Origin of the sequence: Paenibacillus pasadenensis (assembly GCF_002864175.1) — a bacterium.
GTDB classification, from domain to species: Bacteria; Bacillota; Bacilli; order Paenibacillales; family Paenibacillaceae; genus Paenibacillus_O; species Paenibacillus_O pasadenensis.
In genome coordinates this window covers 725001-955686 of sequence record NZ_NFEZ01000004.1, presented here as the reverse complement: position 1 = coordinate 955686, position 230686 = coordinate 725001, and the positions used below count along the sequence as shown (strand labels likewise).

The 230686-nt window shown below is 63.9% G+C and carries 179 protein-coding genes, 11 tRNA genes, 1 rRNA gene, 2 pseudogenes and 1 other annotated feature (2 of these 194 only partly in view); of the genes and pseudogenes, 45 read left to right on the top strand and 148 right to left on the bottom strand.

Annotated features, from left to right (window positions below):
• The 7 genes and pseudogenes from B8V81_RS13770 to B8V81_RS13745 form a co-directional block, all read right to left on the bottom strand.
• On the bottom strand, positions 1-1497 hold the 5' portion of the coding sequence (locus tag B8V81_RS13770; protein ID WP_028600266.1) for a response regulator transcription factor. The gene continues 102 nt to the left of window position 1, outside the view; the window shows 1497 of its 1599 coding nt (coding positions 1-1497); its start codon is at positions 1495-1497; the stop codon falls past the left edge of the window.
• The gene (locus B8V81_RS13765) at positions 1475-3283 is read right to left on the bottom strand and encodes a cache domain-containing sensor histidine kinase (protein WP_052333539.1); all 1809 of its coding nucleotides are present in this window, start codon (positions 3281-3283) and stop codon (positions 1475-1477) included. Before B8V81_RS13765 ends, B8V81_RS13770 begins: the two co-directional genes overlap by 23 nt.
• Before the next feature lie 84 nt (positions 3284-3367).
• The gene (locus B8V81_RS13760; protein WP_028600265.1) at positions 3368-5038 is read right to left on the bottom strand and encodes an alpha-glucosidase; all 1671 of its coding nucleotides are present in this window, start codon (positions 5036-5038) and stop codon (positions 3368-3370) included.
• Between the two features lie 27 nt (positions 5039-5065).
• On the bottom strand, positions 5066-5881 hold the full coding sequence (locus tag B8V81_RS13755; protein WP_307719984.1) for a substrate-binding domain-containing protein: 816 nt from the start codon (positions 5879-5881) through the stop codon (positions 5066-5068).
• A 57-nt stretch (positions 5882-5938) separates the two neighbouring features.
• Positions 5939-6073 (bottom strand): annotated as a pseudogene (locus B8V81_RS26170) (LacI family DNA-binding transcriptional regulator); the annotation flags it as partial.
• A 73-nt stretch (positions 6074-6146) separates the two neighbouring features.
• Complete coding sequence (locus tag B8V81_RS13750) at positions 6147-6878, bottom strand: ThuA domain-containing protein (protein WP_028600263.1); 732 nt, start codon at positions 6876-6878, stop codon at positions 6147-6149.
• Between the two features lie 12 nt (positions 6879-6890).
• On the bottom strand, positions 6891-7931 hold the full coding sequence (locus B8V81_RS13745; RefSeq protein ID WP_028600262.1) for a Gfo/Idh/MocA family protein: 1041 nt from the start codon (positions 7929-7931) through the stop codon (positions 6891-6893).
• 136 nt (positions 7932-8067) lie between these two features.
• Between B8V81_RS13745 and B8V81_RS13740 the strand changes: the two genes are divergently transcribed.
• Complete coding sequence (locus tag B8V81_RS13740) at positions 8068-8943, top strand: helix-turn-helix transcriptional regulator (RefSeq protein WP_028600261.1); 876 nt, start codon at positions 8068-8070, stop codon at positions 8941-8943.
• Positions 8944-8980: 37 nt separating this feature from the next.
• On the opposite strand, the gene B8V81_RS13735 is transcribed toward B8V81_RS13740, so the two are convergent.
• From B8V81_RS13735 to B8V81_RS13720, 4 genes are all read right to left on the bottom strand, one after another.
• A complete protein-coding gene (locus B8V81_RS13735) occupies positions 8981-9760 on the bottom strand; it encodes an ATP-binding cassette domain-containing protein (RefSeq protein ID WP_240479059.1) in 780 nt (259 codons plus the stop codon).
• Entirely contained in the window at positions 9684-10508 is an 825-nt protein-coding gene (locus tag B8V81_RS13730; RefSeq protein WP_240479058.1) for an ABC transporter permease subunit, read from the bottom strand. The genes B8V81_RS13735 and B8V81_RS13730 overlap by 77 nt, the downstream gene beginning before the upstream one ends.
• Before the next feature lie 91 nt (positions 10509-10599).
• Positions 10600-11745 carry an FMNH2-dependent alkanesulfonate monooxygenase gene (gene ssuD, locus B8V81_RS13725; protein ID WP_028600259.1) on the bottom strand — a complete coding sequence of 382 codons (1146 nt, stop codon included), beginning with the start codon at positions 11743-11745 and terminating at the stop codon, positions 10600-10602.
• A gap of 13 nt (positions 11746-11758) precedes the next feature.
• On the bottom strand, positions 11759-12748 hold the full coding sequence (locus B8V81_RS13720) for a sulfonate ABC transporter substrate-binding protein (protein WP_028600258.1): 990 nt from the start codon (positions 12746-12748) through the stop codon (positions 11759-11761).
• A gap of 278 nt (positions 12749-13026) precedes the next feature.
• On the opposite strand from B8V81_RS13720, the gene B8V81_RS13715 reads away from it, so the two are divergent.
• The 3 genes from B8V81_RS13715 to B8V81_RS13705 all read left to right on the top strand — a co-directional run bounded on the left by B8V81_RS13715 (position 13027) and on the right by B8V81_RS13705 (position 16561).
• Positions 13027-14469: a helix-turn-helix domain-containing protein gene (locus B8V81_RS13715; RefSeq protein WP_028600257.1), complete on the top strand. Its 1443-nt coding sequence runs from the start codon at positions 13027-13029 to the stop codon at positions 14467-14469.
• Between the two features lie 130 nt (positions 14470-14599).
• Positions 14600-15502, top strand: coding sequence for a hypothetical protein (locus B8V81_RS13710; protein ID WP_028600256.1), 903 nt, complete (start codon positions 14600-14602; stop codon positions 15500-15502).
• Positions 15503-15622: 120 nt separating this feature from the next.
• Positions 15623-16561: an ArsR/SmtB family transcription factor gene (locus B8V81_RS13705; RefSeq protein ID WP_028600255.1), complete on the top strand. Its 939-nt coding sequence runs from the start codon at positions 15623-15625 to the stop codon at positions 16559-16561.
• Positions 16562-16667: 106 nt separating this feature from the next.
• Here the strand turns inward: B8V81_RS13705 and tnpB are convergent, their stop codons facing one another.
• Positions 16668-17756, bottom strand: coding sequence for an IS200/IS605 family element RNA-guided endonuclease TnpB (gene tnpB, locus B8V81_RS13700; RefSeq protein ID WP_028600254.1), 1089 nt, complete (start codon positions 17754-17756; stop codon positions 16668-16670).
• A 295-nt stretch (positions 17757-18051) separates the two neighbouring features.
• On the opposite strand from tnpB, the gene B8V81_RS13695 reads away from it, so the two are divergent.
• The 7 genes from B8V81_RS13695 (at position 18052) to B8V81_RS13670 (ending at position 25927) form a co-directional block, all read left to right on the top strand.
• Positions 18052-19368 (top strand): ABC transporter substrate-binding protein, encoded by a 1317-nt coding sequence (locus B8V81_RS13695; protein WP_028600253.1) that lies wholly within the window; start codon positions 18052-18054, stop codon positions 19366-19368.
• 139 nt (positions 19369-19507) lie between these two features.
• Complete coding sequence (locus tag B8V81_RS13690; protein WP_228551261.1) at positions 19508-20440, top strand: carbohydrate ABC transporter permease; 933 nt, start codon at positions 19508-19510, stop codon at positions 20438-20440.
• Between the two features lie 4 nt (positions 20441-20444).
• Positions 20445-21251, top strand: coding sequence for a carbohydrate ABC transporter permease (locus B8V81_RS13685; protein WP_028600251.1), 807 nt, complete (start codon positions 20445-20447; stop codon positions 21249-21251).
• Positions 21248-22267 carry an acyltransferase family protein gene (locus B8V81_RS13680; protein WP_028600250.1) on the top strand — a complete coding sequence of 340 codons (1020 nt, stop codon included), beginning with the start codon at positions 21248-21250 and terminating at the stop codon, positions 22265-22267. The genes B8V81_RS13685 and B8V81_RS13680 overlap by 4 nt, the downstream gene beginning before the upstream one ends.
• A 192-nt stretch (positions 22268-22459) precedes the next feature.
• Positions 22460-23422 (top strand): cytochrome D1 domain-containing protein, encoded by a 963-nt coding sequence (locus B8V81_RS13675; protein WP_101808547.1) that lies wholly within the window; start codon positions 22460-22462, stop codon positions 23420-23422.
• A gap of 463 nt (positions 23423-23885) precedes the next feature.
• Positions 23886-25046, top strand: a complete 1161-nt coding sequence (locus B8V81_RS24860; protein ID WP_127464461.1) for an SH2 domain-containing protein — start codon at positions 23886-23888, stop codon at positions 25044-25046.
• 269 nt (positions 25047-25315) lie between these two features.
• Positions 25316-25927 carry a DUF7507 domain-containing protein gene (locus tag B8V81_RS13670; RefSeq protein ID WP_028600248.1) on the top strand — a complete coding sequence of 204 codons (612 nt, stop codon included), beginning with the start codon at positions 25316-25318 and terminating at the stop codon, positions 25925-25927.
• Between the two features lie 220 nt (positions 25928-26147).
• Here the strand turns inward: B8V81_RS13670 and B8V81_RS13665 are convergent, their stop codons facing one another.
• The 17 genes from B8V81_RS13665 to B8V81_RS26165 form a co-directional block, all read right to left on the bottom strand.
• On the bottom strand, positions 26148-27386 hold the full coding sequence (locus B8V81_RS13665) for a hypothetical protein (RefSeq protein ID WP_028600247.1): 1239 nt from the start codon (positions 27384-27386) through the stop codon (positions 26148-26150).
• Between the two features lie 116 nt (positions 27387-27502).
• Positions 27503-29140 carry an FAD-dependent oxidoreductase gene (locus B8V81_RS13660; RefSeq protein ID WP_052333538.1) on the bottom strand — a complete coding sequence of 546 codons (1638 nt, stop codon included), beginning with the start codon at positions 29138-29140 and terminating at the stop codon, positions 27503-27505.
• A complete protein-coding gene (locus B8V81_RS13655; protein ID WP_052333537.1) occupies positions 29137-30417 on the bottom strand; it encodes an ROK family protein in 1281 nt (426 codons plus the stop codon). The genes B8V81_RS13660 and B8V81_RS13655 overlap by 4 nt, the downstream gene beginning before the upstream one ends.
• Before the next feature lie 20 nt (positions 30418-30437).
• On the bottom strand, positions 30438-31277 hold the full coding sequence (locus B8V81_RS13650; protein ID WP_028600245.1) for a MurR/RpiR family transcriptional regulator: 840 nt from the start codon (positions 31275-31277) through the stop codon (positions 30438-30440).
• Positions 31268-31969 carry an N-acetylmannosamine-6-phosphate 2-epimerase gene (locus B8V81_RS13645; protein WP_028600244.1) on the bottom strand — a complete coding sequence of 234 codons (702 nt, stop codon included), beginning with the start codon at positions 31967-31969 and terminating at the stop codon, positions 31268-31270. The genes B8V81_RS13650 and B8V81_RS13645 overlap by 10 nt, the downstream gene beginning before the upstream one ends.
• A 4-nt stretch (positions 31970-31973) precedes the next feature.
• Entirely contained in the window at positions 31974-33551 is a 1578-nt protein-coding gene (locus B8V81_RS13640) for a DUF4127 family protein (RefSeq protein WP_052333536.1), read from the bottom strand.
• Positions 33552-35333: 1782 nt separating this feature from the next.
• Positions 35334-36323: a carbohydrate ABC transporter permease gene (locus tag B8V81_RS13635; protein WP_244912762.1), complete on the bottom strand. Its 990-nt coding sequence runs from the start codon at positions 36321-36323 to the stop codon at positions 35334-35336.
• Positions 36320-37207, bottom strand: coding sequence for a carbohydrate ABC transporter permease (locus B8V81_RS13630; RefSeq protein WP_043111755.1), 888 nt, complete (start codon positions 37205-37207; stop codon positions 36320-36322). Before B8V81_RS13630 ends, B8V81_RS13635 begins: the two co-directional genes overlap by 4 nt.
• 22 nt (positions 37208-37229) lie before the next feature.
• Positions 37230-38696, bottom strand: coding sequence for an extracellular solute-binding protein (locus B8V81_RS13625; protein ID WP_244912761.1), 1467 nt, complete (start codon positions 38694-38696; stop codon positions 37230-37232).
• A 280-nt stretch (positions 38697-38976) separates the two neighbouring features.
• Complete coding sequence (locus B8V81_RS13620; RefSeq protein ID WP_101808546.1) at positions 38977-39234, bottom strand: hypothetical protein; 258 nt, start codon at positions 39232-39234, stop codon at positions 38977-38979.
• 115 nt (positions 39235-39349) lie between these two features.
• Positions 39350-40267, bottom strand: coding sequence for a hypothetical protein (locus tag B8V81_RS13615; RefSeq protein ID WP_146000497.1), 918 nt, complete (start codon positions 40265-40267; stop codon positions 39350-39352).
• A gap of 97 nt (positions 40268-40364) precedes the next feature.
• Complete coding sequence (locus tag B8V81_RS13610) at positions 40365-40658, bottom strand: hypothetical protein (RefSeq protein ID WP_028600238.1); 294 nt, start codon at positions 40656-40658, stop codon at positions 40365-40367.
• Between the two features lie 378 nt (positions 40659-41036).
• On the bottom strand, positions 41037-41930 hold the full coding sequence (locus tag B8V81_RS13605; RefSeq protein WP_028600236.1) for a hypothetical protein: 894 nt from the start codon (positions 41928-41930) through the stop codon (positions 41037-41039).
• A gap of 493 nt (positions 41931-42423) precedes the next feature.
• On the bottom strand, positions 42424-42990 hold the full coding sequence (locus tag B8V81_RS13600; protein ID WP_043111753.1) for a histidine phosphatase family protein: 567 nt from the start codon (positions 42988-42990) through the stop codon (positions 42424-42426).
• Complete coding sequence (locus B8V81_RS13595) at positions 42987-43289, bottom strand: Dabb family protein (RefSeq protein ID WP_028600235.1); 303 nt, start codon at positions 43287-43289, stop codon at positions 42987-42989. Before B8V81_RS13595 ends, B8V81_RS13600 begins: the two co-directional genes overlap by 4 nt.
• A 21-nt stretch (positions 43290-43310) precedes the next feature.
• Entirely contained in the window at positions 43311-44189 is an 879-nt protein-coding gene (locus B8V81_RS13590; RefSeq protein ID WP_084137526.1) for a DUF4362 domain-containing protein, read from the bottom strand.
• Between the two features lie 173 nt (positions 44190-44362).
• The gene (locus tag B8V81_RS26165; RefSeq protein ID WP_180968447.1) at positions 44363-45814 is read right to left on the bottom strand and encodes an aminoglycoside 6-adenylyltransferase; all 1452 of its coding nucleotides are present in this window, start codon (positions 45812-45814) and stop codon (positions 44363-44365) included.
• Positions 45815-45915: 101 nt separating this feature from the next.
• On the opposite strand from B8V81_RS26165, the gene B8V81_RS13580 reads away from it, so the two are divergent.
• Positions 45916-46959 carry an LLM class flavin-dependent oxidoreductase gene (locus B8V81_RS13580; RefSeq protein ID WP_373864132.1) on the top strand — a complete coding sequence of 348 codons (1044 nt, stop codon included), beginning with the start codon at positions 45916-45918 and terminating at the stop codon, positions 46957-46959.
• An 85-nt stretch (positions 46960-47044) separates the two neighbouring features.
• Here B8V81_RS13580 and B8V81_RS13575 read toward each other — a convergent pair whose 3' ends face one another.
• Positions 47045-47620 (bottom strand): GNAT family N-acetyltransferase, encoded by a 576-nt coding sequence (locus B8V81_RS13575; protein WP_052333535.1) that lies wholly within the window; start codon positions 47618-47620, stop codon positions 47045-47047.
• 251 nt (positions 47621-47871) lie between these two features.
• Here B8V81_RS13575 and B8V81_RS13570 point away from each other — a divergent pair, with 251 nt between their 5' ends.
• Positions 47872-48957 carry a copper amine oxidase N-terminal domain-containing protein gene (locus tag B8V81_RS13570; RefSeq protein WP_101808543.1) on the top strand — a complete coding sequence of 362 codons (1086 nt, stop codon included), beginning with the start codon at positions 47872-47874 and terminating at the stop codon, positions 48955-48957.
• 2015 nt (positions 48958-50972) lie between these two features.
• On the opposite strand, the gene B8V81_RS26160 is transcribed toward B8V81_RS13570, so the two are convergent.
• The 19 genes from B8V81_RS26160 to B8V81_RS13485 all read right to left on the bottom strand — a co-directional run bounded on the left by B8V81_RS26160 (position 50973) and on the right by B8V81_RS13485 (position 70832).
• Positions 50973-51302 (bottom strand): GNAT family N-acetyltransferase, encoded by a 330-nt coding sequence (locus B8V81_RS26160; protein ID WP_339279330.1) that lies wholly within the window; start codon positions 51300-51302, stop codon positions 50973-50975.
• Positions 51299-51577 carry a GNAT family N-acetyltransferase gene (locus B8V81_RS26155; protein WP_339279328.1) on the bottom strand — a complete coding sequence of 93 codons (279 nt, stop codon included), beginning with the start codon at positions 51575-51577 and terminating at the stop codon, positions 51299-51301. Before B8V81_RS26155 ends, B8V81_RS26160 begins: the two co-directional genes overlap by 4 nt.
• 178 nt (positions 51578-51755) lie before the next feature.
• On the bottom strand, positions 51756-54359 hold the full coding sequence (locus B8V81_RS13560; protein WP_101808542.1) for a glycosyl hydrolase: 2604 nt from the start codon (positions 54357-54359) through the stop codon (positions 51756-51758).
• 280 nt (positions 54360-54639) lie between these two features.
• Entirely contained in the window at positions 54640-55452 is an 813-nt protein-coding gene (locus tag B8V81_RS13555) for a pilus assembly protein TadG-related protein (RefSeq protein WP_028600227.1), read from the bottom strand.
• A gap of 1 nt (position 55453) precedes the next feature.
• Positions 55454-56893 carry an S-layer homology domain-containing protein gene (locus B8V81_RS13550; protein ID WP_101808541.1) on the bottom strand — a complete coding sequence of 480 codons (1440 nt, stop codon included), beginning with the start codon at positions 56891-56893 and terminating at the stop codon, positions 55454-55456.
• Positions 56894-56945: 52 nt separating this feature from the next.
• Positions 56946-57242 (bottom strand): hypothetical protein, encoded by a 297-nt coding sequence (locus tag B8V81_RS13545; RefSeq protein ID WP_028600225.1) that lies wholly within the window; start codon positions 57240-57242, stop codon positions 56946-56948.
• A gap of 19 nt (positions 57243-57261) precedes the next feature.
• Positions 57262-59052, bottom strand: a complete 1791-nt coding sequence (locus tag B8V81_RS13540; protein WP_146000496.1) for a hypothetical protein — start codon at positions 59050-59052, stop codon at positions 57262-57264.
• Between the two features lie 10 nt (positions 59053-59062).
• Positions 59063-59533 (bottom strand): TadE/TadG family type IV pilus assembly protein, encoded by a 471-nt coding sequence (locus B8V81_RS13535; RefSeq protein ID WP_164820199.1) that lies wholly within the window; start codon positions 59531-59533, stop codon positions 59063-59065.
• On the bottom strand, positions 59478-59693 hold the full coding sequence (locus tag B8V81_RS13530; RefSeq protein ID WP_043111752.1) for a Flp family type IVb pilin: 216 nt from the start codon (positions 59691-59693) through the stop codon (positions 59478-59480). Before B8V81_RS13530 ends, B8V81_RS13535 begins: the two co-directional genes overlap by 56 nt.
• 58 nt (positions 59694-59751) lie before the next feature.
• A complete protein-coding gene (locus B8V81_RS13525; RefSeq protein WP_028600223.1) occupies positions 59752-60687 on the bottom strand; it encodes a type II secretion system F family protein in 936 nt (311 codons plus the stop codon).
• On the bottom strand, positions 60687-61628 hold the full coding sequence (locus B8V81_RS13520) for a type II secretion system F family protein (RefSeq protein ID WP_028600222.1): 942 nt from the start codon (positions 61626-61628) through the stop codon (positions 60687-60689). Before B8V81_RS13520 ends, B8V81_RS13525 begins: the two co-directional genes overlap by 1 nt.
• Positions 61615-62964 carry a TadA family conjugal transfer-associated ATPase gene (locus B8V81_RS13515; RefSeq protein WP_043111750.1) on the bottom strand — a complete coding sequence of 450 codons (1350 nt, stop codon included), beginning with the start codon at positions 62962-62964 and terminating at the stop codon, positions 61615-61617. The genes B8V81_RS13520 and B8V81_RS13515 overlap by 14 nt, the downstream gene beginning before the upstream one ends.
• Entirely contained in the window at positions 62912-64147 is a 1236-nt protein-coding gene (locus B8V81_RS13510; protein WP_028600221.1) for a CpaE/TadZ family protein, read from the bottom strand. The genes B8V81_RS13515 and B8V81_RS13510 overlap by 53 nt, the downstream gene beginning before the upstream one ends.
• Before the next feature lies 1 nt (position 64148).
• Positions 64149-65054 carry an SAF domain-containing protein gene (locus B8V81_RS13505; RefSeq protein ID WP_028600220.1) on the bottom strand — a complete coding sequence of 302 codons (906 nt, stop codon included), beginning with the start codon at positions 65052-65054 and terminating at the stop codon, positions 64149-64151.
• 144 nt (positions 65055-65198) lie between these two features.
• The gene (locus tag B8V81_RS13500; protein WP_052333532.1) at positions 65199-65651 is read right to left on the bottom strand and encodes a prepilin peptidase; all 453 of its coding nucleotides are present in this window, start codon (positions 65649-65651) and stop codon (positions 65199-65201) included.
• A gap of 393 nt (positions 65652-66044) precedes the next feature.
• The gene (locus tag B8V81_RS13495; RefSeq protein ID WP_101808539.1) at positions 66045-67157 is read right to left on the bottom strand and encodes an NADH:flavin oxidoreductase; all 1113 of its coding nucleotides are present in this window, start codon (positions 67155-67157) and stop codon (positions 66045-66047) included.
• Positions 67158-68133: 976 nt separating this feature from the next.
• A complete protein-coding gene (locus B8V81_RS24855; RefSeq protein WP_146000495.1) occupies positions 68134-68910 on the bottom strand; it encodes a DUF6973 domain-containing protein in 777 nt (258 codons plus the stop codon).
• Positions 68911-69291: 381 nt separating this feature from the next.
• Complete coding sequence (locus B8V81_RS13490) at positions 69292-70404, bottom strand: NADH:flavin oxidoreductase (RefSeq protein ID WP_101808538.1); 1113 nt, start codon at positions 70402-70404, stop codon at positions 69292-69294.
• An 80-nt stretch (positions 70405-70484) separates the two neighbouring features.
• Entirely contained in the window at positions 70485-70832 is a 348-nt protein-coding gene (locus B8V81_RS13485) for an ArsR/SmtB family transcription factor (RefSeq protein ID WP_228551258.1), read from the bottom strand.
• Positions 70833-71060: 228 nt separating this feature from the next.
• Between B8V81_RS13485 and B8V81_RS24850 the strand changes: the two genes are divergently transcribed.
• Positions 71061-71303, top strand: coding sequence for a hypothetical protein (locus B8V81_RS24850; RefSeq protein WP_127464601.1), 243 nt, complete (start codon positions 71061-71063; stop codon positions 71301-71303).
• A gap of 737 nt (positions 71304-72040) precedes the next feature.
• Here B8V81_RS24850 and msrA read toward each other — a convergent pair.
• The 3 genes from msrA to B8V81_RS13470 form a co-directional block, all read right to left on the bottom strand.
• Complete coding sequence (gene msrA / locus B8V81_RS13480) at positions 72041-73087, bottom strand: peptide-methionine (S)-S-oxide reductase MsrA (RefSeq protein WP_084137493.1); 1047 nt, start codon at positions 73085-73087, stop codon at positions 72041-72043.
• A gap of 3 nt (positions 73088-73090) precedes the next feature.
• Positions 73091-74710, bottom strand: coding sequence for a gamma-glutamyltransferase family protein (locus B8V81_RS13475; RefSeq protein ID WP_028600116.1), 1620 nt, complete (start codon positions 74708-74710; stop codon positions 73091-73093).
• Between the two features lie 149 nt (positions 74711-74859).
• Positions 74860-75066, bottom strand: coding sequence for a hypothetical protein (locus B8V81_RS13470; protein ID WP_028600115.1), 207 nt, complete (start codon positions 75064-75066; stop codon positions 74860-74862).
• Positions 75067-75169: 103 nt separating this feature from the next.
• Here B8V81_RS13470 and B8V81_RS13465 point away from each other — a divergent pair, with 103 nt between their 5' ends.
• Positions 75170-76138 carry a quinone oxidoreductase family protein gene (locus B8V81_RS13465; RefSeq protein WP_028600114.1) on the top strand — a complete coding sequence of 323 codons (969 nt, stop codon included), beginning with the start codon at positions 75170-75172 and terminating at the stop codon, positions 76136-76138.
• An 84-nt stretch (positions 76139-76222) separates the two neighbouring features.
• Here B8V81_RS13465 and B8V81_RS13460 read toward each other — a convergent pair whose 3' ends face one another.
• From B8V81_RS13460 to B8V81_RS13445, 3 genes are all read right to left on the bottom strand, one after another.
• Complete coding sequence (locus B8V81_RS13460; protein WP_101808537.1) at positions 76223-78073, bottom strand: proline--tRNA ligase; 1851 nt, start codon at positions 78071-78073, stop codon at positions 76223-76225.
• Between the two features lie 1136 nt (positions 78074-79209).
• Complete coding sequence (locus B8V81_RS13450) at positions 79210-80961, bottom strand: (Fe-S)-binding protein (RefSeq protein WP_228551256.1); 1752 nt, start codon at positions 80959-80961, stop codon at positions 79210-79212.
• Positions 80954-82369: an FAD-linked oxidase C-terminal domain-containing protein gene (locus B8V81_RS13445; RefSeq protein ID WP_028600110.1), complete on the bottom strand. Its 1416-nt coding sequence runs from the start codon at positions 82367-82369 to the stop codon at positions 80954-80956. The genes B8V81_RS13450 and B8V81_RS13445 overlap by 8 nt, the downstream gene beginning before the upstream one ends.
• Before the next feature lie 136 nt (positions 82370-82505).
• Here B8V81_RS13445 and B8V81_RS13440 point away from each other — a divergent pair, with 136 nt between their 5' ends.
• The gene (locus B8V81_RS13440; RefSeq protein ID WP_101808536.1) at positions 82506-83258 is read left to right on the top strand and encodes a FadR/GntR family transcriptional regulator; all 753 of its coding nucleotides are present in this window, start codon (positions 82506-82508) and stop codon (positions 83256-83258) included.
• A gap of 42 nt (positions 83259-83300) precedes the next feature.
• Here the strand turns inward: B8V81_RS13440 and B8V81_RS24845 are convergent, their stop codons facing one another.
• The 3 genes from B8V81_RS24845 to B8V81_RS13435 all read right to left on the bottom strand — a co-directional run bounded on the left by B8V81_RS24845 (position 83301) and on the right by B8V81_RS13435 (position 86240).
• Positions 83301-83825, bottom strand: a complete 525-nt coding sequence (locus tag B8V81_RS24845; RefSeq protein ID WP_127464499.1) for a hypothetical protein — start codon at positions 83823-83825, stop codon at positions 83301-83303.
• A gap of 60 nt (positions 83826-83885) precedes the next feature.
• On the bottom strand, positions 83886-84881 hold the full coding sequence (locus tag B8V81_RS24840; RefSeq protein WP_127464498.1) for a hypothetical protein: 996 nt from the start codon (positions 84879-84881) through the stop codon (positions 83886-83888).
• Positions 84882-85121: 240 nt separating this feature from the next.
• Positions 85122-86240, bottom strand: coding sequence for a zinc-dependent alcohol dehydrogenase family protein (locus B8V81_RS13435; RefSeq protein WP_228551803.1), 1119 nt, complete (start codon positions 86238-86240; stop codon positions 85122-85124).
• A 165-nt stretch (positions 86241-86405) separates the two neighbouring features.
• Between B8V81_RS13435 and B8V81_RS13430 the strand changes: the two genes are divergently transcribed.
• The 7 genes from B8V81_RS13430 to B8V81_RS25805 all read left to right on the top strand — a co-directional run bounded on the left by B8V81_RS13430 (position 86406) and on the right by B8V81_RS25805 (position 92221).
• A complete protein-coding gene (locus B8V81_RS13430) occupies positions 86406-86774 on the top strand; it encodes a winged helix-turn-helix transcriptional regulator (protein ID WP_052333502.1) in 369 nt (122 codons plus the stop codon).
• Positions 86775-87000: 226 nt separating this feature from the next.
• Positions 87001-87234, top strand: a binding site (T-box leader).
• Positions 87235-87443: 209 nt separating this feature from the next.
• Entirely contained in the window at positions 87444-89087 is a 1644-nt protein-coding gene (locus tag B8V81_RS13425) for a 2-isopropylmalate synthase (RefSeq protein ID WP_101808535.1), read from the top strand.
• Between the two features lie 134 nt (positions 89088-89221).
• Entirely contained in the window at positions 89222-89392 is a 171-nt protein-coding gene (locus B8V81_RS25280) for a hypothetical protein (RefSeq protein WP_156876716.1), read from the top strand.
• A gap of 101 nt (positions 89393-89493) precedes the next feature.
• Entirely contained in the window at positions 89494-90729 is a 1236-nt protein-coding gene (locus B8V81_RS13420; RefSeq protein ID WP_101808534.1) for an acyltransferase family protein, read from the top strand.
• Positions 90730-90883: 154 nt separating this feature from the next.
• On the top strand, positions 90884-91183 hold the full coding sequence (locus tag B8V81_RS24835) for a hypothetical protein (RefSeq protein ID WP_146000494.1): 300 nt from the start codon (positions 90884-90886) through the stop codon (positions 91181-91183).
• A 52-nt stretch (positions 91184-91235) separates the two neighbouring features.
• Complete coding sequence (locus tag B8V81_RS13415; protein WP_228551255.1) at positions 91236-91982, top strand: MerR family transcriptional regulator; 747 nt, start codon at positions 91236-91238, stop codon at positions 91980-91982.
• Positions 91979-92221, top strand: coding sequence for a hypothetical protein (locus tag B8V81_RS25805; RefSeq protein WP_228551254.1), 243 nt, complete (start codon positions 91979-91981; stop codon positions 92219-92221). Before B8V81_RS13415 ends, B8V81_RS25805 begins: the two co-directional genes overlap by 4 nt.
• A 325-nt stretch (positions 92222-92546) precedes the next feature.
• Here the strand turns inward: B8V81_RS25805 and B8V81_RS13405 are convergent, their stop codons facing one another.
• The 9 genes from B8V81_RS13405 to B8V81_RS13365 all read right to left on the bottom strand — a co-directional run bounded on the left by B8V81_RS13405 (position 92547) and on the right by B8V81_RS13365 (position 102312).
• On the bottom strand, positions 92547-93530 hold the full coding sequence (locus tag B8V81_RS13405; RefSeq protein WP_101808533.1) for a ring-cleaving dioxygenase: 984 nt from the start codon (positions 93528-93530) through the stop codon (positions 92547-92549).
• Positions 93531-93548: 18 nt separating this feature from the next.
• Positions 93549-94172, bottom strand: coding sequence for an alpha/beta hydrolase (locus B8V81_RS13400; RefSeq protein ID WP_180968524.1), 624 nt, complete (start codon positions 94170-94172; stop codon positions 93549-93551).
• 8 nt (positions 94173-94180) lie between these two features.
• Positions 94181-95131 (bottom strand): VOC family protein, encoded by a 951-nt coding sequence (locus B8V81_RS13395; protein ID WP_028600104.1) that lies wholly within the window; start codon positions 95129-95131, stop codon positions 94181-94183.
• Between the two features lie 114 nt (positions 95132-95245).
• Positions 95246-95779: a MarR family winged helix-turn-helix transcriptional regulator gene (locus tag B8V81_RS13390; RefSeq protein ID WP_280522975.1), complete on the bottom strand. Its 534-nt coding sequence runs from the start codon at positions 95777-95779 to the stop codon at positions 95246-95248.
• A 181-nt stretch (positions 95780-95960) separates the two neighbouring features.
• Positions 95961-96944, bottom strand: a complete 984-nt coding sequence (locus B8V81_RS13385) for a C40 family peptidase (RefSeq protein WP_101808532.1) — start codon at positions 96942-96944, stop codon at positions 95961-95963.
• An 89-nt stretch (positions 96945-97033) separates the two neighbouring features.
• Positions 97034-98578: a solute symporter family protein gene (locus B8V81_RS13380; protein ID WP_028600103.1), complete on the bottom strand. Its 1545-nt coding sequence runs from the start codon at positions 98576-98578 to the stop codon at positions 97034-97036.
• Positions 98575-98913, bottom strand: coding sequence for a DUF485 domain-containing protein (locus B8V81_RS13375; protein ID WP_028600102.1), 339 nt, complete (start codon positions 98911-98913; stop codon positions 98575-98577). The genes B8V81_RS13380 and B8V81_RS13375 overlap by 4 nt, the downstream gene beginning before the upstream one ends.
• Before the next feature lie 493 nt (positions 98914-99406).
• Positions 99407-100390, bottom strand: coding sequence for a LytR/AlgR family response regulator transcription factor (locus B8V81_RS13370; protein WP_084137490.1), 984 nt, complete (start codon positions 100388-100390; stop codon positions 99407-99409).
• Complete coding sequence (locus tag B8V81_RS13365) at positions 100387-102312, bottom strand: LytS/YhcK type 5TM receptor domain-containing protein (RefSeq protein WP_028600100.1); 1926 nt, start codon at positions 102310-102312, stop codon at positions 100387-100389. The genes B8V81_RS13370 and B8V81_RS13365 overlap by 4 nt, the downstream gene beginning before the upstream one ends.
• Before the next feature lie 250 nt (positions 102313-102562).
• Here B8V81_RS13365 and B8V81_RS13360 point away from each other — a divergent pair, with 250 nt between their 5' ends.
• On the top strand, positions 102563-102964 hold the full coding sequence (locus B8V81_RS13360; protein ID WP_028600099.1) for a VOC family protein: 402 nt from the start codon (positions 102563-102565) through the stop codon (positions 102962-102964).
• A 96-nt stretch (positions 102965-103060) separates the two neighbouring features.
• Here B8V81_RS13360 and B8V81_RS13355 read toward each other — a convergent pair whose 3' ends face one another.
• Positions 103061-103621, bottom strand: a complete 561-nt coding sequence (locus B8V81_RS13355; RefSeq protein WP_101808531.1) for a hypothetical protein — start codon at positions 103619-103621, stop codon at positions 103061-103063.
• Positions 103622-103714: 93 nt separating this feature from the next.
• Positions 103715-104104 (bottom strand): MmcQ/YjbR family DNA-binding protein, encoded by a 390-nt coding sequence (locus tag B8V81_RS13350; RefSeq protein ID WP_043111682.1) that lies wholly within the window; start codon positions 104102-104104, stop codon positions 103715-103717.
• A 164-nt stretch (positions 104105-104268) separates the two neighbouring features.
• Here B8V81_RS13350 and B8V81_RS13345 point away from each other — a divergent pair, with 164 nt between their 5' ends.
• On the top strand, positions 104269-105225 hold the full coding sequence (locus B8V81_RS13345) for a hypothetical protein (RefSeq protein ID WP_101808530.1): 957 nt from the start codon (positions 104269-104271) through the stop codon (positions 105223-105225).
• 698 nt (positions 105226-105923) lie between these two features.
• Here the strand turns inward: B8V81_RS13345 and B8V81_RS24830 are convergent.
• Both B8V81_RS24830 and B8V81_RS13335 read right to left on the bottom strand, forming a co-directional pair.
• The gene (locus B8V81_RS24830; RefSeq protein WP_425320497.1) at positions 105924-109394 is read right to left on the bottom strand and encodes an OmpL47-type beta-barrel domain-containing protein; all 3471 of its coding nucleotides are present in this window, start codon (positions 109392-109394) and stop codon (positions 105924-105926) included.
• Positions 109395-109651: 257 nt separating this feature from the next.
• Entirely contained in the window at positions 109652-110395 is a 744-nt protein-coding gene (locus B8V81_RS13335; protein ID WP_052333498.1) for a copper homeostasis protein CutC, read from the bottom strand.
• Between the two features lie 139 nt (positions 110396-110534).
• On the opposite strand from B8V81_RS13335, the gene B8V81_RS13330 reads away from it, so the two are divergent.
• Positions 110535-110975 (top strand): VOC family protein, encoded by a 441-nt coding sequence (locus B8V81_RS13330; protein ID WP_028600096.1) that lies wholly within the window; start codon positions 110535-110537, stop codon positions 110973-110975.
• 145 nt (positions 110976-111120) lie between these two features.
• On the opposite strand, the gene B8V81_RS13325 is transcribed toward B8V81_RS13330, so the two are convergent.
• Together B8V81_RS13325 and B8V81_RS13320 are read right to left on the bottom strand one after the other, a co-directional pair.
• The gene (locus B8V81_RS13325) at positions 111121-111399 is read right to left on the bottom strand and encodes a hypothetical protein (RefSeq protein WP_127464496.1); all 279 of its coding nucleotides are present in this window, start codon (positions 111397-111399) and stop codon (positions 111121-111123) included.
• 84 nt (positions 111400-111483) lie between these two features.
• Positions 111484-111750, bottom strand: coding sequence for a hypothetical protein (locus tag B8V81_RS13320; protein WP_043111681.1), 267 nt, complete (start codon positions 111748-111750; stop codon positions 111484-111486).
• 236 nt (positions 111751-111986) lie between these two features.
• Between B8V81_RS13320 and B8V81_RS13315 the strand changes: the two genes are divergently transcribed.
• The 3 genes from B8V81_RS13315 to cstA all read left to right on the top strand — a co-directional run bounded on the left by B8V81_RS13315 (position 111987) and on the right by cstA (position 116752).
• Positions 111987-113786 carry a sensor histidine kinase gene (locus tag B8V81_RS13315; RefSeq protein WP_028600094.1) on the top strand — a complete coding sequence of 600 codons (1800 nt, stop codon included), beginning with the start codon at positions 111987-111989 and terminating at the stop codon, positions 113784-113786.
• Positions 113758-114537 (top strand): LytR/AlgR family response regulator transcription factor, encoded by a 780-nt coding sequence (locus tag B8V81_RS13310; RefSeq protein WP_028600093.1) that lies wholly within the window; start codon positions 113758-113760, stop codon positions 114535-114537. The genes B8V81_RS13315 and B8V81_RS13310 overlap by 29 nt, the downstream gene beginning before the upstream one ends.
• Before the next feature lie 421 nt (positions 114538-114958).
• Positions 114959-116752, top strand: coding sequence for a carbon starvation protein CstA (cstA, locus tag B8V81_RS13300; RefSeq protein ID WP_028600092.1), 1794 nt, complete (start codon positions 114959-114961; stop codon positions 116750-116752).
• Positions 116753-117143: 391 nt separating this feature from the next.
• On the opposite strand, the gene B8V81_RS13295 is transcribed toward cstA, so the two are convergent.
• The 19 genes from B8V81_RS13295 to B8V81_RS13210 all read right to left on the bottom strand — a co-directional run bounded on the left by B8V81_RS13295 (position 117144) and on the right by B8V81_RS13210 (position 141197).
• Entirely contained in the window at positions 117144-117449 is a 306-nt protein-coding gene (locus B8V81_RS13295) for a hypothetical protein (protein ID WP_028600091.1), read from the bottom strand.
• Positions 117450-117627: 178 nt separating this feature from the next.
• Positions 117628-118602 (bottom strand): beta propeller repeat protein, encoded by a 975-nt coding sequence (locus tag B8V81_RS24825; RefSeq protein ID WP_127464480.1) that lies wholly within the window; start codon positions 118600-118602, stop codon positions 117628-117630.
• Positions 118603-118857: 255 nt separating this feature from the next.
• Positions 118858-120765, bottom strand: coding sequence for an ABC transporter ATP-binding protein (locus tag B8V81_RS13290; protein WP_425320496.1), 1908 nt, complete (start codon positions 120763-120765; stop codon positions 118858-118860).
• A 55-nt stretch (positions 120766-120820) separates the two neighbouring features.
• The gene (locus B8V81_RS13285) at positions 120821-122545 is read right to left on the bottom strand and encodes an ABC transporter ATP-binding protein (RefSeq protein WP_101808528.1); all 1725 of its coding nucleotides are present in this window, start codon (positions 122543-122545) and stop codon (positions 120821-120823) included.
• Between the two features lie 664 nt (positions 122546-123209).
• Positions 123210-123698 carry a GrpB family protein gene (locus tag B8V81_RS13280; RefSeq protein WP_101808527.1) on the bottom strand — a complete coding sequence of 163 codons (489 nt, stop codon included), beginning with the start codon at positions 123696-123698 and terminating at the stop codon, positions 123210-123212.
• Position 123699: 1 nt separating this feature from the next.
• On the bottom strand, positions 123700-124860 hold the full coding sequence (locus B8V81_RS13275; RefSeq protein WP_101808526.1) for a phosphotransferase enzyme family protein: 1161 nt from the start codon (positions 124858-124860) through the stop codon (positions 123700-123702).
• Positions 124861-125124: 264 nt separating this feature from the next.
• Positions 125125-125826: a DUF4166 domain-containing protein gene (locus B8V81_RS13270; protein ID WP_101809405.1), complete on the bottom strand. Its 702-nt coding sequence runs from the start codon at positions 125824-125826 to the stop codon at positions 125125-125127.
• A 169-nt stretch (positions 125827-125995) separates the two neighbouring features.
• Positions 125996-127234, bottom strand: coding sequence for a DoxX-like family protein (locus B8V81_RS13265; protein ID WP_244912760.1), 1239 nt, complete (start codon positions 127232-127234; stop codon positions 125996-125998).
• Positions 127227-127760 (bottom strand): thiol-disulfide oxidoreductase DCC family protein, encoded by a 534-nt coding sequence (locus B8V81_RS13260; protein WP_101808525.1) that lies wholly within the window; start codon positions 127758-127760, stop codon positions 127227-127229. Before B8V81_RS13260 ends, B8V81_RS13265 begins: the two co-directional genes overlap by 8 nt.
• Positions 127761-128761: 1001 nt before the next feature.
• Complete coding sequence (locus tag B8V81_RS13255; protein ID WP_101808524.1) at positions 128762-129559, bottom strand: response regulator transcription factor; 798 nt, start codon at positions 129557-129559, stop codon at positions 128762-128764.
• Positions 129556-131082, bottom strand: coding sequence for a sensor histidine kinase (locus B8V81_RS13250; RefSeq protein WP_052333496.1), 1527 nt, complete (start codon positions 131080-131082; stop codon positions 129556-129558). Before B8V81_RS13250 ends, B8V81_RS13255 begins: the two co-directional genes overlap by 4 nt.
• Before the next feature lie 301 nt (positions 131083-131383).
• Positions 131384-131761 carry a sensory rhodopsin transducer gene (locus B8V81_RS13245; RefSeq protein WP_028600087.1) on the bottom strand — a complete coding sequence of 126 codons (378 nt, stop codon included), beginning with the start codon at positions 131759-131761 and terminating at the stop codon, positions 131384-131386.
• Positions 131762-131903: 142 nt separating this feature from the next.
• A complete protein-coding gene (locus tag B8V81_RS13240) occupies positions 131904-133184 on the bottom strand; it encodes a rhamnogalacturonan acetylesterase (RefSeq protein ID WP_240479053.1) in 1281 nt (426 codons plus the stop codon).
• On the bottom strand, positions 133181-134020 hold the full coding sequence (locus B8V81_RS13235; RefSeq protein ID WP_028600085.1) for a carbohydrate ABC transporter permease: 840 nt from the start codon (positions 134018-134020) through the stop codon (positions 133181-133183). Before B8V81_RS13235 ends, B8V81_RS13240 begins: the two co-directional genes overlap by 4 nt.
• A gap of 3 nt (positions 134021-134023) precedes the next feature.
• A complete protein-coding gene (locus tag B8V81_RS13230) occupies positions 134024-134929 on the bottom strand; it encodes a carbohydrate ABC transporter permease (protein WP_028600084.1) in 906 nt (301 codons plus the stop codon).
• Positions 134930-135134: 205 nt separating this feature from the next.
• Positions 135135-136427, bottom strand: a complete 1293-nt coding sequence (locus B8V81_RS13225) for an ABC transporter substrate-binding protein (protein WP_028600083.1) — start codon at positions 136425-136427, stop codon at positions 135135-135137.
• Positions 136428-136578: 151 nt separating this feature from the next.
• Complete coding sequence (locus B8V81_RS13220) at positions 136579-138231, bottom strand: response regulator (protein WP_101808523.1); 1653 nt, start codon at positions 138229-138231, stop codon at positions 136579-136581.
• Entirely contained in the window at positions 138206-140014 is a 1809-nt protein-coding gene (locus B8V81_RS13215; protein WP_228551249.1) for a sensor histidine kinase, read from the bottom strand. The genes B8V81_RS13220 and B8V81_RS13215 overlap by 26 nt, the downstream gene beginning before the upstream one ends.
• Before the next feature lie 235 nt (positions 140015-140249).
• Entirely contained in the window at positions 140250-141197 is a 948-nt protein-coding gene (locus B8V81_RS13210) for a ribose-phosphate diphosphokinase (RefSeq protein ID WP_028600080.1), read from the bottom strand.
• 182 nt (positions 141198-141379) lie between these two features.
• Between B8V81_RS13210 and B8V81_RS13205 the strand changes: the two genes are divergently transcribed.
• From B8V81_RS13205 to B8V81_RS13195, 3 genes are all read left to right on the top strand, one after another.
• Entirely contained in the window at positions 141380-142618 is a 1239-nt protein-coding gene (locus B8V81_RS13205) for an MFS transporter (RefSeq protein WP_101808522.1), read from the top strand.
• A gap of 4 nt (positions 142619-142622) precedes the next feature.
• Positions 142623-143333 (top strand): MOSC domain-containing protein, encoded by a 711-nt coding sequence (locus tag B8V81_RS13200; RefSeq protein ID WP_180968446.1) that lies wholly within the window; start codon positions 142623-142625, stop codon positions 143331-143333.
• A 548-nt stretch (positions 143334-143881) separates the two neighbouring features.
• The gene (locus B8V81_RS13195) at positions 143882-144253 is read left to right on the top strand and encodes a hypothetical protein (RefSeq protein WP_101808520.1); all 372 of its coding nucleotides are present in this window, start codon (positions 143882-143884) and stop codon (positions 144251-144253) included.
• A 17-nt stretch (positions 144254-144270) separates the two neighbouring features.
• Here B8V81_RS13195 and B8V81_RS13190 read toward each other — a convergent pair whose 3' ends face one another.
• Positions 144271-144765 carry an LURP-one-related family protein gene (locus tag B8V81_RS13190; RefSeq protein WP_101808519.1) on the bottom strand — a complete coding sequence of 165 codons (495 nt, stop codon included), beginning with the start codon at positions 144763-144765 and terminating at the stop codon, positions 144271-144273.
• A gap of 208 nt (positions 144766-144973) precedes the next feature.
• On the opposite strand from B8V81_RS13190, the gene B8V81_RS13185 reads away from it, so the two are divergent.
• The 3 genes from B8V81_RS13185 to B8V81_RS13175 all read left to right on the top strand — a co-directional run bounded on the left by B8V81_RS13185 (position 144974) and on the right by B8V81_RS13175 (position 148953).
• A complete protein-coding gene (locus B8V81_RS13185; protein ID WP_101808518.1) occupies positions 144974-146503 on the top strand; it encodes a long-chain-fatty-acid--CoA ligase in 1530 nt (509 codons plus the stop codon).
• A 256-nt stretch (positions 146504-146759) separates the two neighbouring features.
• The gene (locus tag B8V81_RS13180) at positions 146760-147275 is read left to right on the top strand and encodes an SRPBCC domain-containing protein (RefSeq protein WP_101808517.1); all 516 of its coding nucleotides are present in this window, start codon (positions 146760-146762) and stop codon (positions 147273-147275) included.
• A 214-nt stretch (positions 147276-147489) separates the two neighbouring features.
• Complete coding sequence (locus B8V81_RS13175; RefSeq protein WP_180968445.1) at positions 147490-148953, top strand: M20/M25/M40 family metallo-hydrolase; 1464 nt, start codon at positions 147490-147492, stop codon at positions 148951-148953.
• A gap of 263 nt (positions 148954-149216) precedes the next feature.
• Here the strand turns inward: B8V81_RS13175 and B8V81_RS13170 are convergent, their stop codons facing one another.
• Positions 149217-149981 (bottom strand): hypothetical protein, encoded by a 765-nt coding sequence (locus B8V81_RS13170; protein WP_101808515.1) that lies wholly within the window; start codon positions 149979-149981, stop codon positions 149217-149219.
• A gap of 202 nt (positions 149982-150183) precedes the next feature.
• Here B8V81_RS13170 and B8V81_RS13165 point away from each other — a divergent pair, with 202 nt between their 5' ends.
• From B8V81_RS13165 to B8V81_RS13150, 4 genes are all read left to right on the top strand, one after another.
• Positions 150184-150837, top strand: coding sequence for a phosphatase PAP2 family protein (locus B8V81_RS13165; RefSeq protein WP_052333495.1), 654 nt, complete (start codon positions 150184-150186; stop codon positions 150835-150837).
• 215 nt (positions 150838-151052) lie between these two features.
• A complete protein-coding gene (locus B8V81_RS13160) occupies positions 151053-151763 on the top strand; it encodes a lysoplasmalogenase (protein WP_052333494.1) in 711 nt (236 codons plus the stop codon).
• Positions 151764-152070: 307 nt separating this feature from the next.
• Positions 152071-155286, top strand: a complete 3216-nt coding sequence (locus B8V81_RS13155; protein WP_244912759.1) for a response regulator — start codon at positions 152071-152073, stop codon at positions 155284-155286.
• A gap of 19 nt (positions 155287-155305) precedes the next feature.
• Positions 155306-156535 carry an ATP-binding response regulator gene (locus B8V81_RS13150; protein WP_052333493.1) on the top strand — a complete coding sequence of 410 codons (1230 nt, stop codon included), beginning with the start codon at positions 155306-155308 and terminating at the stop codon, positions 156533-156535.
• An 84-nt stretch (positions 156536-156619) separates the two neighbouring features.
• Here B8V81_RS13150 and B8V81_RS13145 read toward each other — a convergent pair whose 3' ends face one another.
• From B8V81_RS13145 to B8V81_RS13135, 3 genes are all read right to left on the bottom strand, one after another.
• The gene (locus B8V81_RS13145; RefSeq protein ID WP_028600070.1) at positions 156620-157177 is read right to left on the bottom strand and encodes a cysteine hydrolase family protein; all 558 of its coding nucleotides are present in this window, start codon (positions 157175-157177) and stop codon (positions 156620-156622) included.
• A gap of 24 nt (positions 157178-157201) precedes the next feature.
• A complete protein-coding gene (locus B8V81_RS13140; RefSeq protein WP_028600069.1) occupies positions 157202-157675 on the bottom strand; it encodes a GNAT family N-acetyltransferase in 474 nt (157 codons plus the stop codon).
• 152 nt (positions 157676-157827) lie between these two features.
• Entirely contained in the window at positions 157828-158487 is a 660-nt protein-coding gene (locus B8V81_RS13135; RefSeq protein ID WP_101808514.1) for a FusB/FusC family EF-G-binding protein, read from the bottom strand.
• Between the two features lie 257 nt (positions 158488-158744).
• Here B8V81_RS13135 and B8V81_RS13130 point away from each other — a divergent pair, with 257 nt between their 5' ends.
• Positions 158745-159071 (top strand): CinA family protein, encoded by a 327-nt coding sequence (locus B8V81_RS13130; protein ID WP_101808513.1) that lies wholly within the window; start codon positions 158745-158747, stop codon positions 159069-159071.
• Positions 159072-159209: 138 nt separating this feature from the next.
• On the opposite strand, the gene B8V81_RS13125 is transcribed toward B8V81_RS13130, so the two are convergent.
• The 4 genes from B8V81_RS13125 to B8V81_RS13110 form a co-directional block, all read right to left on the bottom strand.
• Positions 159210-161000, bottom strand: a complete 1791-nt coding sequence (locus B8V81_RS13125; protein WP_244912815.1) for an ABC transporter ATP-binding protein — start codon at positions 160998-161000, stop codon at positions 159210-159212.
• 55 nt (positions 161001-161055) lie between these two features.
• Positions 161056-162828 carry an ABC transporter ATP-binding protein gene (locus tag B8V81_RS13120; protein ID WP_101808511.1) on the bottom strand — a complete coding sequence of 591 codons (1773 nt, stop codon included), beginning with the start codon at positions 162826-162828 and terminating at the stop codon, positions 161056-161058.
• Positions 162829-163132: 304 nt separating this feature from the next.
• Complete coding sequence (locus B8V81_RS13115; protein ID WP_028600065.1) at positions 163133-163537, bottom strand: MarR family winged helix-turn-helix transcriptional regulator; 405 nt, start codon at positions 163535-163537, stop codon at positions 163133-163135.
• 1122 nt (positions 163538-164659) lie between these two features.
• Positions 164660-166945 (bottom strand): galactose-binding domain-containing protein, encoded by a 2286-nt coding sequence (locus tag B8V81_RS13110; protein ID WP_028600064.1) that lies wholly within the window; start codon positions 166943-166945, stop codon positions 164660-164662.
• Between the two features lie 198 nt (positions 166946-167143).
• Between B8V81_RS13110 and B8V81_RS13105 the strand changes: the two genes are divergently transcribed.
• A complete protein-coding gene (locus tag B8V81_RS13105; protein ID WP_180968444.1) occupies positions 167144-168913 on the top strand; it encodes a sensor histidine kinase in 1770 nt (589 codons plus the stop codon).
• The gene (locus B8V81_RS13100) at positions 168888-170507 is read left to right on the top strand and encodes a response regulator transcription factor (protein WP_101808509.1); all 1620 of its coding nucleotides are present in this window, start codon (positions 168888-168890) and stop codon (positions 170505-170507) included. Before B8V81_RS13105 ends, B8V81_RS13100 begins: the two co-directional genes overlap by 26 nt.
• Here B8V81_RS13100 and B8V81_RS13095 read toward each other — a convergent pair whose 3' ends face one another.
• The 11 genes and pseudogenes from B8V81_RS13095 to B8V81_RS13045 all read right to left on the bottom strand — a co-directional run.
• Entirely contained in the window at positions 170508-171539 is a 1032-nt protein-coding gene (locus B8V81_RS13095) for a glycoside hydrolase family protein (RefSeq protein WP_101808508.1), read from the bottom strand.
• 69 nt (positions 171540-171608) lie between these two features.
• On the bottom strand, positions 171609-172490 hold the full coding sequence (locus B8V81_RS13090) for a carbohydrate ABC transporter permease (protein ID WP_028600060.1): 882 nt from the start codon (positions 172488-172490) through the stop codon (positions 171609-171611).
• Positions 172491-172506: 16 nt separating this feature from the next.
• A complete protein-coding gene (locus B8V81_RS13085) occupies positions 172507-173406 on the bottom strand; it encodes an ABC transporter permease (RefSeq protein WP_028600059.1) in 900 nt (299 codons plus the stop codon).
• Between the two features lie 123 nt (positions 173407-173529).
• The gene (locus tag B8V81_RS13080) at positions 173530-175227 is read right to left on the bottom strand and encodes an extracellular solute-binding protein (RefSeq protein ID WP_028600058.1); all 1698 of its coding nucleotides are present in this window, start codon (positions 175225-175227) and stop codon (positions 173530-173532) included.
• A gap of 118 nt (positions 175228-175345) precedes the next feature.
• Positions 175346-176014 carry an S-layer homology domain-containing protein gene (locus B8V81_RS13075; protein WP_028600057.1) on the bottom strand — a complete coding sequence of 223 codons (669 nt, stop codon included), beginning with the start codon at positions 176012-176014 and terminating at the stop codon, positions 175346-175348.
• Complete coding sequence (locus B8V81_RS13070) at positions 175948-179163, bottom strand: discoidin domain-containing protein (RefSeq protein WP_180968443.1); 3216 nt, start codon at positions 179161-179163, stop codon at positions 175948-175950. The genes B8V81_RS13075 and B8V81_RS13070 overlap by 67 nt, the downstream gene beginning before the upstream one ends.
• Positions 179164-179451: 288 nt before the next feature.
• Entirely contained in the window at positions 179452-180474 is a 1023-nt protein-coding gene (locus B8V81_RS13065) for an S-layer homology domain-containing protein (RefSeq protein ID WP_101808506.1), read from the bottom strand.
• 58 nt (positions 180475-180532) lie between these two features.
• On the bottom strand, positions 180533-187777 hold the full coding sequence (locus B8V81_RS13060) for a sugar-binding protein (protein ID WP_180968442.1): 7245 nt from the start codon (positions 187775-187777) through the stop codon (positions 180533-180535).
• A 306-nt stretch (positions 187778-188083) separates the two neighbouring features.
• Positions 188084-188731 carry an amino acid ABC transporter permease gene (locus tag B8V81_RS13055; protein WP_028600053.1) on the bottom strand — a complete coding sequence of 216 codons (648 nt, stop codon included), beginning with the start codon at positions 188729-188731 and terminating at the stop codon, positions 188084-188086.
• Positions 188732-188851: 120 nt separating this feature from the next.
• The gene (locus B8V81_RS13050; protein WP_028600052.1) at positions 188852-189652 is read right to left on the bottom strand and encodes a transporter substrate-binding domain-containing protein; all 801 of its coding nucleotides are present in this window, start codon (positions 189650-189652) and stop codon (positions 188852-188854) included.
• Positions 189653-190038: 386 nt separating this feature from the next.
• Positions 190039-190551: pseudogene (locus tag B8V81_RS13045) on the bottom strand (acyl-CoA thioesterase); the annotation flags it as partial.
• 184 nt (positions 190552-190735) lie between these two features.
• Between B8V81_RS13045 and B8V81_RS13040 the strand changes: the two are divergent.
• Positions 190736-191629: a LysR family transcriptional regulator gene (locus tag B8V81_RS13040; protein WP_101808504.1), complete on the top strand. Its 894-nt coding sequence runs from the start codon at positions 190736-190738 to the stop codon at positions 191627-191629.
• A 32-nt stretch (positions 191630-191661) separates the two neighbouring features.
• Here the strand turns inward: B8V81_RS13040 and B8V81_RS13035 are convergent, their stop codons facing one another.
• The 14 genes from B8V81_RS13035 to B8V81_RS12970 form a co-directional block, all read right to left on the bottom strand.
• Complete coding sequence (locus B8V81_RS13035) at positions 191662-193794, bottom strand: GH92 family glycosyl hydrolase (RefSeq protein ID WP_101808503.1); 2133 nt, start codon at positions 193792-193794, stop codon at positions 191662-191664.
• Positions 193795-193833: 39 nt separating this feature from the next.
• Positions 193834-194670 (bottom strand): carbohydrate ABC transporter permease, encoded by an 837-nt coding sequence (locus B8V81_RS13030; RefSeq protein WP_101808502.1) that lies wholly within the window; start codon positions 194668-194670, stop codon positions 193834-193836.
• A gap of 3 nt (positions 194671-194673) precedes the next feature.
• Entirely contained in the window at positions 194674-195576 is a 903-nt protein-coding gene (locus tag B8V81_RS13025) for a carbohydrate ABC transporter permease (protein WP_180968441.1), read from the bottom strand.
• Positions 195577-195663: 87 nt separating this feature from the next.
• On the bottom strand, positions 195664-197049 hold the full coding sequence (locus tag B8V81_RS13020; RefSeq protein ID WP_101808500.1) for an ABC transporter substrate-binding protein: 1386 nt from the start codon (positions 197047-197049) through the stop codon (positions 195664-195666).
• A 107-nt stretch (positions 197050-197156) separates the two neighbouring features.
• Positions 197157-199940, bottom strand: a complete 2784-nt coding sequence (locus B8V81_RS13015; protein ID WP_101808499.1) for a sensor histidine kinase — start codon at positions 199938-199940, stop codon at positions 197157-197159.
• A 21-nt stretch (positions 199941-199961) separates the two neighbouring features.
• Positions 199962-201263 (bottom strand): response regulator transcription factor, encoded by a 1302-nt coding sequence (locus B8V81_RS13010; RefSeq protein ID WP_101808498.1) that lies wholly within the window; start codon positions 201261-201263, stop codon positions 199962-199964.
• A gap of 225 nt (positions 201264-201488) precedes the next feature.
• Positions 201489-202028: a GNAT family N-acetyltransferase gene (locus tag B8V81_RS13005; RefSeq protein ID WP_101808497.1), complete on the bottom strand. Its 540-nt coding sequence runs from the start codon at positions 202026-202028 to the stop codon at positions 201489-201491.
• A 219-nt stretch (positions 202029-202247) separates the two neighbouring features.
• Entirely contained in the window at positions 202248-203651 is a 1404-nt protein-coding gene (locus B8V81_RS13000) for an amidohydrolase family protein (RefSeq protein ID WP_101808496.1), read from the bottom strand.
• A 16-nt stretch (positions 203652-203667) separates the two neighbouring features.
• Positions 203668-204741, bottom strand: a complete 1074-nt coding sequence (locus tag B8V81_RS12995; RefSeq protein ID WP_028600048.1) for an ABC transporter substrate-binding protein — start codon at positions 204739-204741, stop codon at positions 203668-203670.
• Positions 204742-204759: 18 nt separating this feature from the next.
• Entirely contained in the window at positions 204760-206097 is a 1338-nt protein-coding gene (locus B8V81_RS12990) for an amidohydrolase family protein (protein WP_028600047.1), read from the bottom strand.
• 58 nt (positions 206098-206155) lie between these two features.
• Positions 206156-207043 carry an ABC transporter permease gene (locus B8V81_RS12985; protein WP_028600046.1) on the bottom strand — a complete coding sequence of 296 codons (888 nt, stop codon included), beginning with the start codon at positions 207041-207043 and terminating at the stop codon, positions 206156-206158.
• Entirely contained in the window at positions 207040-208401 is a 1362-nt protein-coding gene (locus B8V81_RS12980; protein ID WP_052333491.1) for an FAD-binding oxidoreductase, read from the bottom strand. Before B8V81_RS12980 ends, B8V81_RS12985 begins: the two co-directional genes overlap by 4 nt.
• A 57-nt stretch (positions 208402-208458) precedes the next feature.
• The gene (locus tag B8V81_RS12975) at positions 208459-209232 is read right to left on the bottom strand and encodes an ABC transporter ATP-binding protein (protein WP_028600045.1); all 774 of its coding nucleotides are present in this window, start codon (positions 209230-209232) and stop codon (positions 208459-208461) included.
• 33 nt (positions 209233-209265) lie between these two features.
• Positions 209266-210069 (bottom strand): creatininase family protein, encoded by an 804-nt coding sequence (locus B8V81_RS12970; protein ID WP_101808495.1) that lies wholly within the window; start codon positions 210067-210069, stop codon positions 209266-209268.
• 312 nt (positions 210070-210381) lie between these two features.
• On the opposite strand from B8V81_RS12970, the gene B8V81_RS12965 reads away from it, so the two are divergent.
• Entirely contained in the window at positions 210382-211167 is a 786-nt protein-coding gene (locus tag B8V81_RS12965) for a DeoR/GlpR family DNA-binding transcription regulator (RefSeq protein ID WP_028600043.1), read from the top strand.
• 135 nt (positions 211168-211302) lie between these two features.
• Entirely contained in the window at positions 211303-213147 is a 1845-nt protein-coding gene (locus tag B8V81_RS12960) for a glycoside hydrolase family 43 protein (RefSeq protein ID WP_244912758.1), read from the top strand.
• 191 nt (positions 213148-213338) lie between these two features.
• On the opposite strand, the gene B8V81_RS24820 is transcribed toward B8V81_RS12960, so the two are convergent.
• The 22 genes from B8V81_RS24820 to B8V81_RS12855 all read right to left on the bottom strand — a co-directional run.
• Positions 213339-213611: a hypothetical protein gene (locus tag B8V81_RS24820; RefSeq protein ID WP_127464436.1), complete on the bottom strand. Its 273-nt coding sequence runs from the start codon at positions 213609-213611 to the stop codon at positions 213339-213341.
• Positions 213612-213809: 198 nt separating this feature from the next.
• Entirely contained in the window at positions 213810-215645 is a 1836-nt protein-coding gene (gene glmS / locus B8V81_RS12955) for a glutamine--fructose-6-phosphate transaminase (isomerizing) (protein WP_101808493.1), read from the bottom strand.
• A 623-nt stretch (positions 215646-216268) separates the two neighbouring features.
• Complete coding sequence (gene glmM, locus B8V81_RS12950; protein ID WP_101808492.1) at positions 216269-217609, bottom strand: phosphoglucosamine mutase; 1341 nt, start codon at positions 217607-217609, stop codon at positions 216269-216271.
• A 190-nt stretch (positions 217610-217799) separates the two neighbouring features.
• Positions 217800-219212: a CdaR family protein gene (locus B8V81_RS12945; RefSeq protein ID WP_101808491.1), complete on the bottom strand. Its 1413-nt coding sequence runs from the start codon at positions 219210-219212 to the stop codon at positions 217800-217802.
• Positions 219205-220047: a diadenylate cyclase CdaA gene (gene cdaA / locus B8V81_RS12940; protein WP_028600027.1), complete on the bottom strand. Its 843-nt coding sequence runs from the start codon at positions 220045-220047 to the stop codon at positions 219205-219207. Before cdaA ends, B8V81_RS12945 begins: the two co-directional genes overlap by 8 nt.
• Before the next feature lie 160 nt (positions 220048-220207).
• Positions 220208-220834 carry a zf-HC2 domain-containing protein gene (locus B8V81_RS12935; protein WP_028600026.1) on the bottom strand — a complete coding sequence of 209 codons (627 nt, stop codon included), beginning with the start codon at positions 220832-220834 and terminating at the stop codon, positions 220208-220210.
• Between the two features lie 141 nt (positions 220835-220975).
• Positions 220976-221542, bottom strand: coding sequence for an RNA polymerase sigma factor SigW (gene sigW / locus B8V81_RS12930; RefSeq protein ID WP_028600025.1), 567 nt, complete (start codon positions 221540-221542; stop codon positions 220976-220978).
• Between the two features lie 146 nt (positions 221543-221688).
• A complete protein-coding gene (gene ppc / locus B8V81_RS12925) occupies positions 221689-224493 on the bottom strand; it encodes a phosphoenolpyruvate carboxylase (RefSeq protein WP_101808490.1) in 2805 nt (934 codons plus the stop codon).
• A 263-nt stretch (positions 224494-224756) separates the two neighbouring features.
• Positions 224757-224830, bottom strand: a tRNA-Gly gene (locus B8V81_RS12920).
• Between the two features lie 29 nt (positions 224831-224859).
• Positions 224860-224936: transfer RNA gene (locus tag B8V81_RS12915), tRNA-Pro, on the bottom strand.
• A 9-nt stretch (positions 224937-224945) separates the two neighbouring features.
• Positions 224946-225022, bottom strand: a tRNA-Arg gene (locus B8V81_RS12910).
• A 3-nt stretch (positions 225023-225025) separates the two neighbouring features.
• Positions 225026-225100 (bottom strand) — tRNA-Gly (locus B8V81_RS12905).
• Positions 225101-225183: 83 nt separating this feature from the next.
• A complete protein-coding gene (locus B8V81_RS12900) occupies positions 225184-225987 on the bottom strand; it encodes a hypothetical protein (protein WP_101808489.1) in 804 nt (267 codons plus the stop codon).
• 41 nt (positions 225988-226028) lie between these two features.
• The gene (locus B8V81_RS12895) at positions 226029-226889 is read right to left on the bottom strand and encodes an ABC transporter ATP-binding protein (RefSeq protein ID WP_101808488.1); all 861 of its coding nucleotides are present in this window, start codon (positions 226887-226889) and stop codon (positions 226029-226031) included.
• Between the two features lie 214 nt (positions 226890-227103).
• Positions 227104-227184, bottom strand: a tRNA-Leu gene (locus B8V81_RS12890).
• Between the two features lie 10 nt (positions 227185-227194).
• Positions 227195-227267: transfer RNA gene (locus tag B8V81_RS12885), tRNA-Lys, on the bottom strand.
• 4 nt (positions 227268-227271) lie between these two features.
• A tRNA-Gln gene (locus B8V81_RS12880) sits at positions 227272-227346 on the bottom strand.
• A gap of 10 nt (positions 227347-227356) precedes the next feature.
• Positions 227357-227432 (bottom strand) — tRNA-Val (locus B8V81_RS12875).
• A gap of 48 nt (positions 227433-227480) precedes the next feature.
• Positions 227481-227555 (bottom strand) — tRNA-Glu (locus tag B8V81_RS12870).
• Positions 227556-227562: 7 nt separating this feature from the next.
• A tRNA-Thr gene (locus B8V81_RS12865) sits at positions 227563-227638 on the bottom strand.
• 3 nt (positions 227639-227641) lie between these two features.
• A tRNA-Asn gene (locus B8V81_RS12860) sits at positions 227642-227717 on the bottom strand.
• Positions 227718-227802: 85 nt separating this feature from the next.
• A 23S ribosomal RNA gene (locus B8V81_RS12855) occupies positions 227803-230686 on the bottom strand; it runs 46 nt beyond the window's last position.

Genomic DNA, 230686 nt, shown 5'->3' with positions numbered 1-230686 from the left:
GGCGGCCGCTACCGTGATCGACGGATCGCCGAGCAGCTGCCGGGCCCGGTCCAACTTGGCTGCAATCAGGCAGTCGATCAGGCTCGAGCCCGTTTGCTTCTTGAACAGCCGGGACAGATAAGCCGGGTTCAGATGCACATGCGCCGCTACGTCGTCCCGTGAAATATCCTCCTCGACGTTCTCGTGTATGAACTGGACCGCCTTGCGCACGGCTCCGTCCTCCTCCTTGGGCGAGAAGGCGGCTTCCAGAACGGCGAAGACGATATTTTCCGCCCAGCTCCGGTACTGCGTCAGGCTGCGGATCCGTGCCGATTCCCAGAGCGAGAACTGCGGCACCGCCGCGGCCGGGATGCCCTTGGCCTGCAGGAAGCTGTAGACAGCGTGCAGCGTGTCCTGGCAGTACCGCTCGATCTGCCGCAGCTGGAGCGCGGGACTCGCCCCTAGCGGCTCGACGCTTCGCAGGATCAGCTCCGAAGCTCCCGCGCCGTCCCCCGCCAGCAAGAGCGACGCTAGCAGCGGCGCGTCGAGGCTGTCGGAATGATCCCCGCCCGGAAGGCGGGATGGCTGCGGCTCATAGACGACGACCGATCCTTTCGGTCCGAGACGGGTGCGCTCCAGTCCGCGCAGCTGCTCGGCGCATCGCGGAAGCTCCGGCAGCGGCACGAACCGCCCGATGTAGCAGGATGCCCTGCAGTAGAAATGAGCTTCGCATACGGCGATCAGCTTGTACGCCGCGTTTCGCCAGCGCTCCGCCGCGAGCTCCTCGCCGGAGCAGGCGATGGCGATCAGCACGCCGCTGCGATCCTGGGCGACGTGGCCGTCCAGCCCGTCCAGCAGGATCTCCCCGGCCGCCTTGCGCACGGCGTATTCCATGATGTCCTCGTCGCGGCCCTCGAGCGGCTTCAGCCACTCCTCGATGCTGACGAGAATCGGCATTGCGCGGGAGGAGGGCGCGAGCTCCAGCTGCGCGTCCTTCAGCGAGCGCTCCAGAAAATCGCCGAACGAGAGAATGCGACGCGACAGCAGATCCTGCCAGAAGCGTTCGGCCAGCAGCGGACGCTGCTTTCTCCACCACTCCCTGTCGTTCCGGTACTGCTCGTCCCGCAGAAGCGCCTCCTCCCGTTCCCGGATCGTCCCCAGCATCCGGCCTACGACCTGCTCGAGCTCCTCGCTGTCAACCGGCTTGAGCAGGTAGTCGGAGCTGCCCAGCTGCATCGCCTGCTTGGCGAACGAGAACTCCGAGTGGCAGGTCAGGAACAGCGTTTGCGTATGCGGGGAATGCTCCTTAGTCCAGCGCACGAGCGACAGCCCGTCCTCGTCCGGCATCTCAATATCGCAGATGAGAATGCCGACGCGGCGCTCGCTCAGCAGCGATTTCGCCTCGTCCGCATGCAGGGCCGCGTGCACGCGCTCGATGCCGAGCGCCTGCCAGTCGACGCATGCCAGAATCCCCTCCACCGCGAACCGCTCGTCATCAACGATCAGCAGCTCCGTCATGAGGCCTCACGCTCCTTTTTTGAATCATGTCCGCTCCCCCGTCAGCCGCCTCCGTCTCCAGCGGCAGCGCCAGGCAGGCCCGCAGTCCTCTCGGCTCCGCTGCCCGGAAAGTCAGCGAAGCCCGCTCTCCGTAGCGGATCGACAGCCGCCTGCGGACGTTCCAGATGCCGATATGGGCGTCGTCCGCCCCCGGTCCGTGGCCGTCCGAGGAGAGGAGCTGCCGCTGCTCCGGGGACATTCCCTTGCCGTTATCCCGCACTTCGACCGCCATCCTCTCCCCCCCGTCCTCCTTCGAGACGAAGATTGCCAGCTCGAACGGTTCTCCCTTCCGCACGCTCATGCCGTGCAGCATCGCGTTCTCGACGAACGGCTGCACGATCAGCGACGGCACGCGCGCCTCCAGCAGCTCCGGATCGATGTCGATCCGGAACGCGAAGCTTTCCTGGTAGCGCAGCTTCTGGATCTCCAGGTAGTTGCGGATATGCTCCAGCTCCTCCGCCATCGGAATCGTCTCGCGGCTCGAGCCGAGCATGAAGCGGAAGTACCGGACCATGTGCCGGACCGTCTTCTTGACGAGCTCGTCGCGTCCGGTGTTGGCCAGCTGGTAGATGATGTTCATCGTATTGAGGAAAAAATGGGGATTGATCTGCAGCTGCAGATGCTTGAGCTCCGCCTTCTGCGCCTGGAGCCGCTCCTCGTAGACGTCGATCTTGAGCTCCTTGATCTCCTTCACCATGCCGTTGAAGGTGCGGTAGATGATGTCGAACTCGGCGATCGGCGAGCCCGGCAGCTTCATCTCCATGTCCCCGTCCTTCGTCCGCCGGATCGCGCCGAGCAGCTGCAGGATCGGGCGGTAGATGATCCGGCGCAGCATGACGAGATAGGCGAGCAGGATGACGAGGACGAACAGCGGCAGCAGGCTGACAAGCGTCTGGAATCCCTTTAATCCTCGCAGCAGCTCGGACGAGGGCAGCACGACCGCCATGCTGAGGCCGGCCGTCTCCGAGCGGCTCGTCACGACGAACAGCTTGCGCCCGCCATCGGCATAGGAAAAGGAAGCGTCCTGCGCCAGCCGCTCCGGCGGGAGGCGGAACGCCGGACTCAGCTCGGCGGACCGGTCGGTCAGGACGGTCCCGTCGGGCGAGGCGAGCAGCAGGTCGCCGCCCTGGCTCAGGTCCAGCCCCGACAGCGGGATGCGGAGCGTATTGACGTTGATCAGAGCGCCGATGAACGTACCCGCGCCCATCTCGTCGCTGACGGCGCGATGGAGGAAGGACTGGCTGCCGATACGCACCGTCGACCACTTGTACAGGAGCGCCTTGCTCCTCTCCGGGTCGTTCAAGGAGCCGGTGATCCAGCTTCCCACCTGGTCATGGTCGGAGCCGGGAATGACGTTGGTCGCGGCGAGCCGGCCGCTGGCTCGGGAGTAGATGTAGAACATGTCGACGGTATGATAGTAGGAGCGATAGGCCGTGTTCCGCTGGAGCAGCTCCATCTCTGCGAAAAAAGCGTCCGAATCCGACAGTCCTGCCGCGCCGAACTTGCGGAAGTTCTCGTCATGCTCGGCGATGAAGACCATGTTGGTCGTAATGTCGCCGAGGCTCCTCTCGATCATCTGCAGGTTGGAGTCGACCAGATTCCGGTAGGAGCTGGCAACCTGCGCGAGCACGACCGACTGTGCGTAGTGGCCCGCCGCCAGCAGCAAAAGCAGCAAGGGCAGCGTAGCGGCGAGAAACAGCGCGATGAAGCGCGTGCCGAGCCTTTTCGTCCGGGTCTTGTGGATCATGAGGAAGCGCCTCCGGGGAAGAAAATGGGAAAAAACGCGGGCAGACCTGCCTTGCGGCAGATCGGCCCGCGCCGGTTCGGCCGATCAGGCGAACAGCCGGTAGACTTGAGCTTCGTACGGCCGCAAGAGGGCGCGGCGCAGATTCGCGGGCGGGTCATAGTTGCCGATCAGCCGTTCTGCGCGGCTGAACCCGATCTCCTCGGGGAGCCGGAACTCGGCCTGATCTCCGAAGAAATTGAGTACGACGAGCAGCGACTCTTCCCCTCGGGAGCGGACGTAGGCGAAGACGCGCTCATCCTCCTCCCCGATCAGGCGGAACCCGGAGTAACCGGTTACGTCATGCTCGCGGCGAAGCGCGATCAGCTGCCGATAGTAGTGGAAGATCGAATCCGGGTCGTTCACTGCCTGCTCGGCGTTGATGTCGGGATAGTTCGGATTGACGGCGATCCAAGGCGTGCCGGTTGTGAATCCCGCATGCTCCGATCCGTCCCACTGCATCGGCGTCCGCCCGTTGTCCCGGCCTTTGGCGTAGATGGCGTTCATGATGTCCGCCTCGTCGCGTCCCGCCGCAAGCTGCTCCGCGAACATGTTGAGCGTCTCGATGTCCTTGTAGCTCTCGATCGAGGCGAACCTAACGTTCGTCATGCCGAGCTCCTCGCCCTGATAGATGTACGGCGTGCCCTGCAGCGTATGCAGCAGCGTCGCCAGCATCTTGCCGGATTCCTTGCGGTAAGTCCGGTCGTCGCCGAAGCGCGACAGCATGCGCGGCTGGTCGTGGTTGTTGAGGTAGAGGCTGTTCCAGCCCTTGCCCTCGAGCCCGGTCTGCCACTTGGCGATGATCCGCTTGATGTCGCGCAGGTCCCAGGGCTTGAGATCCCATTTGCCGTGCGGGCCGGAGTCGACGTCCATGAGCTCGAAGTGGAACACCATGTTCAGCTCGTTCCGCTCCTCGCCGACGTACAGCGCGGCATCCTCCGGCGTCACGCCGATCGTCTCCCCCACCGTCATGATGTCGTACTTGGACAGCACCTCTCGGTTCATCTCCTGCAGGTATTCATGCACGCGGGGGCCGTTCATGAAATGCTCGCCGCCAAAGCGCCAGCCTTCGCCTTGCTCGACCCGCGGGAGAGCGGGGTTCTTGGAGATGAGGTTGATGACGTCCATCCGGAAGCCGTCGATGCCCTTGTCAAGCCACCAGGCCATCATGTCGTACACGTCCTGCCGCAGCTTCGGATTTTCCCAGTTGAGGTCCGGCTGCTTCTTGGAGAAGAGATGCAGGAAATATTCTTCCGTCCGCTCGTCGTACTGCCAGGCGGAGCCGCTGAAGAAGGAGCCCCAGTCGTTCGGCTCGCCGCCGTCCGCCCCCGGACGCCAAATATAGTAGTCGCGGTACGGATTGTCCTTGGACTTGCGCGACTCGACGAACCAGGCATGCTCGTCGGAGCTGTGGTTGACGACCAGGTCCATGATGAGCTTCATGCCGCGCGCGTGGATCTGGGCCAGCAGCTCCTCCCAGTCCGCGATCGTGCCGAACTCGCTCAGGATCGACCGGTAGTCGCTGATGTCGTAGCCGTTGTCGTCGTTGGGCGATTCATAGACCGGACAGAGCCAGATGACGTCGACGCCGAGCCGCTTCAGATAGTCGAGCTTCGAGAGGATGCCGGGGATGTCTCCGATTCCGTCTCCGTCGCTGTCCATGAAGCTGCGCGGGTAGATCTGGTATACGACGCTGTCTTTCCACCACTTGTCTGCCATTTGTCCTCTTCCTTTCGTCGTTCATGCTCATGTGGAAAGGCTCCGAACGCTCTGCCGCTCGACAATCCGATGGGCGATCCGGACGGACTCTCCCGGCTGCCCCGTCTCGGCCATGGCGATAAGCTTCTCGACGGCCGTCCGCCCCAGCTCCGCCAGCGGCTGATGCACGGTCGTGAGCGGCGGATGCACCATCCGCGCCAGGCGGATGTCGTCGTAGCCGATGACCGACAGCTCCTCCGGCACCCGGATGCCCGCCGCGAGCGCATGATGCATCGCGCCGGCCGCCATCTCGTCGCTGGCGGCGAATACCGCCGTGAAAGGGAGGCCTCTCTCCAGCAGCCGCCGCATGGCGACGGCGCCGCTCTCATAGAAGAAGTCGCCGTAGACGACCCGCTCCGGTACCCATGGCAGGCCGTGATCGAGGAGAGCTTGCCGGCAGCCCTGCACTCTCGGCGCGCCGGCGACCGGATCCTTCTCGGTGCCGGCGATCATCGCGATGTCGCGATGGCCCTGCGCGATCAAGTAGGATGCGGCATCGTAAGCGGCTTGGGCGTCATCCACCTTGACATGGGGGAATCGGGGGTCGGCCGTCTCCGAGTTGATGAGCACGACAGGCACGTCCATTCGGCGGAGCGCCGCGAGATACGGCTCCGTCAGCGCCTCGCTGACGAACAGGATGCCGTCGGCCTGCTTCTCGCGCAGCGTCTGCAGGTAGTCGAGCGTGCGCTTGCCGTCCTCGTCCGTATTGCAGACGAGCACGCTGTAGCCGCACGCATGGGCATAGCTCTCGATGCCCTGCAGCAGGCCTGCGGCGAACTCGCTGGAGAGCATCGGGAACAGCACGCCGATCGTCCGCGTCCGCTTGTTCGTCAGCGAGCGGGCGACCGCGTTCGGGTGGTAGCCCAGCTCTTCAATCGTCTGGAGCACCTTTCGCTTCGTCTTGTCCGAGTAGCCGGCGAGGCCGTTCAGCACGCGGGACACCGTCGCCACCGACACCCCGGCCTCGCGGGCTACATCGCGGATCGTAAGCATTCGCCGCCTCCTATAGGTTGTTGCCCGTAACGTAACCGGTTACGTCAAGTATAGGAGCCGGCCGCCAGTCCGTCAATCACCGGCCGATCGGCTCGATCGGCGCCATCCGTCCGTAGACGGCCGGAGCTCCCGGAGTCGGCGCCGCCCAGCGCACGGCGTTGCCGATGACCTGCAGCACGTCCGGATGATGGTAGACGGGGAACGTCTCATGTCCCGGACGGAAATAGAACAGCCTGCCCTTGCCGCGCCGGTAGCAGCAGCCGCTGCGGAACACCTCGCCGCCCTCGAACCAGGAGATGAACACGAGTTCGTCCGGCGCCGGAATCTCGAACCGCTCGCCGTACATCTCCTCCTTGGGAATCTCGATAAATTCTCCAAGCCCGTCGGCAATCGGATGGCCGTGCTCGATGACCCAGAGGCGCTCCCGCTCGCCGTCATCCCGCCACTTCAGCGCGCCTGTGCGCGTTCCGAGCAGGCGACCGAACACTTTGGAGCCATGTCCGGAGTGGAGCACGATCAGGCCCATGCCCTGCAGCACGCGGTCCTGCACGCGGCTCGCGATCTGGTCGCTCACCTCGTCATGGGCCAGATGGCCCCACCAGAGCAGCACGTCGGTCTGCTCCAGCACCTCTTCGGTCAAGCCATGCTCCGGTTCGTCCAGCGTCGCGGTCCGTACCTCGAACGAACCTGCCCTACGCAGATGGGCGGCGATCGCGCCGTGGATGCCTTCCGGGTAGATTTCCGCTACCCGGGGATTGGTCTTCTCATGCCGATATTCATTCCATACGGTGACTCGGATCGCTGCCATGCTGATCTCCTCCTATTCAATCGTTACCCATCGCCGCTGCTCGAACGACTCTACGATGGCGTCCACCGCCCGCTGATTCGCCAGCCCATCCTCGATTGTCGCGTCGAGCCCGTCTCCGCCGCCCTGCAGCAGCTCGATGAAGGATCGCATTTGATCAGCATGGAACGCCTCCGGGATGTCGACCGAGCGGAACGCCTCGTCGCCGTCCAGTCGGATGCGGAGCGTATCGTCCTCCTCCAGCCGGTAGACGAGCGCGCCCTTCGTGCCGTAAATCTCGATCCGCTGGTAATTGCCGCGACCGCTCGCGAAGCGGGAGATCGCCATCGTTGACGAGATGCCGCCCTCGAGGCGGGAGAGCACATGGCAAAAGTCGTCGACGTCGACCTCGCCTTGCCCGGAGCCGTCCAGCAGGTCGCGCTGCGGCACGATCGTGCCGGCATCGGCGACGACGCGCTCGGTGCCGCCGATCAGGAAGCGGGTCAGGTCCAGAATGTGGCTGCCCAGATCGCCGATCGCGCCCGATCCCGTCTTCTCCTTGCGGAACCTCCAGACGAGCGGAATGCGCTCGTCCATCGCCCAGCCCTGCATGTACTGGCTGTGGACATGCAGGATCCTGCCCAGCCGCCCCTCGTTGATGAGCTGCCTCGCGTACCGGGCGGCTTTTTTGTAGCGGTAGGAAAAACAGATCAGATGCGGAACGGGAGACGCTTTCAAAAGCTGCGCCAGCTCCGCCGCTTCCGCCGCGTCCATCGCCACCGGCTTCTCCAGCGCAAACGCCTTGCCGCTCGCGATCGCCAGCTTGGCCAGCCCGCAGTGGCTCTCGTTCGGCGTGCCGATCATGACCGCGTCCAGCTCGGGATCGCGCAGCATCGCCTCGGGCTCCTCGTACACGCGCGCTGCCGGCAGCCCCCACTCGACCCTGCGCCGCTCGAGCGGCTCCGGGCTGCTGTCGCAGATCGACCAGATTTCCGCATCGGGAATCTTCTTCAGTCCGTCCGCATAAAAGGAGGCTATTCCTCCGACTCCAATGAATCCGATTTTCAAGGCCGCCATTTCATCTCACCTCTGTTGTCCATTGGGATTGAACTCCACTCCCAGCATAGGATAGGATGGACGGGATGAACATGGCCGTTTCGGGCATCATTTATCCAATTCCGACTTTTATGCTGAAAGGGGAGCACGCTTCCTCGTGATCTCGATCAATCTGGAATTCGCTCCGCAGGTGGCTCTGGTCGGCTTCATCTCCTACGGCAGCCCCTGGATGCATTTCAGGCGCGTCTCCGACGAGCCCATCCTCTACCTCGTCAAAAGCGGCGAGCTGCATCTGCTCGAGGACGGGCAGCCGCATGTCCTGCGCAGCGGCGACGCCCTCCTGCTCGAGGACGGACTGGAGCATGAAGGAACGGCCGCCCATGCCTGCGACTATTACTACATCCACTTCAGGCACCCGGAGCTGATCCGCCTGCCGTCCGGCGAGACGGAGCCGCTCGTCTCCTCCTTCTTCCGTGAAGAAGAGGAGGAGGCGGACAGCCGCTGCCGCTTCCCGAAGCAGTTCCACATCCCCGCCCTGTTCTCCCGCTCTCCGGCCGCCGGCGTCCTGAGCGAGCTCATCCAGCTGCAGCGGCGCAAGCAGTACAACCGCGTCCTAGCCTCGCTGAAGCTGGCGGAGCTGTTCGTCTGGCTGTCGCGCGAGCATATGCTGGCGCAGCTGCAGCGCAGCCGCAAGCGGACGTCCCGACTCGACCTGGCCGCGCATGAGCTGCTCGACCGCATCCACCAGGACGATGCCGGCAAATGGACGGGCGAACGGATCGAGCGCGAGCTCGGCTGCAGCTTCGACGCCCTGAACCGCTCGTTCCGCCAGCTCGCCGGCATGCCGATCGCGCAGTACGCCAACAAGGTGCGCATCGACCGCGCCTGCGAGCTGCTGCGGACGACGACGCTTCGCGTCGGCGAGATCGGCCGCCTCGTCGGCTTCGAGGACGTCTATTCCTTCAGCAAGGCGTTCAAGAAAAGCAAAGGCGTCCCTCCCAGCGCCTATGGCGCGGGAGGGACGGAAGGCTAGCGTGTATATATGCAGCCTCCGAAGGAAGCCGATGCCGTTAAATCGTATACACCTGCTCTCGCCGCCGATCCGCCTCCGCATCCCGTTCGAGGATGCGGTCGAGAATCGTCCGCTCGTAATGCGCGAACGAGCTGTCATGCTCTCGCGGGCGGTCGAGCCGGATGTCGAGGTCGAGCCCGATGCGCCCCTCCTCGATCAGGATGACCCGGTCGGCCAGCGCCACCGCCTCGCTCACATCATGCGTGACGAGCACGGCGGTGAAGCCCTGCTCGCGCCACAGCCGCTCGATCAGCTGCTGCATCTCGATGCGCGTCAGCGCGTCCAGCGCGCCGAGCGGCTCGTCGAGCAGCAGCAGGCCGGGCTGCCCGCCGAGCGCGCGGGCAAGCGCGACCCGCTGCCGCTGTCCGCCGGACAGCACGCCCGGCCACTCGTCCGCCCGGTCGCCGAGGCCGACCTGCTCCAGCGCGCGTTGCGCCTGGGCGCGGTCGGTCCCGCCGCTGGCGACGCGCACGTTGTCGAGGGCGCTTTTCCACGGCAGCAGCCGCGCGTCCTGGAACAGCATCCGCGTCCGGTCGCCGATGCCCGCTACCGGCTCGCCGTCGAGGCTGACGCTGCCCGAGCTCGGGGCGTCCAGCCCCGCGATCAGCCGCAGCAGCGTGCTCTTGCCGCAGCCGCTGCGTCCGACGATGGCGACGAACTGGCCCGCCGGCACGTCGAGCTCCACTTCATGCAGCACCTGCTTATCCCCGAACCACTTTGCCGCCTGCCGGATCTGCAGCCTCGCTCCGGATGCCGCCCGCCTCTGCTCTGCGCCCACGCCGCCCGCCTCCTTTCCTGTCGACCGCATAGTTGGGATTCCATTGCAGCAGCCGCTCCTCCAGCGCCTTGGCCGCGAGGTCGGACAGCTTGCCGAGCGCCGCATAAAGCAGGATCGCCAGCACGACGATGTCGAGCCGCATGAACTCGCGGGCGTTCATCGCCATGTAGCCGATGCCGCTGTTGGCGCTGATCGTCTCGGAGACGATCAGCGTCAGCCACATGAGACCGAGCGCGTAGCGCACGCCGACGAGGATCGAGGCGAGCGCTCCCGGCAGGACGACATGCCGGTACAGCGCCGCGCCGCGGATCTTGTACACGCGCGCCATCTCCAGCAGGCCGGGATCGATCGAGCGGATGCCGTGCAGCGTGTTGAGGTAGATCGGGAAGAACACGCCCAGCACGACGAGAAACACCTTGGCCGTCTCGCCGATGCCGAACCAGAGGATGACGAGCGGGATCAGCGCCAGATGGGGCACGTTGCGCACCATCTGGATCGTGCTGTCGAGCAGCCGGTTGGCGCTGTGGGACAGGCCGTTCAGCAGTCCCAGCGCGAAGCCGATGCCGCCGCCGATGAGGAAGCCGAGCAGCGCCCGCTGGGTGCTGCTCCAGATGTAGCGCAGCAGCTCGCCGGTGCGGGCGAGCTGGATGCCCGCTTCCGCCACCTTGAGCGGCGTAGGAAGCGTGCGCGAGGACACGGCGCCGTAATGCCCGAGCAGCTGCCAGGCGACCAGGATGGCCGCCGGCACCAGGAACGGGGTCAGGCGGCTGTCCGTCCAGGAACGTTTGGATGCGGACCTTTCGATGGGTACCTCCTCCTTCTGCCCTCGAATGACGGGCCTAGCGTCCGCCGGAGGCGACCGCGTCCGGCAGCAGGTCGTTAGCGACGATCTCGCCGGACGCCCGCAGGCGCGTGCGGATCGGCTCGGCCTGCGGCTTCAGGTCGAGCAGCGGGAACAGCAGCTCGGCGGTGCGGTAGGCTTCCTCCAGATGCGGATAGCCGGACAGGATGAACGTGTCGATGCCGAGCGACTCGTATTCGCGGATGCGCTCGGCGACCGTCTGCGGATCGCCGACGAGCGCCGTGCCGGCTCCGCCGCGCACGAGGCCGACGCCGGCCCACAGGTTCGGCGAGATCTCCAGCTTGGAGCGGTCGCCGCCGTGCAGCCGGGCCATCCGCTGCTGGCCGACCGAGTCGTAGCGGGCGAACACCTTTTGCGCCTCGGCGATCGTGCGGTCGTCCACATGGCGGATGAGCTCGTCGGCCGCCTGCCACGCCTGCTCGTTCGTCTCGCGCACGATGACATGCAGCCGGATGCCGAAGCGCAGCTTGCGCCCGCGGGCGGCGGCCGCCCCGCGCGCCTGGTCGAGCTTGGCGGCGACGTCGGCCGGAGGCTCGCCCCAGGTCAGGTAGACGTCGGCATGGCCCGCGGCGACCTCCTGGCCCGCCGGCGACGAGCCGCCGAAGTAAAGCGGCGGATACGGCTGCTGCAGCGGCGGATAGAGCAGCTGCCCGCCGTCGCTTCGCAGATGCTTGCCTTGGAAATGCACCTTTTCGCCGGACAGGAACTGCCGATAGATGCTCAGGAACTCATCGGTCAGCTCATAGCGCTCGCCATGCGGCAGGAACAGGCCGTCTCCGGCGAGCTCCTCCGGATCGCCGCCCGTCACGATGTTCACGAGCAGCCGCCCGCCGGACAGCCGGTCGAACGTGGACGCCATGCGCGCCGCCGTCGCCGGCGCCATCATGCCGGGGCGGATCGCCACCAGATACTTGAGCCGCTGCGTCGCCGGGATGAGCGCCGAGGCGGCGACCCAGGCGTCCTCGCAGGAGCGGCCCGTCGGCAGCAGCACGCCGCCGTAGCCGAGCCGGTCGGCCGCCACGGCGATCTGCTTCATATAGTCGTAGTCGACGGCGCGGGCGCCGTCGCTCGTGCCGAGATAGCGGCCGTCTCCATGCAGCGGGATGAACCAGAACAATTCCATTGTTTTCTCCTCCTCAGGGCTTCTTCCAGGCGGCTTCCTTCACGTCGAGCTTCTCGGGGATGAGCTTCAGCTCCAGGAACGCGTCGGCGATGCGCTGCTGCTCGGCAAGCGTCCCGTCGTCGATCTCCTCGATGCCGAAGGCGCGATGGCCCATCGCCTGCTCCAGGGACGGCACGTCGATGCCGAGCTCCGGCGACAGCAGCTCCGCCGCGCGCTTCGGATCCTCCTCCGCCCACACGTCGGCTTCCTTCAAGGCGTCCAGCACGACCTCTACCGCCTCGGCATGCTTATCCGCGAACGAGCGCGAGGCGAGCACGAACTCATAGTTCTTGACGAGGCCCTCCCCGTCGGCGAGCACCCTCGCCTTGGTCGCGAGCTGCGCCGCCGAGTAGAACGGCTCCCAGATGACCCAGGCGTCGACGCTGCCGCTCTCGAACGCGGCCCTCGCGTCTGCCGGCGGCAGGAACACCGTCTCGATGTCGCCGTACGGGACGCCGGCCTGCTCCAGCGCCTTCACGAGCAGGTAATGCACGTTCGAGCCTTTGTTGAGCGCGACCTTCTTGCCCTTCAGGTCGGCGACGGACTGGACCTCGGAGTTCTCCGGCACGAGGATCGCCTCCGCCTTGGGACTTGCGGGCGAGCGGGCCAGGTAGACGAGCGGCGTGCCGGCCGCCTGCGCGAAAATCGGCGGCGCCTCGCCGGTGTGGCCGATGTCCACGCTGCCGACGTTCATCGCCTCGAGCAGCTGCGGGCCGCCGGGGAACAGCGTCCATTCGGCCTTGTAGCCGATCTCCGCCAGCTTCTCGTCGAGCCCGCCCTTGCCCTTGAGCAGGTTGACGCTGCCGTACTTCTGGTAGCCGATATGGATGACGCCGCCTTTTGAGGTCGGGTCGGAGCTTCCACCGCTCGCCGGCTCATCGGCGCTGCCGCATGCCGCGGCAGCCAGCAGAAGCGCCCCGCTCAGCAGCAGGCCGGCGGCTTGGCGCCATGATCGTTCTCTCATCTTCATCCACTCCATCCGATGTCAATTCCAACTAATCAACTTTGAATAATCGAAAATTATCACCGCTATAAGAAGATGTCAATAAAAGGAGGGAAATAGAGGAGCTGCGAGGACGAATGAGGAGAAACGAGGAACAACGAGAATGCCGCGGCACGGCGGGGATTGATCTTTGCACCTCCGTCCGCTAAAGTGAATCTTATATAATTCCCACCTGTGAACTTGGATAAATGGATCGCTCGACCATCTGCCGATGTGCTGCCCAAGGAGGAGACCTGCCCATGCAAGCGTTCAATCTGATTCCGCTTCAGGAAGCGATGCAGCTGCTCGGCGTCAGCCGGGCTACGATCGACCGCTGGCGCAAGGAGCGGCAGCTGCCTGTCGTCAAGCTCGGCAAGGAGGTGTGGGTCGACCGCTCGCAGCTGGAGCAGTGGGTGCGCGCGCGCGGCGGGCTCGCCGGGACGGACGCCGGCCGGTTTGCCGGGGCGGAGCCGTCGCCGGACGCCGACCGGATTGCCGGGATGGGGCCGCCGCCGGACGCCGGCCGGTTTGCCGGGATGGGGCCGCCGCCGGACGCCGGCCGGTTTGCCGGGGCGGTACCGTCCCCGGACGTCGACGGGGCCTCAAGTCCGCTCCGAGCGGAGCTGCCCCCGGCAGCCGGCACTTTTCCGAGCTTTGCCGGGTTCGCGGCTGCCGCGCGGACAGAGCGCTTCATCACGGTCGGCTATCAGAGCGGCGCCGCCCTGCTCTGGAGCGCGCTCGTCGTCAAGCGCCTCGGCTGGTTCGAGGAGGAGCTGGCTCTGCTCGAGCCGCATGCGCGGTGGCGCGTCTCCTGGCGGCATGCCGACAGCGGCATGGAGCTGGTGGAGGAGCTGATCGCCGGACGCGTGCAGATCGCCTCCGTCGGCGACTACCCGATCGCCGCGAGCCGCGAGCTCGGGCGGCTGCTGCCGCGCTTCCGGCCGCAGATGCTCGCCTTCGACGGCAAGAGCGAGGGCGGCTCCGGCATCTCGCTCGTCGTCCGCGCCGGCAGCGGCATGCGCCGGGAGGAGCAGCTCGGCTCCTCGCTCATCTCGACGGTCGGGCGCTCCAGCGCCTCTCGCCGGCTGCAGGAAGTGCTGCGGCGCGGCCGCCTCGACGGCACGCCGGTGCTGCATCACGGACGGATGGCCGATTGCCTCGGCGGACTGCTGGACGGACGGACCGAGGCGGCGATGCTGTGGGAGCCGTATCTGACGTGGGTGCGGAGGATCGGAGCGGGCGTCGCCTTGGAGGGAGAGAGCGGCGGCGGCGACTACCTGACCGGCATCATGGCGGATGCCGGCTGGGCCGAGGCCCAGCAGTCCGCTGCGGTCGCCTATCTCAAGGCGCATCTGCGGGCCCATGCGCTCATGCGCCGCGATCCCGGAGCCGCCGCCGTGCTGATCGGGGAGGAAAGCGGCTTTCCGCTCGAGGTCGTCGCCTCCGTCCTCGGCTCCATCCGCTGGGATGCCAGCGTGTCGAGCCGCGACCTCGCGACGCTCGACCGGCTCGAGCCGGCGGCCCGCGCGGCCGGCGCAGACGCGCCGGACCGCGGCGAGGCGCTGCGCAGAGCCATGCAGGAGGCGGCGTCTCCGCCGGCGTTCCGGCCGTCCTATCTGCAGGAGGCGGTGCGGGCGCTCCGCCTGCCGAGCCTGCCGGACATCCCTCTTCCGCAGGAGTGGGCGGAGGACGGCATTTATTGAAAGCGACGGCGGGCGATCAACCAAAAACAAATGACCGCAAGGAGGAACCAGGCCGATGAAAGCAAAGGCTCGCCGGATAAGCTCAAAACTCCGGTCCGCAAACGTTGTCCTCCATGACGGAGCAGGCAACATGCTGTCTCGAGGCGGAGCAGGCTCGCCTCCAAGCACCGAGCCAGCTGCGGGCCGCCCGGAAGAAGCCGAGCTTTATCGGCCTCTTACGATCAACTTCGGCTCGCTCGCGCTGCCTCCGACGCTGCGCCTGCTGCAGCGGTGGAACGAATCGCTCGGCGACTCCGAGACCTTTTACGGCCTTTTCGGATTTTACTTGCAGACCGGCGGCTTCAGATATGCGAATACGCCCTGCGATGCGGTCGTATTCGGCTCGACGGGCATGGACGGCATTCACTTCGCGCTGCTGACGGACTTCGGCCGCTCGGCCGATCTGGAGCAAGCGCCGGTCATCTGTGTGTCGCCCATGGAATTCGACGATCCGAGCACCGTCATCGCGCGCAATCTAAGGGAGTTCCTCTCCTACGGGGAGCAGGATTGGGCGCTGTTCTACAACGTTTTTGCCGATGAGCGGCAATGGAGAAGCTTCCAGGAGAAGTCCGCCCGAGAGCAGGCCGAATCGCAATGGCGAAGGAGCGACGAGGAGGAAAGCCGGCTCGGCGCGCTCCGCAAGCAATTCCTGGCGGAGGCCGGCCTCAGCGCGATGGCCGACGGCTGGACGAACCTGCAGGCCGTCCGTCTGGAGCGGGCGGAGCGGCGCTCCATCCCGACCACCGACAGCCTGGGCGTCATCGAGCCTGCCGAGCCGGGCTGGAACGGGACGCTCCCTCCGCTCGGCCGCGACACATCCCCGGATGAAAGCGAGCTGGAGCCGTGGCTGCGCCAAGCGCCGCGTCATGCCAGGCTGGCGGCGATCCGCCTGCTCCAGCATCACGGACTTTCCCCCGCCCTCGCGGCGCTGCTCGCCGACGAGCTGCAGGCGCTAGGTCTCGGCGAAGACGCGCTTCGACTGCTGTTCGAGTGATTTCATGCCCTTCGAGCTTTCATTCCAAGAATCTTGATTTGATTCACGCCGGAATAGTAAAATGAATGGGCTTGGAAGAATCATCCCGAATGAAGACGGAAGCGGAGGAGCCGAGCCCCTATGCTGGACATCACCATCAATGAGCCCGATCGGCTGGTGCAGATCGCGCATGCGTTGTCGACCCGGGCCAGGGTCGACATCCTCCGGCTGCTGAACGCGAAGAGCCTGAACGTCATCGAGATCTCGGAGGCGCTGCAGCTGCCGGTATCGACCGTGGCCAACCACGTGAAGCTGCTGGAAGCCGCCAAGCTCATCCACACCGAGCTGCTGCCGGCGACGCGAGGCGCGATGAAGGTATGCAGCCGCAGCTACGACGACATCCTGATCACGCTCAATACATCGGTCCACTGGTCCAAGGACGACGTGTCCGTCTACGAGGTCGAGCTGCCGATCGGCCAGTACAGCAACTGCGAGGTGCATCCGACCTGCGGCCAGGCCAGCGCCGAGGGCATGCTCATCCGCGAGGACGAGCCGGCCAGCTTTTATCACCCGAACCATGTCGGCGCGCAGCTCATCTGGTTCCGCAAAGGCTACCTGGACTACCTGCTGCCGCTCGAGCTGCCGAAAAGCGCCCGCCCCGAGGCGATCGAGTTCTCCATGGAGCTGTGCTCGGAGGCGCCGAACTTCGACAACGACTGGCCCTCGGACATCACGCTCTGGATCAACGACGTCGAGATCGGCACGTGGACGAGTCCCGGAGATTTCGGCGACCGGCGCGGCAAGCTGAACCCCGACTGGTGGATCGACTGGGCGACGCAGTACGGCCTGCTCAAAACCTGGCGCGTCGACAAGGAACGGACGACGATCGACATGGACAAGGTGTCCGACGTCTCGCTCGCCGATCTGGCGCTGGAGGGCCGCCACCATCTGAAGCTGCGGATCGGCATCAAGTCCGACGCGCTGCACAAGGGCGGCATCAACCTGTTCGGGCGTCAATTCGGCGACTATCCGCAGGATATCGTCATGAAAGTGCATTACGTTCTTGCCGATCCGGATTGAACACTCCTCCACCTAAAGAGGCGGGGGATTCTTGGGTAGTTGCTTCTATCGAAGCAGAGTTCACCAAGCGATCCCTGCGGTTCCCGCAGTTCATAGGGCAAGGCCGTTAGACAGCCATCTGTTCGATGTTGTGTGCGGCGTTCTCGTCCCGATCATGCAGCGTCTGGCAGACGGGACAGGTCCACTTCCGAACGGACAGGTTCTTGACCTCCGGGTGAACGTGGCCGCACACGTGGCACGTCTGACTCGTCGGCGCAAAGGAGTCGGCCACCTTCAGCTGGCGACCATACCACTCCGACTTGTAGGTTATCTGTCGCCGAAACTCGCTCCAGGACGCATCGGCGATCGACTTGGCCAGACGAGGGCTCTGCAGCATGTTCTCCACCCGCAAGCCTTCGATGTGGATCGTTTGGTTTTCACGAACCAGCTTCGTCGTCAGCTTGTGCAGGAAGTCATGGCGAACGTGGGCCATCTTTTCGTAGATGAGCGCCACCTGGCGCTTGGCCTTCTTCCAGTTGGCTCCGTCCTTCGTGCGGCGAGCCATGCGGCGTTGCCACATGGCCAGCTTGCGCTCGTAGCGGCGGAACGCCCTGGGGTTCTCGACACGGAAGCCGTCCGAGCAGACGGCAAATTCCTTCAGCCCCAGGTCGATGCCGACGGTCTTATTCGCCTGCGGCAAGGGCTGGACGTCGACCTCACAGACGATGGCGACAAAGAATTTGCCTGCCGCATTCCGACGGACCGTGGCCGACAGGATGCGGCCTTCCAGCGGTCTGGATGCCGCAAAGCGGATCCAGCCGAGCTTGGGCAGTTTGAGCTGATTGCCGTTCACCGCAATGTTGCCATTCGTCTGCCGAGTGGTATAGCTCTGCACCGGATTTTTGCGGCTCTTGAACCGTGGCTGTCGATTCTGACGGTTGAAAAAGCGGTCAAAGCTGTCCGCCACGTGTCGAACGGCCGATTGCAAGGCAATGCTGTCGACCGCTTTGAGCCATTCATGCTCGCCTTTCAAGGCAGGCAGCTGTGTGGCACAGGCATTGTAGGACAGCCCGTTGCCGGTTTCCTCATACCGTGCGTTCCACAGGCTCAGGAAATAATTGAAGACAAACCGGCAACAGCCGAACATCTGCCCGATGAGCTGTTGTTGCGACTCTGACGGGTAGATCCGGTACTTGTACGCCTTATGCACCAACATGCCACACACCTCCTGGATGTTTTTTTGATATTATAGCACATACGTTCGCTCCAAAACACCAAAACCGCCGGTTCATCTCCTTCCATGAATCGGCTGTAATGATAAAGAGGCGTTTGCTACAAGATATCTGTAGCATAGGCCTCTTTATTTTATTTATTTTCGTATTTCCGCATGAAAGCGTTGACAAAGCCCGTTTTCAGCTTTATATTCGGCTTAAAGGTACATATTTCGTGTAATAAAACATAATTGTTGTCCTTGTGCCTTTGAGGAAGAACGATGAAAAGGGAGGCTCGACATGAACTCAAGACGTAGATGGACGACCGCTCTGCTGCTCTCGCTCGCGCTGGCGGCGAGCGCCTGCAGCGGAGGCAATGAAGGCGGCCAAGGAACCGGCGACGACGGGGGCGGCAGCGGCGACGGAAAAGGCGGCAAGGTGACGCTGTCGTCGTGGACGCTGTTCAGCGGCGGCGACGGCGACAACATGCAGGCGATGATCGACGCGTTCAACAGCGAGCATCCCGACATCAAGGTCGAGAACACGGTGCTCGAGTGGGGCGAGTATTACACGAAGCTGATTACGGCGGTCGGCAACGGCAACGGTCCCGACATCGGCATCTCCCACACGTCCCGGCTGCCCGATCTGATCAACCAGGGCGTCGTGTCCAGCATGGACGACGCGGCCGAGGCGGCCGGCATCGACTGGTCGACGTTCAACCCGAACATCCTCGGCGCGACGGTTGTGGACGGCAAGCATTATGCCGTGCCGATCGACACGCATCCGTTCGTCATGTACTACAACAAGAAGCTGCTGAAGGAAGCCGGGCTCCTCGGCGAGGACGGCAAGCCGGTGTTCGACAATACGGCCGACGGCTTCGTGCAGCTGCTGACGGCGCTGAAGGAGAAGCTGCCGAAAAACGCCATGCCGCTCGCGCTGCCGAGCGCCAACGACGACGTGTTCCGCCTCTGGTGGGCGCTGTACCATCAGCTCGGCGGCAACGACGTCATCAGCGACGACCTGAAGTCGGCCGCCCTGGACAGCGGCAAGGCGGTCCAGGCGATGCAGTACGTGCAGGACCTGTTCCACAAGCACAAGGTCATCCGCCTGAACGACCCGGACTTCGTGAAGAGCTTCCAGAGCGGCACGGCGGCGATCATCATGACGGGCGTCTGGACGACCGGCGTCTGGGAATCGACCAAGGGCCTGGAATTCGGCGCGATGCCGATTCCGAAAATCTTCGACAAGGAAGCGACCTGGGGCGACTCCCACACCGTCATCCTCCCGGTCACGAAAAAGGAGGATCCCGAGAAGCGCAAGGCGGCCGCGATCTTCGCCGACTACCTGGCGCAAAAAGGCGCCCTGTGGGCGAAGGCGGGCCATATCCCGGCGAAGCCGGCCATCTTTGACAGCGCGGAGTTCAAGGCGCTGCCGTACCGGAGCGACTACGTCTCCGTGGCGAGCACCGTCGCCTTCAACAAGCCGTCGGAGAAAAACTGGCAGATCCGCGACCTGGCGATGTTCAAGTTCCTGAACGAGGTGTGGGCGAACAAGATGAGCCCTGCCGACGCGGCCGTGAAGATCCAGGCCGAAATCGACAAGGTGCTGAAGCAATAGCCGCCTGCCGGCGGGCGATCCGGTCCGTCCGGGCTCAGCCGGCAAGCGAAGCTGCGTTTCAAGGCCGCATCCGGCGGGCGAGTCCAGGCATTCGGCCGGCTCGCCCGCCGGATGCGCGCACACAAGGAGGGGATGAAGAGTGGCAATCGGTCCAGGGGCGAAGGCGGAGCTGGCGCCTGCCGGCGCCAAGCGCAAAAGACGCTGGGCGGGCGCGCAGGCGTTCGTGTTCCTCGCGCCCTTTTTCGCCGTTTATGTGCTGTTCACGATATGGCCGATGCTCAAGGGCGTGCAGATCAGCTTTTTCAAATGGACGCTGATCCGCAAGATGGAATATGTAGGCCTCGGCAACTTCAGCAAGCTGATGCAGGATGCGGAGTTCTGGGCGTCGGTCTGGCATTCGACGATCTTCGTGCTGCTCACGACGCCGCTCATGCTGGCGCTGTCGCTCGGGCTCGCGCTGATCGCGAACCGCCATTCGCGGCTGCGCAAGCTGTACCGCATTTCCTTTTTCATGCCGAGCGTCATGTCGGTGGCCGTCGCCTCCTTCCTCGGCCTGTTCATCTTCCAGCCCTATACGGGCCTGCTGAACTCGCTCCTGCATCTGGTCCGGCTGCTGCCGGCCGAGCAGGAGATCTTCTGGCTGTCGGAGGTGTCGCTGTCGTGGATCGCGATCACGGCGCTGACGCTCTGGTGGACGGTCGGCTTCAACTTCGTGCTGTACCTCTCGGCGCTGCAGGAGATGCCGGAGGAGCTGTACGAGGCGGCGCGGCTCGACGGCGCGACGAACGGCCAGATCTTCCGCCGCATCACGCTGCCGCTGCTCGCCCCGATCACCCGCATGATCATGATGCTGCAGATCATCGCCTCGTTCAAGGTGTTCCTGCAGATCTACATCATGACGGGCGGCGGCCCGCTCGACAAGACGAGGCCGGTCATCCAGTACATCTGGCAGACCGGATTCCGCCAGAACGACCTCGGCTACGCTTCGGCGATGTCGTACGTGCTGTTTTTCATCCTGCTCGCGCTGTCGGCGCTGCAATACGGCTTCAATCGACGGAAGGAGGCGGACTAGCCGCATGAAATGGATCTATCGCATCGTGTCGCTGCTGGTCGCGGCCGTGTTCCTGCTGCCGATCCTCTGGATGCTGACCGTCTCGGTCAAAGAGGAGGGCATGCCGATCGTCACCGTGCTGGACTGGGTGAAGCCTCCCTACTCGCTCGCCGTCTACGGCGAGGTGCTGCAGGCGACGAAGCTGCCGCTGTGGGTTTGGAACAGCTTCTTCATCGCCGTCTGCGTCACCGCGCTGACGATCGTGATCGCGGCGATGGCCGGCTTCGCGCTGTCCAAGATCAAGTTCCGGATGAAGGCGGCCGTCTTTTTCGCCGTGCTGGCCGGCCTGCTCATTCCCGGCGAGGCGATCCTCATCCCGCTCTACCAGGTGGCCAAGGACATGGGCCTGCTGAACACCTACCTCGGACTCATCCTGCCTTCGCTGGCCTCGCCGATCGCCATCATCGTGCTCAAGAGCTTCTTCGACGGCGTCCCGAACGACCTGCTCGAAAGCGTGCAGATCGACGGCGGCGGCAACTGGCGGATCTTCTTCAGCATCATGCTGCCGCTCACCCGGCCGGCCGTCGCCTCGATGGCGATCCTGACGTTCATCGGCTCGTGGAACAACTTCCTCTGGCCGTTCATGTCCGTCACCGACGACAATCTGTTCACGCTGCCGATGGGCATCCCGACGCTGATGAGCCAGTACACGGTCGACTACGTCAAGCCGATGGTCATCAACACGATCTCCTCGCTGCCGATCTTCCTGCTGTTCCTCGTCTTCGAGAAGCAGATCATCAAAGGGGTCAGCCTGTCGGGCATCAAAGGATGAGCGCCTCCCTGCAGCCGCCCCGCGAGCGGGCGATCGACCGGTTCAAGGGCCTCCTCGTCATCGGCATGGTCTATGGCCATGTCCTGCAGTTCTTCAGCGATCCGGCGATCTTTCCCGCGGCCGGCCGGATCATCGACGCCGTCAACCTGATCACGTTTTCCGGCTTCGTCTTCAGCTTCGGCTACGTGTCGCGGCTGGCCTATTACGCCAAGCCGCTGCGGAGAGCCGCTCCGCGGATGCTGCTGGCCGCGCTCAAGACGCTGCTCGCCTTCTACATCTCCGGGCTGGCGTTCCGCCTCTTCATCGACCGGCGGCCGCCGGATTGGGAGACGCTGAAGCCGATCCTGCTGCTGCAGGACATGCCGGGCTGGTCGGAGTTCCTGCTGTCGTTCACCTACTTGACGCTGGCCGGCCTGATCCTGTTCGTCCCTCTGCAAAGGCTGGCGGAAAAGCCGCGGCTCGCCTTCCCGGCCGCCGCCCTGCTGCTGCTGACGACGTTCCTGCCCTACGAGGCGGTGACATCGACGCCGCTCGGACCGCTCCTCGGCACGCGGCAGTTCGCCTCGTTCCCGGTGCTGCAGTATTTCCCGTACTACTTGCTCGGCATGCTGTTCGCCCGCTGGCGCATCGGCTGGCATCCCGGCGTGCTAGCGGGCTCGCTCGCGGCCTCCGGCCTGTTCGTCTGGCTCGTCCTCGATGCAGGCGGACTGCCCGAGCGGTTCCCGCCGTCCATCGGGTGGATCGCCGGGCCGGCGCTGGCGCTGTACGGCTATTATCTGCTCTCCCGGCTGATGGAGCGCTGTCCGCGCCCGTTCGCGCCGCTCGAAGCGCTGGGCCGGAACGTGCTCTGGTGCTTGCTGTTCAGCAACCTGCTCGTCTTCTCGCTCAAAAGCATCCAGGCCGACGATCTTCCCCGCTCGCCCGCGGAAGCGCTGCGGCTGGCGCTGATCGTGCAGACCGTCGTCGGCTTCAGCATCGGGCTGATCGTCAAAGCCCCGCGCCGAAGCGGACGATGACGGGCAGAGGCGCGGGACGCCGGCCGCGCGCTGCGGCGGACGGCCAAGGGCGCGGCTGACCCTCGGACGGCGGAGCCGTCGCTCGGCTGAGCCGTCCGGCGTCCCGCAAGAGAGTTCCCGCATACGGACATTCCTTCCCGTCATAGGGTAAGCCTAGCGCGCCTATGGCGAAGAAGGAGGCCAGTCCATAGCATGAGCGTTTATGTCGCCAACAGCGGCTCCAACACCGTGTCGGCCATCGACCAGACGACGAACAGCGTCGTCGCGACGATTCCCGGCTTTTTCACCCCCCAGCAGCTGGACGCCACCCCCGACGGAACCCGCGTCTATGTCGCCAACCTGGCGAACGGGACGGTATCCGTCATCGATACCGCCGCCAACGCCATCGTCGGCACGATCGCGGTCGGAGGCGGGCCGAACGGCATCGTCATCGATCGGACCGGCGCGCGGGGCTATGTGACCAACTCGACCGACGGCACTGTCTCGGTGCTGGACCTGACGTCCGACACGGTGATCGCGACCGTTCGCGTCGGCATCAATCCGGTCGGCGTCGACGTCACGCCGAACAATCAGTTCGTCTACGTCGCCAACCAGATCTCGAACACGGTGTCCGTCATCCGCACGTCGGACTACGCGATCGTCGCCACGATCCCGGTGGACGTGACGCCGATCGGCGTGCGCGTCGCTCCGGGCGGCGCCTACGTCTATGTGACGACCCGGGCGCTCGGCGTCGTCGACATCATCTCCGTGACGAGCAATACGGTCGTCGGCACGCTGCCGACGGGCATCGCGCCGATCGGCGTGGCGACAGACGGCGTCCAGGTGTTCGTGGCGAACGAGGTGTCCGGCTCGGTCTCGGTCATCAATCCGATCTCCAACCAGCTCGTCTCGACGATCGCGACGAACGCCTTTCCGCAGTACATCGCCATCGACGCCAGCACCCGCTACCTGTATGTGAGCACGCGCACGAACGTCGTCTCGGTCATCGACCGCCAGTCGAACCGGATCGTCGCGTCCGTGCCGGTCGGCGACCAGTTCATGCGGCCTAGGCGCATGCAAGGCAAAGCGCCTGCGAGCAAGGCGGACAAGGGAACTGGTTCCCTTGCTGCGAGTGCCGAGCCGGCCCGACGCCGGAATCGGCCTACTTGTTCGTAAAGTAGGCTGTGTCTCAAATGAAGAAGGGGCTGCTCCCGCTCGTTACGACCGAAACAGCCCCTTCTTGCGATTGGTGTTGAATATAATAGTGAATTTTTTTAAATGCTATAGGGATGCCGAAAGAGTTCTCTTCAGTCTATCTATAGGATGGACTATTTGTCTCTGTTCTTCCTATATCTAAAAATGCCTATCGCTAACAGTACTGAAGAGAGAATGCATCGCCATAAAAATTCCTTGAAAATTTGAGTTTTAGGTGGCAACTCTCCAATTACACCTGTTTCCGGAACATACAATTGGGTCATTAGACTTAAAAAGGCAAATATAAACATGAGGGAAGAACTAATTATCATTACAATAGACCAAGTCTTTTTACTTATTTTTCTCAAATTTGATTCCTCCTATTTACATCCCTTCATTAATATGACATATTTAAAATATCAAAAATAAAAGGATGTGAAATTTATTGATTAAATTATATCATAAGAAAAAAATGGTTTCAATTTTTATTGGCGCTATGCTTGTTCTGAACTCTTCTATTCCAGTTGCCAAAGCAGAAGCACAACCTCCCCTCATTCAAACTAATATTGAAAGCTATTCAATTGAAACGCTCTCTGATACAAAAAACAAAGATGGCTTCTATGTCGAAACAGGACATAAAAATGTTAATTCTGTAACTAGCTTTTATAAAGTTGATAGTGTTACTCATACTAAACTTCAAACTGTTGAGGATTATTACGATTTGAACGGCGCTTTTCAGTACTCCCTTGTTTCAGAACAGGAATTTCAGAACGACTATGATACTGGAGAGGCGAATCAGACTAAATCGGAAGAGAGATTTAGTGTTAAGAAAACTGTGAGTTTTGAAAGTGAAGATAAATTGAGATTGACAGAGAAAGAACAAGAATATAATGAGTCTGTTATTAAAAATAATGTTGACATTTTAACTAATGAGATTTCCAAGAATCCGATTGTAAAAGTTAATGGATTTAAAAAAGAGGATATTGACGAGATTAAAAGAGATATTGAGGATATAAAAGAGAAGTATACTTTGGAAGTGGATCCTTCTGCTCCTTCAGGACAAAAAATTAAAATTATCCCTAAAGACGGGATTACAACGTTAGGGAGTTGTGGCACGTATTCTTGTGCTGGCGCTTATGACAATTGGTATAATTATTATTACACAACGGGTAACTTTACTGTTCAAGCGTTATCGGCTGTACCCCATAACTACATCCGCTTATCTGGAAGCACCTTGAATAGCACAAAAAATTCAACTTCACTACAGAAATTTCAAGGGTACATTGATAGTTTTGAAGATGTCATGATTGAACAAATGAAATATAATGTATGGGAAGATATTTTCACGTGGTTCTTTTCAATCGCGGGTCTTGTCTCTCTTGTGTCTGGAATTGCAGGTGGGCCAGCTGGTTGGGTGGCCATAACATTAACTGTAATTGCTGCAATTGACGTTTTCAGAGATTTTACTAGTGCAGGTTATGCCACAGGCCATAATTTAAATTTAAGTAGAGTTGCATGTCAACATCAAGAGAATGCTCGTAACATGTTGTTTAACTATCCGCAATATTTTGCTAGTGTCACATTTAGTTCGCATGTTGGTTACTAAATTCTTTAGTTCATATTAGCAATTTTTTTAATACCTATATTCACCAAAACAAAGAAGATGATCTCGACTAGAATCATCTTCTTCTTCATTTCTGTGGCATTATGGAAGAGCAGTCGAATCAACATCCCTATTGTCGATTGCCTTCACTTTCTCGTTCGCTCAGCCTTGACGATTAGCTGATTCTTGAAGCGGGCGAGCGGGGAAACTCCTTGGCCTGTATGCTTATGACCGAAAAGACGAGGAAGTTTCTGGATAGCAAGTGCCGGAGCATGTTGCGCACCATCGTTTTGATCGACGCCAGCACCCACTACCTGTATGTGAGCACGCGCACGAACGTCGTCTCGGTCATCGACCGCCAGTCGAACCGGATCGTCGCGTCCGTGCCGGTCGGCGACCAGTCCATCGGCATCGTCGACGTGCCGAAGTTCAATCGCACTCCCGCGATCCTGGCGAAAAAAACGGTCACCGGCCTCGAATCAGTGACGGCGATGCCGGGAGATACAGTGTTCTTCCAGCTGCGCGTCACGAATATCGGCAACACGCTGCTCAGCCAGATCCAGGTGCTGGACGCGCTCGATCCGCCGGGAGCGGCGCTGCTGAACGAGACGATCGAGAGCCTCGCGCCCGGCGCCTCCATCACCCGCGAGCTAAGCTATGTCATCCCGTCGCCGCCCCCGGCGTCCATCCTAGAAAATCGGCTGACGGCATCGGCGCCGCTGTCGGGCGTCTCAGCCGACGCCGCCGCCGGAGACGCGGCGAGCGGCACCCTCTTCAACCAGGCTGTCGTCACGTTCGGCGTGCGCTCGCCGTCGGGCCGCGCGATTACGACGCGCGCCGTGTCCAACCGGGCGCAGGTGACGATTACGGAAGAGGAGGAATAGGCGGGCAACAAGAAAAACCAGGAAGAAGCGGAGCCGGCTCCGCTTCTTCCTGGTTTTTGGCGTTCATGCGGCCTAGGCGCATGCAAGGCAAAGCGCCTGCGAGCAAGGCGGACAAGGGAACTGGTTCCCTTGCTGCGCGCCGATCTCTTGCCGCGCCTGCGAACAAGGGCATTTCTTCCCCTTGCTGCGCGTGCCGAGCCGGCCCGACGCCGGAATCGGCCTACTTGTTCGTAAAGTACAGCACCTGCGGCCCGGACGAGCCGCCGGTCAGGCTGAGCCGCGACGGCACCGTCTTGCCCTTCTTGCCGACCTTGAGCTCGGCGAACTGCCATGCCTGGGTGTAGTTCAGGTAGCCCGAGCTGAGCCGCTTGTTCGCCCAGCCGAGCGTATAGTGGCCCGAGCCGCCGGACGGGTTGAGGTAGACGTCGACCGTGCGCTTGCCCTCGCTCTTGTTGTCGATCTGCACGTTGAAATCGTAGATGACGCCGTAGTTGCCGCTGTTGACGACGCTCTCGCCGGTCGTCGCGTCGACGCCAGGCTCGTACTCGCCTGGCATGAAGTCGGCCCACTGGCCCGACGGCGCGGACGAGACGCGGATGAGCGCATTGCCCAGCGAGGTGTCGTAGACGAGCGTGCCCGTGCGGTCATAATGGGGGAACGTGCCCCGCACATGCTTGTCGCGCGGCAGGATCGGCTCCGCCAGCGGATCGGGACGCGCGCCGGCGTAGCCGAGCGTCGTCACCGTGACCGGCGCGCTGCCGCCGCCGGGCGCTTCGGCGCGCAGCTGCAGGAAGCCGCTCGCCGTGTACGTGACCGGCACCGCATGCGACACCCAGTAGCTCTGCCCCGGCAGCAGCACGGCGACCGGACGGCGCGAGCCGCGGTCGGCCAGGAACGCCTCGAGGCCGAGCTGGCCGGCGATGTCCGGGTAGTAATCGACCCCGGCCCCGGCTCCTTCCTCGTAGAGCTTGACCTTGTAGCCGCTCGTGTTCGTGACGGCGACGGCGACCTGCAGCTCCGCGCCGGTCTTGTTGTAGTGGTGGTAGAACACCCGGAACGAGCCGCTGACCGTATCCCGGTAAAAGCCTCCCGGAGTCGTCGGCGACTCCGGCGAATCGCTCAGGATGAGCGGTCCGCCGGCAGGCGAGAGCGCCGGCTTGCTCAAGGCGACGGCCGGCTTCAGCGTCTCGATCGGCACGATGAGGTTCGGCGTGGCCAGCGCCGCCGCCTGCAGCGAGGCCGAGCCGGACGCGCTCCCGCCTCCGAGCCCGGCGGCCGCGGAGGCGTCCCGTTCCGGCAGCGGCGTCCCGTCCGCGGCGCGCAGCGCGGCGGCGCTGCCGCCCTCCGGCTCCGCCGGACCGAGCCCCGCCTGCGGCGAGGCCATCGCCGATCCGCTTGCCAGCAGCGCTGCGGCCAGTACGGCCGGCAGCAGCTTTTTCCCGTTCCATCTTCTTCTCAACCTATCCCTCCTCCAAAATGATCATTCCCGACCCGGCGTCCCGGCATGCCTGAAGCATGCCGTCCTTCCGCTTCGCTTCGGAGCGGCCACCACCTCCTTCGAGAGTTGCGGCTGGCTTACTTCGGCGCTTCCACGACCTCCTGCGCGACCCGATCCGACCAGTGCAGCTGCACGCCATGCGCGCTCAGCCGCTCCTGGTAGCCCGTCCTCAGCGCCGCGTCGCCGTGCACCTCGCGCGGACGGCGCGAGACGTCGAGGCAGTACGCCGCGAGCAGCCCGGCCGCCTCGCCGACGTTCCACTCGGTCGGATGGAGCCGGTAGCAGCCGTTGGAGATCTGGGTGACGCCGATGTTCTTGCATGCGGGCAGCAGATTGGCCGTGCGGACCGGGATGAGCGCGCCGAGCGGAATTTCGTACGGATAGCTCGGGATGTAGAAGCTGCGATGCGTGACGGTCGTATGATGCAGGTCCAGATGGTAGCTGCCGACGCCGACGCTGTCCTCGTACCGCCGGATGCCCTCCGCGCCGCGCAGCTCCTGGCTCACGTCCGCCTCGGTCACCGTCTGCAGCGCGCGGATGCGCCGCGACTCGCGGATATAGACCGACTTGGCGAGGCCGTCCTCCGTGCCGACGATGTCGCCGCGCAGCCGCAGGCCGGGCCAGCCCTTGCCCCCGTCCAGCCGCGGCGCGTCCGTCTGCAGCCAGTACACGACGGACAGCGTCAGCTGGCGCGCGGCGTACAGCCGGTCGCGGCGCACGTCGTCCGGCACGTCCATGATGGAGCCGAGATAATAGTCGTTCTGCGCCCAGTTGAGCAGCGACTGCTCGCCGGGGTAGAGCGGGACGGCCAGATGGCGCGGGTCGATGATGCGGCGGTAGTCCCACAGCGAGGTGACGCCCTGGCCGTTCGGCAGCAGCGTGAACTCCTTCTTCTTGGTCGTATCGTTCGCGTCGGTGGCGAACCAGCTCAGCAGCGGATACGGGCTGAAAGGCGGCACGAGCCGGCTCCAGTAGCCGTACATCTCCGGCGGCCGCTCCATCGTGAAATCGGCTCCCGGCACGTACTCCATCGCGCCGACATGGGTGAACGCCTGCACGTCGTCCGGCAAAGCCTCCTCCGGCGCATGCGGCTCCCCGGTCTCGGCGCGCGACTCCGCTCCGATCCGGTATTCCGTGCCGGTCAGCGGCAGCAGCTCGCCGGTCTCCGTCGCATCGAGCACATAGGCTCCGGCGAGCTCGATCCGGCGGCTGCCGCCGCGCACGCTCACCGTCACCGAGCGCACCTCGTCCCCTTCGACCTGCGCCGAGGCGGGAGAGGCATGATAGAGCACGCGCAGCCGTCCGCTGTTCACATACGGCGCGAGCATCGCCTGCAGCACGGCGAGCGCGACGCGCGGCTCATGCGCGAGACGGCTCACCCAGCCGCTGCCGGGGTTGAGGATCGGGTTGGCCCGCGCCTGCTCGGTGAGCGGATAGCTGTCGCGGTAGTAGTCGCGGATGCGCTCGCGCAGCTCGCGGAATGACGCCGTGCAGCCCTCCGTCTCGATCCAGCGGTGCTCGTCGGGCGGCACCGCCTGCGAGGTGAGCTGACCGCCGATCCAGTCGGTCTCCTCCGTCAGGATGACGCTTTTGCCGGCGCGCGCCGCGGCCAGCGCGGCCGCCGTGCCGCCAAGGCCGCCTCCGATGATGACGATGTCCGCCTCCAGACGCTCGTCCGGACGCTTGCCGCCCCTCTGGCTTGTCGGTTCGTTCATGACGATTCCTCCTTCGTGATGCCGGGCTCAAGGCCGGCTTCGTTGCTGCTGTCGATGCCGCCTTCGTCGGCGCCGGAGCGGGCCAGGCCGCCGTCCAGCCGCTCGGCCGCCATCAGCGCCGCGCCGATGCAGCCGGCGAGCGGACCGAGCTGCGCCGGGACGACGGTCAGCCTGGCCGCGCCCTCCGCCGCCAGCGCCTCGTCCAGCAGCGGCCGCCAGGCGGCCAGCGACTCGGCTCCGCCGCCGCCGAGCACGACGGCCGCAGGATCGAGCCCCGCCTGCAGGTTGGCGAGAAAAAGCGCCAGCCGAGCCGCGTACTCCCGCATCGCATCCTGCGCCGCGCCGTCGCGCTCGAACAGCAGCCGCTCCAGCTCCGCAGGCGACAGGCCCGGCCGGCCCAAGCGACGCGCCGCGCCGTGCATCAGAGCGGAGCCGGACAGATACGTCTCCGCGCAGCCGCGGCGGCCGCAGTTGCAGGGCCGCCCGCCCGGCACGAGCACGGCGTGGCCCCATTCGCCGCCGCTCCAACCGGCGCCGCGGACAATCCGGCCGCCGACGAGATTGGCGCCGCCGACGCCGGTGCCGAGCGTCAGCAGGACGGCGTCGCTCAGGCCGCGCGCGGCCCCGAGCCGCGCCTCGCCGAGCAGCGCGGCGTTGGCGTCGTTGTCGGCGCAGGCCGGCAAGCCGAAGCTGCGCTCGGCCCAATCGGCCAGGCGCAGCCCGGTCCAGCCGGGCAGATTGGCGGTCGCGTACACGACCGCGCCGCGCTCCGCGTCGATGCGCCCGGCGCTGGCGATGCCGAGCGCGGCCGCGTCCGGGCAGCGCTCCAGCAGCTCGAGGACGAGCGCCTCCGCGGTCCGCAGCACCGCCTCCCGGCCGCGCGCCGCCTCGGTCGGGAGAGAAGCCTGCGCGAGCAGCCGCCCGCTCGGCGAGAGCACGGCTCCCTTGATGCCGGTGCCGCCGATGTCGATGCCGAGGACCGGCTTGTCTCGGGCGACGCCGGGTTGGCGGCCGTCCGCCGGGCCTTCCCGGACGACGCCGGCTCTGCGGCGTTCGTCCACGGGTCCGTCCACGGCGATGCCGATTCTGCGGCGTTCGTCCACGGCGCTGCCGGCTCTGCGGCGGCCGTCCGCCGGGCCCTCGCCGGCGATGCCGATTCTGCGGCGTTCGTCCGCCGAGCCTTCCCTGGCGACGCCGGTTTCACGGCGGCCTTCCGCCGAGCCTTCCCTGGCGATGCCGCCGCCAGCAGGGCCGACAGCTTCTTTTTCCCGGCTCATGCCCGCTCCCCCCTCCCGTCTCAATAGATCCGCTCGATGACCGCCTTGGCCATGCGCTCGCGCATCTCGCGAGTGCGTGGCAGGTCGTGACGGGCCAGACCCTCGCAGATGAGGTCGATGACGAGCAGCTGCGACATCTTGGCGCCGATGGACCCGCCCTCGAGCGGGGACTCCTTGCCTGCGGTCAGCAGCACGAGATCGGCCTCCGCCGTGATCGGCGACTTGGCATAGTTCGTGATCGCGATGATGTACGCGCCTTGCTGGCGCGCCTTGGACAGCAGGTCGACCGTGTCGAGCGTGCTGCCGCTCAGGCTGATGCCGACGGCGACGTCGCCCGGCCCCATCGTCACCGCCATCATCGCCTGGATATGGGCGTCGGTCGCCGCTTCGGCCCGGAGGCCGATGCGGAGCAGGCGGTTTTTGGCGTCGAGCGCCGTCAGCCCGGACGTGCCGACGCCGAACAGCTGCACGTACCCCGCCTCATGGATGCGCCGCACCGCCTCTTCCAGCTTGGTCCGGTCGAGCAGGTTCATCGTGTCGGCGAGAATCGAAGCCAGCTCGCGGTGAACGAGCGACGGGTAGTCGCCGTCCTCCTCGCCCGCCTCGGGCGAGCCTTCCCCCCGCTGGCGGCGCGTGCTGTAGTCCTGGGCCAGCGCCAGCTTGAAGTCCTGGTATCCTTTGAACCCGATCGCCCGGCAGAAGCGCATCACCGTCGTCTCGCCCACGCCCGACAGATCCGCCAGCTCCGTGACGGAGCGGTACATGATCGACTCCGGAGCGCCGAGCACGTAGTCGGCGACCTTCTGCTCGGACTTCGTGAGCGACGGATAGTACGAGCTGACTTTCAACTTCAGATCCATCGAATCGCTCCCTTCCCCCCCGCCGCTGCCGCGGCAAAACGTTCCGTAATGAGCTGCGGCCGCGTAATCGCCGAACCGACGACGACCGCATGCGCCCCTCTCGCCAGCAGCGCCGGAATCTGCGACGGCTCGGTGACCCGGCCTTCGGCGAACACCGGCACGTCCAGCCGCTGCGCCGCGCGCTCGACGAGCGCATAGTCGGGGCCGGTGCGGCTGACCGAGTACGGCGTGTAGCCCGACAGCGTCGTGGACACGCAGTCCGCTCCGATCCGCTGCGCCTCGATCGCCTCCTCCAGCGTGCTCACATCGGCCATCGCCAGCGCTCCGCTGCCGTGCATCCGCCGGACGAGCTCCGCCGCAGAGCAGCCGCCCGGCCGCGCGCGCAGCGTCGCGTCAAAGGCGATCATGTCCGCTCCGGCGTCCAGCAGCTCCTCCACCTCCCGCAAAGTCGGCGTGATGTAGACCGGGCTGCCCGGATAGTCCCGCTTGACGATGCCGATGACCGGCAGCCCCGTCGCCTCCTTGATGCTGCGCACGTCCGCCGCTCCGTTGGCCCGGATCGCCGCCGCCCCGCCCTGCTTCGCGGCGAGCGCCATGCGCGCCATGATGTCCGCTCCGTGGAGCGGCTCCTCCGGCAGCGCCTGGCAGGAGACGATCAGTCCCCCTCTCACTTGCTCCCATAGGGTCGCCATGTCTTCACTCCCTGTCTTCGCTGATCGTCGGCGTTCCCGCCTCGCCTGCCGTCGCCTCCACCCGCAGTCCGACCTCGAACATGCGGCTCCACGGCAGGCGGCAGTCCTCGATGCGGATGCGAAGCGGCCCGTCCTTGAACCCCTCCCGTTCCAGAAAAAGCTCCAGCGCCTCCCGCACGAGCCGCGCCGCTTCGCCGCGCTCGCCGTCGACGTTGAAATAGTCCATGCCCCGCTCCCGGATGGCGCCGTCCGCCAGCGGCCGGCGGACGGCGGCGCAGTAGCCGTAGTCCTCGGCGATGCGCAGCCCGAGGAAGTCGAGCTGCGCCGGCGTGCGGCCGCAGCGCGCATGCAGCAGCAGCTGCGCGATCGCCGTGCCGAGCGTATTGCCGCTCGTGTTCCAGCCGGCGATGCCGGCCAGCTCGGGGAGCAGGCCCCTGGCCTGGAGCAGCCTCAGCAGCTGCAGGTCGCCGCCGTTCGCATAAGCGACGTCGGCGAGCGCCGCGGGCTTGCCGAGCGTGCGGACCGCATGCTCGGCGTATTCCGCCAGCTCCTGCACGCTGCGCTGCACGTCGTAGGCGGCATTGGGCCGCAGCTGGTCGTTCGACTCCGCCATCGGGCCGCCTGGCGAATTGACGAGCAGCACGAGCTGCGCGTCGGCCGCGCTCTCGGCGAGCAGCGCTCCTGCCGCCAGCAGCTGCGCCTTGACGCTTTCGCCGAGCGGACGGTCCTCGTAGAGCGGCACGACTTGCGGCCCGAGCGTGCTGGCGTAGCGGGCGTAGACGAGCGGGCGCGATTGGTTGGTCCGCTCGACCGCGAGCCGGGCGAGCAGCGTGCAGCCGGCCTCGTCCGCGCCGGGATACATGAGCGTGCGCGTCTCGGCGCCGAGCTCGCGGATGCGCTGGCGGACGGCCTGCTGGTCGAGCGCGGTCCAGCCGTACGGCGCCGCGTCGTCCTGCGGCAGCGCGAGGAAGTCGATCGTGCCGTCGGCCGCCAGCTCGAGCGAGGCGCGATTGGCGGAGGCGTTGACGGCCCGTCTTTCTAAGTAATCGTCGCGCACGTCCTCCGGCAGCCGCATGCGGATGCGGCTCAGCTCATGCTGCTCCTCGGCGATGGCGAGGCCGAGCTGCTCGCGGTGGCCGAGGTAGCCGAGCCGGAACAGCTCCCGCCCCCAGTCGGCGTAATAGTCCGGCTCCTCGTCGCTGCTCGAATATTGCGGACAGCGCATGATGAGGTGGAACGCGTACAGCCGGATGTCCGGCCTGCGCTCGCGGATGCGGCGCAGCCGCTCGAGCGGACGCGCCGCCTCATGCTCGCCGAGCCGATGCAGCCGCGACGGGACGATGCCGCCGTACAGCAGCGTGTCGATCGACACGATCGCCGCCTCGGCGTCCTCGGCCTCGCGCTCCAGCCAGTCGCCGAGCTCGGCGATGCGGCCGAGGCGCTTCTTGCGCCCCATCCACTCAAGCGGCGGCCGGACCAGCTCGAGCTCAGTGTCCCTGGCGAGCAGCCAGGGAAAGTCATAGTTGCAGGGCCGCTCGTCCAGCGGCAGATACACCACCTTGCCCCGCTTCGGATTGTCCATGCTCCTCCTTGCCTCCTTTCGTCGCTTGGCGGCCGGGCGGCGGTCGAAGCCGCTCCGGGACCGGAGCCTCCGGTTCGACTGGCCGCTGTCGCCGCTCCGGGGACGGAACCTCGGGTTCGACTGGCCGCTGGCGCCGCTCCTGGGACGGAACCTCTGGTTCGCCCTTTCCGCTGACGCCGCTCCGGGGACGGAACCTCTGGTTCGACTGGCCTCTGACGCCGCTCCGGGACCGGAGCCTCCGGTTCGACTGGCCGCTGGCGCCGCTCCGGGGACGGAACCTCGGGTTCGACTGGCCTCTGACGCCGCTCCGCGGACGGAACCTCTTTCCGATTCCGCTGAAGCCCAGATTCCTCTGATCTCCCCTTCCGAAACGGAAGGAATCCGGCCTTCAAGGGAACCGCTGCCGCTTCTCCAAGAGGTTTCCGTCCCCTCCGCTCCTGCTCTCGAATCACCATCTGAACGCGCACCTCGAACCCCGAGTAACTCAAGGTTTGTTCACCTGCAACCAGTTTTTTTCGGGTTGCATCTCACCGACCGCGCTTCTGGATACCTGTAGCCGGACTTTTTCGGGTTGCATCACCCGGACCGCGCTTCCGGACACCTGTAACCGGACTTTTTCGGGCTATACCTCTCGAATCGCTTTTCTGGACACCTGTAACCGGACTTTTTCGGGCTACACCTCTCGAATCGCTTTTCTGGACACCTGTAACCGGACTTTTTCGGGTTATTGCCTGCAGGGCGCTCTCCTCGAACCCCAGTAACTCGATTTTTTCGAGCTATTGCTCGCCGGACGCCTACCTCGAACCCTAGTAACCCGATTGGCCTCGTGGATCGCACCCGAGTTACTCGGTTTTTCCGCGTTACTCCGACCGTTGGAGCCTTCTCGCACCCGAGTTACTCGGTTTTTCCGCGTTACTCCGACCGTTGGGGCCTTCTCGCACCCGAGTTACTCGGTTTTACCGCGCAACTCCGACCATTTGGGCCTTCTTGCCCCCGAGTTACTCGGTTTTTCCGCGCATCTCCGACCGTTGGGGCCTTCTCATACCCGAGTTACTCGGTTTTTCCGCGCAACTCCGACCGTCCGAGCCTTCTTGCCCCCGAGTTACTCGGTTTTTCCGCGTTACTCCGACCGTTGGGGCCTTCTCGTACCCGAGTTACTCGGTTTTTCCGCGTAACACCGATCTTCGTGCGTGTTGCTTTAAGGTTGTGCCCGTATCTTCTTCAGCGAGTAGAAGGTCTGCGTCGTTAACGTTCAGCAGAGCGAACAGTTAACGCGAGCTCGACGCAGCAACTTCTATTAAATATAGAAGCCTGGAGCTTCGCCAGAGCGGGCGCAGCCGGCGGTTGGCAAAAGCCTTTCGGCTGCGACTGCGGCCGGGCTCGCCCCGCTTGCTGCGTTCCCGCCAGAGCGGAGCGCCTCCGTTGTCCTGTAGAAGCGGCAGCGGTCGCATTTGTCGGCGGATTCCCTCCTCGTCAGAGGCAGGGAAATCAAGGAATCCGACGACAAGAGCGGATCGGAAGGACAATGGAGAGCGCGCAGCGGGTTTGGCGGACTCCAGCACGGTTCAGCGCGCGTAGCAGGTTTGGCGGATTCCAGCACGATTCAGCGCGCAGCGGGGTTGGCGGACTCCAGCACGGTTCGGCGCGCACAGCGAGCTCGGCAAGCTTCCCGCACGGCTCGCCAGAAACCGGCTTCGGCTCCGCGAGCCTCCACCACGGCTCACCCAGCAAAGGCTTCGGCTCAGCGGACTCCAACTCATTCGTCGCGAACCCCGCCGAAAGCTACCCTTTCACCGCCCCGGAAATGCCCTCCATGTAATAGCGCTGCGTAAACAGGAACACCACGATGATCGGCAGCACCGACAGGATCGTGCCCGCGGCGATCCAGCCGAAGTTGTACGCGAACTGGCCGTTCAGGTAGGTCAGCGCCGACGCGAGCGGATACTGGGCCGGGTCGTCCAGCACGACGATCGGCCAGAGGAAGCTGTTCCAGTACGACATGAACTCCAGCAGCGCGATCACCGCGATGCCCGGCTTGACCATCGGGACCATCAGCCGCCACCAGATGCGCAGCTCCGACGCGCCGTCGACCTTGCCGGAGTCGCGGATGTCGTCGGGCACGCCGAGGAACGTCTGCCGCATGAGGAAGATGTTGAACACCGACACCGCCGAAGGAAGCACGACGCCGAAAAACGAGCCGAGCAGCCCGAACCAGGTGATCGTCAGATAATGCACGACAAGCGCCGTCGCAGAAGGGATGATCATCGTCGCGACGAGCACGCCGAACACGAGCGAGCGTCCCTTGAAGCGCATCTTGGCGAGCGGATACGCCGTCGACAGCGAGAGCAGGATGTTCAGCACGAGGCCGAGGCCGGTGATGATGAGCGTGTTGCCGATGTACTTGGGAAAGTCGATGAAGCTCCACACCTGCGTATAGTTGTCGAGCTTGATGAACGTCGGGAAGATCGCCGGGGGAAACTTGAACACGTTGGTGCCCGGCATGAGCGAGACGCTGAGCAGCCACAGGAACGGCCCCATCATGAACAGCGCGAGCGCCAGCAGCAGCGCGTAGCCGACCAGCAGCCCCGGGATGCGGCGGACGAGCCGCCAGCCCCGGCTTCGGCCTGAGCCCGCCGGCTCCGTGCCGCGGCGGCCCGGACCGGCGCCTGCCGTCAGGCCGCCGCGAAGCGGATCCGCTCCTGGCGCGCCGCCCGGAGCGTCCGCCTTGCTTCCCGCTACCGCCGGGCCGCCGCCTTCAGATAAGTTCATCATCCGTAAGGATTCACCCCTCCCTGCCGGTTGAACCGGAACACGATGACGCTCAGCACGCCGACGATGACGCTGACGATGAGGCCGAGCGCGGAGGCATAGCCGAAGTTCAGCTGCTCCAGGCCCTGCTCGTAGATGTACAGGCTGCTCGTCAGCGTCGACGTGCCGGGGCCGCCCTGCGTCAGCACGAACATCTCGTCGAAGACGCGGATCGCGCCCATGAGCGAGATGAGGCTGCAGAAGAAGATGTACGGCCGCAGCAGCGGGATCGTGATCAGGCGGACGCGCTGCGCGCGCGAAGCCCCGTCGACGATCGCCGCCTCGTAGAGGTCGGCCGGGATCGACTGCAGGCCGGCGAGATACAGCATCATGTAGTAGCCGAGCCCTTTCCACAAGGTGATGAACATGAGCACGTACAGCGCCGTCGAGCTGGTCGACAGCCAGCCGATCTTCTGGTCGGTGATGCCGAGGGTGATGAGGATGTAGTTGACGACGCCGTTCTGGCTGAGCAGCCAGTTCCACATGAGGGCGACGGCGACCATCGACGTCACGACCGGGATGTAGTAGGCCGCCCGGAACGCCTGGATGCCCGGGATGCGGCTGTTGACGAGGATCGCGATCAGGATGGACAGGATCTGCAGCACCGGCACGACGATGATGTAGAGCACGGAGTTCCAGAGCGAGACGAGGAAGCTGTCGTCGGCGAACGCCCGGCGGAAGTTGTCCAGTCCGATGAACTTCGTCTCCCCCAGCACCGAGTAGTCGGTCAGGGCGAGCGGGATGCTGTACACGATCGGGAAAAGCACGAACACGCCGATGACGAGAAGGCCCGGAGCCATGAAGCTCCAGGCCGGCAGCGCGTCGGAAGCAAGCGTTCTTCTGCGCATCGGAATCTCACCGTCCTTGACGTTATTTCGGAGCGATCGCCTCGTTCACCTTGGCGGCGGCAGCCTCGACGCCCGCCTTGACGTCGCCGCCGTTCAGGATGATCTCCTGCAGCTGGCGGGCGATCGCCGAGTTGATGTCGCCGGCGGCCGGGATGCCGAGGTAGTACTCCTGCGCCTTGTCGAGGCTTTTCACCGACGCGATCTTCGCCTGCGACTCGAGCGTATTGTCGGATTCCGTGAAGAACGGATCCTCGATCGACGCCTTGGTCGACGGCAGCGTGTTCGCGAACTTGGCGAAGGCCGTCTGGTTGGCCGCGTTGGTGACGAAGACGGCGAAGTCGGCGGCGGCCTGCGGGTTCTTGGCGTTTTTCGGCACGACGAGGTTCATCGAGTTGGAATAGATCAGGTCGGCCTTGCCGGTCGGCAGCGGCACGGCGATCGTCTTGGCGTACACGTCGGGCGCCGCCGACTTGAGCTTGTTGATGAATGTCGGTCCCGACAGCTCGAAGGCGACCTGCTCGCTGGAGTAGTATTCGACCTGCTTCTGGAAGTTCGCGTCGTCCTTGACGATGACGCCCTCGTCGACGAGCTTTTTCAGCTGCTCGACGACCGCGATGCCGGCGTCCGTGTTGAACGCGGCGCTCTTGCGCTCGTCATCGAGGATCGGCACGCCGTCGCTCGGCAGCAGGTTCGCCCCGAACTGCGTCGCGTAGCCGGCGGCGCCGGTCTTTTCCTTGACCTGGCGCGACCACTCGTACAGCTCCTCCTTCGTCTTCGGCGGGTTGGCCGGATCGAGCCCGGCCTTTTCGACGAGCTCCTTGTTCATGTAGAGCACCTGGGTGCCGGTGTACCAGGGCAGCGCGTACGGCTTGCCGTCGAACACGGTGGAGTCGAAGATGCCGGGGAAAAAGCTGCTCTTCGTCTCGTCCGAGATGAGTGCGCCGAGATCGGCCAGCGCCCCCTTCGTCGCGAGCTGGCTCGCGAACTCGGTGTTGAGGTTGACGACATCCGGCGCGTTTTTGCCGCCGGCCGTGGCGAGCAGCTTGGTCGTGATCGCGTCGTACGGATAGTCCTTCCAATCGACCGTCACGCCGGGATGGGCTTTTTGATACTCGTCGATGAGTCCGTTGATGTAGTCGTTGAACGTCGGCTGAAGCGAGATCGTCCAGAACTCCAGCTTCGCTTCCTGCACGGAAGGAGCGGGGCTGGCGCTGTCGCCGGGACTGGCGCCCGGGCTGGCCGTCGGCGCGGAGCCGGGGCCGTTCGAGCCGCCGTTGCCGCAGGCGGCTGCCAGCAGCATCAGCGCCGCGAGCGCGCCGGTCGAGGCGAGACGGATCGGATGGAGCGGACGGGAGCTTCGGGAGGCGCGAAGGACGGCTGTCGGCGGAATCGTGGAGCGATGGGCGGTTGAAGCGCTCGAATTACTGCGGTTCGTCGGGTCGGAGGAAGCAGGGGCCAAGCCGGATGTTGCGGAGCTGCGGTTAACCATGTCATGAGCCACCCTCTCTTGATTTCTTGAGACTTGTTGGACAAGTTCTGCAGAAGCCACGGAGCGAATCGATGATGCCGGCCAATCCATGCGGTCGCAAAGGAAGGATGAGGCTATGGAGATTTCGTTAAGTCACCGCTAGTATAACAGCGGTTTCCAGCATTGGGAAGTATTTTTCTCCATATTATTTTTATTTTCTGGAGAATATTTTCGGAATTGGGCATGAAAAAGGCGCCTATCGCGGCGCCATGGACGACCCGGCCGTTCAAGCGGAAGCTGTTCACGGCATGATGGAGATCAGCAGGCTGACGACGTACAGCCCGAGCCCCCACCAGGCGGCGGCATGCTTCTGGTCCTCGTTGAGCTTGGACCTGGGACGAAGCAGGAAATAGAACAGCAGGAAGCCGAGCGGGATCGGAAGAAAGATCAGCCGCAGGCCGAGGGTCGCCAGAAACAGATAGCCGAACAGCTTGAGGAAGAGGAAGTCCTCGTCCTCCTGGCGGCCGTTCAGCAGTACGAGCGCGATGATGACCGGCACGGCGGTAGATCAGCAGGAACAGCATGGTCATGAACCTCCAAGCGTCAAGAGTCGGCTCCTGAAAAAGCCGCGGCAGCAAATAAAAGAGCAGGCAGGCGAACCGGACGGAGACAAGTCAGCCCGGCTGGACGTCCTGCGTCGGAATGACATGCCAGACGAACTTGTCCTCCTTGCCCTGCTCGGAATCCGTCTTGCCGCGCGCCTGCAGGATGTAGCCGTGAACCGGCTCCTCGCCGGCCGGCTTGATGCCGTCCGCCTGCAGCAGGCGCCGGATCGGAGAAGGCTCGACCGGCCCCGCCGGGCCGTTGAACAAGAGGAGCTCGAGCTCACGCAGCTTGGCCGGGCCGCTCGCCGCCTCCATCGTCATCCTCTCCAGATTGTCCGGCGACAAAAGCTGCAGGAATCGCTCCGGATCGATCCGGTACACGCCGGAGGAGCCGCTGGCGAACGAAAGCGCGGCTTCATCGTTCAGAGAGCGGCGCCTCGTCCGCTCGACGATCGCTTGGCCGCTCTCCGGCTCATAGCGCACCTCGATCGTATAGTCTCCCTTGCTGTCGCGGGCCGTGACTTGGTACTGCAGGCTGCGGATACGGCCGTCCGGCTCCTGCACGAGCTGGAACCGGTCGAGCCGCTCGTCCGTCGACTCGCCGCCTCCCGCGATGCGCCGCCAGTCGCCGGCCAGATCGAGCCGCTCCGCCTGTCCGGACTGGACGGCGAAGCTGCGCTCCCGCTCGAACAGGCGCTGATCGAGCGCCGGAATGGCGATTCCGGCGGCGAAAATCGCCAGCCCGGCGATCGCCGCGCCTCTTTTGGCCCGGACGTTAGGCTTGGCCCGAGCAAGGAGCATCAGGCAGATCAAAAAGCCGAGCGGGAACGAGAACTCAGGGAAGCGGAAGGAGAACGCCCCGAGCGCCGCATAGCCGATGAGCTTCCACCCTCGGTGCGGCTCGTCGGGGCTGCTCTTCCGGTACAGCCAGACGAGCCCCGCCGCTGCCAGCAGCGTCGGAACCCATTCCACCCAAGCTGGAACCAACAATCCCACTCCTTTCTACTTTTTCCATCATAGAGAAAAAGCCGGAGGACGGGAAGAAGGAATCTGCTTCCATACCGGACTCATCGGGCCTCGGACGTCAGAAGATCAGTCCGACCACCAGCCGAATGAGAAGCACGCCGAGGCCCCAGAACGCCGCGCTTTCCTTGACGGCCCGGTTGGATCGCATCTTGCCGTGAAGCAGCAGCCAGTAGAGGATGAATCCGAGCGGCACCGGCAGCACGGAGAGGAACAGCACGAAGCCTCCGAGCAGGTAGCAGCCGATCAGCTTGAGGAAGAGCCATTCCTCCTCGCGCTCCCGCTGGGCATACAAGGAAGCCAGAATGACGATCGCCACCAGCAGCCAGAACAGCATAAGCACCGAACCGAGCATGAGCCTCGCCTCCTCGGGTGGAGTTGCCTGAGACGCCTTCCTCCAGCTTATGGCCGGTGAAGCGCTCCCATGTCGCCGCGGACAAAAAGGACGGGCCGAGGCCCGTCCAGGGGGAGGGCCGGAGGGCGGAACGGTAGGGCGGAACGGGACGGCGGGGCGGGACGGCGGAGCGGAAAGGCGGAGCGGGCGAGCCGGAGGTTCTGGGCCCAAGGGGCGAGTCGGAGGGGCGAGCGGGAGGCCGGGCGCGCGAGGAGCGGAATCGGCGAGGACGGGCGAACGCCAGATGGCCGAAAAATCCGGTGAAGGCCGGCATCCGCCTGCCGCGGACGCAGCGGCCGATGCTTGGAATCACGCGCTCGCCTGTCGTGGCCGGCCGCTTTAGAACAAGTAGTATGCGGGCGCGGAGCAGCCCTCGAACAGCTCCGGATCGCGGCAGCCGTACACGACGACCGCAGCGGTTGTCTCGTACGGCTCCGCTACGTTCGGCAGCGGCTCTACCTCGCCGTCGTGGCCGATCCGGAAGGCGGGCTGGAAGCCCTTCGGATCCAATGACGCCGTACCGTTGGCGAACCACATCGTCGGCACCTCCAGCCGCAGCCGGTCCGCATCCGCCCTCTCCGGCGCGGGAGCAAGCTCGGCCAGAACTTCCGGCCGCAGGCGCTCCAGCACCAGTTCGGCGCTTAACCCATCGGGAGGCGAGCCTCCGCCATCTCGGCCGAGCCGCTGCACGACCGCATGGCCTTTCTCCGGCGCGTACTCGACCTGGTAGCGATACGAGCCGTTCCCGCTCCAGACGTTGACCGCATAGTTCAACTGGATCACCGCCCCGCTCCGGTCATAGACGAACTCGAAGCGCTCCAGCCGATCCTCGGAGCTCGCGGCGTCTTCTCCCTTGAACCGCTCCCAATCATCCTGCAGGGACAGCTGCGAGATCTGGGCCGCCTCCACCGGATAGCTGCGCTCGCGTTCGAGCCAGCCCTGCTCGGCTGCCGGCAAGGCAAGCGTCAGGAAAAACAGCAGCAAGCCCGCGAACGCGGCGCTGTGCTTGGCGGCGCGGTTCGGCTTGGGCTTCGCCTGGAGCAGCAGCAGGAACAGCGCATAGCCGAGCGGCAGCGGGAAGCCGTTCAGACGCAGCATGAAGGCGCCGAGCAGCAGATAGCCGAGCAGCTTCCAGAGCAGATGGCGCTCCTGCTCCTTGCGGCGGCTATAGATGAAGGCCAGCGCCAGCACAGCCAGCACGGGCAAGGGCCAGAGCCAGGGGGATATCGTCATGGGCGCCTCTCCTTTCACAATCCAGATATCGATATGAACATCGGTTAGACGCGCCATGGGACCGATTCGTTGCGGGGCAGTCCGATGCGCATGCTTGCTTCGAGGCTTACGACGCCTGAGCTCGTTAGACAGCAGAAAACCGCCTGTTGGCGAAGCTAACGACGCGTGAGACGCTTAACCGCTGAAAAACGGCTGAAATTCCTCGTTTTCAGAGGAATTTGGCTTTCTTAGCGTCTGGCGCGTCGTTAGATTCCGGGGAGACGTGAAAAAGAGGCTCTAGCGAGCTGATTCGTCGTTAGATCCTGCAGCATGGGGCAGCTGCGCCGTCATGCACGCTGCCGGCGCCATGCCTGGCTCGTGCTCATGCGCGTTCCCTCCATTCGGCGCCGTCCTCTCCTTCCTTACCCGATCCGGGCGGATGATACCGTGAATTCCGTCACACGCATGCCCGCCGGAGGCGAAAAAAACCGGCAGCCCCGCTGCCGGTCCATCGTTACTTGCCGTCCCGGATCGGCCTGATCCGGGCTCCGCCCTCGCCGATCGCGAGCTCGAACACATCGGGATTACGCATCGCGCGCCACCCGTCATAGCCGAACGACGGGTCGAACGCCCCGACGAGCAGCGCCAGCAGGTTGCCGTGCGATACCGCCGCCCCGGCCTTGCCAGCGCCCACGCTCCGCTCCAGCTCCGCGATCGCGGCCTGGCCTCGCTCCAGCGCCTCGCGCCCGCTTTCGCCGCCCTCCAGCCGCAGCTCCGGATCGAGGAAGGAGGCGCGCAGCCGCTCCTCCCAATCCGGCAGCGGCGCGGCGGACAGCACGCGCTCGGCCAGCCGCGCGTCCTCCTCGACCGGCAGTCCCGCCGCCGCCGCGAACGGCGCGATCGTATCCAGCGCCCGCAAGTACGGGCTCGAGACGATGCGCTCGATGCCGCGGCCGGCGAGAAACTCCGCCAGGCGCTCCGCCTGGACCGCTCCCTCCGCCGTCAGCTCGGCCTGCGGTTCCTGGCCGGACGCGCGGGCGTGGCGGATCAGGTAGATCGTCTTGTCCTCGGCCGGGCTCATCCGAACGGGTAGTCGACGACGACGACCTGCTCCACGAGCCCGTCCAGCCGCGCGACGAACGCCTGATGCGCCGGATGCGGACCGTAGTCGCGCAACGCCTCCCGATCCGTGAACGTGACGCGCAGGCCGAGCGTGAAGCCGTGGATGTTGTCCGTCTCCTCCGTCTCATTGAAGCCGCAGGTCAGCTCGATGATGCCCGGCACCTGCCCCCGCAGCCCGCGCAGCAGCGCGAGCAGCTCCTCCTGCTCGGCCGCCTCCAGCGGCCGGTTGAATTTGAACGATACGAGATGCTCCATCATGGGCTTCTCCTCCTTTTTCATCTAGCTCCCGCCGCCCGTGCCGCTCAGCCGCAGCAGGAACGGCGAGGCTTCCTCCCCGCACTCCGCCAGCGAATAGACCGTGTCCTCGCCGGCCTCCCCTTCCTCCAGCCGCTTGCAGAAGTAGATCCGGGGATGCTCCTTGGCGGCATAGCCGTCGAAGCGGTCGTCTCTCCGGTAGCGGATCGTGCCGTCTTCAAGCGACAGGTTCTCGAAGATCGGAGCCCCCTCGATCGTATACGACGTGATCTGGACGGCCGCCTCCTCGCCCCGCCCGACCTTCTCGGCGAACGCCTGCCAGACGTCCGCGTTGAACTGCCCTCGGAGGCCGAAAACGACGTCGCCGTTCTTGACAGCTTGCTCGGACGTGTAGCCCTTGCTCAAGACAAGCTCCGCCAGCTGCTTCGCCGCCGCCGCAGAGATCGTGTACCCGGTATGGGTATTTGCGACCTCCATCGCCATGCCCTTCATCCCTTCCGTCCGGGGACCGCCGAGCGGAAGCCACAGATGATACGCCTTCCTCGCGCCGCTCTCGCTCTGCAGCACGAGGTCGAGGTCGGGCTCGGCCACGTCCAGGATGCCCTCGATCCGCTCGCTGGAGCGGATCGCTTCCTCGAAAGGCTCGATCTCCGCGCTCTCCTCGAACAGCGCGAGCGGAGCCGGGTTGACCTCGCCGAAGCCGAGCGAACGGCTGACGACGGCCGCCCGTCCTTGCTCGGGCAGCGCTCCGGCTTCTGCCTGCGACTCAGCCGGAGCGGGGCTCCCGGACGAGGCCTGAGCTCCGCTGCCGGACGGCAGCTCCGGCCCGGACGAGCAGCCGCCCGCCAGCAGGCCGGCGAGCAGCAGCGCGACCAGCGCTTTCGGGTGCAGCATTCGTTTCATGACTTTCCCTCCTCTTCCTTCCTACGGACGCGCTGCATGGAGAAAAGGTTCCCGTCTCGCAAAGAGAGGCGCGTCGGCCATGCGGCAGACACGCCTCGGACGCGCCTCGGGCGCGGGCTGGAGCGCGGCCGCCGCGGTGCCGGGCGGAGCCTTGAAGCCGGCCGGCCGGGGCGCTAGCGCTGTCCCGTATCGCTTTTCACCTCGAGCAGATAGCGGCGCACGCGGCGCTCCTCCTCCTCGTCATACGCCAGGCCCAGCCGGGCGGCGACATCGCGCGCCGACGAGCCGAACAGCTCGGCCATGCGCAGCAGCGCCGTCCAGACCGACTCGCGGTCCGCGGACGGGTAGGTCGCGAGCAGCGCCTGCCACGATTCGGCCGGCAGCCAGCGGTCCAGGTACTTGCCGCTTTTGCCCGTGCTGACGGCGAAGCCGTGCCGAGCTCCAGCCTGCCAGTCCAGCATCTGCAGCAGCATCGCCCGCACCGGGCCGTTCAGATGGTCGAGCGCGTACAGCGGCTCGTCGCGCCACAGCCCCTTGGCGACGTAGGTCGACACCCACCAGAACTCGTTGGCGCAGTCGGCGAACTCGCTTCCGCGCGGCGGCCGGACATGGAAGTCCGCGTCGCTCGGCTCCGGCAGCTCCGGCAGCCTGCCGTCCTTGTCGAGCAGGATGCGGGTCAGCCGGTCCTCGGCCAAGTATGCGTCCGTCTGCTCCAGCGGGATGAGCCGCAGGTCGATCCGGTTGCCGTCCGCGAGCTGCATCAGATAGGCGAAGCGCCCGCCGCCGTCCAGGGGGATCAGCCCCATGCGCTCCGGCATCTGCAGGATGACGCGCTCGCCGTACACGTCGATCCAGCTGTCGTCGGCGAGGTATGCGTCCAGCTCCGTCACGAGGTAGACGACGTCGAAGTCCTGGAGCTTGTCTCGCGGCGCCAGCGGGTTGACGCGCGAGCCGTTCAGGCAGACGGCGCGGACGCGCTCGTCCGCCCGGGCGACGCCGAGGATGAGCGCCATCATCTCGTCCTCGGAACGGCGCGGCGGGCGAGCGGAGCCTTCTCCGGACTCGCTTTCCAGCTTCCGCGCCTCGGCATCTTCAGCCGCCATCCTTTCCGCCGCCTCCGCCCATGCCTCCGCCTCCTGCACGAGCCGCTGCACGAACGGCTGCTTGGCCTCCTGGTATGCATGCGTATCGTCCGGGAACCGCTCCGCCAGCTCGCGCTTATGCTCGCCGTACGCTCGCGCGCGCTCCGGATGCGCCTCCAGATAGTCGCGGAACCGCAGGTGGACGCCGATCTGCGGCGCTCCCGCCTCGAACGCATGCAGATGCGCGGTTCGCCGGTCGCCTCCCTGAGCATAAAAGCGACGTCCGGGAATTCCGTTCTCTCCCTTCGCCTCGTACCCGAGCTGCGCAAAGGCGTCCTCCAGCGCGTCCAGCGCCTGCACGCTGCGCACGACGGCGAGCAGGTCGACGACCGGCTTGGCCCAGCCGATCGCCTCGATCGACGTGCTGCCGATGTGATGAAGCTCCAGCAGCTCGCCGCCGAGCATCGCCTCGAGCCAAGCCATCTCCGTCTCCGCCCGCTCCCGCCATTGCGGCGTCCACGGACGGACATCGGTCTTCCGCATTCCAGCTCCCCCTTTTAACTTACTATAGTTGAGAAACATTATATTTTATAGTATTATGAAGCCATGAAGCATCCAGATTGGAGATGAACGATATGGCATCGATGGAAATCGGCATCAGCACGTTCCTAGAGGCGGCGCCGCATCCGGGGACGGGCCAGCCGAAAAATCACGCCGAGCGGCTGCGCGAGGCGGTCGAGGAGATCGTGCTCGCCGATCAGGTCGGGCTCGACGTCTACGGCATCGGCGAGCATCACCGCCCGGACTACGCCGGCTCCGCGCCGGCGGTCATTTTGGCGGCCGCGGCCGCGCAGACCAAGCATATCCGCCTGACGAGCGCCGTGACGGTGCTGTCGTCCGACGATCCCGTGCGCGTGTACCAGCAGTTCGCGACGCTCGACGGCATCTCGAACGGACGCGCCGAGATCATGGCGGGACGGGGCTCGTTCATCGAGTCGTTCCCTTTGTTCGGCTATAGCCTCGACGATTACAACGAGCTGTTCGACGAGAAGCTCGAGCTGCTGCTCGACATCGCCAAGTCGGAAAAGGTAAGCTGGCGCGGCGGCCTGCGCCCGGCGATCGAGGACCGCGGCGTCTATCCGCGCGCGGTGCAGGATCCGCTGCCGGTCTGGATCGCCACCGGCGGCAACTCTCAGTCGACGATCCGCGCCGGCCTGCTCGGCCTGCCTGTCGCCTATGCGATCATCGGCGGCATGCCGGAGAGCTTCGCGCCGCTCGTCGACCTGTACAAGCGCGCCGCCGCCCAAGCCGGACACGACGTGTCCAAGCTGCAGATCGCGACGCACTCCCACGGCTTCCTCGCCGACACGAAGCAGGCCGCGGCCGACCTGCTGTATGAGCCGTACCGCGCGCAGATGAACAAGATCGGCGCCGAGCGCGGCTGGCAGGCGAGCTTCGACCGCCGGGCGTTCGACGCCGCCTGCGATCCGCGCGGCGCGCTGTACGTCGGCGATCCGGAGTACGTCGCGGAGAAGATCCTGCTGCTTCACAAGAACCTCGGCGTGACGCGCTTCTTCCATCATGTCGACGTCAGCGCCGTGCCGCATCGCGACGTGCTGCGCTCGATCGAGCTGCTCGGCACGAAGGTCGCCCCGATCGTGCGGCGCGAGCTGGCCAAGCTCGGCTGAGCAGCGTCCTCCGGCGGTCTGCCAAGGCCCTCGTCCCTGATCGGGACGGGGGCCTTGGTCGTTGTTTCGCCCGAAACCGGCTGCGCTAGCCGAGCCGGCGCGCCAGCTCGATCTGCCCGAACGTCGAAGCGCTGAGCACGGCGTCGCCGACCACCTTGACCGCCTCGGCGAATCCCAGCGTAACCCAAAAGCGGAGTCCGGTCCAATTTTTCAAATCAACCGCCGCCCTTATCCTGCGAAAGCCGAGAGCTTCGGCCTGCGCGGCGATGCCCTCGACGAGCTCGCGCCCGATGCCAGTCCCCCGCAACGAAGCGTCGACGCCAAAATAACCGATGTACAAATCCTCCTCGCCCGGATAACCGTGGTACAGCTCCAGGATGGCGGCCGGCCGCGCGGCGCCGTCCTCCTCCCGCAGCCAGGCGAGCTGCAGGCGGACCCGATCCGCGCTGCCGCCAGGGGGCACATCGGGATTCCCTTTCAGCACCCGACCGACATAGCCTTCTTCGGCCGAACGGCCGGTCCATTCCGGCAGCGGACCCGCCTCGACGAACAGACGGCTCGCCGCCGTCTCGTCCTCCGGCGACACCTCCCGAACCGTCAGGCGCTCCGTGCTCCAACAGGCGGGAATCAGCTTAGGCGGCCGCTTCGAAAGCCCCGTCATGCCATCACTCCTTCGATTACAATCTAATTAGATTATAATCGAATTTGTGTTGATTGTCGACAGGCGAACGCGTCGCAACTGGAAGAGAATAGCATCGCCTGACGCAGCAGCAACCCGAAAGGTTGCGGTAAAATCAGGTTTTTTTCCGCCTTGGGCATGCAACCTTCCGACGCAGCGGCGCGTTTGGGAGAAGGAAGACGGGTAATAACTCGTATCCAGACCCCCATAACCGAACAGGAGTGACTAAAGCAATGAAAAAACCGACCAAGACGATTCCAGCCCTGCTGTCCGTCGCAGCCCTGTCCCTTGCCGCATCTTCCGTCATCGCCGCCAGCCCGGCGGGAGCGATCGTGCCGATCTCCGCGCCGCTGCCGGACTCGAGCGTCCAGAACGAGCAGCAGCAGCCGGCCGTGCCGAACTATATGAGCGTCACCGGAACGGTGAAGGAAATCTCCGACAGCAAGACGAAGGAAGGCGCCAAGACCGTCTCCCTCCAGGATGACAAAGGCGAGATCATCGCCAACGTGACCGTCTCCGGCGACACCTACGTCGCCGCCCCGGACAAGCTGCAGGCGGGCACGAAGTGGAACGCCTACTACGACGCCAAGAAGCCGATGCTCATGATCTACCCGCCGCAATTCGAGGCCGAGGTGCTCGTGCCGGTCGAAGAAACTGCTTCGTGGAAGGTCGACCGCTTCAAGGCTGCGGAAGGCGACGCCGGACAGCTGATCAGCGAGGACGGCCAGCTCGTGCTCAACGTTTCCGAGCAGACCCCGCTCGTGCTTGAGGACGGCACGGCGTTCACCGGCGACCTGAAGGGCCGCGCCCTGGCGGTCAAATACAGCGTGACGACACGCAGCTTGCCGCCGCAGACGTCGCCGGAGCAGATCGTCGTGCTGTTCGAAGAAGCCGTGCCGCCGATCGGCACGCTGCCGGAGCAGCCGGGTACGCTGGAGGAGCCGATAGCCGACACGCCTGACGTATCGGGCTTCCCGATCGTCGTCGAAGGCAAGAAGCTGGCCGGTCCATCGCCGTATACGAGCAAGGACGGCACGGTCATGGTGCCGCTGCGCGCCGTCGTCGAGGCGCTCGGCCAGAAGCTGACATGGGACACGTCCACCAAGTCGAGCCGCATCGGCCTCGCCACGACGCTGACGATCGGCAAGGACTACTACGTCTACAACAAGATGGCTCCAATCGAGCTCGGCGCCGCTCCGGCGCTCGTCGACGGCAAGACGTACGTGCCGCTGCAGTTCTTCCGCGACGTCATGATGCTGAACAACGCCTACGTGTTCGAAGGCCAGATCGACATCAACAACCAGGAGAAGATGGAGTAGGATCTATGGAATGAACGCAGGGCTGTTCCCGACGCCGTCTCACGGCGCGGGGGCAGCCCTGCTTGGCTTTCAGACGGCTTCGCGTGGAGGCAGGTTGGAGGCGATGGAAGCACGGCGCTTCCGGCCCGATAAGGAAGACATTGGCAGCGTAATGAAGATCAAGTATGATTGAAAGTAGAGCGGGTGCTTGGTGCGAATGCCAAGCTCCCATGAAAACCCCGGGGGATTCGCACCTCGAAACTTGTCGAATCGAGCCTGAAATCACACTTTATCGATTATGTCAAGAATGTGGTCATACTTTTTAAGTTGATTGAAGTAGGAAAAGAGGATGGTTACATACCTGCAGGGTATGTAACTGCATTTTTTCGCTGTCGCTCCCCGTACCGGGAGCGTGGATTGAAACATGCGATTGCGGCTTTTGCGGAGATTGCTGATTGCGTCGCTCCCCGTACCGGGAGCGTGGATTGAAACATCTGATAGGTACCGTTGCAGGTCAGCCAGTGGATAGTCGCTCCCCGTACCGGGAGCGTGGATTGAAACCCCCAGCTTTTGGCCCTGCTCAAGCAGGCGACGAACGTCGCTCCCCGTACCGGGAGCGTGGATTGAAACTTGATCCGCCGGAAGACGGCGACCGCCTCCGCGCGTCGCTCCCCGTACCGGGAGCGTGGATTGAAACCTTCGCTTCCTCGATCATATCCGTGTATTCCCTCGTCGCTCCCCGTACCGGGAGCGTGGATTGAAACCCCAAGGTCATCAAGATGGACACGAAGGGGGAGAGGTCGCTCCCCGTACCGGGAGCGTGGATTGAAACCTGTTCCATCAAAAAGACATTCGCGTTGATCTCCTGTCGCTCCCCGTGTGGGGAGCGTGGATTGAAACGCAAATGTATTGTCAAACATTAAGTTTGCATACTCGTCGCTCCCCGTGTGGGGAGCGTGGATTGAAACGAGATGTTGCCGATTTTGGTCGAGAGCGTCGCGTAGTCGCTCCCCGTGTGGGGAACGTGGATTGAAACTCGGGACCGGTCAGGCGGCGCTTGTTGCCCGTCTCGTCGCTCCCCGTGTGGGGAGCGTGGATTGAAACCGATACCCTCCAGAGCCAATCCGTTACGACCCTTGCCGTCGCTCCCCGTGTGGGGAGCGTGGATTGAAACGGACGGATAACGGTTATGGAACACCGCCTCGTCCGTCGCTCCCCGTGTGGGGAGCGTGGATTGAAACCATGATGCGCCGGCATCAGCAGAAGGAGCGTCAACGTCGCTCCCCGTGTGGGGAGCGTGGATTGAAACGGTATTGGAAGTCCCGACGTAAAACAGCCCAACGTCGCTCCCCGTGTGGGGAGCGTGGATTGAAACATGGCGTCCCGTTGCTCTGGATTTTCAAGCTCTCCGTCGCTCCCCGTGTGGGGAGCGTGGATTGAAACCGCGTCAATCATCTCATTGGCAAACTGGTGTCGGTCGCTCCCCGTGTGGGGAGCGTGGATTGAAACGCAATCAAGGCACGCACAAGATCGCCCGGGCCGGCGTCGCTCCCCGCATGGGAAGCGTGGATTGAAACTTCGTAGACCATCGCCAGCACGTTTCCGATCATCGTCGCTCCCCGCATGGGAGCGTGGATTGAAACGAGAACTCGACGCTGATCGGCATGTACTTCATCAAGGTTACTCCCCGTACGGGGAGCATGGGTTGAAACGGTCAGGAGGGCTCGGGGCCAGAAAGGGGCTTTGAGTTACTCCCCCATGGGGAGCATGGACTAAAACTAAACATGGCCACGTATGGCACAATAACATCCTAACGTCGCTTCCTACACGGGAAGAAGGAAGAAATGCCCGAGCTCCAGCGATTAACGCCTGCCACACCTTGCCCTTCCCCGCACTCCCCCAATCCACGACAACGAGAAAACAGGTAAACGCGACATGCTGCCGCGCTTACCTGTTTTGTATTCTTCCCGCAGCCAAAGCTTAATCCAAGTCAGCTAGGCAAGTGTCCGAGATTCCAACAAGAATTTTCCTCATGTCTATTCCGTCATCGCCCTCTCCCCATTGCTCCTTCGGAGAACATAAGAGTTGTACTCATCCTGCTCGATCTCCAGCCTGCCCTGAAAATCAAACCCGCATTTTTCGAGGACTCGATTGGACGGCAGGTTGCGGACAAGCGCGACCGCGCACAGAGCCTCGACATCGGCCTGATCAAACAAATAACGTATCATCGCTTGTGCCGCTTGAGCCGCATAGCCTCTGCCTCGATGATCCTTGGAGACGGCGTACATGATCTCGCGGTTCGGCCAGGGCAGCTCATCCTTGATTCCGGAGCAGCACCAGCCGATCAGCTCCCCCGTCTCCTTCAAAAAATACCCAACCGAAGACGCAGCTCGCCGACGTCTTCTTTTTGCTTGACCGCCTGCAGAAACCGCTTGGTCTCCGGAATCTCATATTGGAGAAGCCACTCCTTGCGCGTGTCCTTGGATACGTTCCAGCCCGGCAAGTAGGAATGAATCTCCGGCTGCCAGGTCAAGGAGTGAAAACGATCCAGATCCTCGGCGATGAACTCTCTCAGCATGATGTGCTCCCCGTCGAGCTGGAAGAGCTGATCCTCCCCGCTAGATGAAACATGATTTCCCATGAATCTGCCCCCTATCGGCCATCGAATGATGTCTTCTCATTCATCCTAACACCGCCGGGAGCTTCAAGGCGGAGCAAAAACGACTATAACGGGTTCCAACCGAAAAAGCGTCCGAACCGCTCGTTAGAACGGTACGGACGCTCCTTTAGTCGTTGCTCCTACGCCGCCTGTCTAATCGCTAATGTGTATACGTATAATGCGGCGAATCATACTGAGGGCCGCTCTTCTCGTAGGTGAACCACAGCTCGATCGACTGCCCGGAGGCCAGCCCCTGGATCGTGTGCGTCCAGGTCGAGCCGCTCTTGACCATGCGCACGTTCTGCTGGTTCGCTCCGTTCACAAGATAGTGGACGTCCACATAGACCGCGGCGGTGCTGGGCGTGAACGCGATCGACTCCGAGGAGCCGCTCTTCGTCACCGTGGCGGTGAAGTCCGCATGGGTGTAGGTCTGGCCAGCCGGCGGCGTCGGTGTCGCCGTTGGCGTCGCCGTCGGCGTTGGCGTTGGTGTAGGCGTCGGGGTCGGATTGCTGCCGCCCGCGCCTTCCGTCGCCGAGCCGTTCGCCGGCACGCTCATCGTCTTGCCGTCGGAGAACGTCACCGTGATCGCCGAGTTCGTCAGGTTGTAGGCGGTGTAGGTCTTCACGCCGTTTTTGTTGAACACGGCATAGGCCGGCGTATTGGCCGTGACCGTGCGGTCCTGGTTGCCGATCGCGTCGAGATTGTAGATCCAGTGGTACGCGAACGCTTTGGAATTGCCCGCTTCTGCCGACAGCGCGCCGCCGCGCGAGGTCCAGAAGCTTTTGGCTTCGCCGGGGTTCGAGATCGCGCGGTACATGTAGATCAGGTCCTCCCACGCGTCAAAGCTCGTGCCGCCGTTCTCCGACACCAGCGCGTTGTAGTTGCGCGTCGTGTAGTCCGGGTACTGCGTCAGGTAGAGCGAGGCGCCGGTGAAGGGCAGCCAGTTGATGCCGTGCACTTCCTCCGGGTTGCCGGTCCACCAGGTGCCGTCGCCGACGGTCTTGCCGCCCCATACCATGCTCGCCGTGGAGCGCGTGAAGCCGGCCGGTCGGTTCTGGTTGTTGACGTCGAACCAGTATTCGTTGATCGCGTTCATCTCGGTCGTGTACAGGTAGATGCCCGTGTCGCGCGCGGTCGTGTCGCCGGTCGCCTGGCCCCACAGGATCATGCCCGCCCAGGCGTTCATGCCCTCGGAGGAGGATTCGTTGTTGTTGCCGTCGCCGAAGCGCGCATGGCCGGCCGCCCAGGAGTGGCCCGCGTACGGATCGAAGTTGCGCAGGTACGGGAACATCGAGTCGCTGCGGCTGCTGCTCGCGATGTCGCGGATGAGCAGGTTGACCATCGGTCCCCACTGCGTCGCCCAGGCTTTGTCCACGCGTGCGATCTCGGCGGCCGCCTTGATGAAGTAGCCATAGTGGAAATGATGGTCGTTCAGCTCGTTGTTCGAGCCGTAGCTGGCCGGGTAGCCGATGACCGTTCCCCAGGTGTTGTTGTAGTAGAACACCTGCGACGATTTCAGATTGCCGGCGCTGTCGCTCGACTTGAACCAGCTTTGCAGGATCGTCTTGATCTCGCTGCGGAACTTGTTCGCCGCCGTCGTGTCGCCGACCTGGTCGGCGATCGGGGCGAGCGAGGCGAGCTTGCCGAGGCGCTTGCCGATCCAGTACGTGTCGCCGTCGCCCGTGTACGTCTCGGCTTCCGCCTGGTCGACGTACTGCTGCAGCTGCTGGCGGTTGTACGAGCCTTTGTCCGGCAGGCTAGGCAATACTCCGTAATACTTCATCTTCGTCTGGAAGGAGCTTCCTTCCCCCACCTTCATCTGGCCGCGCACGGAGTTGTAGGTGTACGAAGTCAGCGCCGTGCTGCTGTTCTTCCACTGATGCGGATAGAGCGCGAACAGCGTGCCCGTCTGCGTGCCCTGCTTGGCCTGAGTCGTGAACGCGTACGTCGTCGTCACCTCGCTGGCGGAGGCGTTGTACGAATAGCTGGCCGTCGTGCCCGTCACATGCGAGTAGGCGTACTGGGCGAACTTCGACAGCGTCGCCGCGGAGTTGTCCGGCAGCGCCGCGACGGAGAAGTAGCTCGTGCCGCTGTTCGTCAGCGTCTTGCCGCCGATGCCGCTCCACGTCGTGCCGCTGGCGCCGAACAGGCCGTAATGCGCGCCCGCGACCGTGATGCCGAGCACCGGCGTCGAGGCGCTGCCCGACCAGATCGTCGGCGTGTCATAAAAGCTGATTTTCGGGCTGCCGCCCGCGTAGGTGAAATACACATACGGCGAGCCGTGGCCGTAGCTGACGTTCATCTCGCTCGCGCCGCTCTTGTACTGGGCTTTGACGAACCAGTCGCTGAAGCCGTCGACCTTGGCGTCCGGGAAGCTCGCGACGGCCGAGTGGCCGACCGTGAAGTCGTGGATGTCGTTGATCCAGCCGCAGACGCAGCTCGAGTTGGCCGTGATCCGGTTGCCCGGATAGTAGATGCGGATGCCGCCGGAGCCGTTTTTCATCGCCAGCGGATGCGGATACTGGGCTTCCGAGTACGTGTCCCAGGCGAGGTTGCTCCACCAGTCGTTGGTCGGCATCGCGCCGGTGACGTTGCCCGTCTTGTAGATCTGGCTTTGCACGTTGACCGCTCCGGGCGGCAGCACCGTCGAGTACGAGCCCGCGCCGAGCGCGACCTCGCCGCTATAGGCGGTAGCCGCTCCGGCCGGGACGGCGACCGCGGCGAGCAGGCTGAGCAGCAGCAGCCAGGCGATTCGTTTGTTCATCATGGTCCTCCTTGGGAAATGGGATGGAGATCAAGCCGATAAGGAAACGCTTTCATATTTTGTCGCCATCAGCTCCTCTCTCCTCCAGCGTAGCAGGACGGGACAACCGTTCCTAGGCATCGGATTTCAGGTCGATTCCCATTATTTCACATGGATGGCTGCGCTTGGCCCGATCTCTCCAAGCCCAAAAAAAGCGCCAGGGAGGCGCCTAAGCCGCCTCCATGGCGCTTGTCGGTTTCGCTGCCCGCTCGGAAGAGCCGGCCTAGCCCTGCTGCCTTGCCTACCAGTAAATCATCATCGGCACCTTGCTGCTGACGTCGATCGGAATCTCCTTGGAGCCGAGCGCCGCCGCCGCCTTGGCCGTCAAGTCGCTCCGAATGCCGATCGTCTCGAGGGTGATCGTACGGCCCGACTCCAGCAGGAACTTCGGCTTGCGCTCGTACGGGAACTCCAGTCCGCCGTTCGGCAAGCCTTCGTTGCGCCGGGCCGTCTCGCGGGCGGCCGCGCTGATGCGGCCCGACTGGCGCTTGACCGTGTCGTAGAGCAGATCGCCGTTGCGCGTGGCGGTGAAGGAGTCGGCGAAATACCGTTCCCGGACGATGCGCATCCAGTTGTCCGACAGCCAGCCGGCATCGCGAAACCGCTCTTCCTCGACGATCTCGTCATAGAGGCGCTCGTCGTCGAATTCGCCCCGCTCGGATGGCAGAGCGCTCGGCGTCGGCGTGGCGGTCGCGTCCGGCAGCTCTCCCGCCGGCGAGCTCGGCGTCGGCGTCGGCACGGGCGTAGGAGTCGGCTCCGGCGTCCTCCGCGCCTCCTGCTCGCCTTCATGCAGCTTGCGCGCCTGGACGCCCGCCTCCTGCTCCAGCGCTTCCTCGTACAGCTCCTTGATCGTCTCCACCGCCGCCAGCGCCGCCGCGTCCGCGACGTTCTGCGCCTGGCGCTTCTCGATGAACACCGTGTAGAAGTAGAACAGATAGATCGCGAGCAGAATGAACATCGCCATCATGCCGATGCCGAGCAGCGACATGCCTCCGCGTTCGTCGCGCAGCAGCCGCGCCAGCCGGCCGCGCCTCGCTCCGTCGAGCGCGTCCATCTCAGTCCTCCGCCTCGACTTCGGCATTCTGCGTGATCCAGTAGGCCGCCTCGGCGCGCGTGACCGGCTTTTGCGGCTCGAGCTTCTTGTCCGCTCCGAACGTATCGAGGTACGGCGGCGTGTCCCAGTTCGAGCTGACGTAGGCTTGAACGCCGCCGAGAAAGATCTTGCCGACCTTGTCCCGATCCTCGAAGTTGCGCAGATTGACCTCGGATACCTCCGCCGCCAAAGGCTTGACGACGAGGCCGTAGCGCTGGTACCAGCCCCACAGCACGGTCAGCTGCTCGCGGGTGAGCGGCTCGGACAGCCGCATCGTGCCGTCGGGGAAGCCCGAGATGATGCCGGCCTGCGTCAGGCCCTCCACCAGCTCGTAGCCTTCGTCCTGCTGCTTGACGTCGGAGTAGGTCGGCTCCGGCGCGCGGAAAGGAATGACGCCCTTGTCGTCGTACGCCGCCATCCAGCGGATGAATTCGAAGCGCAGGATCGGCTCGTCCGGGCGGAAAGCCCCCGAGCCGTCCAGCACGCCGGCGACCTGTCCGGCCAGCTTGGCGACGGCGGCTTCGCGCTTGTGGCCGGCGATGTCGGACGGGGCGGCAGCGGGGGCGGCCTCCTCGATGCCTTGGACCTCGACCTGCACCTTAGGCGCGGGAGGCGAGAAGCCGTCTCCGCCCGACTCCTCGCCCGCGTTCTCGACGATCCAGTACGCGGCCTGCGAGCGGCTGACGAGCGCCTCTGCCGCCAGGCGGGACGTGTCGCCGAACGTCCGGAGATACGGCTTCCCGTCTGCCACGGATACATAGTGCGCGACCGCGCGAATGTAAGGCTCGGGAATCTCCTTGCGGTCCTCGCGGCTCATGATCACCACCTCGGATGAAAGACGGTCCCGATTCGAATTCTTAATCGACGCGCGGTCCTGGTACCAGGCCCACAGCCGCGCCAGCTCGCCGCGCTGCAGCGGCCCGTCCAGCTGCAGCGGCTTGCCAGGCTCGGCCCCGAGCCGGCCTGCCTCGACCAGTCCATGAATCCAGCCGTAATCGGGACTGTCCGCTTCGAGATCGGGATACATCGGCGGCTTCGACAGGTCTGCGTCCTCCAGGCCTTTGTCGTCGTAAGCGGTCATCCAACGGAGGAAATCGCCCTTCGTGACCGGCGCGGAAGGCTCGAACAAGCCTCCTGAAGAGGGCGTCGCGATCCCGCTCTCGAGCAGCTTGACGATCTGCTCGCGGAACTTGTGATCGCCGATATCCGTGACGACGACGGATGCCGGCGCCGCGGATGCGGTCGGCACCGGCGTGCCGACCGGTCCTTCGGTCGCGGACGGCGAAGCGGCCGCCGACGGTTTGGGCGACGGCTGCTCGGCGTTGCCGCCGGAGCAGGCTGCGGCGACCATGCCGGTGAGCAGCAGCAAGGCTGCGGCCTTGCTCGTAGAAGAGGGCTTCATCGATTCACAGCCTTTTTTCCGGCTTGCGCAGCCGGGTAGTAGAGTCACAGAGTCAATTCATATAGAAGCGATACAGGTTGAGCCCGCCGAACACGACGACCGCCAGCACGATCCGGATGAGGTAGGAGCGCCGCGTCTGCGCGTCGCCCCGGATGTACATCAGGATCATGACGGCCAGCGCGGGCAGGAAAAACAACAGGAAGAGCCAGATGCCGGTCTCGAAGGTAATATAGTCATGGTTGCCGCCGAGATACGCGATCAGGAAGCAGCCTGCGATGAAGAAGATATTGGCCGCCGTCATCGCCTTGGTCAGCTTCTTTTCATCCATGCGTCTGATTTTTTCGATCATGGAAAGCTTCCTTTCCGAGTCAATTCTTGTCCAGCAGCGGCTTGCCTTGCTTGATCGCCTCGTCGCCGCCGACCTCCACCGCTTCCTGCAGCGATCCTTCGCGGCTCTGCAGCCGGTCGAGCGCGTCCTGATTCCGCTGCAGCTGGTCGAGCTGTCGCTGGGTCACGCGATTGCCGCTATCGTCCCAGCGGCTGATGTTGTTCGCGTTCGCCGTGTCGTTCCAGATCCGATTGAGCTCGATGTTGGTGATCGTCCGGTTGCGGTTCGGAACGACCGTTTCGACGGTCCGCCCGCCCAGATCGGAGAACGAGGTGCCGATGTCCTGCTCGGAGCGCAGCCGGTTCAAGCGGCCGCCGAACAGGCTTTGCAGCACGAAGCCTTTGAAGAAGCCGGACGCCGCGGCTGTCTCGGGATCCAGCTTTTCCTTGGGCTTCGCCAGCGCGACCATGACGTTCTCGAACGTCTGGGAAAAGGTCGCCGCCACCCGCTTGCCGAGCGGGCTGCGCGCCGCCGCGCCGAGAGCGTCGCCGACCCGGTCGAAGACAAGCGCGCCGACGAAGCTTTCGACGGCCATCAGGCCGACTTCGCCTACTGTCGGCAGCTTGCCTTCAAACGTCATCTTGATGCCCATGTTCATGACCATGTTGACGGCCGTGCTGAACTGGAACGTCTTCGACGTCAGCGTGCTTTTCAACGCCGCCACCGGATGCTTCGCCATGTTCAGGAAGCCGCTCTTGAGATTGCCCATGGCGGACTTGGCAAAGCTGGCCATGCGGGAGCCTGCCGTGCGCAGCGCGCTCTTGAGGCCGGCGGAGCGGACGAGCTGGATGCCTCCGCGCACCGCTCCGAACACGCCGGCGTGGCCGAGCGTCAGCACGGTTCCTGCCGCCAGCCCGCCGATGCCCATCGCCTTGACGAAGCTGAAGCTGTCTCCGGCGACGAGCGCGTAGATGCCGCCCGCGATCGCGCCGACGACGAGCGCCGCGATGATGACCGGCGCCGCGAACGTGATGCCGATGATCGCCGCCACCCCGACGACGACGCCGACGACGATCGCTGCGCCGAGCAAGCCTCCGCCGGCGCCTTTGGCAAACTGCACGGTATTGTCCCACAGCTTCTCATACCACGGCTTGCCGCCGTCGGTGTCGGCGCCGCCAGGATCGGAAGTGCCTGGATCGATGTCTCCGGGATCGGTGTCGCCGGAGCCAGTGTCGCCGGAGTCGGTGTCGCCAGAGTCGGTATCACCGGGCTCGGTGTCGCCGCCATCGGTGCTGCCGGGATCGGTCGTCCCATCCGGATCGGTCGTCCCATCCGGATCAGTCGTGCCGTCCGTGTCGGTCGTGCCGTCCCTGTCGGTCGTCCCGTCCGTGTCGGTATTCCCGCCATCGACGCGGCCCGGATCGGTCGTTCCGTCCGGATCTGCCCCGCCGGGATCCGTGACGCCGGGATCCGCCCCGCCCGGATCGGTCTGGCCGGGATCGGCGCTGCCGGGATCGACCTCGCCCGGATCCGCTGATCCCGGGTCCGTATCGTCGCTGTCGCCGGTCGCCCCCGGATCGGGCGGTCCCGGCGAGGCGGCATCGCCGGCGTCGTAGTCCGGCCTGCCGGTCGAGCCGTCCGGCACCGCGACCTCGATCGAGGAGGCCGGCTTCTCCGCGCCTTTGTCGGGTATCTCATAGGAGTCCAGCCCGGTGCCGATGCCGCTGTCCGCCTCCGCCAGAGCCGGCACGGCGGCATGCGCCGCGCCGCCCAGCAGCAGCATCAGCAGGATCAGGGCGCGCGTCCAGCTGCGGATTCGAATCGGTCTCACCTCCATGAACCTATTCGTTCGCTTTTTCCTTCATGACCGTCACTTGCGTGCTTATCGGCACCGCCCAGCCGGAGCCGAACAGCGAGCCTGTCACCATCGGCGACTCCAGCACGACGCGCACGGTCACATATTCACCGCTCTCGGAGCGGGAGATTTCACGGATGCCGTAGCTGCCCGCCGTGTTGCGGACCGCTTGTTCATAATGGGGGCCGGCGCCGTCCGCGACCATCGCGGCGCGAGCGCCTTCCATCGCGGCCTGCTTGGCCACGACGGCCGTCATGCCGACGAGCGCGAACTGCACGACGACGAGCACCATGAGCAGGAACAGCGGGACGATGCCGACGAACTCGATCGCCTGCGCCCCGCGCTCGTCGCGCAGCGAACGGAAAAGCGGGCGGACCGCTTGCCGTCCGCCCGAAGCGCCCTTAGATCTTGATCTTGTCGATGAAGCCTTCGATTTTCTCCTTGAGCTTCGAAGCAATGCCACCATCCCCAAACATTGAGAGTAACGCGATGATCAGCACGACGGCTACGGCCGCGATGCCGATGTACTCGATCGCCTGCGCTCCGCGCTGGTTGCTCAGATAGCTGCGCGCTTGCTGTGCTTTTGCGTACAGATGAATGCCAAGAGTCCGGATCATTGGGAAGTCACCTCCTCTCAAGTCGAATGCGGCCTGCGGAAGCGGGAATCCCGTCCGCTTACAGCCCGTTCAGCCCGTCCCAGCTGAAGCCGATGCCTTCCGGGTTGTAGATGAAGTTGAGCACCAGCATGCCGACGATGAACAGGATGACGCCGGGCAGGATGACAAACGTCGTGATCAGCGTCACCTTCGGCCCCGCCTTGGCGGCCCGCTCCTTGACGGCCGAGACGCGCACATCGCGCATGTCCTCGGCGAGCGTCTTGAACGTGCTCGAGATCGGCACGCCGAGCCGGCTGCCCTGGAGGAGCGACAGGATGAGCATCTCGAGCGGCTTGGACTGGTTGCGGTCCATGAGCCGCATGTAGGCCTGCTCGCGCGGCACGCCGATGTCCAGCTCCTGCTGGAAGCGGCTCAGCTCCTCGCGCAGCGGCCCCTCCATCGTGCGCACGATCTGCTTCATCGCCGGATCGAGCGGCACGCCCGCCTGCAGCGTCACGCTCATCGCGTCCATGAAGTCCGGCAGGTCGACGCCGATCTGCTCCTGCCGGCCTGTTGCGGCCGAGCGCAGCCAGAGCGACGGCCAGACGAGGCCGAGGCCGAACAGCAGCAGCACGAAGATCGAGCTGAAGCCGATGAGCGAGAGCATCGTGCCGACGAGCAGGCCCGCGAACAGGCAAAGGAAGCGGAAGCCGTAGAACGTGTCCAGCGTCAGCCCGTGCGGGTGCCCGGCCAGCGCCAGCCGCCGCTCCAGCAGCTCGTCGCTGGCGAACAGCTTGAACCTGCGCCCGAGCGGCGTCAGCCCCTCGGACCAGCGGAAGACGAGGGCGGCGATCCGGGCCGGCAGCCGGTCCTTCTTCTTCTTTTCCTTTTCGATGAGTCCAAGCCGCTGCATCAGCGAGATCCGCTTGATCCAGAACCAGCCGAACAGCGCCATCGACAGCGTCCACAGTCCGAGGGCCGCGTAGAGCAGCCTGACCGGCCATTCCATCTGCATCACGCCTTTATCCGGGATACTTTCTGGATCAGCACGAAGCCGATCGCCATCAGCACGACGACCGCCGCCAGCAGGATCAGGCCCGGCAGCGTGAAGATCGGGGTGATGAAGCCTTTGAACACCATGTTGAACACGAACACGAGAAAGACCGGCATGAGCGCCAGCGTCACCGCGATGTAGCGGGACTCCGCCGTCTGGTTGCTGATCTCGCGGTTCACCCGCTCGCGCTCCTCGAGCGTGCGCGCCAGATGGTCGAGCGCCGCGCCGAGGTTGCCGCCCGCCTGCCGCTGCACGAGGATCGTCTGCGTCATGAGCCGGATGTCCTTGCTCGTGAAGCGCTCATGCACCCGCTCCAGCACGTCGCCGACGCCGGTGCCCATCTGCAGCTCGCGCGACATCGTCTGGAACAGGAAGCCGGCCGGAGGCTTGATCTCGCGCGCGACCATATCGATGCCCTGCTGGATGCTCATGCCGGCGCGCACGCAGCTCGAGAGCATGCGGCAGATTTCCGGCAGCTGCCGGTTGATCTGCTCGCCGAACTTCTGCCGGCGGCTCTTGAGAATCTGCTTGGAGCCGAGGTTGACCGCCAGATAGGCGATGAGCAGGTTGTACGGAAAGCCGAGGCTGAGCAGGCTCGCGATCAGCAGGCTGATGACGGCCCATGCGCCGCTCAGCAGCGACAGCCACTGCAGCGGCGTCAGCTTGATATGCGCCGCCTGGAGGCGGTCCGCCCAGCCTCGCCCGTAGTCGGAGGCGTCGAGCCGCAGCGACAGCCGGCGGACGGCGCTGCGGCTCGCGCGCGCCTCCTCGGTATGCAGCGGCGTCAGCTTGCGGCTGAGCGCGTTCATGCCCCGCCGCGCCTGCACGAGCTCGATCATGCCGTACAGGCCGAGCGCGGCCGCGGCGAACACGGTCAGCAGGAACAGGCTATGCTCCGGCATGGCTCATCTCCCCCTCGCGGTCCGGCAAGTAGAAGTCGAGGCCGAGGTCGTAGCCGAGCGCGGCGATCTTGCCGTGGCACTCCGGCACGTAGCCCGTCGTCTCGAAATGGCCGATGCCGAGCCCGTTTTTGTCCGTCCCGGTCCGCCGGTAGCGGAACAGCTCCTTCAGCTTCAGCTGTCCGTCCTCGTCCGCCGCCTCCGCGATCGAGACGATCTTGCGCGTGCCGTCCGGCAGGCGCAGCGTCTGCACGACGAGCTGGATCGCCGCGCTGATGAACGGGCGGACGACATCCGCCGTCATCGAGGCGTTGGACATGAGGATCATCGCCTCGAGCCGGCTCATCGCATCCTTGGGCGAGTTGGCGTGGATCGTCGTGAGCGAGCCCTCATGGCCGGTGTTCATCGCCTGCAGCATGTCGAGCGCCTCGCCGCCGCGCACCTCGCCGACGATGATGCGGTCGGGGCGCATGCGCAGCGCGTTCTTGACGAGATGGCGGATCGTGATCTCGCCCGTCCCCTCCATGTTGGCGGGGCGAGCCTCGAGCGAGACGCAGTTTTTGCGGCCGAGCCGCAGCTCGGCCATGTCCTCGATCGTGATGACCCGCTCGCCGACCGGGATCGCCGCGGAGACGATGTTGAGCAGCGTCGTCTTGCCGCTGCCCGTGCCGCCCGAGATGAGCAGGTTCATCTTGCCGGCGACCGCCGCCTCGAGGAACCGCGCCATCTTTTCGGAGAGCGAGCCGAAGCCGAGCAGGTCCTTCATGCCGTACGGATCCTTCTTGAACTTGCGGATCGTCAGCACGGGGCCGTGCAAGGCGATCGGCGGGATCGCGGCGTTGACGCGGCTGCCGTCCTCGAGCCGTCCGTCGACGAGCGGCGAGCTCTCGTCCACCCGCCGTCCGATCGGGGCGACGATGCGGTCGATGATGTGCCGGATATGGTCCTGGTTCTTGAACTGGACGCTCGCCTGGCTGATCCGGCCCTTTTTCTCGATGTAGATCTCGCTCGGGCCGTTGACCATGATCTCCGTAATCTCGTCGTCCTGCAGCAGCGGCTCGAGCGGCCCGTAGCCGACGGAATCGTCGAGGATCATGTCGAGCAGGCGCGTCTTGTCCATCTGCGTGATGATGACCTTCTCCTGCTCCATCATCTCCGTGATCAGCTTCTCGATCGTCTTGCGCTTCTGGTAGGTCGGGAGCCGGATCAGCTGGTCGAGGTTCGTCTCCTTGAGCAGCCGCTCCTTGTAGTGGTTGAACAGTCCGTCCAGAAAGTCCTGCGGCTTCTCAGAAGCCGGCCTGTCGTCCAAGCTGCTGCTGAGCCGCTGGAAGATCGACATGGACCTCGCCTCCTTCTTCCTGGAGCAGCCGCTTCGCCAGCTCGGCGTATTCCTTGAGCGGGCCGCGCATCCGCTTGATCTTCATGCCGGGCTCGACATGCAGCGGCTTGCCGACATTCATCCGGGTCTGCAGGCCGCGCTTGACGTCCTCCGGGATGACCCCGATGACCGGCACCGACACCATCTTGGCGAGATCGTCCAGCGTCACGTCGGCCTTTTTGCTGTGGCGGTTGACGACGATCGACAGCTGCTCCGGATCGGTCAGATGGTAGCGGTCGATGATGTCCAGCGCATGCTTCATCCGCACAATCGACGGACGGTCGACGGCGAGCAGGTACAGCACGCGGTCGGCGTTGCCGAGCGCCGCGATCGACACCTCGTCGAGCGGCTTGGGCAGATCGAGCACGATGTAGTCGAAATGCTGGCGGCAAGCGCTGAACAGCAGCTCCATGTCGCTGCCGCCGAACGTCTCCGCCTCCTGCGGATGCGCCGGGGACAGCAGCACCTGGACGCCGGACGGGTCCAGCTTGTACAGGACATTGCTCAGCTGGCTGTACGTCAGCTCCTGCAGCACCGACTTGAGGTCGCCGAGATCCCGCTCGGCCTGGATGTCCAGGTAGTGCTGCAGGCCGCCGTACTGCATGTTGAGGTCGACGAGCAGCACGCGCGCGCCGGGCTTCATCGCCAGCATCTGGGACAAATGAAGCGCGGCGGTCGTCGTCCCGGAGCCGCCGGACGCGCTGTACAGGGCATAGATGCGGCCGCCGGACGCGCGGCTCGCGCGCCCCGCAGGTCCGCCCCGGTAGGCGCGGACGAGGCGCTGCGCCTTTTGCACCGACGCCTCCAGCTGGTCGAGCTCGTCGGGGATGCGCAGCACGTCGGCGATGCCGGCGCGGTACAGCTCGCGGATCTGGGCGAAGTCGCCGCTGCGGCTCAGATAGAGGATCGGCGCCGATTCGTTGACCTTCTTGAGCTGCTGCACGACCGCCGTCAGGTCGATCGCCTCCAGCGGCTCCGCCAGCAGGACGACGCGCGGCTCCGCCGGGCTCAGCTCCATGTAGGCCTCGCGCGGCTTGGCGATCTGCTCGCCGATCGTGAAGTTGAGGAACGTCACGTTCTGCCGCAGCTGCTGCATGAGCCGGCTGTCGTCGGTAATGAGGGCGAGCTTGGCGTTGTCGCTCATGTCATTGTCCTCCCTTCGCCGGCGAAGCGGACGGAGACGGCTTCACGGACGGGCTTGGCTTGGCGGCGGAGTCCGGGGCAGCCTGCGTCTTGGCGGCCGAGCCGGAGCCCGGCGCGGCGCCGGCCGTGCCGGAATCCGGCGCGGTCCCGGCAGCGCCGGAGCTGGATGCGGCGCCGGATGCGGCGCCCGCTGCCGGCGAGGCCGACGGGACCGGAGACGCGGGCGGCGAAGCGCTCGGCGCGGCTGCGTCCGGCAGGGACCCTTTTTCCTGCGCGGCCTTGGCGTTCCCGGTCTTGAGCAGCCGCACCTCCTTGCCGTAGTTGAGCGCCCACACGACGCTCTTGGCATCCGCGAGCTTGACCATGACGCCGACGGCCGTAATCTCGTCGCCGGTCTTGTGCACGCTGCTGACGGTAACGCCCTTGAGCAGCACCTGCGTCGTGCGCCGGTCGGCTCCGGCCGTCTGGCCGCCCTCGCCGTCCTGCTCGTAGGAGATGAGCAGGTCGACCTGATCGTAAGCGTCGATCTGATCGTCGAACACCGCCAGCGGGGCGCGCAGCAGCACTTGGCGGAAGTCGCCCGAGACGAGGCTGTTGTCGCGCAGCATCGCCTGCGTGATGACGGCTCCTTTGACGATCGGAACCATCGAGACGCGGCCGATCAGATCGGCGGGCGATTCGATCAGGCTGTCGAGCATGTATTTCCGAGGCAGCTCCTGCTCCTCGAGCAAGGTCTCGTCGATCACCCTGCCGGCCGGAATGTCGCTGCCCGCCACCTGCACGGTGACCAGCTCGCCGAGACTGTCTTTCGTTTCCTGCATGTAGCTGGAGAAGAGAATGACGGCCGCCGCTCCGAAGGCTAGCGAGAGCAGCAGCAGCAGCAGCGCGCGCCGCTTGGATTCGAACATCGTCTGAACACCTCTTGGTCGATGATGTAGGGGCAATGCGGTGAATCGTCGGAGCCCAGATCCGGGCGGATGGGAGCCATGCCGCGCTGGGCGGACGTTCGGAATCGGATGCGGGCGGCATCCGGATGCGGCAGGCAGCCGGGCTCAGCCCGCCCACGCCGCCAGCATCACGGCGCCGGCGCCGACGGCGAAAAACGGCGCCATCGGCAGCTCTGCCGCGCTGACGCGGCGGGGCATGAGCCTGCGCAGAAGCAGCAGCGGCCAAGCCAGCAGCCCTGCCGCGAGAAATCCCGCCGTCATGGCGGCCAAGCCGCCCAAGGCTCCGAGCGCCGCGCCGATGGCGGCCAGCAGCTTGATGTCTCCCCCTCCGAACAAGCCTCGGGAGAGGAAGGCGACGAGCAGCCCGGCGGCCAGCAGCCCCGCCGCTCCGCCGAGCGCGGCGAGAATGCCTGCTCCCGCCGGATGGACCGCATGGAGCGCGACGAAGTACAGCAGCGCCGGGATCGTGGCATGATCGTAGATTTTCCGTACGGCGAGGTCGGTCGCGACGCTGTATGCCAGCAGCAGTCCCAAAGGCACATATAGCCAGCCGCTCAAAATCGGATCCCTTCCTTCTAATGCCACCCATTGTGTCAAAAAAAGTTTTGCCAAGTAAATAAGGCTTTTGGCGCGGACGGTTTTTCAATTAACTTTCTTTTTGTAACTCTAGTGCCAAAACGATCGGGAATTTCTTCTTTTTTCCTGTTCTCGTGTATATAAACCGTTTTTTTTCGTTTGAAAACAGTTCTTTCGGCTTAGTAACTTTTGCTCAGAAGAATGGTATCAATATATCGTTATTTCCCAAGCCTCCCAACGGGAATGCGACTTCCGTCGGACAATGCCTGCAGCAAAAAAGCCGCCTCGCCGGTCATCGTGACCGGCGAAGCGGCTTTGCAGGTTCGTGCTTCGAGACGGCGGCGCAGGCGCCGCTCAAGCGCCGCTCGGCAAGGCTCAGCTTAGGCTGCCGAGCGCCTCGCGCGAGAACGGCTGCAGCTCCGACACGCGGCCGTCGCGGATCTTCTCCGCCCAGGCCGGATCGGTCAGCAGCGCGCGGCCGACGCCGACGAGATCGAATTCTTCGTTGTCCAGCCGCTTGATCAGCTCCTCGATACGCGGCTCCTCGCCGCCCTTGCCATCGGGGGACACGCTCGCAAACGCGGCATCCAGGCCGACCGAGCCGACCGTAATGACCGGCTTGCCGGTGATGCGGCGCGTCCAGCCGGCCAGGTTGAGCGCAGAGCCCTCGAACTCCGGCTCCCAGAAGCGGCGCGTCGAGGCGTGGAACACATCGACTCCGGCGGCGCTCAGCGGGGCGAGGAAGCGCTCCAGCTCCTCCGGCGTCGACGCGAGCTTGTTGCCGTAGTCCACATATTTGAACTGCGAGAAGCGGAACACGATCGGGAAGTCCGGTCCGACCGCCTCGCGCACGGCCTCGATCACCTCGACGGCAAAGCGGGCGCGCCCCGCGAGATCGCCGCCATATTCGTCGTCGCGCTGGTTCGTACGCTCCCAGAAGAATTGGTCGATCAGGTAGCCGTGCGCGCCGTGGATCTCGACGCCGTCGAAGCCGATGCGCTTCGCCTCGGCGGCCGCATCCGCGTAAGCCTTCACGAGGCCGCGGATTTCCTCCACGGTCAGCGGCTCGGATACCTTTTCGCCGGTCAGCGACAGTCCCGACGGGCCGATCGGCAGCGCGTCCGACTCGGGGAAGGCCGATGCCTCGCGGACGGTGCCGACATGCCAAATCTGAGGAATGATCTTGCCTCCGGCCTCATGCACCTCGCGCACGACATTCGCCCAGCCCTCCAGCGCGTCGGCGCCGTAGAAATGCGGCACGTCCCGGTCCGATGCGGCCGCCGGATGGTCGATGATCGTGCCTTCCGTAATGATGAGCCCTACGCCGTGCTCGGCGCGGCGGCGGTAATAAGCGGCGACGTCGGCGCCAGGCACGCCGCCGGGCGAAAAGCTGCGCGTCATCGGCGCCATCACGACGCGGTTGTCGAGCTTCAGCTTGCCGCCCTCGAACGGACGGAACAGCGGCGCGGCATGGGTAGCGGTAGACATGATCAAAGGCCTCCTCGACGATCCTGAATTTGTATATCTATATTTATAAATATATAGATTCATTCTCCTGAAAGCAACCTTTACTTTTCGGCTGCCTTCAGCTCTGCTTAATTAAACGCCGAGCTTTAGCTGGCATATAGCTGCCTTATATTTTCCTAGTTGTAAGCAGGGTCGCCTTTAATTCAGACACTTGCGTTGATTCAGTGGAACCACGAATTCAACCCGCCTGCCCCTTATGAGCTACAAGTCACCGATTCAACCTTGATGTATTAGCTTATGGCCACCTAAGCCTACTCGTAGTTGATGACATTGATCCAACTCTGGCTAAGCTAAACGACGTAATCTTCCAGCATCGTGGATGATTCGCCACATGAATGTTAGGAAATTACTACCAGCATCTATGAGCACAATAAATCTGTACGGATGCAAAAGAACCCGTCTCGCTCCCAGGTTGGCTGGAAAAAGCGGGTTCATTTCATGCCTATTCAGGTGTTCTAGTGCTTATACTCCAGATGCTTCACTGAGCAGATTGCCGACAACACAATTGGGGCCTGTCTATTTAGACCGAGCGTGGAGCAGATGTCGCGTAGCCGTGGGGTACAAGCACAATCCACGATCAAGCGCAACCCTTTCCTTCCAAAGCAGCTCGCTTCAGCCATATTAAAAAAGCCTCCGGTCTCACACACTACATCGCTTTAAACGGGTTCATTTCTTTTCGTTTTTGAGTCTTTTAAATATGTTTATAGCTAAGAAAAAAATGCTGATACAGAGCAAATAAATTCTATCATATTTAAGAATAACTGTGGTATAGGTATCATAACCATCTCTATAAAAAGAATATGTGTTGTAAAAAAACTCATATTCAATATGGTGAGAACGGTCAGAAGCTTTCATAACTGTTGTGCTGCTACTAAGATCGACCATCCAACATGCTAAAAAGTAAACAAGTATTAGTCCAAATGTTAAACCTAGTTTTTTATTCATTAGTCCAAACTAGCACCCCATCTTTTTTGTATTTCATTAATCCATTATTCATTTTTGTTTTGGTCAAAGAGATAAGTGCACTCTCCGTTTTTTCACCGGTATGATCTTGATAGATAATTATACCCATTGCATTATTCCATACATCCATTTTACCCGCAATTTCTGTACCTGGATTATGGTCTTCATGAATATCACCTGCTTGTTTTGCTTGACTCTGCCCAATTTCTTTTGTCATTAATACATGCCAGTAAGAATGTCTAAAAGCATCTTGTTTACCATCTTCTGCTCCAGTATAACCAGAATTCCGGGCAGCTGATATTGCTTTGGTTGCACAACTTGCGGCTGTTGCTGCATCGATTGGACCAATCGCCCAACTTAAAGCGGCATATTCTGCTGCATTAGAAAGAATTCCCCCATTATATGAAGCGTAAGGTTGAATTGTCCCTGGTAATTCTAATTTGTCCAATTCAGCCATTCTGGCCCATGCTTGTTCGTCGGTGATAAGCAATCCTAGTTCCACTTCTTTTGTAATTTGGTTATAAACTCCCATACTATAAACAGGATAATCAGGTTTGTTTACCCAGGATCCGATGGTATAGTTATTGCTTACCTTTCCAACATATCCTCCCGCCCAACCATTAGAATTACTGCTTGTTGTAGCTGCAAAGGCAATTTCAGCCTTCTCCACACCAATATCAGACAACTGCAGTTCGGGAGCCGCATTAGCGATCGTTGCTACTGCCGACAAGACTGTCGATGCTGCGACCAAAGAGAAAAATACTTTCTTGATAATTAAAACCTCCTAAATATATTTACTTTTAACAACTATTCTAAGTTAACATATTTTATATATATTGGAAATAGTTCATACGTACCATTTCTCGCATTTATAACGCCTACGATTTGGATCAGGCACGCCCGGCCTGCGCGTCGCTGCGGATGTGCATCGGGACAATGACGGCCAGCGCGGAAAAAAGCTGGAAATCTAGAACGTCACTATAATATATATAAGTAAATTATTCACAAATAATTCTATTGCCAGCGTACGTAGACAACAATAATCCTCTATGGCCTGCTGCATAGCAAAAAATCCGCCTCATCGTTTTCGCCGATGAGGCGGATTTCTTTATCTACCTTAAAGCCTCGCGCCTCAGCTCAGGCTGCCGAGCGCCTCGCGCGAGAACGGCTGCAGCTCCGACACGCGGCCGTCGCGGATCTTCTCCGCCCAGGCCGGATCGGTCAGCAGCGCGCGGCCGACGCCGACGAGGTCGAATTCTTCCTTTTCCAGCCGCTCGATCAGCTCCTCGATGCCAGCCGTCTCGCCGCCCTTGCCCTCCGTGAACACGCTCGTGAACGTCGAATCCAGGCCGACCGAGCCGACCGTAATGACCGGCTTGCCGGTAATGCGGCGCGTCCAGCCGGCCAGGTTGAGCTCAGAGCCCTCGAACTCCGGCTCCCAGAAGCGGCGCGTCGAGGCGTGGAACACATCGACTCCGGCGGCGCTCAGCGGGGCGAGGAAGCGCTCCAGCTCCTCCGGCGTCGGCGCGAGCTTGGCGTCGTAGTCCACCGGCTTCCACTGCGAGAAGCGGAATACGATCGGGAAGTCCGGTCCGACCGCCTCGCGCACGGCCTCGATCACCTCGACGGCAAAGCGGGCACGCCCCTCGAGATCGCCGCCGTACTCGTCGTCGCGCTTGTTCGTGCGCTCCCAGAAAAACTGGTCGATCAGGTAGCCGTGCGCGCCGTGGATCTCGACGCCGTCGAAGCCGATGCGCTTCGCCTCGGCGGCCGCGTCCGCGTAAGCCTTCACGAGGCCGCGGATTTCCTCCACGGTCAGCGGCTCGGATACCTTTTCACCGGTCAGCGACAGCCCCGACGGGCCGATCGGCAGCGCGTCCGACTCCGGGAAAGTCGAGGCTTGGCGAGCGGTGCCGACATGCCAGATCTGGGGAATGATCTTGCCTCCGGCCTCATGCACCTCGCGCACGACGCGAGCCCAGCCCTCCAGCGCCTCCGCGCCGTAGAAATGCGGCACGTTCCGGTCCGCTGCAGCCGCCGGATGGTCGATGACCGTGCCTTCGGTAATAATCAGCCCTACGCCGTGCTCGGCGCGGCGGCGGTAATAAGCGGCGACGTCGGCGCCAGGCACGCCGCCGGGCGAAAAGCCGCGCGTCATCGGCGCCATCACGACGCGGTTGTCGAGCTTCAGCTTGCCGCCCTCGAACGGACGGAACAGCGGCGCGGCATGGGTAGCGGTAGACATGGTCAAAAATTCCTCCTCGACATCCTGTTTTGTAATTCTATATTCATGAATATATAGATCAATGGACGCAAGAGCAACCCTTATTCTTTGGTTGCCTGCAGCTCCGCGGCTAGATCGGCGAGGAACGCCTTGATCGCCGCTTCGTTGCGCCGGTAATAGGTCCACTGTCCGAAGCGGCGCGACTCCAGCAGGCCGGCCTTTTGCATCGAGGCGAGATACGAAGAGATGACCGACTGCGTCAATCCGGACTTGTCCTGGATGCTGCCGACGCAGACGCCGCCCGGGAACTCGGAGCGCACCTGCTCCGGGGACAGAGGGAACTGGCCGTCTACATCTCGCAGCCAGCACAGGATGTTCAGCCTCGTCTCGTTGGAGATCGCCTTGAGGATGCCTAGTCTTTCGTCGTTCGACATCGGTACCGTGCTCATGCCTATGCCTCCGTTTCTTAGGTCTGGTCTTCCCAGTATAGCAAAAGTCCTGTCGATGAGAAAAATGAAACCGAGATTATAATTCCTTCAGACTCGTCTGCCGGAGCATTCCGTCATGCTAAGATCGAGCAGGCGACCAAAGCTTGGAAAAAATCGCCCTCGGAATCCGCCGCCGTGTCCGCGCCGGCCCGCCGATTCCAATCCATTCGCTACGGGAGGATATCGACTATGAGAACGATCGACGAGCTTGAACATACAGCAAGGGTACATACCGTCATTGAAGTCGTGAAGGAGGTGCTCGGCGACACTGTGCTGACCGATGAGTTCATCGCCAGCCTGCGGCGCATGAGCTTCGAGGAGCTCGGCCAGTTCGTGCTGCGCCTCGTGACGACGCGCGAGCTCGATGCGGCTTTCCTGGCCGTCTCGGCCATGGATGCCGAAGTCCAGCAGCAGCAGCTCGGCTTCGCTTGAGCAGGGGCTGCTAGCTGCAGGAGCAGGCCCTATAGGCCGCGCCGGGCGGCTGGTGGCGCGCCGGGCGGGCTGTGTTGCTGCGCCGGGCGGGCTGTTGGCGCGCCCTGCGGGCTGCGGCTACGCTCGCGGAGCGCGGCTACGCCCGGGGGAGCCGACTGAGGCTCCTCCCGGGAAGCGCTGCGGCATCCTGCGCACGAAAGAGGCTGTCCCAGGTCGTTCGAACGACCTGGGGCAGCCTCTTTGCCTTTCATGAAGGCACTTCCGACTCCTTCAATCCATCCAACGCGCCTGACACGCCCGATGAAGGCACTCTTGACTCCCTCCATTCATCCCCACGCACCCAACCGCCCCATGAAGGCACTCTCGACTCCCTCCATTCACCCCCACGCACCCAAGCGCCCGATGAAGGCACTCTCGACTCCCTTAATTCATTCCCACGCACCCAAGCGCCCGATGAAGGCACTCTCGATTCCCTCCATTCATCCCCACGCACTCAACCGCCCCATGAAGGTACTCTCGACTCCCTTAATTCATCCCCACGCACTCAACCGCCCCATGAAGGCACTCTCGACTCCCTCCATTCACCCCCACGCACCCAAGCGCCCGATGAAGGCACTTCGACTCCATTAATTCATCCCCACGCACCCAACCGCCCGATGAAGGCACTCTCGACTCCCTTAATTCATCCCCACGCACCCAAGCGCCCGATGAAGGCACTCTTGACTCCTTCATGCGAGTCAACACATCTCCTCCCATAGCGCGAGCTGGCCGGCATAGCCTTCCTCCGCCAGCCGGCTGCGGGGCACGAATCGCACCGCCGCCGAGTAGACGCGATAATGCCCTCCGCCGCCTGTCGCGTCCGCCTCCCGCAGCGCATAGCCGAGGAACAGCCCGCTCAGCCGCGACAGCAGCGCCGTCCGCGGCGGGCCGGAGCCGAGCTCCGCCTCGCAGACGATCAGGCCGTCATGAAGCGGCCGCCGGAAGGCCGGCCATCCGTCGCCGGCATCGAACTGATCCGGCGTGCCGAACAGCGGATCGCCCGTCAGCAGGTCGACGTAGATGCCTTGCTCCGGCTGGCTCCAGTACGCATTGGCATAAGCCGGCTCGGGCCGGCGCTCCAGCGCGGTCAGCCTTTGCTCCGCCGTCAGCAGGCTTTCCAGCCGCTTGCGGTCCCGCTCCCGCTTCCAGTGGCGGCGCAGGAAAGCATCCCTCCCCGAGGCCTGGCGATACAGCCGGTAATGGCCGAAGCGCCGCCGATGATACTGCTGATGCTCGTCCTCTGCCGGGTAGAACGGGCCTGCCGCCACGATCTCCGTGGCGATCCGTCCCTTGAAGCGCCCGCTCCGCTCCAGCGCCCGCCGCGAAGCCTCCGCCAGCTCGCGCTGCCGCTCGTCCTGGACGAAGATCGCCGTCCGATACGAAGCGCCTCGATCCTGGAACTGGCCTCCCGCATCCGTCGGATCAATCTGCCGCCAGAACAGGTCGAGCAGCCGCTCATACGGAAAAAGGCGCGGATCGAACTCGATCCGCACCGCTTCCGCGTGGCCGGTCGTCTCCGACGCCACCCGCTCGTACGTCGGGTCGTCCGTCCAGCCGCCCGTGTAGCCCGACGTGACCGACAGGATGCCCGGCAGCCGCTCGAACGGCTCGACCATGCACCAGAAGCAGCCCCCGGCAAAAACCGCGACGCCGACAGCAGGCTCCCTGCCGTCGACAGCATCGGCATCGCTCCCGTCCGGCGCTGCCCCGCGACGCCGCAGCCAGCGGCCGACTAGCCGCCGCATCGGCTAGAAGCCCGCGACGATGCCGTCCGTGCGGAAGTCGGTGCCGCCGCACAGCACGCCCGTCGCCGGATCGCGCAGGATGATCTGTCCGCGACCGAACGAGCCGAAGCCGTCTTCACGCCGCACGGCATGGCCCATCCGCTCCAGCGCCTCCGCGACGTCCGCCGGGAAATGCGGCTCGACCGAGACGCTGAGCCCCTCGTGCCATTGCCAGCGCGGCGCGTCGAGCGCCGCCTGCGGATGCAGGTTGTAGTCGACCAGGTTCATGACCGCCTGCACATGGCCCTGCGGCTGCATATACCCGCCCATCACGCCGAACGGACCGACCGGCTGGCCGCCGCCGCGCGTGAGGAAGCCGGGGATGATCGTGTGGTACGTCTTTTTGCCCGCCAGCAGCGCGTTCGCATGGGACGGATCGAGCGAGAAGTCCGCGCCGCGGTTCTGCAGCGCGATGCCGGTGCCCGGCACGACGATGCCCGAGCCGAAGCCCATGTAGTTGCTCTGGATGAACGACACCATGTTGCCCTCGTTGTCTGCCGTCGCCAGATAGACCGTGCCGCTGCCGCCTGGACGGCCGGGCTCCGGCATCATCGCCTGCGGCCCGATCAGGCCGCGTCGGAGCGCCGCATATTCCGGAGAGAGCAGCTGCTCGGGCGCGACCTTCATATGGCGCGGATCGGTCAGATGCTTCAGTCCGTCGGCAAAAGCAAGCTTCGTCGCTTCGAGCTGCCGATGGATCGCTTCCGCCCCAAGCCTTTCCTCCGGCCGGAACTCGAAGCCGTCCAGAATCGACAGCGCCTGCAGCGCGACCAGCCCCTGGCCGCTCGGCGGAATCTCCCACACCTCGAAGTCGCGGTAGCGGACATGGATCGGGTCGACCCACTCCGGCGCATAGGCGGCCAGATCGGCCGCGGTCAGGAAGCCGCCGCGCTCCCAGATGCAGGCGTGGATCCGCTCGGCCAGCTCGCCCTCGTAAAAGCTGCGCGCCCCGCTGCGTCCGATCGAGCGGAGCGTCTCGGCATGCGCCGGCGAAGCCCACAGCTCGCCGGCCCGCGGCGCGCGGCCATGCGGAGCGAAGGTCTCCATCCAGGCGGCGACGTTCTCGGTGGACAGCTGCTTGCCGTAGGACTGAAAAGCCCGGTCCCAATAATAAGCCGCGACCGGCGAGACCGGAAAGCCTTGCTCCGCATAGCTCGCCGCCGGCTCCAGCAGCTCGTCCAGCCCGAGCCGCCCGAAGCGGGAGCTCAGCTCGGCCCAGGCGGCCGGCGCGCCCGGCACCGTCACCGGGATGGCGCCGAGGCGGGGCATCGCTTCATGGCCGCGCTCCCGCAGCGCGTCGATCGAGATCGACGCCGGCGCCGGGCCGTTGCCGCTGAGGCCGTGCAGGCGGTCGCCCGTCCAGACGAGCGCGAAGGCGTCGCCGCCGATGCCGTTGGAGCAGGGCTCGACGACCGTCAGCGCGGCCGCGGCCGCGACGGCGGCGTCGATCGCGTTGCCGCCTTGGCGCAGGATGTCGAGCCCGGCCTGCGCCGCGAGCGGCTGCGAGGTCGCGACCATGCCTCTGCGGGCGTAGGCTGGCTGACGATAGGAAGGATGCGGATGATGGAGCGGATCAAAGGTCATGGACACGTTCGGTAAGCCTCCTTGGAAGGGAAAATTCTTCCTCAAGTATACCACCCGCGGCCCGCAGGCGCGCGCCGCACCGTCTCCCTACGTCCTTCCACCGTCCTCCCACCGTCCTCCCAACGCCCTCCCATCAGCCCGCCGCTGCTTTAATGTCCGATCCGATGCGCCGCCTCGTCCGCGTCCGCCCAGCCGCTGGCTGCCAGCAGCAGCAGCGCGCACAGGATCAATCCCGCGCCGACGGCCGCTGCGTAGCGGCTGTTCGGGCGCGAGCCTTTGCGGGCGGCGAGCAGCATCGCCGCCCCTACGGCGGCCAATAGCGCCGCGACGAGCCCTAGTCCGGCATGTTCCCCCATGGTGCCTTCGCCTCCTTCGCATCGAATGCCAGCGTCCACTATACTACAAGGAGAGAACGCGCAGCCCAAGGATATAGATTCGCATAGGAAGGGGAGACGACGAATGAAAGCATTGGTTTTTCACGCCTTCGGAGGACCGGAGACGCTCCGATACGAGGAGCTGGCCGATCCTGTCATCGGGGAGGGAGAGGTGCTCGTCCGCTTGGAGGCGATCGGCCTGAACTTCGCGGACATCTATCGCCGCAGCGGCAACTACCATCTGGCCGGACAGCCGCCCTACATCCTCGGCTACGAGGGAGCGGGAGTCATCGAGCAGACGGGAAAAGGTGCCGGCGCGCTGCGGCCGGGCGATCGCGTCGCGTTCGCCGATGTCCCCCACGCCAACGCCGAGCTGGTCAAGGCGCCGGTCGACCGGATCATTCCGCTCCCGGACGACATCTCCTGCGAGCAGGCGGCGGCCTTGCTGCTGCAAGGGCTGACCGCCCACTATCTCGTGCAGGACAGCTATGCGGTCTCGGCCGGCGACGACGTGCTCGTCCATGCCGCTGCCGGCGGCGTCGGCCAGCTGCTCGTGCAGATGGCGGCGGCCAAAGGCGCGCGCGTGCTCGGCCTGACGTCCTCCGCGGCCAAGCGCGAGGCCGCCCTGCGGGCAGGCGCGGACGAAGCGCTGCTGTACGGCCCGGACTGGGCCGGCGAGGCGCGCCGGTGGAGCCGGGACGGCCAAGGCGTGTCGGTCGCCTACGACTCCGTCGGCTCGACGCTCCCGAGCAGCTTCGCCGCGGTGCGGACGCGGGGAACGGTCGTCTTTTACGGCATGGCCGGAGGAGATCCGGAGCCTGTCGATCCGCGCATGCTCATGGACACGTCCAAGACGCTGACCGGCGGCGACCTGTGGAACCACGTCACGACGGCGGAGGAGCGCGTCGCCCGCTCGGGCGAGCTGTTCCAGTGGATCCGCGACGGGCGGCTGCGGCTGGCGGACATCCGCCGGTTTCCTTTGAAAGACGGCGCCGAAGCCCACCGCCTGCTCGAAAGCCGGCTGCACAGCGGGAAGATCGTGCTGATTCCCTGAACCGCCGGCACAGCTGCATCGTTGATGCCCGCCTGCATTTAAAAAGCCCATTCGCCGCATGGCGGATGGGCTTTGGAGCAACGCTCAGCTCGGCCGGAAGCGCTCAAGCACGCGCCGGACCGCCTCCTCGGCGGACACGGCCTCCTTGCCGAGGCCGCTTCTCTCGACGTATTCGACTGCGCCGTTCACGGCATCGCGGCCGACGACGAGGCGCACGGGGATGCCGATCAGATCGGCGTCCTTGAACTTCACGCCGGGGCGCTCGTCCCGGTCGTCCAGCAGCGTCTCCACGCCGGCGGCGGAGAGCTGATCGTAGAGGCGCTCGGCGAGCGCCTGCTGAGCCTCGTCCTTCGCGGACACCGCCATCACATGTACATGAAAAGGAGCGAGCGCATCCGGCCAAACGAGGCCATGCCCGTCCTGCGACTGCTCCGCCGCAGCGGCGAGCGCGCGCGAGACGCCGATGCCGTAGCAGCCCATGACGATCGGCCGCTCCTTGCCCGCCTTGTCCAGGTAGAGCGCGCCGAGCTTCTCGCTGTACTTCGTGCCGAGCTTGAACACATGGCCGAGCTCGATGCCCCGGCTGAGCGTCAGGCGGCCTTCCTCGCAGCGGGGGCAGCCGTCGCCCTCGGCCGCGTTGCGGAAAGAGCCCGTCCGCTCCAGCGGAAAGTCCCGTCCCGGGACGACTCCAAGCAGATGGAAGCCTTCCTCGCCAGCTCCGGCGACCGCCGAAGCGAGCGCGGCCGCGTCCCGATCGACGAGCAGCGGCACGTCGAGGCCGACCGGCCCGGCGAAGCCCGGCTTGGCGCCGGTCGCGCGCAGCACCGTCTCGGCATCCGCCAGCTCGAGCGCGTCCTCCTCGCGAGCGAGCCCATCCTCCCGCAGCCGCTGCAGCACCTTGAGCTCGTTGATCTCATGGTCTCCGCGAACGACGACGGCGACGGGCGTGCCGCCGACGACGAACAGCAGCGTCTTGAGGATGCCGGCCGGCGGCACGTCCAGATAAGCGGATACTTCCGCGATCGTCCGGGCATCCGGCGTCGCTGCGCGCTCCGGCGCCGCGGCGGCGGCGATGGGAGCGGCCGCGGCAGATGGCGGGTCCGTTGCGGAGAAGTCGTCTGCGGCGGGCGTCGAGGGCTCCGCTCCGTGGGACGGGGCGGCCGCGGCAGCCGGGAGGCCCTTTGTCAGGGAGGAAGCGGCGGCGGGGGCGGCCGGCCGCGCCTCGGCCTTTTCCAGGTTGGCGGCGTACTCGCAGCGGCTGCAGGAGACGATCGTATCCTCGCCGATGTCCGCCAGCGCCATGAACTCATGCGTGCCCCCGTCGCCGCCGATCGCTCCGGCATCCGCCTCGACGGCGCGGTAGCGCAGGCCGAGCCGGCTGAAGATCCGGTGGTATGCCGCGAGCATCGCGCCGTAGGCGCGGTCCAGCCCTTCGCGGTCCGCGTCGAAGGAATACGCATCCTTCATCAGGAACTCCCGTCCGCGCAGCAGGCCGTAGCGGGGGCGGCGCTCGTCGCGGAACTTCGTCTGGATCTGGTACAGCGCGAGCGGCAGCTTGCGGTAGCTGGACACTTCCGCTCCGACGAGGGCGGTCACGACCTCCTCGTGGGTCGGCCCGAGCGCGAACTCGCGGTCGTGACGGTCGCGCAGCCGCATCAGCTCGGGGCCGTACACATCGTAGCGGCCGGACTGCCGCCACAGCTCGGCCGGCTGCAGCGCGGGCAGCAGCGTTTCCTGAGCGCCGGCGCGGTCCATTTCCTCGCGGATGATCCGCTCGATCTTGCCCAGCACGCGCCGCCCGAGCGGCAGGTACGAGTAGACGCCGGCGGCGAGCTGGCGGATCATGCCGGCGCGCTGCATGAGCGCATGGCTGGACGCTTCCGCGTCGCCGGGGGCTTCGCGCAGAGTCGGGAGCAGCATTCGGCTTTGACGCATGGGATTCACACTCCTATGGGATGGGATGGATAAAAATGCAATGCATGGGCAGCCAGACATCGAAGGAATTCGTCCGAGCCGTCGATTCGAACCTCCTGCGCGGGGCCAAGACGCTCTCGCTTTATTCTGGAAACGAGGTCCGTTCTTATCCCTCGCTCGACCCGCTAGCACGGCACTGATCGTCGGACTAACCAATGTCTCATCACGCCAAGGCACTCTCGACTCCCTTATTGAGCCGGTGCGCCGGATCTCCGTGAACCAAGGCACTCTCGACTCCCTCATCGAGCCGATGCGCCGGATCTTCGCGAACCAAGGTACTCTCGACTCCCTCGTCGAGCCGGTGCGCCGGATTGACGCGAACCAAGGCACTTTAGACTCCCTGGCGCTGCCAGTGCGGACGGAGCGACACATTGCCTAGCCGGACGATCGGATGCTTAAAAAAACAAAAAGCGACGCACTCGTCTAGGGACGAATGCGTCGCGGTACCACCCTGGTTCAGCTGTCGGCCGCCTCATCGGCAGCGCCAGCCCTCTTGCGGATAACGGCCGCTGCCGGCAGCTCGCCGCCGCCATGGGACAGGGCAGGACGGGCTGCAGCTCGCAAGGTGGGAATCCGATCCTTCGCACGGGAAGCCTCTCAGCCGGGAGCTTCCTTTCTGGGCGGGCGAATGGTGGAGCGGGGTGGCCTTGGTCGTCGCTGTTGCTGGATTGATTAGGCATTACGATACTCCATGAAGCCCGAGGGCGTCAAGGGGCGGCTGGCTCAGCCTGGCATCTGGCCTGTCGCTAGGTCCGATGGACGCTCACGTTCTCCCTTGCCCAAAATTGCAGCCGATCCAGGAACGGCCCGACTTCAAGCTCGCCCCGGCGGACCTGACCGAGCAGCTCGTCCGCCTTCGCAGAGAAGGCCGTCCAGAATGAAGCCGGCAGCTCGCTCCCGCCACCGTCCAGCGAAGGCTTCAAGGCATACAAGGAAGCGAGCTCGCGTCCTCCATTCCTGCAGCCATCCAGATTCTACCTCCTCTAATTGCCATTTGTAAATAACATTTACTTTTAATGGGATCAACCAGCCGCAGAGACGGCAAAGAACCCGATCCAGGAAACCGGATCGGGCTTCTTTTCGCTTCAGCCAGCGTCTCAGCTCTTTCCGGCCGCGACCCGCTCATGCAGGAAGTCGACCACATGCATGACCTTCATCGTCGCCGGATCGCCGTGCTTGTGCACGCCGAGCTTCATCTGCAGCAGGCAGCCGGGGTTGCTCGTCAACAGGTAGCTCGCGCCGGTCGCGCCGGCATGCTCCATCTTGTGCTCCAGCAGCTGCCCGGCCATCTCCGGCTGCAGCACGTTGTAGATGCCCGCCGAGCCGCAGCAGCGGTCGGACTCCCGCATCTCCACGAACTCGACGCCGCCGGTCTGGCGGATGAGCTGGCGAGGCTCGGACGAGCCTTTCATGCCGTTGCGCAAATGGCAGGAATCCTGGTACGTGACCCGCACCGGCGGGCGCGTCTCGCCAGCGGCAGCCGGGTCCGTGCCGAGGGCGGAAGAGCATCCGCCGCCGCAGGCCGAGTTCGACCACGCCGCAGCGGCGGCCTCGCCTGCCGCCTGCAGCGCGCCTTCCAGCGGCAGGCGGCCGCTGGCGACGAGCAGCCGGCTGACGTCGACGACGCGTGCCGCGAAAGCCTGCGCCAGCTCCGCATAATCCGGATCGTCCTGCAGCAGATGCCCGTACTCGACGAGCTGCGCCCCGCAGCCGCCCGCATTGGAGACGATCCACTCGATGCCGCCGTCGCGGAACGCCTCCAAATTGCGCCGGGCGAGCCCGCGCGCCTGATCCAGCTCGCCGCTGTGCGCATGGAGCGCTCCGCAGCAGGCCTGCTCGCGCGGGATGACGACGTCATAGCCCGCCTGTGCCAGCAGCTCCGCCGTATTCACGTTCGTGCCGGCGAACAGCACATCCATGATGCAGCCGCGGAACAGCGCCACCCGCCCGAGCGATTCGCCTTGGGCCGGCAAGTACGTGCCGATCCGCTCGATCACCCCGCGTGAAGAGGCATCCGGCAGGATCTCCTCCATCTCGCGGATCGGCGCGGGGAACAGCTTCATGATGCCGGCGCCGCGCGCGACGCGGCGCAGCCCCGACTTCTGGTACAGGGCGAGCGCGCCGCCGAGCGCCCGCAGGCTGCCTCGCTTCGGAAAGACGCCGCGGAACAGCGCCGCGCGGACGCCTTTGACAGGAACATTATGGTCGGAGTGGTCCTCCAGCGCGTCGCGCGCCTGCTCGATCAGCTGGCCGTACTTCACGTCCGCCGGGCAGGCCGGCTCGCAGGCGCGGCAGCCGAGACAGTGGTTCATCTGCGCGCGGAAGCTCTCGTCCGGGTCCATCAGGCCGTCGGCGACGGCCTTCATGAGCGCGATCCGGCCGCGCGGCGACTCCGGCTCGATGCCGGTCTCGCGGAACGTCGGGCAAGCCGGCAGGCAAAAGCCGCAGCGCATGCAGTTCGTCAGCTGGTCGTAATCCAGCTTGGCGAGCAGCGTGCGGGCCAGCGGATTGGCATGCTCGATCTGCGGCTTGCCGAAGCCGGAGCCGGAGCCGTGCGACGGTCCGGAACCGGGATGAGTCGCGCCTGGCAAGCCGTGCGGTGCCGCTTCCGTCGAAGCGCCCGCCGCCGTGCCGGTGCCCGGCAGCGCCGCGTGCAGGACGCCGCCGGCGTCCGCTGCCGAGCCCCCTGCCGACGCCATCCAGGCCGACGCCGAAGGCCGGCGCTCGGCCGGCAGCTCCTGCGCGAGCGCGGCCAGCCCGGCCGGCGCGGACGTCCATCCCAGGCCGAGCGAGAGCGCCGCCGCCCGCCGCGGCTTCAGCCGCTCCTTCAGGCTCATGCGGTCAGCCATGCTGGATCACCACCCTTTTGCGCCGGTCCTTGGCGAACATCTTGCCGGGGTTGAGCAGGCCAAGCGGGTCGAACGCGGCCTTGATGGCCTCCATCACCGCCATGCCGCTCTCGCCGACCTTCCACTCCAGGTACGGCGCCTTCACGACGCCGACGCCGTGCTCGCCGGTGATCGTGCCGCCCATCGAGATCGCCGCTTCAAAAATTTCCGCAAACGCCTCCTCGACCCGGTGCACCTCCTCCGCGTCGCGCGCGTCGGTCGTCGCCGTCGGATGCAGGTTGCCGTCGCCGGCATGGCCGAACGTCGCGATGTTCACCCCATGCTTGGCCGCGATCTCGCCGATGCGCCGCACCATGTCCGCGATGCGCGAGCGCGGCACGGTCGCATCCTCGAGGATCGTCGTCGGCCGCAGGCGGGCGAGCGCCGTGAAGGCGCTGCGCCGCGCCGCGATCAGGCGCTCCGCGTGCTCGCGCGTCTCGGCGACCTCGACGCGGTCGGCCCGCTCGGCGAGGCAGACCGCGCGGATCGCCTCCATGTCGCGCTCGACGACCTCCGGCTCGCCGTCCTGCTCGATGAGCAGGATCGCCTCCATGTCGCGCGGCAGCCCGAGCTTGGCGAAATCGTCGACGACCCGGATCGTCGGGTTGTCGAGAATTTCCAGCGTGGCCGGAATGATCCGGCTCTCGATGATGCGCGAGACGGTGCGGGCCGCACCCTGCAGGTCGCGGTACATCGCGAGCATCGTCTTTTTCGCCGCCGGCGGCGGCACGAGCTTCAGCGTCGCTTCCGTCACGATCGCCAGCGTCCCCTCCGAGCCGACGAGCAGCTTGGTCAGGTCGTAGCCGGCGACGTCCTTCACCAGCTTGCCGCCGGTGCGGATGATCTCGCCGCTCGCCAGCACCGCTTCGAGCCCGAGCACATAGTCCTTGGTCGTGCCGTACTTCAGCCCGCGCAGGCCGCCGGAGTTCTCGCTGATGTTGCCCCCGATCGTCGAGATCTTCATGCTGCTCGGATCCGGCGGATAGAACAGCCCGAGCGACTCGACATGGTCGGTGAACGTCTGCGTGATGAGTCCCGGCTGCACCGTCGCCGTCAGATTGTCCAGATCGACCTCGAGGATGCGGTTCATGCGATGCATGACCAGCACGACGCCGCCCTGCAACGGCACCGTCCCCCCGCACAGGTTCGAGCCCGAGCCGCGCGTCACGACTGGCACCCGATGCTTCGTCAGCAGCTTCATGATCTCCGACACCTGCTCCGTCGTCTCCGGGTACACGACCCCGTCCGGCAGGCTCTGCAGCATCGGCGTCCCGTCGTACGAATGGGCGACACGCGCCTCCATGTCGTCACGCGCATGCTTCTCCCCGACGATGGCCTGCAGCCGCTCCAGCAGCGATTGTTCCAGCATGTTCGCTCCTCCTATGCAACCCGATCTATTCATCAGGTCATCAGATGACTTATGTCGCTCATTATATGCTATAATGCTGGCATTGACTAGGGAGCGTTTGCAAAAACGCTCTGAGGAATTCGGAGGGCGAGGCTGCATGAAGATCACATCCGCCAAAAACCACGAGCTCGTCGCGGGCCATATGCTGGAGCAGATCCAGAGCGGCGCCTGGCAGCCGGGGCAGCGTCTGCCGTCGGTCGTCGAGCTGGCCGAGCAGTACGGCGTCGGCCGCTCCACGATCCGCGAGGCGACGAGCGCGCTCAAGGCGACCGGCTGGCTCGACGTGCGCCATGGCGGCGGCACGTTCGTCAAGGCGGTGCTGCCGAGCGACCCCCGCCACGGCGCGGACATGCTGTTCGAGAGCGCCGGCTCGCTCGCCGAGCTGCTCGAGGTGCGGCGCGCGCTCGAGGCCGGCGCGGTGCGGCTTGCCGCCTTGCGCCGCGGCGAGCCGGAGCTGGCGCGGCTGCGCGAGGCGTTCGCGCAGATGCGCCAGGCGCTGGAGCTCGGCGACACGGCGGCCGGGGAGCGCGCGGACACCGCGTTCCACATGGCGATCGCCGGCGCGGCCGGCAACCCGCTGCTCGCCGGCATGATGGAGTCGCTCGCGGACCGCTTCGAGGCGACGATCCGGCAGACGCGGGAGCTGCGCTTCTACCGCGAGCCGGGCACGGCCGAGCGGCTGCTTGAAGAGCACGCGGGCATCCTGGACGCGATCGAGCGCGGTGACGCCTCGCTCGCCGAGCGGCGGCTGACCGCCCATCTCGACGGCGTGCTCGCCGCGCTGCAGGAGGCGATCGCCGGGGGAAAGTCAAACCTAGAGACTATGAACAAAAACAATAAAATCAATTAAAGACAAAGCAGGTTACCGCCTGCTTTGTCTATTTTAGCATCCTTATTTGGGATCTGTTCTAATAACAAAAGCAATCTCTCTTTGTTCTCCCCCCCATTTTCCAATTACTCTAAATCCTCTAAACGTAGAACCTTGGTTATAATCGCTTATATTTGAGCTTAAGTTTGTTGCGAAATGTTCCAATATTGGAATCCTATATAATTCGCCTTTTTTCTGTAATTCGATGGTTTTTTGGGACCCTCTATATTTTAATGTCCCGTCTTGATTTAGAATATCATCAAATAAAATGAGCGAATCAGGGTTCTCTTCTTTAAATTCAATTGTAATCATCTCTCCTATTTTAATATAAGGTATATTCTCTTTATCCTGTTTCATTAATTCCTTTAAAGAATATATATTTTCATAATCAAAACTCTTTGTATTACTAGATAAATATCTTAATATATTTTCATTGTTTTTTATAACAATAGTACCTTTAACTTGACTGTCCAAGGTTTTCTCTTCACATCCATAAGTAACTATAGAAATACCAAACAATAAAAGAGTTATAATCATTTTCCTAATCATATACTAATACAACCTCCACAAATTTATAAAGCTCAGTATAAATATACTGAGCTTTATAAATTAATTCTTTTTCCAAATTGTTAAAGTACTAGAGTCATAAGGAGAATATCCTGCTGTATGTTTCATTACAGGGCCTTGTCCCCATTTTGAAATTATTTTTAACGAAGTAGCACTTGCTATTGGCCCAGCTGCTTCATACACAATTCCAGAGTGGTCACCATTATTATAAAAGACCCTAGTGTTTATACCTGCATTAATTAAGTTTGAGAAACTTGAATAACTTCCATCTGACATATATTTACTGGGGTCATTCATCCAATACGTATTTCCAGTACTATTAGAGTACCATGCATAAGAGTGACAGTTAAAATTAGTTGTTGATGTAGAACTATAGGTAGCATTTGGATATTGCTGTTGTACCGATTGATTCAAATCAGATTTTTGAATAAGTGTTAGCTCCTCACCTCTTATTATAACAGGAACAATAGATCCTTTAGGAGTTTGAACTGTTGCTGATGTATACGCTACCCTAGTAGATGCATCTGATTCAGAACTAAGATACTTATCCATTTTTTCTTGAGCATCAAGTTTATTACTGACCTTACCCCATATAGTTTTATCACTCAAAAGAATTGCTATTGATAATTGATCCAATGATTCCCCTTGTTTTAATTCCAAGTTTTTATTAAGTGCTTCTAAAAGTTTTTCACCAGCATCATTTCTTTCGAGTAGAGCCTTAAAAGCACTAGATTCATTTTCCAAAACTTTTAGACCTTGCTCATATGAATTAAAAAGATAAATTGTAGAATCAAGTAAAGGATAGTCTAGTACAGCTTTAATAAGGTCTTCAGTTGACATATTATTTAACTCTGTGCTTGAAATTTTAGAGGCCTCAACCATCTCTCTTTTCGTTTTTAATTTGGACCATTCAATTTTATTCTCAGGAGTAAGCTGATATTTAAAACCCTTTGAATTGGCACTGGCAGTCTGTCCACTAAAATTAATACTTAATGCAAGGAGTAGTGATAAGGAAATTGTTAATGTTTTTTTCTTCAAACAAATACCTCCATTTTTAATTCATGTTATTTCGGGTTTTTAATTTTTAAGCACCGAATAAATAAATATTATAATATAACCCTTTTCTTGTAAACGTATATTTCTTAAAATGGTAAGTTAGTCTCGGTAGACTTTGTGACTTAGAGGCTATATCATCGGTTTTCCTACATTTTTCGACATTTATTAAGACAACTTTTTTGTCTTCGCTAATGAAATGGGAGGCTAGCACAAACTATCCATTTAAGGTAGAGCAATTTTTCTTCGCAGAAGCTTTTTAGTTGCTTTTTTCGCAGCCTTGTCTGCCTCAGAGGCTGCGGTCGACGGCAGCGGCCGCAGGCGATGCTGCTCCAGCACGATCTTGCCGACATGCTCGCCTGCCGTGAGCCGCGCGAAAGCCTCCTCATACCGCTCCAGCGGGTAGACGCGGTCGATGGCCGGCCGCAGGCGATGCTGCTCCAGCGCGCGGATCATCGCCTCGAACATGTCCCGGCTGCCGACGCTGACCGCTTGCAGGCGCGCCCGGTGCTGGATCGCCGGCACGATGCGGAAGCCCTCGACCGCGCCGCCCGACAGCAGTCCGACGAGGCTGATGCGTCCGCCTTGGCGCAGCGACTCCACCGAACGGTTCAGCGTGTCCGCGCCGCCGACGTCCAGCACATGGTCCGCTCCGCGTCCGCCGGTCAGGCGCAGCACCTCGCGTTCCCACTCCGGGTGCTCCCGGTAGTTGATGCCCTCGTCGGCTCCCAGCTCCCGCGCCCGCTGCAGCTTGTCCTCGCGGCTCGACAGCACGATGACGCGCGCGCCTTGCAGCTTGGCGAGCTGCAGCGCGAACACGGCCACGCCGCCCGTGCCCTGCACGACGACGGTATCGCCAGCCTTCACCCGCCCCTCCTCCACGATCGCCTGCCTGGCGGTCACCGCCGCGCACGGGAGAGCGGCCGCCTCGGCATCGCTCAGATACGCCGGCACGGCGACGAGCGATTGCTCCGGGAATACCCGGTATTCCGAGAACACTCCGTCCAGCGGGCCTCCGAGCGAGCTGGCCCGGCTTTCCACCGTCACCTCGCCGGAGATCCACTCCTGGAAAAAGATGCCGCTGACCCGCTCGCCGACCGCGAACCGGCTCGTTCCGGGTCCGAGCCGCATGATCTCCCCGACAGCGTCGGAGCCGAGCACGAGCGGCTGCGCCAGATCCCAGCCGTATACCCCCTCGATGAATCCGGCATCCCGCGCATTGAGCGACACGGCCCGGATGCGAACCAGCGCTTCCCCTGGCCCCGGCTCCGGAATCGACCGGCTCGCCAGGCTCACTCCCTCCATCCCAAGCTTCCCTTGCAGCTGCAGCGCCTTCATCGTCATCCTGCTCACGCTTCCTCTCTCCGTCCAGCCGCCGGCGGAACGCCTCCTATTCCCGAGTTGCGTTCTCGGGTATGGCCTTCATGCTAGCAGATCGGCTATACTCGGGGTAGAAGGCACTTTGTCGTGCACGGGTTACCCCAATGTGACCTGGGAGGCGTTGGATCGATGAGCAATGCCGAAACATCCGGGCTGGCCGCCAAGCGAAAGCCCGACATCTCGCCCGACCGCTGCGACTACACCAAGTTCCTGGACATCGTCTCGAGCAAATGGAGCGCGCTGATCCTGTACGCGCTGGAAGACGGCCCCGTGCGCTTCGGCGAGATGGGGCGGCGCATCGAGGGCATCTCCAAAAAAATGCAGACCCAGACGCTGCGCCAGCTGGAGAGGGACGGCCTTGTCCATCGCGAGCTGACGCCGCTCGGCCAGTCGCTGATCGGACCGCTGCGCGAGCTGAAGCGGTGGGCTTCGGCTCATCACGGCGAGGTGGTGCAGGCCCGGGACAACTATGACCGAACCTTGGAGCGCGCCGACTGACGGCCGCCTAGCCGGGCGGCTTGGCTGGAGGCATTCCGCCAAATCCGCGCCTCGGTCCGGCCTAGGCCAGAGCTGTCTCTTCTCCGCACTTCTCCGCACTTCTCCGCACTTCTCCGCACTTCTCCGCACTTCTCCGCCTGGCGGGAGCCGCCTCTTTCCCCCCTGCTTGACAACCTTCGAACCGATGGCCTATACTCTTCCCTAATTCAAGCTTTGCTTCATACCTTCAAAAGTCATGATTAGAACCAGTAGGATGGAATCGACCTTTCAGAGAGCCGCCGGGTGGTGCGAGGCGGCAGGAGCGCTCCGTCCGAACTCCTCTATGAACTGCTGCCTGACAACGTAGGGCCAGCCGGAATTCCACCGTTACAGGGATAGATGGTGATGGCCATCGAAAAAGATCATGCCTGCGTTCAGGCATGAATTAGAGTGGTACCGCGGGTTATGCCCCGCCTCTATGCGTAGAGGCGGGGCTTTTTTGCGTTCCGGCGGTGAGTGGCGGGGCTCCTGAGCCCCGCCACTCACCGCCGCGAGGCGCGAGAATAGCGCCGGCTCGTCCGTCAGGACGGAAGCCTTGGACGCATGCTGCCGGAAGGATTCCGGGTCCTTCCGGCCCCGCTTCACATACACGGCCTTTCCACCCAACCGAACCCTAAGGAGATGACGAGGATGAACCGCAACATCATCGTACTGGACACGACGCTGCGCGACGGAGAACAGGTGCCGGGAGCGAAGCTCAACATGCCGCAAAAGATCGAGATGGCCCAGCAGCTGAAGCGGCTCGGCGTCGACATCATCGAGGCGGGCTTCCCCGCTTCGTCGCAGGGCGACTTCGAGGCGGTGCAGGCGATCGCGCGCAGCGTCGGCGACTCCGTCTCGATCACCGCGCTCGGACGCGCCGTCAAGAGCGACATCGACGCCGTCTACGAGAGCATCAAGCTCGCGCAGGACCCGCTCATCCATATCGTGCTCGGCACGTCGAACATCCATGTCGAGAAGAAGTTCAGCCGCTCCAAGGAAGCCGTGCTGCAGATGGGCGTCGACGCCGTGCGCTACGCCAAGACGCTGCTGCCTGCCGTGCAGTATTCGACCGAGGACGCCTCGCGCTCGGAATTCGAGTACCTGTGGGCGACGATTGAGGCGGTCGTGAAGGCCGGCGCGACGATGATCAACGTGCCGGATACGGTCGGCTTCGCCGTGCCGGAGGAGTTCGGCGACCTGATCCGCCGCATCAACGAGCGGCTCAAAAACCTCGACGATCGCGTCGTGCTGAGCGTGCATTGCCACAACGACCTCGGCCTGGCGACGGCCAACACGCTGAGCGCGATCCGCGGCGGCGCCGACAAGGTCGAGGTGACGATCAACGGACTCGGCGAGCGCGCCGGCAACACCTCGCTGGAGGAGGTCGTCATGGGGCTGAAGGTGCGGGAGAGCTTCTACCGGGCGCAGACGAACATCAACACGAAGGAGCTGATCCGCAGCTCGCGCCTGCTCACCCATCTGACCGGCCTCGACGTGCAGGTCAACAAGGCGATCACCGGGGAGAACGCCTTTGCCCACTCCTCCGGCATCCACCAGGACGGCCTGCTCAAGGACAAGAACGTGTACGAGATCATGTCGCCCGAGGACGTCGGCGCGGACAGCATGGAGCTCGTGCTGACCGCCCGCTCCGGCCGGCATGCGTTCAAGCATGCGGTGGAAAAAATGGGCTTCGACACCTCGGACGGGGCCGAGTTCGAGGCGCTTTTCGCGCAGTTCCTGGAGCTGGCCGACACCAAGAAGGAGGTGTACGACCATGACGTCTATTACCTCGCCTCCAGCCGGTCCGGCGCGTCCCGCAGCGGCGGCAAGGAGCTGTACGAGCTCGATTCGTTCCAGGTCATCACGAACGACCTGTACCCGACCGCGACCGTGCAGCTGCGCAAGGGCGGCGAGGCGGTGAAGGGCAGTGCCGTCGGCGACGGCCCGATCGACGCGCTGTATACGGTGCTGCGCCAGCTCGTCGGCATCGACGCGGAGCTGAAGGACTACAAGATCAGCAGCCTGTCGCGCGGCAAGGAAGCGATCGGACGCGTCAACATCCGGCTCGCGGTCGGCGGCCGCTCCTACTCCGGCCGGGCGATGGACACCGACATCATCAAGGCGAGCGCAGGCGCGTTCCTGAACGCGGTCAACGCGGCGCTGCTGGACGAGGGGGCCGGGACGACGGCGGAGCAAGCGGCGGCGAACGAGGGCTCGGAGCAGGCGGCAACGGGGCAAGTCGCAGAGCACGCGGCGGCAGTTTCAACGTCGGGGCAGGCGGCAGCGGAGTAGGCAGCGGGGGCATCGTCGGAGCAAGCGGCAGGCGCCGCTGTGACCGGGGACGCGGCGGCAGCGGCGCCATCCGCCTCCGCGGCGGAGTAGCGGCATGGCGGACACGTCCTGGAAGCTGGATCAGGTAACGGAGCATGATTTGCAGGAAGTGCGCGGGGGCATTCCGTTCGGCGCGGGACAAAGCCGACAACCGGCTGGAGCCGGCGTTCGAGCAGGGCGAGACGCTGCAGAGGATCGGCTTCGCCCACGCCGACTGCTGGTTCAAGTGGTTCGATCTCGCCGTGTTCGGCGGCGTGAAGCCGTAGAGTTTCACACAAAGATTCATTAGCATTTCCTCATTTGGGTTTAAAATCCATAATACGGGTGTTAAGGTAAGGTAAAACATTCCGGGTGGACAACGAACGCCATGAACGATGTTTCTTTAGACAACAAGCTCGTCTATTTGGATGGCTTGCGCGGACTGGCGGCCTTTGCCGTCGTGATTTCGCACTACATGCAGGTATTCTATCCCGCTGCGCTCAGCGGCAATCCGCAGCAGGCCCATTCGCAGTGGGATGTCGGGTACGGACAGACTCCGCTCAACCTGTTTTACAACGGCCAATTCGCCGTATGCTTGTTTTTCGTGCTCAGCGGATACGTGCTCAGCGTGCGCTTTTTCGAGCGACAGCTTGATCCGGAAGCTTTTCTCCAATCGCTGCAATCCAGTGCCGTCCGCCGTTACCTCCGTCTTGCCGTGCCGGCTGCGGCGTCCGTAGGCCTTGTCTACCTCGGCTTGATGACGCATGCTTTTCATCTCCAGGACATATGGGAAGCGACTGGGACGGACATGAAAAAGGACTACTATGCTCTGGACCAGCATCTTTACACCGTCATCAAAGCAGCGGTCTTTGATCCGTTTTTCCGCTTTGAAAGCCACCCCTACAATCCCGTCCTGTGGACAATGAGCTATGAATTGCTGGGCTCCTTCCTCATTTTCGGCTTCATCGCCCTTTTCGGTCGAGCGAAAAGAAGATGGATCGTCTATGCGGTGCTGTCCCTCGCGTTCATCCAGACTTACTTCGTCGCTTTTCTGTGGGGAATGCTGCTGGCCGATCTGCTCCGTGGCAGATGGATCCGCCGGACGAGGTCGACCCTGCTCGTGCTGGCCGCAGGAATCTATCTCGGTTCAGCGCCCTACATCCCACTGAAAGGAACGATGTACGAGCCGATTGCGGCCACGACCGCCTTGATCAATGGATGGATTCAGCTCGACCTGAATTCCCGGCTGCTCGCTCGCACCGCAGGCGCGGCCATGATCCTGTTTGCCCTGCAGCGGCTGAAGCCGCTGCAGCTTCTTTTGGCATGGAGACCGTTCGCTTATTTAGGAAAAGTGTCCTTTTCGCTCTACCTCGTCCATTTCACGGTCCTGACGACGTTTTCCGCGTACGTGTTCAGCAAGGCGATGGCCCACTTCGGCTACAACATCGCCTATGCGATTACGTTCGCGGCTTCTATGCCGCCCTTGTTCATCCTGTCGCATTTTTACATGAAGCACATCGATCAAGGCGCGATCAAGCTCGCTCGAAGCGTAGAACAGAAGATGACGGCGCCATCCGCGATGCGCCGCCGAGCGGAAACGGACGACTCTACCCTGTCGGGATGAACGTTTTCGTTAAAAACTCCTTAAAGCGCGAGTTTCCCCACTCGTTCAAGACTATTCAAAGGCTATTCCGCTAGGATTCCATATGCTTCAATGCTTATTGCATTTGAATTTGATTTATAAAGTCGTTTGAACTCCTGTACTCTTTTGGAGGATCATGGACAAAAGCTTGAATCTGACGAGCTGCCAGAGTACGATTCAAAGACTGTATGCTCGAAATAAAACTCCCGTAATAAGCGGATTCAACCTTTTCACATCCCTTCCTTCATCAGCATCAATTAAAAAAGAAGCGCCTTCCGAGGAAGACGCTTCTTTTTCATTCCCGACCCTTCAGCCCTTCGCTGTCGGCAGCGGCTTCAGCTTCGCCTCGATCGCCTCGATCGCCTCGATTCGAGGGGATTTTTTTGGAGGTATTTTAAGTTGTCGTTTTGCATATAACGTTTATTATGGATATTGAAAAATCACAAACAAATGAAGTAAAATGGAAGGAGATGAAGGAGCTGATGCATATGAGCAGGGCTGTCTTTGATTATGCTCAAGAACAAATCGAAATGGCCTATCATGAACAAAATCCAGTTCTGTTGGAAAAAGAAACGGATTATGTTTTCACGAAACTGCTTGCCAGCTTATCCACGTTGTTTCCTGAACAGCTAGTTGGCATTTCCATCAAGCCGTTTTTGTTTTCGACAAGTCATTTATTCTCCTCCACCCATAAAAATAAATTGTTCAAGTGGCTGGATCGCCTGTACCAGTTGGATCTGCCTGCTTCCGACATGGATTTCGGCAAACTGAAGATCGACTTTGAACTTTGGTATTACGAACTGGGCGGCGATTTCATCGAGTTCTCCTACCAGAAAAGCTACTTGATGAAGCCATCTGAAGCAGCAGAAGCGCTTGGCATATCGACCGTCACGCTGCACAAGTACATCAAACAGGGACTGGAATGTTTGGATAACGGATCTCAAAATAAAATCCCTAAACATGCCGTGGAGTTGCTGAAGGATCCTGTTTATGGCGTTCTCATGCAATTGATCGGACAAAAGAAAAAGCGCCTTCATCAAAAGCCTGCCGAACGATTGGGAGAAATTTACAAAGAAATTGCGGAGTACCAAATTCGTTATGGGGCGGCAACGGTTCACGAAGCTTTTGCTGAATATGACGGAGATGAAATGGATGATCCGACCGACTATTACCGATGGAAGGATCTAACGGAAGAAATAACTGAAATTTTAAAAGACACAGGAGGGGGCAAGTGAGGAAAACGAATGCTCCCTCGCTCCTATTCCCTGCAGATATTCCGGAGCTTCTTGAAGAGTTCCATGATCTTTTTCAAACGTATGAAAGATTTCAGGACAGAGAGTCCATCTATGCCGATTTTAGGATGGACCGTAAACGGCTCGAAGTCGTTTTTCCCTTAAAGGAACATCCCATTCATGGAATTACCGGACTGAGGGCTTATGAAAAATACGACGATCAGGGCTGCGTAGAAAAATAGGACTATCAATGGAAACGCATCCTGCCTAAAGGCGGCATTCAGGCCACTCATATCTCTTCCTGGGGAAACGAGCCGCATGACGCGCCCGGGACACCTGAGGAATACCGAACTGAGACCGAACCTCATCATCATCACTATGATCCCGCTGATCGAAGGAAACGGAGAGAAAACTGGACGGTCAGAACTTTGCGAGACGCTTTGCTCTTTGTAAAAGAATACATAGATAGCGGCAGGGAGTACACGGGTTGACGGTAGAACCAGCCCGACAGGCAGCAACAAAAAAAGCGCCTTCCTCGGAAGACGCTTCTTTTTCATTCCCGACTCTTCAGCCCTTCGCCGTCGACAGCGGCTTCAGCCTCGCCTCGATCGCCTCGCGCTTCGGCTCGAGGAACGGGGGCAGCGCCAGCGCCTCGCCGAGGCTGTCCAGCGGCTCGTCGGTGTCGAAGCCGGGACCGTCGGTCGCCAGCTCGAACAGGATGCCGCTGGGCTCGCGGAAGTACAGCGACCGGAAGTAATACCGGTCCACATAGCCCGAGTTGCCGAAGCCCGCCTGCCCGATGCGCTCCACCCACTCGCGCAGCGCCTCTTCGTCCTCGACGCGGAACGCGACATGGTGCACGCCGCCGCGGCCGAGCCGCTCGCGGTCGAGGTCGTGGCGCTCCTCGACATGCACCTCGGCGCCGCTGCCGCCCTCGGCGACCTCGACGACGACGATGTCCGGCTGTCCCGGCACGTCGGCCGGATAGGCGCTTTTGCGGCGGAAGCCCATCAGCTCCGTCAGCACCCGCAGCGTCGGCTCTGCGTCCGCCACGGTGAGCCGCACCGGGCCGAGCCCGAGCACGCCGTGCTCCGGCGGCACCGGGCCGCCTTCCCAGGCGACGCCGGCCGGCACGCCGACGTTGCGCTCGTCGGAGACCAGCCGCATGCGCTGCCCTTCCGGATCGCGAAAGTCGAGCGTCAGCTTCCCGTCGCGCTCCTGCGGCTCGTCATGCTCGACGCCGAGCCGGTCGAAGCGGTCGATCCACCAGCCGATCGAGGCGTCGGTCGGGATGCGCAGCGACGTCGTCGAGATGCTGGAGACGCCGTCCCGGTTGCGCCCCATCATCGGGAGCTCGAAGAAGGTCAGCTCCGTGCCGGGATTGCCTTTTTCATCGCCGTAGAACAGATGGTACATGCTCGTGTCGTCCTGGTTGACCGTCTTCTTGACGAGCCGCATGCCCATGACCTGCGTGTAGAAATCGTAGTTGTTCGCCGCTCGGGCCGTCATGGCCGAGACGTGGTGGATGCCTTTAAGTCCGTTTGCCGCCATTGTCGTTTCCTCCTCCGCTCAGTTCTGTCCCGCCTGGCCGAACGTCCGCTTGAACCATTCCGCCGCCGCCCGGGCTTCCGTGCCCGTCAGCTGGTGGCCGTAGTTTTCCCAATGCACCTCGACCTCGGCGCCCGCTCCGCGCAGCAGCTCCGTCAGCTCCTCCGTCTCATGCGGCGGGCAGATGCGGTCGTTCGCTCCCGCTCCGATGAATACCGGCATGCCGCCGAGCGCCGGCAGCTGCAGGCCGCGCCGGGGCACCATCGGGTGATGCAGCGCCGCGCCGCGGAACGACTCCTGCTCATGAAAGATCAGGCTCGCCGCGATGTTCGCGCCGTTGGAGTAGCCGACCGCGACCATATTGCTCCGGTCGAGGCCGTATTCGGCCGCCGCCGCATCCAGGAACGCATGGAGCTCGCCGGTGCGCAGCACGAGATCCTCCTCGTCGAAGACGCCTTCCGCCAGCCGGCGGAAAAAGCGGGGCATGCCGTTCTCGAGCACCTTGCCCCGAACGGACAGCAGCGCCGAATCGGGCGAGATCATCGCGCCGAGGCCGAGCAGATCATGCTCGTTGCCGCCCGTGCCATGCAGCAGCACGAGCGTCGGAGCCGCCGGGTTTTTGCCTTCTTGGTAAACGTGGATCATGTCCAGGCTCATTGTTGTCCCTCCTTCAGCTTGCGGACCTCGATCGGCAGCAAGCCGTCCTCGATCTGCTGGCGATGCGGCTCGTACCAGGACGGCAGCATCAGCTTGGCGCCCATCTCCTCGGCCGGCTCGTCGACCGCGAAGCCGGGAGGATCCGTCGCGATCTCGAACAGGATGCCCCCGCTCTCGCGGAAGTACACGGCGTTGAAATACTGGCGGTCGATGACCGGAGTCGGCTGGAAGCCCGCTGCCGCCGCGGCTTTGCGCCACTCCTCATGCTCGTCGAAATCCTTGGCGCGCCAGGCGATGTGGTGGACCGTGCCCGCGCCGCCATTGCCCCAGTCCATGTCTCCGACCGGCACGTCGATGACGTTGCCGAGCTCGCCTTCGCCGCGGAAGCGGGCATAGCCGTCCTGCTCGCCGTCCGGCGTCAGGCCGAGCGTGCCGACGAGCGTGCGCCGGGTGCCTGCGCTGTCCGTGCTGTAGAGCACGGCGCCGCCGAAGCCCTTGATCGCGCGATCCGCCGGAATGTCCGCGAAGCCCCATGTATTCAGCGGGCCTTCCTCGCGCTCGACGATTTCCAGCCGCATGCCTTCGCGGTCCGCGAACTGCAGGAACGTCTCGCCGAAGCGCTCGGTCCGCCGCGCCTCGACGCCGAAGCCGGCCAGCCGCTCCTCCCAGTACGGCAGCGCGCCGACCGGGACGCTGAGCGTCGTGATGCCGACCTGGCCGCCGCCGATCCGGCCCTTGCGCGAGCCCGGATGCGGGAAGAACGTCAGGATCGTGCCCGGCGAGCCGCCCTCGTCGCCGAAGTACAGATGGTATACTTCCGGCGCGTCGAAGTTGATCGTCTTTTTGACCATCCGCAGCCCGAGCACGCCGGCATAGAAGTCGACGATGCCCTGCGGGTCGGTCGCGAACGCGGTGATGTGGTGGATGCCTTTCGTCACAGGCTTCATGAATGATGCCTCCCTATTATCTTAAAGTTAAAGTATTAGACCTGAAGCGGCGAATTATGCAATGCGCGCGGCGCGGCGGGCAGGAATGCGCGTCTGCGCCCGCCCCTTCCGCTCCTACCCGGCCTCCGCCCCTTTGCCGAGCTTCTTGAGCAGCTCGGACAACTGCCGCTTCTCCTCCGTGTCGAGCGCGCCGGTCAGCCGGTGGATATGCTCCGCGTGGGAGGGAAAGATCGAATCGAACAGCTGCCGTCCCTCGTCCGTCAGCTCTGCGAACGTCACGCGGCGGTCATCCGGAGACGGGATGCGCCGCAGCAGCCCTTTCTTCTCGAGCTTGTCGATGTTGTAGGTGACGCTGCCGCTCGTGACGAGGATCTTCTCGCCGATCTGCTGCAGCGGGATGCGTCCTTTATTGTAGAGGACCTCCAGCACGGTGAACTCGGAAGGCGACAAGCCGTAGCCCTTCATGTCGCGAATCGCCGGATCCATCACGGAGCGGTACGCCTTGGAGAGGACGACGAACACCTTGAGCGAAAGCTCCCGGTCCGCAGCGGCATCCGCTGAGCCAGGCGCCGCGTCTGCGCCCGTCGCTTCTGGCGCGCCGGGTCCCCCTGTCGTTTCGTTCAGCTCCCGATCCATTTCGTCCTTCATGACGGCATCCCACTTTCGTTTCTTCTTTAATTCAAATATCTTAAATTAAAGATAATAGAAATTGCAGCGGTTGTCAACCTTAGCCGCGGCTGCTCCGCGCAGCGATGCTAATTTGGAAAAAGGAGCCGTCCGAGGTCGTCGCGTCGACGCCCGTGGACAGCCCCTCCTTTCAAGGTCCTGCTTAAAGCACCCGCTTCGCGAAAAGGAAGCGGCCTTTCCAATAGTCGTTGAACTCGTCGATGACGACGCCCGGATCGCCGTAGGTGTGGATCATCTTGCCGTTGCCCGCGAAGATGCTGACATGGCCGACGACCTTGTTGCTGTCGAAGCGGCCCGGCGTGTAGAAGAAGAGCAGATCGCCCGGCTGAAGATCGCTTTGGGATACGCTCCTTCCCAGCTGTCCCTGCTCCCTCGACGTGCGCGGCAAGGATACGCCGACCTTCTCGAACACATACTGGGTGAACGACGAGCAGTCGAAGCGCTTCGTGCTCTCGTACGTGCCGCTGCCGAAATCGTACGGTGTGCCGAGGAAGCGGCGCGCGAGCGACAGCAGCTTGTCCGCATCGGCGGCCGACAGCGTGCCGTATCTGCCGCCGATCGTCTGCGGCCGCGACGTTTCGCTCATCTGCATCGAGATGCCGCGCTGCGTGCTGCTCTTGGCGCTGTCCTGGATCGGCGTGAACCGGAGCTCGCGCGACTGCGCGTTCCAGCGCACCGGCGTCTCGAGCAGCGCCGTCAGCGATTCCGCCGACACGCTCGACTTGCCGCCGATCGACTGCGGCGCGGACGGCAGCTGCACGACGCGGCCGCCGCTCATCGCGTTGCGGTCGCCAAGCCGCAGCCGATAGGCCGCGTCGGTATCGCCGATCGCGTAGCCGTCGCGCAGCTCGCGCACCTGCATGTTGAGCGCCCGCGCGGCATGCTCGATCGGCAGCCATACTTGGCCATCCGCGCCCGTCGCCATCGGCACGCCGGTGACGCGCGTCTTTCCGACGACGATCGTGCCCGCTTCCAGCTGCTGCGAGACCTGCTGCATCTTCATGCGCGCCTCGTCGTACGGCCGCTCCGCCTGCGTGCCGCAGCTCGCCGCCAGCGCAGCCGACGCCGCCAGCAGCGCCTTCAGCGCCGCCCTTCGCGCGGCTTGCGGCCGCTTTTCCTTTGCCATGTCCAACACTCCCCGGAGTCAATGTAAGCTCTCTCCTAGGGTGGATCGGATGCGGAAAATTATGCGCGCGCTCCCTGCGGCTGCGGCAGTCAGTTCGACGTCGGCAGCTCCGCGATGCCGGTGTTGGCCTTGACGAGCACCTCGTCGAACTTGGCCTCGTCCGTCCGGGACGAGAAGTACGTGCCGAGGAAGGCGCCGAGGAAGCCGAGCGGGATCGAGATGATGCCCGGGTTGGTCAGGTCGATGAGCGGCGTGCCGACGAGGATCGCCTTGCCCGCGACCGGATTCCAGACGTTCGGGCTGATCATGACGAGGAACAGGGCCGAGATAAGGCCGGTCAGCATGCCGGTGACCGCGCCGGCGGTGTTGAACCGCTTCCAGAACACGGTGAACAGGATGACCGGCAGGTTCGCGCTTGCCGCGACGGCGAACGCCAGCGAGACGAGGAAGGCGACGTTCAGCTTCTGCGCGAACAGCGCCAGGAGGATCGAGACGATGGCGACGCCGACGGAGGCGTACTTGGCCATGCGCACCTGCTCCTTCTCCTTGGCCTTGCCTTTGCGCAGGATATGGTTGTAGAAGTCATGCGAGAAGGCCGAGGCGGCTGACAGGACGAGTCCCGCGACGACCGCGAGGATCGTGGCGAAGGCGACAGCGGAGACAAAGGCGAACAGGAACTCGCCTCCGAGCACCTTGGCGAGCAGCGGCGCGGCCATGTTGCCGGCGGCGTTGGCCTCGACGATCGCGGCCTCGCCGACGAAGGCGGCTGCGCCGAAGCCGAGGAACAGCGTCATGACGTAGAAGACGCCGATGATCCAGGTCGCGACGACGACGGACTTGCGCGCGGTCGGCGCGTCCTTGACCGTGAAGAAGCGGATCAGGATATGCGGCAGGCCGGCGGTGCCGAGCACAAGCGCCAGGTTGAGCGAGATCGTGTCGAGCCCGTTCGTGAACTTGTTGCCCGGATTGAGGAACGCCTCACCGAGGCCGGTGGCCGTCTTCATCTCGGTGAACATATGGCCGACGTTGAAGTCGAACTTGGCGAATACGATGAGCGAGATGATGAGCGTGCCGGCCATGAGCAGCACGCACTTGATGATCTGCACCCAGCTCGTCGCCGTCATGCCGCCGAAGACGACGTAGACGGTCATGAGCACGCCCACAATGAGCACGCTCGTCGTATAGTCGAGGCTCGGGATGAGCAGGGCGATCAGGCCGCCCGCGCCGACGAGCTGCGCGATCATGTAGAAGATCGAGATGACGATCGAGTTGAGCGCGGCGACGCCGCGGATCTTCGCCTGGTTGAAGCGCGCGGCGATCATGTCGGCCATTGTGTAGCGGCCGAGGTTGCGCAGCGGCTCGGCGACCAGGTACAGCACGACGAGATAGGCGACGAGGAAGCCGATGCTGTAGAAGAAGCCGTCGAAGCCGAACAGCGCGATCATGCCGGCGATGCCGAGGAACGAGGCCGCGGACATGTAGTCGCCCGCGATCGCGAGCCCGTTCTGCCAGCCGGTCAGTCCGCCTCCGGCGGTGTAGAATTCATTGGCGGTCTTCGTTTTTTTGGAGGCGTAGTAGGTGATGACGAGCGTGCCGAGCACGATCAGCAGGAACAGCAGGAACGCGGTGTTCATGACGTCTTCCGTCCTTTCTTGTCCGGGGCTTGGCCGCGCTCGGCGACCTCGGCCTTGATGGCTTCGACCATCTCATCGAAGCGGGCGGCCCTGCGGGTGTAGATGATGCAGAGCGCCCACGTCATGATGAACTGCGCGCTGGCGAGCAGCCACGCCCAGGAGACGGGACCGACGGCCGGCTCGTTGAGCACGGTCGAGAAGGCGGTCAGGAGCGGGAGCGTGAAGTAGAAGGCCAGGAAGAAAACGCTCATGGGAAGCAGAAACTGTTTCTTCTTGCGAAGCAGCCTGCGGAACGAATCCGAATGGGCTACATCCGTGTACGTCAGTTTGGACACCGGACTTCCTCCTTTATGAAAACGCTTCCCTATAACTATAGCGAGCGTCGGGCGAAGAAGGAACGGGGTCGGCGCGAAACGTCGGAATCGGGGCGCGAACGGTTGGAAATTCAAACTTGACTCGCCAGCGAGCGAACACAGCGTCCTGGCCGCATTAGGGTCAAGAATGATCCTGCAGGGAGGGCCACGCTGTGCGCCAGGCGCGCTCCGCCAGCCCCGCCGCCCATCGCGACGAGCGAGTCGGGCGTTCCCATTCGCCTGCTCCGCCAGCTAATGATACTCACAGCCCTTATTCCTTCCGATTCGCGCCGAATGGAATGCTAACGATACGGACAGGCCTTATTGCTGCCCAAGTCGCTCCCAAAGCCGCTTTTTCGACAAAATAGCGCTCCTCCGTATCGATAGCTCCGAAAAAGCCATCCAAACCGCCAAATAGCGCTTGCTGGTATCGTTAGGGTCAGGCAGGGGGCGCTGCGCCGCCAGACGCATCCGCTCAGCTTCCTTCCAGCAGCCGCAGCATGTCCTTCGCGGCTGCGCGCGAGACCGGAATCCGCTCTCCCTCGGCATGCTTCAGCACCAGATTGTACGCACCGTTGAACCAGGGCTCGATCTCCTTGATATAGTCGAGATGGACGAGATAGCTGCGATGCGGGCGAAAAAATCCGCGGCCGAGCCGTTCCTCCAGCTCCTGCAGCGTCTGCCGGGTGAAATGGTCCGAGCCGTCGGCCATGCGCAGGCGCGTGGACTTGTCCTCCTTGGCGGCGTACAGCAGCAGCGCCGCGTCGAGCACGATCATGCGGCCGCCGTCCTCGACGAGCAGCCGTGCCTTGCGCGGGACGGAGGCGGCTGGATCTATGCCAGCGTGATCGATTCTCGGGACGGCTCCGGCGGCGGGAGAAGCGGCGGCCGAGGCCACCTCGCCCTCTTGCTGATCGGACGGCCGGACCGAGCCCTCCAAAGACGGGGCGGCGGACAAGTCCGCTACGGCCGCCGCCTCGGCGAGCGGGCGATCCGCGCCGCCCTCCGTCTCCGGCAACATGCCACCTGCCGGACCGCCCTCCCGGCTCGCCGGCTCCGTCCCCGCTTCCTTGCGCTGCCGCAGCCGGGCCAGCGCTTCGCGCAGCCGCTCCTCCTCGTACGGCTTGAGCAGGTAGTCGACCGCCTCGACGCCGAACGCCTCCACCGCATAGCGGTCGTAGGCGGTCGTGAACACGATCATCGGCGCGGAGCCCTCCTCCCGCAGCCGCCGAGCCGCCTGCAGGCCGCTGCCCTCCGGCATCTCCACGTCGAGGAACAGCGCGTCCGGCCGCAGGCGGCGGGCCTGCTCCAGCGCCTCGCGCCCGCTGCACGCCTGGCCGACCAGCTCGACGCCGGCCTCCCGCGACAGCAGGTAGACGAGCTCCTCCCGCGCGAGCCGCTCGTCGTCGGCAATGAGCACGGTCAGCGATCGCCCCGTGCCTTTCTCCAAGTCTCTCAATCCGCATCCCTCCTCGCCCGCGGCAGCCGGAACGTCACGCGGCTCCCGCCCTCGGGCAGATTCTCATATACGAGCGCGGCCTCCGCTCCAACGAGCCGGATGAGCCGCTGATTGACGTTGTACACGCCGAGACCGTTGCTCGCCCCCGCCGCGTCCGGCTCTGCGGCCGGAGGCTTCGCGTCCAGCGCGGCGCGGGGCCCGGCTTGCAGCGGCGCCTGCGACGCTGCGCCGAGCGGCGCCTGCGGCACCGCCTCCAGCGTCGCCAGCGGCGCGGCCCCTAGCAGCGGCAGCAGCTCCGCCCGGATGCCGGTGCCGTTGTCCCGCACGGAAATGAGGATCCCTTCCGCATCCGCCTCCGCTTCGACGGCAGCCGCTCCGCCGGCCGGCCGGCTCGCCAGCCCGTGGCGGATGCAGTTCTCCACGAGCGGCTGCAGCGTCGACGGCGGGATGAACGCATCGGGCAGCCCGTCGCCCGAGAGGCCCCGCAGCTCCATCTGGTCGCCGAAGCGCACGCGCAGGATGTCCAGATACGCGCCGAGATGCTCCAGCTCCTGGCTCAGCGGGATGAGCGGCGAGTGCGCCGTGCGCAGGCTCGCCCGCATGAACTGCGCGAGCTGCCGCGTCAGCTGCCGCGCGTCGTCCGGCGCGGTGCGGATGAGCGTGACGATGGAATTAAGCGTGTTGAACAGAAAATGAGGATGGATCTGCGCCTGCAGCGCCCTCAGCTCGGCGTCCTTGGTCAGCACCTCCAGCTCCGCCGCCCGCGACAGCGTCAGCTGCGTCGAGAGCAGGCGGGCGAGGCCCGCCGCGAACTCCTCCTCGATGCGCCGCACCTGCCGGCGGCTGCGGTAGAACAGCTGCAGCGCGCCGACCGGCTGGCCGGCCTGCCGGAACGGGATGAGCACGACGGCGCCCGGCCCCTGCTTGCTCTCCAGCACGCCGCGCCTGGCGAGCGCCGCGGCCCGCTGCCGCAGCCTTCCCCCTGCCGGATGCGGCGGCTCGTCCGCCGTCCGCGTCGGCTCGGCGACGAGCACCCGGTCCTCTTGCAGCGCGCGTCGGCACGGCGCCGAGGCGAGCGGATGCTCGGGCCGGAACCGCTCCGCGCCGGGACCGCAATGCGCCAGCACGGCGGCCGTGTCCGCCACGGCGACCGCGTCGACTCCGAGCGCGCCCGCGAGCTCGCGGGCCGCGGCGGCCGCCCGGTCGGGCGTGAGCTGGCCTTCCAGATGCGGCAGCACCGTGCCGGCGACCGCGAGCGCCCGCTGCGTCTCCGCCGCCCCGGCGCGCTCCTGCTCGCCAAGCGCGACCTGGATCATCGCGACGAACAAGGCGATGCCGAGGCTGCTGGAGATGACCATCGGCATGCCGATCTCGTTGACGAGGCGGATCGACTCCGGCGACGCGGTCGTGGCGATGAGGATGACGCCCATTTGCAGGATCGGGGCGAACACGCCGATAAAAAACGCCTTGATCGGCGCGATGATCCGCTCTTCATAGAAGAAGCGGGCGACCAGTCCGGCGAGCAGCCCGATGATCGGCGTCGAGATGAGGTAGGCGTCTGCGGCCATGCCGTCGAGCGAGGCGGCGTACGCGCCGGCGATGAGGCCCGCTCCGGCCCCGACGCTCGCTCCGCCGAGCAGCCCCCCAAGCACGACGCCGATCAGCGCCGAGTGCGCCAGCAGCTGATCCGGCCGCGCCTCGCGGATCCAGAAGGCGGCGTCCATGCCGCCCGGTCCCGCCAGCACGCCCGCATGCGTGCCGGCGATGCCGATGAGGCCGAACATGACGGCGTGCAGCAGCCCCGTCCGCAGTGTGACGGCGCGGTCGAGCAGCATGCGGAACAGCGGCAGCCGGGTCATGATGAACATCAGGATGAGCAGCATGCCCATCCGTTCGATGAGCGCGCGCGTGTAGGCTTCCATCGCGTCCGTCCTTTCGGTTCTTTTCATATGGTAGCGCATACATGGTTGAAAATGGACAATCGCTTGCCTGTATTGTACCCGATCCGGCGCTCCGCCGGAATGAGGCTCCGCGCACAAAGAGTCTCGAGCCGGACGAGCGGCCGAACGGACGCCTTCCGTCAGGATGGCGATCCGGAAGAAATCCGCCTCCCCTGGTTCGGTTATGCTTAGACGTGAAAGCACACTCCCCTTCGAAAGGTTGGAATCCTCCATGGCCAAGCTTACTCCGTACCTCATGTCCGTCAACGCCCGTCAGCAGGCGGAATTTTATATCGAAGCGCTCGGCGGCGAAATTCTGAACGTCATGACGCATGACCAGATGCCCGGCGCCGGACCGGACGCCTCGGACAAGGTGCTCCACATGACGATCGTCGCCGGCGGCGTGACGTTTTTCCTATGTGACGGCATCCTGACGCCGCAGCCGGGCAGCCATACGTTCCTGTCGCTGGAGTTCACGGACGACGCGGATGCGCGCAGCGCCTTTGACCGCTTGTCGCAGGACGGCCAAATCTACCATCCGCTCGAGCAGGCGTTCTGGGGCACGCTGTTCGGCCAGCTGACGGACCGCTTCGGCGTGAACTGGATGATTACGACGGAGCAGCAGACCCGGTAGCCGGAGCTTCGCCGTTTCGTCGGAAAATCAAAAAAGGGCTGTCCCCGGTCAACCTCGTTGACCTTCGAGGACAGCCTTTTTGGGCCGTTCAGCCGGTCAAGCCCGGCTCAGCTCGTAGAATACGCCGTCCAGAATCATCAGCAGCGTCGAGTCGTCCTTGATGAAGAACATGCCGCTCGGTCCCGCGAAATCTTTGATCTCGACTGTCTGCGCCGACTCTCCTTCGATGCCGAGGTCGCTCAGCTGCATCCGGTAATCCTGAGCGAACTGCTCGGCGGTCAAGGACTTCTCCTCGTACACGGGATTCGCCGTCTCGGCGTCGCCGAAGCGGGCCGATTCCTTGGAGAAGGACGCCTCCTGGCCGATCAGGGATTCATCCGGTCCGGCGGATACGGGCGTGCTGGCCACGTCGCCGGTCACCTTCCACTCGCCGAAATAGCGGACGGCTCCGGCCTCGGCCCCGCTGCCGGCATTGTCCGCGCCGCCGGTCTCGGCGGGCGGCGCCGCCCCCGACGGCTGCACGCTCGCCGACGCTTGCGGCGATGGAGCCGCGGCCGTCGGGGACGGGCTCGGCTCGTTCTTCGCATTGGAGCAGGCGGCGAGCGCGATCGAGGCTCCGAGCAGCAGCACGGCCGCTTTTTTCGTTTTCATGGTCATGGGATTGCTCCTCCCTCGTTGTCGGTGAAATAGCAAAAAAGCCTGCCTGAGCAGCAAGCTCCTTTCCCTTCCCTTACCTCGTTCCGCTTCCACCTAATCGCCGCGATCCGGAAACGCCCGCTTCAAGCTGGCCGCCAGCTCGGCTCGAACCGCCTTGGGCAAGCCCGCCACGACGAGCAGATAGCTCTCCTGGAGCATGCCCTCCACGACGTCGTCCGGCACGGCGCCGCCGAGCACGACGGTGTTCCAGTGCCGCTTGTTCATGTGATAGCCCGGCAGCACCGCGTCCGGGTACGTCTCCCGCTGCAGCCACGCCTCGTCCGGACTGACCTTGAGATTGACGCTCTCGACCCCTCCGGTGGAGCCGAGCAGGGCGAACATCTTGTCCTTCACGAACAGCACCGGCATATGCGGGTCGAACGGGGTTTTCACGCTCGCGCCGGGGTAGCCGAGGCCGATCCGCAGAAGCTTTTCGTGGTTCATCGTTTACCTCCCGAATGGTTGATCCTGCTACTGGTTATCGCACTTAATCGCTTGCCGGTCAAGGGATGCGCGGCCCGTGTCCGTGATTGCCCTGCAACCTTCTCGTGTAAGAACCGTCTGAGAGAGCAACCGCAGCATCCCATCCAACACAGGAGGAGATCATCATGAAAAAGAGGTTGAAAACGACAGCCGCATCGCTGCTCGTCCTGTCGCTGACGGCTGGCGGAGCCGGCTCCGCCTTCGCGCTGGAGGGCCAGCCGGCCCCGGCGCCGGGCCATGCGGCCATTACGGCCGTGACTGAAGCGTCCTCGTCCCAGCAGCACTACCGGGAGTACATCTCGATCCTCGCCTCCGGCAATCTCGCCCGAGCCGTCAACTACCTGAACAACCATCTGTCCAAGGTCGACAGCTGGACCGCCTCGATGATGGCGCTGCGCCTGGAGAACGCCCAAAACGCCGCGCTCGGCAAGCTGCAGCAGCGCTATGAGCAGAGCGGCGTGCAAAAGGCGATCGACGACGCCTGGAGGGCGGGCGGCAGCGGCACGTATACGTCGCTGCTGAAGCATGCGAAGGGCGAGAGCGTCCGCAAGCTGCTGGCCGATTCTCGCGATCAGGGCTATGCCGTCGCGACGGCGGAGGGCATGTTTTTCCCGGTGATCAACTACCCGCTGTACGAGAACTGGAAAAGCCGCGTCACCGCCGACATCCAGCTGTACGTCAAGCTGATGGCCGACGAGGTGCGCAAGCCGACGCTGCGCGACGCCGGTCTCGTCATCGGCTGGGGCGAGCTGCTGCAGCGCGATCTCGACGCGGAGAAGTTCCTGCTGCAGTACAGGAGCTCGAACCGCTACAAGGCGGTGAGCGAGCGCTACGAGCAGCTCAAGACGCATCTGTTCTACGGCAGCAACAATACGCCGCTGTTCGACTACGATACCAAGAAGATCGACGCCGAGGCGCTGGCCGCCTACAAGAAGGCCGTCGCCGACGCCGCCAGCTCCAGCAGCTTCACTCCGCTGCTGATGAAGGTCAAAAACTTCCTGACGGTCGTCGAGCGCAATGACGGAAACTACACCGACGACGTGAAGAAATGGCTGAGCGTCCAGGCGCCGACCGGCGCTTGACGGAGCGAGGACATCCCGAAATGGGTCGGGCTGCGCGGCGCGGGCGGACTCGTTCGGCGGCTGCAGCCCGATTAAATCGGGTTGCATAGCTCGCGCGGCCTCGTTCAGCGGCTGCAGCCCGATTAAATCGGGTTGCATAGCTCGCGCGGCCTCGTTCAGCGGCTGCAGCCCGATCAATTCGGGTTGCGCGGCGCCGCCCACTTGTGCCTCCTTCCAGATTCAAGAAACTAAAAAAAGCAAAAACCGGCTGCGACAGCCGGTTTTTGCTTTTTTTAAGGAGCAAGAACTCTTAGGGCTGCCCCGGCGCCGGCTGCTGGCGCGTCCTAACGCCATTTTTGCCGTTTAGGAGCTCGCTTTCTTCGTTGCGGCGCGTCCTAACGCCATTTTTGCCGTTAAGGAGCTCGCTTCCTTCGCTGTGGCGCTTCCTAACGCCATTTTTGCCGTTAAGGAGCCCGCTTCCTTCGCTGTGGCGCTCTGCTGGGATACCGATGCGCATTTCAACCCGAGGCCATGCTTCCCGCAAGGCCGCGCCTCTCAGGGTTCGCCCCTTCCGCTCATTAAGATCCGCTTCTCTCGGAATCCGCCTATCAGGATCCGCCCTCTAGGATCTGCTTCGCTCAGAGCTCGCTCCTCTCAGGCTTCGCTCCCCGCGGAGAAGACCCACAAGCGCTGCGCGTCTCCACGCTTCAGCTTCAGCGTCAGCGGCTGACGACGACCTGGATCGTGTCGCTCGACGTGACGCCGGCGGCGTTGACGAGCTCGACGCGATAGCTATAGACGCCGGGCGCACGGCCGGCAAGGTCCGTGAACGCGGCCTGCGCGCTCGGCGTCGACGCGCTCAGCGCCTGGACGTCGATGAGCGTGCCGTTTTCGTACAGCCGGTACTCCGTCGCGTTCGTGCCCCACCACAGATTGGCCGAGATGCGGTAGCTGCCGTCGCCGTCCCAGTTGTTGTGCGACACGGACGGCTTGCCCGGATTGGCGTCGGTCACGGCGACGCGGAGCTGCGCGCTTTTCGTGACGCCATGCGGATTGATCAGCTCAGCCGTGTAGACGTAGACGCCGTTTTTCTTGCCGCTGAACTCGGTGCGGACCGATTGGGCGGCCGGCGTGCGGTCCGCCAGCACCTCGGTACGGACGAGCATCCCGTTTTCATAGAGTCGGAAAATGGAGCCGTTCTCGCCCCACCACAAATTCATCGTCACGGCATACTGGCCGTCCCGCAGCCCGTTCTTGTGGCCGCTGTCGTCGCTCAGCACCGGCACGCCCGGAGCGCCGGACGCGCCGCCCGCTTGCGCCCGCACCTGGAACGCCGTCGTCTGCTCCGCCACGTTGCCCGCAAGATCGGTCACGACATAACGGATCGTGTGGCTGCCGAGTCCAAGATCGGCCGCGAGCCGCGAGCTGCCGCTCTCGATCGGCAGTCCGTCCAGCAGCAGCTCGCTCGCCGCGATGCCGGAGATCGCGTCGGAGGCGGCGAGCTCGAAGCGCAGCTCGTCCGTAAAGCCAGCGTCCGTCACCGGAGCGCCGGACTGCGTCAGCTGGACGGTCGGCACGGTGCGGTCGAGGCGCACGACGGCGGTTTTGGCCGCCTCGCGGTTGCCGGCCGCATCGACGGAGTAGTAACGGATCGTCGTCTCGCCCTCGCTTTCGACGGACGCCGGTCCCGCATAGCGGATCGGCTCCCCGCCGTTCAGCGTGTAGAAGGTCGCCAGCTCGCCGGCCCGGTCATCCGTCGCAGCCAGCGTGAACGCGGCCGGCTCGCGATGCCAGCCTGCCGCATTGGGCTCGCCGGACAGCGTCAGCGCGGTCGAAGGCGCGATGCGGTCTGCCGGGGCGGCGATATCCTCCAGTCCGCGCGGCTTGAGCTGATAGGTTCCCTTGAAGATCGAGGCGATGCCCTGCAGCACGACGCGGTCGCCGTTGCCGTAGCCGAACTCGCTCCGGCTCAGGCCAGTGCGGACGTCGACGCGGATACGGGTCTTGGTGCCGGCATCGGTCGTCGCATCGAACTCGAACGATCCGCTCGGAGCCGCGTCGGCGAGATTCGAGATGACCGCCTCGCCGATCGAGACAAGCATGCCTTGGTTGGCGTCCGAGACGCCGACGGCATCGGCGGCCGCCGGCGGCGCTCCGCCGCCGACGACGCTGAGCGCGCTCAGGTCGGTCAGCTCCAGCTCGGTGTTGTAGACGGCGAGCCGGCCGGTCAGCGTCACGCGGTCGCCGGCCTTGACGCCGGGCGCGCTCTGGTAGACGTAGATGCCGCCGCTCTCGTCCTGCAGGTAGAACGACTCGCCGCCGCCGTAGATGCCCGGCTCATGCAGCGCCGTCCCGGTCAGCGTCACGGTCGTGCCGGCGGGCAGCGCCCGCGCCGCGGCAATCGACAGCGCCGGCGTCGGGCTTGGGCTGACGCTCGGCGTCGCGCTCGGGCTTGGCGTCGGCGTTGCCGTCGGCTCCGGCGTCGCGCTCGGCGTCGGCGTCGCCGTTGGCGTCGCGCTCGGGCTGGCCGGCGGCGTTGCTGTCGGCGTCGGCGTCGGCAGCGGCTCCGCCGGCACGTCGCCCAGCGTCGCCGGGGAGGTCTTGAGGTTCGTGCCGTTCAGCCGCAGCCGCATGTTGGCAGCGCCGCTGGAGCCGGGCTTCAGCCGTACGGTCAGCTCCTTGGACGCATAGCCCGCGCTGTCCGCCTGCAGGCTGAACGCCGCGCTGTACGCATAAGCGCTCGGCCAGCTGCCGTCGGCATTCTGCACCTGGGCGATCTGCGTGCCGTTCGCTGTCGTGTACACGCCGAAGCTGTACCCGGACACCGTCTGTCCCGGCGTCAGGCCGCTCGCCGTGACGCGCAGCGGGAACTCGGCGCCGGAATTCGGCAGCACGGCCTGCGCCTCGAAGCCGTAGCCGACCGTGCCCGGAGCCGGCGTCGGCGAGCTTGTCGGCGTCGGGGTGCCGCTCGGCGACGCCGTCGGCGAAGCGCTCGGGCTTGGCGTCGAGCCGCCGACATAGCCGTAGGAGCCGGCCTTGAACGTCGCCGGGTCGTACCATTTGTAGCCGGCGCTCGGCGCGGCCCAAGGCTCGGCCTGCGGCTCGGTCGACGCGGCCGGATTCTCCATCGCGAGCAGCGGCGTCGGCGAGTCGAGCTGCAGCCCGTCCACCTGGGCGAAGCTCGTGTAGCTTTCGTCCACGGACAGCCAGTCGATCAGGTTGACGAGCAGCCGGCCGTCGTCCTGCTCCTTGAAGCCGTCATACGTCGTCTTGCGCGCGCCCGTCTCCTCCCGCAGGTACTTCGGCGTCGCATCCTCGACCGGCGAGGAGTCGCCGATGAACGCCGCCTTGCCTGCGCCCTTCTTGGAAACGGCGACGTACGGGCCTTCCTCGACGCCGCCGCCGTTGTAGACGCCCTGGTCGACGGCGCTGCCCCATTTCTGGGTCGTCTTCGGCACGTAGACGATGCCCTTGGCCTTGGCCGGGTCGACGATCGCGAGCGTGGAGCCGGCATGCATCGCGACCGCTCCCACGCCCTGCGTGATGCCGAAGGACTGCGCCGGAGGCACGATGACGTTCGCGTTCAGGTCGCCGAGCGCATTGTAGCGGAAGCGGATGCCGAACTGCTCGGCCAGCCAGTCGGAGCTGACGACGCCCTGCATCGCGGCGGACGCGGCTTCCTCGGCGCTCATCCCTTTGGCCGGATTGCTCCACGCTCCGCGGCGGTAGCCGTTGTACACCTCGCTGCCGTCCCAGCGGTTCTTGTTGCGGTCGGCGTTGTAGTGGTCCCCGATGAAAAAGACGCTGCCGCCCCCGTCCACGTACGCGGCCAGCGCCGCCTGCTCGCTCGCCTTCAGCGGCACTTGCGCCTCCGCCGTCACGAACACGTCGTACGGCTGCAGGTCCGCCAGCGCGATCGGGCCGGACTTGCGCAGCTCCTGCACATCGTAGCCGTTCTGCGCGAGCGCGTTGCCGAAGTCCGAGAAGCCGCCGTCGATGACCCAATCGGCCGCTCCGGCCGTATTGCCGTGCGCGTTGTCGAACAGGATCTTCTTGCCGGCATTGTGGTTGACGACCTTGGCCTTGATGAACGGCGCCGGGTCGGCGGGTCCTTCGGCATGGGCGACGCTGCCTCCCCAGGCGAGCGGCGCCGCAGGCAGCGCGACGGCTGCCGCGAGCAGCGCGCTCATCCATCTTTTGCCCCAGCTGCGGGACGGGTGCTTGTCCTTCATCCGGATCCTCCTCCGAGATCTGCTGCGAATCAGCCGCCTTCCCGGCGGACTGTGGCCCTATCGTAGCATGCACATCGGTTCTCGAGGGTTGAAAATTTGTAAAAAAAAGAAGATCAGGAAATTCGTCCTGATCTTCCAGTCACGCTTCGACAGCGGCGGGGAAGGGCTTTTCGCCCTTCCTTTTCCGCGCGCGCACGATCTCTGCCGCGGCCGCGTCAGCTTCGGAGCGGCGGCTGGCCGCCGCTCCCGCCTGCGGCTGCCCTCTCCGCCTCCAGCCGGCCGAGAATGTCCCGCAGCTCGCGCACCCGCTCCGGCAAAACCTGCCGCAGCGGATGCCCGTCGACGCGGACGGACGATCCCGCATGCACCTCCCGGATGCCCGTCTCGCGGACGAGCTCCGCCAATCCGACGGCCCGGATGCCGCTGCCGGCGAGAATCTCGATGCCCGTGCCCGCCGCGGCCTGCACGAGCCGGCGCAGCTCCGGCGCCGCCTCCGGCGCGGTCCGGCGGCCGCCCGACGTCAGGATGCGGTCGATCTGCGGGTAGCGGGCGAGCGCCGCCAGCGCTTCCTCCAGGTCGCGCGCCTCGTCGAACGCGCGATGGAACGTCACGCTCAGATGCTCGGCTTCCCCGAGCAGCAGCTCCAGCGCCGCCGCGTCGACGGTCCGCTCGGCCGTCAGCGCGCCGAGCACGATGCCCGCCGCGCGCGTGCGCCGGATGGCGCGGATGTCCGCGCGCATCACCGCAAGCTCTTCCCGGTCGTAGCGGAAGCTCAGGCTATGCGGCCGGATCATGACGTTCACCGGGATCGACGCCCGCTCCGCCACCGCCTCGGCCAGCCCGATGCTCGGCGTCAGCCCGCCTTCGAGCATGCCGCTGACGAGCTCGATCCGGTCCGCTCCGCCGCGCTCGGCGGCCAGCGCGTCCTCCGGCCTCGTCGCGATGATTTCCAGCTTCATTTTGCGCATCTCCCTTTTCGCGACTCGTCGCTTTTCGTCTTTTTTTGCCCATCATGGCGATCCAGAAGAAACGGCCCCTCGGCGGAAGGGCTACAATAGGCTCATCCCCGAATCCGCCTGATTAAAGGAGAGATCGAACATGGCTTACGCGCCGAAAATGACCTTCATCAACCTGCCCGTGCAGGACATGGAGCGCTCCACAGCATTCTACCGCTCGCTTGGACTGGAGTTCAACGAGCAGATGACGAACGACGAGGGCGCCTGCGTCATCCTCAACGAGAACACGTTCCTCATGCTGCTGATCCACCCGTTCTACAAAAAGTTCATCCGCAAGGACATCGCCGACGCGCGCACGAGCGAGCTCATCCTCGCCCTCTCCGCCGACAGCCGCGAGCAGGTAGACGAGCTGATCGGCAAGGCGCTCTCTGCCGGCGCGGCCGAGGCGGCCGATCCGCAGGACATGGGATTCATGTACTCCCGCAGCATCGAGGACCTCGACGGCCATCTGATCGAGATCATGTTCTACGATCCTGCCGCGGCCGCAGCCGCCTATGCGGAAGGCCAAGAACAGCAAGCCTAACCAAGGCTTGCCGTGCTCGCTCCCCTCCCGGGCTCGTCTTCATCCCCTATTTTAGCGATTTTTCGGCAGCCAGCGCAGATAGACTTGATTCCATATCAAAAAAAGGACGAAGCCGAGCAGGAGCCCGGCCTTCGTCCTTTTTGGCTTATTGCGTCGTCCGCTCGTCCAGCACCGGACGGTAGGCGTCGATGACGATCTTGGCCGCCGATTCGGCGCCAAGCTTCATCGACTCGTCCAGCGCCTGGGCGATCTCCATCTGCAGCCGCGCCACCTTGCTGACGCGCTGGGCTTCCAGCAGCTCCAGCAGCTCGGGCAGCGCCTCCTCCGCCGTTGCCGGCTCCGGCTCCCTGCCGGGGCGCTTGAGCAGCAGCAGCTTGCCGTCGGTCATGAGCAGGCTTCCGTCCAACAATCGGTATTCGTTCATCTTCACCGACCTCCGCTTCGGATTTCCTATTCCCTTCTTTTACCCATATGGGCAAGAAATTAGCAGCATCGGAGAAAATAACGCTCAGAACGGCAGCAATTCCAACGCCAGCGCGACGGATTCGTGAAGGACCGACCCGAGGAAAACCAGCACATGGGCCGCGATCAGCAGGCGCAGCGGCCGATTCAGCCAAGCCGGAAGATGCCGCAGCGAGCGGCTTATGCGGAAGCCGGTGACAATATGGCCGTGGCGGATGACGTCATTGAACGGCTCGCGGTCCTTCAGCTCCTCGGGCATGGACGGCGGCACGGTAAGATGGAGCGACTTGTCCTCAAACGGATTGTAAGCCATGGAAATGCCTCCTTTGCAAAGTCGGACGGCGTATCGGCCAGGCGGAAGTCGGCGGCCGGCCGCCGCAAAAGCTGCGGCAAGCCGGCGCGGATGTCATGCAATTTCTGGTCTGATTCCATTTTAATGGAAGATGACTTGAAACTCCAGCTTTCTCGCCCGAGGGGTCCCGCCGCAGGCTGGGCTTTTTAGGGTATAATCAGTCGCAGAACCCGATCCATAAAAGCGAGGGAATGCCCGTGGTCCATCTGCTGCCGCTCATGCTGGAGCGCGTCGGCCTGCTGCTCATCATCGTCTTCCTGCTCTCGCGCATGAAGTCGTTCCGCCAGATCATCCGCCACGAGCATCGGCTCAAGGACAAGCTGCTGCTCATCGCCATCTTCGGCGTGTTCGGCATCGTCAGCAACTATACCGGCATCAAGATCAGCGGCGGCCTCGTCGCCACCGAGCCGTGGCAGACCGCCGTCGACGCGGACAGCGCGATCGCCAATACGCGCGTGCTCGGCGTCGCGCTCGGCGGCCTGCTCGGGGGGCCGCTCGTCGGCCTCGGCGCCGGCCTCGTCGCCGGCCTGCACCGGATGTCGCTCGGCGGCTTCACCGCTTATGCCTGCGGCTTCTCCACGATCTTCGCCGGCATCGTCACCGGCCTGCTCGGGCCGCGGCTGCGGCGCGCCGGCAAGCGCATGACCGGCTGGGCCGTCGTCATCGGCATCGTCATGGAGTGCATTCAGATGGGACTGATCCTGCTGTTCGCGCGGCCTCTCGATACGGCGCTGCAGCTCGTCGAGGTGATCGCGCTGCCGATGATCGTCATCAACGGCTTCGGCACGCTGCTGTTCATGCTGTTCATCCAGTCGATCCTGCAGGAGGGCGAGCGCACGAGCGCGCTGCAGACGTACAAGGCGCTGCATATCGCCGACCTGACGCTGCCGTATTTCCGCCAGGGGCTGAACGTCCGCTCCTCGCGCGAGGTCGCCGCCATCATGCTGCGCGAGACGACGGCCGACGCGATCTCCATCACCGACCGCGAGACGGTGCTCGCCCACGCCGGCGCCGCCTCCGACCATCACATCCCGCTGCAGAGCCTGTCGACGCAGCTCACCCGCAACGTGCTGGAGCACGGGACGCTGCTCAAGGCCAAGACGCGCGAGGCGATCGCCTGCGAGCATGAGGGCTGCCCGCTGCGGGCCGCGATCGTGCTGCCGCTGCGCGTGCACGGCCAGACGGCCGGCACGCTCAAGCTGTATTTCACCGATCCGCTGCAGATGGACCTCGTCGAACAGGAGCTGGCCGAAGGGCTCAGCCGCCTGTTCTCGACCCAGCTGGAGCTCGCGGAGGCCGAGCGGCTCAGCCGCCTGCTCAAGGACGCGGAGGTCAAGGCGCTGCAGGCGCAGGTGCATCCGCATTTCCTGTTCAACGCGATCAATACGATCTCCGCGCTCGTCCGCACCGAGCCCGAGACGGCGCGCAAGCTGCTGCTGCAGCTCGGCGTCTTTTTCCGCAGCAACCTGCAGGGCGCGCGGCAGATGCTCATCCCGCTGCGCAGCGAGCTGGAGCATGTCGAGGCGTATCTGACGCTGGAAAAGGCCCGCTTCCCCGGCCGCTACGACGTGCGGCTGGACATCGATCCGGAGCTCGAAACCGTGCTCGTGCCGCCGTTCACGCTGCAGCCGCTCGTGGAGAACGCCGTCCGCCATGCCTTCGGCCCGGCGCTGAAGGGGAAGCGCCCGTTCCGCGTGTCCGTCCGCGCCGTCCGAGACGGCGAGCGGATGCGGCTGGAGACGCAGGACAACGGCGTCGGCATCGCGCCGGAGCGGCTCTCGTCGATCGGCAGCGAGCCGGTCGAATCGGCAGCGGGCACCGGCACGGCGCTTCATAATATCCGCACCCGCATCGAGGAAATCTATCAGGGAGAGGCGTCGTTCGAGATCATCAGCCGCCCCGGCGAGGGCACGACCGTCGTGCTGGCCGTGCCGGTCCGCTCCCAGGCGCAGACAGGAGGAGAGCCCTATGTTGAAAGTCTATCTCGTCGAGGATGAGCCGCTCGCGCGCGACGAGCTGGCCTATCTGCTCCGGCGGACGCGGAAGGTCGACATCGTCGGCGAGGCCGAGACGGCGGAGGAGGCGCTGCGCGGCATCGCCGACTCCGCGCCCGACGTCGTCTTCCTCGACATCCAGCTGTCGGAGGCGAGCGGACTCGACGTCGCCCGCCGGCTGCAGCGGCTGGAGCGGCCGCCCGCGATCGTGTTCGCGACCGCTTATGACGAGCATGCGCTCCAGGCGTTCGACCTGGACGCGGCCGACTACATCCTCAAGCCGTACGACGAGGAGCGCATCCGCCAGACGATCGACAAGCTGTCGCGGCGGCTCGAAGCGGCTTCGCAGCCGGGCGGCGGCAGCGCAGCCGGCGGCGGAGCGGCGCATGCCTCGGCAGCTCCGGGAGCTTCGGCGCCGAGCCGCACCGGCAAGCTCGCCGTCGCCGTCGACGAGCGCATCATGCTGCTGCCGGTCGGCGACATCCTTTACCTCGCCTCCGAGGAGGGCAAGACGCGCATCGCGCTCGCGGACGGCAAAGCCTACGTCAGCGCCGAGCCGCTCGTCGCGTTCGAGCAGAAGCTGCAGGGCACGCCGATCGCGCGCGTGCATCGGGCGTTCCTCGTCCATGTGGACGCGATCGCGGAAATCCAGCCGTGGTTCCACTCCACCTGCACGCTCATCCTGCGCTCCGGCGACAAAGTCCCGGTCAGCCGCACCCATCTCAAGGAGCTGAAGCAGCGGCTCGGGTGGTAGGCGGGGCGCGGAGCGGCAGGCGGAGCGGCAGGCGGAGCGGCAGGCGCAGGGGCAGGCGGAGCGGCAGGCGCAGGGGCAGGCGGAGCGGCAGGCGGAGCGGCAGGCGGAGCGGCAGGCGCAGGGGCAGGCGGAGCGGCAGGCGCAGGGGCAGGCGGAGCGGCAGGCGGAGCGGCAGGCGGAGCGGCAGGCGGAGCGGCAGGCGCAGGGTCTCCCGACGGCCGCCGAAGCGGCTGCTTGGCCGAGCCTATCCCCGGCCCCAGGACGCTCCAAGCGCCCGACTTTTTCGTGAAGGCGCTTCCGCTCATCCGGCTCGCCGTGCATTTCATCCCCCGACGGCCGCTTTTCATCGTGAAAACGCTCCCGAACCCGTTTGCATCCCTTATGCTGGACGAAACAACGGGTTTCTTAGGGAGGTCACAACATGAATGCGGTTTCAATCGTCATCGGGTCGATCTGTTTCCTTCTGATCGCCTACCGCCTATATGGAACGTTCATCGCCTACAAAGTGCTCAAGCTGGACGACTCCAAGCCGACGCCGGCGCATGAGCTGGAGGACGGCAAGGACTATGTCCCGACCAACAAATGGGTCGCCTTCGGCCACCACTTCGCGGCCATCGCGGCAGCCGGTCCGCTCGTCGGTCCGATCCTCGCGGCGCAGTTCGGCTATTTGCCCGGCCTGCTCTGGCTGCTGATCGGCGCCGTCGTCGGCGGCGCGGTGCATGACGCGGTCGTGCTGTTCGCCTCGATGCGGCGCGGCGGCAAGTCGCTGTCCGAGGTCGCCAAGGAGGAGCTCGGTCCAGTCGCCGGCTTCTGCACGGGCCTGGCCATGCTGTTCATCATCACGATCACGATGGCCGGCCTGTCGATGGTCGTGCTGCATGCGCTCGAGAACAACCCTTGGGGCACGTTCGCGGTCGCCATCACGATCCCGATCGCCATGGGCGTCGGCCTGTTCTACAAAAAGACCGGCAACCTCAAGCTCGCCTCGACCGTCGGCTTCATCCTGCTCCTAATCGGCGTGTTCGCCGGTCCGTACATCCAGGACACGATGCTCGGCGACTGGCTGACGATCGACGCCAAGACGCTGGCGATCATCCTGCCGATCTACGCCTTCTTCGCCGCCGCCCTGCCGGTATGGCTGCTGCTCGCCCCGCGCGACTACCTCAGCAGCTTCATGAAAATCGGCGTGTTCATCGCGCTCATCATCGGCGTCTTCGTCATCAACCCGGAGATCCAGTTCCCGGCGTTCACGCAGTTCATCGGCGGCGGCGGCCCGATCATCGCCGGACCGGTATGGCCGTTCATCTCGATCACGATCGCCTGCGGCGCGATCTCCGGCTTCCACGCGTTCATCGGCTCCGGCACGACGCCGAAGATGATCAACCGCTGGAGCGACATCAAGCCGGTCGCCTTCGGCGCGATGCTCGTCGAGTGCCTCGTCGCCATCATGGCGCTGATCGCAGCCACGGCCCTGATGCCGGGCGACTACTTCGCCATCAACTCCAAGCCGGAAGTGTTCGAGGCGCTCGGCATGAGCACCGTGCATCTGTCCGAGCTGAACCGCGAGATCGGCCTCGAGCTCGAAGGCCGCACCGGCGGCGCGGTCACGCTGGCCGTCGGCATGACGTACATTTTCACCAAGATTCCGTGGTTCGAAAACATGGCGCCGTACTTCTTCCAATTCGTCATCATGTTCGAAGCCGTGTTCATCCTGACCGCGATCGACGCCGGCACGCGCGTCTCCCGCTACCTGATCCAGGACTTCTTCGGCGAGATCTACAAGCCGCTGAAGCGCGTCGACTGGGTGCCGGGCACGATCTTCGCCAGCGTGCTCGCCTGCTTCATGTGGGGCTACCTGCTGTATTCCGGCGACATCAGCTCCGTCTGGGCGCTGTTCGGCGTCTCCAACCAGCTGATGGCCTCGATCGGCCTCATCATCGGCGCGACGGTCATCCTGCGCGTCGCCGACAAGCGGCGCTACATGCTGACCTGCCTCATCCCGCTCGCCTACCTGTTCGTCACCGTCAACTATGCAGGCTACTGGATGGTGACCAACGTGTACCTGAACGCTGCGGCCGCCGGCTACAACGTGCTGAACGGCGTGCTGTCGATCATCATGCTCGTGCTCGGCATCATCATCATCGTCGCGGCCATCCGCAACTGGATCCAGACGTTCAACCATCCCCGGGCGAAGCTCGGGTCGATGAAGGCTTAGGACGGCACGGGTTGAAAAGCAGAGCAAAAAACCGGGATGCCTTCGGGCATTCCGGTTTTTTATCTTTGCCATTCCCCAAAGAAATACGCTCAGACCGCCTTTTGATGACGCTGCCGACCGCGCTCAGCCGCTGGCCGGAGCTGCCCTTTGGCCGAAGCCTCCCTCCCCTCGGCCTCCGGGCTAACGATACTGACAAGCCTTATTCCGTAAAATATTCGCCTCGCTGAATTTTAACGAACCTACATGACCTTATTGCCGCCGAATTCGCTCCAAACACGGCTTTTTCAACCAAATAGCGTCTCTCAGTTTCGTTAGCCTCAAAAAAGCACGCAAAAACGCCGAATAGCGCTCGTCCGTATCGTTAGAAATCCAAGGGGTCCAGTCGTCGGCTTCATTCCTGATTGGCTCGCGACGTCCGTGCCGCCATATAGGCCGCCAGCGTCAGCAAAGCCGCAGCGAAGGAGAACAGCGCCGCATTCTCCGCTCCGGAGGAGTCCGTTCGAAACAGAACCAGGTAGCTGTCGCTTTCCGTCGAGCCCTTCAGCGCCATCATTTTGTACACCGAGTAGACGCTGTTCAGCAGCAGCAGCTGCAGAAGCGCGAACAGAGCGGCCTCCCCTTTGCGAGGATGGCTCAAAATCGCATAAGCCAGGATGAGCATGGAAAAGATGAACATCAGTCCGTAAAGAAATGCCATGGCTGGCACGCCGGCCCTGCGAAGAATTATCCTCCCTCCGATCACGCAGATGATGAAGCACAGCGAAGACGCCGAACTTAAAGCAGCTTATTCCAAACGGTAGTCAGCAAGGGGGTGGAGCGTGACCTAAATTGCCAGCGTCCTTATCCTACTCGCCCTGCACACCAGCCTGCTGCGGTTAATAATTTAGCTTAAGAGAAACATCTCTATACTTAAATTCGATATCTTCATCCAACCTACCTACTCCGATTATCCCTCCATTCCCGTAGGCAACGTCATAAATGAATTTATTTTTAGGAATATTTTTTATACTCCAATTAACACCGTCCGAAGAATTGATTATTACATTGTTTCCAACAAAGTAAAAATTATTATTAAAAAAATGCCCATTTTGGAAGGTATCTTTTACTCGTAAAACAGGATCCCACTTTATAGCATCTAATGAACTCCATATAACAGCTCCATTATCATCTAATCCACCTATAGCAATAAACTTTCCATTCCCATATGCAATTGAAGTTAGATACCCTCCTCCATCCATATAAGGAAATTGCGTGGTCTCCCATGAAACGCCGTCTTTGGAAGTAGATGCTTCATAAGGGCCAACGGCAACAAATTTCCCATCTGCAAAACATAAATCACTTCTTGGACTCCAATATAGGGAGGATTCATCGTAATCCCATGATATTCCGTCTTTGGATCTCATCACACCTCCATGTCCCAAAGAAACAAAAACACCATTTCCATATGCAACATTATGACGTTGATTTTTAAAGTCTTCCAATACTTTAACCCATTCGATTCCATCTAACGATCTATAAATCACATTATTACCAACTGCAATGAATTGATTTTCAACAAATCTAATATCATTTAATACTTCATTATAATTAAATTCGGAATCATTGACGATACTTCTCCAATCAACTCCATTGGTGGAAGTAACGATTATCCCATTTCCTACTCCCACGAACATGGAGTTTCCAAAAGCAATAGAGGTGACTATTCCATCAAGAGGTTTCTTATTCCATTCAGCTATTATTCCATCGTCAGATTCTAAGACGGTCAGATTATCTTTCGAAAAATAATTTACGATGATTGCTGTTATAGAAATAATAAACATGAGTGAAAGTACAAGTCCCGCTCTTCTCAACAACACTCCTCCAACTATAAAGAGTTATTTAATCCGTAAAATCCTATATCTATTTTATCGAGGGTCCTAAGAGAGTACATTAGAGTGGTTCCCAAAAAGAATGTCTTTACCCGACGCTTTGGCACAGATGGTCCAAAAGAGAAGAGGCCTGAGGCGGTCGGAGAAACAGAGCCCATGGGCCGAGTCGTCTCCCCTTTCCGCAACGACCAACAGCCGTCCCGGCAACCCGGGACGGCTGTTTCTCTATTGGCCTCGTCACTTGAAAGAGCTGCGCTTCGGACCGGAGCCGGCGGCTTGCACGTCCGCCTCTGCCGCCTCCGACACCCTCGACCCCGCCGACTCGCTGGCGCTGTCGACCGACTCGCCGCGCTGCGTGCTGCGGTACAGCTCGGCGTAAAAGCCGTCCTGCGCCAGCAGCTCCTCATGCGAGCCGTGCTCCAGCAGGCGGCCGTCCTTGAGCACGAGGATGCGGTCCGCCTCGCGGATCGTGCCGAGCCGGTGCGCGATGACGAAGCTCGTGCGGCCCTGCATGAGCCGCTGCAGCCCTTCCTGGATCTTGATCTCCGTCACCGTGTCGATGCTGCTCGTCGCCTCGTCGAGCACGAGCATGGACGGATCGGCCAGAATCGCCCGCGCGATCGCGAGCAGCTGGCGCTGGCCGCTGCTGATGCCGCTGCCGTCCGCGCTCAACCGCTTGTCGTAGCCGCCCTTGAGGCGCACGATGAAGCTGTGGGCGTTGGCCAGCTTGGCGGCCTCCTCGACCTCCGCGTCGGTGGCGTCCAGCCGGCCGTAGCGGATGTTCTCGCGGATCGTGCCCTCGAACAGGAACGAGTCCTGCAGCACGAACGCCATCTGCGAGCGCAGGCTGTCCCGCCGGATCGACGCCAGGTCGCGGCCGTCGAGCGTGATCCGTCCCTCCGTCGGCTCATAGAACCGCGACAGCAGGTTGATGAGCGTCGTCTTGCCCGCGCCGGTCGGACCGACGAGCGCGATCATCTCGCCCGGCCGAGCCGTGAAGCTGACGCCGGAAAGGATTGGCTTGCCCTCGTCGTACGCGAAGCCGACGTGCTCGAACCGCACTTCCCCCAAGACGCGCTCGATCGGCTGCGCCGCGCCGTCTTCCTTTTCCTCCGTGTCCTCGTCCATGATCTCGAACACCCGCTCCGCCCCCGCGATCGCCGACAGCAGCGTGTTCCACTGGTTGGCCAGGTCGTTGAGCGGCCTCGTGAACTGGCGGGAATACTCGGCAAACACGATGATCGTGCCGACCGTGATGACGTCCCGCGTGGCGAGGATGCCGCCGATGCCGGCGACGATGGCGAAGCTGAGGTTGTTGAGGCTGTTCATCACCTTGGGGATGAAGCCGGAGATCGTCTGCGCCCAGAAGCCGGCGGCGCGGATGCCTTCGTTGCGCGCGCGGAACTCGCCCTGGACGCGCTCCTCCTGGGAGAACGCCTTGATGATGCGCTGGCCGGACAGCGTCTCCTCGATGTAGCCGTTGAGCTCGCCGAGGCTGCGCTGGCGTACCTTGAACAGCGGGCCGGTGCGGCGGGTGATCCAGCGGATGCCGATGAACATAAGCGGCACGACCGTGAACGTCAGCAGCGTCAGCAGCGGGCTCAGCCACAGCATGACCGAGACGGTGCCGACGAGCGTCAGCACGCTGGAGAAGATCTGGATCGCCGAGCTGTTTAGCGTGCCGCTGACGTTCTCGATGTCGTTGGTCAGGCGGCTCATGATCTCGCCCTGCTGGCGCCGCCCGTAGAACGGGATCGGCAGCCGGTGCAGATGCGTGAACAGGTCGGTCCGCAGCCGGTACACCGTCTCCTGCGCGATCGAGATCATCCAGACGTTGTGCGTCCAGGAGACGGCCGAGGTCAGCACGTACACCCCGCCAAGCAGCAGCAGGAACCATCCCCATGGAAAATCGGGCGCGTTCGCCGCGCCTTCATCGAGATAAAGGTCGACCGCCTGGCCGACGAGGTACGGCCCGAGCAGCGCGAGGCCGGAGCTGAGCGCGACGAGCGCCAGCACGGCCGTCAGCTTGAGCTTGCGCTCCGCCAGGTAGCCCCATAGCCGCCGCAGCGTGCCGGACATGTTTTTCGCGCGGGCCTTGGGACGCGTGCCGCCGCGATGGCCGCCGCCTTGCGCCGCCTCCGGCATGGAGGCGGCAGAGTCTGTCTCCGGCTGGGGGACGCGGAACGGGTCCAGCCATCGTTCACGCATGGCGCGCCTCCTTTCCCGCTTGCGACTCCACGATGCGGCGGTACAGGCCGGAGCCGCGCAGCAGCTCCGCATGCGCGCCGGACGCGATCAGGCGCCCTTCGTCGAGCAGCAGGATGAGATCCGCCGAAGCGGTCGATGCGATCTTCTGGGTGATGAGGAATGTCGTGCAGCGCAGCGCCTCGAGCTCGCCGAGCAGCGCGGCCTCGGTCTTGACGTCGAGCGCGCTCGTGCTGTCGTCGAGGACGAGCAGCTGCGGCTCGCGCACGAGCGCGCGGGCGATCGACAGCCGCTGCTTCTGGCCGCCGGACAGGTTGACGCCGCGCTGGCCGAGCCGCGTCTCGTAGCCCTGCGGCAGGTTCAGGATCGTCTCGTGCAGCTGGGCGGCGCGGGCGGCCTCGGCGATCTGCGCGTCGGTCGCCTCCGGGCGGCCCCAGGCGATGTTTTCGCGCACCGTGCCGGAAAACAGCACCGCTTCCTGCGGCACGTACCCGATGCTCCCGCGCAGCGAGCGCACGTCGAGCCGGCGGACGTCGGTCCCGCCGACGCGCACCTCGCCCGCGTCCGCGTCGTACAGCCGCAGCAGCAGCTGGGCGAGCGCCGACTTGCCGGAGCCGGTCGCGCCGAGGATGGCGATCCGCGAGCCGGCCGGCGCGCGGAACGAGATGTCCTCCAGCGTCGCCCGGTCGCTGTCCGGATAGGTGAAGGAGACGTTTTTGAATTCGACATCCGCGCCGGCGAGTCGCTCGACGCCTGCGCGCTCGGCGCTGGAGGCGGCGTCTCCCGAGCGCAGCACCTCGCGGATGCGGCCCGCCGAGGCGCCCGCGCGCGAGAACATCGCGGCGATCCACGCGAGCATGCTCATCGCGCCGATCGTGCGCAGCGCGTAGTTGACGACGGCGACGGTCTCGCCCTCGGTCGCCGTGCCGGAGGCGATGTCGAGCCGGCCGAACCAGAGGATCGCGAGGATCGCCGCGTTGACGAGCAGCATGATGAACGGCAGCGTCGTCTCGGTCAGCCGCAGCGCGCCGACGGTGCCGCGCATGAGCTCGCCGCTCGCCTCGCGGAAGCGGCGGTTCTCCTGGTCCATGCGGACGAAGACGCGGATGAGGCGGATGCCGGTCAGATTTTCCTGAATGACGCCGTTGACCCGGTCAAGCCGCTGCTGCACCAGCTGGAACAAGCGGCCCGCGCGCCGGATCATCCACCAGACGAACAGCAGCAGCGGCGGCACGCTCGCCGCCAGCATGAGGCCGAGCTTGAGGTTGACGACCATCGCCATGATGACGCTTCCAGCCACGACGAGCGGGATGCGCGTCATGAAGCGCAGCGCCATGAAGATCGTCTCCTGCACCTGGCTCACGTCGCCGGTCAGGCGGGTGATGAGCGAGGAGGAGGCGAAGCGGCTGAACGTCTCGAAGGCGAAGCCTTGCACCTTGGCATAGAGCCGCTCGCGCAGGTCGTAGCCGAAGCCTTGGGCGGCGTAGGCCGCATAGTAGGAACCGATGATGCCTGCCGCGAACGCCAGCAGCGCGCCTCCGGCCAGCACGCCGCCCCACATCCAGACGACGCCGGTGTCGCCGGCGCGGATGCCCGCGTCGATGATGCGCGAGATGATGAACGGCTGCGAGAGCTCGACGGCCAGCTCCAGCAGCATCATGAAGAGGGCGACGCCGGCCGACAGCCGGTACTTGCCCAGCGATGACAGAACCTTGTCCATGAGTCGAGTGGTGCACCTCCCGGATGATGGTCTCTATGCTACCAGTATACCCCAACTCTATCTTAGAAATAAGAGATTGGCGGCGGCGGGCATGGCGGCGGGCTGGGCCTTTGGGATGGCGCTTGGCTTGATCGGTTCTTCGCCTATTGGCAAGAAGGAGCGAGCGGTTACCGGCGCGGCGCGCTGCCTTGCCCGTCCAGTCCGGATGCGAGGACGGGCTGCGCGGTTCGGCGGACAGGTTTTGGAGGCATGGAAAAAATCCAAGGCAGATTTGTGCCTTGGATTGGGCCGTTCGGCGGGATTCCGGCGGATCCAGGGCAGGTTTGTGCCTTGGATCGGGCTGTTCGGCGGGATTCCCGGGGATCCAAGGCAGGTTTATGCCTTGGATCGGGCTGTTCGGCGGAATTCCGGCGGATCCAGGGCAGGTTTGTGCCTTGGATCGGGCTGTTCGGCGGGATTCCCAGGGATCCAGGGCAGGTTTGTGCCTTGGATCGGGCCGTTCGGCGGGATTCCCGGGGATCCAGGGCAGGTTTGTGCCTTGGATTGGGCTGTTCGGCGGGATTCCGGCGGATCCAGGGCAGATTTGTGCCTTGGATCGGGCGTTCGGCGGGACGTAGGAGGGCACGGTGCTCCTAGACGAAGGGCATATTCTTTCGCCCGAAGACTAATTCGCCCCCCTACCCAAAATTTCCGCGAAAAACGCCGCCTTGGCCTCGCGGTACTCGTCCATGCTCTCGCCGTCGAACCGGAGCTTGAGCGCGTCGTACCGCTCGCGCAGCTGCGGATCGGCTGCCAGCGCGTCCCGGAGCCGCGCGAAAAAATCCATGTCCGACCCGATCGCCGTCAGCTGCACGCCGAGCGGCGGATCGGCGTCGTCGCGCTTGAACGAGCGGAAGCTCTCCGTCCGGCCGCTGCCCTCGTTTTCGTCGTAAAGCCGCTCCAGCGCGGCCTCCGCCTCCGCCATCCGCTCCAGCGGCACGCGCACCTGCAGGTCGAGGTCGCCCTTGGTCCGGCTGCCCGGCACCGCCGTGCTGCCGATATGCTGGACGTCCGCGTCCGGCAGCAGCTCGCGGATGCGGGCGGCTTCCCGGCGGAAGGCCGCCTCCGCCCGCTCGAACAGAGCCGGATCGCGGCTCAGCGACATCCGCTCCATGTCAGTCCCTCCGTTCCGATGCCGCCTTGGCCGCCGGAGCCGGCTGTCCCGCCGCTTCGGCCGCCAGCGCGCGGAAGTCAAGCTTGGAGATCGGCTCGCCGGCGACGATGCGGGCGCGGATCTCGGCGATCCAGTCGGCCATGCGGCCGACCTTTTCCGACTCGTCGAGCTTCTTGGCCAGCACGGTGTAGAGGACGAGGTCCCGCATGCGCATGAACAGCCCGATCCGGTCCAGCCAGTCCAGGTCCAGCTCATGCTCGGAGGCGTAGCCTTCGTAAAAAGGCTGGAAAAACGCAGCCGCGTACGCCTCCCGCTCGACCTCCGGCAGCTGCTGCACCGCCGCTCCGCCGAGCGCGTAGTAGAGCGGGATCGCCAGATCGTGCACGAACCAGTTGTACTCCGCGTCGTCGAAGTCGAACACCGTCAGCTTGCCTTCATGCGCGTGGAAGTTGCCTTGGTGGATATCGCCGTGGATGAGGCCGTAGCTGTCGTCCGCAAGCGGCAGCCGCCGCAGCTCCTCCAGCACCTCTTCGAACCGGTCCAGCAGCTCCGGCTCGCCGGCCAGATACTGGCCGCGGCTCACGGTCAGCTCCTCCTCATGCCAATGATGGCGCGGATGATGAGCTTCATACGAGGCGCTGGCCCGATGCAGGCGACCGGTGACGGCGCCCCACTCGCGCACGAGCGCCGGATCCCAGCCGTCCGGCCCGGCCGCGGCGCGGGCGCCGGGCGCCTTGCGGAAGCGGCTGGCGTAGAACCGGCTGCCGTCCGCAGCCTCCAGCGGCACGACCCACTCGCCGGAGAGCGCGGGCTCGCAGGCGGCGACGTCCGCTTCCAGCCCTGAGGCGGCCAGATGGCGCAGCCAGCGGAGCTCTTCCTCCACCTGCTCCGCGCTGCGGTGGCTGCTGTGGGTGAGGCGCAGAATCGCCGGATCGCCCTCGCGATCCTCCAGCTCGAAGAGGTAGTTTTCGAAGTCGCCCAGCTTGCGAGGCTCTCCCTGCAGGCCGAACGCCTCGGCGGCGCGGGCGAGGATGTCGGGGGTGAAAAGGATGGATACGCTCGCTTCCATGAACAGGTCTCCTGTCGTTTTGGGATGGGAAAAGCGGCTGCCGGGGGCGGCGAGGCCGCATCGAACCGGACCGTAGCGCGGCTTTCCTTCCATCGTAAACGAACTCCCCTTCCAGCGGAAGAGGAGCTTCAGGGCAAGAACGGTTATAGCGGAAAGAGCGGAGCGAGAGCAGCCGAGCGACAGGCTGAGCGAGAGTGGACAGAGCGGGCGAGCGGCGGGAGAAAGGTCCAGATCCGCATACGGAGAAACAAGAGCCGGCGGAGCATCCCTTTCAAAGGAGGAGGGCCTTGGGACGGCAGGCGCCCGGCCGGCAGACCCGCTCCAGGCCGGATCAAGCCGGCGGCTGCGCCCCGTCCGCTACTCGCGCCCCTCGGTCCTCCGCGGCAGGACGTCCGCCGGCGGCGGCTCCTGGCCGACCTCCAGCAGCTCGCCGGCAAAGCTGCCGTCGTAGCGGAACACGTCGCCGAGCAGCGGATTGCGCACGCGCACCTCGATGCGGAAGCGGCAGGCGCGGTCGTCGTACCACTCATGCACATCGGCCGCGCCGGTCAGCAGCTCCGGGAAGCGGAAGCCGAGCCAGCCCTCGTAAAAGCGCTGCGCGCCCGAACGGATGCGGATGCCGCCCCGCTCCGACGGCTCCGCCTCGATGTCCACCGCCAGATGCTGGCGGTTGCCGAGATAATCGACGATGCAGCCGCGCTCGCGGCTGTAGATCATCGTCGCGTCGAAGCGGCGCTCCTGCCGGCCGAAGCGGAATGAGCGGATCCAGGTGACCGTCTCGCGGCCGAAGCGGTCGCGGTAAGCGTAGTTGCGGATCGTGAACGGCACGTCGCAGCCGCTTTGCGGAAACATGATATGGCGCGTCGTTCCGATGCAGAGCGGAAGCGCGGCCAGCCGATTATGCCACACCTCGTGCATGACTCCCGTGCCGAGCGCGGCGAGGCCGGAGCGGCTGTGCAGCGAGAAGCGCTCGCGGATGCGAGGATGCAGCTCCGCGAAGCGGGCTCCGAGCGCCTGCTCATAGATGGAGCGTGGGGCTTCGTCCAGGCCAAGCGGCATGCGGTCCGCCGCGGAGGCGGCGGGCGGCGCGGGCGGCAGCTGCAGAGCGGAAGCGCCGGCAGGGCTTGAACGGCGGAGAACGCTCGCGGATGCGGAAGAAGCGAAGCCGCGAGGCGTGATCGAGGCTGCGGAAGAAGCGAAGCCGCAGGGCGTGATCGAGGCGCTGGAATCAGCGGGAGGACGGATCATCGAAAAGGCTCCTTTCGAAGTCGAGTGGGATGTCAGCGGCACCGTGCGATCCGTCCGCGCCCGAACGCGAGCGGAGCGGCGAATCGGCATCCGCTCGGCGCCGAGCCGCTTCCGATGCGGACGGCGGCTGGCGGCGGCAGCGGCCGGCGCGCGGGACGAAGGGCTGCGCCAGCAGCGCGGCCGCGCTCAGGCCGAGCATCGGCAGCGTCAGCGTGAGCGCGCTGAACGGCTCGGCCAGCTGCTCCGGGCGGGATATCAGCGCGCCGGCGGCAAGCGCGGCGAGCAGCACGCCCTGCCAGCGCAGCAGCCGGGCGGAGCGGCCGAGCAGCAGCGCCGCTCCAAGCGCCGCTTCGCCGAGCCCAAGCGCGGCCAGCGACATCCGGGCCGCCTCCGGCGAAAAGCCGAGGCCATGCAGCAGACGCAGCTCCTCCGACGACGGCAGCAGCAGCTTGGGCACGAGGCCTTCGTACAGCCACAGCCCGGAGAGCAGCGCCAGCGATACGGCGTACACGAGCGCGAGGCGCAGCGTCAGCTCGGGCGCCCAGCCTTTTTCGAGCCAGAGGCGGAGCCGGTCGAAGCTCCAGGCGGTCGCCCAGCCCATGAGCGGGCGGAAGACGAAGCGGTCCAGCAGCCGGCCGGACGCGCCGAAGCGGGTCGAGTACGTGTAGCGCGTCAGGAAGCGCAGCTCGCCGGGCCGCTCGCCCGGCTCGTACCGCCAGAAGCCGGCGCCGCTGCGGATGAGCGACAGCCTTTGCGGTGATTGGAACTGCAGCGCGGATACCCGCACGCCATCCGAACCGGTGCGCTCGCGCGTCGCGCCGCTGCCCCGGATCGCCAGCCCGAAGCCGATGCGCGTCGTGTACAGGAAGCGCTGCGCTTCGCCTTCCTCGCGCGGGAGATAGCGGATCGAGCTGAAGCGCAGGTCCCAGCGCTCATGCCGCTCCGGCTGCTGCGTATGCCGCCAGAGCTCCTCCATCGTGCAGCGCATGGCCAGCTCGACGTATACGGGCTTGCCAACGGGTCTGCGAGCATCGGCGGACGGCTCCGGCCGACCGGACTGCTTGCGAGACTCCGCCGACGGTTCCACCTGCTCCGGCTGGCGGCGGGCTTCAGCTGGCGACTCCGGCCGACCGGACTGCCTGCGAGCCTCCGCCGACGGTTCCACCTGCTCCGGCTGGCGGCGGGCTTCCGCCGCAGCCTCTATCTTCCGCTCACGCATCTTTTCCGCCTCCCGTCTCCGATGCCGCCGCAGCATCCTCTCTCGCCAGCCGCTCCTGCCCGAGCCGAAACGTCCGCGCCTGCTCCATGCCTTGCAGCAGCCGGCCGCTCAGCTCGCGTCCTTGCTCCACGGAGCAAGCTACTCCGTGCACGCCGATCGGCGCGCCGACTCTAGTCAGCCGGCCGAGCCGATGCCGCACGGCGGCGATGCCGGCGTAAGCGGCGTCGCGCAGCGGCCGCGGCACGAGGCGAAGGGCGCTCAGCAGCGGCCACCCCCCGTCCAGCAGCCGGAACAGCTCGAGCGAGGCGGACGAGCGCGCGTAGGCGCGCCCGTCCTTCAGCAGCACGAAGCTGTCCGTCCGCGCTCCGTCGAGCCCGTGGCCGCGCAGCAGATACTGCCCCTCCTCCGACTGGAGAGCGGCGAAGCGAAGTCCGCCCGCGCGCTCTCTTTTGGCCGCGAAACGAGCCAGCCCGCCGCATAGCGCGCACTCCCCGTCCACCAGCGCCACCGCCTCGATCGGCCTCATGCGGCTCCCTCCCTTCGCGGGACGGCTATCCGTGGCCGTCCCTGATCTGCCTTCATCGTACCGCTGCCGCTGCCTTCGCGGCAGGCCCCAGTTTCATAGGCCCTCTGCCGCTGCGCCTCCACTCCGCGTCCCGGCGGATGCGGCTCCCGCTTCAAGGCTGCGGCATGACGGACTCCGGGACAGCCCGCCAGAGACCCTCCACGCCAAAAAAACCGCTGCCGCTTCCTTCTTCCACACGAACTCCGACTCGCTTCTGGCTTCTGCAGAGAGCGTTTGGCGGGACACGGACTCCTTTCCTTTACTGTCCATGCCCGCTCCCCCCTCCGTGCCGTCTACATGCCCGTATGCTCGATTTTTCCGAGTCGTTCCGCCAGTTCGCCTGCATGCCGAGCTGATCGCGCAATTTGTCCGCTACCTTATCCACTCTTCATTCGTGGGTCGTATTGGAATTCCGGCCTCATGAACGTTCCTCATCGCTGGCGCAGGCCATGGTCCCCCAAATCATGCAAACGAGGGGAGCGGAGCGAGCCGATGCCTTTCGTAGAAGCGACAGAGAGGTCCTCTTGGAAGTCGGATGGCCTTCGCCTGGGACGTCGGAAAATCCGGGCATCCGGCTTCCAGTGGAACCGGAGAAAGGCTCGGCTTGCGCAGCGGGCTAACCTTTCGGATCATTGAACATGGTGCTGAGGACGCTGCGCTGCCGACGAACCGCGCTCCTTAAAGGCAAAAATGACGTTAGCACGCGCTCATGCCGACAAACCGCGCTCCCTAAAGGCAAAAATGACGTTAGGATGCGCTGATGCCGACGAACCTCGCTCCCTAAAGGCAAAAATGACGTTAGCACGCGCGGTTCTCGTCAAAAATACCCGCTTCAAGGCTGCGGCATGACGGACTCCGGGAGAGCCCGCCAGAGTCCCTCCACGCCAAAAAAAGCTTGCCAGGCGCAAGCCTTTCGATTCATGCGCTCCTCGCGCCTCTGATCCTCCGCCGAAACGAATCTCCTACCGCTGCTTGCCGCCGTCCGGCTCGCGGTCGTCGCCCCGGCGCAGCCGGCGCACGGCCTCGCGGCTCGAGCTCGCGCCGAGCTTCTTGAGGATACGGTTCACCTGGTTCTTGAGCGTGCTCTCGCTCTTGAACAGCTTCCGCCCGATCTCGGCCTGCGTGCGGCCATCCTCGATCAGCTCGAACACCTCGCGCTCGGCCGGCGTCAGCGGCTGCAGCCGTTCCTCCCGCTTCAGGCGGCGAAATTCCTTGAGCAGCGCCTGCATCGGCGCCGGACGGCGCACCGCGTCGCGGATCGCGGCCGGCAGGTCCGCGTAGCGGCTTTTTTCCACATAGCTCGCCGCCCCCGCTCCGAACGAGCGCGTCATCATCGCTTCGTCCCCGACCGAGGTCAGCATGACGATCGGCACCTCGCGCAGCTCCAGCAGGTCGGCCGCGACCGCGATGCCGTCCCGCATGCCGTCACCGAGCTGGATGTCCATCAGCACCGCGTCGAAGTCGAGCGAGCGGGCCGCATCAAGCGCCTGCTCCGGCCCCGCCGCCCAGCCCGCCACTACCAGGTCAGGCTCCGCCTCCAGGTACAGCGTCATGGAGCGCACCCACTCCGGGTCGTCCTCGACGATCAGCAGCCGGATCGACGCCGCATCATGCCGCTTCCCGTCCGGCTCCCGCACGGCGCGGCCGTACTCGCCCCGGCACTCGCCCCGGTCCGCTCCTCCGTTCCCGGATTCCCGCTCCCGCGCTTCCTCCGCCGCTTCTCCGCCTGTGCTCGGGGGCCTCGCCTCCGAATCTCTCATCGCCGCTCCTCCTCTCCGCCCTGCCTGCCGAGCTGCGGCAGCCGCAGCTCCGCCCTCGTGCCGCCGCCCTCCCGGCGCTCCAGCCGCACGCTGCCGCCCGCCATCCGCATCGCCTGATGCGCGTAGGACAGCCCGATGCCGTAGTTCATGCGCCCGCTCTTCGTGCTGTAGAACGGCTCGAACGCCTGCGCCAGCCGCTCCGCCGCGATGCCCTCCCCCGTATCGTCCACCCGGATGAGCAGGCGCCGGCGCTGCCGCTGCGCGCTCACGACCGCCTCGCCGCCAGCCGGCGTCGCTTCGATCGCATTCGCGAGCAGATTAACGAGCGATTCCTCCAGGTGAAAAGGATCCGCCAACGCCACCTCCGGCACGCCCCCAGACCGGACGCTCACTTGAACGCCCCGGGACGCGGCGAGCGGAGCGCTCCGCTCCGCCGCGCGCGCCAGCAGCTCGGGCAGCCGCACCGGCTCCGCCTGCCAGCGGATCGCTTTCAGCTGCGTCTGCAGCCGCTCCACCGTCTCCAGCATGCGGCCGGCGGAGCGCTGGATCTGCTGCAGCTGCTCGGCTCCGCGGGCCGCCGGCTTCGATGGCGGAGGCGCCGACGCCGGGGGAGGCTCCGCTGCAGGAGCAGCCGGCTCCTTGGCGGCATCCCCGCGCTCCAGCTCCCGCCGCAGCAGCTCGGAGGCGAGGCTGATCTTGCCCAGCTCGTTTTTGAGCGAGTGGTTGAGCATCGACGCTCCGAGGCCGGCGGCGCGCATCGCGCTCTCCAGCGGATCTCGCTCCAGCCGCAGCCGGATGCCGAGCACGCCGTACAGGAACAGCCCCGCCGCCGCGGCGCCCATCGAGAAGACGATGAACAGCGATACATACCGGAAAAAATCGAAGTCCGGCGAGATCGCCCGCCCGACATTGATCAGCCCGAGCACCGCGAGCAGCGTCGGCACCATGATGACGGCCATGATCGCCCGCGAGCGCCGCTTCAGCGGATGCGCCTCGCGGCGCACGGCCAGGATCATCGCGGCGCATGCGGCAAGATAGTACGGAGCGGTCCAGACGAGCAGCAGCCCGTAATGGGGACCGCCTCCCCGCAGCAGCGCCTCGCCCAGCGACACTAGCGGCGGCAGCAGCAGGATCAGGGCGACGAGCAGGCTGGCGCCGCCATTCGCGACGCGCCATCCGCTTCCGCCGCTCGCCCCGTCCCTCGCGCCGCGCCACCCGCTTCCGCCGCTCGTCCCGCCCTTCGCACCGCTCCATCCACTTGCGCTGCTCGTCCCGCCCGTCCCGGCGAGCAGGCCGCTCCAGACGAGCGCGAACACGAGCACCGCCCACGGCGTCAGGCAGGCGTTGAGCAGCTCCAGCGCTCTTGCTCCTGCGGGCTGGCCCGCCCGCTCCAGCCAGGAAGCGGCGCCGCCCAGCGAGGCCAGCGCCAGAAACGCCGCCGCCCAGCGGCTCTCCGCCTCGCGCGGCCGCGCCAGCAGCGCCGCCGCTCCGGCGGCCAGCAAGGCGAAGAAATAGATGAGCATCGCGGCGCCTCCTCTCCCCGGCGAAATCTGTCCCGGCTCGCAGCCTTCTTCCCGCTGCGGAATGCCATAGATTTACTTTACCGAGCCGGCGGCGGATAGACAAGCGAGCATCATCGTTTGTACGATAAATCGCACAAAACGATCCCGACGTTCGCCAGACATTTAAAATCTGGATGATCCATCATACAGATCAAGCAAAAACAGACCGCCAGCACCTCGAAGGTGGGCGGTCTGCTTATGCTGCCGGCTTTATGGGATCAAAGCGAACGCTGTCCTCGACGCGCCAGCATCCCCGCCCGGCTCAGCTCCGCTCCAGCGGATGCGCCATGACGCTCATGAGCGCGAGCTCCGGCTGCGTCGAGTCGAGCCGGCTGTACTGCACGACGACCGGCACCGAGCTCGCCACGGTGACGGCGTAGGGCACGCCCGCGGGAATGCGCTCGCCGCCGCTGGCGAGGCCGGCGGTGCGGATATGGCGGGTGCGGCGGCCCGGCACCGTCTCGACGATGCCTGCGAGCGGCTCGCGGTCCTCGAAGTAGACGGTTAGCTCCAGCTCGGCCGGCTCGTCGCCGGCATTGAGCACGCAGATGCTCTCGTGGCTCTCCAGCGACCCGCTGCTGAGGGGCGGGATGTAGCCGTCCGGGATGATCCAGCTGCGGCTGCCTAAAGCTTGGGACATGATGGCTCCTCCTGTCGGTTGTCGGTTGTCGGATGTCAGCGTCGGCGACGACGCGCCTGCCGCTTTCTTTTCGACGCGGGCTGGAACGGATCCTCCACGGTCCACGGTCCACGGTCGGCCGGCAGCGGACTGCACGCCCGCGTCAAATGGAGCCCGGGTCCTCCGCGCTCTCGCGCAGGTACATGGCCAGCGGCTGCAGCCGGAGCCGGCGGATCTCCGCCGCCACGAGGCCGGCGAGGCGGACGGCGCCGCGCTCCTGGAAATGCGTGTTGTCGCGCGTGCCGGATGGGTGGTTCAGCGACTCGCCGGGCAGCAGCCACATGAAGTCGTCCTTGGTGCCTTCGGGACCGGCCGCCTCGAACAGCTCCCGGCTGAGCTCCGCCAGGTCGATCAGCGGCACGCCTTCCTCGGCGGCCAGCTCGCGCATCGCGGCCGGATAGTCGCCATGCGTATCCCGCAGCCGTCCCTCGGCATCGAAATCGCGCCGCTGCATCGACGTGACGAGAACCGCATGCGCCTGCCGCTCGCGAGCGCCGCTCACATAACGGCGCAGCGTGTCCTTGTAGCTGCCGAACGGCTCGGTGAACCGCTCGGCGTCGTTCTTCTGGTCGTTGTGCCCGAACTGCACGAACAGCCAGTCCCCCGGCTTCAGCCGCTCCAGAATCGCCTCCAGCCGCCCCTCGCGAATGAAGCTGAGCGAGCTGCGCCCTGAGACGGCGTGGTTGTCGACCGCGACGTCATGCTTGAACCGCGCCGGCAGCGCCTGTCCCCAGCCGAAATACGGATAGCCGGACGCCGGCTGGTCGCAGACGGTGGAATCTCCGGCGAGAAAAAGCCCGACCGCCTGCGGAGCCGGCGTCACGGTCAGCTCGCACAGCCGCGGCGCCTTGCCGGACAGCCGCAGCCGCAGCCGGCCGCCCCGCACGGCCGCAGCGAACAGCTCCTCGGCGTAGACGCCCGCCGGACGCTCCAGCAGCGGCAGCACGAGGCTGCCCTCGCCGAGCCTCACGCTCGTCGACGTCGCATGCCGCTCGTCGCCGCAGCGCACTCGGACGTGATAGATGCCGTCCGGCACTGCCACGGCGAATACGGATTGCACCGGAATCAGGATGCCCTCGCCGCCGGGCCGCAGCCGCTCGTGCACAGTCGAGCCCGGCTCGAAGCCCCAGCCGCGCTCGTCGCTGTAGGCGTCGTCCGCCCGCACCTGCGCCGCGCCCGGCGGCGGCTCGCCCGGCCCGAAGGCGAAGCGCAGCTCCGTCGCGCCCCGGCCCGTTGCCGGCGTCTCGGCGGCGCTTGCTTCGGGCGCTTCGCCCGATTGCCGCCTGGCGCCCTCGACAGGCGCAGCTCCGTCCTGGCGCGCCCCGGCTTCTCCATCCGGCAGCTCCGCGTTCATCCTCGCCGCTTCCTCTTCCATGCCGCTCATCCCTTCAGCCCGCTCGTCGCCATGCCCTGCACGATATGCTTCTGGAACGCGAAGAACAGGGCGATGACCGGCACGAGGCTGACGATCGACATGGCGAACATCGCGCCCCAGTTGGACGTCGACTCGCTGTCGAGGAACATCTTGAGCGCCATCGAGACGGTGTACTTGTCCGGAGAGTTGAGGTAGAGCACCGGACCGAGCAGGTCCTCCCACCGCCAGTAGAAGGAGAAGATCGCCGCCGTCGCCAGCGAGGAGCGCAGCAGCGGCAGGATAATCCGGGCGTACAGCCGCAGCTTGCCGCAGCCGTCGATCGTCGCCGCCTCGTCAAGCTCGCGCGGAATCGTGCGGATGAACTGCACCATCAGGAAGATGAAGAACGGGATGCCGAAAAACTGCGGCACGACGATCGGCGCGATCGAGTTGAGCCAGCCGAGCTTGGTGAAGATGACGTACTGCGGCACGAGCACGACGTCATGCGGCAGCATGAGCGTCACCATCATGAGCGCGAACCACAGGTTGCGCCCGCGGAAGCTCAGCCGCGCGAAGCCGAAGGCGATGAGCGAGCTCGACAGCACCGCTCCGATCGTCGACAGCACGACGATGACGAGCGAGTTCCAGATGTACGTCATGAACGGGTAGCCCGCGGTTCCCTTCCAGCCGTCGGCGTAGTTGCTCCACACCCACTTGTCCGGCAGCAGCGACTCGGCCGTGACGAAGATGAGCCGGCTCTCCTTGAAGCTGCTCATGAGCATCCACAGCACCGGATAGAGCATGAGCACGGCCAGCGCGATGGCGAACAGATGATAGACGGGCCATTTGATCGTTTTCCAGGCCATCGGTCAGCGCCCCCCTTCCGACTCGTAGAACACCCAGTACTTGGAGACGAAAAACAGCACGGCGGTCATGATGCCGACGATGATCAGCATGACCCACGCCATCGCCGAGGCGTAGCCCATGTTGTTGAACATGAACGCCTGGCGGAACAGGTACAGCGAGTAGAGCATCGTGCCGTCCATCGGGCCGCCCTCGCCCTTGGAGATGATGTAGGCGGGCACGAACGTCATGAAGGCGCTGATCGTCTGCATGATCAGGTTGAACAGGATGATCGGGCTGAGCAGCGGCAGCGTGATCCGGAAGAAGCGCCGGGCCGGGCCCGCGCCGTCGACGCCTGCGGCTTCGTACATTTCCGGCGAGATGTTCTTGAGGCCCGCCAGGAAGATGAGCATGGACGAGCCGAATTGCCAGACGGAGAGCGTGACGAGCATGCCGAGCGCCGCGTTCGGATCGCCGAACCAGCTGACCGGGCCGAGCCCGATCGCGATCAGCGCGCTGTTGACGATGCCTTCGCTGCCGAAGATGTTGCGCCACATGATCGATACGGCCACGCTGCCGCCGATGATCGACGGGAGGTAGAACAGCGTGCGGTACGTCCCGATCAGGCGCGAGCCGTTGTTGAGCAGCATCGCGATGAACAGCGCGAACATGAGCCGCAGCGGCACGCCGACGAAGACGTACAGGAACGTCACGCGCAGGGAGTTCATGTACTTGGGATCGCCAGTGAACATCTTGACGAAGTTGTCGAGCCCGATCCAGCGCGGAGCGCTGAACAGGTTGTAGCTCGTGAAGCTGAGGTAGAGCGAGATGAACATCGGGATCAGCGTGAAGGCCAGGAAGCCGATGACGAACGGGCTGATGAAGGCATAGCCGGTCAGATCGTTGCGGAGCGCGGTGTTTCGCTTGAGCATGGTCTCTCTCCTTTCTCATCCGGCGGCGGAAGCCCGGCGGGCCGGCAGCGGGCGCGGGGCGCGCAGGCGCCCAGCGTCCCCGCAGAGGAGAAAAGCCGCCCGGACGGCGGCTTCTCCCCTCAAGCCCTTGCTCCCCCGTCCCGCAGCGCGCCGCTCCGGTTCGGGGAAAGCCCCGCTGCTCGCAGCGCCGCGGCCGGACGATTCTCTATTTGTTGGCTGCGAGCACTTCGCTGGCCGTCTTGCGGAACGAGGCCGCGGCCTGCTCCGGCGTGATGCGGCCGAAGTTCAGCTCCTCGATGAGGTCGGCAAGCGCGGCGATCACTTCCGGCGATCCGGTCGGCGGCGGCGGGCTCATCGGCGAGGCTTTCGGCTCCATCTCGGAGACGAAATCGAACACCTGCTTGACCGGCTCGTCGAGCTCGCCGGCGATCGCTTCCTTGATCGCGGAGCTGATCGGCACGCCGCGCTCGCCCTTGATGATCTTGTTCGCCTCGACGTCGTTCACCCAGAAGTCGATGAATTTCGCCGCCTCCTCCTTGGCCTTGGAGTTGTTCGTGATCGCCCAGTACATGCTCGGCTGCATGTAGATGCCCTTCTCCATGTCCGGCCCCATCATCGGAGCCAGGGCGAGCGGGCGGGCGGCGGCCTTCTGCAGGCCGACGAACTGGTTGGACCACTGGAAGACGCCGATGCCGGTGCCCTTCACGAGGTCGGACTCCTCGAGGACGCCCTTGATCTGGTTCAGGTAATCCGGCGAGCGCAGCGCTTTTTCCTTGACGAGATCCGCCTGGATGCGGAAGAAGTCCGTGAACAGCTTGTCGTCGTCGTAGCCGAGCGCGTTGCCCTCCTCGTTGTAGAGCGTCTCGCCCTTCGTGCGCAGGTAGTAGTTGAAGAAGATGTCCGGCGCGAAGCCGGAGTCGAAGTACAGCCCCTTGGAGCCGGTCTGCCGGGCCATCTCCTCGTACTTCTCCCACGTCCAGTCGGCCGGGATGCTGTCGATGCCGCCCTTTTTCAGCAGCTCCGGATCGTAGTGGAAGCCGAGCACGTTGACGCCGATCGGGATGCCGTACTGCTTGCCGCCCAGCAAGCCCGTGCCGAGCACGCTCTCGCTGACGTCGCCGACCTGGATCTGGTTGTTCAGGTACGGCTCGAGCTCGGCGAGCTGGCCGTTCTTGGCGTATTGGCTGATGTAGGAAATGTCCATCTGCACGATGTCCGGCAGCTGCTTCGCCGCCGCTTGCGGAGCGAGCTTTTTCCAGTAGTCGTCGAAGGACGCGTACTCCACGTCGATCTTGACGTTCGGATGCTTGCTCGTATACAGGTCGATGACCTGCTGGGTATAGGCGTGGCGGGAATCCGAGCCCCACCAGGCGATGCGCAGCGATACGGGATCGTCTGCGGAGCCGCCGGCCGGCGCGTCGTTGCCGGAGCTGCAGGCGGATAGGGCTGTAGAGGCGAGCGTAACGGCGGCCAGCAGGCCGAGCATTCTTCTTTTCATCGCATGATCTCCCCTTGGTTGGCAAGTCGGAAGCCGAAGGCGCTGCCGGCTCGGTCGCTTGCCCGCCGGCTGTCAGCGCTTTCTTTCTTCCCTTGGCTCTATTGTCTCAAGTCCGGCTTGCTCCCGGAATCCAAAAAGCAGAGCCATCCCGTCAAAAATCAGAGGGGCATTTTTTGAACTCGCTCGGCGTCCGTCCCGTCCATTTTTTGAACACCTGGCTGAAATAAGGCGCGTTGTCGCCGAAGCCGAACCGCTCCGCCAGCTCGGCGACGCGCGCGTCTCCGCCGCTGCGGATATGCCGGCACGCCTCGCGGATGCGATGCCGGTTCAGGTAGGCGGAGAAGCTCTCCCCGGTCGCCTTCTTGAACATCTTGCCGACATAGTCGGCGTTCATGAACAGCTGGCCGGCCGCGACCGCCCCGAGCGTCAGGCCGGAATCGGCGTAGTCCTGCTCGATGATCGCGATCAGCCGCTCGACGGCCGACGACTGGCGGCTCAGCGTCAGGCGGTGGTAATGGTCGGCGAGCCGCATCGCGCTGTCCGTGACGAACTCGCCGAGCCCGGCGAGCGTGTCGATGCCGGACAGCTCCGCCGCCCGCAGCGTGAACGCCTCGGCCTCCGCCTCGGGGCAGACGCGGATCATCGCCGCATACAGCTGCAGCACGCAGGAGCGGGCCGCCGGCAGCGCCGCCCGCCGCTCCGCCAGCTCGCCGAGAAAGCGCTCGATCTCCAGGCGCGCCTCGTCCGCCAGGCCGGAGCGCAGCAGCAGGCAGAGCCGCTCCTCGTCCGGCTCCGGCAGCGCCTCGGCGCCTTGCGCCGCCGGCAGGTCGCTGCGGACGATGAGGCTGTCGTCGCCGACGTAGAACCGGTGCGCGAGGCACTCCCGCGCCTCGCGATACAGCCGGCGCGCCTCGACCATCCGGCCCGCGCTGCTGAGCGCGGCCGTCGCCTCCAGCTTGTAGAAGCGCCGGAACGTTTCCTGCACGCGGCCGATGCGCGCCTCCAGCTCCGGCGCGAGCCGCTGCGGCGAGCCGGCTTTGGCCTCCTTAACCCGCATCGTCCCGACCGCCTCGACCGCCCCGTCCGTCCCGCGCGCAGCCTCGTCGTCCGGCTCGCCGCCGTCGTCCAGCACGACCAGCAGCGTGCCGTCGATCGTCGTGCTGAGCAGGATGCCCGGGATGAGCTCCGCCGCGATGTTGGACAGCGCGAACAGCTGCGCGTAATCCGGCTCGCCCGCCGGGCTGAGCAGCATGAGCCGCACGGGCCGGCCGTCCAGCTCCATGCCGAACAGGCTCTGGTACAGCGCCAGATCGCGGCTGCCGTAGGTGCGGTTCGTGATGAACTCCTTGAGGAACTGCTCCTTCACATGCGGCAGCATGCGGCGGTAGCGCTGCTCCATCTCCGAGAGGAAGCCGTCCCGCTCGTCCTCCTCCTCCAGCTCCCGCGCCAGCTCCGTCAGCGCCTCGCCGATCTGCTGCTCGCTGCATGGCTTGAGCAGGTAGTGGCGGACGCCGTGCTGCATCGCGCGGCGGGCATAGTCGAAGTCCTTGTACCCGGTCAGCATCGCGAAACGGATGCGCGGATGCCGCTCCGCCGTCCGCTCCACGAGGCCGAGCCCGTCGAGGCCCGGCATCCGGATGTCGGTCAGCACAAGGTCGGGACGCTCCCGCTCGATCGCCTCCAGCGCCTCGAGCCCGTTGCGCGCCGTTCCGGCGAGCCGCAGGCCGAGCCCGCTCCAGTCCAGCACTTTGGCGATGCCCTCCACGATCAGCCTTTCGTCATCGACCAGCAGCACGCTTCGCATGGCTTGTCTCCTCCCTTTCCTCCGTATAAGGCATGTCCAGCCTGACCGTCGTTCCCTTGCCCTCGGCGCTTTCGATCTCGAGGCTCGCGTCGCCTCCATACGTCAGCCGCAGCCGTTCGGCGATGTTCGCCAGGCCGATGCCTTGACCGCGCGTGCGCACCTCGCCCCGGCGCAGCCGCTCCACGAACTCCGGCGGCATGCCCGGCCCCGTATCGGATACGGCCAGCCGCAGCCGGCCTCCGGACGTGGACGCGCTCACCGTGATGACGCATGGCTCGATCATCGGCTCCAGCGCGTAGTGGACGGCGTTCTCCACGAGCGGCTGCAGCGTCAGCTTGGGCAGCAGCGCCGGCAGCGCCTCCTCCTCCGCCTCCAGCCGGAAGTCCAGCCGCTCCTCGTAGCGGATCGCCTGGATCGTGACGTAGCTGCGCACGAGCTCCAGCTCCTGCTCCAGCGGGAGCAGGTCCTCGGTGCCGCTGATCGAGCTGCGCATCAGATGGCCGAGCGCCTCGACCATCTCGGAGATGCTTCTCTGCCCGTTCATCTTGGCCTGCCAGTTGATCGACTCGAGCGTGTTGTACAGGAAATGCGGATTGATCTGCGCCTGCAGCGCCTTCAGCTCCGCCTCGCGGATCGTCAGCTGCTTGGCGTAGTTCTCGTCGATCAGCTCGCGGATGCGCTGCAGCATCATCGTGAACGTCCGATGCAGGATGCCCGCCTCGTGATGGGACAGCTCCGGCACCGCGCCGAGCGACTGCTCCTCGAGCCGGTCGAGCTGGCCCTTCTCGATCTGCCGCATCTTGCGCAGCAGCAGCAGCATCGGCCGGTTGATGCTGCTTGAAAGCATCGCGCCGAGCAGCAGCGCGGCGAGGAAGATGGCGACGAAGCTGGCCAGCACGATCCGCTTGACCGCGGTCAGCTGGCGGAACATCTCGTCGAATGGCGTGACGTACAAATACGTCCAGCCCATGTTCTTGGACGCCATGAGCGCCGTGAAATACTCGCCTCCGGCATAGGACTCCACGCCGTACGGCTTGCCCTGCGCGGCGGTGCGGGCCGCCTCCGCGGCCGTCAGCGGCATGTCGTCCGCGAGCGGATAGATGATGTCCTTGCCGTCCGTCAGGATGAGGCGCGCCTGGCCCGGGCCCGTATCCATCTGATCCTCGATGATGCGGTCGATGCGCGTCCGGATGATCAGCGTGCCCAGGTTGTCGAACGTCAGGTTCTGCGTCGTGAACGAGCGGATCTTGCGCACCGAGAGCAGCGCCGCCCGCTTGTCCGCGGTCACCTTCCACGCATGCGCCCCGTCCGTCCGCTCGGCGAGCGCGACCAGATCGAGCTGCATGCCGGCGGTGATGCCTTCGCGGTTGCCCGCGGAGATCGGGATGCCGCGCGTGTCGATGAGCAGGATCGAATAGACATCCTTCTCCGATCCGGCATAGCTGATCAGCTGGTCGGCGACCCGCTTGCGCAGCACGTTCTGCTCGTACGACGTCGGCGAGCCGCTCAGCTTGCCGAGCGCCTGCTGGATGACCGGGTCGGCCAGCACGCGGAAGCTGAGTCCCTCCACCTCCCGCAGCCGGTTCTCGATGGCGATCGACGACGTGCCGAGCACCTGCGACGATTTCTCGTAGATCTGGCGGTCGTAGATTCGGAACACATAGCCGAGCACGAGCTGGTAGAACACGAAGCAGCCGATCATCAGCACCGACAGCAGCAGCAGCATCTTGTGATGGATCGACAGATTGTTGTAAGCGCTTCTAATTCGGTTCAGGCGCGGCATGCCGGACCTCCTTCGGATGCGGATGGCGGTCTCGGCCCTAGGCCGAGTTTTTATTAGAAAGTATAGCACGCAAGCCGCCGCCGAGGGCGCGCAGCCGGCATGTTTCCGGATTTTTGCCGGCTTTCGCCGGAAAAGTGAAGCCTCTGCCGAACGCGAAAAGCCCTGCCGCCGGATCGGATCCGGGGAGCAGGGCCTGGGGCGCGGCCGTTCGGGCGCGGACTCGCGCGGCGCGCCGTCAGATGCCGCGGTTTTTGAACAAGGTGGCGATGGAGCCGCCGTAGATGTTGGAGCGGATCGCCTCGGTGAACAGGCCCGCCGTCGGGATGACGGTGAGCTTGTCCGACGGGCTGGCCTGCTGCAGGATCGAGTCGGTGACGACGATCTCGCGGATATGCGGATGGTTGAGCTTCTCCAGCGCGTCGCCGGAGAACAGGCCGTGCGTAGCGGCGATGACGACGTCGCGGCCGCCTTTCTCCACGAGCTTCTCGACGACGTTGAACAGCGTGCGGCCGGTGTCGATGATGTCCTCGATGATGACCGGCGTCTTGTCCTTGACGTCGCCGATGACATGCATCTTCTCCTCGCCGGTATGCGGATCGTGGTTCGTCACGACCATCGCGAACGGCGCATGCAGATAGTTGGCCAGCTTCTCGGCGGTGGAGGCCCGGCCGGCGTCCGGCGAGACGATGACCGGGTTCTCGATGTTCTTGGCGCGGATGTGCTCGGTCAGCTCGTCCAGCGCGGTCAGATGGTCGACCGGGAAGGTGAAGAAGCCCTGGATCGCCGCCGTGTGGAGGTCCAGCGTGATGATCCGCGACGCTCCGGCCGTATGCAGCAGGTCGGCGACCAGCTTGGCCGAGATCGCCTCGCGCGGATGGCGCTTGCGCTCCTGGCGGGCGTAGCCGTAGTACGGCATGATGATGTTGATCGTCTTGGCCGAGGCGCGCTTGGCCGCGTCGATCATGATCAGCAGCTCCATGAAGTTCTCGTTGACCGGATCGGACAGCGACTGCACGATGAAGATATGGCAGGTCCGGATCGGCTCGCCGTAGGAGACGTACAGCTCGCCGTTGTCGAACTGGCTCAGCGTCACCTCGCCGAGCGGCAGCCCGAGCTGCTCGCTGATGCTTTTGGCCAGCGGAACATTGGAGGATCCGCTGAAAATTTTCACTTTATCCGTCATTAGGTATTCTTTCCCTCCCGCGCATTGGATGAGCCTTTGCCCTCATTATAGCCCATCTTCGGGCAAAACTGCAGTCCGCTCGCGGGAAAACGTCCTACGGCTACTTATTTGTTCTCTGAAAAATCGCTATACTGGACGAAACAGACGCTGCTTCCCGCATCAAAGAAAGGAAGGTCGGCTTCATGAACCCAATCCCGGACGAGCCGGGACGCATCGTCCGAGGCTCGGACGACTACCGGCGCGCCGGCCGTTCGCTGTTCGTGGCCGGCGCGGCCACGTTCGGCATGCTGTACAGCGTGCAGCCGCTGCTGCCCGAGTTCGCCCGCGAGTTCGGGCAGACGCCGGCCGGAGCCAGCCTCACGCTGTCGGTCAGCACGGTGCTGCTCGCCGCCGCGCTGCCGATCGCCGGACTGCTGTCCGACCGCATCGGCCGCAAGCGCGTCATGGAAGCATCGCTGCTGCTGGCGAGCCTGATCTGCCTCGCTGCGGCGCTGGCGCCGGGGTTCGCCTCGCTGCTGGCGCTGCGCGCGCTGCTGGGCATCCTGCTGGCCGGACTGCCGGCCGTAGCGATGACCTACCTCGCGGAGGAAATGGATCCCGCCAGCCTCGGCGCCGCGATGGGGCTGTACATCAGCGGCAACTCCATCGGCGGCCTTGCCGGCCGCGGCGCGGTCAGCACGATCAGCGACCTCGCCGGCTGGCGCTGGGGCGTCGGAGCGGTCGCGCTGTGCGGCCTGCTCGCCGCCTGGCAGCTCATGCGCCGACTGCCGGAGCCGCGCCGGAGCGCGGCGAATCGGACGACGCCGCAGGAGATGCTGGCGCATTCGCGCCGCCATCTGCGGCGGCCCGTCCTGCTCGCGCTGTTCGGCATCGGCGCGGTGCTGATGGGCGGCTTCGTCACGCTGTACAGCTATCTCGCCTTCCGGCTGCTGGCCCCGCCGTTCGAGCTGCCGCAAGCGTGGGTCGGCTGGATCTTCATCCTGTTCCTGACCGGCTCGGTCAGCTCCCCGCTCATGGGCAGGCTGCGCGACCGACGCGCCGCGCTCGGCCTGGCGCTCGGCCTGCTGGCCGCCGGACTGGCGCTGACGCTGCCGGAGCAGCTCGGCCTCACGCTGCTCGGCACGGCGCTGTTCACGGCGGGATTTTTCGGCGGACATGCCGTCGCCAGCGCCTGGGTCGGAGCGGCCGCGCCCGCAGGACGCGCGCAGGCGTCCTCGCTGTACCTGCTCTTCTACTATGCCGGCTCGAGCCTGGGCGGGACGGCCGGCGGCCTCGCCTGGAGCGCGGACGGCTGGCCGGGCGTCGTCCGCCTGATCGGCGGCATGCTGGCCGCCGGACTGCTGCTGTGGCTGGCCCTTTGCCTGCTGCCGTCGGCTCGCCTCTCGGCCCGGCCCTATGATCTCGACAAAGGAGAACGATGAACGCATGCGAATCGGACAAACAAGCGAAATCTGGCGCTATCCCGTCAAGTCGATGGGAGGCGAGCGGCTGCAAGGCGTCTCCGTCGAACGGTACGGCCTGGAAGGCGACCGCTTCTGCAGCCTGTACGACGAAGCCAAGGAAGGCTGGAGCAGCTACCATACCGCCCGCAAGTTCCCCGCTCTGCTGATGTACCGCGCCGCCTACGGGGAAAAAGGCGTGCGCGTCGATTCCCCGCTCGGCCCCTCCTACCGCTGGGAGTCCGCCCTCGGGGACGAGCTGGAGCAGGTGACGGGCACGCGCATGTCGATGAGCGCGGAAGGAGCTCCCGGCCGCGAAGGCAACGGCTTGATGGCGGTCGACGCCGCCAGCGTGCTGATCGTCACCGACGCTTCCCTGCGGCGGCTGAAGGCCGCTTGGGGCAAGGAGGCCGAAGCGCTTCGCTTTCGGCCGAACCTGCTGCTGCGGACGGACGATCCCGAGCTCGACGACGAGTCGCTGCTCGGCGCGCGGCTGCGCATCGGCGGCGCGCTGCTGCAGGTCGATTCGTTCTGCCAGCGCTGCTCGATGGTCAATTACGATCCGGACAGCCTGGAGCGCGATCCGTCGCTGCTGCGCGTCGTGAACGACCGCTTCGGGCTGAGCTTCGGGCTGTACGCCTCGATCCTCGAGCCGGGCCGGATCGCCGAGGGCGATGCCGCGCTGCTCGAGGGCTGAGCGCGGGGCGCGCGCGCTGAGCCCTAGGCGGGGCGCCTGCGGGCTGGCGCAATGGCGGGCGCCTGCGGGCCGGGCGGAGCTCGGTCTTGCGAGCGGCTAATCCAGTCAAAGCGCGGAGGACCGCTTGCGACGAATCAGAGCGTTAGCAGCCCTAAACAGGGCCGCTCCCAATTCTAACGACGCGTCACGCGCTTAGCCCTGCAAAAGGCCGGAAAAACATGCAGAATCATGCGAGCGGCCTATTGGAAGCGTCTGACGCGTCGTTACGTTTTTGGAAGCGCGAAAAAAAGGGCTCTAAGCGTCTGAGGCGTCGTTGGCAACGGATGGGAACGACTCAATTCCAGCGGAACCGTCGGAAACCACCTTTCGCAAAAGCCGCGAGCCGAACCAATCGGCAGCACGCGGCGGTCCGACCGGAGGCATGCTGCCGCAGGCTGGCCCTGGGTAAGGAAGTAGTCGTTCATGCTCCCCCGGCAGGCGCCCCGAACCTTTCGCAGCTTCTATCATATTCTGCTAGGGAAGCCAATCCGAAAGGAAGATTCCCTCCGATGAAACCTGTGCAAGCCAGCCAGACCTATCCCCGCCTCACCGTTTACTCCGAAGAGCGCTACGGCGGCGTCAGCCGCATCTACCGGGGCAACCTCGGCATCCGCGATACGGACCGTATCCTCGACGGCTTTGAGAGCCTTCGCTTCTTCTCCACCAGCCCGAACGCCACGCTCGTCGTCTTCTCGGAGACGCGCTTCCGCGGCAACTTCCGCGTCTACCGCGGCTCGGTCCGCAACCTGCCCGATCTGGACGATCTGATCGGCGGCGAGGATGTCGAGTCGCTGATCTCGACGAACCAATCGCTGACCGACGCGCAGATCCGCGAGATCCGCCGCACGGGCTCGCTGCCCGCCGGCTACCGTCTGCTCTAGCGGTTCTCCGCCAGCGCTCAGACGCCTCCCGCTGCCGCCGACTGCTTCTGCATCGCGTTCATGCCGAGAATGACCGCCGCCCACTCCAGCGGCGGCACTTGGCATTCGCCGCACTCGAGGCGGAAAGCTCCGGCCGACATCCAGCCGCTCACCCGCTCGAAGCGGCCCACGATCCGCCCGTCCTCGTCGGCGATCTCGTACTCTTTGGACATCGCGGGCGACGTCAGCTGGTAGACGCCTCGACCGTAGCTGTCATATTCGAAGCGCTTGGAGAAAAAGGCCATCCGCCAGCGCAGCTGTCCGATCTCCTCGCCGCCGGCCTGCAGCACCCTCCACTTGCTCGAAAAGGCCAGGAACCTGCCTTCGTACAAGCTTTCGCCCGCTGCGCCGAAAATCTCCAGCGAGGAGCCGAACGCGCTCCTCAGGTCGACCTTGCCGATCGGCCGGCCGGACGCGTCCATGATCTCGGTTTCGCCGGAGCTGAAGAAGTTGTCCCGGAAATAAAGCTCCATCTCACTCATCCTCTCCAAATCTAGTCATCTGGATAAATTCCCTTGCTTCACTAGATTATACCATCTCCATCGCGATCGCCCCACCCTCGCTGCCGGCATCCCGGCAAAAAACGCGCAGGGATTCGGAAGCGCTTCCGCGAATAAGATGGCAGTGAGTCATCGCAGATCCTTCCCCGCCTACCTAGACGAAAAAGGAGCTGACTGAAGCATGAGCTGGAACCTGGTCGAAGCGCTCGAGAACAGCGCGGCAAGCTTCCCGGAACGGGAAGCGTACGTCTACCGAGGAGCAAGCGCCACCTATGCGGAGCTGATCGAGCAGGTGCGCCGCTGCGCCGCCGGCCTGGCCGCCGAAGGCATCGCCAAAGGCGACAAGGTCGTGCTGCTGCTCGGCAACGCCCCGGAGTTCATCGCCTCCCTCTACGGCGCGCTCGCCCTCGGAGCGATCGTCGTGCCCGTCAATCCGACCTATACGGCGGATGAGCTCGCGTACATCCTCGCCGACAGCGGAGCCCGCGCCGCGATCGCCGCCGCGCCGCTGCGGCCGCTGCTCGCCGCCCTGCAAGCCCGGCTGCCCCGCCCGATCCAGCCTTTCTACGTCGGCGAAGAAGAAGGCGAGGATTCCTTTGCCCGTCTGCTGCAGCTCGGCGCCGGACATCTTGAATCCGCTTACATCGACGAAGAGGACACCGCCGTCATCCTCTACACCTCGGGCACGACCGGCAAGCCGAAGGGCGCGATGCTGTCCCATCGCAATCTGGCGACAAACGCCGAATCGGTCTATACGATGTTCGAGCTGACCGAAAACGAGCGCGCCGTGGCCGTGCTGCCGATGTTCCACATCTACTCCCTGACCGTCTGCCTGAACGCTCCGCTCGCGGTCGGCGCCTGCATCGTCATCCTCCCGCGCTTCCATCCGGTGGAGACGATCGCGGCGATCCGCGAGCAGCGGGCGACGATGTTCTCCGGCGTGCCGACGATGTACGCCTACCTGCTGCAGGTGCCGGACGCGACGGCCGCCGACTTCGCCACGCTCCGGCTCTGCTCCTCCGGCGGCGCCTCGCTGCCCGTGGAGATGCTGCGCAAGGTCGAGGAGCGGTTCGGCGTCGTCATCTACGAGGGCTACGGCCTGTCGGAAGCGGCGCCGGTGACGGCGTTCAATCCGCTCGGCGGCAAGCGCAAGCCGGGCTCGGTCGGCGTCGACATCCCGCGCGTCACGAACCGCATCGTCGATCACCAGGGCAACGAGGTGCCGCGCGGCGAGATCGGCGAGCTGATCGTGCAGGGGCCGAACGTCATGCAAGGCTACTACAAGCTGCCGGACGCCACGGCCGAGGCGCTGCGGGGCGGCTGGCTCCATACCGGCGACATCGCCCGCATGGACGAGGAAGGCTACATCTATATCGTCGACCGCATGAAGGACATGATCAACGTCGGCGGCTTCAACGTCTATCCGCGCGAGGTCGAGGAGGTGCTCTACCGCCATCCCGGCGTCTTCGAGGCGGCCGTCGTCGGCGTGCCTGACGAGACGCTCGGAGAGGCGGTCAAGGCGTACGTCGTCCGCAGCGACGAGGCGCTGACGGCCGAGGAACTGGCCGCCTTCTGCAGCGGCAGCCTCGTCAAGTACAAGCGGCCGACGGCGATCGAGTTCCTCGCCGAGCTGCCCAAGAACAGCTCCGGCAAGACGCTGCGGCGGGCGCTCAAGGAGAAGGCCCAGCAGCCTCCTTCGGCGCAGGCGTAGGCCGCAACGGATCGGATCGGCAGTCAAGCCGATGCTGCTGTCGATGCCTATGCGGCGGTTCGGACGCCGGCGGGAGCGGTCGATGCGGAAGATACGAAGAGCCGGTAGAAGGGCAGACGGACAGCCGCCTGCTGCCGGCTCTTATTCTTTATTTAGAATATTCCTTGACAGGAATATTCAAATGAAGCTATAGTGGATTCATGGCTAACGCATCCATGGAACTTGCACCGACTACTTTTCGAGGAGGAATGGGATCATGACCACGAGCATGCGGATCCGGGTCGAGGGCAATCAGTTCATAATGGAGAGGACCTTCGGCGCTCCGAAGGATCTCGTATTCCGCGCTTTTACCGAAGCCGAGCATCTGAAGAAATGGTGGGGACCGCGCGGCTGGACGCTGACAAGATGCGACATCGACTTCCGCCCCGGCGGCGTCTGGCATTACTGCATGAAGTGCGAGGATCCGGCGCAGGGCGACTTCTACGGCATGGAATCCTGGGGCAAGACGATCTATAAGGAAACGAATCCGCAAGACTTCTATTCCTGTACGGACTACTTCTCGGACGAGGAAGGCACGATCAACGAGGAGCTGCCTCCGTGCTTCACGGAGCTGGAGTTCGTGGAGCGGGACGGCTCTACGACCGTCATCAACCGCAGCCGCTACGAGACGGCGGCGCAGCTGCAGTCGGTCATTGACATGGGCATGGAGCATGGCGTCCGCGAAACATGGGACCGGCTCGAGGAGCATCTGGCCGCCGTTCAATCCGCCTGAACCGGACGGGCCGAGGCGAACCGGCTGCCGCCGCCCGCCGGCGGCGATGCGGCTTCGTCCCGGTCCGGACCCCACATCGGATTCGGGCCGGCATGCCGGGGGAATCCGCTCTTCTTCGGGAAGAGAATGTTATCCGTTGACGCGCGGAGGCGGCATTGGTACGGTGGACTTGTACTCCCCGAACCTATCCCCCATGCAAAGGCGGAGATCCCCCATGCCCCAGCCCGCAGTCTCGATCCTGCTTCTCCTGCTCGCGCTCCTGCTCGTCCTGGCGGCCGTCCTGCTCGTGCGGGCAGCGCGGTTCCGGCCCGATGCGGCCGACCTCGCGCCCCATGCCGGCGGCGGCGAGCCGATCCCTGTCGACGCGGACGCCGCCGCCGGCAGGCTGTCCCAGCTGATCCGCAAGCGCACCGTCTCGAGCCGCGAGCCGTCATCGGCCGACCGCGCCGAGTTCCGCTCGCTGCTGGATCTGCTGCCGGATCTCTATCCCGCCGCCCATCGGGCGCTGGAGCGGGAGATCGTGAACGGCCGCACGCTGCTCTACCGGTGGCAAGGGGCTGAGCCGGAGGCGCCGACCGTGCTCATGTCCCATTTTGACGTCGTGCCTGCGGAAGAAGAGGGCTGGCTCCATCCGCCGTTCTCCGGCGAGATCGCGGACGGACGCGTCTGGGGGCGGGGAGCAATTGATACGAAAGGCACGCTCGTCTGCATTCTCGAGGCGGTCGAGCAGCTCGTCGCCAGCGGCTTCAAGCCGAAGCGCGACATCTACCTCTCGTTCTGCGACGACGAAGAGATCGCGGGCGACGGCGCGCCGACCCATGTGCGCCTGCTGCAGGAGCGCGGCATCCGGCCCGGCCTCGTCGTCGACGAGGGCGGCGCCGTGGTGGAGAACATCTTCCCCGGGGTGCGCGGACCGATCGCCGTCGTCGGCGTCGCCGAGAAGGGCGTCAGCGACTTCGAGCTGGTCGTGCGCGGCGCGGGCGGACATGCCTCCGCCCCGCCCCGCCTCGGTCCGGCGTTCCGGCTGGCGCGGGCGATCCAGCGGCTGGAGCGGCGGCCGCCGAAGCCGTTTTTCCCGCCGCCGACGCTGGACATGCTCGATACGCTCGGACGGCGCTCCTCGTTCGGCTACCGGATCCTGTTCGCCAATCTATGGCTGCTGCGTCCGCTGCTGGCGCGCTTGTTCCACCGGCTCTCGCCGGAAACGAGGGCGCTCAGCTCGACGACGATCGCCGTGACGACGCTGCAGGGCAGTCCGGCCGCCAACGTCCTGCCCGCCGAGGCGAAGGCTGGCGCCAATGTGCGCGTCGCCGTCGGAGAAACGGCCGCAGGCGTCGCCGCGCGCATGCGGCGGGCGATCGCCGACGATGCCGTCGAGCTCCGCATCGTGCGGGCGGGCGATCCTTCGCCCGTCTCGACGACGCGGGAGGAGCCGTACCGGATCGTGGCCGCGGCGATCCGCGGCACGTATCCCGAGGCGGCCGTGACGCCGTACGTCATGCTCGGAGGCAGCGACTCGCGGCATTTCGCCGCGGTGTGGCCGTATGTATACCGTTTCACCCCGTACGAGCTGAGCCGCGAGGAGCGCGAGACGATCCACGCCGCGAACGAGTCGCTGCCCATCCGCAAGCTCGGCAAAGGCATCGAGTTCTATATCCGCCTCATCCGCAGCGTGTAGCGGACAGCAAAGAAGCGAAGCCCGACCTTCCGGGCTTCGCTTCTTTGTCGTCGTCGGCCGAGGCATGGAGGCGCGCCTGACGACGGGTTCGGCGCGAGCGCTAGGGCGTGTTTGCATACTCCGAAGGGAGCCGATAGGGCCGAATTTTTGGTCCTTGCGAGGAACGTAGGCGAAGGCGTACCGGGGGTACGTCGAGTCTGCGTGACAAAGCAGGGGGCAAAAAGGCGGTGATAGATGCCCCTGAGCGGGTTTGCAAACACGCCCTAGAACAGCAGGCTGAACAGCACGAGCAGCACGACCGCATACGACGCGATCGAAGCGGCGATGAACGCGAAGCGCCGCTCCTGGCGCACCTCGAACAGCTCCGCCGCGCCCGTCACCGTCGTCGCCAGCGTCACGAGCAGCGTGACGACGAGCAGCAGCAGCGACAGCCGGATGCTCGCCAGCGCCGCGATGCCGGCTGCGGCGAAGCCTGCGCCCGACAAGAGCTGCATCGCGCCGAGCGGCACGGCAGCCTGGAGGAGGCTGCGCTTGCGGCTGCCGAAGCGGCTGCCGAACAGGTACAGGCTGCCCAGCAGCGCCGCCAGCGACAGCGCTCCCCCGAGCAGCATCCTCAGCGCGAGGCCGAAGTCAAAGCCCGGCTCGTAGGCGAACAGGCCGCCGAAGCCGAACAAGCTGTAGAACAGCCCCTGCAGCGCCTTTTGCATGAACAGCGTCCAGACCAGGAAGCCGAGCACGGATGCGCCGAGGCCGATCCAGCCGTAAGCCGAGTCCCGCTCCGGCTCCTCCCGCAGCCCCTGCAGCGGATCGCGCAGCAGCGCGGCCAGACGGCGGCCGTCCACCTGCTTGAGGCGCGCCGCAGCCGCGCCGCCCATGCCCTTGGCCGAAGCGCCGCCTTGGGCCGCCAAGGACGCAGCCGCTTCATGCTCGGCCGCGAACGGCGGCGCGGATCGGCCGTAAGACGGCGGACGCTCCTCTTCCTCGCGGAGATCGGCTGGAATCGGACGGTTTTGCGGATCAGTAGACATGACTTGAAATCCTCCCTTTTTATGGTCGATTAAGGGGAATATCGGCAATTCCGCCTCTGTCCGACACCTCGATCTGCTTGCGGGCGATAGCGCCTTTCCGATTCGTCGCGGCTCCGAGGCCCTCCGGACCGGTTTTCCTGTGTTCCCGCTTCTTTCCCGTGCTATAATGCGGGATGAAAACATGGAAGAAAGGCGGATTGACATGAAAGCATGGCTCATCGCGGCTGCGGCCGCGCTCGCCTTCGCGGCGCTCGCGCTCTGGGCGCCGATGGACGGCACGGCACCGATCGACGATTCCATCCGCGGCTCCTGGTCGCTGACGGCGGAGGAGCAGCCCGCCGCCGCCATGGAGGCGCTCAACAAGCTCGGCTCGACAGCCGTCTTCGCCGGAGCGACGCTGCTGGCCGCGGCGCTGTCGTGGGCATTCGGACGGCGGCGCCAGGCCGTCGTCGTCATTGGCACGGTGCTGGCCGCCCTGCTGCTGAACAGCGGGCTCAAGGAGTGGCTTCAGCGCCCCCGCCCGGAGCACGCCGGCTGGATCGAAGCGAGCGGCTACAGCTTCCCGAGCGGCAACGCGATGGTCGGCATGGCGCTGTACGGCCTGCTCGCCGTCATCGCCTGGCGCGGAGCGCGCAGCGGCTGGCTGAGGCTGGCAGCCGCCGCGGCCGCCGTCCTCGTCATCGGCGCCGTCGGCTACTGCCGCCTTTATTTCGGCGTCCACTACGCGACGGACATCGCCGCCGGCTACGCGGCCGGACTGTTCTGCGCGGCGGCCGGCGCCGCTCTGCTCGGGCCGGGCGGCTCCCGCAGCTCCGCGCTGCGCCGCCGCGGATCGCATCCGACGTTCCCGGGCTAGGACGGCGGCCGCCGCCCCTCGCCGCTTGAAGCCGCGCCAAAAGCCGCATGCGCTTGAACCGCATGCGGCTTTTTGGCGCGGCTGGCCAAGCCTTGCCCGGCAGCGCCTCCCCGCCGCCCGCCCTCGGCTGCTGTTCGAATCCGCGTTCCCGCTATATAATCTGTGTAAACGGTTGCAGATGCAGCCGCAACATTCGCCGCCATGGAGGAACGCTCATGCCAACGCCCAAGCTCGACCCCAAGTCTCCAGCCGAGCCCAAGTCCGCTTCCCGGCTCGTCCTGCCCCTGCTCATCGCCCTGATGGGGCTGATCTACATCTTCGCCGTTCCGTTCGAGCCGGAAGCGCTCAAGCTGACGTTCAAGCTCGTCCCGATGGCGCTCATCTTCGCCTACGCCTGGACCCGTCTGCCAAAGCCAGCCGACCGCCGGCCATGGCAGACGCTGGGGCTGATCGGCCTCGTCTTCTGCGCGGTCGGCGACGGCACGCTGCGCTGGTTCGTGATCGGGCTGAGCGCCTTTCTGATCGGCCATCTGTTCTATCTGTCGTCGTTCCTCCTGCGCATGCGCTTCTCGCCGCTGCGGATCGCCGCGCTCCTGCCGCTGGCCGCCTACGGCATCTTCATGGGCATGCGCCTCGTCGAGGCGCTGCGCGGCAGCGGCCAGACCGGCCTGATCGTTCCCGTCATCGCGTACGTCGCCGTCATCTCGCTGATGGCCTGGTCGGCCATCCAGACCGGAGACCGCCAGGCGATCGCGGGCAGCCTGCTGTTCGTCGCCTCCGATTCCATCCTCTCCTGGAACCTCTTCGTCGCGGACGTGCCGTTCTCCCATGCGCTCATCATGCTGACCTACTACGGCGCCCAGTTCCTGATCGCCGGCAGCCTGAGCTCCCGCGGCTCAGACGCCGCGCCGGCCCTTCGACGCTAGGCGGGCGGCTTGGCGGAGCTCCCTCGAAGGCGGCTCGGCCGCCTGGCCTCCATGCCGATCCCGGCCGGCCGCATGCGCCCTCGGGCCGCCGACGCCAGTCCGTCCCCTCCCGTCATTCGGCCCCTTTCACGCCCAGGGGGCCTTTTTTTGCCATTCCGGCCGCCCGAGCCCCTCCTCCTCCCTCTCCCGCCGTTTCTCTCTCCGATCCTTCTATCGCCTCTTCCTTCCCTCGCATTCCCTATCTATTGGAGGTTTGAAGAAGGTATAATGGAACGATGCCTAGATTCCATCCGGGAGGTGAGGACGCTTGAGAATTCAAAGCAAGATCAGCTCGCTTGTCGTCGTCCTGACCTTGACATATTTCATCGGATTGGCTTGGATTCAAGCCGATCCCGTACTGACGGCCGTCTCTACGGCCGTCGCCGCCGCCGGCATCGCCGCCTCCGCCTGGCATAGCCGGAGCCTCGGCCGGCGGATGCGCGCCGGCTTGGCCGAGACCGCCGGCATCGCCGAGCGCATCGAGCGCGGCGAGCCGGTCGCGTCCGCCGCCGCGGATGCGCCAGCGGACGAGCTCGGGGCCATCGCCGGCTCGTTCCGTCAGATCGCCCGCAGCCTGCATGTCAAGACCGAGCAGGAGCGGACGCTGCGCCTGCAAGCCGAGGAGGAGGCCTGGCTCAACGCCCGCGTCTCGGAGATGGCCATCCTGCTGCAAGGCTCGATCGAGGTGGGCGCGGCTTCCCGCATCTTCCTCGCCAAGCTCGCCTCGTCGGTCGACGCGAGCTGCGGCGCTCTCTACGCGCTGCGTCCCGACGGGGCCTACCATGCGGCCGCCGGCTACGCGCATGACGAGGCCGAGCTGCCGTCCGAGCCGGTGCGGCTCGGACAAGGACTCGTCGGCCAATGCGCGGAAAACCGCGCGATGATCGAGCTCGCCGAGGTGCCGCCGGGTTATATCCGCGTCCGCTCGGGACTCGGCGCCGCCGAGCCGGCCGCCCTGCTGCTCGTGCCGATCCTCTACGAGGACAAAGCCGTCGCCGTGCTGGAGCTGGCTTCTTTCCGCGGCTTCAGCGGCAAGGAGCGCCAGCTGATCGGCCGCGTCGGCGCGGACATGGGCATCCTTATCAACACGCTCGCGGACGTCGCCCGCATCGACGAGCTGCTGCGCGAGACGCAGCTCCAGAAGGAGGAGCTCGAGTCCCAGACCGAGGAGCTGCAGGTCCAGGCCGAGGAGCTGCAGCTGCAGACGGAGGAGCTGCAGGCCCAGACCGAGGAGCTCAAAGCCCAAACGGACCAGCTGCATCGTCAGTCGCTCGATCTGGAGGCGTCCAACGAGCAGCTGCGGCTGCAGGCCGAGGAGCTGCGCGGGCAGACGGAGCAGCTGGAGGCGTCCAACCGCTCGCTGCTTGCCCAGACGGAGCTGTCCGAACGCCAGAAGCTGGAGATTCAGGCCCAGGCGGAGGAGATCCTGCTCGCCGCGCAGCATAAGTCCGAGTTCCTCGCCAACGTCTCGCATGAGCTGCGCACGCCGCTCAACAGCCTGCTCATCCTCTCCCAGATCCTCGCGGAGAACAGGCCGGGCAACCTTGTCGGCAAGCAGCTGGAGTACATCCATACGATTTATTCCTCCGGCAAGGACCTGCTGCAGCTGATCGACGAGATCCTCGACCTGGCCAAGCTCGAGACCGGGAAGATGACGCCGGTCATCGAGCCGACCGAGCTGCAGGACATCGCCGGCCGGCTGTACCGCATGTTCGAGCAGCAGGCGCAGAGCAAGGAGCTCGCGTTCGACATCCGCATCGCGCCGGACGCCCCGGATTCCATCGATACCGACGGCCACCGGGCGCAGCAGATTTTGCGCAACCTGCTGTCCAACGCCCTTAAGTTCACGGACGAGGGCTCCGTCGCCTTGAGCATCCGCAAAGGCGCGGCCGCAGCCGACGAGGTCGTCTTCGAGGTCGAGGATACCGGCATCGGCGTGCCGACCGCGAAGCTCGAGTCGATCTTCGAAGCGTTCCAGCAGGCGGACGGCGCGACCAGCCGCAAGTACGGCGGCACGGGACTCGGCCTGACGATCAGCCGCGAGCTGGCCGAGCTGCTCAGCGGGCGCATCGAGGCGGAGTCGACGCCGGGACAGGGCAGCCGGTTCCGGCTCGTCCTGCCTGCTCGCCAGAGCGAGGCCCGTGCCCAAGCCGCCGCGGCGGCGCAGGCCACGATCTCGATCGCCGAGAAGGCGAAGGCTCCGGCCGCCGCCAAGTTCATGGAATCGTTCGTGCCGGACATCTCGATCTCCAACCCGAAGCTGCTGCAATTTTCGGAAATGGAGGACGATCGGGACCGCATCGAGCCGGGCGACGCCGTGCTGCTCATCATCGAGGACGACGCGGCCTATGCCGCGATCCTGCTGAAGCTCGCCCGAAACCGCGGCTTCAAGGCGCTCGTCGCCTTCCAGGGCGACCAAGGGCTCGCGCTCGCCCATGCGTACAAGCCCGACGCGATCGTGCTCGACACCGACCTGCCCGTGCTCGACGGCCGGTCGATCATCAGCCGGCTCAAGAGCCGTCCGGAGCTGCGCCATATCCCGGTCCACGTCATCTCGACGGAGGATCGGGACCAGCAGACGCTCAGCCTCGGCGCGCTGTCCTTCTGGAAGAAGCCGAGCGGCGAGGACGAGCTGGCGACGGCGTTCCTCGAGATCGACTCCTACATCCGCCGCAAGGAGAAAAGCCTGCTCATCGTCGAGGACAACGCCGACCTGCGGCATAGCCTCGTCGCCTATATCGGCCACCCCGACGTCCGCATCACCGCCGTCGGCAGCGGACGGGAGGCGCTGGAGCAGCTGATGATGCAGCATTTCGACTGCATGGTGCTCGATCTCGGCCTGTCGGACATCTCCGGCTTCGACCTGCTGGAGCAGGTCAAGACGAACCGCAAGCTGCAGACGCTGCCGACGATCATCTATACCGGCAAGGAGCTGAGCCGCCAGGACGAGCAGAAGCTCAAGCAATACGCGGAGAGCATCGTCATCAAAAACGTCCGCTCGATGGAGCGGCTCTACGACGAGACGGCGCTGTACCTGCATCGCCGCACCGCGGACCTGCCGCCGGACAAGCGGCAGCTGATCGAGAAGCTGCATGATCCCGCGGCCGCGTTCGAGGGCAAGCGCATCCTCATCGTCGACGACGACATGCGCAACATCTTCGCCCTCTCGAGCGTGCTCGAGGGCTACAACATGGACATCAGCTTCGCCCAGAACGGACGCGAGGCCGTGCGGCTGCTGCGCGAGACGCCGGATGTCGAGCTCGTCTTCATGGACATCATGATGCCGGAGATGGACGGCTACGAGACGATGCGCGCGATCCGCTCCGATCCGGCGTTCCGGACCCTCGCCATCATCGCGCTCACCGCGCGGGCGATGGAGGAGGACCGGATCCGCTGCCTCGACGCCGGCGCCTCCGACTACATGCCCAAGCCGATCAATACGACGCAGCTCGTCACGATGCTCAAGACTTGGCTGATCAACTAGAAAGAAAGGCGGTGCCCCATTGCACAGGCAATCGGATATTCCCGTCAACATCCTGCTGGTCGACGACCGGCCGGACGAATACACCTCGATCGCGGCGCTTCTGCAGGACCGCCCTTACAAGCTGCTCGGCGCGACCTCCGGCATGCTCGCGCTCAAGGCGCTGCTGGAAAACGACATCGCCCTCATCCTGATGGACGTCCTCATGCCGGACATGAACGGCTTCGAGACCGCGCGCCGGATCAAGATGCGCAAGAAGTCGCAGGACATCCCGATCGTGTTCCTCACCTCGCTCACCTCGGAGCTGGAGGATTATATGAAGGCGTACTCCGCCGGCGCGATCGACTACATCACGAAGCCGCTTCATCCCGACATCCTGCTCAGCAAGATCGACGCCTTCGCCAGCTTTTATCTCGCGCGCAAGGAGCTGCAGCTCAAGAGCGACCAGCTGCTGCTGCGGACGCAGGAGCTGGAGGCGCGCAATCGCGAGATGACCGCGCTCAAGGAGCAGGCGGAGGCGGCGCTGCGGGTCAAATCGGGCTTCCTGGACATGATCAGCCATGAGATCCGCACGCCGCTCGGCGGCATCCTCTCGATGTCCGAGCTGATGCTCGAGGGCAATCTGCCGGAGGAGGAGCGGCATCATGCCGAGGTGATCCATAAAAGCGGCCAGGGCCTCATGACGATCGTGAACCAGATCCTCGACTATTCCCGGATGGAAAACGGCAAGATGGAGCTGCACCGCCAGCCGTTCGAGCTGGAGGTCGTGCTCGGCGATACGCTCGACCTGTTCCGTCCGATGGCCGAGGAGCGGGGGCTCAGCCTGGAATCGTACGTCGCCCCTTCCTTGCCGCGCACGCTGATCGGGGACGCCGGCCGTCTGAAGCAGGTGCTCTCCAACCTGATCGCCAACGCGATCCGCCACACCGAGGCGGGCGGCGTGAAGGTGTACGTCAACGAGCGCGGAGCGTCGGACGCATCGTTGCAGCTGGAGTTCGTCGTGGAGGACACGGGCATCGGCATCCCGCCGGACAAGATGGACCTGCTGTTCCAGCCGTTCATCCAGCTCGACGCCCCTTCGGCAAAGCGCGGCGGCACCGGCCTCGGCCTGTCCATCAGCAAGACGCTGGTCGAGCTGATGGGCGGCACGATCAGCGCCTCGTCGCAGGTCGGAGACGGCACGATGTTCATCTTCACGATCCTGGCCGCGCTTTCGCTGGACGGCGACAGCGCCGAGGAGAAGGCGGAATGAAACAAATGGAGCGCAGGATGTTATCCTGCGCTCCATTTGCATGAAAAAACATCGACTTCCCATCACGCGCCGGCATGCCGTCCGTCAGCGGTACTTGTCATGCGGCGGCTCGAACAGCGGGTCGTCCGCAGGGCGTGCCAGCGCGAACGGACCGTTGTTCGCATAGCCGTGCAGCGTCGCGTTATGATGGGCGATGATCTGCTCGGCCGGCAGGACAGGCGAGTCGCTCGTCGAATGGCCGTCGCGCACGAGCGTGACGTCGAACCCGTGCAGCGTGGCGGCGCGCACCGCCGTATCGATGCAGTACTGCGTCATGCAGCCGGCGATGACGCAGTGCGTCACGTCATGCTCGCGCAGATGCTCGAGCAGTCCGGTCTCGTGGAACGAGCTGACCGCCGTTTTGTCGAACAGGACGGCGTCCGGCGGAATCCGCAGCGCGGGATGGACGTCGAAGCCCTCTCCCTCTCCGCCGCCGATGGACTTGTCCCGCACGAAGACGATGCGGGCTCCCGCCCGCTCCGCCTGCTCGACCGCTTTGCCGATCGCGGCGAACAGCCGCTCCGGCTCGAAGATCGGAACCTCTCCTCCGTTTCCTTCTACCAGGTCCTTCTGCACGTCGATCACCAGCAGCGCTTGAGCCATTGTTCTTCCTCCTCGAAGTGGGGGTTATAGATCCCGGATATACCAGGCGTCGCAGGCGTAATGCTCCGATCCCGCAAGCGGCTCCCTCAGCGGCGCGAAGCCGTTCTTCTCGTAAAAGCGCTCCGCCGCCTTCATGCTCGTCAGCGTCTCCAGATAGCACTGCCGATAACGGCCCCGGGCGAAGCCGAGCGCCTCGGCGAGCAGCAGCCGGGCGGCGCCCGTACCGCGCGCGGACGGCCGCAGGTACATCTTTTGCAGCTCGCACACGTCGGCCGAGCCGGCGAATTCGGCGATGCCGCAGCCTCCCGCGACCTCGCCTTCGTCGTCCAGGGCGACCCAGTAGCCGCGCCCCGGCTCGCGGTAATACGCGTGCAGGTCATGCAGGCTGGCGTCCTCCCAGGCGAGGCCGGAGCGGTTGCCGCCGAACTCGATCAGGCTGGCGCGGATGATGCCGGCCATGCGTTCGTTGTCGCGCGGCTCCAGCAAGCGGATGTCCATGTGTCGAAAAAGCCCCTCTCTACGCTTCAGCTGCAGCATCGCGACTGCAGAGTCGCGACCTTTCTCTCCTGCTCCGTCCTCATCGCTCCTCCGCTCACGGATGAAAAAGCACCTGGCCCCTGCACGAGGCCAGGTCCGAAGCCTGCGCGCGGTCAGCGCGCGGTCACATCGCGGACGAACCGCTCCAGCGGACCGGCATCCTCGATCTGCCGGTTGCAGGCGGCGCTGTCCAGGCAGATGTAGTTGCCGATCGCCTTGTAGTAGTCCGGCGACGCCTTGGCTGGCCGATGCTTGGCGATGGCGGTGAACAGGCCGACCTCGCTATGATGCCGGCAGGCGAAGCAGACGTTTTTGCCCCGGACGGAGCCCGTCACGCTGCCCTCGACGCCGACGCGGCTTCCGTCGATGTCGCAGACGAGGAACATGCGCCCGCTGCCGGCTTCCGTCCAGCCGAGATACGTCGTCCGCTCGAGCTCAAGCGCGCCCGGATCCGGGCCCTTGAGCTTCTTGGCCTTGGGGAACAGCCGGCGCAGCTCGCCCTCCGCGAGCGCCGGAAACGGAAGCCGGTACGCTTGCAGCGCTTGCAGCCCGAGGCGGAAATCATCCGCCGCATGCCAATCGGCGATCGGCTCCAGCAGGGCGCGCTGCCCGGCGTCCGCGTCCGGGAAAGCCTCGTACAGCGCCAGCTGCACGCCCTCGCGCACCGAGCGGAGCACCTTCGGGTCTGCCGCCGAGGCGCAGGCCTGCTGCAGCAGCCGCGCCTGATGCTGAATGATGTTGAAGTGATGGTTTCGGATAAATGGGGGGGTCATGATTAACGCTCCTTATGGTTAAGATGGTTGAATCTTCATAAGGTGCAAAGCCCCATTTTCGGAAACGATCGGCGGGCGATATCGTCTTCAGCCGGATATGCCCCATGCAAAGGATCGCCCCTCAATCAGGCTTTGCATGAGTCCGGCGTCTCCCGGCAACGTGATTTGCCATCCGTACCAATCCCCCTTTCCTCCAGTATAGGAGCCCGTTCGGACGGCGGCAACCTCAGCAGGGAGAAAGATCGGCTATCGAGGCGATGCGGGCGAGAGGCGGATTCCCCGATATCCGGGTCCGCCTGCCGGAGGAGCCGTTCCCTCCGCCGTCCAACTCGCGCAGCCGCGACGAGCTTCAGCAGGGGCTGGAGGAGCTGGCCGGGCGAATGGCGGAGCTGGCCGGGCGCATTCCTGCCGCTGGCGGAAGCGACGGCGACATCGGCGCCGCTCCCGGCGGGCGCATCGAGCACGGCTGGTTCGGCTGGCTGGACGCGCGCGAGTGGCTGGAGCTGGCGGGCATGCATTTCCGCCACCACCTGCGGCAGCAGAGGGAGCTGGAACAGTTCCATTCGAAGGAAGGCAGCCTCTGAGAGGCTCCGGCGCAGTCCGGTTGAAGGGACCGTGAGCGTCGAGCGATGCTCCCCCTGCCCTGCAACAAAAACGCCGCCCAAGCTCGATGCCCCGGAAACGGGAATCGGGCTTGGGCGGCTGGTTTGCTTTCCGTCGGCTCAGGAAACCTGCTCGAACTGGCTGTTGTACAGCTCGGCGTAGAAGCCGCCGCGCGCCAGCAGCTCGTCATGCGTGCCGGTCTCGAGGATGTCGCCGTCCTTCATGACGAGGATGCGGTCGGCGTTTTTGATCGTGGACAGCCGGTGGGCGATGACGAACGACGTCTTGCCGGCGGAGAGCCGGTCCATCGCCCGCTGGATGAGCAGCTCGGTGCGCGTGTCGACGGAGCTCGTCGCCTCGTCGAGGATGAGCAGCGGCGCGTCGTCGATCATCGCCCGCGCGATCGTGAGCAGCTGCTTCTGTCCGGCCGACAGGCTGGCGCGGTCGCCCAGCACAGTGTCGTAGCCGTCTGGCAGCGTGCGGATGAAGTGGTCCAGGCCGACGGCGCGGCAAGCCTCCTCGATCTGCGCGTCGGTGACGTCCGGACGGGCGAAAGCGATGTTGTCGCGGATCGTGCCCTCGAACAGCCAGGTGTCCTGCAGCACCATGCTGAACAGGTCATGCACGTCCTCCCGCGTCATCCGGTCGATCGGCACGCCGTCGATAAGGATCTCGCCTCCGCTCAGCTCATAGAACCGCATGAGCAGGTTGACGAGCGTCGTCTTGCCGGCCCCGGTCGGGCCGACGATGGCGATCTTCTGCCCGGCCTCCGCCTTCATCGAGAAGTCCTTGATGACGTCCTTGTCGGCCGTGTAGCCGAAGCGCGCATGGCGGAACTCGACCTCGCCCTTGACCTGCGCCAGCTTCGTCGTCTTGGCGCTCTCGTCCGCCAGCTCCTCCTCCTCGAGGAACTCGAACACGCGCTCGCTCGCGGCGGCCGTCGCCTGCAGGTTCGTCGCCGCCTGGGCGATCTGGCCGAGCGGCTGCGTGAACAGCCGGATGTAGATCATGAACGCGACGATCGTGCCGATGCTGATCGTATTCGAGGTGACGAGCATCGCGCCGACGACGCAGATCGCGACGTAGCCGAGGTTGCCGACGAAGCCCATGATCGGCATCATGAGGCCGGACATGAACTGCGATTTCCAGGCGCTGCCGTACAGCTTGCCGTTCAGATCGTGGAAGGCGGCCTTGGCCTCTTCCTCGGCGTTGTACGCCTTGACGACCGCGTGGCCGGAGTACGTCTCCTCGATATGGCCGTTCAGCCGCCCGAGCACCTCCTGCTGGGCGACGAACCAGCGCTGCGAATGCTTCATGATGACGCTCATGAGCGCGAAGCCGACGATCGTCGAGACGACGGCCGTGATGGCGAGGATCCAGTTCGTATAGACCATCATGACGAGCGCGCCGACGAACAGGGCGACGGACGAGACGAGCATGCCGAGGCTGTTGTTGAGCGTCTGCCCGATCATGTCGATGTCGTTCGTGACGCGGCTCAGTACGTTGCCGTAGCTCGTCGAGTCGAAGTAGCGCAGCGGCATGCGGTTGATCTTGGCGGAGATCTCGGTCCGCATCTTGTTCGTGATGCGCTGGGTGACCGTCGCCATGATGAAGCCCTGCGCGTAGTTGAAGATCAGGCCGGCGCCGTACAGCGCCGCGAGCAGCAGCACGATCCGGTTGATCGCGTCGATGTCGATCGTCCCGCGGATGCCCTCCTGGATCTTGTCGGTAATGTTGCGCAGCAGGTCCGGCCCGATGACGTTCAGCGCGGATCCGGCCAGCGCCAGCACGAGCGCCAGCGCGATGGCCGGCATGTACTTGCGGCAGTAGGCGGCCAGCTTGCGGAGCGTGGCGCGGAAGTCCTTCGCCTTGTCGCCGGGCATCATGCCGCCCATCGGACCGCCTCCCATGGGGCCGCCTCCGGGATGGCCCCGTCGAGGCGTTTTGCGGCTGTCTTCCGTCGTGTCAGGCTGATTCGATCGTGCCATGGGCGAGTTCCTCCTTGGATAGCTGGGAAAGGGCGATCTCCTGGTACGTCGGGCAGTCCTGCAGCAGCTCCTCATGCGTGCCGCTGCCGACGATGCGCCCGTCCTCGAGCACGAGGATGCGGTCGGCGTCCTTGATCGTGCCGATGCGCTGGGCGACGATGAGCGTCGTCGCGCCGCCGGTCTCCCGGCGCAGCGCGGCGCGCAGCTCGCGGTCGGTCCGGTAGTCGAGCGCCGAGAACGAGTCGTCGAACAGGTAGATGTCCGGCCGCCGGTAGACGGCGCGCGCGATCGACAGCCGCTGCTTCTGGCCGCCGGAGACGTTGTCCCCGCCCTGGGCGATGCGGCCCTCGTACTGCCCTTCCATGGACTCGACAAAATCGGTTCCTTGCGCGATCGCGACCGCCCGCCGGACGCCCTCCTCGGCTTCGCGCCCCGGCTCGGCGCTGCCGTAGGCGACGTTGGCGGCGACGGTGCCGCTGAACAGCACCGCCCGCTGGGAGACGTAGCCGAGCTTGGCGCGCAGCGCGTGCTGGCTGTAGCGGCGCACGTCGATGCCGTCGACGAGCACCTCGCCTGCGGCGACGTCATAGAAGCGCGGAACCAGGTTCAGCACGCTCGTCTTGCCGCTGCCGGTCGAGCCGATGATCGCCACCGTCTCGCCCTTGCGCGCCTTGAAGCTGATGTCCCGCAGCACCGGCTCCTCGGCGCCCGGATACTTGAAGCTGACGTTCCGGAACTCGATGCCGCCCTCGCCGCTGCCCTTCGTCTCGACGCCGTCCTTGATCGCGGCTTCCGTATTCAGCACCTCCAGAATCCGCTTGGCCGAGATGGCCGCGCGCGGCGCCATGATGAAGATCATGCTGACCATCATGAACGCCATCACGACCTGCATCGCATACGAGGTGAACACGACCATATTGGAAAAGATCCCGATGCGGTCCGTGCCCGGCGCATCCTGGATCAGGTAAGCGCCGATCGCGTAGATCGAGACGCTGAGGCCGGACATGATGATCGTCATGCCGGGACCGATGATCGCCATCAGCCGGCTGGCGAACAGGTTCGTGCCGGTCAGCTCGCGGTTCGCCCGGTCGAACTTGGCCTCCTGGTACGCCGCCGCGTTGTAAGCGCGGATGACGCGCAGGCCGGTCAGGTTCTCGCGGGTGATGCGGTTCAGGTTGTCGGTCAGCCCCTGGATGATGCGGAACTTGGGGATCGCGAACACGATGATGACGCTCAGCATGACGATGAGCGCGACGACTGCGGCGCCGGTCGCCGCCGTCCACTCCCAGCTCTTGCCGGAGATTTTGGCGATCGCCCAGACCGCGAGGATCGGCGCCTTGAGCATCACCTGCAGCCCCATCGCCACGATCATCTGGACCTGCGTCACGTCGTTGGTCGAACGGGTGATGAGGCTGGCCGTCGAGAAGCCGTTGATCTCCTGATGGGAGAACGACAGCGTCCGATCGAACACCATGCCGCGCAGCCGCATCGCCAGCCCCGCCGCCACCTTGGCGGCGAACCAGCCGACGATGACCGACGTCAGCACGCTGCCGACGGCGCACAGCAGCATGTAGGCGCCCGGCTCCATCAGATCGGCCGCGCGCGTGCCCTCCGTCTGGATGAGCGTCGTGATCTCGGCCATGTAATCCGGCAGACGCAGGTCGAGCCACACCTGGACGATGATGAAGATCAGGCTGTACAGGACGAACCCCCACTCGCCCTTCGTCAAATACTTGAACAGCTTCAGCATCGAATTCCTTCCCTCCTATATTTCTTCTAGTATAAGATACATGTGCAAAAGAAACGCAGCGCCCGGATGGGGCTGCGGAACTGCCGCATTCATGGCGCCTGCCGGCGCTTGGGAGGCGCATTCGTCGCTTCGGCGGGGCGCTCTGCTGGCGCTTGGGAGGCGCGCTTCCGGGGCAACGACGGGGCGCCTGCTGGCGCTTTGGAGGCGCGTTCGAGGCTTCGGCTGGGGCGCCTGCCGGCGCTTCCTGAGGCAACGACGGGGCGCTCTGCTGGCGTTCCCCGAGAGCCGCCGCGCCGAATGGCGCTCACGGCATCAGCAGCTTGACGAGCCGCACGAACTCGCGTGCGTCCCGCTCGCTCAGCCGGCTAAGCATCTGCTCGGTCTGGGCGATATGCTCGGCCCTGCGGTCGATCAGAAACTTTTTGCCGGCATCGGTGTAGTAGACGAGCACGCGGCGCCGGTCCTCGGAATCGGTGCAGCGCAGGATCATCCCCTTTTTCTCCAGCGTCTTGAGCGCCGAGGCGATCCGGCCCGTGCTGACGGACAGGGATTCGCTCAGCTCTCCGGCGGATGCGCCGTTTTTGCGCAGGAGCAAGTAGAGCAGGATGCCCATCTCCCCTCGCGAGAACTGTCCCGACTCCTCGAAGGCGGGCTTGCTCGCGCGAGCTACATGCTCGAACATTTCTTCGGCCAGCTGCTTGTAATCCACGACGGTTCACCTGCTTAAATAGCTTATACTGTAAGATAATAAGCGGGCAGAGGTACGCTGTCAATCGGTCGCGGGGCGGAGGGGCGGCCGAACAGCGTACTTCCGCGGCTGAAACCCGAAGATCGTCTCTGCACACCGCCGGCTAGCGACTGGAACCTGCACCCGCTTCGCGGTACGGAGACTCGTTCCGATCTCCCTGGAGCCCAGATTCCTTTGATTCCCTGTTCCGAAAAGGAAGGAATCCGGCCTCCAAGGGAACCGCTGCCGCTTCTCCACGAGCCCCCGTCCGCTTCGCTCTCCAGGTTCAATCCTACTCCAAACCACTCCCCCTGCGGAACGGATCGGTCCTGTCGTAAAAGCCCCTGCGATCGCCACGGCAGTTCCCCCAGCCCGGGGGCGATTTATCCGCTCGGTCGCGGAGAAAGCGGGCTTGCCCAGACGGTTCTCCGCTCCCTTTCGTCGCAGCCGTGAAAGATTCCGCGCTCGTCGCTGTTCCAATGCCCGGTCTGCGAGCTGCAACCCGAAATAATCGGGTTACAGACGTTCCAATGCCCGGTCTACGGGCTGTAACCCGAAATGATCGGGTTGCAGCTGTTCCAATGCCCGGTCTACGGGCTGTAACCCGAAATTATCGGGTTGCAGACATTCCCAAGCCCGGTTCCCGAGCTGTAACCCGAAATAATCGGGTTGCAGACATTCCCAAGCCCGGTTCCCGAGCTGTAACCCGAAATTATCGGGTTACAGACGTTCCCAAGCCTGGTCTGTGAGCTGTAACCCGAAATAATCGGGTTGCAGACATTCCCAAGCCCGGTTCCCGAGCTGCAACCCGAAATAATCGGGTTGCAGACATTCCCAAGCCCGGTTCCCGAGCTGTAACCCGAAATAATCGGGTTGCAGACGTTCCCAAGCCCGGTTCCCGAACTGTAACCCGAAATAATCGGGTTGCAGACGTTCCCAAGCCCGGTCTAATGGCCGATTCCAACGGCTCCTCGATCTAGAATCAAATGGAACCGAGCACGAGCAGCCGCTCCAGTCCCCCTCGCCCTGGCAGCCTCGGGTTCGTCATGCAAAAAAAGCGCCGCGGGAAAAGCCCGGGCGCTCCTGGACAAGCCTGTTCGGCCGCTACTGGAAGACGCGGACGTAGTCGACGAACATGTCGATCTGGTTGCCGTAGCGGTCCAGCTCGACCGGCCAGCCGCCGCCGAGGGCGAGGTTCAGCATGAAGTACATCGGCGTCTTGGCCTGCTCGAACGTAGCATGCCGCCACACCTCGACGTTGTCGATGTAGTAGATCGTGTCGGTCGGCGTAATCTTCGTCCCATAGACATGCCAGACGGACGCGTTGTCGCCGAAGGCGAACGAATTGCTCGTGCACACTGTCTCGTGGATTTCCGGCGATCCGCTCCACCAATGCTGCGAGCGGCAGGAGCCGGCCGGGTTGTGGCCGTAGGCCTCGATCGTGTCGATCTCCGCCGTCGACGGCACGTTCTGCGAGATGCTGTTTTGCGACATGAGCCAGAACGCAGGCCATGCGCCTTTGCCCGCCGGCATCAGGATGCGGGCCTCGAAGTAGCCGTACTGCGCGGCGATGCCGGTGCCGTCCGTGCGGACGGACGACAGCAAGCCGCCGAAGTGCGTCCGGTTCCAGCCCATCGGATCGACATAGCCGGCCGGCGTTTTGGTCGAGCGGATGCGCAGGTACTGGCTGCCCAGGATCGAGAACGGATTATGCGGACCGTTCGGATCGGCGAAGATCGCCTCCCCGAACTCCGAGCCGCCGGGGCTGTCCGGCTTGGCGGCGGCGTATGTCGCGCCGGCTCCGGTGCGGGAGGCCGAGAGCGGGCCGGTGAAGTCGTCCGCGAACAGCACGCTCATGCCGGACGCCTGAGGCGGCGCGGAAGGCAGCCCCTGCTTCCAGACGACTCCCCCTTCATTGTACAGCTGCACATAACAGTTGTCGGAACGGGTGAAGTTCGGATTGCCCTCGGGGCTGTCCCAGGCGCTCAGGATGACCGTGACGGGACCGTGCGGGAACGAGTTCGCGGGAAAGACGATCTCGCCGTAGCCGCTGGCATCGGGCGTCGTGCGGGCGAACCAGCTGTCGTACCCGTTGGCCCCCGGGTTGGCCGTGTCCGGCTGATGCCAGGAGCGCGCCCATACGTTCTGCATGCCCGGCGCATAGAACTTGATCGTCACCGTACCGTTGATGGAGGCTCCGTACGAAGGCGAGACGACGCTGACCTGGTAATTCGGGTAAGCTCCAGGAGTCGGCGTGGCGGTCGGCGTCGGCGTTGGCGTGGCGGTCGGCGTCGGCGTCGGCGTGACGGTCGGAGTTGGCGTCGGTGTCGGCGTCGAGCCGCCTCCCGTGCCGGCGTAGACAATTTCCGTCGCGCCGGACTTGGCGCCGGAGGCGTGGGTGAATACGACGCGGAATTTAGAGGAGACGACCGCGCTGAAGCTGACCGTGTTCAGCTGGCCGCCTGCCGGCTGGGCCGGAGACTTGGTCTGGCCGGGCACGCTCGCCCAGGCCGTGCCGCTCCAATATTGCACGTCATAGCTGGCCGGCGCCTGCACCCCGGCGCCGTCCGAGTACAGGTACAGCTTCGCCTGGCTGACGGTCGCCGCGCCGCCGAAGGCGGTCTCCACCCAGTCCGAAGCGTTGGGCGATCCGTAGGCGGTCCAGCGGTTGCGCGGGTTGTCGGCGTAGGAGATGATGCCGTCCTTCACCTGCGAGACCGCATCCATGCCGTAAGTGTAGGAAGCCGAGGCCGTGCCGCCGGCGATCGGCGCCGGCGTCGCCGTCGGACTGGCGGTCGGCGTCGCGGTCGGCGTTGGCGTGACGGTCGGCGTCGCGGTCGGCGTTGGCGTGACGGTCGGCGTCGCGGTCGGCGTCGACGATAAGCCGTAGGCGATCTCGCTCGCGGCGCTCTTCGCCCCGGAGGCGTGGGTGAATACGACGCGGAACTTGGACGCCGATACCGCCGTGAACGTCGCCGTGTTCAGCTGGTTCGCCGCCGGCTGGGCGGGAGACTTGGCTTGGCCGGGCGCGCTTGCCCAGGCCGAGCCGGTCCAGTACTGGACGTCGTAGCTCGCCGGAGCCTTGATGCCCGATCCGTCTCCGTACAGATGCAGGTCCACCTTGGATCGGCTCTGCGCGCTGCCGAAGTCGGTCTGCACCCAGTCCGAGGCGTTCGGCGACTCGTAGGCCGACCAGCGGTTGCGAGGCGAATCCGTGTAAGAGACGATGCCGTCCTTGACTTGCGCGACGCTGTCCATCGAGAACGTATACGACGCCGACACGGCCGCTCCGCTGTCTGTCGCCGACGCGGGAGCCGGCGGCGCGCCGGCTCCCGCCAGCAGCGCGACGAGCAGTCCATAACTCCACACCTTTCGCTTCTTGCTTTTCATCAAGCTGAATCATCCTCTCTCTGAACCGAAGTTGGCCTGGCTCACCCATTCTAGACCGGAAGCGCTTCCATTCCATCTGCAGCTGTCAACCTTCCGCTCTGCCCTCCTTGACTTGTTCGTTCCGATGCGTAGGAGCGGCGGGCTATCCGGGCTATAATGAAAAAAAAAGACGCCCCCAAGCGGGAGGAGCCTGACGGCATGAGAACGTTCCTGAGCCGATTGACCATCTACCCGAAGCTGGTGCTGAGCTTCCTGCTGCTGCTCGTCCCGCTCGTCGCCATCAGCCTGCTCATGAACGCGCAGAGCGAAAGGCTCGTGCGCGACGAGATCATCCGCTCGACGCAGGCCAAGGCCGCTTCCTACATGCGCGTGCTGGAGTACGATTTCGGTCCGCTCATCACGCTCCAGCAGCAGTATGCCTTCGACGACGAGATTCGGGCGCTCGCTTACTCCTCGATCATCATGTCGGACCAGCAGTACACGGAGTCGATCCAGAACGTGCAGAAAAAGCTGACGACGCTCAAGTTCATGAGCTCGTACGTCTCCGACGCGTTTGTGCTGTTTCCCGGACTCGACCGCAAAGTATCGGCGGACAGCTACGGATCGGTCGATCCGGAGCAGGCGGCGGCGCTCAACCAGGTCATCAATCCCTATGAGGCGCCCTTCCTCGTCGATCGCGGCCGCCTCTGGCTGAGCAGCCCGTATCCAAGCTCGCCCCCGGTCGGCAAGGGCTTCACGATCGGCATGGAGCTGTCCGGAGCGTCGATCCGGCGCCTGCTGTCGGGCTTCGAGCTGACCGGAGAAGGAGCCGCCATGCTGACGAACGCGCAGATGAGCTGGCAAGAGAGCCACGGCCCGCTGCCGGACGACGCCACGGGATTCCGCGAGGAGCTTGCCTCCCGCATGGAGGCCGGCAGCAAAAGCGGCCTGTTCCTGCTGCGCGGCGGCGATGGGCGCAAGTATGCCTTTTACGAGACCTCCTCCCGGCTCGGGCTGACGCTCGTGCTGTTCCTCGACGAGCGGAGCTTCCTCGGACCGATCCAGCGCTTCGGCAACTGGACGCTGCTGCTGGCCGCCGCCTCGACGCTGCTCGCCCTGCTGTTCGCGTACGGCTTGTACCGGATCATCCACAGCCCGCTGCGGGAGCTGGTCCGCGCCTTCAAGAGCCTGGAGAAGGGCGATCTCTCGTTCAAGCTCCGCTACCGGTCCCGCGACGAGTTCAACTACTTGTACCTGCAGTACAACCGGACCGTCTCCCGCCTGCAGGAGCTGATCGACGAGGCGTACGTGCAGCAGTATCAGGTCAAGGCAGCCGAGCTGAAGCAGCTGCAGTCGCAGATCAATCCGCATTTCCTGTACAACTGCCTGTTCAACCTGTACCGCCTCGCCAAGCTGCAGGAGCATGACAAGGTAGCCGCCTTCACCAAGCATCTGGGCGACTACTTCCGCTATGTGACCAAAAACGCCGACAAGGTGCCGCTGCGGCAGGAAATGATGTTCGTGAACGCCTACGCCGCCATCCAGACGATCCGCTTCGAGGAGCATATCCGCGTCGAGCTGGACCCGATCCCGCCGGGATGGGAGGAGCTCGCCGTGCCGAAGCTGCTGCTGCAGCCGCTCGTGGAGAACGCCTATCACCACGGCCTGGAGGACCGCTCCGGGCAAGGACTTGTCCGGTTGTCGTTCCGCGAGGAGGACGGCCGGCTGCTCGTCCATGTGGACGACAACGGCGAAGCGCTCGACGAGGAGCGGCTGGACGCGATCCGCAAGCTGCTGGGCGATCCGGGCTTCCCGTCGGACAGCGAAGGACTGCGCAACGTCCAGCTGCGGCTGCGGCTGCACTTCGGCGAAGGCGCGCGCCTGACAGCCGACCGCAGCCCGCTCGGCGGCCTGTCGCTGACTCTCGTCCTGCCTGCCGAACAACAAAGGAGGAGCATCCAAGATGAAGCTGCTGATCGTGGACAATGAGCCGAATATCGTCCGGGGAATCCGGCATCTGATGGAGACCGAGGCGCCTTGGCCGCTGGAGGCGCTCACGGCGACATCCGCCGCCGAGGCGCTGGAGCAGCTGGAGCGGCATCCGATCGACGTCGCGCTGCTCGACATCCGCATGCCCGGCATGAGCGGCCTCGAGCTGCAGGCGGTCATGCGCGAGAGATGGCCGGCCTGCAAGGTCGTCTTTCTCTCGGGGTATGACGACTTCTCCTACATCCAGAAGGCTATGCGCGGCGGCAGCGTCGATTACGTGCTGAAAATGGACGGCGACGAGGCGATCCTGGAGGCGGTCGGCAAGGCGATCGGAGAGCTCGCCGAGTCCGAACGGATGAGCCGGCTGCTGGAGCAGGCCCGAGCGGCGATGGAGCAGTCGCTGTCGGCGCTGCGGCGCGACTACGCGCGGCAGCTGCTGGCCGGCACGGCCCCCGTCCGGCAGGAGCGCTTCGACGAGCTGCGGCTCGGGCTCGACGCGTCGCGCCCCGTCCTGCCGCTGCTCGCCCGCATCGACGAATGGGGCGCGGTCCGCTCCGACGCCGACAAGGCGCTGCTATGCTATGCGCTCGACAATATCATGCAGGAGCTGCTGGCCGGCAGCCGCATCGTCTGCTTCCTGGAGGAGGACGGCCTGGTCGGCCTGGCGCAGCCGGAGCCGGACGCCGCGCCAGACGGCTGGGCGAAGCGTCTGCACGATCAGCTCGAGCAGGTGCAGGAAGCGAGCCGCACATACCTCAAGCTGCCGGTCTCGCTCGTCGCCGCCGAAAAGGCCGTGCCCTGGCAAGGCTTGCCGGCGAAGCAGGCCGAGCTGCGGCGCATCCTTTTTTACGGCTACGGCCAGCGCAAGGAAATGCTGCTCACCGACCGCGTGCTGCTCAACCATGCCCCGGCAGGAGCCGGGCAGCCGAGCGAAGCGCTCGTCGAGGCGCAGAACCGGCTCAAGCAGGTGCTGGACGCCGATCCGGCGCTGGACATGAAGCTGCTGGACGACTTCGACCGGCTCCCCGCCCTCTCGCGCCAGCTCGGCGGGCGGCATCCGTTCCTTTACGAGATGTACAACGGCATCACCTACATGCTGCTGTCGACCGCCAACCGCTCCGCGCGCGGCGACGAGTCCGAGCCGGCGTCATGGACGGCGCGCCTGTCCTCGCTGGACGCCCATCCGACCTGGGAGCATGCCCTCGATGCGCTGCGCTCCGCGCTCGAGAGCCTGCTGGAGAGCCGTCGGCGCGAAAGCGAGGCCGGCACCCATCAGGTCATCGGCCGGCTGACCGGATTCATCGAAAGCCATCTCGACGAGGACCTGTCGCTGAACCGGCTGGCCGATCTCGTCTACCTCAACCCGACCTACCTGTCCCGGCTGTTCAAGCAGCAGGCCGGCGTCGGGCTGTCCGAGCATATCGCGAGCCTGCGGCTCGCCCGCTCCTGCGATCTGCTGAAATATTCGCGCATGAAAATACAGGATGTCGCAGCGAAAGTCGGGTTCGACTCGGCGACATCCTTCGGACGGTTTTTCAAACGGGAAATGAATGCGACTCCCCAGGAATACCGGGATCGGGAAGGCGGCGGCTGATCAGAGCGGCCGGCTCGTCGCGACGGCGATGCTCCGCAGCTCGCCGCCCGCTCCGCTCCACGCTGGATCTCCGGGACGGGCGGGGCGGCAGGCGCAGTAAAAGTGGTACAGCGTCCCCTTCCAGCGGACGACGAACGACTTGTGCGCATGCGTCTGGTCGATCTCGCCCGGCGCTCCATGCGGCAGCGAAGGCTCGGGCAGGATGCGCCACGACTCCAGGTCGCGGGAGAGCGCGAGCAGCCCTTGCGCATGCTCGCCGTCGAAGCCGAACCCGAAATTGACCCACCATCCGCTCGGCTTGTCGAAGCGGATGCACGGATCGCTGACATACCGGCTGTAGAACGTTCCTTCGCTGACGGCAAGCAGAGGATTGGCCGGATGCCGCTGCCAGACGCGCAGGTCGTCCGACCAGGCGAGCCCGGTCTGCTCGATCCACGGCCAATCGGGCTTCTCCTTGGCGTTGTAGAACATCCAGTAGCGCCCCTCATGCTCCAGCAGGCAGCATTTGTACAGTCCGCCGCGCTCCCACTCCCCGCCATCGCCGAACGTCATCACCGGCTCGGGAAGACGATGCCACTCCAGCAGCTCCTCGTCCTCGCACCAGGCCAGCCCCATCGCCGCTCCCCCCTCCTCATAGCCGAAGTCCGGGTAGGCGTGATAGATCATCCAGTAGCGTCCGTCGACCTTCTTGAGCCGGGGCGTCTCGTCCAGATCGCTGCTCTCCAGCAGCATCCACGAGCCCGCCGCTCCGACATGGTCCCAGCGGGAGTCGTCCGTCCCCCGGCCGAGAATGACGCCGAGCCGCGTCCAGGCCAGCAGATCGTCGCTCGCGGCGAGCGCCGTCTGGTAGCCGCGCCCGTCGAAGCCGATATGCATCATGTAGAATCGATCCCGATGGCGGAAGACGAACGGGCAGTCGACCGCCTCGGAATCATAGCGCCCGGGCTCGCCCGACGGCAGCAGGACCGGCTCGGGACGGCGATGCGGAGCGTGCAGGCGGGCCAGGTCCGGCAATGGATGGACGTCCGGCATTAGATCGACGTCCGACTCAGGGTGAACGTCTGACTTTGGGTGAGCGTCTGACATAAGGCAGTCTCCTCTCTATTCCTTGACGCTGCCGACGACGATGCCTTTGATGAAAAAGCGCTGCAGGAACGGATAGACGCAGATGATCGGCAGCGCCGCCAGGAAAATCTGCGCGCCCTTGAGCGTGCGGTCGGATACGGCGGCGAGCGTCGCGGCGTCCGACATCGTGACGAGCGTCAGGTCGCGGTTGATGACGACTGTCTGCAGATAGCTCTGCAGCGGATACTCGCTCGGGGAGTTCATCAGGATGAGGCCGTCGAACCAGGAATTCCAGTGGCCGACCATCGAGAACAGGATGAGCGTGGCGATCGCCGGCATCGACAGCGGCACATAGATGCTCCACAGGATGCGCCAGTGGCCCGCGCCGTCGACAAAGGCCGCCTCCTCCAGCTCCCGCGGCAGGCCGCGATAGAAATTGAGCAGCAGCACGGCGTTGAACACGTTGACCGCGCCGGGCAGCACGAGCGCCCAGATCGAGCCGAGCAGGCCGAGCTTCTGGATGATCAGGTACCACGGGATGAGTCCGCCGCCGACGAGGATCGTGACGACAAAAAACCAGACGTAGACGGTGCGGCCCTTGAAGGCGGCCGGCTCCTTGGACAGCGGATAGGCGAGCGTGATCGTCAGCAGCATGTTGATGGCGGTGCCGAGCAGCAGCCGCTCGACGCTGATGAGGAGCGCCCGCAGAAACTCGGGCTTGTTCAGCACGAATTCGTACGACTGCAGCGTGAAGTCGACCGGCCAGAGCGTGACGAGTCCGGCGCCGGCGGCGGAGCTGGAGCTGAGCGAGACGGCGAGCACGTTGACGAGCGGGAACAGGCAGAGCAGCGCGAGCAGCAGCAGGAAGCCGGCGTTGAAGGCGTTGAAGACGCGCCCTGCGCGGGTGAGATGATTCATGGCGACTCGCTCCTTTCTAGAAAATCCGATAGTTCGCCAGCCGGTACGCGAGGTAGTAGGACACCGAGATGAGGATGACCGACACGATCGACTTCATCAGTCCGACGGCGGTCGCGAGGCTGTACTGGGCCTGCTCGAGGCCGATCCGGTACACGAGCGTGTCGATGATGTCGCCGGTCTCGTAGACGACCGGGCTGTACAGGTTGAAGATCTGGTCGAAGCCGGCGTTCAGCACGTTGCCCAGGCTGAGCGTCGCCAGCAGCACGATGACGGGGATCATGCCGGGCAGCGTGATGTGCAGCGTCTGCTTCCAGCGGTTCGCGCCGTCGATGACGGCCGCCTCGTAGAGCGCGGGATTGATGCCGGCGAGCGCCGCGAGATAAACGATCGTGCTGAAGCCGAATTCCTTCCACACGTCCGATACGACCACGACCGCCGGGAACCAGCGCGCATCGCCGAGGAAAAAGACCGGCTCGATGCCGAACGCGCCGAGCAGCTGGTTGATGATGCCCTGCGACGGAGAGAGGATGTCGATCAGGATGCCGCCCAGAATGATCCAGGACAGAAAATGCGGCAGGTAGATCATCGTCTGGATCCAGCGCTTGAACAGCTGCAGACGCAGCTCGTTGAGCAGCAGCGAGACGACGATCGGCACGGCCAGGCCGGCGACGATCTTCATGCAGGCGATGACGAGCGTATTGCGCACGACCGTGCCGATCTCCGGCAGCTGGAGCATGTAGCGGAAGTTGTCCAGCCCGTTGAACGGGGAGTCCAAGATGCCTTTGATGATCGAGAATTTCTGGAAGGCGATGACGAGCCCTCCGATCGGACCGTAGCTGAAGATCAGCACGAGCACGAGCGACGGTAAGACCATGAGATGAAGAGGCAGCTGGCGTCTCGCCTTGGCGCTGAACATGGGAATGCCCTCCTTTTGAAAAAAAAGCGGCGGCCAAGAGACCGCCATCCGCAGCCAAACCGCAGGAAAGGGATCGGAAGCAGCTCCGATCCCCCCGATTCGTCCGTCCGAGTCCGGAGGAACTCAGCCGTTTTTAGTGGCGTACCAGTCGTTCACTTCCTTGGTGATCTGCTCGCCGCCGAGCTTGCTCCAGTCGGTGACGAACTTGTCGAACGTATCGAGCGAGGCGCCGAGAATGATCTTGGTGAACGTCTCGAGCACGAGCTTGTCGAGGATGGCCTGCTTCTCGCTCATCGTCGGCGTCTGAGCGCCGAAGAACTCGCTTTTCATCAGGTTGCCGGCATCGACGTAGTTTTTGCCGATGACATCCCACGAGCCGCCGACGCCGAATACTTTGTTCGTGCCCCAGTTCGCCTTGTCGCCGTCCTGGAACTTCTTGATTTTGTCATAGTAGTCCTTGCCCTCCGGATTGAGCGCCGCTGGATCGCCGGACTCGAGCGCGGCGACGACCTGCTTGTGGATGGCGAGCAGCCCCTCCGGGGTGCCGAAGCCGTTGGACATGAGCGCGTATTTGAAGAACTCCACGCCGTCCTTGCTGTGGAACGTCGCCGGCTCGGCGTTTTCGCTGACGATCTTTTCGTTGTACAGGTTGAACAGCTTGATGATCGCCTCGGGATGCTCCGCGCCTTTGCGGACGACCCAGAAGGAGTTGAAGTCGGCCTTGGACTGGGCTTTGGCCGGCTCACTGTCCGCGGACAGCACCGGGTAGGCGCCCCACTCGGCGTTCGGGTCCTTGGTCACGCTGTCCTGCAGCGGCCAGAGCGGATTCCACATCGCGCCGTAGCTCATGCCGACCTTGCCCGCTGCTTGCAGCTCGGCCGACTTGCCGCCGTCCTTGACGGCGAACTCCTTGTCGATCATGCCGGCCTTGTACAGCTCCTGCAGCTTGCCGAGCGCGGTTTTCATCTCCGGCTGGACGCTGCCGTAGACGAGCTTGCCGGAGTCGTCCTTGATCCAGATGTTGGCGTAGGCGTGATAGCCGTTCATGAGGCCGGTGAAGTCCGGGTAGCCGCCCAACAGATCCTTGGAGCCGGCCAGCGCGTACGTGTCCTTCTTGCCGTTGCCGTCCGGATCCTGGTTCGTGAAGGCGTCGGCGATCGCCATGAAGTCGTCCATCGTTTTCGGCTCCGGCAGGTTCAGCTTCTTCAGCCAGTCCGTGCGCACCCACAGCAGCGGAGCTCCGCCGAGATAATCCTCGGCCGGCGGAATCGCGAGCAGCTTGCCGTCATAGGAGGCGGCCGCCTTGGCGTTCGTGCCGCGCTCGACCATCTCCTTGGTGAGCGGCGAGCCGTAGGTCTCCAGCAGCGGCGTCAGGTCCTCCAGCATGTCGGCCTCGGCCAGCTGCTGGAATTGCTTGGAGTCGACCATGAACAGATCCGGCAGCTCGCCGGAGGTGATCGACAGGTTCATCTTCTGGCTGTACTGGTCGCCGCTGACGACCCATTGGTTTTTGACCTGGATGCCCAGCTCGCTCTCGTAGGCGCGGTACCAGACGTTGTCGTCGATCGAGTCGCCTCCGTTGAACTTGAAGCTCGAGTCGGTGTAGCGGACCGTCGTCAGCTCGATCGGCGGATCGTACTTGGCGTTCGGATCGACCGGAGCGGCCGACGGCTGGGCGGACGGCGACGCTGTCCCTTCCGGCGAGCCTGCGGCTCCATTCGCCGCGTTGCCGCCGCTTCCTCCGTTGCTGCTGCAGGCGCTCGTAATGGCGAGCAGCAGGACGAGCGATAGCGCTGCGCTTCGTTGACGGATCTTTTTCATCTGCGTTGCCTCCCCTTATGTCATGCTTGTCGCTGCCTTGCGTTTCTTCCATGAGTCCATCATAAGGGATGCGGCATCCCGGTAAAATCGTCGTCTGTTTACTTTCCCTCTACCGCTATCAACTATGTCCCAGCTGTTCAAGAGCTCCGTACAGCAAGCGGACTGCTTCGGCTCGTGTCGCCTTTTCTTCCGGACGCAGCTTCCCGCCGCTGCCCTGGACGATGCCCATGCCAAGAAGCGACTGCATCGCTTCCTGCGCATAGCCCGACATCCGGCCGCTATCGGCAAAAGCGTTCAACGCGTCAGCAGAGCCAGGCTGCAAGCGGATGCCATGCGCCTGCATGGCGCGATAAAGCAGCGTCATCATTTCCTCCCTCGTCACCGAGGCGGCCGGGCGGAACGACACTCCATCGCCTGCCGCTATGCCGAGCTTGCGCGCGGCGGAAAGGGCAGCCGCATAATAAGCGGCGGCATCCACATCCTTGAAGCCGGCGTCGGAGGAAACCGGCTGCCACTCGAACAGGCGGGAGAGCATAAGGATAAAATCGGCCCGCTTCATCTCCGAGGCAGGCCCGAAGCGGCTGGCGCCGGTGCCGGCGATGATGCCGCGCGCGGCGAGCGCATCCAGCGGCTTCTGCGCCCAGCCCAGATGCCCCGTATCCGTGAAGGCGGCCGGCGCGAAATCAGGAACGAACGAGCCTGACGATCCGACCGTGAAGCTCAGGACGCCCCGCTCCGCATCGAATCGGCTGTTCGGGATCGGCTGCAGGCGGCCGCCCTCCAGCACGCGCTTCGCGACGAGCGCCTGTGGACGAAGCTTCTCGCCGGGAAGGAAGCTTCAAGCGTCAGCCCGGTCGCTCCTGAGGCGACGGCGAACGGATTGCCTCCGGATTCAAGCCGCAGCTGCAGCGTAGGACCGATGCTCAGCGTCAGCCTGAGGCCGCCGCTCGCTCCGAGGCTGCCCGGGACTGCGATCATGCCGCCGGGCAGCAGGATGCTTGTCGTGAAGCCGGCGCGGGAGCCGTCGACGAGCGCCGCAGGCAGCTCCAGCGAATAGGAATCGGACGTCGCGGCTTGCTGCGCATCGAGGACGAGGCTGCGAAGGCCGTCCGACTGCTTCAACAGCTGCGCCCAGGCTTCAGGCGCAAGTCCAGCCGTCCATGCTCCGTCCTTGACCGAACCGGACAACGGCAGACGCAGCGTGCCGTTCTCCACGGACGGCGTCGGCGTCGGCGTCGGACTTGCGCTGGCGCTCGGCGTCGGCGTCGGGCTTGCGCTGGCGCTCGGCGTCGGCGTCGGGCTTGCGCCGGCGCTCGGCGTCGGCGTCGCCTCGCCCTTTTTCGGCTCGAATACCCGCACATAGTCGACATACATGTCGAGCTGGTCGCCGTACTGCGCCAGGTCGATCGGCCAGCCTCCGCCGAGAGCCAGGTTCAACATGAAATAAAGCGGCGTATTCGCCTGCTCGAACGTGTCATGCCTCCACACTTCTATGTTGTCGATATAATAGATGACTTCCGACTTCGTCACCTTCGCGCCGTACAGATGCCAGGTCGAGGCGCTGTCGCCGAAGGAAAAGCTGTTCGGCAGGCAGCTCGTGCCGTGAGTCTCGGGCTGGCCGGCCCACCAATGCTTCGCTTGGCATACCCCCTGCGGATTATGGCCGTAGCCTTCGACGATGTCGATCTCCGCCGTAGACGGGCGGCCGCTTGCCCCGGTACTGTCCTGGGACATGAGCCAGAACGCGGGCCATGCGCCTTTGCCGGCCGGCATCTGGATGCGGGCCTCGAAGTAGCCGTTCGTCGCCGCAAAGCCCGAGCCGTCAACTCTCACGGAGGACAACAAGCCGCTCACGTGCTCGCGGTGCCAGCCTTGCGGATCGGCGTAGTCCGCCGGAGCCTTGCTTGCGCGGATGCGCAGGAAGTTTTCGCCGAGCACAGCGAACGGATTGACGCTGCCCGCCGGATCAGCAAAGATCGCCTCGCCGAACTCGGAGCCGTTCGGCCAATCCGGCTTGATGGCTGCATATTTCGCTCCCTCGCCGGTTCTGGATACGGACAGCGGGCCGTTGAAGTCATCCTCGAACACGACGTCCATGCCTTCCGCCTGCGGCGGCGCAGCATCCGGAATTCCATTGTTCCAAACGACGCCGCCTTCGTTGTACAGCTGCACATAGCTGCGGGCCGACTTGACGAAATCGGGATCGCCGGGCGCGGAATCCCAGGCCTGCAGGACGATCGTCAGCGGACCGTGCGGCAGCTTGTCCGCATCGATCGACAAGGCAGCCTCGTCGGCCTCGTTCGGAACGGCCTGGCCGATCAGGGCGCTGTAGCCGCTCGGGTCTTCATGATCGGCATCCGGCTGATGCCAGACACGGGCCTCGATATTTTTCATGCCGGGCGCCTTGAAGGCGAGTTCGAACTCGCCCTGGACGGAAGAGCCGATAGCCGGAGCTAGAATCTCCAGCTCAGGATCGCGTTCCACCGGAGGCGGATTGTCCGGCATCGGCTCCTTTCGCGTATCGACGAGCTTCAGCTCGGTCATGCCGCTGCGGGCTGCGCCAGCATGCGTCAGGACGATGCGAAAACGGTCCGACATGACCGGATCGAAGCGCACCAGATTGAGCGTGTCCGCTGTAGGCGACGCCGGCTCGCGGATTTGATTCGGCGCCGGCTGCCAGGCCGATCCGTCCCAATATTCCAGCTCGTAGGCTTGCGGAACGACCACTCCGCCGCCGTCATCGAAGAAGTAGAGTCCGGCCGCATCTTTGGAAAACACGCTCCCATAGTGGATCTGAACCCAGTCCTGGGCGTTCGGAGAGCCATAGGAGGTCCAGCGGTTGCGCGGGAAGTCGGTATACGAGACGATGTCGTCGTTGAGCTGCGCGATAGCGTCCCCTCCGTTCGTGTAAGAGGCGCTGGCGACGCCGCTATCCGGTTCGGCCGGCAGGGACTGTTCAAAGGAGTCGACGTACTGGATCTCGGTCATCCCCGCTTTGGCGGCTCCATAGACGAGAACGACGCGGAACTTCTGCGCCGTCACCGGCTTGAAGCGGACCGTATTGAGCGTATTGCCCGCCGGCTCGGCCGGTGTCTTGACCTGCTCCTCGGCGCTGACCCATGCTCCCTGCGAATCCTGGTACTGGATGTCGTAGGAGGCCGGCGCTTGGACCCCGCCGCCGTCGGCATACAGGAACAATCCGGCCGCATCCTTGCGAACCGGCACGCCGAAGTTCGACTGCACCCAGTCGGAGGCGTTCGGCGACTCGTAGGAGGTCCACCGGTTGGCCGGCTTTGCTCCATAAGAGACAATGCCGTCGTTCACGTGGCTGACCTGGTCGAGCCGGAACGTATACGAGGCCGACACGATGCCGAGCGGTGCAAGCTCCGCGCCGGGCAGCGCCTCTGTGGACGAGTCGAACAGCTGGATTTCCGTAGCGCCGCTCTTGCTCCCCGAATGCGTGAACACGATGCGGAACTTCGAGGCTTGGACGGGATCGAATCGAAGGAGGTTCAGCTCGTTGCCGGCCGGCTCGGCCGGCTGCGCGGACAGGCCGGCTACGCTGTTCCACTCCGTCCCGTCCCACGCCTGCACATCGAGCGCCTGAGGCGGAGTAACGCCGCCTCCGTCCGAGAACAGATAGACGGCCGCGGCATCGCGCGTCGTCCCGCCTCCGAAGTCGAACTCGATCCAATCCGATGAATTCGGGGATTCGTACGAGGTCCAGCGGTTTTTCGGGGCATCATTGTAGGAAACGATGCCATCGGCGACATGCGCCAGGTTGTCCCCGTGATACGTGTAGGAGGCGGATAGCGCCGGCTCCGGCAGCTCCTCTCCAGGCGACTCGGCAGATGCCGGCGCCGGGACGAATCCGAACAGCATCGCCAAGCTCAGCGCCAGTGCCGTTCCTTTGATCCACGGTGCTCTTTTTTTCATGATCTGCATTCCCTCCGTCTCTTCATGGCTGCATCGCGCTGCTGGCTATGGACAGCCAGGCTTGCGCTTGCCCGCAGCGCGATAGCTCAACGATAAGGGAGGACGGTCGCCGGGGAAATCGTCCGATGCCGACATCGAGTCTGCATTTGTTTACCGATCGAATCTCGATTGATTTCCGGATGATTTTCAGACACTAAAAAACGCATCTCCCGGATGATTCATTGGAGCAGCCGTCATGGCTTGCCAATGTCCATCCAAGAGATGCGTCTCCACCTACATTCTCAGCCCTTAGCCCATCATCGCCAGCATCCGGTGCAGCAGCACGGCCAGCTCGGCCCGCGTCGTCGAGGCTTGCGGCATGAGCCGGTCGCGGCTCCCCTTCACGATTCCGGAGGAGACGAGACGAGCGGCCGGCTCGATCGCATAGGCGGACAAGGCGTCCCGGTCCGAAAATGCCGCCAGCGCCGCTTGCGCATCGGACTCGGCGAGCGGCCGGCCGATCGTCGCCAGCGCGCGGTCCAGCATCGTCATCAGCTCCTGCCGCGTCACCGGGGACTCCGGCCGAAACCGGCCATCCGCGTCGCCGTTCAGGATGCCGGCCGCGCGCAAGCTTCCGATGGCCGAAGCATAATACTTGCCCGGAGTTACGTCAGGAAACGCTTCTGCCGCAGCGCCGCCCTCGATGCCGAAGGCGCGCACGGCCATCAAGGCCAGATCCCCGCGCTTGACCGGCTTGCCCGGCTCGAACAGGCCTTGGCCCGTTCCGTTGACGATGCCGAGCTTCGACAGCTCCGAGATTGCTTCTGCCGCCCAGCTCCACTTCGCGTCGACGTCGCGGAACGATGCGGCCGTCGAGGCGACCGGGATGGAGACGGCCGCCGATACGGAGACCGTTTCCATCTTCAGCGCCGAGTCGACCGTCTTCAAGCTCGCGAGGGAGATGCGCGCTGTGCCTGTGCCGACCGGCTCAAAGAGCAGCGTCGCCAGCTCGATCGAGCCTTTTTTTCCGGCGACAGGCCCGATCATCGTATGCGCGAAGCGCACCGTCCCTTCGCTTTCGATCGGAGCGGTCGACATGCCCGGCATGGCGCTGGCCGCTTTTTTGAACCGAAGCCTTGCCGTATCATAGGACAGCGTCGCGTCGAAGGCATAGAGATCGGTCAAATTCTCGCCTCGCAGCACGACTTGAATGTCTCCGGAGGGAGAAACGGAAGCCTTCAGCGAGTAGGCCGGAGAAGCCGCCGCATAGGACGGCCGCGCTCCGAGCAGCAGGACGAACGACAAGACAAGCAGCATAGCTAGACGCGGCATCGTTGCATTCCTCCTATTTTGGTCTTGACGTCTCGCTCATCCGTAGGTGAATGATGCCCTACTCCGCCAGCCAGTCGTCCAGGATGAGGCGCGCGACGGCCGCGAGCGCTTGAATCGTAATCTCCCCGGAGTCAAACAAATCGGCAGCTGCGACATCCTGCCAGCCGGCATCGGTCGATTTTTTGCCGAAGGCTTTGACCAGCAGGGCCAAATCCTTGACCGTCACGCTTGTTTGCCCCGGTACTAGCGTAATGATGCGGGTCAAAAACGTCTGATACGCCGACTCGATCGCGCTTTTGGCCTGATCCACCTGCGCCTGAGTCGCGGCTGGATCGCCGCTGACGGCGGAGGCGCTGTCGATCGCCGCTTGCAGAACCGCCTTGGAGCCGACGGCGTATTGGCCGACCTTCGTGCCTTCCTTGGCCTTGCTCGCCTTGGCTTTGGCCGCATTGACGGCGGCGGTCAGGGCCGTCTTATCCGCCGAGCCGACGATGACCTTGCCGGTGAACAGGCTGACGGCATCGGCAAGCGCCGCTGCGGCTGCATTCAGCTCGGCTTGCGTCGCCGAAGCATTGCCGTATACGGCCGCCGCGGCGTCGATTGCCGTTTGCAGCTCCGCCTTGGCTCCGACAGGGTACTGTCCCGCCGCCGTGCCTTCGACAGCGCTGTCATGCCGCGCTTGCGCGCTGGCGATCGCGGCGCCCAGCGCGCTGCGGTCGACGTCGACGATCGCGATCGACGCGGCGCTTCCGGCGACATTGGCCGTCGCGCTATCATCTCCTGCCGTCGACAGCGCGAGGAGCGAGACGGCGGCCGTCCCGGTTCCGGCATCGGCCTTGACCGAGCCGCGCAGCCGCAGCAGATCGCCGCCTTGGTCGATCGCTGCGCCCGTGCTCGCCAGCAGCAGACGGAGCTGGCCCTGCTCGGGCTTGACGGCGCTTCCGATCAGCTGCAGTCCGTCGAGGAGGGAAGCCGCGGCCCCCTCCGCCAAGGCGAGCTTGCCGTCCTCCGCGGCGACGGTCTCGAAGGCGAGCTTGGAGGCATCATACGCCAGCGTGACGTCGACGACGGAGAACGGCTCGCTGACGCCGTCGATGCCGACGGTCAATTCAACCGGCTGGCCGATCCGAGCCGAGGCGGGAGCGGTCAGCTTGCCGACCAGCTCCTCGGGCTGCTCCGTGCCGCCGCCGGTCTGAAGCGACGATTGGGAGGAGAGCAGCAGATCGCCGAATTTCGTCGGACTTTTGCCGGACCCGATGCCGTCCATATACCGCAGATAGCCTTCGCGGCCGTTTCCGTCATTGTCGTTCACCAGCACCGAGAGTCCGAGATTCGTCGCATTCGCGGCGGCCGGCTTCTGGCTGTCGGTCAAGACGGCGTCCCAGGGGAAGGCGATGACGTAATACGTCTTGCCGGCCGCTTCATCGCGGCTGAATTTGTAGCGGATGTCATTCAGATTGCCGCCGGCAACCGGTCCCCAGCTCTCGACGCCGAGCGCGGAGACGCCGGTGGCCGCATTGTACGAAGCGATGAATCTCGGATGGTCCGTATCCTGATCGACACGGGTTTTCCGCTCCGGATCGAACGACACCTGCAGGCTGTCCGCTCCCCAGGCTTCGCCCACATTGGCCGCATTCATGCTGTGGACGTCATCCTTCACTTCCAGCGCCAGATACAAGTATTGATCGTCCCATTTTACGAGCTGTTTCCCCGAGCGGTCGCTCTCCGTGGCCTGCGAGCCGTCAAACGTGACCGACTGCAGCTGCGCCTCCGCCGCCCCCGCCCACTGAGCCGGGTCGATGACGCCGTTCACCTCGATCGGAGCGTCCGCGTTGACGCGGGTCGCCGTCAGGCTGGACAGCGGCTTGGTCAACGTCTGGTCGTAGCCGTCCCCGTTCGTAATGCGGAAGGTGAATGAGGTCCGGCTGTCCGGGTTGAGCGACGGAGCCGGGATCGTCACCGTCTGCTTCGCTCCCGCCTCGATCGAATCGAACGGATAGCTGCCGGCCGATCCGGATGGCGCGGTCACTTGCACCGTACCGGCTTCAAGAGTGCCGGAGCTGCGCTTGTTGGACAGCTCGACCTTCACCTCGTAGCCGGTTCCATCGGCTTTCAGGGCCGGATAGATTTCGATGCCGAGCGAATCGGCGCTGTTTTTCGCCAGCAGCGAACGCGCCTTGTACCGCGTGCCGTCGGCCGCGACCGGAGTGATCTGCAGCCGCTCCTCTTTTTTGATGGAGCTCTCGGGCACATGCAGCACGATCGTATCCTTGGCTGCTCCCGCTGCGAACGATCCGCCCGACACGACGCTCCAGCCTTGCGGCAGCTCGATGTCGTACGTGCCGGAGAGCGCCTTGGCTCCGTCCGTCACGCGATTGATCTCGACGGCCAGATCGCTGCCGGGCGTGAAGGAGACCGGACTGTAAGCCGCCGTGTCAAAAATGACGCTTGGACGATTCGACGGATTCTCATACACGCGCACCCAGTCGATGTACATGTCCGATTCGTACCCGTAGCGGTCGAATCCATAACCCGGCGCATACGAATCGGTATTGTTCGTGATGGCGTTGTTGACTAGGAAGTAGTTCCCTTTCCGCCAGGAGAGCGGAAGCGTCTTTTCCCGGTACACCTGCCGGTTGTCGAAATAATACGTCGTATACTCCTCGGCGACGTGGACGGCATACGTATGGAATCCCATCGCGATATTGCCGGCATCGCTGCCGAGCAGCTGGACCGTGTTCACGGACTTGCCGTCCGTATCCTGCGCATACTCGTAGCCCCAAGGATGAGTCGCGATATTATAGCCGGATGTCGTCGGCAAGTAAGCCTCGATGATGTCCAGCTCGTCCGTATGCACGTCTCCGACGCCGGTCAGCGTCCAGAATGCCGGCCATTGCAGCGGGTTCGCTCCGACGAAAAAGCGCGTTTCCAAATACTGCTCCGTATACGGCTGCGTGCGGAATCCGACGCCGTCGTCGCCGACCGAGCTCAGGAATCCCGTCGTGAAGTTGCGCTGATAGCCGTCCACGCTGGCCGGCAGCTTGTCTTCATAATAGGTCGTCTTGATGCGCAGATAGTCTTCCACTTGCGAGAACGGATTGTACTCGCTCTCGAATTTGGCGAACAAGGCGCCGCCGTAATCCTGATAGTCCGGCTTGTGGGACGTATAGGTCGTGCGGACGCCGCCGGCCGTCTTGCCCGTGGCCGAAATCGTCGGCATCGTCTTGAAGTCGTCCGCGAACGTCACCTGCAGGCCGTTCCCTTGCAGCTCCGCCGGCAGCGCCGCGCTGTCGAGGCCGATATTCCATTCGACCCCGCCGTTGTTGTAGAACTGGAAGTAATCCTCGATTTCCGTTCCGTCCGACTTGAACGCCTTCACCTTGACCGCGGTCGGGCCATGGGGGAACTCGTCGGCATCGAACGCGAACGAGCCCTTTCCTTCAGGGTCCAGCGTCACCGAAGCGAGCTCGACGATGTAGCCGCTCGGGTCCGGATGAGCCGCATCCGGCTGATGCAGCATATAGGCCTTGGCCGTCGCGTAGCCCCCTGGAGCCGTGAATTCGAGCTCCGTCTGCCCTTCGATCTCCGCCCGGTAAGCCGGAGACAGCAAGGTGACGAGATTCGGCAGCGCCTGCTTCGGGGCGACGATCCCGACCGACAGCTGCGGATAGACATTGCCGCCAGCCTTGGGCGTGATCTTGATCTTTCCGGATTGAAGCGTATAGGATTCCGGCACCTGCACGACGATCGTATCGGTTGCCTGGCCTGCCGCAAAGCTTCCTCCGGAGAGGACGGACCAGCCTTGGGACGGGAAAGCCATGCTGTACGTGCCGGACAGCTGCTGCGCCGCTTCGTCCCGCGTGATCGTGAACGACGCCTGCTCTCCTTGCGTCACGTTCAGCGTCTCGGGCGCGCTGAACCCGGCTACGACCGCGGTCGGATCATCGACGTAGCGGAACCCGGTGACGACGACGTCCCCGCGGCTGTCGTCTCCTTTGACCTTGAGCTCCAGCACATGATTGCCGCCGTGCAGGCCCGTTCGTTCCAGCACCTTGGCGTTGCTGTCATTCACGGCGCTTTTGGAGTCGATCGTCTGGAGGAACTCGCCGTCCAGGTAAGCGTCCAGCAGGCCGCCTTCGTCATAGGTTCTCATGAAGACCGATACCGCCGTGCCTTTGAAGTCGAACTTTACGCTCTGTCCGTCGTTCCCGCTCTGGGAATGGTTGTACATCCAGCCCCAGTTGTCGCTCCACCAGCCTCCGTTGGCCGTAAAATAAGCCTTGTTCTGGGTCGCGGGATTGAAGTTGGCCCAGCTGCCGCTCGAGCCGCCGTCCTTGCTGCGGTAAGGATAGGTCGAGCTGTTGACGTCGATCGTGCGCGGCTGCGTCGACGGCGCATAGTTGTATTCGAAGCCCTCGATCGCGATGCTTCCGGACGAAGTCGCTCTCAGCTCCACCATATGGTAGCCTGCGCCAAGTCCGCTTTTGCTGAACACCCGCTTTTTCCCGCTGGTGCCGGCGCTGTCGACCGAGGCCTGCTTCTCTCCGTCGAGGTAGATGTCGAAGCTTTTGCCTCCGTCGAAATAGCGGGCATACAGCGCGACCGCGTCTCCTTCGAACTCGAATTTCAACGAATCGCCTATTCCGGCATTGATATACATCCAGCTCCAGTTGTCGCTCCACCAGTTGCCGTTGAAGGTGAACGGATACGTCGGCTGGGAGCTGCGCTTGAACTCGTTCCAGCTTCCCGCAGAGCCCCCGGACAGAGACACATACGGATAGGCCGCCGAATTGATCGAACGGATCTGATCGCCTGTAATCGCCGGCGCTTCCGGAGCGTCAGGCGCCCGCATCAAGACCTTGATCGGCTTGTAGGAGCCGTCGCTCGCCGTCGGCGTAATGGTCAAGACCCCTGACTTCTTCGTATAGGCAGCGGGCACTTTCACGATAATCGAATCGGCATAACGATTCGTCGTGAAGCTTTGGCTCGTGAGCGGCTTGAACTCTCCGTTTTGCTTGACCAGCCAGCCTTCCGAGGGGAACTCAAGCTCATAGCTGCCGAAGCGTGTTCCTGCGGCGCCGTTGCGCTGGATATTCACGGTCAGCTCATCTCCGGGCCCTGCCGAAAATATTGTTTGATCCGCCGTGAATTTGGCCAGATTGGGATCCTCGAGATGACGGTATTCAAATCCTACGATGCGAATGTAAGAGCCTCCAGGCACAGCGGAAGAATCGGTGCCTTTTACATTCAACGTATGATCGCCGTTCTCTAGCCCGTCGATTTCATAGGCCCGAACCGATTTTTCCTCGCCGCTGCTCAAATTGACGCGCTGCTTGAACTGGCCGTCGACCCGAATGTCGACTTCGCCGCAGGTGCTGCACTGCATCAGCTCCACCGCAGCGGATATGCCGTTGAACTTGAACTGCATGTCGGACTGCGGCTCGTTGCGGACATACATCCAGCTCCAGCTGTCGCGCCACCAGCCTCCGCCGACGACGTTGAAGTATTGCTCCTCGTTGGCCGCGGGATCATAGCTGCTCCATGCTCCGGCCTGCTCGCCCGACAAGCTGCGGTACGGATAGGTCGAGCTGTCGACCCGAATCAGCTCGCCGTCGGTTCCCGTCGCATTGGCTTTGACGACAATGGGCGGATACGAGGTGCCCGCGCTGTCTGTCGGCGTGATCGTGATCGATTCCGTCGTCTCGTAGGCCTGAGGCACGAGGAAGGTCAACTCGTCGGAGTCGGATCCGGAGGCGAACGCCACTTCATGCGGCTCGGCCATCGGGATGAACGTTCCCGACTCGTCCATGATCTTCCATCCGTCCGGAGCGCTTACTGCGTAGTGGCCGGAAAGCGCCTTTGCCTCCGCGTTGCGGCTGACCTTGACGCGCACGACGTCGCCAGGGAGCGTTTTTTTCTCCTGCTCGCTCTCGAAGCGCACCGTTCCCGGCGCGTCCTGGTATACGCGCACCCAGTCGATATACGTTTCCGCCTGATTGCCATAACGGGTAAACCCGCCTGGCATCTCGAAATTGGCGAAAGGATCGCTGCTGCCGTCGCTGATCCCGTAGTGGTCCGACACAGCGGCGTTGATGATGAAATAATTGCCGTACTCCCAGCTGAACGGCAGCGTCTTGTGCTTCGCGACTTGAATGTTGTCGCAGTAGTAGTACGTCCATTCCTTCGTAATGTAGGTGGCCAGCGTATGGAATCCCATCGCCAGGTTGATGTTGCCGAATTCCGGCGCATCCAGCTCTACCTTTGCTCCGCCGCCGAGCTTCGAAGCATCGTAGCCGGCTGCCGGCCCTTTGTCGTAGCCCCAAGGATGCCAGGCGATCTGATAGCCGGCCGGCGTGCCCATGTAGCCTTCGATAATATCGATCTCATCGCTCGGCTCGTTGGGCAAGTTCGCGTTCTGCACATAACCGTTGGCGGTTAACGTCCAGAAAGCCGGCCACATGCCGGGATTGGCTCCGAAAAACATCTTCGCTTCAAAATACTGGTTGCGTCCGCCTTCCGTGTAGAAGCCTCCGCCCGCCTGGTTCATCGAGCTCAGGTAGCCGGTGCTGATCTTCTGTCCCCAATAGTCGTTGCGGACATAGCCGGTCGGGTGATAGGTCGTCGTCAGCTTCATCAGCTCGTTGTCCTGGATGGAGAACGGATTGTAAGGCCCGTCGAAATCCTCGAATGCGCCCCAGCCGAACATGCCGCCGCGCGCCTCGTCGATTTTAGCCGAAGCATACTTGGCTCCGATGCCGGTTTTGTTGATGGCCGGCATCGTTTTGAAATCGTCGCTGAACACGACGTCCATGCCTGCCGTCACCGGATTGGCGGGCGCTTCGTCGAGTCCGAGCTTCCACCGCACGCCGGCTTTGTTGTACAGCTGCAGGTAGGCGTTGTCGAGCTCCGCCCCATTTTGAAATACCTGGATTCGAATCGTAATGGGACCGTACGGATATTGGCTGGCGGGGAACGAGATCATGCCGTTGCCGTCGGTCAAGGCAACCTCGCCTACCAATTCCTTCGTCCCGTTGCTGTCGCTTGCCAGATCGGCAGGCTGCTTTTGGGAATAAATCTTGGCCGTGGTGCCAAGCTGGTTGTGAAACTCGATGTCGATCGTATCGTCCGTGATCTCAGACCGATACGCCGGCGACAGGATGCTGGTGAAGCGGTCTCCGGCTCCGCTTTCCGCCGCTTTTGCGATCCCTTGCAGGCCTGTCCCGCTCATGAAGCTGGAAAGGAGCATGGCGAAGGCCATGACGAGCATCATCGAACGATGAGCGCTCTTCTTTCTACCCGACATTTTCATTCCTCCCTGATTCGAGTTGAGATGGATCGGATGGACATGACGCCTTCCTTCAGCATTCATGCCGCATTCGCGTCTTTTTTCTTCGTCCTGCCCCCCCTTTCGCTGCTTGTCGACGGCAATAGCCACGCTTTGCGGCCCATGCCGGATATTCCCATCGTACCGTTCCTTTGAAAGCCTTTACATAGGGTAAACCTCCGCTTTTCTAAGGCAAAACGATTGGATTGGAGGCGCGGTTTGACGAACGCAGGCGAAAAAAAGACGCCTCGTCGAAGGCGTCTCTAGTTCCATGCGTCCTGGCGGCTACACCCGCTTCTCCACCGCCTGCAGCGCTTTGCTCAGCAGATAGGTGAGGATGAAGTAGATGATGGCCGCGGTCATGTACGGCTCCCATACTTTGAGATACTGGCCTTTCATCGCGTTGCTCCAGTACATGAGCTCGGGCACGGCGATATAGGCGACGAGCGAGGAGTCCTTGACGAGCACGATGAACTCGTTGCCGAACGCCGGGATCATCCGCTTGACCGCCTGCGGCAGGACGACGTAGCGCATCGACTGCCAGCGCGTCAGCCCGAGCGACAGCGCCGCCTCCTCCTGGCCGGGATCGATCGACTGGATGCCCGCCCGGTAGATCTCGCCGGTGTAGGCGGCCGAGTTGAGCGACAGCGCGACGATCGCGGCGGCGAAGGCATGCGTCGTGCCCAGCACCATCGGCACGAGCATGAAGTGGGTGATCATGATCTGCAGGATGAGCGGCGTCCCGCGGAAAAAGTTGATGTAGGCGCTGGCCGGCCAGCGCAGCCACCAGCGGCGCGACATTTTGGCGAAGCCGATGCCGAGCCCGAGCAGCGCGCCAAGCGCGATGGACAGCAGCGAAATGCCGATCGTAATGCCCGTGCCCCTCAGCAGCAGGGGCAGATAGTCCCACACGATGTCGAAATCGAACTTCACAAGCCGCTCTCCCCTCTTGGATGATGAGGCGCGGGGCGGGAAGCCCAGCCGCGAAAAGAGGCATGCGCCGCAGCCTTGCGCCCGCGCATGCCTCCGATCGGTCCCTCCCGCCCGCTCGTCCTACTTGACGTTCACGAGATCGCTCGTGTCCGGCTCGACGCCGATCCACTTCTTGTACATCTCCTTGTACTCGGCGCTCGCGCGCACCTTCTCGACGGCGGCGTCGATCTTCGCCTTCAGCTCGCTCCCCTTGGGGAACATGATGCCGTAGTACTCCGGAGCGAAGTTAGTCTTGTCAAAGATGGCGTCGAACTTCTTGTCCGGATTGTTCTCGACATAAGCCTGCACGACGGCAAAGTCGGCCACGACCGCGTCGACGCCGCCCTTGTCCAGCTCGAGCAGCGCCTCGGCGTTGCTGGCGAAGCGCTTGAGGTCCGTGTTGCCGTCCCCCATGATGCCCTTCATGAGCTCCTCGGCCGTCGTCGCGCCCTGGACCGCGACCTTTTTGTCCTTCAGCTCCAGCGCGTCCTTGACTCCGGCGCCTTCCTTGGTCAGGATCATGTTCACAGACTCGAAGTACGGGATCGAGAAGTCGTACGTCTTTTTGCGATCGTCGCTGATCGAGATCGCCGAGATCGCCGCGTCGTAGGCGCTCTTCTCGCCCTTCTCCAGATCGGCGAACAGCGGGTCCCAGCCGGTGTTCGTCAGCTCGTAGCTCAGCCCTGCTTCCTTCATGACCGCATCGAGGAAGTCGACGTCGAAGCCGACGATCTTGTCCTTGTCCATGCTCTCCATCGGCGCGTAGCTCGCATCGGTGGCGATTTTCAGCGTCTCTCCGCCGCTTGCCGCCTCGTTGCCGCCGCAGGCCGCCAGCGTCACCCCAAGCAGCGCGATCATGCCGACTGTCGTCCATTTCTTCATGAGCGATCCCCCTATGACTATCAATGTAAGAATATATAACATGATCGTACCATAGATTTTTCGGAGTTCAATCCCTGCATGCGGGTTTTGCTCAAAAAAAAGCCCGCCGGACAGCCCCGGCGGGCAAATGGAACACATTCGCGGCAGCTTGTCTACCACTCGCTGCCCCAGGCATTGGCGTACGCTTCCGTCAGGCGCGGAGCAGGCGCGTCGGCCGCCGCGAGGCGGCCGGCAGGCCGCGGACCCGCGGGCGCGCCGCTGCCGGCCGCAGGCTCCTCCCGCGGCTGGAGCCTTGCGCCCGCCGGCTCCAGCCCGGCGCGCGCCGCCGAGCGCCCGCCGACCCGCTGAGGACGGCTCGCGCGCTTCTCGTCCAGCGTCTGCTTCGCCTTGCGCAGGCTGAAGTCCGGGCCGAGCACCTCGGCGAACAGCTTGCTTTCCTTGCGCCGCACCTGGCGCGCTTGCTTGCGCTCCGCGGCCGTCTCATGCAGCCGCTGCTCCTCCAGCGTCTCCGGGATGACCGGCGCAACCTCGGCCGGACGGCCGTCCTCGCCGAGCGCGACGAACGTCAGGAACGACGTCGCGCATACTTTGCGCTCGCCGGACAGCAGATCCTCCGTGACGACGCGGACGAAAATCTCCATCGACGTCTTGTGCGCCCAGGTCACGAAGGCGGACAGGCATACCGCGTCGCCTTTTTTGACCGGGTGCAGGAAATCGACCGAGTCGGTCGAGGCGGTGACGACCGGACGGCGCGCATGGCGCGTCGCGGCGATCGTGGCGACGTCGTCGATGTAGGCCATCAGCTTGCCGCCGAAAATCGTTCCGTGATGGTTCGTGTCGGGCGGCAGCACGATCGACGCTTTGATCGTATAGGAATCGCTGGCCGGCTTGGCCGGCATCGCTTGGTGGTGGGGAATCATAGCCATAACCCTTCTTTCGTTCGGATCGGTTCCGGCCTGGACCGGAAGTGCCCTTAATTGTACACGCGATTAAACTATAGATAAAATACATATAAGGAATGGATTTCATTCCATATGTCTATAGTAAATCCGAGCGTCACGAACGAAAGGCGGAACGATTTCATTGGATATCCGGCAATTGACCTACTTCGCCGCCGTCGCCCGGCACGGCAGCTTTACAAAGGCGGCCCGCGAGCTGCATGTGACGCAGCCGACGCTGTCCAAGATGGTCCGCCTGCTCGAGGAGGAGCTGGGCGCGACGCTGTTCGACCGCTCGTCCAAGCAGATCGCGCTGACCGATGCGGGCGAGACGATCCTGCGCTCGTCGCAGGGAATCCTGCGCTCGATCGAGGCGATGGCGGCCGAGCTCGACGATCTCGCGCAGGCGCGCAAGGGCACGCTGCGGCTCGGCATTCCGCCGATGATCGGCGTGCATGTATTTCCCTCGCTGATCGAGCGGTTCCACAGCCGCTATCCGCAGATCCGGCTGCAGCTCGTCGAGCGCGGAGGCAAGCGGATCGAGGAGGAGGTCGACAGCGGCGATCTCGACGTCGGGCTCGTCATCCTGCCGATGGCCCAGCAGGAGAAGTTCCATCTGCTGCCGTGCCTGGACGAGCCGCTGCATCTCATCGCGCCGCGCGACCACTGGGCGGCGGGCCGCGAGAGCGTCGAGCTCGGCGAGCTGGCGCGGGAGCCGTTCCTGCTGTTCCGCGACGAGTTCACGCTTCATCATCTCATCCTCGACGGCTGCAGGCAGGCCGGGTTCGAGCCGGACATCGTGTTCGAGAGCTCGCAGTGGGACTTCATGGTGCAGCTCGTCGGAGCGCGGTTCGGCATCACGCTGCTGCCCGGCGGCATGCGCCGCTCGCTCGATCCGGAGCGCTTCCTCGTCATCCCGGTCGTCCGGCCGACGATGCTGTGGAGCCTCAACATGATCTGGAAAAAGGACAAGTACTTGAGCTATGCCGCGCGGGAATGGATCGCGTTCATGCAGCAGGAATGGCCGCCGGCGACGTAAGGCGTGAGACGCAAGACGCCAGCTCAGGCCGCTCAGGATGGCGGCGCTCCGAGCCCCCAGGCGCGGTTCGGGCGCTCGCCCATCTCCAGCACGAGCTCCCCTCCCGCCGCGAGCGCGTCATGCGCGATGCGCGGCACATGCAGCGGCTCGCCGTTCAGCATCGCCGACTGGATGTACTTGCGCCGGGCCGAGGCGCCGCGCGCGGCGATGCGGAACGTCCCGCCGCCGGGCAGGGCGATGTCGATCTCCTCGAACAGCGGACTGCCGATCTCGTAGAAGGGCTTGCCCGGACAGATCGGGTACAGGCCGATCGCGCTGAACGCATACCAGGACGACAGCGCTCCGTTGTCCTCGTCGCCGCACAGCCCGAGCGGATGATCGTGGTACCAGAGGTCCATGATCTGCCGCAGCCTGCGCTGCGTCTTCCACGGCGAGCGGGTGTAATTGTACAGATACGGGATATGGAACGCCGGCTCGTTGCCCTGGCAGTATTGGCCGATGAGGCCGGTGCTGTCCGGAAACAGGCCCAGGAAGCGATATTTGGCGCCGTCGTAAGGCTCCTGGAACAGCTGGTCCAGCCTTTGCTCGAACGCTTCCGGTCCGCCCATGAGGCCGATCAGCCCCTCGATGTCGTGCTGGACATGGAACGAGTAGATCCAGGCGTTGCACTCGGAGAAATAATCCCGTCCGCCGAGGCCGCCCCCGAACTTCGGATCGAACGGCTCGATCCAGCTGCCGTCGGCCGCGCGCGGCGCCATGAAGCCGATGTCGGGACGATACAGACGACGGTAGTTCTGGCCCCGCTCCAGGAAATGCCGATAGTCCTCCTCCTTGCCGAGCGCCTGCGCCATCTGCGCCACGCACCAGTCGTCGTAGGCATGCTCCAGCGTCACGGCGACCGCCTGCCTCCGCTCGAAGCCGTCTACCTCGGGCACCGTCTCGGCCTCGCCGGGACGCAGCGCCGGGAAAAATCCCTGCTCCAGGTAGACCCGGTCAAGCTCGGTCAGCGGCCCGTGAACCCACGGCAGCATCGTCACTTCCATGGCGTTTTTGCGCATCGCCTCGTAGGCGAGCTCCGCATCGAAGCCGCGCAGCCCCTTGGCGTAAGCGTCCCAGATCATCGCCGCCGCATGGTTGCCGGTCATGATCGGCAGATCGCCCTGCGGATACGGGAACTGCGGCAGCCAGCCGCACTGCTGATACATGCGCAGGTAGGAGCGGATCATCGCTTCCTTGCGCTGCGGGTCGAGCAGCAGCTGCAGCGGATGGTGGCAGCGATAGGCGTCCCACATCTGGTCGCGGATATAAAAGGCATCGTCGGGCAGCTCGTGCACGGCATCGTCGCAGCCGCTGTAGTAGCGGCCCTCCTCCGTCACGTCGCTCATGTTCAGGAGCGAGCGGTACAAGGCGGTATAGTACGCCGATTGCTGAGCCGCCGTGCCGCCGCGGACGGAGATGCGCCCGAGCGCGTCGTTCCATGCCGCCTCGGCGGCGGCGGCGGCCTGCTCGAGCGTCAGCGCCGCGACCTCGCGCTCGCGGTTGCGGCGCGCCTGCTCCGCATCGATTTGCGAGAGCCCGACCCGAACCTCGAGCACCCCGTCGGCGGCCGGTCCGAAGCGAAGCAGCAAGCCCCGCTTGCCGGCGCCCGACCACGGCTCGACGGACAGCGGGCGCTCGGAGAAGCGCAGCGCGGCGAACAGCGGCGCCCCGCCGAGCTTGCCGCCGACCGCCGCCTCCTCCGTCGCCGCAGCCTCGGCCGCGATGCCGTCCGGGGCGCCGAGCGACAGGACGCGGCTGCTGCCGGGCGGATAGACGAAGCGATAGATCGCCGCCTGCGCGGTCACCGCCAGCTGGACGGCGATGCCCTCGTCCTCCAGCAGCGCCTCGTAGCGATGCGGACGCGCCGTCTCCAGCTCATGGTCGTACAGCGAGCGCAGCTCCGCCGCCTGCCCGGCTTCCGCCGCGCAGGCCGGCATGAGCCAGCCGTGGCCGACCGGGAAGCCATAGATATGATCGGCTAGATAGCGGTCCGGCATGCCCGGAGTCGTGATCGGAGCCAGCTTCATCATGCCGTGCGGCAGCGATGACACTGGCGACGTGCTGGTGAGCAGATGGCCGACGCCTCCGATATGAGGACGGACAAGCTCGGCTCGTGAATGGTTCATGATGCATTCCTCGTTTCCATGATCGGATCGGCCGTACGGTCAGCCCTTGACGCCGGTCGTGACGATGCCCTCTACGATATAGCGCTGCCCCATGAAAAAGGTGATGACGACCGGCAGCATCAGCAGCAGTCCGGCCGCGACGGATACCTGCTGGATGATCTGCTTGGAGCCGCTCGCCGTATAGCCGATCGTGCTGAGCGCGGTCGCCAGCGTATAGTTGTCCGGCCGCAAGTACATGAACGGCCCCATGACGTCGTTCCAGGAGCCGTGGAAGTTCATGATCGTCACGGTCGCGACGACCGGCAGCGACATCGGCAGGAAGATGTTCCAATACGTGCGGAAGATGGAGCAGCCGTCGATGCGGGCCGCCTCCTCCATCTCGACCGGGATCGCCGAGAAGAACTGCCGGTACAGGAAGATGAAAAACGCGTTGCCGCCGATCGCCCACAGGATGAACGGCCATAGCGTATCGATCAGCCCGATCTTGAAGATGAGGATGTACGAGGGAATCTGCGTCACGATGGCCGGCAGCATCATCGTGGACAGGACGAACATGAACATGACGTTGCGCCCCGGCGCCGCGATGCGGGCGAAGGCGTATCCGACGAGCCCGCTCGACAGCGTCGACAGCACGACCGATATGACGCTGAGAATGACCGAGTTTTTGGCGTAGTTCCAAAAATCGATCAGCGTCGTGGCATCAACAAAATTTTGCAGCTTGAAGCTCGCCGGAGCGATCGTCGGCATGGCGTACCAATCGTTGAGGGCGTTGACGACCGCCAAATACATCGGAAACATGAACACGGCGGAGAAGAGAAGGAGCAGCATGTATCGAAGAGCTCGGCTCGTTTTATTCAACCCTATCGTTCCTGTCATGCGCTATCGCCCCTGATCGGTTTCATAGTAGACCCAGTATTTGCTCGTGGTGAACACGACGATGGACAGAATCATGATGACGACGAACAGCACCCACAGCAGCGCCATGCCGTAGGCGAATCGCTGCGTGGCGAATATTTGCTGGAAGGCATGCACCGCATACAGATAGTTCGGCTGGATCGGCCGCGACAGCATCTCGGTGCCGTTGAGCATGATCGGCTGCAGGTAGACCTGCAGGGAGCCGATGATGCCGGTAATGAAATTGAAGAAGATGACGGGCGTCATCAGAGGAAGCGTAATTTTGCGAAAGCGCTGCAAGCCGGAGGCGCCGTCGATCTGCGACGCTTCGTACAGATCCCGCGGAATGCCCTTGAGGCCTGCCAAATAGATGAGGATGCCTCCGCCGGCTCCCCAGGCCATCATAATGACAAGCGAGACGGTGGCGTAATCATAGCCGAGCCAGTTGATCTCCGGCATGCCGAACCAGCCGATGACCGTATTCAGGATGCCTCCGTTGCCCGAGAACATCAGCTTCCACATGACGATGGCGGAGAAGATCGGCACGAGCGAAGGCAAGTAAAAGATCGTGCGGAAGATGCCCAGCCCCTTGATGCTGCCATTGAGCATGACGGCGAGCATGAACGCGACGACAAGCCCGATCGGCACGCTGAACAACGTGAACACCAGCGTCCGTCCTAATGCGTACATGGCATCGGTATCCGTGAACACCAGCTGATAATTGCGGAGGCCGACAAAGGACAGGTCATTCATGTTGAATCCGTAGTAATTGGTGAAGCTGAGGTAGAATCCGTACAAAAGAGGAAATAATCCAAGCCCTAAAAAGATGATCAGCCAAGGCGAGATCATCGAGTAGAACGCGATCGTGGTTCTGGTCTTCTGCTTCATTCCTCTCACCTCTGAAGGGTCAAGATCAAGGACGCTGGCCCAAGCTGAGCCTGTCGTCCCTGACCTCGCCATGATTCATGCTGCCCGCTATTTAATGGCGTTTTTCGCTTCCTGGACGACGACGTTGGCGTCCTTGGTCATGCCTGCAACGGCTGCATCGACGGATGACTTGCCGAAGAACAGCGGCTGCGTGTATTTCTCAAAGATGCCCCATCCTCCGTCCGACAAATAAGGATTGACCGGCAGGAATTCATTCGAATAGTTGGATTCATCGTCCAGTACGGTTTTCAGACGCTTGTCGAACTCGGTCGCCTGCGGCAGCTCCGTAAGCAGGTTGCTGAATGCCGGCACGCCCCAGCCTTGCTTCGAGCGGTCTTCCGCCGGCTTGCCGCCGAGGAACCATTCGAAAAAGGCGAACGCTTCGTCGGGATGCGGCGAGTTTTTGTTGATGATCGCGCCCGTCGCTCCGCCCGGAGGCGCCACGCGCTTGCCTCCCGGCGCGATCGGAGTCGGCAGCATGCCGAAGTCGTCAATATGCTTGATCGCCTCTTCGTTGCCGCGGATGACGCCGCCATACCAGTAGCCGTTGATCATCATGGCGGACTTGTTGGCCAGGAACAGGTCGCCGCCGCTCGTCTGGTCGTTGTTGACCGAGTTCGGACCGATATTCGCTTTGACAGCATCCGTCCACATCGAGATGAATTCCTTGACCTCCGGCAGGTTGAAGTCGATCGAGCTGTAGTCGCTTGCGTTGACGGTGACGCCTGCGCTGGCCAAATATTGCATCAGCAGGTTGTAGTTCGGCTCCGTCTTGCCCCACTCGTTGGCGGACAGGCCGTACTGAACGATTTTGTCGCCTTCCTTGATCGTCAGCTTTTTGGCAAGGTCCAGCACCTCCGGCCAGGTCAGCGGCTGGGAAGCATCCGGAACCGGCACGCCCGCCGCGTCGAACGCCTTTTTGTTGTAGAAAATGGCGAAGTCGTTGGACCAGTCCTTCGGCAGGCCGTAAATCGGGCCTTCTCCGATTTTTTTGCCGTCAAAGCGGAATACGTTCGCCACCGGCAGCAGCTGATCCCGCTTGATCACCGTGCTCTTCTCGATGCGATCCGTCAGATCGAGCGCAATGCCACGAATGACGTACGAGGGCAGATCGAAGACGCCGCCGATCCGGAGCACGTCCGGAGCGCTGTTTGTCGCCAGCTGCGCGGCGAGCTTCGTTTTGTCTACGTCTTCCAGCTCGATCTTGATGTTGGGATGAGCCGCTTCGAATTCGGCGATCTGTTCGGGAGAGATCTCGCCCGTCCCGAATGTCGTGCGGATCGTCACGGTTTCGGCCGGCTTGCTGCTCTCGGTCGGCTTGGCGCCGTCATTGCCGCTTGCCGCGTTGTCCGCAGGCGCATTGCCGCCGTTGTTGCCGCATGCCGCGACGACGACCATCATTGCCGCCATGGTTGCGGCCAGACGTTTCCTCATGTCTAATCCCCCTAAAGCTAGAGTAGGTTTACGATGGCTTGCCCTTTCATCATAGATCTTCGCGCCAGCAGGCTGTAGGGGGGATCCTTCCGATTTCTATGGTAGAATTAAGCTTCCTCGCCTTCGGTCCAGGGCAGACGGATTCGGACGGTCGTTCCCTGCATCGGCCCGCTTTCGATCGCCATCGACATCCCCTCTTTGTAATACAGCTTCAATCGCAGGTAGACGTTTTTCAGTCCGATCCCCCGATCTTCCAGAGACCATTCCGACAGTCCGGATGCCCATTCCGTCTCCAGTCGAGCCCGATCTTTTTCGCTCATGCCGATGCCGTTGTCGGACACGGTCAGCTCCAGACCCGCTTCGAGCCGTTCGGCGCGGATGACGATCCGGCCGCCTTCCTCCCACCCTTCGAATCCATGCTTGATCGAGTTTTCCAGAATCGGCTGGAGAATAAAACGGAGCACCGGATACGGCCGAGCCTCTGCTTCGATTTCAAAGCTGTAGTCAAAGCTGCCGAAACGGGCCTGCTGGATTTTCAAATAATTGGCCGCGTGGTTCAGCTCGCGGTCCAGAGGCGCCGTATCGGCTCCCTTCGCGATGCTGTAGCGAAGCAGATCCGCGAGCGCATTCACGGTCGAGCTGACCTCGCGGTTGCCGTTCCTCATGCTCTGCATATTGATCATTTCCAGCGTGTTGTAGAGGAAATGCGGATTGATCTGGGCCTGAAGCATGTGCAGCTCGGCCTGCGTCTTGAGCGACATCAGCTCGTTCTGGCGGATCTTGTTCTGCGCGTTCTCTTCGGTGATGCGCCTGTTCTGGGCCGTGGTCAGCTCCAGCTGGGCGATCATCCGGTTGTAGCTCGTCACGATGCCGGCAAGCTCTCCCCGCTGCTCCTGGTCCAGCTGACGGGGAATACCGTCTCCCTCGGCTGCATGCATCGTCTCGCGCAGCCTCTGGATCGGGCGGGTAAGCACATAGGCCATCGCGATCGCCGCTCCGGCCGCGATCACAAACACGAGCATGATGCTGAGCGCATATTGCTGCTGAAACGCCTGGCTTTTGACCAGCGCATCGTTGAACATGAATTCCAGTTCGATCTTCCAGCTCGTTCCGGCAAGCCGGTCTGAATAGCGATAGGTCAGGCCGCTTTTGGACGCTTCCGTCATCGTGCGGTACGCATTGACCCTCTCGCCGTTCGAATCCGTGATGACGAAGGCGACTCGAATCTGATCCGTCTCGACGAGACGGAACAGCGTATCTTTCGGCACCACGAGCAGATAGGCGGCTCGGTTCTGGAATTGAATGTCCAGCCGTTTGACGACGGCGACGGACAGATGATTGAACACATCGCGATATTGGGTCAGCCAGTACGCATCGTCGCGGTTTTCCAGCAGGCGAAAATCCGTTTTGAAATTATCGATGTTGTTGGAAAAAATCGAGGAGTACATGCTCTTCCCGGAATCGTCCAGCAAAACAAAATAAGAGATGTCGTTCAAGCCGGGAAACAGCTTGAGGTCGACCTGATCCTCCGAGACGGCCCGATTGACCTGGTTGTCGATCAAGTAATTTTGAAACTGGCGGCTGCTCCCGATCTGGTTCGTCACATTTTTGGCATAGCGAATTTGATTGCCGATGCTGGTGACCGACCACTTGCCGAGCTTGTCCGCCGACTGCGAGATCCAGGAGCTGACCTCGCTGTTGATCGTTCGCGAGAACAGGAGTCCGTTCACGACGGCGGGCAGCATGAGCGCTGCGCTGAACATGATCATGAACTGGGTCCGCATGGAAATGCGGCGGAAGCGGTTTCGGACGATCGCCTCCGGAATCGGAAGCAGCACCATTTCATTGTTCGCGTTGACCAGCTTGTTTTTCAATCGGCTCGATACGGTTCGGAAAGGACGGAAGATTTGCTTGAGGTAGGCATAGGTGAAGATGGACACGGCCGCTAGCGTCAGGCCGGATACCAGGACGAGCCGGCGCAGCAGATCGGACTGCTTGAGGAAGTCGTCGGTTTTTTCCGAGGTGTATACGATCCGCAGATCAAACGTAGGCAGCGGAAGGACGGTATGCCGGTTTCCATCGGCCCCCTCCTTGTCCGTTCCCTGCGCCTGGACGACCGCGCTGCGGAAGGAGGCTTCATCCGAAGTGGACCAGAGCAGCTGGTCCTTGGCGTTGACGACCGAAAATCGGGCGTCGCCGATGCCATCCGGCATGACCCGGCGGAACAGGTCTTTGTTCAAGACGAATAGCACGAGAATATTCTTGTTTCCCCGGACCATGACGGGCTGGTCGTCCAGATCGTCGATCATCGCTTCGATCGAGGCGCGGTTCTCCTCGCTGAGCAATCCGCTCGTCTCCCGGTATTTGCTCAAGTACTCGCCTTTTCCATACCGGCTGATCTGATTGTAGTTGCTGATGAAAAAATCATAGATTTTGGCGTAGCTCAAGGCGTCGATATTCAGATCGGGCATCTCCTTGAACTCGCCCCCGACGGTTTTTCGGTAGCTCAGCTGATTCTGGTTGGAGCCGATGAAATAAATCGACTGGAACAGCTCGGGAGAGATCCGCAGCGAGTCCAGCTTTTCATTCAGAAGCTCCTTTTCCCGGGCGACATATTCCTCGGGCCTCAGCTTCATCAAGTTGCGGAACAAATTGCTGTAATCGGACGTCTGGAGCAGCAGCATCAGGCTGTTCATGTCGCTCAGCTCGTTCAAGGTATTCCGTTGAAACTGCTCCGCCTGCAAGGATTCGGTCTGCTCGCTCATCGCCCGGCTGACGGAGCCGGCATATCTGTAGCCGATGCACATCAGCACGACCTGCGTCGCAAGCGCCATCAGCAGCGTCAACAACACGATTCGTCCAAGCGTCAAGCCGGACTTCCCGTCTCTCATCCCCCTTGCCCCTCCCACCGGTCAGCCGTTATGCTGCAGCCGGCTGCGATATTCGCTCGGCGTCTTTCCGGTATTCCGCTTGAACAGCTCGGAAAAATAAGCCGGATCGTTATAGCCGACAAGCTCGACGATCTCGTAGATCTTATAGCTGTTGTCCATCATCAGCTGCTTGGCCTTGTCCATGCGGATCGAGGTCAAATATTTCAGGAACGTTTCGTTCCGCTGCTTGAACAAGGACGAGAGATGGCCGACGGAGACATAGACGTGATCGGCGACTTCCTTGAGCGTCAAGCTGCGGTTGTAATGCTCCATGATATAGCGCTTTGCTTCCAGCAGCAGGCTGCTGTCTCCTTCCGATTCCGTCGAAGGAGCATCGCTGCCCGAATCCGAGGCCTCTCGGCTCGGCAGCCATTTCCCGGAATTGCCGATGTAGGCTCCGGGCGACGCAAAGGTCTCAAGCGCGCGCCTCGCCTCCGCGATCGATTCATCCAGCCGCAGCGGGTCGGACGTGCGGGGACCATGCGCCAGCGAAAAGGTGGATCGGAACAGGCCCATATATCGCTGCAGCTGCTCCGGCAGCCCCATCAGCTCCTGCTCCCGGTCTCCTTTTGCAAGAAGAGCGACATTCCCCGTAGACGGCTCCAGCCAGTGGTACCCGCAGCCCTGCGAATCCCAGATATCGTCGAGAATATTGTCCAGCGCGAACGAAAGGAGCTTGCGATCTTTGTCGGAGACGGACGCGTCCGGACGCGCGAAACGATCCATTCGAAGCAGCGCGGCGGAGAAGTCGTCTCCATCCAGCAGAACCTCGCCCTCCGCCCCGTCCTGCTCCAGCAGGTCGCGGTCGACTCTCCCTTCGAACAGCCGCTGCAAAAAGCTTTTCCGCAGCACCTTGGACAGCTGTCCCGCCTTGCGCTTCAACACTTCCACGCGCCATTCATGCTGCTTCTGCTCGTCCAGGCGTCCGACGAGGCGAGCGAAAGCGCGCCTCATGTCGTCGAAAACGACCGGCTTGAGCAAATAATCCGAAGCCCCGTTGCGAATAGCCTCCTGGGCATAGTCAAAATCGTTGTAGCCCGATAAAATGATGACCTTTATAAAAGGATATTGATATGACAGCGCTTGCATCAAAGCCAATCCGTCCATGAACGGCATGCGGATATCGGTCAGCACGATATCGACCGGCTGCTCGGCGATCGCCTGCAGCGCCTCCAGCCCATGCGCGCAGACGCCGGCCGGCTCGATGCCCAGCCGCTCCCAGTCCCAGCCTGCCAGCCCTTCCCGAATCTCCTTCTCGTCATCCACAATCAGCAGTCGATACATGGGTTCACCTCTTGGCCCGGAGTTTGGCAGTAATTATACCTCAATCGGCTCGCCTCATGTAGAAGGAGATCCTTCCTTTCCGCATGCCGAGTGTGCAAAATCGCGCCATCCGGTCGGGCGGACGGCAAAAAGCCGCGATCCGTCTCCGGAGAAACGGACCGCGGCTTGCCTTGATCGTTCTTGCGGGCATAAGCAAACGCCTCGGAACGGCCGAGGGGGGTCCCGTCAGCGATCGGCGGGATTGAGGATCGCCATCACCTGATGATCCTCCCAGACGCCGTTGATCTTGACGTTCTGGCGGGCGATGCCTTCCTTGTGGAAGCCGGCCTTCTCCATCGTGCGGATGGAGCCCGGATTGCGCGGCGAGGCCTCGCCGGTGACGCGGTGGAAGCGCAGCTCCTCGAACGCGTAGCGGACGACCTGCTTCAGCGCCTCCGTCATGTAGCCCTTGCCGTTATGCGCCTGGTCGAGGTTGAAGCCGACCATGCAGCTCTGGAGCAGGCCGCGCGCCACGAACGACAAGCCGATGCTGCCGATGACCGACTCGTCCGCCCGCAGACAGATGACGAACGAATAGCGCGTGTCGTTCTCGTGCTGGGCTTTGGAGGCGCGGATCGACTCGAGCTGATGCTCCTCCGTATAGAATTCATCGCCCGGCGCGGGCGAGAACTGCTCGAAAAAGGCGCGGTTCCGGCGATACAGATCGGCCAGCTGCGCGGCATCGGATTCCTCTGGATAGCGGATGAATACGTTTGATTCCGACATGTTCATTCTCCTTCGAACGATTGGATTAACCGCATTGAGGATAAGCCTGATGTAGGATCATCCTCATGAAGGGTTAACCGCATTATAGCATCGATCTCAGGTCCAAGCCCGCTCAGCCGCGCCTTTTGCGCATCGCCATGCCGATGCCCGCCGCGATCCATAGGAAATAAGCAGCAAAAAGCCCATGCGGCCTGCCGCATGGGCTTGCTCTTCGCCCGCCTACCTCTCCGTCCCGGAGAGGATCGGCCGTTCCTTCGCCGCTCCCTGGCCGCCGTCGGCGGCCGCAGGAGGCCCGGCTGCCCGGCCGCCGGGCAGCAGCCTCGTGACCGCCGGGACCGTCTCGGCGACGAGCCTGCCTTCGCGGAACACATGCCGCGGCGCCGGGCGCAGCCGGATCAGCTCGCTCTCGTCCAGCGCGTCGAAGAGCAGGAACGACGCCGGATCGCCGACGCGCACGCCGTCCGCTCCGTCCGCGGGCTTGCCGAGCCCCATGGCCGCCCGCGCGCCCGAGGCGATCATGCCGATCAGCGCGCGCAGCTCCGAGCGGCCGCTCATATGGGCCAGATGCGCCGCCATATGGGCCGCGTCGAGCGGATTGCCCGTGCCGAGCGGGTAGAACGGGCTGCGGATGTCGTCGTGGGCGAGCGCGACGTTCACCCCCGCCTCATGGAATTCCTTGATGCGGGTGAGTCCCCTTCCTTTCGGATAGCCGTCGCTGCGCCCCTGGGTCACGCTGTTGATGAGCGGACAGGCGACGATCGACAGCCCCGACTGCCGGACGAGCGGCAGCAGCTTTTGAAAATACGGCTCGTTGTAATAGGCCGCCGCGTTGGCATGCGCCGCCGCGACCCGCCCGCTCCCGCCCAGGCCGGTCGCCAAGGCGAGCGAGGCCGCGACCTCGAGGAAGCGGGACTGCCCGTCGTCCGTCTCGTCGCAGAACAGATGCACCTGCGCGCCGCTCCGCTCGGCCAGCGCGAACGCCGCGCGCAGCGAGGCGACGCCCTCCTCGCGCGTGCGCTCCAGATGCGGCACCGCCGATACGCCGTCGGCTCCGAGGCGGAGCGCCTCCCGCATCCGCTCCAGGTTGGACGGACACGACTCGATTCCGTCCTGGGGAAAGGCGATTACCTGCAGGCGGATCCGCTCCTGCCACCGCTCCTTGAGCTCGAGCACGGCCCGCAGGGCGGTCAGCTGCGGATCTCCGATGTCGACCATCGTCCGCAGCTCCAGCACGCCGTAGCCGAGGTACAGCTCCAGCGTCCGCTCGGCCCGCTCCAGCACATCCTCGCGGGTGAGGGCGGCTCGGCGCGCGCTCCAGATGCCGATCCCCTCCGCCAGCGTGCCGCTCTCGTTCCAGGCCGGCATGCCGGCGGTGAGCGCGGTATCCAGATGGACATGAGCTTCTGCGAACGGCGGCAGCAGCAGCAGTCCGCCGGCGTCGAAGCGCCGCTTCGCCGGCGCCAGCCGAAGCGCGCTCCCCTCCGGCAGCGGCTGCCCGGCCGCTGCCGGCTCTGCGGCAAGCACTCCGACCGCCGCGATGCGGCCTTCGACAATGCCGATATCGACGGCGCCGCCGCCGGGCAGGCGGGCATTCGTCAGGAGCAGGTCATAGGGTATGGTCATCGAACCGCCTCCATCGTCATGGGCTCGGCAGGAACTCGTTCGTGAACACGCCGTCGATCGGCTCGGCTTCCGTCAGCAGGCCGATCTCGACGAGCTGCCGCTGCAGTCCCTCCCAGATGTCCTTGCTCATGTAGCCGACTCCGTTCGTCTCGGCGTCGCCGCCGTAGACGAGCGGCTCCAGCGCCTTCGTGCCGAAGGCCATCGCTTCGAGCTTCAGATCCGGATTGCTCTTCTGCATGACGAGGTTGATCTCCTCAGCGTTGTCGCGGTAATAGTTCCAGCCCTTCACGGATGCCTCGACGTACGCCTTGACCCGGTCCGGATGCTTCTTGAGGTAGTCCTCCGTCGTGTAGAGGACGTTGCCGTACTGCTTGTAGCCGAGGTCGTAATTGAGGAAAGAGTCGACCGCGACGCCTTGCTGCTCCATCGTATAGGGCTCGGAGGTGACGTACATCTGGGTGGCCGAATCCGGATCGTCGACGAAGTTCGCGAGCGAGCCGGTATACTTCATCTCCTCGACGCCGTCGAGCTTGTAGGCCCGCTTCAGGTATTCCCAGAACGCCACGCCGCTGCCCACATAGACCTTATGGCCGTTCAGCTCGGACACGTCCTTGTACTTGCCTTTGTGGTACATGATGCCCTGCGGGTTTTTCTGGAACGTGGCGGCGATCGCGACGAGCGGGATTCCGTTCTGGCGCGCCAGCAGAATCTCGTCCGCCTGCCCCATGCCGAACTCCGCCTTGCCGGAGGCGACGATCTGCGTCGAGGAGATGCCCGGGCCGCCGGACTGGATCGTCATGTCGAGGCCCGCTTCCTTGTAAAAGTCCTTGGCGAGCGCCGCGTACTGCCCGCCATGCTCCGGCTGGGCGAACCAGTTCGTCACCTGCGTCACCTTGGCGAGCTCGGCCGGCGGCGCGGACGCCTCCGGCGCAGCCGTCGCCGAGCCGGACGGCGACGGAGCCGCCCCGTTCGCGCTTCCGCCTTCATTGCCGCCGTTCGACCCGCATGCGGACAACGCCATGGCCGCCGCCAGCGCCGCCATCCCTGCCGCTTTCCTCATCGCCTTGCTTGCCGTCTTCCGATTGTCCATGTTCTTTTCCTCCCCGATCTATAGGTTCTTTCCGACAAACGCTTCCGCTCCGGCCGACAGCTCCTCGCGCCGCAGCACCGAGGCGCTGATCCAGCCGCCGCGGCGGCAAACCCAGCGCGATGACGGCAGCTCCTGCAGCAGCTCCTCGCCGGAGGCGGCGCCCAGCACGACGAACGATGCCGCGCAGCCCGGCGCGACGCCGTAATTCCGGACGCCCGCCAGCGCGGCCGGAGCCTCGGTCAGCATCCGCAGCACCGTCCGCACATGCTCCTCTCCGGCCAGATGCGCGGCATACGCGCCGATGAGGCCGATCTGCAGCAGGTCGCCTCTGCCGAACGGATGGAACGGATCCTGAATGTTGTCGGAGGCGGCGGCGACCGTGACGCCTGCCTCCAGCAGCTCCTTGACGCGGGTGAGGCCGCGCCGCACGTTGCCCCGGTCGCCCCGTCCCTGCAAATACAGATTGACTGCGGGCAGCGTCACGGCGCCGACGCCGGCCTCCCGCATGCCGGCGATCAGGCGCTCCGCGTCCTCCTGCGGCATCGCCGACAGCGAGCACAGATGGCCCGCCGTCGCCCGGCCGCCGTAGCCATGCCGCCGGACGGCGTCGCAGAACAGCCCGATCGTCCTCATTTGCGGGTCGTCGGTCTCGTCGAGATGCAGGTCGACGGGCCGGTCCGCTCCCGCCGCGAGCGCCAGCGCCCACTCGATGCCCGCGCCCGGATCGTCCGTCAGATGGGGGGCTCCGCCGATTCCGTCGACCCCCATGCGCAGCGTTTCCCCGGCGAACTCGCTCAGCTCCGCATGCCGCCGCTGCTCATACGCGAACATCGGAAACAGCTGGAGGTCGACGATGTCCCGCAGCGACTCCCTCGCCTCGAGCGCCGCCTCGACCGAGCGCATCGCCACGTCGCGGCCCAGATGCAGCGGCACGTCGAGATGGGTGCGCAGCAGCAGGCTGCCGTAGGACGCCGCCGTCCGCGCGCCGCGCATGATGCGCTCGCGCAGCTCCTCCTTGGAAAACCCGGCGACATGAGCGCGATAGTTGTCGATCGCCTCCCGCAGCGTGCCGGAGCGGTTGCGGACGGCCGGCAGCGAGTACGCCTTGTCCAGATGCAGATGGACGTCGACGAACGCCGGCAGCAGCGTCCGCCCCTGCAGATCGACCGTCGCCGCTCCCCGCAGCTCGCCGAGCCCCGCCTGGCCGATCGGCAGCGCCTCCGGCGCCGCCAGCCATCCTTCCTCCTGCCGCTCGACGCTCCTCCAGGCTCCGTCCTCGAGGACGAGCCGGTACAGGCGGCCTTCCTCCTTCAGCGGCAGCCGGGCGTTGACGAGCTCGATTCTGCCTGGCTCCATCGGCTTTCCCCCTCTCCTCGCAGCGGCCTGCGGCGGCCGCCGCGGCTCTTGCGGCGCTTCAACCTTCCGACGAGTTCAGCTCGGACTCGTGCCAGGAGCTGAGCAGCCATTTGGACAGCCGGCTGACGAGCAGGAAAAAGGCGATGCCGAGCAGCGAGGCGGCAAGCCCGCAGGCGAACAGATACGCGGTCTGCAGGCGCGCGGCGGCGACGGTGATCGCATAGCCGAGGCCGCCCTTGCCGCCGCCGATGCCCGCGATGTACTCGCCGACGATCGCCCCGATGACGGCGAGCGTGCACGATATTTTCAGCCCGGCCACGATGAACGGCAGCGCGGCGGGCAGGCGGAGGCGGAACATCGTCTGCAGCGGGGAGGCGTTGTACAGATGGAACAGGTTCTTCATGTTGTGGTCCGTGGAGTTGAGGCCGATCAGCGTGTTGGAGAGCATCGGGAAAAAGCCGATCAGGAAGGCGATGATGACGATGGCGTTCATGCCGGCGCCGAACCAGATGACGATGATCGGCGCGATCGCGACGATCGGGATCGTCTGCATGACGATGGCATACGGGTAGATGCTCCGCTCCACGAGCTTGGAGCTGGCGAGCGCGATCGCCAGGCCGACGCCGAGCAGCACGCTGAGCAGGAAGCCGAGCACCGCCTCCGACATCGTCGTGTAGACCGATACCCACAGGTTCGAGGCGTTGGCCGACGCGGCGGCGACGATGTCGGACGGCTTGGGCAGCAGGTACGGCTTCATGCCCGCCAGCCGGCAGAACAGCTCCCAGCCTCCGATGACGACGAGGAACGCGACGGCCGGCGGCAGCGCCGAGCGCAGCCTGGCGGCGAGCCGGGTCGTCCGCCCCGCTCCGGGAGCGGCGGCCGCTCCGTTCGGGGAAGCGCTCCGCAGCGGCAAGGCGATGCTTTCGGCAGCGATCTCCTCTCTCATCGTCCATCCCCCCTTGCCGATCCGGCGACCGGCAGCTGCAGCTTGCCGGGATTGAGCAGCCCCTTCGGATCGTTGGCCCGCTTGGCGGCGAGCATCGCCTCGAGACGGCCGCGGCCGCCGGATTCCAGCTTGTACGTATGCGGATCGTTGATGCCGACGCCGATCGACTCGCAGAAGGCGATGATCTCGTACAGCCGCTCCTCGGTCGTATAGCGCACGATCGGCAGCGCCGACGGCATGACCGTGCCGCCGGAGCGGACGAACTCCAGATGGAGCAGCAGCTCGTCGCCGAAGCGCGACTTCAGCTCGGAGATCTGCTCCATGAACCGGATCGGATCGAACCCGGCCTGCAGGTAGGTGAGCGTCGGATCGGCGTTCAGCGCCCAGAGCGTCGTATGGTTCCAGGTGAAGTCGGACAAGCCGATGCCCTGGCGATAGCGGTCCGCGGGCACGGCGTAGCCGATCCGGCCGCCCTCGGCCTCGGCGAGCGCGGCCAGCGCCGCCTCATTGCCCTCCTCGACCTCCAGCAGGCAGGCGGCCGCTCCGCTTTCCAGCTTTTTGACGAGCGGCTTGAAAAAGGACGGGATCGGCCACTCGACCGGCGCGACGAGCCGCTTGCGGATCGAGTCCGTCAGGCTGAGCGCATAGCAGAAGCGGCAGGCGGCCTCGAACTCGTCGAACTGCGCGACCGCCTGGCTCCACTCCGTGCGCTCCGCGATCGGCAGCGTCAGCTCGGTCAGGACGCCGTTCGTGCCGTAGTTGTGGATGTACGCCTGCAGCTCCGCTCCTTTGACGACGAGCCGCCGCGGCGACTCCTCCATCGTCCAGACGACCGCCTCCAGCACGTTGCCGTCCCACAGATTGCCGTAGGTGATGGAGCCGATGCCGCCGGAGCCGCCGCAGACGAAGCCGCCGACCGTCGCCTTCATGAACGTGCTCGGATAGATGCGCAGCTCCTTGCCCTGCTCGCGCAGCCGCTTCTCGAGCGCGCCGAGCCGCACGCCGGCCTGGACGCGGACGAACGCGTCCGTCGCCTCCAGCACCGCGTCGAGGCGGCTGAGATCGAGCACGAGGCCGCCGTCCAGCGGGACGGCCTGGCCGTAGTTGCCCGTGCCTGCGCCGCGCGTCGTCACGGGAATGTCATGGCGATAAGCGTAGGCCAGCACTTCGGCGACCTCCCGCTCGGCCTCCGGCTGCACGATGCCGTCGGCTCTTTTGCCGCGCAGCAGCGGCTCCAGCACGGGCGAATACCAGTAGTAGTCCTTGGACAGCTTCTCGCGCTGCTCCTCTCCGAGCAGCAGCCGCTCCTCTCCGACGATGCCGGCCAGGCCGGCCGACCATTCAGGCTTGACGGTCATGGACAAGTCTCCCTTCCAATCTATGGATTCGTTGCGCCAGGGCAGGACGGCTCGCGGTCAATGCTTCAGCGCCTCCGAGACGGAGCGGACGAGCTCGCCGAAGCGCGGGGTCGTGCGGAACGAGGCATCGCGGGGAAAAGGCACGGGGACGTCGATCGTCGCGGCCACCTTGCCGGGGCGAGGCGTCATGACGACGACGCGGGTCGAGAGGAACACTGCCTCGAACACGTTATGCGTCACGAACAGCACGGTCATCTCCTTGTTGCGGCTCCAGATGTCCAGCAGCTCGAGCTGCAGCGTCTGCCTCGTGATCTCGTCGAGCGCGCCGAACGGCTCATCCATCAGCAGCAGCTTCGGCTTCGAGACGAGCGCGCGGGCGATCGACACGCGCATCTTCATCCCGCCGGACAGCTGCCTTGGCATCGCCTTGACGTAGTCCTTGAGGCCGACCAGCTCCAGCGCCTGCTCCGCCTCCTCCCGCCGCTGCTTGCGGGACATGCCGCGCAGCGCGAGCGGCAGCGACACGTTGTCGACGACCGAGCTCCACGGGAGCAGCGTATGGTCCTGGAACACAAAGGCGGTGTCGCTCTGCTTGCGCGCCTGCTGCGGACTCGTCCCCATCACCTCGAGCGTGCCGCCGGTCGCGCCGGACAGCCCGGTAATCAGCTTGAACACGGTCGACTTGCCGCAGCCCGACGGGCCGACGAAGCAGAGGAACTCGCCTTCGCGGACGGACAGATCGACCTCCTGCAAAGCCGTCGTGCCGTTCGGATACACCTTGGACACCGAATCCATCCGAACCCATTCTTTCGTAGACGCCATCGCTTCCATGCCTATCGCCTCCTTGTTGCGGATGCCCGAGCCTCAGGCTCGGAGAGACTCCATCTCGAACGCCGCGATCGTCGTCAGCGCCTCCGCCAGCCGCGGCCCGGCCAGCTCCAGCATCGCCGCGCCGCGCTCCGCGGTCGCCGCGGCGGCGTCGCCGGCGGCGCCGCTCGCGGAGATGTCGTCCATCACCCAGGCGAACGACTTGGCGCGGAAGGAAAAGTAGGGCAGCTGCGGGAAGCGCGGCATTTCCCGCGGCGCCAGCTCCGGATGGACCCAGTCCGGGCACACCGCCAGGACGAGCGACGTCTCCACGTCGCCGGCATGGATGCCCGCCGCTTTTTCCTCGTCGCTCGTGAACGAATCGCTGTACCCGACCGCGCCCGGGTCGAGCCGGAACACCGCCAGCCCCGTCGCGATGCGGATCTCCCGCGCCATCATGCCGAGCAGGTCGGCGTTGCCGCCATGCGTATTGAACAGCAGCAGCTTGCGGAACCCGGCGCGCGCCAGCGATTCCGCGATGTCCTGCAGCACGAGCATCAGCGTCTGCGCGGACAGCGTGATCGTGCCCGGATGCCCTTTATGCTCGGTGCTCTTGCCGTAGGCGAGCGACGGCAGCAGCCAGATCGGCGCCTCGTCCGGCAGATGCTCGAACGCCGCCGCCATCATCGCCTCTCCGATCAGCGTGTCGGTGAACACCGGCATGTGAGGGCCGTGCTGCTCGACGGCGCCGACTGGCAGCACGACGAGCGCGTCCTCCTTGGGCAGCGCCGCGATTTCACGGCTCGTCAGCCGCGGCAGGAAATGCCGCTCGTACGCCTTGCCTTCATAACGGAATGCCATCTCTCCCGCTCCTTTTATGTCATGTAGTCTGACATATCTCTGTTTTTGTCGGCTTGAACGCCGTTTATCCGGCCTGGATGAAGGCCGTTCCCCCTTCCCCTCTTTTCGATCATGTATGGTTTCCTGACATCTATATCTCCCTTATATCACAGAGAAACATGCTTTGGCTAGCTCTTTTTCACATTTTCGAACATCCATTATGTTCATTTTCGTGCTGACAACCGCTTGCACTCACGCTATAATGCAAGATAATGCAAGCAGAAGAAAGAAGCCAAGCGCAGGCTGCTGCGGAATAGAAGGAGGAAATCGATCATGCTCATGGGAACGAGGCAGCATGAAATCATGAAGCTGCTCGAGCTCAGGCAGCAGGCGACGATCGCGGAGCTGGCGGAGGCGTTCCAGGTATCGCAGATGACGATCCGCAGGGATCTGGAGCAGCTGCAGGCGGAGGGCAAGATCCAGCGCTCGCATGGAGGAGCGGTCAAGGTGCAGCGCTTCATGGGCGCCGGCTACGACCAGCGGGCGAGCGAGAACCGCTCCGAGAAGCTGGCGATCGCCCGGGCGGCGGCGAGGCATGTCGAGGACGGGATGAGCATCATTTTGGATGCGGGGACGACGATCGCGGCGATGGTCGGCGAGCTGGAGCGGTTCAAGGGGCTGAAGATCATCACCCGCGACCTGCATACGGCGCTGCTGCTGTCCGACGAGAAGCGCTTCGGCAGCTTCGACGTGTACTGCACGGGCGGCAGGATCAGCAAGTGGGCGTACAGCCTCGACGGCATCTACGCCGAGAAGATGCTCGGCTCGGTCACCGTCGACGCGGCGTTCCTCACCTGCGAGGCCGTGTCGCATGCCAAGGGCGCGATGGCCTGGTCGCCGGTGCTCGTCGGCCCGCGCGAGGCGGCGATGAACGCCGCCGCCAAGAGCTATCTGCTCGCGGACGCCGACAAGTTCAGCTACAGCTCGCTCGCCATCTTCGCTCCGGCGGACGGCTTCGACGAGATCATCACCGACGACCGGCTCAACGAGGCGGAGGCGGACGCCTACCGGGCCGCCGGCATCGCGCTTCATGTGGCGAAGGCGGAGCAGCCGGTCTAAGGCTCGCACCGGGGCAAGAGCAATTTTGTGCTATTCCCCGACTTTTTTTGTTGTGGGAAACGACGAGGACATTCCCCTATGATAGGGAGAAAAGAGCGTTCCTTACGTTCATTTCCGCAAGGGGGAGAGTTCTCGTTGTCCATTCATGGCAATCGTTATTCCGGCTATCTGATGGCCCATTTCATCGGGGAACAGCCCGACGGAGAGCAAGTCTATTTTTCCTATAGCGAGGACGGGCTCCATTGGAAGGATCTGAACGCCGGCCTGCCGGCGCTCCGCTCCGAGCTCGGGGAGAAGGGCGTGCGCGATCCGTTCCTCGTCCGCGACCCGCAGGAGAACAAGTTCTATCTGATCGCCACCGATCTCCGCATCGCGAACGGCAAAGGCTGGGGAGCCGCCGTCGAGGCGGGCAGCCGCGACATCATCGTCTGGGAGTCGGGCGATCTGGTGAGCTGGTCCGCCCCTCGCGCGATCACCGTCGGCGTCGACGGCGCAGGCTGCGTCTGGGCGCCGGAAGCCATTTATGACGAAGAAAGCGGAGACTTTCTCGTCTACTGGGCGTCCGCCACGCAGCTGCCGCATGAACAAGAGCGCAAGCAGAAAATATACAGCTCCCGCACGAAGGACTTCCGCAGCTTCGCCCCGGCCGAGCTGTATATCGAACGGGACAACCATGTCATCGACACGACAATGATCGCCCATGGCGGCGCCTACTATCGCTATTCCAAGGACGAGACGACCAAGACGATCCTCGTCGAAAAGGGCTCCTCTCTGCACAAGGATGCGTTCGTCCCCGTGCAGGCGCCGGCGCTCGAGCAGCTGTACGGCGTGGAAGGGCCGCAGATCTATAAGCGGAGCGGCCGCGAGGAATGGTGCCTCATCGTCGACCGCTTCGCCGAAGGAAAAGGCTATCTGCCGCTGCTGACGAGCGATCTGGACAGCGGCGAATTCCGCGTGCTGGCGGACGAGGAGTTCGATCTGGGCCGGTCCAAAAAGCGCCATGGCGGCGTCCTGCCGATCACCGCCGAGGAATGCGGCCGCCTGCTGGCGGCATACGGCGACGGCCATCAGGCGCTGCCCGGGCAATTCGCCGATCCCGATCTGGCGAAGTTCGGCGACCGGTATTATCTCTACCCGACGACCGACGGCTTCACCGGCTGGTCGGGCGGCAGCTTCAGCGTATTCTCCTCGTCCGACTTGCGGGAATGGAAGGACGAGGGCGTCATTCTGGATCTCGCCGCCGGCGATGTCCCTTGGGCCGTCGGCAGCGCGTGGGCTCCGGCCATCGCCAGCAAGGACGGGGAGTATTTCTTCTATTTCTGCGGCAAGACGCCAAGCGGCGTCAGCGCCATCGGCGTGGCGACGGCGCCGTCGCCGACGGGACCTTTCCGCGCCGAGCCGGAGCCGCTGCTGACGATGGATCAGATGGAGCGGCTCGGCATCGCCATGGGGCAGACGATCGACCCGTCCGTCTATGTCGAGGAGGACGGCACGGCCTACCTGCTGTTCGGCAACGGCCATGGCGCGATCGTGCAGCTCACGGACGATCGGGTCGGCGTCGTCGAGGAGACGATGGCGAACATCGACGGCCTGCACGAATTCCGCGAGGCGGTCGCCGTCCTGAAGCGCGGCGGACTGTATCATTTCACCTGGTCCTGCGACGACACCGGCAGCGAGGATTACCGGGTCCACTACGGCACGTCGGAGCGGCTTTACGGGCCGATCGCCTACCGCGGCACGATTCTGGAGAAAAACAACGAGCTGGACATGCTCGGCACCGGCCATCATTCGATCCTGCACGAGCCCGACGCCGACCGCTATTGGATCGCCTATCACCGCTTCGTCACGCCGCTCACGCGGCTCCCGGACGGAAAAGGCTACCATCGCGAGACCTGCATAAGCCCGCTCCGCTTCGGCGCGGACGGCCTGATGGAGCCGGTGCGGCTCGAGCTCGGGCTGGAGCTGATCGAGAAGAGCTGAAAGCTAAAGCCCCTCAACCGAATAGATGCGTGTTAAACCGAAAAAGGAGCCGGCCCTGGCAGGGCCGCTCCTTTTTCGGTTGCTTGTCGTTCAGAGAGATCGCTGCGCCCACTCTTTTATCGGCAATGCCACCTCAAGAGCATCCGTGTTCGACGTATTGATTGTCGGCATCGGCTGTCGAGGACCGATTATTATTCATTCTCCCCGATCGTCAACCTCCAGTCATTAATCACATTCACCGGCAAATGAGAAGCCGAGTTTGCGACAAATGGCATTTGAAGCAAGAGGATCTTGAACATTCGTCCGGTTCCTTTTTGGGCGATTTCAATGTAGCGCTTATGACGAGCTAGTATTTTTCCCTCCGTTTCTGGACCGCCGAAGTGCACGGTCATCTCTGCTGAATTTAATTGGCGGAGCAACCCTAGATCCCCTTCATCCCAAAGTTCAAGGATTACCTTTGGCATTCCTTTGTTCCATCATGTTAATCACCTCACGGTTTTATTTCCGTTCGAATCTAGATCGTAGAAGATCAACGGTTCTCCGTCCAATTATATCAGAACATACATTCTCGTTTTGACAAAATAAAAAAAGGACTGCCCGAAGGCAGCCCCCAAATAAAGAGTCATGTTGTTGTTCTTGATGTCGACTTCGCGACTCTCTGCTTACTCCACCGTCACGCTCTTCGCCAGGTTCCGCGGCTTGTCGACGTCGTTGCCGCGAGCCAGGGAAGCGTGGTAGCTGAGCAGCTGCAGCGGCACGACCGACAGGGCCGGCGTAAGCAGCGGCAGCGTGCGCGGGATCGAGAACGTCTCGTCGACCGATTTGGCGACCTCGTCCTCGTAGCCGGAGTTGGCGATGCCGATCACATGCGCCCCGCGCGCCTTCACTTCCTTGATGTTGCTCAGCGTCTTCTCGTACAGGTCTTCCTGAGTGACCAGCGCGATGACCGGAATTCCGTCCTCGATCAGCGCCAGCGTGCCGTGCTTGAGCTCGCCTGCCGCATAAGCCTCGGAGTGGATGTAGCTGATCTCCTTGAGCTTGAGCGAGCCTTCCTGGGCGACGGCGAAGTCGAGGCCGCGGCCGATGAAGAACAGATTGTCATGCTTCGACACGGCTTCCGCCACGCCCTTGAACAGCTCCGCCTGCTCCAGGATGCTTTCGACCTGCTCCGGCAGCCGGTGCATCGCTTCGACAATGTCGACGACTTGGGCCTGATCGATCGTGCCGCGCTCCTGAGCCAGGTACAGTCCGAGCAGATAAAACGCGATCAGCTGCGAGGAGTAAGCCTTCGTCGAAGCGACGGCGATCTCCGGCCCCGCCCACGTCGTGATGACGTCGTCCGCATCGCGGGCGACCGAGCTGCCGACAACGTTGGTGATCGCCAGCACGCGGGCTCCATTGCGCTTCGCTTCGCGCAGCGCCGCGAGCGTGTCGGCCGTCTCGCCCGACTGGCTGACGACGATGACGAGCGTATCCGGCGTGATGATCGGCGAGCGGTAGCGGTATTCCGAAGCGACATCCGTCTCGACCGGGATGCGCGCCAGGCTCTCGATGACCGTCTTGCCGACGAGGCCGGCGTGGAACGCCGTTCCGCAAGCGACGATATGCACGCGGCTGATGCCGCGGATCTGCTCAGTCGTCATGCCGATCTCTTTGCTCAGCGTGACGGATTTGCCGTCCTCGGCGATGCGGCCCATCATCGTGTCCCGATACGCCTTCGGCTGCTCATGGATCTCCTTCAGCATGAAGTGGTCGAAGCCGGCCTTTTCAGCCGTGACGAGATCCCAGTCGACATGGAATATTTCCTTGGAAATAATGTCGCCCTCCGTCGTCATCAGTTCGACACCGGCGCGCGTCAAAACCGCCATTTCGCCATCGTTCAGGATGTAGACGTTGCGCGTATATTCCAGGATCGCCGGAATGTCCGAGCCGATGAAGTTCTCGTTCTCGCCGATGCCGATGACGAGCGGGCTGGCAAAGCGTACCGCGACCAGCTTGGTCGGCTCGTATTCCGTCAGCACGCCGAGCGCGTACGCGCCTCTCATGCGCTTGACGGCGCGCTGCACGGCGCTTACGATGTCGCCTTGATACTCGTCGGCGATCAAGTGGGAGATGACCTCGGTGTCGGTTTCGGACACGAACGTATGGCCTTTGGCCGACAGCTCTTCCTTGAGGTCAAGGTAATTTTCGACAATGCCGTTGTGCACGACGGAGAACTTGGCGCTGTTGTCCGTATGCGGGTGGGAGTTGACGTCCGACGGCTTGCCGTGGGTCGCCCAGCGCGTATGGCCGATGCCGACGGAGCCTTCGATCGGCTCGCTCTTCAGCTTATCCTCCAGATTCGCCAGACGGCCTTTGGACTTGCGGATCTCCAGACCGTTGTCCGTGAACACCGCGATGCCCGCCGAGTCATAGCCCCGGTACTCCAGCTTTTTCAGACCTTCGATGAGTACTTCCTTGGAGTCCCGATTGCCGATATAGCCCACGATTCCACACATAAGAAAAGAAACCTCCGTATGCGGCCGCAAGCCGCTCCGGTAAGGATGCCATGAATCCAGGCTGATGGCAGTATTCAATTGAACCTCCGGCCAGCGGCCGGGGCATCCGTTCCGTCCGAGCGGCTTGCCCGCTCAGTTGTAGTTTGATAAGGATTAGTATCATCGCATCGGACCGCGGCTATCCCTGCAAGAGGAATCTCGCCCGCGTCCGGATTAAAGTCGTTTCAAGGGCATGTTCGCCATCCGTTTGTGGGACCGGTTGCCCGCGTCCTTTTGCCGGAATGGCTGTCGATGTCATGCTCCACCGGAAGGTCCCCGCCGAAAATTTCGAACACCTTCACCTCGTCAGCTTGACGGATCAATGCTGCCGGCATCTCTTCGCAACGGGCGAAGAGGCCGGGGGATGGATCGGCTTGATCGTCGCAAGCTCTGGCGCTTGTGATGCTGGATGGGCGTACCTCGATCCTCGCTTTCCTGCTGGAATAAAAGAAATGCAATACGCTCTATCATATTCGATGCGGGCTTGGCTGGCAACCCCGGAACGTCGGGAAATCCATCCTGGTTCCGCCGCTAGGGGACATTAACCCGGGACAGGCCCGGGTTAAACGACCCGCTGCAAGCGATTAGCCGAGCTCGGATTTGACGACATGCACGATCTCGTCGACATAAGCCGCCACCTGATCCTTGTCGGGACCTTCGGCCATGACGCGGATGAGCGACTCGGTGCCGGACGGACGGACGAGCACGCGGCCGTTGTCGCCGAGCTCCCGCTCGACCTTGTGCACCGCCGACAGGATCGCCTCGTTGTCGTTGTACAGCGTCTTGTCGGCCACCCGCACATTGATGAGCACTTGCGGATACTTGCGCATGAGGCCCCGCAGCTCGCTCAGCTTGCGGCCGGACTGCACGAGCGTGTCGGTCAGCTGCAGCGCCGTCAGGATGCCGTCTCCGGTCGTATTGTGGTCGAGGAAAATGACATGCCCGGACTGCTCGCCGCCGAGGTTGTAGCCGCCTCTGCGCATCTCCTCCATCACGTAGCGGTCGCCGACCGCGGTGCGCGCCGTCTGCAGGCCGAGGCCTTCCGCCGCCTTGAAGAAGCCGATGTTGCTCATGACGGTCGTGACGACCGTATCGCCCCGCAGCGTGCCGGCGCGCTTCATGGCGTCGCCGCAGATGCAGAGGATGAAGTCGCCGTCGACTTCTTCGCCGCGCTCGTCGATGGCGATCAGCCGGTCGGCGTCGCCGTCGAAGCTGAGGCCCAGATCGGCGCCGTGGCGCAGCACTTCGTCGCGCAGATGCTCCGGATGCGTAGAGCCGACGCCGTCGTTGATGTTGCGGCCGTTCGGCTCCGCTCCGACCGTGACGATCTCTGCTCCCAGCTCGCGGAACACTTGCGGAGCCAGCTCGTAAGCCGAGCCGTTCGCGCAGTCGAGCACGATCTTGAGCCCGTCGAAGCGGGTGCGGATCGTCGTCTTGAGGAAATCGAGGTATTCGCGCTTGCCGCTCTCATGCTCCTCGACCGTGCCGATGTCGCCGCCGACCGGGCGCGGCAGCTCGTCGCTCTCCGCATCCATGAGACGCTCGATCTCGAGCTCCGTCTCGTCCGACAGCTTGAAGCCGTCGCCGCCGAAAAACTTGATGCCGTTGTCCGCGACCGGATTATGCGACGCGGAGATCATTACGCCCGCATCCGCCTTCAGCTGCCGGGTCAGATAAGCGACAGCCGGCGTCGAGACGACGCCGAGCCGGATGACGCTCGCTCCGATCGACAGCAGGCCGGCGATCAGCGCCGACTCCAGCATCGGTCCGGAGATCCGGGTGTCGAGTCCGATGACGACCGTCGGCTTATGCGCTCCTGCCGTCAGGACATAACCGCCGCAGCGGCCGATCTTATAGGCAAGCTCCGGCGTGAGCTCGAGGTTCGCGACCCCGCGTACTCCGTCGGTTCCAAAATATTTTCCCATGTATTCCTGCTGCCCCTTTTCGGATTGAGGTGGATAGTGAATCGGATGAATGGTATTGATTATAAAGTGTTCATGCCGTTAACGCTATGGCGGGTTAATCCAGTCCATGGCCTCGCGCCCATTCGATATCATACGCACGGTCGGAGACGATAGGTTCCACAAAAAAAGAGCGGAAGGGAGCCGCGGCGTTTCAACGCCGCCCCTCTCCGCTGTCTGCGCCATCGCCGCTGCCGGCACCGGCGTCGTTCTCGTTGCCGGATCCATGGGACGGGCCGGAGCCTCCGCTCGAGTCGTTCTCGCCCTGCCCGCGGTCCGGAGATGGCGTCGGCGTCGGCGATGGCGTCGCGCTGCCGCCTTCCGGCCTGCCCATGGCCGCCTCGCTGGCCGTCAGACGCACGGTGACGGTCGGAGCCGGATCGACGGCCGTCACATAGTTCGGCAGCGTCAGCTGCAGCCGCACCTCATGCGCGCCCTCCTTGAGGTCCTGCAGGTCGGCGACGGCGCGGATGTCTCCGGCCGTCAGCCCGGACAGCTCGTCCGGGGTGCCGCGCACGCGCACGCCGATCGTGCCGCCTGTCGGAGCCTCCAGAGCCGCATCGAGGCCGCTGCCCGCATTTTCGAGCGTAATCGGCACCTGCAGCGTCTTCACGTCGGAGGAAGCGAGCGTCACGCGCACCTTGACCTTGCTCGGCTCGACCGCCTTCATGCCCTCGGGAGGAAGCAGCTCCAGCTCGACGTCGCCCGTCGCCCGGATCTGGGACAGATCGACGTCGGCGGCGAGCAGATTGACCGAGTCCAGCAGCGAGCGCTCGCCGTATACGGTCACCTCGCTCACGTCGGAATCGATCGCCTCCAGCGACAGACCGGCCGGCAGGCTGCCTCTCGTGCCGATCTGCAGCGGCACGGCCTTGCCCGGCATCGTGATCGGCACCTCGACGTCGAGCGTCGCCGGGGCGATGACGGCTCCCTGAATTTCATTGCCCGACTTATCGAAGACGATCATGCGGGCTTTTTTGTCTCGCACCGTCTCGGTCTCGCCCTCGACGTTGACGAATACTTTGACCGAACCGACGCGGGCCAGGTCCTGCGCCGGCAGCGTCACTTGCACGGTGCTGCCCGGACGGATGACCGGAGCGCCGAGCTCGTATCCTTCGGCCGGCTTGCCTTGGGTGACGACGCCGGCGTCGAACATGCCGCTCTCCAGCCGGTCGATGATCACCTCGACCATCGACGGCGATACGTTGAGCAGCTCGATGCCCCGGGGCAGCTTGCCGACCGTGAGCGGAATCGTATAGCTGCCCGGGCCTTTGCCGCTCAGATTGACGCTGACCGTATAATCGCCATCCTCGGCGAAGGCGAGCGCCGAGCGGCTGCCGCGCACCATCAGCTTGGCGACGCTCGGCTCGAGCACCTTGAGCGCATAGGCGCTTTCGTCGAGCCCCTCGGTCTGGATGCGCAGCATGTCGACGCTTTTGGTCTCCGTCGTCGACGTGACCGTATTGGGCGTCGATTCCGGATCGAAGTGAACGACCGCCCACAGCAGGACGCCGATGACGATCGAGAGAATTTTGAGGGCGGTCGGATGGCTCAGCCATCTATCCATTGGCTTCCCCTTCTTTCTTTTTGCGGAACGGGAACTTGGACTTCGTCTTGGACGTCTGTCCGTTCTGCTGGGTTAGCTCCTCGAACAGCTTGGAGATGAGCGACTCTTCCTTGATGTCGCGCACGATCATGCCGCCGACGGCAAGCGTTACCTGCCCGGTCTCCTCCGATACGACGACCGATACCGCGTCGGTCACCTCGCTCACGCCGATCGCGGCGCGATGCCTCGTGCCGAGCTCCTTGCTGATGAACGGATTTTCCGACAACGGCAAGTAGCAGGCCGCGGCCATGATCTGCGAGCCGCGGATGATGACCGCTCCGTCGTGAAGAGGCGTATTCGGCGTGAACATGTTGATGAGCAGCTCCGAGCTGATGCGAGACTCCATCTTGATGCCGGATTCGATCAGCTCGTTCAGTCCGGTATGCCGCTCGAAGACGATCAGCGCGCCGATGCGCCGCTTGGACATGTACTGGACGGCCTTGATCAGCTCCATGATGCGCTCGTTCACCTGGTCGCGGTCGAGCGACGACGTACGGGCGAACAGCTTGCCCCGGCCGAGCTGCTCCAGCGCTCGCCGCAGCTCCGGCTGGAAGATGATGATGATCGTGACGACGCCGAAGGTGAACATCTGATTCATGAGCCACTTGAGCGTATACAAATCGAACCAGGTGCTGATCGCCCAGGTGAGCACCAGCAGCAGGATGCCCTTGATCAGCTGCACGGCGCGCGTTCCGCGTACGAGCAGGATCATTTTATAGATAATGTAACTGACGATCCCGATATCGATGATGTTCCGGATCCAGTTCTGCCACGTCATTTCCGTGAAAAATCTCATATCCGATACCCCCGCCCGCTGCCTGCGGTCCCTTCTCTATGTATGGCCGAAGACCTTGATTCCATCGCTTAGTCGTAACCCTATTCTTTTCTAGGTATCATAACATAAATCCTTTTTCGGCCAAAAAAAATGCCCCCTGCGCGCAGGGGGCGTCACCCGTTCACGGCGTGCTGCCGAACGATTGGGTCACTTTGTACCAGAAGCGGTCCAGCAGCTGGTCGATCATGCGGGACTGGCCGGCGATATGCGCCGTGGACGCAGTGAGGAGCGAGCCGTCGATGACGGTCACGCTGCCTTCCACGTCCCCGCGCACATCGGCGGTTCCATTCTCCACGGTCAGATTGCCGTAGATCTTGACGCCCTCCGGCACGATGACCGTATGGCCGTCGATGACGACCTGCTTGAGGTCGTCGCCGCGCACGATCAGCTCGGAGCCGTTGTTCACCGTCGGCGCCAGGCTGGCCAGCATGACGACCACGAATACGGCTGCTGCCGTGACGGCAGGATGTCTGCGAATCCATCCCGTCCAGTCTCTATGACGAGCGGGAGGAGGAATTTGTTTTAGAATCTTGTCGGTGAGCGCTGCGGAAGCGGCCGGCGTCATCGCCTGTCCCTTTGGCTCAGCCATAACCGAGGTGAGCAGCGCTTCGGTCTTCTCCAGCTGTTCGAACCGGGCTCTGCATGCCGGACAGGAAAGCAGATGCTGCTTGAGGGTAAGGCAATCCTCGCGCGGCAGCTCGCCGTCGATATAGTCGTGCATCCAAACGATAGCGACATTGCAATTCATGGCAGCCAGTCCTTTCTTCAGGGTACAGAGGCAGGCCCTGCCCGTCGTCTCGCATCGGCGCGCGGACGCCTCGATGCCAAGTCTACCTATAAGGTACGTTTGATGGCGGAAGGTGTTTCATTTTTTATGGCCCGGATGAGCCTATAATTTATGCTCGAGCTTCTTGCGCAGGAACTCCCGTCCGCGATGGACGCGCGTCTTGATCGTCGTCACCGGCATGTCGAGCACGTCGCCGATCTCCTGCAGCGAAAGATCCTCCAGATAGCGGAGCACCATCACGCTCTTGTACTTGGGAGGCAGCGTGTCGATGGCCGAGCGGATGATCCGCTGCGTCTCCGAGAGCAGCACCTCGTCCTCCGGAGAGGCATCCTCGCTGGCGAACATCGAATAGCCGTCCAGGCCGTCATGCTCGGGCAGCTCGGCATCCAGCGAGAAGCCGGGCTTGCGGCGGCGAAGACGGTCGATGGCTAGATTGGTCGTGATGCGGTAGATCCAGGTCGAGAACTTCATGGACTCGTCGTAGCGCTCCATGTTGCGAAAGACGCGCAGAAACGTCTCCTGCACAGTGTCCTCCGCCTCCTGGCGGTTGTACAGCATCCGGTATGCAAGATGGTAAAGCTTGTCCTGGTACATGCCGACGAGCTCCGCGAACGCTCTCTGATCTCCCTTGAGAGAGAGGCGGACCAAGTTGGCTTCGATGGATTTCACGGCCTACATTCCTCCAGACTAACCGGACTGTCTAGCCCATGGTAATTCACGCGCATGGAAAAAGCAAGAACGTTCCATGACAGGAAAAAGCCGTGCGCAGCCGGTGCGCACGGCATGGGACGGTAGGGAATAGTCCTTTCAGCAGATCAACCGGTATTGCGGAGGCCGGCGGCGATTCCGTTGATCGTCAGGAGCACTTCGCGCAGCAGCTCCGCGTCGTCCTCCTCCGCCTCGCGCTTCTGGCGCAGCTCGGTGAGCAGCTCCACTTGCAGGTAGCTGAGCGGATCGACGTACGGATTGCGCAAGCGGATCGATTCCTGGATGACCGGCACGTTGTCGAGAATTTCCTTTTGGCCGGTAATGTCCAAGATCATCCGCAGCGTCAGCGAGTACTCCTGCTCGACCAGCTGGAAGATGCGGTCGCGCACGGCGGCGTTCTTGATCATGCCGGCGTACTGGCGGGCGATGAGCAGATCGGCCTTAGCCATCGCCATCTGCAGGTTGTCGACAAGCTGGCGGAAGAACGGGAAGCCCTTGTACATATCGCGCAGCGTCTGCAAGCGGGTCTCGTCGCCCTGGACGTACTGGCGGAACGCCGTGCCCGATGCATACCAGGCCGGCAGCAGATAGCGGCTCTGCGTCCATGCGAACACCCATGGGATCGCGCGCAGGTCCTCGAAGCGGTCGCTGTTCTTGCGCTTCGACGGACGGGATCCGATGTTGAGCTCGCCCACCTCGGAGAGAGGCGTCGACTCCTTGAAGAACTCCATGAAGTCCGGATCGCGGAAGATCAGATCCTGGTACTTCTCCTGAGCCGTCTCGGAAATTTCCTTGGCGATCTCGGCCCACTCCGGCATCTGCTCCGGCATCTGCTCCGGATGGCTCGCCAGGCGCGCCGCCGTGAGCAGCGCCCAGGTCGCCTGCTCCAGGCTGCGGTAAGCGATGCCCTGCATCGAGTAGCGGGAGGACAAGACCTCTCCCTGCTCGGTGATCTTGATGCCGCCGCCGACCGTATGGGGCGGCTGGGCCAGGATGCTGCGGCCGAGCGGCATGCCGCCGCGGCCGAGCGCGCCGCCGCGGCCGTGGAAGAACTTGAGCTTCACGCCGTGGCGCGAGCCGGTCTCGGTGATGTCGATGAGCGCGCAGCGGAGCTCCCAGTTGGCGGTGACGACGCCGCCGTCCTTGTTGCTGTCGGAGTAGCCGAGCATGATCTCGTGCAGATTGCCGCGAGCCTCGACTCCCTTGCGGTAGAGCGGCAGCTCGAACAGCCTTTGCATAATGCCAGGTGCGGCATGCAGGTCGTCGATCGTCTCGAACAGCGGCACCGACTGCAGCGTGCAGCGGACCGTGCCGTCCGCCTCTTGGCGGAACAGGCCGACTTCCTTGGCGAACACCATCACCTCGAGCATGTCGCTGGCGCCCTGGGTCATGCTGATCAGATAGCTCGAGATGCAGGACTCGCCGAACTCCTGCTGCGCCCGGTAGATCGTCTGGTAGACGTCCAGGCATTCCCGCGTGGATTCGGTGTAATCCAGATGGGAGGAGGTCAGCGGACGCGGATCGTTCAGCAGCCGGTCCAGCAGCTCGATCTTCTCCTCTTCGGAGAGGGAGGCGTAATCCGGCGTGATGTTCATCTTGGCCAGAATCTCGGCCATCGCCGATTCATGCTCCTTGGAGTGCTGGCGGACGTCGAGCGCCGCCATATGGAAGCCGAACAGCTCGACCTGGCGAATCAGCTTGCGCACATGTGAGTCGGCCGTGTAGTCGGCGTAGTGGGAGCGCAGCGAGCGGTCGATGAGCAGCAGGTCCTGCTTGAACTCCTCGGGGCCGTTGTAGCGCTTCGCCGTGCCTTTGAGGGCATCGTCGCCGGTGTTCGCCAGCTTCTCGAGCATGTAGCAGAGCTTGACCTTGTACGGCTCCCTGCTGTTGCGCCATTTGTCGATTCCGCGGAGCTCGACGGCCTGCTCGTCGGCCTCGATCGAGCTGAGCAGCTCGGACGGAACGTCGATGATGTTGGTGCTGAAGCTGAGGATGTCCATCCATTCCTTCAGGACCGTCTGGTACTTGCTCAGCGCCAGCTGCTTGTGGAGCGTCAGCGTCTCCCAGGTGACCTTGGCTTTGACGGACGGGTTGCCGTCGCGGTCTCCGCCGATCCAGGAACCGAACTTGAGATAGGTGGGGACATGCCATTGCTCCTGCGGGTAGTACTTGTGCAGGCAGCGCTCCAGCTCCTCGTAGACGTTCGGAAGCACTTCGAACAGCGTCTCGTCGAAGTAGTACAAGCCGTTGCGGACCTCGTCGATGACGGTCGGCTTGCGGTCGCGCAGCTCGTCGGTCTGCCAGAGGATCTGCACGTCGTTGAGCAGGCCGGCGCGCAGCTTCTCCCGCTCGCGATGCGTGAGCGTCGGATTGTCGAGCTCCATCAGCCCGAGCGCGATGCGCTTGTGGATGTCCTGCACGACGCGGCGGGTCGCTTCCGTCGGATGGGCGGTCATGACGAGCTCGAGCGAGATGCCGTCCAGCATCGACTTGACGCCGTCGACCCCGATGCCGCGCTCATGAAGCACTTGAACCGCCGCCTCAATCGAGCCCGGCTGCACGCTTTCACCCACCGAGCGCTCGTAATCCCGCTTGCGGCGGATGCGGTGGTTCTGCTCGGCGATATTCACCAGCTGGAAGTAGACCGCGAACGCGCGGATGACCTGGTGACGAATCTCCGGGCCGAGCGTCGTGATCGTCTTCTTGAATTCCTCGTACAGCTCGTTGACGAATTCGGCGCGCAGCGCCTTGCTCATCTCGCGGATCCTCTCGACCACCTCGAGCAGCTCGTCGCCGCCTTGGTGGACAAGCACTTCACCCAATAGATTGCCCATGAACCTTACGTCTCGGCGCAGCAAGTTGTTCGATTGCGGGCGAGCCGTCGCTTGGGCCGTTGCAGCCTGTTCCGACATGATGTTCCTCCTCCTGGTTCGCTCCTAAGGCTGCGGAAAGAACCAAATCGTAAGCATAGCCAGCCTGGCGCTGAATCCCTGAACGCCGCTCCTGGCGCGTCTTTCCCGGTTGCAGGTGACTTCAAATCGCTTTTCCCATCATACTACAAAAGCTATAGGGATAGAAGACGGTCCGGGGCAGGTTTTTTTGCCCAAGCACTGTGTTAAAGCGTTGACGTTACAAAAAAACCTTGCCGCTAGGCAAGGTTTGAAGGTGTCTCTATTGGAGCGGGTGATGGGAATCGAACCCACGCTATCAGCTTGGAAGGCTGAAGTTCTACCATTGAACTACACCCGCAAACGAAATCGACAGGCAAGTTGAAGCAATGGTCGGGATGACACGATTTGAACATGCGACCCCCTGGTCCCAAACCAGGTGCTCTACCAAGCTGAGCTACATCCCGTTGTATAAATGGCGTGCCCGGAGAGATTCGAACTCCCGACCTTTTGATTCGTAGTCAAATGCTCTATCCAGCTGAGCTACGGGCACGTATGGAGCGGAAGACGGGAATCGAACCCGCGACCCTCGCCTTGGCAAGGCGATGCTCTACCGCTGAGCCACTTCCGCTTGTCGAAGAACTTTTTGTTCAGCGCGACAAGTAATAATATATCAGGCCCATCGTCCGAATGCAAGTCCTTTTTCAAAAAAAATTAGGCGCGAGCGGAGCAGAGCTCCTCGTACATCCTTTTCCTCTCTCCCGGCTTGAGTCTGGGACAGTTGTAGCAGTGCTTGGCGTACTCGGTCTTGAACGCCAGGCAGCAGCCTCCCCTCAGCGGCAGCTTCGTTCCCGGCTCATAGGGGCTGTCGACATATGTGAATCGGATAGCCATCAGATTGCGCCGTTCTCCGACCGCCTCCCCCGGCATCTCTCCGACGGCATAAGCGAAGTCCTGCTCCAGCGCCTGCCGCAGCTCCGGCCGTTCCGCCGCCTGCAGCAGGAACGTCTTCGTATGGTTCAGGCCGCTGGCGGCCAATCTCCACAGCTCATGGGTCCTGACACCCGCACGGTCGGCGAGATGACGGAATACAGGCGCGACAAGCGTGCCGTAGAACCGATCGATCTGCTCGCAGCGCTGCTCCGCGGAGAGCAGCTGCGGCGTCTCCTCCAGCTCCAGAGCATCGGTACGGAACGCGATGGAGGCATAAGAGGCTCCCTCCGCTTTGTAGAGCATCATTTCCCAGCGGGAAGGGTCTAGCGGAAAGCTTCCGGCTCCGCTGGCGAGGACATGATGGAACGTGCCGGCCAGCGCGCGCAGCCAGGACGGAAAGTAGGTCGCGGCCGGTTCGATGGAACGAGACGGAATGAGCTCCGCGTAGCCCCGAAGGAAGGCATCGGCCGTCTCCGGATCGGTCGAGAGCGCCTCGAGCGTAGCGGCAACCCGTACGCCGTCCGGAACCGATTCCAACAATCCAAGCTTGCCGTACAGCAGTTCTCTCGTTGCGTTGCGATCCATCGGTCAGCAGACCCCTCTCGAAATGAAAAATACCGGCGGGGTCAAACCCCTGCCGGCTGCAGCACGCGCTGCTTCTCGCCCTGGCTCTCGGCTGCCGGGCGCTCCACCGTCCGCTCTCCCATCGCGAGCGCGTAAGGGAGGCATAGCGGCACTCCCGTGCGCGGATCGCTCACGATATCGGCTTCGATGCCGAAGACCTCCCTCATCACCTTCGGCGTCACGACTTCGTCCGGATTGCCTTCCGCCAGCACGGTGCCCGACTTGATCGCGATCATGTGATGAGCGAACCGGGAGGCATGGTTGAGGTCATGCACGACCATGACGATCGTCCGGTTTTCCTTGGAGTTCAGCTGCTGGAGCAGCTGCAGCACGTCGAGCTGATGCGCCATGTCCAGGAACGTCGTCGGTTCGTCCAGGAACAGGATGTCCGTCTCCTGGGCGAGCGCCATCGCGATCCAGCCGCGCTGGCGTTGTCCGCCGGACAGCTGGTCGACCGGACGATCGGCGAACTCCGTCATGCCCGTCGCATCCAGCGCCCAAGCGACGATTTCGCGGTCTTCCTTACGCATCGAGCTGAACCCTTTTTGATAGGGGAAACGGCCGTAGGAGACGAGCTCCTGCACGGTCAGACCATCCGGGGCGGTCGGGTTTTGCGGCAGGATGGCGAGTTCCTTGGCCACTTCCCGCGTCGACTGCTTGTGGATCGACTTGCCGTCCAGCAGCACCTGCCCGTTTTGCGGCGACATCAGACGAGCCATCGTCTTGAGGATGGTCGATTTGCCGGATCCGTTCGAGCCTACGAGCGCCGTGATCTTGCCTTGCGGAATGCGTAAATTGAGGTCCCGCACGATCTGTCTCTTCTCATAGGCTATATCCAGCTGGCTGGTTTCCAATCGAACCATGCTGCAAGCTCCTCTCTGCTGCCGGAGCGGCGCTCCGAACCCTTGATAACGATTATCATTATAACCATTATGATAACGGTTCTCACTATCGTTGTCAAAAGAAACCTTCGCGCACGCTCGCAGCGCGAGTTGTTGATCAAAAGCAGGTGATTTTCTTTTGGATAAACAAAAAAGCCTTCGGTCCGTGAGGACTGAAGGCGTTGGTTCGTAACTATGCGCGTAGAGGGACTTGAACCCCCACGCCGGAGGCGCCAGAACCTAAATCTGGTGCGTCTGCCAATTCCGCCATACGCGCGAGTGAAAGATGAGCCATGAAGGACTCGAACCTTCGACACCCTGATTAAAAGTCAGGTGCTCTACCAACTGAGCTAATGGCTCTTGATGGCTGGGGATTCAGGGATCGAACCTGAGAATGACGGAGTCAAAGTCCGTTGCCTTACCGCTTGGCTAATCCCCAACAAATAAAGTGGTGGAAGCTGAGGGGATCGAACCCCCGACCCTCTGCTTGTAAGGCAGATGCTCTCCCAGCTGAGCTAAGCTTCCTCCGTAGAATGGCTCGGAACATCCATTCTTATGTAGAAATAAAAAAAATGGTGACCCGTAGGGGATTCGAACCCCTGTTACCTCCGTGAAAGGGAGGTGTCTTAACCCCTTGACCAACGGGCCACGCATATGGAGCTCTCAACCGGGATCGAACCGGTGACCTCATCCTTACCATGGATGCACTCTACCTACTGAGCTATGAGAGCAAATGGCTCCCCGAACAGGACTCGAACCTGTGACAACTCGATTAACAGTCGAGTGCTCTACCAACTGAGCTATCAGGGAATATGAAGCGATAGGATGCTTCAGGACTTGCGCCCTGAAAACTGGATCGAACGAAATGCCGTGCTGACCGGCTGTTCTTGCTAAGTAGGATAAGCCCTCGACCGATTAGTACTCGTCAGCTGCACGCGTTGCCGCGCTTCCACCTCGAGCCTATCGACCTGGTCGTCTTCCAGGGGTCTTACATACTGGGAAATCTCATCTTGAGGGGGGCTTCGCGCTTAGATGCTTTCAGCGCTTATCCCGTCCGTACGTAGCTACCCAGCGGTGCTCCTGGCGGAACAACTGGTACACCAGCGGTACGTCCATCCCGGTCCTCTCGTACTAAGGACAGCTCCTCTCAAATTTCCTACGCCCACGACAGATAGGGACCGAACTGTCTCACGACGTTCTGAACCCAGCTCGCGTACCGCTTTAATGGGCGAACAGCCCAACCCTTGGGACCTACTTCAGCCCCAGGATGCGATGAGCCGACATCGAGGTGCCAAACCTCCCCGTCGATGTGGACTCTTGGGGGAGATAAGCCTGTTATCCCCAGGGTAGCTTTTATCCGTTGAGCGATGGCCCTTCCATTCGGTACCACCGGATCACTAAGCCCGACTTTCGTCCCTGCTCGACTTGTTGGTCTCGCAGTCAAGCTCCCTTATGCCTTTGCACGCTTCGAATGATTTCCAACCATTCTGAGGGAACCTTTGGGCGCCTCCGTTACATTTTAGGAGGCGACCGCCCCAGTCAAACTGCCCGCCTGACACGGTCCCTTCACCGGCTTCACGGTGACAGGTTAGAACTCCGATACGATCAGGGTGGTATCCCAACGGCGCCTCCACCGAAGCTGGCGCTCCGGCTTCCTAGGCTCCCACCTATCCTGTACAGATCGTACCAAAGTCCAATATCAAGCTGCAGTAAAGCTCCATGGGGTCTTTCCGTCTTGTCGCGGGTAACCTGCATCTTCACAGGTAGTAAAATTTCACCGGATCTCTCGTTGAGACAGCGCCCAAGTCGTTACGCCATTCGTGCGGGTCAGAATTTACCTGACAAGGAATTTCGCTACCTTAGGACCGTTATAGTTACGGCCGCCGTTTACTGGGGCTTCGGTTCACAGCTTCGGGTTGCCCCTAACCGCTCCCCTTAACCTTCCAGCACCGGGCAGGCGTCAGCCCGTATACTTCGCCTTACGGCTTCGCACAGACCTGTGTTTTTGCTAAACAGTCGCTTGGGCCTTTTCACTGCGGCCCCCTCGGGCTATTCACCCTACCGAGGCACCCCTTCTCCCGAAGTTACGGGGTCATGTTGCCGAGTTCCTTAACGAGAGTTACTCCGCGCGCCTTAGCATGCTCTGCTCGCCTACCTGTGTCGGTTTGCGGTACGGGCACCTTCGCCTGGCTAGAAGCTTTTCTTGGCAGCTGGAGATCATGACCTTCGGTACTGTAAGTTTCCCTCCCCATCACAGCCCAGCCTTACGGTTTGCGGATTTGCCAACAAACCAGCCTCACTGCTTGGACGGACACATCCATCGGTCCGCGTCACTACCCTTCTGCGTCACTCCATTGCTCATAACGGCTTACGGTGGTACAGGAATATCAACCTGTTGTCCTTCGACTACGCCTTTCGGCCTCGCCTTAGGTCCCGACTTACCCTGAGCGGACGAACCTTCCTCAGGAACCCTTAGGCTTACGGCGGATCAGATTCTCACTGATCTTTTCGTTACTCATACCGGCATTCTCACTTGTGTACCGTCCACCAGTCCTTGCGGTCTGACTTCAACCTATACACAACGCTCCCCTACCCAAGTACACTAGGTACATGCCATAGCTTCGGTGGTGTGTTTAGCCCCGTTACATTTTCGGCGCAGAGTCACTCGACCAGTGAGCTATTACGCACTCTTTAAATGGTGGCTGCTTCTAAGCCAACATCCTGGTTGTCTGGGCAACTCCACATCCTTTCCCACTTAACACACACTTGGGGACCTTAGCTGATGATCTGGGCTGTTTCCCTCTTGACGATGGATCTTAGCACTCACCGTCTGACTCCCGGTTATACATGACTGGCATTCGGAGTTTGACTGGACTTGGTAACCCTTGGCGGGCCCCGCACCCAATCAGTGCTCTACCTCCAGCATGCTCAACACCGAGGCTAGCCCTAAAGCTATTTCGGGGAGAACCAGCTATTTCCGAGTTCGATTGGAATTTCTCCGCTACCCCCACCTCATCCCCGAATTTTTCAACATTCGTGGGTTCGGGCCTCCAGTGCGTGTTACCGCACCTTCACCCTGGACAGGGGTAGATCACCCGGTTTCGGGTCTACACCCACGTACTAAAGGCGCCCTATTCAGACTCGCTTTCGCTGCGGCTCCGTCTTCCCGACTTAACCTTGCACGTGAACGTAACTCGCCGGTTCATTCTACAAAAGGCACGCCATCACCCCTATAACGGGCTCTGACTTTTTGTAAGCGCACGGTTTCAGGTTCTATTTCACTCCGCTCCCGCGGTGCTTTTCACCTTTCCCTCACGGTACTGCTTCACTATCGGTCGCCAGAGAGTATTTAGCCTTGGCAGATGGTCCTGCCGGATTCCCACGAGGTTTCACGTGTCTCGCGGTACTCGGGATCCGTCTCGGAGGGAGCAGGCTTTGAGCTACAGGGCTTTTACCTGCTATGGCGGGCCTTTCCAGACCTCTTCGCCTAACCTGTTCCTTTGTAACTCCGTGTGAGACGTCCCACAACCCCAGGGGGCAAGCCCCCTGGTTTGGGCTAATCCGCGTTCGCTCGCCGCTACTGACGGAATCACTATTGTTTTCTCTTCCTCAGGGTACTTAGATGTTTCAGTTCCCCTGGTATGCCTCACGCAGCGCTATGAATTCACGCTGCAGTAACTGGGCATTACCCCAGCTGGGTTTCCCCATTCGGAAATCCCCGGATCAACGCTTGCTTACAGCTCCCCGAGGCCTATCGTGGTTCGCCACGTCCTTCATCG

Bases quoted from the DNA above. Each gene is read 5' to 3' on its own strand.
- B8V81_RS13025 (WP_180968441.1), bottom strand. From the start codon at position 195,576: ATGAAGCAGAAGACCAGAACCACGATCGCGTTCTACTCGATGATCTCG.
- B8V81_RS13330 (WP_028600096.1), top strand. From the start codon at position 110,535: ATGGCTTACGCGCCGAAAATGACCTTCATCAACCTGCCCGTGCAGGAC.
- B8V81_RS13145 (WP_028600070.1), bottom strand. From the start codon at position 157,177: ATGGCTCAAGCGCTGCTGGTGATCGACGTGCAGAAGGACCTGGTAGAA.
- B8V81_RS13085 (WP_028600059.1), bottom strand. From the start codon at position 173,406: ATGTTCAGCGCCAAGGCGAGACGCCAGCTGCCTCTTCATCTCATGGTC.
- B8V81_RS13505 (WP_028600220.1), bottom strand. From the start codon at position 65,054: ATGTTCGAATCCAAGCGGCGCGCGCTGCTGCTGCTGCTGCTCTCGCTA.
- B8V81_RS13245 (WP_028600087.1), bottom strand. From the start codon at position 131,761: ATGTCCCAAGCTTTAGGCAGCCGCAGCTGGATCATCCCGGACGGCTAC.
- B8V81_RS13005 (WP_101808497.1), bottom strand. From the start codon at position 202,028: ATGTCGGAATCAAACGTATTCATCCGCTATCCAGAGGAATCCGATGCC.
- cdaA (WP_028600027.1), bottom strand. From the start codon at position 220,047: ATGAGATTTTTCACGGAAATGACGTGGCAGAACTGGATCCGGAACATC.
- B8V81_RS13110 (WP_028600064.1), bottom strand. From the start codon at position 166,945: ATGAAAAGCAAGAAGCGAAAGGTGTGGAGTTATGGACTGCTCGTCGCG.
- B8V81_RS13680 (WP_028600250.1), top strand. From the start codon at position 21,248: ATGAGCGCCTCCCTGCAGCCGCCCCGCGAGCGGGCGATCGACCGGTTC.
- cstA (WP_028600092.1), top strand. From the start codon at position 114,959: ATGAATGCGGTTTCAATCGTCATCGGGTCGATCTGTTTCCTTCTGATC.
- B8V81_RS13485 (WP_228551258.1), bottom strand. From the start codon at position 70,832: ATGAGCACGGTACCGATGTCGAACGACGAAAGACTAGGCATCCTCAAG.
- B8V81_RS24820 (WP_127464436.1), bottom strand. From the start codon at position 213,611: ATGCCAAAGGTAATCCTTGAACTTTGGGATGAAGGGGATCTAGGGTTG.
- B8V81_RS12980 (WP_052333491.1), bottom strand. From the start codon at position 208,401: ATGACCGTCAAGCCTGAATGGTCGGCCGGCCTGGCCGGCATCGTCGGA.
- B8V81_RS13185 (WP_101808518.1), top strand. From the start codon at position 144,974: ATGAGCTGGAACCTGGTCGAAGCGCTCGAGAACAGCGCGGCAAGCTTC.
- B8V81_RS26165 (WP_180968447.1), bottom strand. From the start codon at position 45,814: ATGCGGAAGACCGATGTCCGTCCGTGGACGCCGCAATGGCGGGAGCGG.
- B8V81_RS13350 (WP_043111682.1), bottom strand. From the start codon at position 104,104: ATGAACCACGAAAAGCTTCTGCGGATCGGCCTCGGCTACCCCGGCGCG.
- B8V81_RS13625 (WP_244912761.1), bottom strand. From the start codon at position 38,696: ATGGTTAACCGCAGCTCCGCAACATCCGGCTTGGCCCCTGCTTCCTCC.
- B8V81_RS13360 (WP_028600099.1), top strand. From the start codon at position 102,563: ATGGCCAAGCTTACTCCGTACCTCATGTCCGTCAACGCCCGTCAGCAG.
- B8V81_RS13750 (WP_028600263.1), bottom strand. From the start codon at position 6,878: ATGGCAGCGATCCGAGTCACCGTATGGAATGAATATCGGCATGAGAAG.
- B8V81_RS12970 (WP_101808495.1), bottom strand. From the start codon at position 210,069: ATGGCATTCCGTTATGAAGGCAAGGCGTACGAGCGGCATTTCCTGCCG.
- B8V81_RS13470 (WP_028600115.1), bottom strand. From the start codon at position 75,066: ATGGGGGAACATGCCGGACTAGGGCTCGTCGCGGCGCTATTGGCCGCC.
- B8V81_RS13000 (WP_101808496.1), bottom strand. From the start codon at position 203,651: ATGACCATACCCTATGACCTGCTCCTGACGAATGCCCGCCTGCCCGGC.
- B8V81_RS13175 (WP_180968445.1), top strand. From the start codon at position 147,490: ATGCCCCAGCCCGCAGTCTCGATCCTGCTTCTCCTGCTCGCGCTCCTG.
- B8V81_RS13425 (WP_101808535.1), top strand. From the start codon at position 87,444: ATGAACCGCAACATCATCGTACTGGACACGACGCTGCGCGACGGAGAA.
- B8V81_RS13675 (WP_101808547.1), top strand. From the start codon at position 22,460: ATGAGCGTTTATGTCGCCAACAGCGGCTCCAACACCGTGTCGGCCATC.
- B8V81_RS13050 (WP_028600052.1), bottom strand. From the start codon at position 189,652: ATGAAGAAATGGACGACAGTCGGCATGATCGCGCTGCTTGGGGTGACG.
- B8V81_RS13415 (WP_228551255.1), top strand. From the start codon at position 91,236: ATGAGCAGGGCTGTCTTTGATTATGCTCAAGAACAAATCGAAATGGCC.
- B8V81_RS13160 (WP_052333494.1), top strand. From the start codon at position 151,053: ATGCCAACGCCCAAGCTCGACCCCAAGTCTCCAGCCGAGCCCAAGTCC.
- B8V81_RS13015 (WP_101808499.1), bottom strand. From the start codon at position 199,940: ATGAGAGACGGGAAGTCCGGCTTGACGCTTGGACGAATCGTGTTGTTG.
- B8V81_RS13765 (WP_052333539.1), bottom strand. From the start codon at position 3,283: ATGATCCACAAGACCCGGACGAAAAGGCTCGGCACGCGCTTCATCGCG.
- B8V81_RS13280 (WP_101808527.1), bottom strand. From the start codon at position 123,698: ATGGAGCGGATGTCGCTGAGCCGCGATCCGGCTCTGTTCGAGCGGGCG.
- B8V81_RS13400 (WP_180968524.1), bottom strand. From the start codon at position 94,172: ATGATCCACGTTTACCAAGAAGGCAAAAACCCGGCGGCTCCGACGCTC.
- B8V81_RS13235 (WP_028600085.1), bottom strand. From the start codon at position 134,020: ATGGCCTGGAAAACGATCAAATGGCCCGTCTATCATCTGTTCGCCATC.
- B8V81_RS12990 (WP_028600047.1), bottom strand. From the start codon at position 206,097: ATGGAGCCAGGCAGAATCGAGCTCGTCAACGCCCGGCTGCCGCTGAAG.
- B8V81_RS13635 (WP_244912762.1), bottom strand. From the start codon at position 36,323: ATGATGAACTTATCTGAAGGCGGCGGCCCGGCGGTAGCGGGAAGCAAG.
- B8V81_RS25280 (WP_156876716.1), top strand. From the start codon at position 89,222: ATGATTTGCAGGAAGTGCGCGGGGGCATTCCGTTCGGCGCGGGACAAA.
- B8V81_RS13655 (WP_052333537.1), bottom strand. From the start codon at position 30,417: ATGAGCCGGGAAAAAGAAGCTGTCGGCCCTGCTGGCGGCGGCATCGCC.
- B8V81_RS13550 (WP_101808541.1), bottom strand. From the start codon at position 56,893: ATGAAGCCCTCTTCTACGAGCAAGGCCGCAGCCTTGCTGCTGCTCACC.
- B8V81_RS13695 (WP_028600253.1), top strand. From the start codon at position 18,052: ATGAACTCAAGACGTAGATGGACGACCGCTCTGCTGCTCTCGCTCGCG.
- B8V81_RS13440 (WP_101808536.1), top strand. From the start codon at position 82,506: ATGAAGATCACATCCGCCAAAAACCACGAGCTCGTCGCGGGCCATATG.
- B8V81_RS13260 (WP_101808525.1), bottom strand. From the start codon at position 127,760: ATGAGGCCGATCGAGGCGGTGGCGCTGGTGGACGGGGAGTGCGCGCTA.
- B8V81_RS13520 (WP_028600222.1), bottom strand. From the start codon at position 61,628: ATGCCGGAGCATAGCCTGTTCCTGCTGACCGTGTTCGCCGCGGCCGCG.
- B8V81_RS13080 (WP_028600058.1), bottom strand. From the start codon at position 175,227: ATGAAAAAGATCCGTCAACGAAGCGCAGCGCTATCGCTCGTCCTGCTG.
- B8V81_RS13030 (WP_101808502.1), bottom strand. From the start codon at position 194,670: ATGACAGGAACGATAGGGTTGAATAAAACGAGCCGAGCTCTTCGATAC.
- B8V81_RS13525 (WP_028600223.1), bottom strand. From the start codon at position 60,687: ATGCAGATGGAATGGCCGGTCAGGCTGCTCTACGCGGCCCTCGGACTG.
- B8V81_RS13555 (WP_028600227.1), bottom strand. From the start codon at position 55,452: ATGGACGCGCTCGACGGAGCGAGGCGCGGCCGGCTGGCGCGGCTGCTG.
- B8V81_RS13215 (WP_228551249.1), bottom strand. From the start codon at position 140,014: ATGCCGCGCCTGAACCGAATTAGAAGCGCTTACAACAATCTGTCGATC.
- B8V81_RS13450 (WP_228551256.1), bottom strand. From the start codon at position 80,961: ATGGCTGACCGCATGAGCCTGAAGGAGCGGCTGAAGCCGCGGCGGGCG.
- B8V81_RS13325 (WP_127464496.1), bottom strand. From the start codon at position 111,399: ATGAACGAATACCGATTGTTGGACGGAAGCCTGCTCATGACCGACGGC.
- B8V81_RS13265 (WP_244912760.1), bottom strand. From the start codon at position 127,234: ATGCGTGAGCGGAAGATAGAGGCTGCGGCGGAAGCCCGCCGCCAGCCG.
- B8V81_RS13715 (WP_028600257.1), top strand. From the start codon at position 13,027: ATGCAAGCGTTCAATCTGATTCCGCTTCAGGAAGCGATGCAGCTGCTC.
- B8V81_RS13465 (WP_028600114.1), top strand. From the start codon at position 75,170: ATGAAAGCATTGGTTTTTCACGCCTTCGGAGGACCGGAGACGCTCCGA.
- B8V81_RS13390 (WP_280522975.1), bottom strand. From the start codon at position 95,779: ATGAAGGACGAAATGGATCGGGAGCTGAACGAAACGACAGGGGGACCC.
- B8V81_RS13430 (WP_052333502.1), top strand. From the start codon at position 86,406: ATGAGCAATGCCGAAACATCCGGGCTGGCCGCCAAGCGAAAGCCCGAC.
- B8V81_RS12945 (WP_101808491.1), bottom strand. From the start codon at position 219,212: ATGGATAGATGGCTGAGCCATCCGACCGCCCTCAAAATTCTCTCGATC.
- B8V81_RS13020 (WP_101808500.1), bottom strand. From the start codon at position 197,049: ATGAGGAAACGTCTGGCCGCAACCATGGCGGCAATGATGGTCGTCGTC.
- B8V81_RS13010 (WP_101808498.1), bottom strand. From the start codon at position 201,263: ATGTATCGACTGCTGATTGTGGATGACGAGAAGGAGATTCGGGAAGGG.
- B8V81_RS13660 (WP_052333538.1), bottom strand. From the start codon at position 29,140: ATGAACGAACCGACAAGCCAGAGGGGCGGCAAGCGTCCGGACGAGCGT.
- B8V81_RS12995 (WP_028600048.1), bottom strand. From the start codon at position 204,741: ATGGACAATCGGAAGACGGCAAGCAAGGCGATGAGGAAAGCGGCAGGG.
- B8V81_RS13060 (WP_180968442.1), bottom strand. From the start codon at position 187,777: ATGTCGGGTAGAAAGAAGAGCGCTCATCGTTCGATGATGCTCGTCATG.
- B8V81_RS13135 (WP_101808514.1), bottom strand. From the start codon at position 158,487: ATGACCCCCCCATTTATCCGAAACCATCACTTCAACATCATTCAGCAT.
- B8V81_RS12985 (WP_028600046.1), bottom strand. From the start codon at position 207,043: ATGAGAGAGGAGATCGCTGCCGAAAGCATCGCCTTGCCGCTGCGGAGC.
- B8V81_RS13335 (WP_052333498.1), bottom strand. From the start codon at position 110,395: ATGAAGCTGGAAATCATCGCGACGAGGCCGGAGGACGCGCTGGCCGCC.
- B8V81_RS13240 (WP_240479053.1), bottom strand. From the start codon at position 133,184: ATGAGCGGCATGGAAGAGGAAGCGGCGAGGATGAACGCGGAGCTGCCG.
- B8V81_RS13275 (WP_101808526.1), bottom strand. From the start codon at position 124,860: ATGGAAGGAAAGCCGCGCTACGGTCCGGTTCGATGCGGCCTCGCCGCC.
- B8V81_RS13365 (WP_028600100.1), bottom strand. From the start codon at position 102,312: ATGGAAGCCTACACGCGCGCGCTCATCGAACGGATGGGCATGCTGCTC.
- B8V81_RS13570 (WP_101808543.1), top strand. From the start codon at position 47,872: ATGAAAAAACCGACCAAGACGATTCCAGCCCTGCTGTCCGTCGCAGCC.
- B8V81_RS24850 (WP_127464601.1), top strand. From the start codon at position 71,061: ATGAGAACGATCGACGAGCTTGAACATACAGCAAGGGTACATACCGTC.
- B8V81_RS13120 (WP_101808511.1), bottom strand. From the start codon at position 162,828: ATGCTGAAGCTGTTCAAGTATTTGACGAAGGGCGAGTGGGGGTTCGTC.
- B8V81_RS13165 (WP_052333495.1), top strand. From the start codon at position 150,184: ATGAAAGCATGGCTCATCGCGGCTGCGGCCGCGCTCGCCTTCGCGGCG.
- B8V81_RS13590 (WP_084137526.1), bottom strand. From the start codon at position 44,189: ATGAAACGAATGCTGCACCCGAAAGCGCTGGTCGCGCTGCTGCTCGCC.
- B8V81_RS13310 (WP_028600093.1), top strand. From the start codon at position 113,758: ATGTTGAAAGTCTATCTCGTCGAGGATGAGCCGCTCGCGCGCGACGAG.
- B8V81_RS13495 (WP_101808539.1), bottom strand. From the start codon at position 67,157: ATGTCTACCGCTACCCATGCCGCGCCGCTGTTCCGTCCGTTCGAGGGC.
- B8V81_RS13445 (WP_028600110.1), bottom strand. From the start codon at position 82,369: ATGCTGGAACAATCGCTGCTGGAGCGGCTGCAGGCCATCGTCGGGGAG.
- B8V81_RS13070 (WP_180968443.1), bottom strand. From the start codon at position 179,163: ATGAAAAAAAGAGCACCGTGGATCAAAGGAACGGCACTGGCGCTGAGC.
- B8V81_RS13475 (WP_028600116.1), bottom strand. From the start codon at position 74,710: ATGACCTTTGATCCGCTCCATCATCCGCATCCTTCCTATCGTCAGCCA.
- ssuD (WP_028600259.1), bottom strand. From the start codon at position 11,745: ATGGAATTGTTCTGGTTCATCCCGCTGCATGGAGACGGCCGCTATCTC.
- B8V81_RS13255 (WP_101808524.1), bottom strand. From the start codon at position 129,559: ATGAGAGATTCGGAGGCGAGGCCCCCGAGCACAGGCGGAGAAGCGGCG.
- B8V81_RS13760 (WP_028600265.1), bottom strand. From the start codon at position 5,038: ATGGCAGACAAGTGGTGGAAAGACAGCGTCGTATACCAGATCTACCCG.
- B8V81_RS13130 (WP_101808513.1), top strand. From the start codon at position 158,745: ATGCGGGCGAGAGGCGGATTCCCCGATATCCGGGTCCGCCTGCCGGAG.
- B8V81_RS13685 (WP_028600251.1), top strand. From the start codon at position 20,445: ATGAAATGGATCTATCGCATCGTGTCGCTGCTGGTCGCGGCCGTGTTC.
- B8V81_RS13140 (WP_028600069.1), bottom strand. From the start codon at position 157,675: ATGGACATCCGCTTGCTGGAGCCGCGCGACAACGAACGCATGGCCGGC.
- B8V81_RS24830 (WP_425320497.1), bottom strand. From the start codon at position 109,394: ATGAGCGCGCTGCTCGCGGCAGCCGTCGCGCTGCCTGCGGCGCCGCTC.
- B8V81_RS24835 (WP_146000494.1), top strand. From the start codon at position 90,884: ATGGACAAAAGCTTGAATCTGACGAGCTGCCAGAGTACGATTCAAAGA.
- B8V81_RS13270 (WP_101809405.1), bottom strand. From the start codon at position 125,826: ATGCCGCTTGGCCTGGACGAAGCCCCACGCTCCATCTATGAGCAGGCG.
- B8V81_RS13515 (WP_043111750.1), bottom strand. From the start codon at position 62,964: ATGTCGATCTTCCAGCGGCTCAGCAGCAGCTTGGACGACAGGCCGGCT.
- B8V81_RS13705 (WP_028600255.1), top strand. From the start codon at position 15,623: ATGCTGGACATCACCATCAATGAGCCCGATCGGCTGGTGCAGATCGCG.
- B8V81_RS13490 (WP_101808538.1), bottom strand. From the start codon at position 70,404: ATGTCTACCGCTACCCATGCCGCGCCGCTGTTCCGTCCGTTCGAGGGC.
- B8V81_RS13105 (WP_180968444.1), top strand. From the start codon at position 167,144: ATGAGAACGTTCCTGAGCCGATTGACCATCTACCCGAAGCTGGTGCTG.
- B8V81_RS13630 (WP_043111755.1), bottom strand. From the start codon at position 37,207: ATGCGCAGAAGAACGCTTGCTTCCGACGCGCTGCCGGCCTGGAGCTTC.
- glmM (WP_101808492.1), bottom strand. From the start codon at position 217,609: ATGGGAAAATATTTTGGAACCGACGGAGTACGCGGGGTCGCGAACCTC.
- B8V81_RS13395 (WP_028600104.1), bottom strand. From the start codon at position 95,131: ATGAAGCCTGTGACGAAAGGCATCCACCACATCACCGCGTTCGCGACC.
- B8V81_RS13575 (WP_052333535.1), bottom strand. From the start codon at position 47,620: ATGACGGGGCTTTCGAAGCGGCCGCCTAAGCTGATTCCCGCCTGTTGG.
- B8V81_RS13420 (WP_101808534.1), top strand. From the start codon at position 89,494: ATGAACGATGTTTCTTTAGACAACAAGCTCGTCTATTTGGATGGCTTG.
- B8V81_RS13290 (WP_425320496.1), bottom strand. From the start codon at position 120,765: ATGCCGGAGGCGGCGCAAGGCGGCGGCCATCGCGGCGGCACGCGTCCC.
- B8V81_RS13205 (WP_101808522.1), top strand. From the start codon at position 141,380: ATGAACCCAATCCCGGACGAGCCGGGACGCATCGTCCGAGGCTCGGAC.
- B8V81_RS13250 (WP_052333496.1), bottom strand. From the start codon at position 131,082: ATGCTCATCTATTTCTTCGCCTTGCTGGCCGCCGGAGCGGCGGCGCTG.
- B8V81_RS13100 (WP_101808509.1), top strand. From the start codon at position 168,888: ATGAAGCTGCTGATCGTGGACAATGAGCCGAATATCGTCCGGGGAATC.
- B8V81_RS13320 (WP_043111681.1), bottom strand. From the start codon at position 111,750: ATGGCTTACAATCCGTTTGAGGACAAGTCGCTCCATCTTACCGTGCCG.
- B8V81_RS13510 (WP_028600221.1), bottom strand. From the start codon at position 64,147: ATGAGCGACAACGCCAAGCTCGCCCTCATTACCGACGACAGCCGGCTC.
- B8V81_RS13065 (WP_101808506.1), bottom strand. From the start codon at position 180,474: ATGCCGCGTCTAGCTATGCTGCTTGTCTTGTCGTTCGTCCTGCTGCTC.
- B8V81_RS13720 (WP_028600258.1), bottom strand. From the start codon at position 12,748: ATGAGAGAACGATCATGGCGCCAAGCCGCCGGCCTGCTGCTGAGCGGG.
- msrA (WP_084137493.1), bottom strand. From the start codon at position 73,087: ATGCGGCGGCTAGTCGGCCGCTGGCTGCGGCGTCGCGGGGCAGCGCCG.
- B8V81_RS13530 (WP_043111752.1), bottom strand. From the start codon at position 59,693: ATGATCCGGACTCTTGGCATTCATCTGTACGCAAAAGCACAGCAAGCG.
- B8V81_RS13285 (WP_101808528.1), bottom strand. From the start codon at position 122,545: ATGGACAAGGTTCTGTCATCGCTGGGCAAGTACCGGCTGTCGGCCGGC.
- B8V81_RS13435 (WP_228551803.1), bottom strand. From the start codon at position 86,240: ATGACGATGAAGGCGCTGCAGCTGCAAGGGAAGCTTGGGATGGAGGGA.
- B8V81_RS13595 (WP_028600235.1), bottom strand. From the start codon at position 43,289: ATGATGGAGCATCTCGTATCGTTCAAATTCAACCGGCCGCTGGAGGCG.
- B8V81_RS13670 (WP_028600248.1), top strand. From the start codon at position 25,316: ATGTTGCGCACCATCGTTTTGATCGACGCCAGCACCCACTACCTGTAT.
- B8V81_RS13405 (WP_101808533.1), bottom strand. From the start codon at position 93,530: ATGGCGGCAAACGGACTTAAAGGCATCCACCACGTCTCGGCCATGACG.
- B8V81_RS13195 (WP_101808520.1), top strand. From the start codon at position 143,882: ATGAAACCTGTGCAAGCCAGCCAGACCTATCCCCGCCTCACCGTTTAC.
- B8V81_RS12965 (WP_028600043.1), top strand. From the start codon at position 210,382: ATGCTCATGGGAACGAGGCAGCATGAAATCATGAAGCTGCTCGAGCTC.
- B8V81_RS13380 (WP_028600103.1), bottom strand. From the start codon at position 98,578: ATGAACACCGCGTTCCTGCTGTTCCTGCTGATCGTGCTCGGCACGCTC.
- B8V81_RS13605 (WP_028600236.1), bottom strand. From the start codon at position 41,930: ATGACGATATCCCCCTGGCTCTGGCCCTTGCCCGTGCTGGCTGTGCTG.
- B8V81_RS13230 (WP_028600084.1), bottom strand. From the start codon at position 134,929: ATGCTCAAGCGAAACACCGCGCTCCGCAACGATCTGACCGGCTATGCC.
- B8V81_RS12895 (WP_101808488.1), bottom strand. From the start codon at position 226,889: ATGGTTCGATTGGAAACCAGCCAGCTGGATATAGCCTATGAGAAGAGA.
- B8V81_RS13345 (WP_101808530.1), top strand. From the start codon at position 104,269: ATGAAAAAGAGGTTGAAAACGACAGCCGCATCGCTGCTCGTCCTGTCG.
- ppc (WP_101808490.1), bottom strand. From the start codon at position 224,493: ATGTCGGAACAGGCTGCAACGGCCCAAGCGACGGCTCGCCCGCAATCG.
- B8V81_RS13580 (WP_373864132.1), top strand. From the start codon at position 45,916: ATGGAAATCGGCATCAGCACGTTCCTAGAGGCGGCGCCGCATCCGGGG.
- B8V81_RS12935 (WP_028600026.1), bottom strand. From the start codon at position 220,834: ATGAATTGCAATGTCGCTATCGTTTGGATGCACGACTATATCGACGGC.
- B8V81_RS13090 (WP_028600060.1), bottom strand. From the start codon at position 172,490: ATGAATCATCTCACCCGCGCAGGGCGCGTCTTCAACGCCTTCAACGCC.
- B8V81_RS13035 (WP_101808503.1), bottom strand. From the start codon at position 193,794: ATGAACCATTCACGAGCCGAGCTTGTCCGTCCTCATATCGGAGGCGTC.
- B8V81_RS13710 (WP_028600256.1), top strand. From the start codon at position 14,600: ATGCTGTCTCGAGGCGGAGCAGGCTCGCCTCCAAGCACCGAGCCAGCT.
- B8V81_RS13220 (WP_101808523.1), bottom strand. From the start codon at position 138,231: ATGCGAAGCGTGCTGCTGGTCGATGACGAAAGGCTGATCGTGGAGGGC.
- B8V81_RS13745 (WP_028600262.1), bottom strand. From the start codon at position 7,931: ATGGCGGCCTTGAAAATCGGATTCATTGGAGTCGGAGGAATAGCCTCC.
- B8V81_RS24845 (WP_127464499.1), bottom strand. From the start codon at position 83,825: ATGATTAGGAAAATGATTATAACTCTTTTATTGTTTGGTATTTCTATA.
- B8V81_RS13170 (WP_101808515.1), bottom strand. From the start codon at position 149,981: ATGTCTACTGATCCGCAAAACCGTCCGATTCCAGCCGATCTCCGCGAG.
- B8V81_RS13545 (WP_028600225.1), bottom strand. From the start codon at position 57,242: ATGATCGAAAAAATCAGACGCATGGATGAAAAGAAGCTGACCAAGGCG.
- B8V81_RS13125 (WP_244912815.1), bottom strand. From the start codon at position 161,000: ATGGGAGGCGGTCCGATGGGCGGCATGATGCCCGGCGACAAGGCGAAG.
- B8V81_RS13600 (WP_043111753.1), bottom strand. From the start codon at position 42,990: ATGAGCCCGGCCGAGGACAAGACGATCTACCTGATCCGCCACGCCCGC.
- B8V81_RS13610 (WP_028600238.1), bottom strand. From the start codon at position 40,658: ATGCTCGGTTCGGTGCTTATGCTGTTCTGGCTGCTGGTGGCGATCGTC.
- glmS (WP_101808493.1), bottom strand. From the start codon at position 215,645: ATGTGTGGAATCGTGGGCTATATCGGCAATCGGGACTCCAAGGAAGTA.
- B8V81_RS12900 (WP_101808489.1), bottom strand. From the start codon at position 225,987: ATGGATCGCAACGCAACGAGAGAACTGCTGTACGGCAAGCTTGGATTG.
- B8V81_RS13095 (WP_101808508.1), bottom strand. From the start codon at position 171,539: ATGCCGGACGTCCATCCATTGCCGGACCTGGCCCGCCTGCACGCTCCG.
- B8V81_RS13190 (WP_101808519.1), bottom strand. From the start codon at position 144,765: ATGGAGCTTTATTTCCGGGACAACTTCTTCAGCTCCGGCGAAACCGAG.
- B8V81_RS13200 (WP_180968446.1), top strand. From the start codon at position 142,623: ATGCGAATCGGACAAACAAGCGAAATCTGGCGCTATCCCGTCAAGTCG.
- B8V81_RS13180 (WP_101808517.1), top strand. From the start codon at position 146,760: ATGACCACGAGCATGCGGATCCGGGTCGAGGGCAATCAGTTCATAATG.
- B8V81_RS13650 (WP_028600245.1), bottom strand. From the start codon at position 31,277: ATGGATCTGAAGTTGAAAGTCAGCTCGTACTATCCGTCGCTCACGAAG.
- B8V81_RS13225 (WP_028600083.1), bottom strand. From the start codon at position 136,427: ATGAAAAGAAGAATGCTCGGCCTGCTGGCCGCCGTTACGCTCGCCTCT.
- tnpB (WP_028600254.1), bottom strand. From the start codon at position 17,756: ATGTTGGTGCATAAGGCGTACAAGTACCGGATCTACCCGTCAGAGTCG.
- B8V81_RS26155 (WP_339279328.1), bottom strand. From the start codon at position 51,577: ATGGGAAATCATGTTTCATCTAGCGGGGAGGATCAGCTCTTCCAGCTC.
- B8V81_RS12975 (WP_028600045.1), bottom strand. From the start codon at position 209,232: ATGGAAGCGATGGCGTCTACGAAAGAATGGGTTCGGATGGATTCGGTG.
- B8V81_RS13295 (WP_028600091.1), bottom strand. From the start codon at position 117,449: ATGGCATTTCTTTACGGACTGATGTTCATCTTTTCCATGCTCATCCTG.
- B8V81_RS13645 (WP_028600244.1), bottom strand. From the start codon at position 31,969: ATGGCGACCCTATGGGAGCAAGTGAGAGGGGGACTGATCGTCTCCTGC.
- B8V81_RS13210 (WP_028600080.1), bottom strand. From the start codon at position 141,197: ATGACGGATAAAGTGAAAATTTTCAGCGGATCCTCCAATGTTCCGCTG.
- B8V81_RS13560 (WP_101808542.1), bottom strand. From the start codon at position 54,359: ATGAACAAACGAATCGCCTGGCTGCTGCTGCTCAGCCTGCTCGCCGCG.
- B8V81_RS13640 (WP_052333536.1), bottom strand. From the start codon at position 33,551: ATGGACAATCCGAAGCGGGGCAAGGTGGTGTATCTGCCGCTGGACGAG.
- B8V81_RS13385 (WP_101808532.1), bottom strand. From the start codon at position 96,944: ATGGCAAAGGAAAAGCGGCCGCAAGCCGCGCGAAGGGCGGCGCTGAAG.
- B8V81_RS13460 (WP_101808537.1), bottom strand. From the start codon at position 78,073: ATGCGTCAAAGCCGAATGCTGCTCCCGACTCTGCGCGAAGCCCCCGGC.
- B8V81_RS13355 (WP_101808531.1), bottom strand. From the start codon at position 103,621: ATGACCATGAAAACGAAAAAAGCGGCCGTGCTGCTGCTCGGAGCCTCG.